The organism is Delftia sp. NA_296.1 (assembly GCF_052692095.1).
Map to the genome: position 1 here is coordinate 221005 of NZ_JBQZGF010000006.1, position 182398 is coordinate 403402.

The 182398-nt window shown below is 65.4% G+C and carries 172 protein-coding genes, 4 pseudogenes and 1 riboswitch (1 of these 177 cut by a window edge); of the genes and pseudogenes, 75 read left to right on the top strand and 101 right to left on the bottom strand.

The window, feature by feature from the left end; all coding sequences use genetic code 11:
* From ligD to ACUTR7_RS16995, 5 genes are all read left to right on the top strand, one after another.
* Positions 1 to 493, top strand: the 3' portion of a protein-coding gene (gene ligD / locus ACUTR7_RS16975; protein ID WP_445609349.1) for a DNA ligase D. The gene continues 2123 nt to the left of window position 1, outside the view; the window shows 493 of its 2616 coding nt (coding positions 2124-2616); its start codon lies beyond the left edge, outside the window; the stop codon is at positions 491 to 493.
* A 34-nt stretch (positions 494 to 527) separates the two neighbouring features.
* Entirely contained in the window at positions 528 to 1505 is a 978-nt protein-coding gene (gene ku, locus ACUTR7_RS16980) for a non-homologous end joining protein Ku (protein WP_065347135.1), read from the top strand.
* A 216-nt stretch (positions 1506 to 1721) separates the two neighbouring features.
* Positions 1722 to 1931, top strand: a complete 210-nt coding sequence (locus ACUTR7_RS16985; protein WP_445609350.1) for a 1,4-beta-xylanase — start codon at positions 1722 to 1724, stop codon at positions 1929 to 1931.
* Between the two features lie 152 nt (positions 1932 to 2083).
* Entirely contained in the window at positions 2084 to 4171 is a 2088-nt protein-coding gene (locus ACUTR7_RS16990) for a catalase (protein ID WP_445609351.1), read from the top strand.
* A 354-nt stretch (positions 4172 to 4525) separates the two neighbouring features.
* Positions 4526 to 5587 carry a DNA topoisomerase IB gene (locus ACUTR7_RS16995; protein ID WP_445609352.1) on the top strand — a complete coding sequence of 354 codons (1062 nt, stop codon included), beginning with the start codon at positions 4526 to 4528 and terminating at the stop codon, positions 5585 to 5587.
* Positions 5588 to 5592: 5 nt separating this feature from the next.
* Here ACUTR7_RS16995 and ACUTR7_RS17000 read toward each other — a convergent pair whose 3' ends face one another.
* On the bottom strand, positions 5593 to 5838 hold the full coding sequence (locus ACUTR7_RS17000) for a hypothetical protein (protein ID WP_445609353.1): 246 nt from the start codon (positions 5836 to 5838) through the stop codon (positions 5593 to 5595).
* A gap of 147 nt (positions 5839 to 5985) precedes the next feature.
* Between ACUTR7_RS17000 and ACUTR7_RS17005 the strand changes: the two genes are divergently transcribed.
* The 4 genes from ACUTR7_RS17005 (at position 5986) to ACUTR7_RS17020 (ending at position 8934) form a co-directional block, all read left to right on the top strand.
* A complete protein-coding gene (locus ACUTR7_RS17005; RefSeq protein ID WP_445609354.1) occupies positions 5986 to 7578 on the top strand; it encodes a sigma-54-dependent transcriptional regulator in 1593 nt (530 codons plus the stop codon).
* Positions 7579 to 7682: 104 nt separating this feature from the next.
* Entirely contained in the window at positions 7683 to 8210 is a 528-nt protein-coding gene (locus tag ACUTR7_RS17010) for a hypothetical protein (protein WP_445609355.1), read from the top strand.
* 71 nt (positions 8211 to 8281) lie between these two features.
* A complete protein-coding gene (locus ACUTR7_RS17015) occupies positions 8282 to 8560 on the top strand; it encodes a GlsB/YeaQ/YmgE family stress response membrane protein (RefSeq protein WP_445609356.1) in 279 nt (92 codons plus the stop codon).
* 53 nt (positions 8561 to 8613) lie between these two features.
* Complete coding sequence (locus ACUTR7_RS17020; RefSeq protein ID WP_445609357.1) at positions 8614 to 8934, top strand: DUF883 family protein; 321 nt, start codon at positions 8614 to 8616, stop codon at positions 8932 to 8934.
* Positions 8935 to 9122: 188 nt separating this feature from the next.
* Here the strand turns inward: ACUTR7_RS17020 and ACUTR7_RS17025 are convergent, their stop codons facing one another.
* Positions 9123 to 10784: a hypothetical protein gene (locus ACUTR7_RS17025; RefSeq protein WP_445609358.1), complete on the bottom strand. Its 1662-nt coding sequence runs from the start codon at positions 10782 to 10784 to the stop codon at positions 9123 to 9125.
* Positions 10785 to 11017: 233 nt separating this feature from the next.
* Between ACUTR7_RS17025 and rpoN the strand changes: the two genes are divergently transcribed.
* Positions 11018 to 12526, top strand: coding sequence for an RNA polymerase factor sigma-54 (gene rpoN, locus ACUTR7_RS17030; RefSeq protein ID WP_445609359.1), 1509 nt, complete (start codon positions 11018 to 11020; stop codon positions 12524 to 12526).
* 70 nt (positions 12527 to 12596) lie between these two features.
* Here rpoN and ACUTR7_RS17035 read toward each other — a convergent pair whose 3' ends face one another.
* Both ACUTR7_RS17035 and ACUTR7_RS17040 read right to left on the bottom strand, forming a co-directional pair.
* Positions 12597 to 13541, bottom strand: coding sequence for a hypothetical protein (locus tag ACUTR7_RS17035; protein WP_445609360.1), 945 nt, complete (start codon positions 13539 to 13541; stop codon positions 12597 to 12599).
* Between the two features lie 211 nt (positions 13542 to 13752).
* Complete coding sequence (locus ACUTR7_RS17040; RefSeq protein ID WP_445609361.1) at positions 13753 to 14832, bottom strand: SDR family oxidoreductase; 1080 nt, start codon at positions 14830 to 14832, stop codon at positions 13753 to 13755.
* Between the two features lie 192 nt (positions 14833 to 15024).
* On the opposite strand from ACUTR7_RS17040, the gene ACUTR7_RS17045 reads away from it, so the two are divergent.
* The 7 genes from ACUTR7_RS17045 to ACUTR7_RS17075 all read left to right on the top strand — a co-directional run bounded on the left by ACUTR7_RS17045 (position 15025) and on the right by ACUTR7_RS17075 (position 23051).
* Positions 15025 to 15309 (top strand): hypothetical protein, encoded by a 285-nt coding sequence (locus ACUTR7_RS17045; RefSeq protein WP_445609362.1) that lies wholly within the window; start codon positions 15025 to 15027, stop codon positions 15307 to 15309.
* A gap of 44 nt (positions 15310 to 15353) precedes the next feature.
* Positions 15354 to 15548: a hypothetical protein gene (locus tag ACUTR7_RS17050; protein WP_445609363.1), complete on the top strand. Its 195-nt coding sequence runs from the start codon at positions 15354 to 15356 to the stop codon at positions 15546 to 15548.
* Between the two features lies 1 nt (position 15549).
* Entirely contained in the window at positions 15550 to 15876 is a 327-nt protein-coding gene (locus ACUTR7_RS17055) for a plasmid stabilization protein (RefSeq protein ID WP_445609364.1), read from the top strand.
* Between the two features lie 82 nt (positions 15877 to 15958).
* Complete coding sequence (locus ACUTR7_RS17060) at positions 15959 to 19789, top strand: ATP-binding protein (protein ID WP_445609365.1); 3831 nt, start codon at positions 15959 to 15961, stop codon at positions 19787 to 19789.
* A 66-nt stretch (positions 19790 to 19855) separates the two neighbouring features.
* On the top strand, positions 19856 to 21148 hold the full coding sequence (locus ACUTR7_RS17065) for a Zn-dependent hydrolase (RefSeq protein ID WP_445609366.1): 1293 nt from the start codon (positions 19856 to 19858) through the stop codon (positions 21146 to 21148).
* 254 nt (positions 21149 to 21402) lie between these two features.
* On the top strand, positions 21403 to 22386 hold the full coding sequence (locus ACUTR7_RS17070) for a Bug family tripartite tricarboxylate transporter substrate binding protein (RefSeq protein ID WP_445609367.1): 984 nt from the start codon (positions 21403 to 21405) through the stop codon (positions 22384 to 22386).
* A gap of 110 nt (positions 22387 to 22496) precedes the next feature.
* Positions 22497 to 23051 carry a bacteriohemerythrin gene (locus tag ACUTR7_RS17075; protein WP_256974407.1) on the top strand — a complete coding sequence of 185 codons (555 nt, stop codon included), beginning with the start codon at positions 22497 to 22499 and terminating at the stop codon, positions 23049 to 23051.
* 90 nt (positions 23052 to 23141) lie between these two features.
* On the opposite strand, the gene ACUTR7_RS17080 is transcribed toward ACUTR7_RS17075, so the two are convergent.
* The 3 genes and pseudogenes from ACUTR7_RS17080 to ACUTR7_RS17090 form a co-directional block, all read right to left on the bottom strand.
* On the bottom strand, positions 23142 to 23579 hold the full coding sequence (locus ACUTR7_RS17080) for a universal stress protein (protein ID WP_012206159.1): 438 nt from the start codon (positions 23577 to 23579) through the stop codon (positions 23142 to 23144).
* 99 nt (positions 23580 to 23678) lie between these two features.
* Positions 23679 to 24461 (bottom strand): 2OG-Fe dioxygenase family protein, encoded by a 783-nt coding sequence (locus tag ACUTR7_RS17085; protein WP_043791151.1) that lies wholly within the window; start codon positions 24459 to 24461, stop codon positions 23679 to 23681.
* Between the two features lie 146 nt (positions 24462 to 24607).
* Positions 24608 to 25407, bottom strand: a pseudogene (locus ACUTR7_RS17090) (IS5 family transposase).
* A gap of 278 nt (positions 25408 to 25685) precedes the next feature.
* Between ACUTR7_RS17090 and ACUTR7_RS17095 the strand changes: the two are divergent.
* Positions 25686 to 28061, top strand: a complete 2376-nt coding sequence (locus ACUTR7_RS17095; RefSeq protein WP_445609368.1) for a S8 family serine peptidase — start codon at positions 25686 to 25688, stop codon at positions 28059 to 28061.
* Between the two features lie 39 nt (positions 28062 to 28100).
* Positions 28101 to 28418, top strand: coding sequence for a hypothetical protein (locus ACUTR7_RS17100; protein WP_016446364.1), 318 nt, complete (start codon positions 28101 to 28103; stop codon positions 28416 to 28418).
* A gap of 169 nt (positions 28419 to 28587) precedes the next feature.
* Here the strand turns inward: ACUTR7_RS17100 and pobA are convergent, their stop codons facing one another.
* The gene (pobA, locus tag ACUTR7_RS17105) at positions 28588 to 29763 is read right to left on the bottom strand and encodes a 4-hydroxybenzoate 3-monooxygenase (RefSeq protein WP_013801914.1); all 1176 of its coding nucleotides are present in this window, start codon (positions 29761 to 29763) and stop codon (positions 28588 to 28590) included.
* Positions 29764 to 29933: 170 nt separating this feature from the next.
* On the opposite strand from pobA, the gene ACUTR7_RS17110 reads away from it, so the two are divergent.
* Positions 29934 to 30716: an IclR family transcriptional regulator domain-containing protein gene (locus ACUTR7_RS17110; RefSeq protein ID WP_445609369.1), complete on the top strand. Its 783-nt coding sequence runs from the start codon at positions 29934 to 29936 to the stop codon at positions 30714 to 30716.
* Between the two features lie 40 nt (positions 30717 to 30756).
* On the opposite strand, the gene ACUTR7_RS17115 is transcribed toward ACUTR7_RS17110, so the two are convergent.
* The gene (locus ACUTR7_RS17115; RefSeq protein WP_012206163.1) at positions 30757 to 31656 is read right to left on the bottom strand and encodes a LysR family transcriptional regulator; all 900 of its coding nucleotides are present in this window, start codon (positions 31654 to 31656) and stop codon (positions 30757 to 30759) included.
* 204 nt (positions 31657 to 31860) lie between these two features.
* On the opposite strand from ACUTR7_RS17115, the gene ACUTR7_RS17120 reads away from it, so the two are divergent.
* Entirely contained in the window at positions 31861 to 32868 is a 1008-nt protein-coding gene (locus ACUTR7_RS17120) for a Bug family tripartite tricarboxylate transporter substrate binding protein (RefSeq protein WP_013801912.1), read from the top strand.
* A gap of 75 nt (positions 32869 to 32943) precedes the next feature.
* On the opposite strand, the gene ACUTR7_RS17125 is transcribed toward ACUTR7_RS17120, so the two are convergent.
* The gene (locus ACUTR7_RS17125) at positions 32944 to 34086 is read right to left on the bottom strand and encodes a DSD1 family PLP-dependent enzyme (protein WP_445609370.1); all 1143 of its coding nucleotides are present in this window, start codon (positions 34084 to 34086) and stop codon (positions 32944 to 32946) included.
* Positions 34087 to 34097: 11 nt separating this feature from the next.
* Positions 34098 to 34502, bottom strand: coding sequence for a GFA family protein (locus ACUTR7_RS17130; RefSeq protein WP_013801910.1), 405 nt, complete (start codon positions 34500 to 34502; stop codon positions 34098 to 34100).
* A 143-nt stretch (positions 34503 to 34645) separates the two neighbouring features.
* Here ACUTR7_RS17130 and ACUTR7_RS17135 point away from each other — a divergent pair, with 143 nt between their 5' ends.
* The 10 genes from ACUTR7_RS17135 to ACUTR7_RS17180 all read left to right on the top strand — a co-directional run bounded on the left by ACUTR7_RS17135 (position 34646) and on the right by ACUTR7_RS17180 (position 46487).
* A complete protein-coding gene (locus ACUTR7_RS17135; protein WP_445609371.1) occupies positions 34646 to 34993 on the top strand; it encodes a low molecular weight protein tyrosine phosphatase family protein in 348 nt (115 codons plus the stop codon).
* A 165-nt stretch (positions 34994 to 35158) separates the two neighbouring features.
* Entirely contained in the window at positions 35159 to 39247 is a 4089-nt protein-coding gene (locus ACUTR7_RS17140) for a TOMM system kinase/cyclase fusion protein (protein WP_445609372.1), read from the top strand.
* A 17-nt stretch (positions 39248 to 39264) separates the two neighbouring features.
* On the top strand, positions 39265 to 40050 hold the full coding sequence (locus ACUTR7_RS17145) for a BMA_0021/BMA_0022 family TOMM bacteriocin (protein WP_013801906.1): 786 nt from the start codon (positions 39265 to 39267) through the stop codon (positions 40048 to 40050).
* Positions 40025 to 40891, top strand: a complete 867-nt coding sequence (locus tag ACUTR7_RS17150) for a class I SAM-dependent methyltransferase (RefSeq protein WP_445609373.1) — start codon at positions 40025 to 40027, stop codon at positions 40889 to 40891. Before ACUTR7_RS17145 ends, ACUTR7_RS17150 begins: the two co-directional genes overlap by 26 nt.
* Positions 40848 to 43073, top strand: a complete 2226-nt coding sequence (locus ACUTR7_RS17155) for a TOMM precursor leader peptide-binding protein (RefSeq protein ID WP_445609374.1) — start codon at positions 40848 to 40850, stop codon at positions 43071 to 43073. The genes ACUTR7_RS17150 and ACUTR7_RS17155 overlap by 44 nt, the downstream gene beginning before the upstream one ends.
* A gap of 119 nt (positions 43074 to 43192) precedes the next feature.
* The gene (locus ACUTR7_RS17160) at positions 43193 to 44137 is read left to right on the top strand and encodes an FHA domain-containing protein (RefSeq protein WP_269198774.1); all 945 of its coding nucleotides are present in this window, start codon (positions 43193 to 43195) and stop codon (positions 44135 to 44137) included.
* 199 nt (positions 44138 to 44336) lie between these two features.
* Entirely contained in the window at positions 44337 to 44672 is a 336-nt protein-coding gene (locus tag ACUTR7_RS17165) for a hypothetical protein (RefSeq protein WP_225970979.1), read from the top strand.
* Positions 44673 to 44765: 93 nt separating this feature from the next.
* Positions 44766 to 45173, top strand: coding sequence for a GFA family protein (locus ACUTR7_RS17170; protein WP_445609375.1), 408 nt, complete (start codon positions 44766 to 44768; stop codon positions 45171 to 45173).
* 302 nt (positions 45174 to 45475) lie between these two features.
* Positions 45476 to 46210 carry a Crp/Fnr family transcriptional regulator gene (locus ACUTR7_RS17175; RefSeq protein ID WP_445609376.1) on the top strand — a complete coding sequence of 245 codons (735 nt, stop codon included), beginning with the start codon at positions 45476 to 45478 and terminating at the stop codon, positions 46208 to 46210.
* A 118-nt stretch (positions 46211 to 46328) separates the two neighbouring features.
* Positions 46329 to 46487: a DUF3309 family protein gene (locus ACUTR7_RS17180; RefSeq protein ID WP_034398712.1), complete on the top strand. Its 159-nt coding sequence runs from the start codon at positions 46329 to 46331 to the stop codon at positions 46485 to 46487.
* Here the strand turns inward: ACUTR7_RS17180 and ACUTR7_RS17185 are convergent.
* Both ACUTR7_RS17185 and ACUTR7_RS17190 read right to left on the bottom strand, forming a co-directional pair.
* A complete protein-coding gene (locus ACUTR7_RS17185; protein WP_080736917.1) occupies positions 46484 to 47272 on the bottom strand; it encodes a GGDEF domain-containing protein in 789 nt (262 codons plus the stop codon). The genes ACUTR7_RS17180 and ACUTR7_RS17185 overlap by 4 nt on opposite strands.
* A gap of 150 nt (positions 47273 to 47422) precedes the next feature.
* Positions 47423 to 47647 (bottom strand): glycine zipper 2TM domain-containing protein, encoded by a 225-nt coding sequence (locus ACUTR7_RS17190; RefSeq protein WP_013801898.1) that lies wholly within the window; start codon positions 47645 to 47647, stop codon positions 47423 to 47425.
* 275 nt (positions 47648 to 47922) lie between these two features.
* Between ACUTR7_RS17190 and ACUTR7_RS17195 the strand changes: the two genes are divergently transcribed.
* The gene (locus ACUTR7_RS17195) at positions 47923 to 48165 is read left to right on the top strand and encodes a hypothetical protein (protein WP_013801897.1); all 243 of its coding nucleotides are present in this window, start codon (positions 47923 to 47925) and stop codon (positions 48163 to 48165) included.
* A gap of 150 nt (positions 48166 to 48315) precedes the next feature.
* Positions 48316 to 56889, top strand: coding sequence for a GH36-type glycosyl hydrolase domain-containing protein (locus ACUTR7_RS17200; protein ID WP_445609377.1), 8574 nt, complete (start codon positions 48316 to 48318; stop codon positions 56887 to 56889).
* Here ACUTR7_RS17200 and ACUTR7_RS17205 read toward each other — a convergent pair.
* From ACUTR7_RS17205 to trhA, 3 genes are all read right to left on the bottom strand, one after another.
* Positions 56886 to 57605 (bottom strand): Crp/Fnr family transcriptional regulator, encoded by a 720-nt coding sequence (locus ACUTR7_RS17205; protein WP_013801895.1) that lies wholly within the window; start codon positions 57603 to 57605, stop codon positions 56886 to 56888. The genes ACUTR7_RS17200 and ACUTR7_RS17205 overlap by 4 nt on opposite strands.
* A 547-nt stretch (positions 57606 to 58152) precedes the next feature.
* A complete protein-coding gene (locus ACUTR7_RS17210; RefSeq protein WP_071957174.1) occupies positions 58153 to 58476 on the bottom strand; it encodes a hypothetical protein in 324 nt (107 codons plus the stop codon).
* 158 nt (positions 58477 to 58634) lie between these two features.
* Positions 58635 to 59288 (bottom strand): PAQR family membrane homeostasis protein TrhA, encoded by a 654-nt coding sequence (gene trhA / locus ACUTR7_RS17215; RefSeq protein WP_445609378.1) that lies wholly within the window; start codon positions 59286 to 59288, stop codon positions 58635 to 58637.
* 206 nt (positions 59289 to 59494) lie between these two features.
* Between trhA and ACUTR7_RS17220 the strand changes: the two genes are divergently transcribed.
* From ACUTR7_RS17220 to ACUTR7_RS17230, 3 genes are all read left to right on the top strand, one after another.
* Entirely contained in the window at positions 59495 to 59908 is a 414-nt protein-coding gene (locus ACUTR7_RS17220; protein ID WP_445609379.1) for a CopG family transcriptional regulator, read from the top strand.
* Positions 59909 to 59918: 10 nt separating this feature from the next.
* Complete coding sequence (locus ACUTR7_RS17225) at positions 59919 to 61028, top strand: extracellular catalytic domain type 1 short-chain-length polyhydroxyalkanoate depolymerase (RefSeq protein ID WP_445609380.1); 1110 nt, start codon at positions 59919 to 59921, stop codon at positions 61026 to 61028.
* 339 nt (positions 61029 to 61367) lie between these two features.
* Complete coding sequence (locus tag ACUTR7_RS17230) at positions 61368 to 61808, top strand: hypothetical protein (RefSeq protein ID WP_065346235.1); 441 nt, start codon at positions 61368 to 61370, stop codon at positions 61806 to 61808.
* Between the two features lie 215 nt (positions 61809 to 62023).
* Here ACUTR7_RS17230 and ACUTR7_RS17235 read toward each other — a convergent pair whose 3' ends face one another.
* The 4 genes from ACUTR7_RS17235 to ACUTR7_RS17250 all read right to left on the bottom strand — a co-directional run bounded on the left by ACUTR7_RS17235 (position 62024) and on the right by ACUTR7_RS17250 (position 65021).
* Complete coding sequence (locus ACUTR7_RS17235) at positions 62024 to 62542, bottom strand: hypothetical protein (RefSeq protein WP_239971698.1); 519 nt, start codon at positions 62540 to 62542, stop codon at positions 62024 to 62026.
* A 103-nt stretch (positions 62543 to 62645) separates the two neighbouring features.
* The gene (locus tag ACUTR7_RS17240) at positions 62646 to 63725 is read right to left on the bottom strand and encodes a hypothetical protein (protein WP_445609381.1); all 1080 of its coding nucleotides are present in this window, start codon (positions 63723 to 63725) and stop codon (positions 62646 to 62648) included.
* Between the two features lie 223 nt (positions 63726 to 63948).
* Positions 63949 to 64428, bottom strand: a complete 480-nt coding sequence (locus ACUTR7_RS17245; RefSeq protein WP_123693844.1) for a GNAT family N-acetyltransferase — start codon at positions 64426 to 64428, stop codon at positions 63949 to 63951.
* A gap of 155 nt (positions 64429 to 64583) precedes the next feature.
* Entirely contained in the window at positions 64584 to 65021 is a 438-nt protein-coding gene (locus tag ACUTR7_RS17250) for an acetyltransferase (RefSeq protein WP_216294393.1), read from the bottom strand.
* A 628-nt stretch (positions 65022 to 65649) separates the two neighbouring features.
* Between ACUTR7_RS17250 and ACUTR7_RS17255 the strand changes: the two genes are divergently transcribed.
* Complete coding sequence (locus ACUTR7_RS17255) at positions 65650 to 66030, top strand: hypothetical protein (protein WP_445609382.1); 381 nt, start codon at positions 65650 to 65652, stop codon at positions 66028 to 66030.
* Positions 66031 to 66064: 34 nt separating this feature from the next.
* Here ACUTR7_RS17255 and ACUTR7_RS17260 read toward each other — a convergent pair whose 3' ends face one another.
* From ACUTR7_RS17260 to ACUTR7_RS17285, 6 genes are all read right to left on the bottom strand, one after another.
* The gene (locus ACUTR7_RS17260; RefSeq protein WP_445609383.1) at positions 66065 to 67351 is read right to left on the bottom strand and encodes an arsenic transporter; all 1287 of its coding nucleotides are present in this window, start codon (positions 67349 to 67351) and stop codon (positions 66065 to 66067) included.
* An 89-nt stretch (positions 67352 to 67440) separates the two neighbouring features.
* The gene (locus ACUTR7_RS17265; RefSeq protein ID WP_445609384.1) at positions 67441 to 67944 is read right to left on the bottom strand and encodes an arsenate reductase ArsC; all 504 of its coding nucleotides are present in this window, start codon (positions 67942 to 67944) and stop codon (positions 67441 to 67443) included.
* Between the two features lie 39 nt (positions 67945 to 67983).
* Positions 67984 to 68307: an ArsR/SmtB family transcription factor gene (locus tag ACUTR7_RS17270; RefSeq protein ID WP_013801883.1), complete on the bottom strand. Its 324-nt coding sequence runs from the start codon at positions 68305 to 68307 to the stop codon at positions 67984 to 67986.
* A 157-nt stretch (positions 68308 to 68464) separates the two neighbouring features.
* Positions 68465 to 69169 (bottom strand): SDR family oxidoreductase, encoded by a 705-nt coding sequence (locus tag ACUTR7_RS17275; protein WP_046989091.1) that lies wholly within the window; start codon positions 69167 to 69169, stop codon positions 68465 to 68467.
* Positions 69170 to 69197: 28 nt separating this feature from the next.
* A complete protein-coding gene (locus tag ACUTR7_RS17280; RefSeq protein WP_445609385.1) occupies positions 69198 to 70199 on the bottom strand; it encodes an NADP-dependent oxidoreductase in 1002 nt (333 codons plus the stop codon).
* Between the two features lie 73 nt (positions 70200 to 70272).
* Positions 70273 to 70878, bottom strand: coding sequence for a TetR/AcrR family transcriptional regulator (locus tag ACUTR7_RS17285; protein ID WP_013801880.1), 606 nt, complete (start codon positions 70876 to 70878; stop codon positions 70273 to 70275).
* A gap of 70 nt (positions 70879 to 70948) precedes the next feature.
* Between ACUTR7_RS17285 and ACUTR7_RS17290 the strand changes: the two genes are divergently transcribed.
* From ACUTR7_RS17290 to ACUTR7_RS17305, 4 genes are all read left to right on the top strand, one after another.
* Positions 70949 to 72259, top strand: coding sequence for a flavin-dependent oxidoreductase (locus ACUTR7_RS17290; RefSeq protein ID WP_269198762.1), 1311 nt, complete (start codon positions 70949 to 70951; stop codon positions 72257 to 72259).
* 131 nt (positions 72260 to 72390) lie between these two features.
* Positions 72391 to 73293, top strand: coding sequence for a glutamate ABC transporter substrate-binding protein (locus ACUTR7_RS17295; RefSeq protein WP_043782268.1), 903 nt, complete (start codon positions 72391 to 72393; stop codon positions 73291 to 73293).
* A gap of 3 nt (positions 73294 to 73296) precedes the next feature.
* Positions 73297 to 73959, top strand: a complete 663-nt coding sequence (locus ACUTR7_RS17300; RefSeq protein WP_034395807.1) for an amino acid ABC transporter permease — start codon at positions 73297 to 73299, stop codon at positions 73957 to 73959.
* Positions 73956 to 74756, top strand: a complete 801-nt coding sequence (locus tag ACUTR7_RS17305; RefSeq protein ID WP_445609386.1) for an amino acid ABC transporter permease — start codon at positions 73956 to 73958, stop codon at positions 74754 to 74756. Before ACUTR7_RS17300 ends, ACUTR7_RS17305 begins: the two co-directional genes overlap by 4 nt.
* A gap of 6 nt (positions 74757 to 74762) precedes the next feature.
* On the opposite strand, the gene ACUTR7_RS17310 is transcribed toward ACUTR7_RS17305, so the two are convergent.
* Positions 74763 to 76220, bottom strand: coding sequence for an MFS transporter (locus ACUTR7_RS17310; RefSeq protein WP_445609387.1), 1458 nt, complete (start codon positions 76218 to 76220; stop codon positions 74763 to 74765).
* A gap of 128 nt (positions 76221 to 76348) precedes the next feature.
* Between ACUTR7_RS17310 and ACUTR7_RS17315 the strand changes: the two genes are divergently transcribed.
* From ACUTR7_RS17315 to ACUTR7_RS17325, 3 genes are all read left to right on the top strand, one after another.
* A complete protein-coding gene (locus tag ACUTR7_RS17315) occupies positions 76349 to 77287 on the top strand; it encodes a LysR family transcriptional regulator (protein ID WP_445609388.1) in 939 nt (312 codons plus the stop codon).
* A gap of 139 nt (positions 77288 to 77426) precedes the next feature.
* Positions 77427 to 78110, top strand: a complete 684-nt coding sequence (locus tag ACUTR7_RS17320; protein WP_034395797.1) for an energy-coupling factor ABC transporter permease — start codon at positions 77427 to 77429, stop codon at positions 78108 to 78110.
* Between the two features lie 330 nt (positions 78111 to 78440).
* A complete protein-coding gene (locus ACUTR7_RS17325) occupies positions 78441 to 79604 on the top strand; it encodes a GGDEF domain-containing protein (RefSeq protein ID WP_445609389.1) in 1164 nt (387 codons plus the stop codon).
* Positions 79605 to 79646: 42 nt separating this feature from the next.
* Here the strand turns inward: ACUTR7_RS17325 and ACUTR7_RS17330 are convergent, their stop codons facing one another.
* Positions 79647 to 80726 carry a glycosyltransferase family 9 protein gene (locus ACUTR7_RS17330; RefSeq protein ID WP_445609390.1) on the bottom strand — a complete coding sequence of 360 codons (1080 nt, stop codon included), beginning with the start codon at positions 80724 to 80726 and terminating at the stop codon, positions 79647 to 79649.
* A 188-nt stretch (positions 80727 to 80914) separates the two neighbouring features.
* On the opposite strand from ACUTR7_RS17330, the gene ACUTR7_RS17335 reads away from it, so the two are divergent.
* From ACUTR7_RS17335 to ACUTR7_RS17365, 7 genes are all read left to right on the top strand, one after another.
* Positions 80915 to 83029, top strand: coding sequence for a metallophosphoesterase (locus ACUTR7_RS17335; RefSeq protein WP_445609391.1), 2115 nt, complete (start codon positions 80915 to 80917; stop codon positions 83027 to 83029).
* Between the two features lie 226 nt (positions 83030 to 83255).
* The gene (locus ACUTR7_RS17340; RefSeq protein ID WP_012206197.1) at positions 83256 to 83411 is read left to right on the top strand and encodes a hypothetical protein; all 156 of its coding nucleotides are present in this window, start codon (positions 83256 to 83258) and stop codon (positions 83409 to 83411) included.
* A gap of 245 nt (positions 83412 to 83656) precedes the next feature.
* Positions 83657 to 84058, top strand: a complete 402-nt coding sequence (locus ACUTR7_RS17345) for a BLUF domain-containing protein (RefSeq protein ID WP_034395786.1) — start codon at positions 83657 to 83659, stop codon at positions 84056 to 84058.
* 61 nt (positions 84059 to 84119) lie between these two features.
* Positions 84120 to 85904, top strand: coding sequence for a putative bifunctional diguanylate cyclase/phosphodiesterase (locus ACUTR7_RS17350; RefSeq protein ID WP_445609392.1), 1785 nt, complete (start codon positions 84120 to 84122; stop codon positions 85902 to 85904).
* Between the two features lie 86 nt (positions 85905 to 85990).
* Positions 85991 to 86169: riboswitch (yybP-ykoY riboswitch) on the top strand.
* Positions 86170 to 86188: 19 nt separating this feature from the next.
* Positions 86189 to 86758: a manganese efflux pump MntP gene (gene mntP, locus ACUTR7_RS17355; protein WP_043824905.1), complete on the top strand. Its 570-nt coding sequence runs from the start codon at positions 86189 to 86191 to the stop codon at positions 86756 to 86758.
* Between the two features lie 164 nt (positions 86759 to 86922).
* Complete coding sequence (locus ACUTR7_RS17360; protein WP_034395775.1) at positions 86923 to 87330, top strand: PRC-barrel domain-containing protein; 408 nt, start codon at positions 86923 to 86925, stop codon at positions 87328 to 87330.
* Positions 87331 to 87480: 150 nt separating this feature from the next.
* Positions 87481 to 87855 (top strand): c-type cytochrome, encoded by a 375-nt coding sequence (locus ACUTR7_RS17365; protein WP_374617582.1) that lies wholly within the window; start codon positions 87481 to 87483, stop codon positions 87853 to 87855.
* 2 nt (positions 87856 to 87857) lie between these two features.
* Here the strand turns inward: ACUTR7_RS17365 and ACUTR7_RS17370 are convergent, their stop codons facing one another.
* The gene (locus tag ACUTR7_RS17370) at positions 87858 to 88793 is read right to left on the bottom strand and encodes a LysR family transcriptional regulator (protein WP_445609393.1); all 936 of its coding nucleotides are present in this window, start codon (positions 88791 to 88793) and stop codon (positions 87858 to 87860) included.
* A gap of 90 nt (positions 88794 to 88883) precedes the next feature.
* On the opposite strand from ACUTR7_RS17370, the gene ACUTR7_RS17375 reads away from it, so the two are divergent.
* Together ACUTR7_RS17375 and ACUTR7_RS17380 are read left to right on the top strand one after the other, a co-directional pair.
* The gene (locus tag ACUTR7_RS17375) at positions 88884 to 90245 is read left to right on the top strand and encodes an MFS transporter (protein ID WP_445609394.1); all 1362 of its coding nucleotides are present in this window, start codon (positions 88884 to 88886) and stop codon (positions 90243 to 90245) included.
* The gene (locus ACUTR7_RS17380) at positions 90242 to 90880 is read left to right on the top strand and encodes a LysE family translocator (protein WP_013801864.1); all 639 of its coding nucleotides are present in this window, start codon (positions 90242 to 90244) and stop codon (positions 90878 to 90880) included. Before ACUTR7_RS17375 ends, ACUTR7_RS17380 begins: the two co-directional genes overlap by 4 nt.
* Before the next feature lie 48 nt (positions 90881 to 90928).
* Here ACUTR7_RS17380 and ACUTR7_RS17385 read toward each other — a convergent pair whose 3' ends face one another.
* From ACUTR7_RS17385 to ACUTR7_RS17400, 4 genes are all read right to left on the bottom strand, one after another.
* Entirely contained in the window at positions 90929 to 91237 is a 309-nt protein-coding gene (locus tag ACUTR7_RS17385) for a type II toxin-antitoxin system RelE/ParE family toxin (RefSeq protein WP_013801863.1), read from the bottom strand.
* Positions 91234 to 91509, bottom strand: a complete 276-nt coding sequence (locus tag ACUTR7_RS17390) for a type II toxin-antitoxin system ParD family antitoxin (protein WP_445609395.1) — start codon at positions 91507 to 91509, stop codon at positions 91234 to 91236. The genes ACUTR7_RS17385 and ACUTR7_RS17390 overlap by 4 nt, the downstream gene beginning before the upstream one ends.
* Before the next feature lie 207 nt (positions 91510 to 91716).
* On the bottom strand, positions 91717 to 92022 hold the full coding sequence (locus tag ACUTR7_RS17395; protein ID WP_071956230.1) for an antibiotic biosynthesis monooxygenase family protein: 306 nt from the start codon (positions 92020 to 92022) through the stop codon (positions 91717 to 91719).
* A 165-nt stretch (positions 92023 to 92187) separates the two neighbouring features.
* Positions 92188 to 93183: an NAD(P)H-quinone oxidoreductase gene (locus ACUTR7_RS17400; RefSeq protein ID WP_445609396.1), complete on the bottom strand. Its 996-nt coding sequence runs from the start codon at positions 93181 to 93183 to the stop codon at positions 92188 to 92190.
* 140 nt (positions 93184 to 93323) lie between these two features.
* Here ACUTR7_RS17400 and ACUTR7_RS17405 point away from each other — a divergent pair, with 140 nt between their 5' ends.
* Entirely contained in the window at positions 93324 to 94220 is an 897-nt protein-coding gene (locus ACUTR7_RS17405; protein ID WP_445609397.1) for a LysR family transcriptional regulator, read from the top strand.
* Here the strand turns inward: ACUTR7_RS17405 and ACUTR7_RS17410 are convergent.
* Genes ACUTR7_RS17410 through ACUTR7_RS17435 form a run of 6 tightly spaced genes read right to left on the bottom strand, consistent with a single transcriptional unit; the run spans position 94192 to position 99720 of the window.
* On the bottom strand, positions 94192 to 96153 hold the full coding sequence (locus ACUTR7_RS17410; RefSeq protein ID WP_445609398.1) for a response regulator: 1962 nt from the start codon (positions 96151 to 96153) through the stop codon (positions 94192 to 94194). The two genes, ACUTR7_RS17405 and ACUTR7_RS17410, sit on opposite strands and share 29 nt — an antisense overlap.
* Positions 96154 to 96198: 45 nt before the next feature.
* Positions 96199 to 97059, bottom strand: coding sequence for a sensor histidine kinase (locus tag ACUTR7_RS17415; protein WP_012206210.1), 861 nt, complete (start codon positions 97057 to 97059; stop codon positions 96199 to 96201).
* Positions 97056 to 98054 (bottom strand): ATP-binding protein, encoded by a 999-nt coding sequence (locus tag ACUTR7_RS17420; RefSeq protein ID WP_445609399.1) that lies wholly within the window; start codon positions 98052 to 98054, stop codon positions 97056 to 97058. The genes ACUTR7_RS17415 and ACUTR7_RS17420 overlap by 4 nt, the downstream gene beginning before the upstream one ends.
* A 47-nt stretch (positions 98055 to 98101) precedes the next feature.
* Positions 98102 to 98506, bottom strand: a complete 405-nt coding sequence (locus tag ACUTR7_RS17425; RefSeq protein WP_012206212.1) for an anti-sigma regulatory factor — start codon at positions 98504 to 98506, stop codon at positions 98102 to 98104.
* Positions 98496 to 98870, bottom strand: coding sequence for an STAS domain-containing protein (locus ACUTR7_RS17430; protein WP_012206213.1), 375 nt, complete (start codon positions 98868 to 98870; stop codon positions 98496 to 98498). The genes ACUTR7_RS17425 and ACUTR7_RS17430 overlap by 11 nt, the downstream gene beginning before the upstream one ends.
* A gap of 7 nt (positions 98871 to 98877) precedes the next feature.
* Positions 98878 to 99720 carry an STAS domain-containing protein gene (locus tag ACUTR7_RS17435; RefSeq protein ID WP_099752385.1) on the bottom strand — a complete coding sequence of 281 codons (843 nt, stop codon included), beginning with the start codon at positions 99718 to 99720 and terminating at the stop codon, positions 98878 to 98880.
* 435 nt (positions 99721 to 100155) lie between these two features.
* Here ACUTR7_RS17435 and ACUTR7_RS17440 point away from each other — a divergent pair, with 435 nt between their 5' ends.
* Positions 100156 to 100857 carry a pentapeptide repeat-containing protein gene (locus ACUTR7_RS17440; protein ID WP_043821199.1) on the top strand — a complete coding sequence of 234 codons (702 nt, stop codon included), beginning with the start codon at positions 100156 to 100158 and terminating at the stop codon, positions 100855 to 100857.
* Positions 100858 to 100892: 35 nt separating this feature from the next.
* Here ACUTR7_RS17440 and ACUTR7_RS17445 read toward each other — a convergent pair whose 3' ends face one another.
* A complete protein-coding gene (locus tag ACUTR7_RS17445; protein WP_445609400.1) occupies positions 100893 to 101393 on the bottom strand; it encodes a hypothetical protein in 501 nt (166 codons plus the stop codon).
* 103 nt (positions 101394 to 101496) lie between these two features.
* Complete coding sequence (locus ACUTR7_RS17450; protein ID WP_445609401.1) at positions 101497 to 101760, bottom strand: VF530 family protein; 264 nt, start codon at positions 101758 to 101760, stop codon at positions 101497 to 101499.
* A gap of 206 nt (positions 101761 to 101966) precedes the next feature.
* Between ACUTR7_RS17450 and ACUTR7_RS17455 the strand changes: the two genes are divergently transcribed.
* The 6 genes from ACUTR7_RS17455 (at position 101967) to ACUTR7_RS17480 (ending at position 107980) form a co-directional block, all read left to right on the top strand.
* The gene (locus ACUTR7_RS17455; protein ID WP_445609402.1) at positions 101967 to 103523 is read left to right on the top strand and encodes a methyl-accepting chemotaxis protein; all 1557 of its coding nucleotides are present in this window, start codon (positions 101967 to 101969) and stop codon (positions 103521 to 103523) included.
* 26 nt (positions 103524 to 103549) lie between these two features.
* Positions 103550 to 103855, top strand: a complete 306-nt coding sequence (locus ACUTR7_RS17460) for an NIPSNAP family protein (protein ID WP_012206218.1) — start codon at positions 103550 to 103552, stop codon at positions 103853 to 103855.
* Between the two features lie 112 nt (positions 103856 to 103967).
* Positions 103968 to 104960 (top strand): ABC transporter substrate-binding protein, encoded by a 993-nt coding sequence (locus tag ACUTR7_RS17465; protein ID WP_445609403.1) that lies wholly within the window; start codon positions 103968 to 103970, stop codon positions 104958 to 104960.
* A gap of 19 nt (positions 104961 to 104979) precedes the next feature.
* Positions 104980 to 105843, top strand: a complete 864-nt coding sequence (locus ACUTR7_RS17470) for an ABC transporter permease (protein WP_199959417.1) — start codon at positions 104980 to 104982, stop codon at positions 105841 to 105843.
* Entirely contained in the window at positions 105840 to 106565 is a 726-nt protein-coding gene (locus ACUTR7_RS17475) for an ABC transporter ATP-binding protein (RefSeq protein WP_445609404.1), read from the top strand. Before ACUTR7_RS17470 ends, ACUTR7_RS17475 begins: the two co-directional genes overlap by 4 nt.
* A gap of 47 nt (positions 106566 to 106612) precedes the next feature.
* Positions 106613 to 107980 carry an LLM class flavin-dependent oxidoreductase gene (locus ACUTR7_RS17480; protein ID WP_445609405.1) on the top strand — a complete coding sequence of 456 codons (1368 nt, stop codon included), beginning with the start codon at positions 106613 to 106615 and terminating at the stop codon, positions 107978 to 107980.
* A gap of 31 nt (positions 107981 to 108011) precedes the next feature.
* On the opposite strand, the gene ACUTR7_RS17485 is transcribed toward ACUTR7_RS17480, so the two are convergent.
* Positions 108012 to 108905, bottom strand: a complete 894-nt coding sequence (locus tag ACUTR7_RS17485; protein ID WP_013801845.1) for an amino acid ABC transporter substrate-binding protein — start codon at positions 108903 to 108905, stop codon at positions 108012 to 108014.
* Between the two features lie 182 nt (positions 108906 to 109087).
* On the opposite strand from ACUTR7_RS17485, the gene corA reads away from it, so the two are divergent.
* Both corA and ppk2 read left to right on the top strand, forming a co-directional pair.
* A complete protein-coding gene (gene corA, locus ACUTR7_RS17490) occupies positions 109088 to 110062 on the top strand; it encodes a magnesium/cobalt transporter CorA (protein WP_012206223.1) in 975 nt (324 codons plus the stop codon).
* 114 nt (positions 110063 to 110176) lie between these two features.
* Positions 110177 to 111097 carry a polyphosphate kinase 2 gene (gene ppk2, locus ACUTR7_RS17495; RefSeq protein ID WP_230355235.1) on the top strand — a complete coding sequence of 307 codons (921 nt, stop codon included), beginning with the start codon at positions 110177 to 110179 and terminating at the stop codon, positions 111095 to 111097.
* A gap of 60 nt (positions 111098 to 111157) precedes the next feature.
* Here ppk2 and ACUTR7_RS17500 read toward each other — a convergent pair whose 3' ends face one another.
* Positions 111158 to 117244: a DUF4011 domain-containing protein gene (locus ACUTR7_RS17500; protein WP_445609406.1), complete on the bottom strand. Its 6087-nt coding sequence runs from the start codon at positions 117242 to 117244 to the stop codon at positions 111158 to 111160.
* A gap of 201 nt (positions 117245 to 117445) precedes the next feature.
* Here ACUTR7_RS17500 and ACUTR7_RS17505 point away from each other — a divergent pair, with 201 nt between their 5' ends.
* A complete protein-coding gene (locus ACUTR7_RS17505; RefSeq protein WP_445609407.1) occupies positions 117446 to 118333 on the top strand; it encodes a LysR substrate-binding domain-containing protein in 888 nt (295 codons plus the stop codon).
* Between the two features lie 66 nt (positions 118334 to 118399).
* Here ACUTR7_RS17505 and ACUTR7_RS17510 read toward each other — a convergent pair whose 3' ends face one another.
* The 6 genes from ACUTR7_RS17510 to ACUTR7_RS17535 form a co-directional block, all read right to left on the bottom strand.
* Entirely contained in the window at positions 118400 to 119269 is an 870-nt protein-coding gene (locus ACUTR7_RS17510; protein ID WP_313235883.1) for a DMT family transporter, read from the bottom strand.
* Positions 119270 to 119379: 110 nt separating this feature from the next.
* Positions 119380 to 121050, bottom strand: a complete 1671-nt coding sequence (locus ACUTR7_RS17515; RefSeq protein ID WP_445609408.1) for an ABC transporter substrate-binding protein — start codon at positions 121048 to 121050, stop codon at positions 119380 to 119382.
* A 115-nt stretch (positions 121051 to 121165) separates the two neighbouring features.
* Complete coding sequence (locus tag ACUTR7_RS17520; protein WP_445609409.1) at positions 121166 to 122668, bottom strand: leucyl aminopeptidase family protein; 1503 nt, start codon at positions 122666 to 122668, stop codon at positions 121166 to 121168.
* A 116-nt stretch (positions 122669 to 122784) separates the two neighbouring features.
* Positions 122785 to 123174: a thiol-disulfide oxidoreductase DCC family protein gene (locus tag ACUTR7_RS17525; protein WP_013801838.1), complete on the bottom strand. Its 390-nt coding sequence runs from the start codon at positions 123172 to 123174 to the stop codon at positions 122785 to 122787.
* Positions 123171 to 123746, bottom strand: a complete 576-nt coding sequence (locus ACUTR7_RS17530; protein WP_445609410.1) for a DUF4166 domain-containing protein — start codon at positions 123744 to 123746, stop codon at positions 123171 to 123173. Before ACUTR7_RS17530 ends, ACUTR7_RS17525 begins: the two co-directional genes overlap by 4 nt.
* Positions 123743 to 124858: a saccharopine dehydrogenase family protein gene (locus ACUTR7_RS17535; protein WP_034395709.1), complete on the bottom strand. Its 1116-nt coding sequence runs from the start codon at positions 124856 to 124858 to the stop codon at positions 123743 to 123745. Before ACUTR7_RS17535 ends, ACUTR7_RS17530 begins: the two co-directional genes overlap by 4 nt.
* A 145-nt stretch (positions 124859 to 125003) precedes the next feature.
* Here ACUTR7_RS17535 and ACUTR7_RS17540 point away from each other — a divergent pair, with 145 nt between their 5' ends.
* A complete protein-coding gene (locus ACUTR7_RS17540; RefSeq protein ID WP_034395706.1) occupies positions 125004 to 125342 on the top strand; it encodes a DUF6616 family protein in 339 nt (112 codons plus the stop codon).
* Positions 125343 to 125397: 55 nt separating this feature from the next.
* Here the strand turns inward: ACUTR7_RS17540 and ACUTR7_RS17545 are convergent, their stop codons facing one another.
* The 3 genes from ACUTR7_RS17545 to ACUTR7_RS17555 are packed head-to-tail and all read right to left on the bottom strand — an operon-like array spanning position 125398 to position 128025.
* Positions 125398 to 126072, bottom strand: coding sequence for an RraA family protein (locus tag ACUTR7_RS17545; protein ID WP_445609411.1), 675 nt, complete (start codon positions 126070 to 126072; stop codon positions 125398 to 125400).
* Positions 126073 to 126112: 40 nt separating this feature from the next.
* Positions 126113 to 127099 (bottom strand): Bug family tripartite tricarboxylate transporter substrate binding protein, encoded by a 987-nt coding sequence (locus ACUTR7_RS17550; protein WP_445609412.1) that lies wholly within the window; start codon positions 127097 to 127099, stop codon positions 126113 to 126115.
* A gap of 47 nt (positions 127100 to 127146) precedes the next feature.
* Complete coding sequence (locus ACUTR7_RS17555; protein ID WP_216294418.1) at positions 127147 to 128025, bottom strand: NAD(P)-dependent oxidoreductase; 879 nt, start codon at positions 128023 to 128025, stop codon at positions 127147 to 127149.
* Positions 128026 to 128213: 188 nt separating this feature from the next.
* Between ACUTR7_RS17555 and ACUTR7_RS17560 the strand changes: the two genes are divergently transcribed.
* Entirely contained in the window at positions 128214 to 128870 is a 657-nt protein-coding gene (locus tag ACUTR7_RS17560; RefSeq protein WP_012206234.1) for a GntR family transcriptional regulator, read from the top strand.
* Positions 128871 to 128876: 6 nt separating this feature from the next.
* Here ACUTR7_RS17560 and ACUTR7_RS17565 read toward each other — a convergent pair whose 3' ends face one another.
* From ACUTR7_RS17565 to ACUTR7_RS17590, 6 genes are all read right to left on the bottom strand, one after another.
* On the bottom strand, positions 128877 to 130136 hold the full coding sequence (locus ACUTR7_RS17565) for an MFS transporter (protein WP_445609413.1): 1260 nt from the start codon (positions 130134 to 130136) through the stop codon (positions 128877 to 128879).
* An 84-nt stretch (positions 130137 to 130220) separates the two neighbouring features.
* Complete coding sequence (gene aroQ / locus ACUTR7_RS17570; protein WP_071956250.1) at positions 130221 to 130658, bottom strand: type II 3-dehydroquinate dehydratase; 438 nt, start codon at positions 130656 to 130658, stop codon at positions 130221 to 130223.
* A 55-nt stretch (positions 130659 to 130713) separates the two neighbouring features.
* Complete coding sequence (locus tag ACUTR7_RS17575; RefSeq protein WP_071956251.1) at positions 130714 to 131772, bottom strand: Gfo/Idh/MocA family protein; 1059 nt, start codon at positions 131770 to 131772, stop codon at positions 130714 to 130716.
* A gap of 10 nt (positions 131773 to 131782) precedes the next feature.
* Positions 131783 to 132934 (bottom strand): porin, encoded by a 1152-nt coding sequence (locus ACUTR7_RS17580; RefSeq protein ID WP_071956252.1) that lies wholly within the window; start codon positions 132932 to 132934, stop codon positions 131783 to 131785.
* Positions 132935 to 133025: 91 nt separating this feature from the next.
* Positions 133026 to 133859: a shikimate dehydrogenase family protein gene (locus tag ACUTR7_RS17585; protein ID WP_065346196.1), complete on the bottom strand. Its 834-nt coding sequence runs from the start codon at positions 133857 to 133859 to the stop codon at positions 133026 to 133028.
* Between the two features lie 48 nt (positions 133860 to 133907).
* Entirely contained in the window at positions 133908 to 135302 is a 1395-nt protein-coding gene (locus tag ACUTR7_RS17590; RefSeq protein WP_065346195.1) for an MFS transporter, read from the bottom strand.
* Positions 135303 to 135498: 196 nt separating this feature from the next.
* Between ACUTR7_RS17590 and ACUTR7_RS17595 the strand changes: the two genes are divergently transcribed.
* A complete protein-coding gene (locus ACUTR7_RS17595; RefSeq protein ID WP_012206241.1) occupies positions 135499 to 136269 on the top strand; it encodes an IclR family transcriptional regulator domain-containing protein in 771 nt (256 codons plus the stop codon).
* Between the two features lie 11 nt (positions 136270 to 136280).
* Positions 136281 to 136724 carry a nuclear transport factor 2 family protein gene (locus tag ACUTR7_RS17600; RefSeq protein WP_445609414.1) on the top strand — a complete coding sequence of 148 codons (444 nt, stop codon included), beginning with the start codon at positions 136281 to 136283 and terminating at the stop codon, positions 136722 to 136724.
* A gap of 16 nt (positions 136725 to 136740) precedes the next feature.
* Here ACUTR7_RS17600 and ACUTR7_RS17605 read toward each other — a convergent pair whose 3' ends face one another.
* From ACUTR7_RS17605 to ACUTR7_RS17670, 14 genes are all read right to left on the bottom strand, one after another.
* On the bottom strand, positions 136741 to 137766 hold the full coding sequence (locus ACUTR7_RS17605; protein ID WP_012206243.1) for an aldo/keto reductase: 1026 nt from the start codon (positions 137764 to 137766) through the stop codon (positions 136741 to 136743).
* Positions 137767 to 137838: 72 nt separating this feature from the next.
* Positions 137839 to 138735 (bottom strand): sugar phosphate isomerase/epimerase family protein, encoded by an 897-nt coding sequence (locus tag ACUTR7_RS17610; RefSeq protein ID WP_192366581.1) that lies wholly within the window; start codon positions 138733 to 138735, stop codon positions 137839 to 137841.
* Between the two features lie 65 nt (positions 138736 to 138800).
* On the bottom strand, positions 138801 to 139685 hold the full coding sequence (locus tag ACUTR7_RS17615) for a 4-hydroxyphenylpyruvate dioxygenase (RefSeq protein ID WP_012206245.1): 885 nt from the start codon (positions 139683 to 139685) through the stop codon (positions 138801 to 138803).
* A 51-nt stretch (positions 139686 to 139736) separates the two neighbouring features.
* Positions 139737 to 140696 (bottom strand): Gfo/Idh/MocA family oxidoreductase, encoded by a 960-nt coding sequence (locus ACUTR7_RS17620; RefSeq protein WP_197943729.1) that lies wholly within the window; start codon positions 140694 to 140696, stop codon positions 139737 to 139739.
* A gap of 82 nt (positions 140697 to 140778) precedes the next feature.
* Positions 140779 to 141648, bottom strand: coding sequence for a class III extradiol dioxygenase subunit beta (locus tag ACUTR7_RS17625; protein WP_445609415.1), 870 nt, complete (start codon positions 141646 to 141648; stop codon positions 140779 to 140781).
* A gap of 1 nt (position 141649) precedes the next feature.
* Positions 141650 to 142108, bottom strand: a complete 459-nt coding sequence (ligA, locus tag ACUTR7_RS17630; protein ID WP_012206248.1) for a protocatechuate 4,5-dioxygenase subunit alpha — start codon at positions 142106 to 142108, stop codon at positions 141650 to 141652.
* Positions 142109 to 142156: 48 nt separating this feature from the next.
* Entirely contained in the window at positions 142157 to 143074 is a 918-nt protein-coding gene (locus ACUTR7_RS17635) for an amidohydrolase family protein (protein ID WP_123693905.1), read from the bottom strand.
* A gap of 13 nt (positions 143075 to 143087) precedes the next feature.
* On the bottom strand, positions 143088 to 143771 hold the full coding sequence (gene ligK / locus ACUTR7_RS17640) for a 4-carboxy-4-hydroxy-2-oxoadipate aldolase/oxaloacetate decarboxylase (RefSeq protein WP_071956256.1): 684 nt from the start codon (positions 143769 to 143771) through the stop codon (positions 143088 to 143090).
* Positions 143772 to 143804: 33 nt separating this feature from the next.
* Complete coding sequence (locus ACUTR7_RS17645; RefSeq protein ID WP_445609416.1) at positions 143805 to 144833, bottom strand: amidohydrolase family protein; 1029 nt, start codon at positions 144831 to 144833, stop codon at positions 143805 to 143807.
* Positions 144834 to 144882: 49 nt separating this feature from the next.
* The gene (locus ACUTR7_RS17650) at positions 144883 to 146265 is read right to left on the bottom strand and encodes an MFS transporter (RefSeq protein WP_445609417.1); all 1383 of its coding nucleotides are present in this window, start codon (positions 146263 to 146265) and stop codon (positions 144883 to 144885) included.
* Between the two features lie 101 nt (positions 146266 to 146366).
* Entirely contained in the window at positions 146367 to 147491 is a 1125-nt protein-coding gene (locus tag ACUTR7_RS17655; protein ID WP_034395655.1) for a 4-oxalomesaconate tautomerase, read from the bottom strand.
* A 180-nt stretch (positions 147492 to 147671) separates the two neighbouring features.
* Positions 147672 to 148190: a hypothetical protein gene (locus tag ACUTR7_RS17660; RefSeq protein WP_034395652.1), complete on the bottom strand. Its 519-nt coding sequence runs from the start codon at positions 148188 to 148190 to the stop codon at positions 147672 to 147674.
* Between the two features lie 184 nt (positions 148191 to 148374).
* Positions 148375 to 149385, bottom strand: coding sequence for a tripartite tricarboxylate transporter substrate binding protein (locus tag ACUTR7_RS17665; protein WP_445609418.1), 1011 nt, complete (start codon positions 149383 to 149385; stop codon positions 148375 to 148377).
* Positions 149382 to 150245, bottom strand: a complete 864-nt coding sequence (locus ACUTR7_RS17670; protein ID WP_099733302.1) for an amidohydrolase family protein — start codon at positions 150243 to 150245, stop codon at positions 149382 to 149384. Before ACUTR7_RS17670 ends, ACUTR7_RS17665 begins: the two co-directional genes overlap by 4 nt.
* 122 nt (positions 150246 to 150367) lie before the next feature.
* On the opposite strand from ACUTR7_RS17670, the gene ACUTR7_RS17675 reads away from it, so the two are divergent.
* Positions 150368 to 151255 (top strand): LysR family transcriptional regulator, encoded by an 888-nt coding sequence (locus ACUTR7_RS17675; protein WP_445609419.1) that lies wholly within the window; start codon positions 150368 to 150370, stop codon positions 151253 to 151255.
* A 150-nt stretch (positions 151256 to 151405) separates the two neighbouring features.
* Positions 151406 to 152181 (top strand): annotated as a pseudogene (locus ACUTR7_RS17680) (SDR family oxidoreductase).
* A gap of 69 nt (positions 152182 to 152250) precedes the next feature.
* Here ACUTR7_RS17680 and ACUTR7_RS17685 read toward each other — a convergent pair.
* The gene (locus ACUTR7_RS17685; protein WP_445609420.1) at positions 152251 to 152766 is read right to left on the bottom strand and encodes a phage late control D family protein; all 516 of its coding nucleotides are present in this window, start codon (positions 152764 to 152766) and stop codon (positions 152251 to 152253) included.
* Positions 152767 to 153419: 653 nt separating this feature from the next.
* On the opposite strand from ACUTR7_RS17685, the gene ACUTR7_RS17690 reads away from it, so the two are divergent.
* Positions 153420 to 153845, top strand: coding sequence for a Fur family transcriptional regulator (locus tag ACUTR7_RS17690; protein ID WP_012206260.1), 426 nt, complete (start codon positions 153420 to 153422; stop codon positions 153843 to 153845).
* Positions 153846 to 153958: 113 nt separating this feature from the next.
* Here the strand turns inward: ACUTR7_RS17690 and ACUTR7_RS17695 are convergent, their stop codons facing one another.
* The 6 genes from ACUTR7_RS17695 to ACUTR7_RS17720 all read right to left on the bottom strand — a co-directional run bounded on the left by ACUTR7_RS17695 (position 153959) and on the right by ACUTR7_RS17720 (position 161049).
* On the bottom strand, positions 153959 to 155323 hold the full coding sequence (locus tag ACUTR7_RS17695) for a DUF3526 domain-containing protein (RefSeq protein WP_445609421.1): 1365 nt from the start codon (positions 155321 to 155323) through the stop codon (positions 153959 to 153961).
* Positions 155320 to 156747 carry an ABC transporter permease gene (locus tag ACUTR7_RS17700; RefSeq protein ID WP_071956264.1) on the bottom strand — a complete coding sequence of 476 codons (1428 nt, stop codon included), beginning with the start codon at positions 156745 to 156747 and terminating at the stop codon, positions 155320 to 155322. Before ACUTR7_RS17700 ends, ACUTR7_RS17695 begins: the two co-directional genes overlap by 4 nt.
* On the bottom strand, positions 156744 to 157571 hold the full coding sequence (locus ACUTR7_RS17705; RefSeq protein ID WP_445609422.1) for an ABC transporter ATP-binding protein: 828 nt from the start codon (positions 157569 to 157571) through the stop codon (positions 156744 to 156746). The genes ACUTR7_RS17700 and ACUTR7_RS17705 overlap by 4 nt, the downstream gene beginning before the upstream one ends.
* Before the next feature lie 8 nt (positions 157572 to 157579).
* A complete protein-coding gene (locus ACUTR7_RS17710; protein WP_445609423.1) occupies positions 157580 to 159793 on the bottom strand; it encodes a TonB-dependent siderophore receptor in 2214 nt (737 codons plus the stop codon).
* Positions 159794 to 159910: 117 nt separating this feature from the next.
* On the bottom strand, positions 159911 to 160300 hold the full coding sequence (locus tag ACUTR7_RS17715) for a DUF2946 family protein (RefSeq protein ID WP_013801802.1): 390 nt from the start codon (positions 160298 to 160300) through the stop codon (positions 159911 to 159913).
* A gap of 134 nt (positions 160301 to 160434) precedes the next feature.
* Positions 160435 to 161049: a TetR/AcrR family transcriptional regulator gene (locus ACUTR7_RS17720; protein ID WP_012206266.1), complete on the bottom strand. Its 615-nt coding sequence runs from the start codon at positions 161047 to 161049 to the stop codon at positions 160435 to 160437.
* Between the two features lie 134 nt (positions 161050 to 161183).
* Here ACUTR7_RS17720 and ACUTR7_RS17725 point away from each other — a divergent pair, with 134 nt between their 5' ends.
* On the top strand, positions 161184 to 161576 hold the full coding sequence (locus ACUTR7_RS17725; protein ID WP_445609424.1) for a hypothetical protein: 393 nt from the start codon (positions 161184 to 161186) through the stop codon (positions 161574 to 161576).
* Between the two features lie 241 nt (positions 161577 to 161817).
* Complete coding sequence (locus ACUTR7_RS17730; protein ID WP_012206267.1) at positions 161818 to 162096, top strand: H-NS histone family protein; 279 nt, start codon at positions 161818 to 161820, stop codon at positions 162094 to 162096.
* Positions 162097 to 162183: 87 nt separating this feature from the next.
* Here ACUTR7_RS17730 and ACUTR7_RS17735 read toward each other — a convergent pair whose 3' ends face one another.
* From ACUTR7_RS17735 to ACUTR7_RS17765, 7 genes are read right to left on the bottom strand one after another with little or no spacing between them, the layout of a single operon-like run.
* Positions 162184 to 162588, bottom strand: a complete 405-nt coding sequence (locus tag ACUTR7_RS17735; RefSeq protein WP_012206268.1) for a RidA family protein — start codon at positions 162586 to 162588, stop codon at positions 162184 to 162186.
* Between the two features lie 4 nt (positions 162589 to 162592).
* A complete protein-coding gene (locus tag ACUTR7_RS17740; RefSeq protein ID WP_445609425.1) occupies positions 162593 to 163045 on the bottom strand; it encodes an acyl-CoA thioesterase in 453 nt (150 codons plus the stop codon).
* Positions 163046 to 163054: 9 nt separating this feature from the next.
* Complete coding sequence (locus tag ACUTR7_RS17745) at positions 163055 to 164695, bottom strand: AMP-binding protein (protein WP_445609426.1); 1641 nt, start codon at positions 164693 to 164695, stop codon at positions 163055 to 163057.
* A 41-nt stretch (positions 164696 to 164736) separates the two neighbouring features.
* On the bottom strand, positions 164737 to 165906 hold the full coding sequence (locus ACUTR7_RS17750; protein WP_013801799.1) for an acyl-CoA dehydrogenase family protein: 1170 nt from the start codon (positions 165904 to 165906) through the stop codon (positions 164737 to 164739).
* 2 nt (positions 165907 to 165908) lie between these two features.
* Positions 165909 to 166766, bottom strand: coding sequence for an enoyl-CoA hydratase family protein (locus ACUTR7_RS17755; protein WP_012206272.1), 858 nt, complete (start codon positions 166764 to 166766; stop codon positions 165909 to 165911).
* Positions 166767 to 166813: 47 nt separating this feature from the next.
* The gene (locus ACUTR7_RS17760) at positions 166814 to 167617 is read right to left on the bottom strand and encodes an SDR family NAD(P)-dependent oxidoreductase (RefSeq protein WP_165433141.1); all 804 of its coding nucleotides are present in this window, start codon (positions 167615 to 167617) and stop codon (positions 166814 to 166816) included.
* Positions 167614 to 169962, bottom strand: a complete 2349-nt coding sequence (locus tag ACUTR7_RS17765; RefSeq protein WP_445609427.1) for a bifunctional salicylyl-CoA 5-hydroxylase/oxidoreductase — start codon at positions 169960 to 169962, stop codon at positions 167614 to 167616. Before ACUTR7_RS17765 ends, ACUTR7_RS17760 begins: the two co-directional genes overlap by 4 nt.
* A 187-nt stretch (positions 169963 to 170149) precedes the next feature.
* Here ACUTR7_RS17765 and ACUTR7_RS17770 point away from each other — a divergent pair, with 187 nt between their 5' ends.
* Both ACUTR7_RS17770 and ACUTR7_RS17775 read left to right on the top strand, forming a co-directional pair.
* Entirely contained in the window at positions 170150 to 170404 is a 255-nt protein-coding gene (locus ACUTR7_RS17770; RefSeq protein WP_063325682.1) for a DUF7661 family protein, read from the top strand.
* Positions 170401 to 171147 carry an enolase gene (locus ACUTR7_RS17775; RefSeq protein WP_445609428.1) on the top strand — a complete coding sequence of 249 codons (747 nt, stop codon included), beginning with the start codon at positions 170401 to 170403 and terminating at the stop codon, positions 171145 to 171147. The genes ACUTR7_RS17770 and ACUTR7_RS17775 overlap by 4 nt, the downstream gene beginning before the upstream one ends.
* Before the next feature lie 19 nt (positions 171148 to 171166).
* Here the strand turns inward: ACUTR7_RS17775 and ACUTR7_RS17780 are convergent, their stop codons facing one another.
* The 15 genes and pseudogenes from ACUTR7_RS17780 to ACUTR7_RS17850 all read right to left on the bottom strand — a co-directional run.
* Positions 171167 to 171568 carry a hypothetical protein gene (locus tag ACUTR7_RS17780; protein ID WP_445609429.1) on the bottom strand — a complete coding sequence of 134 codons (402 nt, stop codon included), beginning with the start codon at positions 171566 to 171568 and terminating at the stop codon, positions 171167 to 171169.
* Positions 171569 to 171742: 174 nt separating this feature from the next.
* Entirely contained in the window at positions 171743 to 172147 is a 405-nt protein-coding gene (locus ACUTR7_RS17785; protein ID WP_445609430.1) for an SCO4402 family protein, read from the bottom strand.
* Positions 172148 to 172273: 126 nt separating this feature from the next.
* Positions 172274 to 172699, bottom strand: coding sequence for a DUF6896 domain-containing protein (locus tag ACUTR7_RS17790; protein WP_445609431.1), 426 nt, complete (start codon positions 172697 to 172699; stop codon positions 172274 to 172276).
* 92 nt (positions 172700 to 172791) lie between these two features.
* On the bottom strand, positions 172792 to 172866 hold the full coding sequence (locus ACUTR7_RS17795) for a hypothetical protein (protein ID WP_445609442.1): 75 nt from the start codon (positions 172864 to 172866) through the stop codon (positions 172792 to 172794).
* A gap of 204 nt (positions 172867 to 173070) precedes the next feature.
* Positions 173071 to 173511: a hypothetical protein gene (locus tag ACUTR7_RS17800; protein WP_445609432.1), complete on the bottom strand. Its 441-nt coding sequence runs from the start codon at positions 173509 to 173511 to the stop codon at positions 173071 to 173073.
* 8 nt (positions 173512 to 173519) lie between these two features.
* Positions 173520 to 174394: pseudogene (locus ACUTR7_RS17805) on the bottom strand (RHS repeat-associated core domain-containing protein); the annotation flags it as partial.
* Between the two features lie 422 nt (positions 174395 to 174816).
* Positions 174817 to 175563, bottom strand: coding sequence for an RHS repeat-associated core domain-containing protein (locus tag ACUTR7_RS17810; protein WP_445609433.1), 747 nt, complete (start codon positions 175561 to 175563; stop codon positions 174817 to 174819).
* Positions 175564 to 175958: 395 nt separating this feature from the next.
* On the bottom strand, positions 175959 to 176285 hold the full coding sequence (locus tag ACUTR7_RS17815) for an Imm58 family immunity protein (protein ID WP_445609434.1): 327 nt from the start codon (positions 176283 to 176285) through the stop codon (positions 175959 to 175961).
* A gap of 4 nt (positions 176286 to 176289) precedes the next feature.
* Positions 176290 to 177495: pseudogene (locus ACUTR7_RS17820) on the bottom strand (RHS repeat-associated core domain-containing protein); the annotation flags it as partial.
* Between the two features lie 71 nt (positions 177496 to 177566).
* Positions 177567 to 178310, bottom strand: coding sequence for a hypothetical protein (locus ACUTR7_RS17825; RefSeq protein ID WP_445609435.1), 744 nt, complete (start codon positions 178308 to 178310; stop codon positions 177567 to 177569).
* A gap of 154 nt (positions 178311 to 178464) precedes the next feature.
* Positions 178465 to 178713: a hypothetical protein gene (locus tag ACUTR7_RS17830; protein ID WP_126312094.1), complete on the bottom strand. Its 249-nt coding sequence runs from the start codon at positions 178711 to 178713 to the stop codon at positions 178465 to 178467.
* 3 nt (positions 178714 to 178716) lie between these two features.
* Complete coding sequence (locus ACUTR7_RS17835) at positions 178717 to 179535, bottom strand: hypothetical protein (RefSeq protein WP_445609436.1); 819 nt, start codon at positions 179533 to 179535, stop codon at positions 178717 to 178719.
* A 9-nt stretch (positions 179536 to 179544) separates the two neighbouring features.
* Entirely contained in the window at positions 179545 to 179889 is a 345-nt protein-coding gene (locus tag ACUTR7_RS17840; protein WP_096916715.1) for a PAAR-like domain-containing protein, read from the bottom strand.
* Positions 179890 to 179899: 10 nt separating this feature from the next.
* Positions 179900 to 180904, bottom strand: a complete 1005-nt coding sequence (locus tag ACUTR7_RS17845; protein WP_445609437.1) for a DUF2169 family type VI secretion system accessory protein — start codon at positions 180902 to 180904, stop codon at positions 179900 to 179902.
* Positions 180905 to 180996: 92 nt separating this feature from the next.
* Positions 180997 to 182398, bottom strand: a 1402-nt coding sequence (locus ACUTR7_RS17850) for a type VI secretion system Vgr family protein (protein WP_445609438.1), incomplete at its 5' end; no start/stop codon positions are given.

Below are 182398 nucleotides of genomic sequence, written 5' to 3' on the forward strand. Positions count from 1 at the left end.
CTGGCAGCAGGTGCAGGAGGCCGCCAGCCTGCTGCATGTGCTGCTGCAGGAGCTGGAGCTGCCGGCCTTCCTCAAGACCAGCGGCGGCAAGGGCCTGCACGTGGTCGTGCCCATCAAGCGGCTGCTGGACTGGGACACCGTCAAGGCCTTCTCGCAGGCCGTGGTCCAGCACCTGGCCCATGCCGTGCCCCAGCGCTTCGTGGCCAAAAGCGGGCCGCGCAACCGCGTGGGAAAGATTTTTGTGGACTACCTGCGCAACGGCTTCGGCGCCACCACGGCCTGCGCGTGGACGGCCCGGGCGCGGCCGGGCATGGGCATCTCCGTGCCCGTGGCCTGGAACGAGCTGGACAGGCTCACGGGCGGCGCGCACTGGACCATTCGCTCGGTAGACCAGCGCCTGCGCCTGGGCAACTCCCCCTGGGAGCACTACGGCACGGCCGCCGTGGGCCTGGGCCGCGCCATGAAGGCGCTGGGCTTCGAGGCGCAGCGCTGAGCACCGTCCCGCAGGAATCGAAGAAAGCACCGCCATGAAGAAAGCCGCCTCCCCCAAATCCAGCCCGTCCACCTCCGCGCGCAGCATGTGGAAGGGCGCCATCAGCTTTGGCCTGGTGCACATTCCCATCGGCCTGTACGCGGCCACGGCCAGCTCGGACATCGACTTCGACTGGCTGGACAAGCGCAACATGCAGCCCGTGGGCTACAAGCGCATCAACAAGGTCACGGGCAAGGAGGTGGCCACGGCCGACATCGTCAAGGGCGTGGAATTCGAAGAAGGCCGCTACGTGGTGCTGAGCGCTGAAGAGATTGCCGCCGCCTTTCCCAAGACCACGCAGACCATCGAGATCGAGGCCTTTGTCGATGCCCAGGACATCCCCTTCATCTATCTGGAACGCCCCTACTACACCGCCCCCCTGCACCGTGGCGAGAAGGTCTACGCCCTGCTGCGCGAGGCCCTGCGCAAGAGCAACAAGGTGGGTGTGGCCAAGGTGGTCATCCAGACCAAACAGCACCTGGCCATCCTGATCCCCTGCGGCCGGGCGCTGGTGCTGAACCTGCTGCGCTGGGGCGGCGAGATCCGCTCCTTCGAGCAGCTGGACCTGCCGCCGCTGGACGCCAAGGCCGCCGGCATCAAGAGCGCCGAGATGACCATGGCCATGGCCCTCATCAAGGACATGAGCCAGGCCTGGGACGCCGACCAGTTCCGCAACTCCTTCAGCGAGGAAATCCACCAGCTCGTGCAGGCCAAGGCGCATGCGGGCGATGTCCAAAACGTGGAAAAACAGGAGGCCACACCCGCCGCGCCGGCCAACGCGGCCGTGCTGGACCTGACGGCCCTGCTCAAGAACAGCCTGGGCAAGGGCGCAGGCGGACCATCCGCCACCGCAGCCAAGGAAAAAAATACCGCGTCAACGGTAAAAAATGCAAAGACGCCAGCGTCCAGAAAATCGACAAAATCCACAAAAACCCCGGCCAGGGCCCCTGCAAAACGCCCCGCCGCCAAATAACCCCATATTTGGCCTGGCTGCATTTTTTACAAAAGCAATTTCATTATAAGAAATACATCCATTTGTACCGACAAAATGGAACAAGACCACTCCATAGCAAATTCCAATGCTTTACCAAAAGTAATCTTCCAAATATCCTACAAGCCGGCCATTTTCACGGTCGCACAATGAAATTGCAGTGATGACGGCATCGCTGTTTACTTAAGGAGTACGGAAATGACGCAACAGACCAACAACCCTCAAGGCAACACGGCCAGCAACCAGCAAAACGACAAGAACAAGCAGCAGCAACAGAACAATCCGGGGCAGCAGCAGCAAAGCAATCCCAACAACCCGAACAATCCCAACCAACAGCAGCAACAGAGCAGTCCCCAGCGCAACCAACCAGGGGAACAGCAAAAGCAGGGCAGCCATCAGCAGCGTTAAGCTGCCGATAGCGTGAACTGGCAAAGGGCCCCCTGGGCCCTTTTTTTATCTCCAGAGCTTTGCTGACGATTCCCTTTGGTTCAGCCAATCGCCTCTTCCAGTAATTATTGCCTCATACAACAGGCCATCCTCTTTCTTTCAAGGAGTAAATCGTGGCTAAGAAATCCCCTGGTGAAAAGAAATCGTCCAAGCAATCCCCCACAGGCCATGGCGGAGAATTACAGCAACAGGCCGACGGACAGCACCCCGGATTGACCACGCAGCAAGGCATTCCGGTTCCTGATAATCAGAACTCTCTCACCGCCTGGGAAAAAGGCCCTACGCTGCTGGAAGATTTCATCCTGCGCGAGAAAATCACGCATTTCGACCATGAGCGCATTCCAGAGCGAATCGTCCATGCACGCGGCACAGGCGCCCACGGTTATTTCCAGCTGACAGATTCGCTGGAGCAATACACCACCGCCAAGGTCCTGACCGAAACCGGCAAGCAAGTGCCGATCTTTGTGCGCTTCTCCACCGTGGCCGGTGGGGCAGGCTCGGTGGACACCCCGCGCGATGTGCGCGGCTTTGCCATCAAGTTCTATACCGAAGAGGGCAACTGGGATCTGGTGGGCAACAACATCCCGGTCTTCTTCATTCAGGACGCCATGAAGTTTCCGGACCTGGTCCATGCCGTGAAGATGGAACCCGACCGGGGCTTTCCGCAGGCCGCCACGGCGCACGACACGTTCTGGGACTTCATCTCCCTCATGCCCGAGTCCATGCACATGGTCATGTGGATCATGAGCGACCGCACCATCGCGCGAAGCCTGCGCATGATCGAGGGCTTTGGCGTGCACAGCTTCCGGCTGGTCAATGCCCAGGGTGAAAGCACCTTCGTGAAATTCCACTGGCGGCCCGAACTGGGCATCCAGTCCACGGTCTGGGACGAAGCCCTCAAGCTGCAGGCCGCAGACAACGACTACCACCGCCGCGACCTGTTCGAGGCCATCGAGGCGGGCGACTACCCGGCCTGGGAGCTGTGCGTGCAGCTGTTCTCGCAGGAGCAGGCAGACGCCCTGCCCTACGACCACCTGGACCCCACCAAGCTCATCCCCGAAGAGGAAATTCCGCTGCGCAAGATCGGCCGCTTCGTGCTGGACCGCTGGCCCGACAACTTCTTCGCCGAGACCGAGCAGGTGGCCTTCTGCCCGGCCAATATCCCGCCCGGCATCGATTTCAGCAACGACCCGCTGCTGCAGGGCCGCCTGTTCTCGTACCTGGACACCCAGCTGTCGCGCCTGGGCGGGCCCAACTTCACGCAGCTGCCCATCAACGCGCCCAAATGCCCGTTCGCCCACCACCAGCGCGACGGCCACATGCAGACCGAGGTGCCCAAGGGCCGCGTGGCCTATGAGCCCTCCAGCCTGCAGGCCGACAGCCCGCGCGCCTCGACAGCCCGCGGCCTGCGGCACTTTGCCCAGCCCGCGCAGGAGGGCGCCAAGGGCCGCATCCGCCCCGAGAGCTTTGCCGACCACTACAGCCAGGCGCGCATGTTCTACCAAAGCCAGAGCGCGCAGGAGCAGGCCCACATCGCCAGCGCCCTGGTGTTCGAGCTGTCCAAGGTACAGACGCCGCATGTGCGCCTGGCCGTGGTCGGCCACCTGCAGGTGATAGACGCCGACCTGGCAAAGCGCGTGGCCGACGGCCTGGGCCTGCCCCAGTTGCCGCCTGCCGCCAAGCCTGCCGTGCCCCCGCAAAAGCTGCCGCCCAGCCCGGCCACGCGCATCATCGATCGCATGAAACCCACGCTGCAGGGCCGCTGCGTTGCCATCCTGGTGGATGAAGGCTCCAGCGCCCGGCACATTGCCGCCTTCCACCAGGCGCTGGTGGCGCAAAAGGCCAGCGTGAAGATCATCGCGCCCAAGATCGGCGGCGCCACGCTGGACGACGGCAGCCACCTGCCCGCAGACGGCCAACTGGCCGGATCGCCCTCCGCGCAATTCGACGCCGTGGTGTCCATACTCACGCTGGAGCGCGGCGAAGCCCTGGCCCGGGAGGCGGCCGCGCAGGACTGGTTCCGCGATGCCTTCGGCCACCTCAAGGCCATTGCGGCCTGCAAGGCCACCGAGCACATCCTGCAGACGGCCGGCATCACGCCGGACGAGGGCGTGTTTCCCATCGACACGCCCAAGCCCTTCATCGAAGGCGCCAGGAAGCGCTTCTGGGACCGCGAGCCCACGCTGAGGACGCTGGCCTGAGGGCGCACGCCGCCGCTTCCTGCGGATCATTGCTACCAAATGTCAACGCTCCGGCCCCGCCCAGGGGTCCGGGCATGGCGCTTGCCGCAGGGGCTCCATGGCCGCTGCGGCCCGCCACCATCACAGGAGAAACCGTTCCATGACCGCTGCGCTCCCCACGCCACCTGCCACCCCCCTATCTCCTCCCGTCGCTCCGCCAGTCAATCCGCCGCCGACCGAGCCGCTGGTGCCACCGGTGGGCGATCCTCCGCCGGCCCCGGCGCCTTCACCCTATTCCGATCCCCCCATCGCACCACCGCCCCCGCCGCCGCAGGGGTTGCACTGACTGCAGACCTCATCCATGTCAACGACCGCATGCCCGGCTGGCGCCGCGTGCGGCGTGGCAAAGGCTTTTCCTATGTGGACCAGGACGGCAAGCCCGTGCGCGACGCCCAGGCGCTGGAGCGCATCCGCAAATTGGCCATTCCACCGGCCTATGTGGATGTGTGGATCTGCCCTGACGCGCGGGGCCACCTGCAGGCCACGGGCCGCGATGCCCGCGGGCGCAAGCAATACCGCTATCACCCGCAATGGCAGGAGCAGCGCAAGCAGGTCAAGTTCGACCGCATGCGCGAGTTCGGCCGGCATCTGCCCGCCATCCGGCGAGCCGTGGCGCGGGATCTCAAGCCGGGACGGCCGCAGCTGCAGACCGTGGTGGCCGCCGTCGTCTGGCTGCTGGACTGCACGGCGCTGCGCGTCGGCAATGACGAGTATTCCGAAACCAATGGATCCTTCGGCCTGACTACCCTCAGGAACCGCCACGCGCAGGTGCGCGCCGGCGAGTTGATGCTGAGCTTCAAGGGCAAGAGCGGCGTCGCCCAGCAGGCCCGCGTGTCCGACCGGGCCGTGGCCCGCATCGTCAAGCGCTGCCAGGACCTGCCGGGACAGCGGCTTTTCCAGTTCGTGGACGACGACGGTGAAGTCCACCATGTGCGCTCCGAACACGTGAACGACTACATCCGCAAGATTTGCAGCAAGGCCGGGGCCGATGGAGCCGATGGAACAGCGGGCCCCGATTTCAGCGCCAAGGACTTCCGCACCTGGCATGCCAGCGTCTACGCGCTGGAGCTGGCGCTGGCCGCCGGGGCATCGGCGGCCGACGGCACGGCGCCCGGTGCCGCCTCGCTCAACGCCCTGGTCACCCAGGTGGCCAGCCGCCTGGGCAATACCTGTGCGGTTTGCCGCAAGTTCTACATCCATCCCCAGGTGCTGGCCCTGTGTGAGCAACCCGGACAATGCCCGCCCGCTGTGACCGGAAGGCGCACGCGCGGGCTGAGCGCCAAGGAATGCCTGTTCCTGGGCCTGCTGAAGCCCCGTGGCGACCGGGGCGGCCGGGGTGGCCAGGGTGGCCGTGACGCCAGCCGCCGGCCCGCCTGACCTCCTCACTCCATGATCGAGCCGCCCACGGGCGGCTCATGGCTGCCGCCCTCGCCGTCCCGGCGCTGGATGTTGCGGGGCTTGTCGACCGTGCGCCCGGCGCTGCGGCGGCGGTGCACCTCCATGCAGCTCGCGCAGCTGCGGGCCAGCAGAAATCCCAGGGTCGCCAGCAGGGCGATGGTCGGCGCCTTGCTGCGCGGCGGCGGGGTGCGCAGGCTCTTGTAGCGGTCGGCGAAGTCGATATGTTTCATCTTTGCGGCCTCGGTGGTTGGGACCGGTACACCCGGCAAACACTGTGCCTGTGGACTGACACAGATGCATACATCCCAGCCCCTAAACTGGCAGATCATGAATTTTTGTCAAAACGTGTTGCGGCACGCAACTCTGGAGGCCATGGAATGAACCACGTGCTGATCGTCGATGACGATGCGGATTCAGCAGCCACCATGCGCGAGCTGGTAGGTGTGGACCGCTTCTCGGTCGCCGTGGCCCACTCCCTGCGCGATGCCCGCCGCCAGATGGCCATGCAGCCGCCCAGCCTGGTGCTGCTGGACCTGCAGCTGCCCGACGGCAACGGCATGGACCTGTTCGGCGACCGGCAGGTGCCGCAGGACTCGCAAATCGTGCTGGTGACCGGCCACGCCAGCCTGGACTCCTCCATCGAAGCACTGCGCCGTGGCGCCATGGACTACCTGGTCAAGCCCGTGGGCATCGGCCGTCTTGAAGACATTCTTTCGCGCTTTCTGATCCCCACGCCTGGCTTGACGGAGGCGGCAACCAGCACATCCACGGGCGCGGCCTTCGATCAGCCCGCTGGGCAAGGCAGGCCGGGCGCGCCCGGCGCCGGCTACTGCGCACAGCAAGGACGCTTTGGCCGGCTCCTGGGCCGCTCGGCCCCCATGCAGCGCCTGTACCAGCAGATAGAGCGCGTGGCGGGCACCTCGGTCACGGTCTTTCTCACGGGAGAAAGCGGCACCGGCAAGGAAGTGGCGGCCCAGACCCTGCACGACATGAGCCAGCGGCGCAACCGGCCGTTCCTGGCCGTCAACTGCGGCGCGATTTCGCCGCAGCTGATCGAAAGCGAGATCTTCGGCCACGAAAAGGGCAGCTTCACGGGCGCCGACCGCCAGCACCAGGGCTTTTTCGAGCGCGCGGCAACCGGCACCTTGTTCCTGGACGAGATCACGGAAATGCCCATGGAGCTGCAGGTCAAGCTGCTGCGTGTGCTGGAGACCGGCCACTTCATGCGCGTGGGCTCCACCCAGGCGCTGCAGACCGATGTGCGCGTGATCGCCGCCAGCAACCGCTGCCCCTTCGAGGCGGTGGCCAGCGGCAGGCTGCGCGAGGACCTGCTGTATCGCCTGAACGTCTTCCCCATCGAGCTGCCGCCGCTGCGCGAGCGCCTGTCCGACGTGCCCCTGCTGGCGCAGCACCTGCTTCAATCCATCTCCCAGCGCGAAGGCCAGGCCAAGCAGTTCACAGCCGCGGCCCTCAAGCAGCTGGCGCAGTACAACTGGCCCGGCAACGTGCGCGAGCTGCGCAATGCCGTGCAGCGCGCCTATGTGATGGAGCCCGGCCCCCAGATCGGCACCGAATGGCTGCCCCGCCCGCCGCTGGCCATTGGCCAGCCCGCCCCCATGCACGCGTCCATGCCCATGCATGTATCCGTGCCCGCACAGCTGGCCGCCAACGCCCCGCACCTGCCGCCAGCGCCGCAGGCCGCACCCGTCACCGTGCATGCGTGTGCCGACCACGGCGCTGCAGCCACCGCCTTCGACCTGCCCGACACGGAGCCGACCACCATACAGCTGCCCATCGGCATGACCATGGCGCAGGCCGAGCGGCTGCTGATCCAGGCCACGCTCAAGCAGTGCAAGTACCAGAAGGAACGCACGGCTGCCGTGCTGGGCATCAGCCTCAAGACCCTGTACAACCGGCTCAAGGACTATGCGGGTGGCAAAAAGGACAGGAAGGACGCCGAACCCGGCTGAAACACGGGCAGCAGCACACCCGTTGCCGTCCCTGGCGGGCATGCCCCTGGCGGGCACGCCGCTTGCCATCTTGGAAGCACCTTTGAGCAACCAAGGACAAGCCCATGGACTCCTCTCCTCCCCGCGCCTACGGTGTCTTCAAGCCCGTAGGCCACATGGTGGTCTCGTTTCCCACGGCTGCGCAGGCCGATGAGGGCATGGCGGCGCTGCAGGCGCTGGACCTGCCCGACCAGGGCATACAGCGCTACACCGACCGGGAAATGCTGGCCCAGATCGCCGAAGACCTGCGCCAGGCCAGCCCCGTGGCGGCCGTGGGCCAGGAACTCAATCTGGTCAAGGCCCACCAGGCCCTGGCCGAACGCGGCTACCACTGGCTGGTGGTGCGCGTTGACAGCGACGAGGCCGCACGCACCGCCGCCGATGCCCTGAAGGCCGCCGGCGCCGAGCGCGCCCAGCTCTACGGCCGCTTCATCATCGAGGAGTTGATAGAGCACGCCGCCGACCTGCCCCAGGTCAGCGAGTCGCCCGACCGGGGGCTGGACGCCCAGACACCTTCCGGCCATGAGGCGGAGCGTGCAGAAATCCGCCCTGCGTCGGCTCAGGGAACCGGTACTCCAGAACCGGGGCGATGAGGGTCCTGGCGGCAGGCAGGCACGCCGATTGCCATTGATATCCAACCGCAACTTTTGTCAAAGGCAATGCCATGGACTTCCTCATCTGGCTGATGGTGGGTGGTCTGGCCGGCTGGATCACCAGCATGGTCACGAACACCCAGTCCGAGCAAGGCATTTTGCTCAACGTGCTCATAGGCGCCGTCGGCGCCTTGCTGGGCGGCTGGCTCCTGGCCCCGCTGCTGGGGCCGTCGGCCATGAATACGCAGACGCAGGCGCCTGCCACGTCCATGTCCATCTTCATCTCGCTGGCCTGCGCCGTTGCGCTGCTGGCCATCTTCAACCTGTTCAAACCGCGCGTGCCCCGCTGAGCAAGCGGCATGCGGCGCCACAGGCCATTCACCACCCTGAAAGGAACACCCCCATGAGCAGCAATGCATCCGACACAAGCACCAGCAACGACGGCAACGGCAGCACCGGCGACCGTCCCGAAATGATCAACCGCATGGAAGAAGCGGCCCACGCATCCATCCACCAGGCAGCGAATGCGGCAGCAGCCCAGGTCCAGCAGGTGCAGGAAAGCATCCAGCAGGCCACGGACAGCGTGCACGCAACATCGCGCCAGTGGCGCGAGACCTGCGAAGAGTGGACGCAGTGCGCCCGCACCGCCGTGCGCGAAAAGCCGCTGCGCTCCATTGCCACCGCCCTGGCTGTGGGCCTGCTCATAGCGCGCATCGCGCGCTGACCAGAGGCCCTTGGGCCTTCTCTACCTCGTCCCTTTCCAGCCCCCTTTGCAGCCTGTTCCCGCTGCGCGCCCTGCCGCGCAGTTCGTGTTTGCGCGCCCTGCCGCGCAGTTCGCGTTTGCGCGCCCTGCCGCGCAATTGACGTTTGCGCACCCCGTCGCGTAGTTCACGTCCGGGCCGCGCCAGGTGCTCAGTCCAGGCTTTGCGCCAGGCAGTCCTGCGCCGCCATGGCCACGCGCGGCAGGATCAGCGAAACCGCCAGGCAGCGGCCATGTTCGCCCTCGGCGCGCACCACGCCGCCCCGCTCCCTGCACAGGCGGCGCGCCAGAACCAGACCGCAGGTGGCATCTGCATCGGCGTCGTTCAGCGCGACGGCGGACAGGGGCTTGTCCTGCCGGTCCCGCATCTGCAGCCCTGCTTGCGCCGCCTTAATGAAGCCGTCCTGTGTGGAGCCATCCTGTGCCGCGCCTGACCAGTGGGCCACGGCCTCGATACGGATTTCCACCTGTTCGGCCCCGGCGGGTGCCGCGGCAGGGCTCTCCTGCAAAGGCCGGGCGGCCATGTGCACGCGGGCGCCATCGGTCAGCGCCTCGCGCAGGGCCAGAAGAATGCTGATGAGGGCCAGTTCCAGCTCGTCAGGGTCCACATGCACGCCCAGGCGTGGGGCCGGCTGGCCGGGCTGGCCGGCCTCGGCGGGCTCGGCCACCTCCAGCGCCATGCGCTTGCCCAGCACCACGGCCAGCGTGCCCTGCACGCCAGGCAGCCACCGGTACAGGTCCACGACCAGGGCATGCGTGCTATGGCGCGGCCCAAAGCGCAGCAATTGCTGCGTGAGGCGGCTGGCCGTGTCCACCGAACGCAGCATGGCCTGGGCGGGCAGGCGCAGGCGCGGGTCCTCGGAGCGCCGCTCGATCAGGTAGGCGCTGTTGCTCAGAACGCCCAGCTGGTTGTTGAACTCATGGGAAAACCGGCCTGCCAGCCGGCCGACCACCTGCAGGCGTTCGCTCTGGATCCGGGCCTCGGCCGCTTCGTTGTCGTCGGCGTCCGCAGCGGCACCCGGCGCAGCGGCTGCGGACGATGCCTCGGCCATGTCCGCATCGGCGCCCGCCTTGCCCCCGCCCCTGCCGCCCGTGGCCGGCAGCACCCAGGCGGCGCTGCCGCGCAAGGCCAGCCGCGCAAGGCCCAGGCCCGCCACGGCAAACAAAACGATGGCCACCCAGATCACGCCCTTCAGTGGCCGGGAGCAGGCCGGGTCCAGCGCGGAGCAGGGAACCCAGCTCACCCAGGTCCAACCCTGGGCGGACCTGCTGAAGAACGCGCGCAGCGGCCCACCCTGGGCATCGGGCAGGTCCAGCCAGCCCTGCGACGCGCCTTGCCCGGGGTTCCGTCCGGAGTTTTGCGGGTCCGCAGCTCCCTGCACCAGGCGGGCCGCCAGCCGGTCGCTGAAATCGGCGGGCAAGGCGGGCTGGTCTGCGGCAGCGGGGCCGGCCGGTATGGCGCGGCCGGCGCTGTCCACCAGAAAGCCGGGCCAGCCCGCATCCAGCAAGGGTTCCATGGCAGCCAGCACCTGGGCGGCGCTGGCCGTGCGCGGCTCCTTGTCCAGCAAGCGGGCCATGGCCATGCTGCTGATGCGTGCGGCCTGCTCCTGCGCCGCGTGCTCGGATTGATAGGCGCGCAAAAGCAGCCAGGACGAGGCCGCCAGCACAAACACCAGCAAGGCCAAAAGCAGCAGGACCAATCTCAGGCGTATGGGCATGGGTTCCTGGGGTACGGCGCCGCGCGCCCCGCCTTGCGCAAAGGCATTGAGGGTCCCCGGGGGCGGGACCGTGTGAAAGCTGGTGGATTGGTACATGGCAAAGTTTGCAGAAAACCTTGCGCCCGGGCGGAAATTTTTACCGCAGGCGCCAAGACCGGCCCTGACGGTGCAGAGCCGATACCCGCAGCGGTGGCCGAACCCCGGACCCCGGTGCCCCCTGCGCAGCAAGTACACAGCAGGTTTCGTGCCCAAAGTGTATCCAGACGATTCGCCACGCCGATCGGGGCATGAACGTTGCGTCCTTGCAGCCATCGCACCAAGGAGACGAAATGGGTTCCATGCACCTCAGGGCGGACATACGCCAGTCCCAGACACTTTCGCCCCGCTTGCAGCACGCCGTGCGCATGCTGCAGATGTCCTCTCTGGACTTTGCCGCCATGGTGCGCAGCAAGATGGAAGACAACCCATTCCTGGAAGACCCGGATGACGCCGATGACGGCAGCCGCGCACAGGGGGTGCAGCAGACGGCAAGCAGTGATGCGGGCCAGGAATACGGCACGCACGCCATGGCTGGCCTGGATATGGGAATGGACCATGACCTGCCGGGCATGCCGCATCCTCCCGATCCGGCCGACGCCCTGCCCGGCCCTGCCGTCGAAGCCGCTGACGACCGCGACCTGTGGCTGGCCGACATGCACCTGGGCGCACGCCAGTCCGGCGACACGCAAGGCTCGGCCATGGACATGGCGGCCTGCGAGACCACGCTGGCCATGCACCTGCACGGCCAGCTCAACGTGATGGCCATGACGCCGCGCGACCTGTGCATGGCCCGCGCCATCGTGGACTCACTGGACGACGACGGCTATCTGCGCACGGACCTGCAGGAGCTGGCCGGCCTGCTGGCCCTCACCCCGGCGCCAGACGCACAGGAGATGCTCATCGCCCTGCGCCTGGTGCAATCGCTGGACCCGGCCGGCGTGGCCGCGCGCAGCGTGGGCGAGTGCCTGCTGCTGCAATGCCCGCAGATGGGCGACGCCTCAATGCGCCAGCTGGTGCAGACCCTGCTGCAGCACCACATGGACGCGCTGGCCGCGCGCGACGTGCCGCGGCTGGCCAAGGCGCTGCAGGTGCCTGCGGCCCGGGTCACGCAGGCGCTCGATGCCATACGGCGCCTCAATCCCAGGCCGGGCTGGAGCTTTGGCTCCTCCCGCGTGGACTACATCGTTCCCGACGTGATCGTGCGCAGGCAACAAAGCGGCTGGAACGTGCACCTGAACCCCGCCGTCGTGCCACGCGTGCGCCTGAACCGTGTATACGAGCAGCTGTTCCAACGCTACCGCTGCACCGGCCAGACCCCCCTGGCCGATCACCTGCAGGAGGCGCGCTGGACGGTGCGCAATGTGGAGCAGCGCTTTTCCACCATCCTGGACGTGGCCCAGGCCATCGTGCGCAAGCAGCAGCTGTTCCTGGAATACGGCGCCATGGCCATGAAGCCGCTGGTGCTGCGCGAAATTGCCGAGGAAGTGGGCGTGCACGAATCCACCGTCTCACGCGTGACCAACAACAAATACATGGCCACGCCCACGGGCGTGTTCGAACTCAAGCACTTCTTTTCCCGCCCCATGCTCAGTGCCAGCGGCAGCGCCTGCTCGGCCACCGCCATCCGCCAGCTGATCGGCGAAATGATCGCCGCCGAATCCGCACACCAGCCCCTTTCCGATGCGCAGATCACGCGCCAGCTGGCCGCGCAGGGACTGGTCGTCGCCCGGCGCACCGTCACCAAGTACCGGCAACTGCTGCGCATAGAAGCCGTGGACAAGCGCAGACACCACTCCTGAAGGCACACATGCCGCCACGGCAAGGGCCATGGCGGCATGTGCTGCAACTACCTCGATGCGCTACCGCGGCTTAGCGGCTGCCCTTGCCGCTGCCGGCAGGGCGCTCCTGGTTGTCCGAAGCGCCGGAACTGCCGGAGCCGCCGGAACTGCCGGAGCTTGCAGATGCCGATGCGGAGCCCTGTCCGGAACCCGATCCCGCACGCTTGTCGTCGCCCGTGCGCTGGCTTCGCCACTGGGAAAACTCGTCCGAGAACTTCTTGTAGCGGTCGTTGCGCCACGACTGATAATCCTCGTCCAGAGCGCGCATCTGCTCGTCGCGCCACTGGCTGTAGTCAGGGTCGAACTGCTGGCCCTGTCCTGCGCCCTGGCCGTGGCCGGGCACGTGGCGCTCGAAATGATCGGGATGGCCGGGACCGGCGTGGCTGCGTTCACGCTCCCAGCCCTGATAGCCACCGCCCTGGCCTTGCCAGCCCTGGCGCGAGCCGCCTTCCCAGGGCAGGGGACCGCCGCGCGAATAGCCCTGCTGGGAGGGGCCGGACGGATAACCTCCCTGATAACCGCCCTGATTGCCTGGATAGCCGCCGCTGTCGCCACCCTGGTAGCGATGCTGGCCGCCGCCATAGCCGCCGTAACCGCCTCCGGCATCCATTCCCCCCGGATACCCCCCGCCCTGCTGACCGCCGGGATAGCCGCCTTGCTGACCAGACGGGTATCCACCCTGGTAGCCGCCGCCTTGCTGGTTGCCCGGGTAGGACTGGTAGGCCGACTGCTGGCCGCCCGGATAGCCCCCTTGATAGCCGCCACCTTGGTAGCCGCCACCGGGGTAGCCGCCTTGCTGCCCTGCCTGATGGCCCTGGCCGCCTTCACCGCGCCACTCGCCCTGGTTGCCGTAATTGCCGCCAGCGGAGGAGCGGCGCCCCTCGCCAAAGCCATCGCGGCCCTGGAAACCCTCACCCGCATCCTGCTGCGCCTGGCGCCCTGCACCGTGGCGGCCGCGTTCGTCGTGCTGTGTCATTGCTGGATCCTTTCAAAGACGTTTCAACTCAGACCCCGGAAGTGAAGCCTGCCTGTGCAAGGCGGCAATCGCTGTGCCCAGACCGCCCGGGCAGGCCTGCACGGGAAGGCGCGCGAGCCACCCTGCGCCACGGCCTGCGCGACGGCCACAGACTGCCGCAAAAGCTTCGGCAAGTCTTGCCACACAGGCGCAGGGCGGCCCAGCCAGAGCATCAGATCGCCCCCACGCTGCCCGTCACAGGCAACACGATCCCCGTCACATAGCCCGACATCACGGGCGAGGCCAGGTACACATAGGCGGGAGACAGCTCCTCCGGCTGGGCTGCGCGCTTCATGTCGGTCTGCCGGCCGAATTCGGCGACCTTGTCGGCTGGCGAATCGGCGGGATTGAGCGGCGTCCACACCGGGCCGGGCGCCACCGCGTTCACGCGGATTCCGCGCTCGAGCAGGTTCTGCGCCAGCGCCTTGGTGAAGGCATGGACGGCACCCTTGGTGGCCGAATAGTCCAGCAGATGCGCACTGCCGCGCAGGCCCACCACAGACCCCGTGTTGATGATGGCCGCACCGCGCCCCAGATGCGGCAGGGCCGCCCGCGCCATGCGGAAGTAGCCGCCGATATTGGTCTGCAGCGTTTCCTCCAGGCGCTCGTCGCCCAGGTCTTCGAGGCCGCTGGCGTGTTCCTGGAAGGCCGCGTTGTTGACCAGCACGTCGAGCCGGCCCAGGCCCTTGACGGTGTCGCGCACGGCACGCCCGCAAAAGGCGCTGTCGCGCACATCGCCCTGCAGCAGCAGGCAGCGCCGGCCCTCGGCCTGCACACAGCGCTGGGTCTGCAGCGCGTCTTCGGTGGACGCCAGGTAGACGATGGCCACGTCCGCGCCCTCGCGCGCAAACAGCACGGCCACGGCCCGGCCAATACCCGAATCGCCTCCAGTGATCAGAGCGACCTTGTCCTGCAGCTTGCGGCTGCCCAGGTAGTCAGGCGCCATGAAGCGCGGCGCCAATTGCAGTTCGGCCTCGCTGCCGGGCTTGGCAATGTGCTGGGCCGGCATTTTCTCGGGCTGCCTGCGCGCACCGGCCTGCACGGCCTTGCCGGATTTCCCGGATTCCTCTGCCTTGCCGGATTTTGGTCGGCTGGCCTGCGCATCCTTGCCGTCCTGCTCCCGCTGGATGGCGCGCTGGCGCTGCACGGTGGCGGCGGCTCCCGCAGCACGGGCGGCCTTGGCCGATCCTTCGGACACGTCGGCTTTCTTGCTGGTTTTCCTGCTGTCTGGCGGGATGGCTTGCTTGGGCATGGAGTGCCTCCTGTGGAGTGGACAAGCAAGGACTGCGGCAAGCGGCATGCCTGTCCCGAAGGCTGTCCTGGCTGTCCTGCCAAGCCCCACCGCCGTGCAGCGGCTTGTCGCTCCCGCAGGTCCTGCCTTGTCCGACAGTTGCAGGCCTGCGCCAGGCCTAAGGTGAAGGTTCATGGATTGAAGGAGCCCACCATGGACAACCCACCCCGCAGAATGCATGCCCCCCTCGAACGCCAGCGCAACGAGAACAGGCACATCAGCGATGGCCGCTGGCCGCTGCGCATCGCCGCCCTCACCGCCGCCGTCGCGCTGATCCTGGTGCTGATGTTCAATTTCATGGCACCCAGGGGACGGCTGGATGCGCCCAGCGCCACCGGAACGCCTGCGACAGAGCCCACCTCCCCGGCCTCACCTGCCTCGCCATCCACGCCGTCCGTCACACCGCAGCAGGCCGATCCCGCCACCGCGCCACGCTGAGCCGGCACCAAACCTTCACCAACGAATCCCTCAGGACAGCAGCCATGAACCACCCCCTGCCCCACGCACCCAATATTCCGCAGATGCCGACCACGCCCAATGACCCCGTGGCCCCCGACGACCCCAACCGCCAGCCCGGCCGCCCGCGCGGGCCCGAGCCCATAGACCCGCCGACCACGGCGCCCCCCATAGAGCTGCCGCCCGCGCCCGAGCAGGAACAGACGCGCAAGGGAGAGTGACATGCCCAGAGGAGACAAATCCGCCTATACGGACAAGCAAAAGCGCCAGGCCCGGCACATAGAGAACAGCTACGAATCGCGCGGCGTAGGCCATGAAGAAGCCGAAAAGCGCGCCTGGGCCACCGTGAACAAGGACAGCGGCGGCGGCAAGCAATCGGGCTCGGGCCGGGGCAAGGAGGTAGAGCATTCCGCCGCCCGCAAGGGCGGCCGGCTCGGCGGCAAGGCATCGGCCGAGCGCACTGCCGAGCAGCGCTCCGCCTCCGCCAAGAAGGCTGCGGCCACCCGCAGGCGAAACGCCGCAAACGCGGCGCAATCGGCCCCAAAATAACTGCGTTGGCAGGCAGGCCCTGGTGCCCGGACCCGACAACGCAGGCCGGCCTTCGAAGCCTGCAAATTCTCTGGGAGAACCTGTGGATTCAGAAGACGGTTTTGGATTCCTGCCGCAGCGCGGCGAAATGGCATCGCGCGTGCGCGCCCACGACTGGGCGGCCACGCCCCTGGGCGCGCCGCAGAACTGGCCGCAAAGCCTGCGCAACGCCGTCAGCCTGATGCTGGGCTCGCGCTTTCCCATCATCATCTGGTGGGGCGATGACTTCCGGCTGATCTACAACGACGCCTACATTCCCTTCCTGGGCACCAGCAAGCACCCCGGGGCACTGGGACAGGCCGGCGCGCAGTGCTGGCGCGAGATCTGGAACGACATCGGCCCCATGCTGGAAAGCGTGCTGCGCACGGGCCAGGCCACCTGGTCCACCGACGCGCGCTACTTCTTCGACCGCGATCTGCCGCAGGAAGAAGTCTTCGTCACCTTCACCTACGGCCCCATCCTGGCCGATGACGGCGTCACCGTGCAGGGTGTGTTCTGTCCGTGCACCGAGACCACCGAAAAAATCGTCAGCCGGCGGCGCCTGGAGACGCTGCACCGCCTGGGCATACGCACGCTGGACATGCACAGTGCCAAGGACGCGGGCGAGAAAGTCTGCGCCGTGCTGGATGAAAACCGCTACGACGTTCCCTTCGCCATCATTTACGAATGCCAGGCCGCCCCGGATGCGCACAGCGCAGACGCCGACCGCCCAGCCTTCAAACTGCTGTGCTCCACCGGCATGGACATCGACCTGGCGGCAGACCCCACGCCCTGGCCGCTGGAGCAGGCCGTGCAATCGGGCCAGCCCGCCACCGTGGACCTGGCACAGCTGGGCCTGACCCTGCCGGGCGGCCCCTGGCCCGAACCCTCGCGCCTGGCGCGCATCGTGCCTGCCCGCTGGTCGGGCGATGGCCAGGTGTCCGGCGTGCTGGTGCTGGGCGTCAGCCCGCGCCGCCCGCTGGATGCGGAGTACTGCGCCTTCCTCGATATGGTGGCAAGCCACACGGGCAGCGTTGTCGCGCATGCCGTGGCCTATGAACAGGAAGCGCGTCGCGCCAAGGCCCTGGCCGAAGTGGACCGCGCCAAGACCGTGTTCTTCTCCAACGTCAGCCACGAGCTGCGCACGCCGCTGACACTGATCCTGGGGCCGCTGGACGACGCCCTGCGCGAACACGGCGGCCATCTGCCGCCCGATCAGGCGCAGATGGTCCACCGCAACGCGCTGCGCCTGCAAAAGCTGGTCAACGCCCTGCTGGACTTTGCGCGCATCGAGGCCGGGCGCATGCAGGCCAGCTACGAGCCCACGGACCTGGCCCGCGCCACGGCCGAGCTGGCCAGCGTGTTCCGCTCGGCCATGGAGCAGGCGGGCCTGCAGCTTCGCGTGGACTGCGCGCCGCTGGACGCGCCGGTCTACGTGGACCAGGACATGTACGAAAAGATCGTGCTCAACCTGCTGTCCAACGCCTTCAAGTTCACCTTGCACGGCGAGATCGCCGTGGCGCTGCACGACGTGGGCAATGCGGTGGAACTGTCCGTCAGCGACACCGGCTCGGGCATTGCGCCCCAGCACCTGCCCCAGCTTTTTCAGCGCTTTCACCGCATTCCCGGCAAGCCGGCCCGCACGCACGAGGGCACGGGCATAGGCCTGGCCCTCGTGCAGGAGCTGGTACGGCTGCATGGCGGCACCATCACGGTCAGCAGCACGGAGGGCGAAGGCAGCCGCTTCACCGTGCGGCTGCCCAAGGGCAGCGCGCACCTGCCGGCCGAACAGGTGGCCACCATCGCGCAGTGGCCCGGGCACGGCGCGGGCGGGCGCCCGCTGGCCGCACGCCAGCTTGTGGACGAAACCCGGCAGTGGATGCCGGGCGATTCCCCCGAGCACGCCCCGCACCCCCAGCACGCCCCACATGCCCCAGATGCCCGGCACGCCCCCCATGGCATGCCCGCTGCGGCCGAATCGCAAGGCCCCCGGCCGCGCATCGTCTGCGCCGACGACAACGCCGACATGCGCGGCTACATCGGCCAGTTGCTGCGTCCGCTGTACGAGGTGGAAATCGTGGGCGACGGCCGTGCCGCGCTGGACTGCATCCAGCGCCAGCGGCCCGACCTGGTGCTGGCCGACGTGATGATGCCCGTGCTCGACGGCTTCGCGCTGCTGCATGCGCTGCGCAGCGACGCGGCCACGCGCTCCATCCCCGTCATCATGCTGTCCGCGCGTGCGGGCCAGGAGGCGCAGGTCGAAGGCCTGCGCGCAGGCGCGGACGACTATCTGGTCAAGCCCTTTTCGGCGCGCGAGCTGCTGGCGCGCATCGCATCGCTGCTGCAGCTGGTGCGCGTGCGCGAACAGGTCCACGTCGCCGTGCAGGCCAACGAGAAAAAGCTGCGCGCCATCATCGACCAGATGCCTGCGGGCGTGGGCGTCTCCGACATGAGCGGCACCATGGTATTGAGCAATGCGCTCATGGACCGCTTCGTGCCGCGCGCCATTCCTTCCACCCTGGCGGACCGCCTGCCGCGCTGGAAGGGATGGGATGACAAGGGCCAGCCCATTGCCCCCGAGAACTGGCCCGGCAAGCGCGCGCTGCGCGGCGAAGTGGTCATGCCGGGGCTGGAGATGCTGCACACCGACGACGATGGCCGCGAATGGTGGATGCGCGTCAGCTGCGCGCCGCTGCGCGATGACGACGGCCAGCTCATAGGCACCTGCTCCGTCATCCAGGACATCACCGAACTCAAACAGGCCGAGTACCACCTCAAGGAAGCCGACCGACGCAAGGACGAATTCCTGGCCACGCTGGCGCATGAGCTGCGCAATCCGCTGGCGCCCATCAGCCACGGCCTGCAAATCCTCAAGCGCACCGCCAACGGCGACGACAGCGTGCGCCACAGCCACGAGATGCTGGAGCGCCAGGTCAACCACATGATCCGCATGGTGGACGACTTGCTGGAGGTCTCGCGCATCACCACGGGCAAGGTCCAGTTGCGCAAGGAACTGGTGGACCTGAACGATGTGCTGCAAGGCGTGGTGGCGGCCAGCGGCGCGGTCATGGAGGCAGGCAGCCACCAGTTGCGCCTGGAACTGCCCCCCGCGCCCGTGTCGCTGCTGGCCGACCCGATGCGGCTGGCGCAGATGGTCTCCAACCTGCTCAACAATGCCGCCAAGTACTCGCACTCCGGCGGCCACATCGTTCTGTCCGCCTGGACCGATGGCGCGCAGGCCGTGGTCTCGGTACGCGACAACGGCATCGGCATCCCGCCCGCCCTGCTGGGCAAGGTGTTCGATCTGTTCATGCAGGTGGACCGCAACGGCCGCCGTGGACAGGGCGGCCTGGGCATCGGGCTGACCCTGGTGCGCAGCCTGGTCGAGATGCACGGCGGCAGCGTGCAGGCGCTCAGCGAAGGCAAGGGCCAGGGCAGCGAATTCAGGCTGCACCTGCCCCTGCCCACCCAGGCGCAGCCCCTGGCGGGACAGGCACCGAATGCCCAGCCCGAGGATGCAACGGCCTTCGGCCGCATCCTGGTGGTCGATGACAACATCGACGCCGCCGACACCCTGGCCATGCTGCTCAGGCTGCTGGGCGCCGAAGTCGAGATTGCCCGCGACGGCCCCGGCGCCCTGGCCATGCACGCGGCGTTCAGGCCCGAAGTGGTGCTGCTGGATATCGGCCTGCCCGGCATGGACGGCCTGGAGGTCGCCCGCCGCATCCGTGCCGAGCACGGCCGCGACCAGGTCGTGCTGATCGCGCTCACGGGCTGGGGGCAGGAGGAGGACCTGAGACGATCGCGGGAAGCCGGCATGGACCACCACCTGGTCAAACCCGTGAGCTTCGACACCCTCGAGCGTCTGCTGGCGGGCCTGCGCCCCCTGCCGTGACGACTGCTTTTTTCGCGCGAGAATTCGGGCTGCCCGATCCAGCTGCTCCAGACGCCACCGAGACCGATGACCGCCCTGCCCGCTTCCTCCGCCCCCAACCTTCCCCCCATCAATGCCGAGCGCCTGTGGCGCCGCGTGGAGACCCTGTCCACCTTCACCCTGCCCGACGTGCCGTGGACGCGCCGCGCCTTCTCCCCTGAATTCGACCAGGCCCGCGCCTGGCTGCGCGGGCAGTTCGAGGCTGCGGGCATGCAGGTCCATCTGGATGAGGGCGGCAACCTGGTGGGCCGCCTGCCGGCTGCCCCAGGCCCGGTGCAACGCGCTCCCATCTCCACCGGATCGCACTGCGACACCGTGATGATGGGCGGGCGCTTCGACGGCATCATCGGCGTGCTGGCCGGCATCGAGGTCGCGCACTGCCTGCACGAAAACGGCATCGCCCTGCAGCACCCGTTCGAGGTGATCGACTTCCTGTCCGAAGAACCCAGCGACTACGGCATCTCCTGCATAGGCAGCCGCGCGCTGTCGGGCAAGCTGGACGCCGCCATGCTGGCCGCCCGCAACCCGCAAGGCGAAACCCTGGCCGAAGGCATGCGCCGCATCGGCGCGCGGCCCGAGGCGCTGGACCGCCCGCTGCGCAGCTCCGGCGGCACGGCCGCCTTTGTGGAACTGCACATAGAGCAGGGCCCGGTGCTGGAGCAGCGCGGCCTGCCGATCGGCGTGGTGACGAACATCGTGGGCATACGCCGCGTGAGCTTCACCGTGCGCGGCCAGGCCGACCACGCAGGCACCACGCCCATGGACATACGCCAGGACGCGCTGGTGGGCGCGGCGCGCATCATCGATGCGGCCAACCGCAAGGCCGCCGCGCTCAATGGCCAACCCCACTATGTGGTGGCCACCGTGGGCCGGCTCTCGCTCACGCCCAATGCCTCCAACGCCGTGCCGGGCCTGGTCGAGATGATGATGGAAGTGCGCAGCGACCACGCCGGCGTGCTGGAGCGCTTCCCCGAGGAACTGCTGGCCGAAGTCCTGCCCGGCCTGGCAGCCTTGCGCGTGCGTGCCGAGATGGCCGACGTGAGCCGCTCCCAGCCCACGGACTGCGCCGCGCCCGTCATGCAGGGCGTGGAGCAGGCCTGCGACAACCTGGGCTACGCCCACATGCGCATGCCCAGCGGCGCTGGCCATGACGCCGTCTACATGGCGCCCACCGGACCCATCGGCATGATCTTCATCCCCTGCCTCCACGGCCGCAGCCACGCACCCGAGGAGTGGATAGAACCCGCCCAGCTGCTGGACGGCACCCGGGTGCTGTACGAGACGGTGCGCGTGCTGGACAGGCAGTTGGCGCAGGCCTGAGCGCCTGGCCTGCGGCTAGGGACCAAGGCGGCATAAAATAGCCCGCTTCCCTCTGGAGCAGGCACAAGCTGCTCCTTGGTGGAAGCCCCTGTGGCACAGATTGCGGAAATCCGCCCAAATAGCGGGTTTCCCAATGCAAGATGGCGGAACCACCCTCCCCGATCATCGACAACCCACCGCATGGGCGACCCGGCACTGCCGGTCCGCTGCGAGAGGGTTGCACCGCCCCATCAGACCCTGGAGTTTCTTCTTTCATGTTCCGCCAACTGATCACCTGCACCGCCGTGGCCGCCGCCATGGGCATGAGCTTTTCCGCAGCCGCCCAAGGTGCGGCTGCCGACTATCCGAACAAGCCCGTGCGCATGATCGTGCCCTTCCCGCCCGGCGGCGGCACCGACATCCTCGCGCGCGTGGTGTCCAACAAGCTCACCGAAGTCAGCAAGTGGACCGTGGTGCCCGACAACCGCGCGGGCGCAGGCGGCACCATCGGCATCACCGAGGCCGCCAAGGCAGCGCCCACGGGCTACGACATGGTCATGGGCCAGAAGGACAACGTGGTCCTGGGCCCCTACCTCTACAAGAACCTGCCCTGGAACCCGGTCAAGGACCTGGTGCCCGTGGCCCACGTGGCCTACACGCCCATCGTGATCGCCACCAGCGTGAACTCGCCCTACAAGACCCTGGCCGACATCGTGGCCGCTGCCAAGCAGCACCCGGGCAAGGTGACCTACGGCTCGCCGGGCAATGGCACCAGCATCCACCTCTCGGGCGTGCTGCTGGAGAAGGCCGCAGGCATCCAGCTGGTGCACGTGCCCTACAAGGGCTCCAATCCGGCATTGATGGACGCGCTGGCCGGCAACGTGGACCTGCTGGTGTCCTCCGTGCCCTCGGCCATCGGCCAGATCAAGGCCGGCAAGCTGCGCGCCATCGCCGTGACCTCGGCCAAGCGCTCGTCCTCGCTGCCCGACACGCCCACGCTGGCCGAATCGGGCCTCAAGGGCTTTGACGTGAGCACCTGGTACGGCCTGTTCATGCCCAAGGGCACGCCCACGGCCGTCGTGACCAAGGTCAACGCCGAAGTGAACAAGCTGCTGGCCATGCTCGAAGTGCGCGACGCCATCCAGACCCAGGGCGCCGAGCCCCAGTCCATGAGCGTGGCCGACTTCGACAAGATGTTCCAGGCCGACTTCAAGCAGTCCAAGCAGATCGTCGAGTCCTCGGGCGCCAAGATCGAGTGACATGCCTGCGGTGCCAGGGCTGCATGCCCGGCACCGCCTGCAATGGCCAACGCCGCATTTCATTGATGCAGATCAGCCTGATCTGCATCAAGGAGCTATGTGACAGTCCCGTGAATACTTCTCCGGAAATCACCGAATTCCTGGAGAACGTCATGGCATTGCTGGTCTGGGTCCCCGAGCTGGACACCGGGATTGCAGAAATCGACCGGCAGCACCGCCGCATCGTCGATTACATCAACAAGCTCTACGAGCTGCGCTCGTCGCCCGACCGCGAGGCCCTGGGCGATGTCATCGGCGAGATGATCGACTACACCGTCTCGCACTTCGTGTTCGAGGAAAGCCTGATCGAGAGCGCCGGCTACATGTTCGCCGGCCCGCACAAGAAGGTGCACGAGCTGTTCACGCGCCGCGTGATCGAGATGCAGACCCGCTTCGATGCGGGCGAGGACGTGGCCGCCGAGCTGCACGGCATGCTCTCGCGCTGGCTGTTCAACCACATCCGCAACGAAGACACCGGCTACGTGGACTCGGCCAAGGCCTATCTGCGCATGGCGCGCGAGTCCAGTCCTGCCGCCGAGAAGGAAAGGCTCAAGAACGAAGTGCTGCAGGAGCTGGAGCTGCAGCGCAAGAAAAAGGGCTGGCTGGCACGGCTGCTCAATCGCTGATCACCCTCTCCCCTTGCAGCGCACCAAGAAAAACGGCTCCCGAGGGAGCCGTTGACGTTTCACCCGGCGAAGGGCCGAGCGGCCCGGTGATTACTCGCGCACCACCAGCACCGGCACGCGCACGGCGCCCAGCACGCGCTGGGTCACGCTGCCCAGCATCAGCTTTTCCAGGCCACGGCGACCTTGCGAGCCCATGATGATCAGGTCGGCGCCCGTGCTCTCGAGCACGCGCACGATGCCTTCGTGCACCGCATGGCCTTCGCCCACCACGGTGGTGGCGGTGATGCCGGCCTCGTCGGTGATCTTCTTGACGGCGTCCAGCGTGGTGTTGGCCTCGGCCGTGGCCGCGCTCAGGTACTGCGACTGGCCGTAGGCGAAGTCGGCGCCCACGCCCGTGAACGGATAGGGGTCCACCACGTAGACCGCCGTCAGCGTGCTGCCAAAGGCCTTGGCCAGCTCCACGCCCTTGTGAACCGCCAGCATCGAGCTGTTGGAGCCGTCCACGGGAACCAGGATGTGCTTGAACATGCGTTTTCTCCTTTGTGCTTGGCCGCCGTCAACAATCGGGGGCGGCCGGGTCGATGAACCAAAGTGTGCGCCCATCATGCGCCAGCGTCTTGAGCTGCATCAATCCTTGCGGCGACGCGTCAGCTCCGAGCCCTGGAAACCCTGGCGGCGATAGGTCAGCACCAGGGTATCGCGCACGCCGCCCGGCTGCTCTGGCTGGATGGGCGTGGTCTCGTGGATCATGCGGGCATCGTCCAGCAGCATCACCGACCAGGGCTCGGTCAGCGTGAAGCGCTGGCCGCTGGGGCCCGTGGCCTCGAAGATGCGTGTCTCGCCGCCCTTCACGCCCTCGCGCCCGACCAGGATCACGGCCACCAGGTCCACGCCGTCGCGGTGCGCGCCTTCGGGCGTGGGCCGGCCAATTCCGTCCGTGGTGTCGATGCGGAACTGGTGGGACTCGATGAACCAGCGCTCGTGCTGCACATCATCGCCCTGGGCGCAGAACACCTGGTCGGACAGGCCGGCCAGCGCCAGCAGCAGCCGGCTCCAGGTGGCGCTTTGCGCCGTGGCGTCGCGCATGGGATCGAACATGCGCAGCATGCCGCCATGCAGGGCGTTGTATTCCACCGGCTGCCAGTGCGCGCGGTGCTCCACCTGCTGCAGCCCGTCCTGCCCCGCGATGAAGCAGGAATGGCGGCGGCGCCGGTAGCGCCCGCCGTCCTTCAGAAAGGCATCGGGCGGCAGCTGGGCCCAGTCGGCATCGAGCGCATGCAGCTCGGTCAATGACACGCCTGCCCAGGCCGCGAATTCATCGGGGCGCAGCACCGCATAGCCTGCGTCGCGCAGCGACTGCGCTGCATTCTGGGGGGCGATATAGGGAGGAGGAAACGTGATGTGCGCCATAACCCGGCAAGCTTACTCCTGGCGCGTGGCCCGGGCAGCGATCCGGAGCGCAATTTTATGCAGCGCTGTGGCAACCTGATCGCACCCATCAGATGGCCGTAGGCCACCTTCTTGTCTGCAGCAACCGTTGCAAACACAACACCCGGTTAGACTGGCCAAAACCACCGATACACGACACGTGTGCAGATAGTCGCCACTGCCAATTTCAGCAGCACTTCGCGTGTATCCAGCCGTGGTTCAAAGCGGATTCGCAACTTGCCAAAGCCTGCAAACCAGCTTTGCGTCTCTCGCTTGCCCAACCGCTCGCTACTCTCAACGCCTCGTCTGGCAATCCAACCAATGATGCCCCGCTGTCCCAGGTGGGCTCGGCATCCCTTGAAGTCGTAGCCTTTGTCGGCGTGCCGCTTTGCAGGTCTTTACGGGGACGTCCTGCCAAGCCGGTAATCGTAGGAATCACGTTCACGCACTCCTCGAACATCTTGGAGTCATGCCTGTTCGCACCGCTGACCAAGATCGTCAGCGGGATGCCCCTGGCGTCTACAACAATGTCTCGCTTGGAGCCAAGCTTGCTTCTGTCCGTCGGGTTGGGCACCGTCTCCTGCCCCCGGGGCTTGGCACCCAGGAGCCATCAATGCTGACCCAGCTCCAATCAATCTGGTTATGTTCACGCAATCGAGTCAGTATGGCCTGGTGTAACCGCTCCCAGACACCAGCAGCGTTCCAGTCGCGCAGGCGCCAACAGCAAGTCATGCCGCTGCCGTATCCAAGGGATTGGGGAAGGTCTTCCCATGGAATGCCTGTTTGCAGCACGAACAAGATGCCGTTGAGGGCGGCTTCATCGCTGACTGCGAGCTTGCGCGCACCGCCTTTGGTAGAAGGCACGAAGGCAGGGAGCAGACGGTTGTAGCTGTCGCCACAGTTCTTTGCTTGCGGTTCCTCGTGCCATGAGGGCGGCGAGCATAACTGCTTTGCGGAGGCCTGTGACGAAGTGGTGTTAGCCACTCTTATCCGAATGCTGAGGGGCCTCAGTGCCACAACTGCACGGGAAAGATTGGATGACGTCCTGCGCGCCTTGCTTGCTTCAAGGTCGCCGTTTTTCAACCACTGGCGAGACAGATGGCAAAGCCACAAACCCACCACGAGAAACATTTCGTCACCTAAAATGGCATTAAGTCTCAGACAGCAAGATCTTCAGCACCTTCTCCGTCCTCAAGAAAGGGCATTGTGAACAAAGCAGCCAACAAAAATCCTGATGGAAAAACACTCGCCGTCATCAGCGCCAAAATATTTTCCGCCTTCGGCTTGGCTCTGACACTATCGTTGGCTGCCAGTGCCCAAGAACGCGTACTGCTTGCAGCGCAGGCCGACACGCCCGTTGCTCAACGCCAGGATGAATCCACCATAGCCTCCCTGAGCGGGCTCCAACAAACTGCCGTACAAGCAGGCAGCGTGAGGGTTATCGTTGGTCTGCGTGTACCTTTCTCGCAAGAGGCTTGGTTGCCAGCCTCCGCCGTAGCGGAACAGCGCGACGAAATTGCACTGATGCAATCATCGATGCTGCGCCGCCTTCCCTCGCTGGCGACGACGCCCCACTCCGTGGACCGCTTTGAGACCATTCCCTTCATGGGTTTGACCGTGACTCCTGACGAATTGGCCGATCTGGCCAACTCACCTGAAGTCATCAGCATTGAACGGGACCAGCTCGCCGTCCCCAACTTGCACTACAGCGTCCCCCACATTGGCGGAAATACCGCCTTGGCTTCCGGATACAGCGGAGCTGGCCAGACGGTGGCCGTTCTGGACTCAGGCGTACTCAAAAACCACTCCTTTCTTCAAGGAAAGGTCGTTTCCGAAGCTTGTTACTCTTCGGTCTCAGGTACAACCATCCAATCGCTCTGTCCTGGAGGAGCTACGGAGTCAACGGCAGTCAACTCTGCCTTGCCCTGCAGCCTGGACGGCTGTGATCATGGAACACATGTTGCAGGCATTGTTGCAGGCTCAGGAACCAGTGACTTCTCCGGAGTCGCCAAGGATGCAAAGATCATTGCAATACAGGTTTTCTCCAGAATCAACGATTCGTCCGTTTGTGCTGACTTAGGTCGCTCCGCTCCCTGCACAGCATCGCGCAGCGTAGATCAAATCAAAGCCCTCGAACGCGTGTACAGCCTGAGAGGCCTTTACAATATTGCCTCCGTAAATATAAGCCTGGGGGGAGGAAACTACAACGGCACTTGCGATTCCCAACAGCCCAGCGTCAAGGCCATTATCGATCAACTGGCCAGCGTCGGAATTGCGACAGTGGTTGCTTCGGGAAACAATGGTTATACAGGCGGCATTTCTGCACCTGCCTGTATTTCAACAGCAGTCAGCGTTGGAGCCACCTGGGCCAGGTCAGGCTACACGAACAATTGCGAAGGAAATTATCTTGGAACATCAGCAGTTGACTCTGTCGCCTGCTACTCCAACTCATCATATTTCCTGAGCCTCTTGGCTCCCGGCTCTCAAATATACTCATCCCTGTTCAACAACACATACGGTTATCGTGATGGAACTTCGATGGCAGCACCCCATGTTGCCGGCAGCTGGGCTGTCATGAAACAGAAAAACCCCGGTGCAACTGTCACAGAAATACTGAATACATTGAAAAATACCGGAACACCGGTATCTGATCCACGCAACGGCATCATCAAGCCACGCATCAATCTGGCTGCTGCCCTTGGCATTACAGGCGGTGGCACCCAATACCGAACCCTTAGTGTGCAGACATCGGCAGGAGGAAGGATTAATAGCTCTCCAGCCGGCATAGATTGCGGCACTTCCTGCGCAGGCAGTTTCCCCAATGGCTCCTACGTGTCCCTTGTAGCGACGCCTAATACTGGATACGCCTTTGCAGGTTGGACAGGAGCCTGCACGGGTTATGCGAGCACTTGCAGCGTCCTTATGAACAGTTCCGTGAATGTAGCGGCCACATTCGTGGAGACAGCTGTGCAGGTCACCTTGGTGAAAGCAGGGCAAGGACAAGGAACCATATCGAGCAATGCTTACTCTTGCAATCAGGCCATGTGTACCTTCACGATTCCCCGAGGTACCATCCTGAGCTTGGCGGCCTCACCTGGATCTGGCAGCGTTTTTTCCGGCTGGAGCGGTGGGAATTGCTCTGGCACCGGTATGTGCGTCATCACGGTCGATAGCACCACCACCATTACTGCGACCTTCAATCCCGCTGACAATGGGACCTTGAAATATGTAACCCCGATTTCCATCTCCAATCTCTCAGGAGATCAAAACTCTGCCACGATCTACTCGGTCCTTATTCCACCCGGTGCAAGAAATCTGCAAATTGAAACGCGCGGCGGAACAGGAGATCTTGATCTTTACGTAAAGTATGGGCAACAGCCCACGTTAAATAATTGGGATTGCCGCCCCTGGGTTGGAGGAAACTCCGAAAAATGCAATTTTCCTTCTCCCACCCCGGGAACCTACTACATCATGACCCACGCTTTTTATAGCTATAGGGACGCCAGCCTGCTTGTCAGCTATCAGATCGGCAATGACACCAAGAAACTCCTAGTTCCGATTCTCATGCTGATGCTTGATTAAATGTAAAACCAACAGATTCACTCAATACTAAGGAACAAAATGCAAAAAATCCTCGCCGCCATTTTCTTTGCAGCGCAAACCATTGCCGCGACAGCTGGAACATCCTCCGGCAAGGTAACTACCTTGATCGTGAACGCGGATAATTACCTATTTTTCACTGCGGGAATAAAAACAGGCTCACCTGCCTGCGGCAATAATAATCAATGGGCAATCAACCTGGGAACAGCGCAAGGCAAATCCATCTACGTCATGCTTCTAGCCGCACAGATGCAGGATAAATCCGTTACTATTTTTGGCAAACAGACTTGCAAAGAATGGGGTGATCGCGAAGACGTTTCATATGGAACCATGGAATAACAAATCCTGTGTAATTCGGGAATAACACTTGCAGCAAGTGTTATTCCGTCCTGACATAGGCTGTGCGTTCAAAATTCGAGCTATGCGAGGCAGATGCTTCCGACTACTCTCGCTAGCTTCCGAACCGTTCACCATATAGCAAAGTTCTGAGCAACCCAACGCTGCTGAATCACACCAACGGCAACCCCACATAGTTCTCCGCCAGCGAGGTCGAGCCTGCACGGGAGTTGACGATGTAGTCCAGCTCCGCCTCCTGCACCTTGGTGTCGAAGCCGCCTGCATCGGGGAAGCGGTGCATGAGCGAGGTCATCCACCACGAAAAACGCTCGGCCTTCCAGACGCGGCGCAGGCATTGCTCGGAGTAGCCGTCGATGCCTTCGGGCGCCTTGTCGCGGTAGTACTGCGCGAAAGCGCTGGACAGGTAGCCCACGTCCGAGGCGGCCAGGTTCAGGCCCTTGGCGCCCGTGGGCGGCACGATGTGGGCCGCGTCGCCGGCCAGGAACAGGCGGCCGAAGCGCATGGGCTCGGTCACGAAGCTGCGCAGCGGGGCAATGCTCTTTTCCAGCGAGGGGCCGGTGACCAGGCGCTCGCGGGCCTCGGGGTCCAGGCGCAGGCGCAGTTCGTTCCAGAAGGCTTCGTCGCTCCAGTCCTCGACCTTTTCGGTCAGCGGCACCTGCAGGTAGTAGCGGCTGCGCGTGGCGCTGCGCTGGCTGCACAGTGCAAAGCCGCGCTCGGTCTGGGCGTAGATCAGTTCGTGCGAGACGGGCGGCGTGTCCGACAGCAGGCCCAGCCAGCCGAAGGGGTAGACCTTCTCGAAGGTGCGCACCTTGTCCTGGGGCACGCTGGCGCGGCAGATGCCGTGAAAGCCGTCGCAGCCGGCGATGAAGTCGCATTGCAGCTCATGGACCTGACCGTCCTTCTCATAGCGCACGACGGGGCTGTCGCCATCGAAGCCCACGGGCTGCACGTTGCTGGCCTCGTAGACCGTGGTCAGGCCCTCGGCGGCGCGCACTTCCATCAGGTCGCGCGTGACCTCGGTCTGGCCGTAGACCATGACGCGCTTGCCGCCGGTCAGGCCATGCAGGTCGATGCGGTGGCGCTGGCCGCCGAACAGCAGCTCGATGCCGTCGTGCGGCAGGCCTTCTGCGCGCATGCGGGCGTCGGCACCGGCCTGCTCCAGCAGGTCCACGGTGACCTGTTCCAGCACGCCGGCACGGATGCGGCCCAGCACGTAGTCGGCGCTGCGCTGCTCGATGATGACGTTGTCTATGCCTGCGCGGTACAGCAGCTGGCCGAGAAGCAGGCCGGCAGGGCCTGCACCGATGATGGCGACTTGGGTGCGCATTGATTTGTCTCCGTTGCGTTGTTCGATGTCATGGCCGGTTCATGCCATGGCCTGCGCCCAAGATTAGTTTTGAGGCAGCGCAAAGACGAGGGGCTGCAGCACGCGTTGCGCGGTTATCGCGCAATCTGCGCGACAATCGCGCACTACCTGCATACCCGCCCTCCCCGCCCATGAACCAGCCCTTTCCCATCGACCCGGATGACTTCATCGCCGGCCTGGCCAAGGGCCTGGCCGTGCTGGAGAGCTTCGACACCGAGCGCCAGCGCCTGAACGCCACCATGGCGGCCGAGCGCTCTGGAATCACGCGCACGGCCGCGCGCCGCCATCTGCTGACCTTGACGCACCTGGGTTATCTGGAGACGGACGGCAGCCATTTCTGGCTGGCGCCCAAGGTGCTGCGGCTGTCGGGCAGCTACCTGGCGTCGGCGCGGCTGCCGCGCATCGTCCAGCCCGTGCTCTACCGGCTGGCGGCGCAGACCCAGCTGTCGTTTTCCTGCGTGGTGCGCGATGGCCACGAGGTGGTCATCGTGGCGCGCAGCGCCCTGCACGAGCGCGGCCAGCGCCTCATGGCCCACGGCCTGCACCTGGGCAGCCGCCTGCCCGCCCATGCCACCTCCACGGGCCGCGTGCTGCTGGCCGCCCTGCCTGCGGCCGAGCTCAGGCAATGGCTGGCATCGCACGATCTGCGGCGCCTGACCGCCCACACGGTGACGGACAGCGCCGCGCTGGAAGGCGTGCTGGACGAAGTGCGCCGACAGGACTTCTGCCTGGCCCTGGAAGAGCATGAGCTGGCCGTGCAGGCCCTGGCCGTGCCGCTGCGCAACATGGAGGGCCGCACGGTGGCCGCGCTCAACATCGTGACCTCGCCCCAGCGCATGGCGCCCGCCGCCATGGCGGCCGAGCTGCTGCCGCTGCTGCAGGAGGCGGCGCGGGAGCTGCGGCCGCTGCTCTGAGGCCTGCTGGCCTGCGACCTGCCGCCGTCGCTGCAACCGCTCAGAGCGGCGCGCACACCAGCCGGCTCAGTTCGCGCAGTGCCAGCGAGGTCTTGCGGATCAGCGGCGTGGCCTTTTTCTTGGCCGACTGCGCCAGGCACAGCGTGCTCACCACATGGGGCGATTCGATGGGAATGCCCACCAGCTCGGCATCGGTCAGGTGGCTGCGCATCGCGCTGTCGGTCAGCGCGGCGTAGCCGTAGCCGCCGCGCACCAGGTCCAGGATGGCCGGCACGCTGGACACTTCCCAGACCACGTTGAGCTTGACCTGGGACAGCGTGGCCTGCGCTTCCATCAGCTTGCGGAAGATCTGGCCGTGCTGCGGCATGATCAGCGGAAACTGCGACAGCTCGTCAAAGCGCACGCCGCTGCGCCCGCCCAAGGTGCGCGCCGGGCCGATCAGGCACAGGCGCTCTTCCAGCACGGGCGTGACCTCGATGTGCGGATGCGGCTCGGGCGTGTAGACCAGGCCCAGGTCCATGCGGCCCGAAGTCAGCCATTCGGCAATGTTCATGGAAAAGCCCTCGACCACGGCCAGGCGGGCCTTGGGCATGTCCTTGCTGAACAGGTCGATCAGCGGCAGCGTCAGGCGCCGCGCCAGGCTGGGCGGCAGGCCCACCACGATGCGGCCCACGGGCTCGTCGCGCTGGCTGCCCAGATCCTCCTTGGCCAGCGCCACACGCTGCATGATGGCGTGGCCGTGCTCCAGCAGGCGGCGGCCCGCGTCGGTCAGCGTCACGCCGCGGCCGGTGCGGATCAGCAGGGTTTCGCGCAGCTCGGTCTCCAGCGCCCGCACCTGGCGGCTCAGTGCGGGCTGGGCCGTCTCCAGCAGCACGGCCGCCTTGCTGAAGCTGCCGGTCTCGGCCACATGCACAAAGGTCTCTATCTGCTGCAAATTCATGTTCTATCGTCTCCTCACTTATGCCATTTTGCTATAGCTGCTAGCGGCGGCGATGGCTAGGTGCTTTGCGGCGAACTGACACAATGCGGCGACTGGATCATCCAGCCGCTCCCGCAAGAGAGCGTAAAAAACAAGAGCGGCCCGTGCATTCCCGGCATAGGGCCAAGCCACCCAGCAAGCCCAACAGCGACTCGGAGACAAACCATGAAAGACAGCGCCTTCAGCATCAATCGCCGCCAGGCGGGCCTCGCCCTTGGCGCCCTGGCCCTGGGCGCGCTGGCGCCTGCGCGTGCCCAATCGGGTGCCGCCGCCAACTGGCCCACCAAGCAGGTGCGCATCATCAATCCGTTCCCCGTGGGCGGCGGGCCGGACGGCACCTCGCGCCTGGTGGCCGACAAGCTGGCGCGCCTGTGGAACCAGCCCGTCATCGTGGAAAACCGCCCTGGCGGCAACGGCTTCATCGCCATCGAGGCCTTCAAGCGCGGCGCCACCGACGGCACGGACATCATCCAGCTGGACAACGTCCACCTGGCCGCCTATCCCCACCTGTTCAAGAAGCTGCCCTACAACATCGACAAGGACTTCGAGGTCGTCCTGCCGCTGTTTCGCACCTTCTTCTTCGTCTGCGTGCCGGTCAACAGCCCCTACAAGACCGTGGCCGACCTGATTGCCGACGCCAAGGCGCGCCCCGGCAAGCTCAACTACGGCTCGTGGTCCGTGGGCAACCCGGTGCACCTGGGCTCGGCCCTGCTGGAGTCGCTGACGGGCACCAAGATGGAACACGTCATCTACAAGGAAACCAGCCAGCTGTACACCAGCGTGGCCACGGGCGAGCTGGCCTTTGCGCTGGGCTCCTCAGGCACGGCCGGCCCGCTGATGCGTTCGGGCAAGCTGCGCTTCCTGGCCGTGCTGGCACCCCACCGCCTCAAGGGCTATGAAGACGTGCCCACCGTGGCCGAGTCCGGCGGCCCGGCCGATGCCGTGGTCACCGGCTGGAATGCCTTTGCCGTCTCCAAGTCCACGCCGCCCGCCGTGGTCGAGAAGATCCGCCAGGACACCATGAAAGTCCTGCGCGAGCCCGACATCCAGCCCAAGTTCCAGACCTTCGGCTATGAGAACTACTTCCCCACGCCCGAGGAGTTCAAGGCCTTCATCGTCGAAGAGAACAAGCGCTTTGGCGACGTGATCCGCCGCGCCAAGATCGAGCTGTAAGCCACTGGCCACAGCAGGCCGCAGACGCAAAAAAGCCGCCGTGCCGCAAGGCCGGCGGCTTCTTTCATGCCGTCTTCAGCGCGACAGCCCGCGCGCCGCAATCGGCCACAGCGCGTGCACCACGCCGTCGTGCAGCACCACAAGCTCGTCGTGCAGGTTGAATGTCGGGTCCACGTGGGAGGGCAGCAACTGCAGCACGCTGCCCAGGGCGGGCGCCTGGGCGCCCGGCTCCACGCGCACCACGCTGTGCTCGTCGTTGATGGCCACGCAGCGCAGGCCCGGCGTGCCGTACACGGCAGGCGGCCCGCATTCGGCCGAGGTGGACTTCAGGCCCACGTCCAGGATGACGCGGTCCGGCGCGGGCGTGCTCATCACCGTGGACAGCAGGAACAGGCTGCTGCGAAAGGCCAGCGCCCCGTCCCACTCGTTGGCGCCGTAGTCACCATCCATGAAGGCATAGGAGCCCGGCTGCAGCTCGGTGTAGACGCCGCTGGCCGCGTCGAACTCCACGCTGCCCGTGCCGCCGCCCGTGATGGTGCGGCAGGCCATGCCGTTGTCGCGCAGCAGTTGCGCGCATGCCGCCGCCTGGCGCGCCGCCTCCCGGCAGACCTGCGCACGCTCTTCGCGGCTGCGCCGGTGCTGCACCGCGCCGTGGTAGGCCTGCAGCCCCGCGAAATTCACGCCCGGCAGGTCGTGCGCCTGCCGCGCCAGGGCCAGCACGGCCTCGGCTCCCGTGACGCCGCAGCGGCCCTGGCCCACGTCCACCTCCACCAGCACGTCGATCTCCACGCCCGTCTGCGACATGGCCTCGGACAACTGCACCAGGTTGGCCGCGTTGTCCACGCACACGGCCATGCGCGCACTGCGCGCCAGCCGGGCCAGCAGCGCGTGCTTGGCGGGTCCCACCACCTCGTTGCTGATCAGGATGTCGCGCACGCCGGCCGCCACAAAGGGCACGGCCTCGCTCACCTTCTGGCAGCAGATGCCGCGCGCACCCAGCGCCAGCTGGCGCAGCGCGATCTGGGGGCACTTGTGCGCCTTGGCATGCGGGCGCAGCGCCACGCCGTGGCGGTCGGCCCAGTCCTGCATGGTGCGCAGGTTGGCGTCGAAGACGGTCAGGTCCAGCGCCAGGCTGGGTGTATCGACCCGGTCGAGCGGATCGCCGGGCCGTGCGGCAGGCTCCATTGCCAGGCCGCTGGAGTCATCGTGCAGGGGCATGGGGCTGTGCCTCATTCCTGCGGGGGCGCGTATTGGGCGATGACCTCGGCCTCGGTCATGGTCGGCGTCTGGTTGGCGAAGTCGTAGTAGCCGGGCTTCTTGTCGATGTAGATCTGCGTGGCCAGCTCGAAGTCCTGCGACTCGAAGGCGCCGGCCGGCACGAAGTACTCGCCCGTGGCGTGCAGCCGGTAGTACAGGTGTGTGCCGCACTGCCTGCAGAAGGCGCGCTCGGCCCATTCGGAGGATGCATAGGTGCCGATGTGCTCGCCGCCCTCGAACTTCACATCGGGCCCGCAATGCACGGCCAGCATGGGGCCGCCGCCCCAGCGCCGGCAGTATCCACAGTGGCAGGCTCCGATTTCCCGGGCCTGGGGGGAGACAAAGCTGACTGCGCCGCAAAGACAATGACCGTTCATGGTGCGTGGACCTTTCCGTGGGTTGCAAGTAGCTGTGATTATTCACAGGTGCCGCGCATCATAGGCGATGGCGCGGCACCTGCAAACCGCGGCGCCCTACACTGCGCGCCAGTCCTCTCAACCACCCACCCCCCTTGTCAGCCATGCCCCGCAATGACAACCGCCTCAAGGTCCTCTTCGTCTGCAGCCGCAACCAGTGGCGCAGCCCCACGGCAGAGCAGGTCTGGCGCAGGCACCCTGCCTTGCAGGTGCGCTCGGGCGGCACCAGTGCGGGCGCCCGCCACCGCGTGTCAGCCGACGATGTGGCCTGGGCCGACGTGATTCTCGTGATGGAGGAAAGGCACCAGTACCGCCTCAAGGCCGATTTCGGCAGGCTGCTGGCGCAAAAGCGCGTGCATGTGCTCGATATTCCTGACGAGTACCGCTACATGGACCCGGAACTGGTGGACATGCTGCAGACCGCCGTCAGCGCACTGCTGCAACTGGACTGAGCGCCGGACGCCACGGCGACGGCAACCATAGGCAAGCACGTAGGCAAAAACAGTCAATTGCATTCGGACGTACGCTATAGTAACGAACGGTATCAAAAGCACGGTCTGCCGTATGACAAATGGACGACTGGATACCCTCCAGGAGGACCCCCAACCGAGGCTGAAATGCACGATGCCATCACCAACCCCACGCAAGCTGCGGTGACCCCGGTGGCGCCAGCCCCCCTGGAAATACCCGATTACGAACTGCTGGAAACCTTGGGATCGGGTGGCTACGGCACCGTCTACCGCGCGCGCCACCGGCGCACGGGTGCATCGGTGGCCATCAAGGTCGTCAGGCTGCAGGAAGGCGGCCGCCAGGTGGAGCGCTTCCACCGCGAGACCATGCTGTGCGCGTCCCTGCACCATCCGCACATCGTCCAGTTGCTGGACAAGGGCGAGCAAGGCGACTGCGTCTACGGCGTCTTCGAATATGTGCCCGGCGAGACCCTCAAAAGCCTGATCCGCCGCCAGGGCGTGCTGACTGCCGCCGAGGCCGGCCGCCTCATGGCCGAGGTGCTCGATGCGCTGGACTGCGCACACGCGGCCGGCATCGTGCACCGCGACCTCAAGCCCGACAACGTGATGGTCACCTCCACGGGCGCCGTGCGGCACGCCATGGTGCTGGACTTCGGCATCGGCACCGTCATTCCGCAGTTTGCCGGCCCGCAGGTCTCGCAACTCACCATGGGCGACGAGTGCCTGGGCACGCCGGCCTACAGCGCCCCCGAGCAGCTGCGCGGCGAGCCGCCCAGCGCCCGCACCGACCTGTATGCCTGGGGACTGATGTTCCTCGAATGCCTGACGGGCACGCCCGCCGTGCAGGGCGCCTCGGTGGCCGAGATCGTGCACCGCCAGCTCAGCCCGCAGGAAGTGCAGCTGCCGCCCGCCATCTCCACCCACCCCATCGCCACCTTGCTGCGCAAGGCGCTCAAGAAGCGGCCCGCGGAGCGCAGCGACTCGGCGGCGGCCCTGCTCAGGGACCTCATGCGCGTGCGGCTGGACGATCTGGTGGGCCAACTGCCCGCCGCCGCCCAGGTGCAGCAGGCGGACCTGACACGCACCGTGGCCACCACACGGGTGTTCTCCGAAGTGCGCCAGCTCACCGTGCTGTGCTGCAGCGTCTCCCTGTGGCCAGGCAGCGATACCCACGGCATGGACGGCACGACGGGCACCGCAAGCCAGCCCTCGCAGGGGCTGAACATCGAAGACATCGAACTGCTGCAGCGCGAGGAACTCACGCTGTTCTCCGACGTTGCCACCCGGCGGGGAGGCATGCTGGCGGGCACGCTGGGCGACCGCATGCTGGTGCTCTTCGGCTACCCGCACACCAGCGACACCGATGCCCGCCAGGCCGGCATGACGGCGCAGGAGCTGCTGACGCTCAGCCGCAGCCGCGCGGCCGCCATTGAGCAAGTCCACGGACTGCACCTCGGAATCCGCATGGGCCTGCACACCGGCATGGCCGTGGTGGTCGGCGGCGAAGCACCCTCGGGCCATGCCGTCAACGTGGCCATGCGGCTGGAGGCCATCGCCGATGCGGGCACCCTGCTGGCCAGCGAAAGCAGCCATCGCCTGCTGGCCCGCCATGCGCGCTTCGAGAAAGCCGGCAGCCTGCGCCTGCCCGGCCAGCCCACGGGCATGCAGACCTATCGCCTGCAGCTGGAACAGCCCGCCGAGCCACTGCCAGGGCCTGTGTCCGATGCGGCCTTGCAGTGCATAGGCCGCGAACCCGAACTGCAGCGCCTGAACGACGCATGGGCGCGGGCCCGCGAAGCCGGGGGCAATGCGCTGTGGATTCGCGGCGAGCCGGGCATCGGCAAATCCTGCCTGGCCGACATGCTGCTCGTCCACGCCAGGACACAGGGCGCGAACACCGTGGTGCTGCAATGCCAGCCCGAGCACCGCAACACCGCGCTGACCCCTTTCCTGGGCCTGATACGGCAGCGGCTGGAGGCGGCCGATCCCCCGCAGGACCACCGCGAGCAGATGCGCGAAGCCCTGCGCGCCGCAGGCTGCGATGCCGAGGCCGCCCTGCCCATTCTGTGCGCCTGGCTCTCGCTGCCCCTGGGCGACTGCGAGCCCAGCCGCATCTCGGCCGTCATGCAAAGGGCGCTGCTGCTGCAGTCCACCGCGCAATGGCTGCTGCACATGTCCGAAGCCGAGCCCTTGCTGCTGGTCGTCGAGGACGTGCACTGGGCCGACCCCACCAGCATCGAACTGCTGGAGCAACTGGTAGCGCGCCTGCCCGGGCGGCGCGTGCTGCTGGTGCTCACGGCGCGGCCGCAGTGGCAGCCGCCCGAAGGGCTGCAGGCCGAGTGCGTGGACGTGCGGCGCCTGGAAGACGCACAGGCCACCGAGCTGGCCCGCCAGACGCTGGCGCCGCGCAGGCTCAGCCCCGCCGTGATCCGCCACGTGGTGGAGCGCACCGACGGCGTGCCGCTGTTCATCCAGGAAATGGCGCGCATGCTGCTGGATGCCCACCTGGTGGAGCAGGACGGCGTCTGGGACTTTCGCCATGCCGGGCTGCCGGCCGCCATTCCGTTGACCCTGCGCGACTCGCTGGTCAGCCGCTTTGACCGCATCGGCCCGCTCAAGCCGCTGCTGCAACTGGCCGCCACCATGGGCCGGCACTTCGACTTCGGCCTGCTGTGCGCCTGCGTGGAACGCCCGCAAGGCGAGGTCGAGCAGGAACTGGCGCAACTGGGCCAGGCCGGCCTGGTCATTGCCGATGAACGTGCGGGCGCCGGCGCCTTCATGTTCCGCCACGCGCTGATCCGGGACACGGCCTACGAATGCATGCTGGCATCGCAGCGCCGGCTGCTGCACCGCGACGTGGCCCTGGCCCTGATGCAGCACCAGCCCCAGCGCGTTGCCGCAGAACCCGCAGGCGTGGCCCAGCACTGGGCAGACGCGGGCGACCATGCCCAGGCCGTGGCGCTTGCGGTGCGGCAGTTGCGCATCACGCAGCTGCGCTCGCTCAACGATGAAACCATTGCCTACGCGCGCCACATCGACGACTGGCTGCACCAGCTCCAGGGCGTGGCCCAGCGCGAGGCGCGGCTGGACGTCAACAGCTACGTGACCCAGGCGCTGATGAACAAGCACGGCTGGGCCCATGCCCAGGTGGTGGAAAGCATCGCGCTGTCGCAGGAGCTGCTGGCCGGCCCCGGCGCCAATGCGGTGGCCGACTACAAGCAGGTGCAGCACCTGTGGATGCTGATCACCTACCACCACGTGGCCAGTAACCGCGAGGAAGTGCGCCAGCTCAGCCACCGCCTGCTGGAGCAGGCCGTTCGCCAGCAGGACACGGGCGTGCTGGTGGCCGCGCAGACCTACCTGGGCCTGGCCCACTACTCCGACGGCCGATTCGAGCAGGCCGAAGAAGCGCTGACCGACGCCATCACCCGCTACGACCCCGTGGCCCATGCCCACCATGCGGCCGAGTTCGGCTTCGACACGCGCGTCTGGGCCACCTGCGGGCGCGCCCTGGTGCGCTGGTTCGCCGGCTTCGACCAGGCCGCGCTGGCCGATGCGAACGACGCCGTGCGCCTGGCGCACGAGGTCTCGCACATCCCCTCCCTGAGCATGGCCCTGCTCTACCAGGCCCTGGTCCACCAGGCACGTGGCGACAAGGAAAGCGCCTTGGCCACCACGGGCGAGCTGCTGGACATCACGGCCCGCTACGGCCTGCCCGCGTTCTCGGGCTATGCGGACATCATCCGCTGCTGGGCGCTGGGTGACAGCGCAGGCAGCGCCAGCGCCGAGGGCATTGAACGCGCCAGCGGCACGGCGCAGCTGCTCTGGGACATGGGCTGCCGCTACTGCCAGACCTACTACCGCTCCTTCGTCGCTGAAATGCTGGCGGCCAGCGGGCGCTGGGCCGAGGCCCTGGACAAGATCGACGAGTGCCTGCGCCTGGCCGACGTACTGGACGAACGGCTGCACAGCAGCGAGCTGCACCTGAAGAAGGCCCGCTTCCTGCTGGCCATGGGCGCCGACCACGCAGCCGTGCAGGACAGCCTGGCCCAGGCGGCAGGGACTGCGCGCACCGCCGGCAAGTACCGCACCGAAACCGAGGCGCTGGCCCTGTCGCAGGCCCTGGCACCCGCCAGGCCGGACGTGGCCGCGCGCCTGAGTGAGCTGGCCGCGCTGCGGCCTGAACTGTCCGTGCACCTGTCCGGGCCCCGGCCCGGCCAGGCGCATTTTTCTTGAACCGAGGATGAAGTCACATGACCACCCAGCTGCAGAATACTGAACCGTTGCTCGCATTCCGCCTTGCCTACCTGCGGGCCATCGCCCGCTCCTGGCAGGATGACGCCTACCGCCGTGACCTGCTGGGGCAGCGCGACATCCAGCCCATGCTGCACCGCGACTTCAGCCTGCCGACCCAGTGGCCCCAGGTCGACGTGTCGCTGCGCCTGAGCGACGACCCCACCCAGCGCGCCGAATGGAAGCCCGTGCTCACGGCCGGCTGGATCGGCCCTGACGATGAATTCGTCATCGTCCTGCCCCAGGCGCCCCAGACCCATGCCTCCGAGGCCCTGGCCGCCTACTACCAGCTGTTCCCCAACTTCATGGGCGTCAGCACCTCGTTCGAGGAACCGAGCAACGGCACGCTCAGGGCCGCCCTGCCCACGGGCCTGGGCATCCCCGGCGGCGGCCCGGACTCGCTGCTGGCCTTTGGCGGCGTGGTGCTGCGCGCCATCGCCCTGGCCTGGCAGTCGCCCGAGTTCCACGCAGAGCTGACGCGTGACGACGGCAAGGACAAGGCCCCCGTGCTGAGCCAATGGCTGGGCTACAACAACCCGTTCAACTTCCAGGTGCGTTTCGAGACCGAGCAGGCCTTCACCTGGGATGCGGCACGCGGCGAATGGAACCTGCAGCGCGCAGACGGCACGGCCATCAAGAACGGCATCGTGCTGAACTACCCGGTGGCACCTGCCGAGCAGGACCTGTGGGCCATCGCCCTCACCTCCTACAACAACACCGGTGACGCCTACCCCTTCACCTGCTGATACGGCACCGGCGCAGCTGCAAGGGGCCACGGCCACCTTGCTGCTGACGCTGGCGGCACGTGCCCGGGCAGCAGGTCCGGCAGCTTCCTCGGAACTGCCGGACCTGCCGCCTTTTTCCGACCCCGAGGCGCGCCGCATTGCCGCCGCCCTGCCCCAGGCCAACGAAGCCCATGCGGCTGACCCCGCCTTTGTACGCAGCGTGGTGCTGCGCTCTCAGCTGTTCGACCGGCTCACCACCGAATTTCTGACCGCCCATCCGTCCGGCCTGTGCATTGCGCTGGGTGCAGGCCTGTGCACGCGGCGCAACCGCCTGGCCCCCGAGGCCGGCACCGCACGCTGGCTGAACGTGGACCTGCCCGACGCCATCGCCCTGCGCGCGCAATACATTGCAGGCCCTGAAGCCAACCTCGCCTGCTCCATCCTCGACACCTCCTGGCTGGACACCGCCGCCCTGCCCGGCAACCAGCCCGTTCTGGTGCTGCTGGAAGGCGTCTGCCCCTATCTTCCCCAGGCTGCGCTGGAGGCCATGCTGCAGCAGCTGGCCCAGCGCTTTGCCGCGCCCGGCAGCCCGCCGTGCACCGTCGTACTCGACCATGTGCACCCGGCCCTTGCGCGGCTGCCCATGCAGGTGGGCGGAATGCGCCTGCCCGTCGTCTCGGGCTTTGCCGACGGCGCGCAGATAGAGCGCATCCACCCCGCCATCCGCATCAGCCTGCAAGAGCACCTGTATGCCCGCTTCTCGCAGCAGCACCAGCTGTTCGAGACCGCCTTCCACGCCACCACCGGCCAGCACCCCTATGCCGTCGTCCGCCTTGAACTCGGAGCACCGTCTCTTGCCTGAGCCCACGGCCCCGGACCTGTTCGCCCACGCCTTTCGCTGGCACGAGAAATTCCTGCCGCCCGTGCAGCAGGGCGACCGCCTTTTGCTGGCCAGCGAACGCGACATCCTGGCCCTGGGCTCCGCCGCCGTGCTGGCGCTGAACGCCCCGCTGCAGGCCGGCACCAGCCTCATGCAGCACTGCGCCGCAGCGCCCGATGCGCCGCTTGCACAGATGCTGCACGCCCTGGGCGCCCTGCTGCGCCAGGGCCTGGTCCAGCCGGTGCTGCACAGCGACTTGAACGGCCACGGTTATCTGCAACCGGATTTCTCGGCCCCGCCCGTGCGCCTGCAGGCATCGGAGCAGATCGACATCGTCATGCTGACTGCAGCGCTGGACAGCACAGCCGCCTGCCACTGGGCTGCGGCCGTTGCCGGGGGCGTGGCCACGCAGGCACCCGCCCCCGCCCCGCTCACCATCGTTTTCTGCGACGACTATCTGGACCCGCGCCTGGGCGCCATTGACGCCAACCAGCGTGCCGCAGGCCGGCCCTGGCTGCTGGTGCGGCCTGCGGGCGAGCAGGCCATGGCGGGACCGCTTTTCAAACCCCAGGCAGCGGCCTGCTGGCATTGCCTCGCACACCGCTGGCAACGCAACCATCCCGCACGCGGCGGCAAGCACGGCCAGCCTCAGGACAGCGACCGCTGCCCGCCCGTGCGCGCCGGCGCCGACCTCATCGCCACGCGGCTGCAGGCCCTGCTGCCCACGGTGCAGCGCCTGCTGGCGCACACCGATGCGGCGCAAACCGTGTGGACGCTGGAGCCTGAGCAGCCCCACCCGGTGGCCGCCCGCCCGCAATGCCCGCACTGCGGCACGCCGGGGCTGATGGCCCTGCGCCAGCGTGAACGCATTGCGCCAGTTCCCGGCACGCATGCCGCGCGCGCCGATGGCGGCTGGCGCAGCGTGCCGGCCGAGACCACGGTGCAGCGCCTGTCGCAGCACGTCAGCCCGCTGACCGGCGTGATTGCCCGGGTCACGCCGCTGACGGCCGAGACAGACGAAGCGCTCACCGTCTACCGCAGCGAAATCTTCAGAACACCAGCCCCCGGCAGCACCAGCCTGGCCGGCTCCGGGACACAGCTGTGCCTGGGCAAGGGCCTGTCGGCCATGCAGGCCCGCGCCAGCGCCATGTGCGAAGCGGTGGAGCGCTACGCCGCCTTCCACCAGGGCGACGAAGCCGTGGTCGTCGCCCCCGCCGCGCAGCTGGACGCGCCCTGCATCGCGCCCACGGAACTGGCTCGCTTCAGCGACCGGCAGACTGCCGGCTTTGCCACCGACAAGCCGCCGCATGCCGTGCCCCCCAGCGCCGGCCAGCCCGATCCCCTGTGGTGGGCTCCCGCCTGGTCCCTGACCGCCGATGCGCGCCGCTACCTGCCGCTGGCTTTCTGCCTGGCCCATGCGCCCGCGCAAAGCCTGCACCACGTGGGCTGGACCTCCAACGGCTGCGCCGCAGGCAACACGCGGGAAGAAGCCATCCTCCAAGGCTTCATGGAACTGGTGGAACGCGACGCCGCCGCCATCTGGTGGTACGGCCAGATCCGCCGGCCCGCCATTGCGCTGCAAGGCATCGACCAGGCCACGCGCCAGCGCCTGGACCGCAGTTGCGGCCCGCAATGGTCGTACTGGCTGCTGGACATCACGCATGACTTCGGCATACCCGTGGTCGTCTCCGTGGGCTGCCATGCACAGACCGGCCAATGGGCCGTGGGCTTTGGCTGCAGCCTGGACCGCGCCCTGGCCTGCGAACGCGCCCTCACCGAAATCAGCCAGCTGATCGCGGCCGGCAAAAGCTTTGCCGTGCCCGAGCCACTGCAGGCCTTCCTGCTCCCTGCGGACAGCGCCGATGCGCCGCCGCAACAGCCTGCGCCTCTGTCTGGGCACACGCCGGACACCACGCCGCCGGACATTGCCCAGGCCATTGCGCGCTGCGTGGACATCGCACGCGGCCTGGGCCTGGAAACCATCGTCTATGACCACTCGCGCCCCGACATCCCTGTGCACACCGTCAAAGTCGTGATTCCCGGCCTGTGCCATATCTGGCCGGAACTGGGCAATCCACGGCTGCGCAACGTACCCGTGGCCCTGGGCTGGCGCAGCCGGCCGCTGCAGGAATCCGAACTGAATCCGCAGGCTCTGTACGTTTGACAAACTGAAACGCGCAGCGGGCATGTACTCTCTCAGCTTGGCAACAGGCTGCCGGCTCCGGGCCAATGCGCCCCCAGCCCACCCCCTGTTCACACAAGCCCCAAGGAGAATTCGAGGCGATGGCCCTCTTTCGTAACCAACTCGACGGCCGCATCGTCGTGCTGCGGCCCCTGCATACCTTCGGCCGCCACCCCTCGGTCTGCCAGACCGTCATGAAGGCGCCCGACGTCTCCCAGGTCCACGCACTGTTCCGCTGGAACCGGCAGACCTGGGAAATCGTGGACCAGAGCCGCAACGGCACCATGCTCAACGGCGTGCGCCTGGTCGCCGGCCGCTGGACCGTTTTGGCGGTGGGCGCCAAGCTCAGCATGGGCGAAGGCGCAGAAGCGGCCTGGACCGTGGAAGACCTGGGACCGCCCATCACCTGCCTGAGCCCCGGCCCGGGACTGCCCCAGGACGGCCCCCTGGCCCTGAACCCGCGCGGAACCCTGCTGCCCGACGCGCAGGAGCCCGAAGCCAACGTCTTCTTCGAGGACGGCCGCTGGCTGCAGGAGTCCGGCGACGGCACCGAGCCCCTGGTCGATGGCGCCATGATCCACACCTCCGCAGGCAGCTGGGAATTCGTGCAATGCGACGACCTGGAATCCACACGGGAAAGCAGCTTCGACCCGCGTGCGCCCAAGCCGCCGGAAGTGTCCTTTCGCTTCACCGTCAGCCAGAACGAAGAGCACGCCAGCCTGACCGTCATGAGCGACGGCAAGCCCATTGCGCTGGGCGAACGCATACACCACTACACCCTGGTCACCCTGGCCCGCGTGCGCCAGCAGGACGCAGAAAAAGGCCTGGCCCCCGCAAGCCAGGGCTGGATAGAACTGGATGCGCTCTCACGCATGCTGGGCGTGGAGCCCTCGTACGTGAACATCCAGATCTTCCGCGCCAAGCACCAGATCCTCAGCGCCCTGCCCGAATGCGCCGCCTCGCCCGCCCTGGTGGAGCGGCGGCGCGGCAGCCTGCGCTTCGGGGACTTTCCGTTCGAGATCGAAGGCGGGGCGCGCAGCGCCTGAACGGCGAACTGCAACGGAGAACGGCAGGCACACGGCGCATCGCTCGCTGCATGTAATCAGCTGTAATTTTCTTGTTGTGCACACGTGAATAAAGTGGGAACCGGTTCTTGCCGCCTGCGGTGCGAACCCTCTCACCCTCCTCCCGGACCGGGTTGCCCGAGTCCACTGGCGCACCTGGAAGACGCAAATGAGCATGGACATGCGACGTGTACTGTTGATCCCCGCCAGCGCGCGGCCTGTTGACCCTGGCCTGGCCAGCCTTTCCATGGACGCACAGGTCTGGGAAAACGGCTATCCGCTGGTCGTAGGCAAGGCCCGCCACGGCCTGCTGCAGGACTTCTGGCGGCACTACTACGGCGAATCCGCCGCCATGTTCGTGGCCGCCGACCAGCTGCTGGAACTGCACAACGACATCATGGCCGCCATCCCCGCCTGCGTGGGCGAGATGCCCGTGCTGCGCTTTCTCAACGACCTCGGAAGAATGTGCCTGCAGGCGCATGGGGACGGCAGCGGGCTGCAGGTCATCGGCGACTGACGAAACGGATGACTCCTGGGGTTGCCGCGCGTCCCTCTCGCGGCATTGGGGCGCATGCACAATTGCATGCGCCTTTTTTGCGCCCGACTGACCATGAGCAACGCCCCGGATAGCCCCCCTTTTGCCCTGACCGGCAGTTGCCTGTGCGGCGCCATCGCCTATGAACTGCGGTCCAGCCCCAAGGCCGTCTCGCACTGCCACTGCCGCATCTGCCAGAAGGCCCACGGCGCCGCATTCGCCACCTACGGCAGCGTGCAGGCAAAGGACCTGGTCTTCACCCAGGGCCAGGAGCAATTGCGCTCCTTTGCCTCATCGCCCGGCATCACGCGCTGCTTTTGCCAGCAATGCGGCTCATCGCTGACGTGGCACAGCGCGCATTACGCAGAGGGCGCCTGGATCTCTGTTGCTTTGGCCACGCTGGATTCTGAGTTTGTGGTGGGTGGGCAGCGGCATGTGAATCGGGGGGTGGGGATGGGGTGGGTGGATTTTGGGATGGGGTGATCAGGGGCTGGTTATTTTTGCTATTTTTCCGTTCGCCAGCGCACATCATGGAAAAAATATTTTGGATGCGCAATTAAATGACCTCATCTCGGACTAGGCAGCAGAACTGAGTTTCATATGAAAAACCGCCTTCCCGGCAGCTGGCTTTGCGTACGCAGCCGCACATACATGGAATCAAAAAAGCACCATAATCAATAGTGCGGCCTGCTTGAAGAGAAAAATCATCTGATGACCCGGCTTTAGCGTCAGTCATCGAGGTATCCATCACGAGAAATGAACGAAACTCATTTCATTGGAATTGTATGAAAAATTCGGGCGCCCATCATGCCAATATTGAAAACAGGATAATACGCCTGCTTTATCCTTCATCGGCAGATCACTTTGTTGAGCACTGTGAAATCTTCGAATTGATCGCATTATCAGAATTGAGCAAAGCAGGCAACCCTTTGGAGCACGCTTACTTTCCTGAAAGCGGATGCATCTCCTTGGTCATGGAAATCAACAGCAACCATTCCCTGGGACATTCCCTGGGAATAGGCATGGTAGGGAATGAGGCGATGGTCGGGTCAGAAAGCATTCTAGGCAATGCAACACCTCCTCCTTGGAAGATCTTGGTACAACAATCTGGTACCTGCTGGCGAATAAGCCGCACGGATTTAGAAAAGCAGTGCACAGAGATCCCCATGCTCGGTGAATTGATAAAAAAATTCATACTTGTGCGCTTGCATCAACAGGCACGTTTCACAGTCTGCCTTAACTACCATACGGCAGCCTCCCGTCTGGCCCGATGGCTGTTGATGAGCAGCGACCGATGTGCCGGCAGCTTTCATGTCACACAGCAATTCATGGCATTGATACTGGGCGTACGGCGTGTCAGCATCACCAACATCGCCAGCAGATTTCAGAACGACGGCATGATTGCCTACAAACGTGGTGAGATGATGGTATTGAACCGCGCAGCGCTGGAAAACAGGGCGTGCAGCTGCTACGCGGCAGACAGACAAATCTATTCAAGAATCATGGGCACCCCGGCCTGAAAGACCAAAGTCAAAAATTCAAAAATCCAAGGACGTGCGCCAGCGCACAGACCATCGCTTGGAAACACGATGCAATGCAACTCTACGCCGTGCATTGCAAAGCGCCTTGGAGAGCATCATGAGTCTGACCACCATTCTTCTAATCGTCCTGATCCTGGTGCTTGTAGGCGCTCTGCCTTCATGGCCCCACAGCCGTAGCTGGGGATACGCTCCCAGCATCGCGATAAGCCTGCTGGTGGTGGTGGTCGTGGTATTGCTGCTTACGGGGCGGGCCTAAGTGCCCTCAAAAACACTGAACTGATAGCCGCTGCGCATGCGCTTGGCCCGATACATGGCGCGATCCGCATCAGCAATCAATTGCTCCGCAGACACAGGCCATTCGTGTGCGATCACGATGCCCATGCTGGCCTCCACTTTCAGCTCCAGCCCGTTGCAGTGAATGGGGTTGGCTATTTCCCTGCAGATCATTCTGGCCAGGGCGCGCAGCTGCTCCATTTCCGGAGAGGGCTCCAGCAGGCATGCGAACTCGTCGCCTCCCAGCCTGCACACCAGGTCCTCGCGGCGGATGAAGGATCTCAGGCGGCCCGATACGACCTTGAGGACTTCATCTCCCGCACTGTGGCCATGGAGATCGTTGATTGTCTTGAAGCCATCCAGATCCATATACAACACCGCGATGGGAATGGCCTGGGGCATGGCAAAGCCGATCGCTCTGGAAAGCCGATCCAGGAATGAGAACCTGTTCGGCAGGGAGGTCAGATGGTCATGTGTCGCCAGGTGATGCGCTGCGCGTTCATCCGCCTTGGTCCTGTCAAGCTCGAAATGCGCCTTTCCCAGGGCGATACGCGTGTTGTGCAACTCCTCGCGCAGTGAGTCGCATTGCCGCTGCAGGCCTTGCAAACAGGCTTCAAGCCCCTTGCGCATTCGGTTTTCCACGGAGACGCCCAGCCAGTGATTTCGCTCGAAATCCGACTGGATGGCGTGGGGGCGAAGGCCTGCTTCGTCTGCAAAAAAAGCACCTGTTCTTCTTGATCCGATGTGCCTTGGATACCTTTGAGCCATGGTGTTCCTCAGAATTCGCCATGCTTGAGGGAAACGGATGATTCGCAGATCCGGAAGATGAATATCGCCTTCACCATTTCACAGACAAGCCCTTGATCCGCCAGCGATTTCTACATGGCCATGCAGGATGCCAAGCCTGCATGGCACGGTTTACTTCTTGTCCTTGCCGACCTGGTTGCCGATCACTCCACCGACCGCAGCACCACCGACCGTTCCCACAGCGCTGCCTCCTGTGAGCACGGCCCCGCCGATCGCTCCTGCACCCGCACCGATCGCCGTGCTTTGATCCCTTTTGGACATATTGCCGCAGCCGGCCAGGCCCATCAGCAGGACGGTCGCCGCCAGGGCGAGCGCATTGACCTTGATTTTTTTCATGGGAGAACCTCTTTGAAACGTAGTGGACTGGCGCATGGCGTGGAGGCTGCCCGCCCTGGTCAGGAACGCCGTCCACCGCACCCACGCGCTGCGCTGTGCCTGCCATGCCGTCCCACAGTGGCCTGTTCGCACATCGCCGTCGGTGCGGTAGGGCACATCGCCGCGTGTTGCCCGTGAATGTTCGTCTGCGCACAGACGCCGCGGCCTGCGCTCCCTACAAGAGGGCATGTGTCCAAGGGATTGCATCCGCGCAATCCGCACCAGGAGTTCCGCCCATGCCCCGCTTTTCCAACCTCGTCCCGACCTGGGACACCTCCTGCGTCGGCGGGCCTGCCAGCCTGTCCCAGATGGATCGCCTCATGCTCACCGAGCACCTGGCGCACTGCGATGCGCTGAGAAGGCCATTGCTCGCGCTTTGGACGGGATTCACGGCCATCCACCGCATGCTGGGCGAGCGCACGCTGACGGGAATGCTGCTGATCGCAACCCTGGCCGCCGTCGTGTGGCTTGCACTGTAGTGCGTTGCCCGGAAGCCATGAATGCAAATGCGCAAGCGCTGGAAATGGATACCGCCACATATCAGCCACCTGCTGGATGCCCGCCATGGAGAAGTCCTGGCACCCATCAGGTCGGAGCTTTTTGGCTGCGCACACTTTGAACAGTATGGGATGACCCTGGGGGGCGCGCATGCCGTGGGCCGCCCCCGTTTTGGCCAGGCGACGTTCTATCCACGTCTTGAAAACAATCTCAGCTCCCTGCGCACCTCATTCAGGTACATCGCCGGCCTGCACCAGGAGGGCCATGAGCTGGGATCCGGCGCAGAGTGGCTTTTCGACAATTTCCACCTGATCGAGGATCAGCTGCGGGAGATCAGCGAAGGCCTTTCCATCCGCTACTACCGCTCGCTGCCCGTCTTGCAGGAGGCCCCGCTCACAGGCCTTCCACGCATCTACCAGGTGGCATGGTCCTTTGTCGCCCACACCGATGGTGCCTTCGATGAATCGCTATTGACCTGTTTTCTTGACGCATACCAGAGCAAGAGCGAACTCAGCCAGGGTGAGCTCTGGGCGCTGCCCACCACGCTGCGGGTGATTCTGGTCGAGAATTTGAGGCGCCTGGCGGAGCGGATTGCGTGCCAGGCGGCGGCCAAGGAGGTGGCCACCCTGGCTGCGGGCCATATCGACAGGCTCGATGCCGCCGGCTTCCACGAAATCCACCGCTTGATGCAATTGCGCGGCGTAGGCCAGGTCTTCCTGTCCCATCTGGCGCAAACACTCTTTGGGTATCGCTCGGTCTTCAGCGACGGCGCGTACATGCAGATCGAAGAGTGGCTGCGCAGTGCAGTGCCCGATCTGGCGGCACTGCAGGTGCAGCAGCATGCCGACAGCGCGGCCGACCACCTGAGCGTGGGCAATGCGGTGGCCTCGCTGCGGCTGGTGGGCGCCGGGGACTGGCCCGGTATCGTGGGCAGGACCAGCCTGGTCGTGCGCGCACTGCAGGCCTCGCCCGTTTTCCTGGCCGAGGACGATGCCAGCCGCAACACTACGCTGCATGGCATAGAGCGCCTGGCCGCGCGCAGCCCTGATCGCTCCGAGGCCGCCGTGGCCAGGGCCCTCATCCGGTTGATGGGCCAGTCGCAGGGCGCAGCCCAACTGGCCGGGTACTGGCTGCAGGGCGAGGGACGCCCCCAACTGGAGGACATGTTCGGCGCGCGACGGCCCCTGTCGGACCGCTGGTATGCCATCCTCCTGCTGTCGCGCACGGTCACCTACATCGGCGCCGTTGTGGCGGCTTCGCTGGCCCTGGTGGCATGGATGCTGCACCTCAACGGCGCAGGCAATGCAGCCGCGATACAGGGTCCGCTGGGTCCCCTGGGCCCGCTGGACGCATGGGTGGGCCATGCAGGCCTGGCCCTGCTGGGACTGCTCATGTTTTTCCCGGCCTCCGAGGCGGTTTTGGCCCTGGTGAACCGGCTCATATGCGAGTCCGCCACTCCAGCGCATCTGCCGCGCTTTCTCTTGAAGGAGGGGATCGGCCCCTCGGCGCGCACCCTGGTCGTCATTCCTGCGCTGCTGATCAAGCCGGCTGCCATCTCCGAACTGGCACACCGCCTGCAGCTGCACTATCTCGCCAATCCGGAGCACTGTGTCCATTTCGCGCTGCTGAGCGATTGGGCGGATGCGGACCGGCAGGGCACGGCCGACGATGAGCCGCTGCTCGCGCAGGCACGCGAACAGATACAGGCGCTCAACCTGCGCTACCCCGCCGGGGAGGGCCAGGCCCAGCGCTTTTTGCTGCTGCACCGCCCCCGGTCCTTCAGCGCGACCCAGGGCCTGTGGATGGGCTGGGAGCGCAAGCGCGGCAAGCTCGAGCAACTGGTGGCCGCGCTGGCGACGGAAATGCCAGCCCCCTTCCTGGAGATGGGCGTGCTGTCCGACCTGCCTGCCGGCGTGCGCTATGTGCTGACGCTGGACAGCGACACCGAACTGCCGCCGGGCCAGGTCAGGGCTTTGGTAGGCATCGCCGAGCACCCGCACAACCAGCCTGAACTGGATGCCACCGGGCGCAAGGTCATACGCGGCTACGGCATCCTGCAGCCGCACGTGGTGTCGCCCTTGCCGCAGACGCGGCAAACCTCTGCCTGGCAGTGGCTTTTTTCCGGACAGCGGGGCATGGACCCCTACAGCGCAGCCACTTCGGATGTGTACCAGGACCTCTTTGGAGAAGGCAGTTTCATCGGCAAGGGCCTTCTCCATGTGCAGGCCCTGCACGCCGTGCTGTCGCAGCGCCTGCCCGAGGACCGCATCCTCAGCCATGACCTGCTGGAAGGCTCGCTGGCCCGCTGCGCGGCGATCTCCGATGTGACCGTGATGGAGTCGGACCCGCTGCACAGCGACACGGCAGCAGCCCGGCTGCATCGCTGGGTGCGCGGGGACTGGCAATTGCTGCCCGTGCTGTGGCACGGCAGATACTGGCAACTGGCGGTCATCCACCGATGGAAGCTGTTCGACAACCTGCGCCGCTCCCTGGTTGCGCCCGTGTCGCTGCTGCTGATCGTGCTGTCCATGGCAGGACATGGCCTGGCCCTGCCTTTGTCCCTGGCACTGGCGGCGGCGGCCTGCATCACCGGGCCGTTGATAGGCGCCATCGCCGGTGCCCTTCCCCACCATGCGCGATTCGTGGGCAGCCGCTTCGCCCTGCAGTGCGCACGGCAGTTGCTGCAGGTGGCACTGTCCGGCGTGTGGTACCTGGCGCAACTGCTGCCGCAGGCCATGCTCCACGCGGATGCCGTGGCCCGCACGCTGTACCGCATGGCCGTAAGCAAAAGGCATCTGCTGGAATGGACCACCGCCGAAGCATCCCATGCCGCCATCCGGCCCGGCTGGGCGCCGGCCTTGTCAAGGCACTGGCACAGCACCGTGCTCGCGCTTGCGCTGCTGGCGGCCCTGTGGCTGCTGCCCGCCCCGCTGCCAGCCGCGGCATGGCTGCTGCTGTCCGCCTGGGTTTTCACCCCGGCCCTGGTCTGGCTGTGCAATGCCCCGTGGCGGGCCCCTTTCAGCCATGCAGGGCTGCAGACCACAGACCGCGAACTGCTGCAGGACATTGCGCGTGACACCTGGCGGCTTTTCGAGCGCTGCGTGGGCGAAGGCGACAACCACCTGCCCCCGGACAACCTTCAGACGGCGCCGTTCGAGGTGCTCGCCCACCGGACCTCTCCCACCAACATCGGCCTTTATCTGCTCAGCGCCGCCTGTGCGCGGCAGTTCGGCTGGATCGGCACCCAGGATCTGCTGATGCGCCTGGAAGCGACCTCGGCCACGCTGGCCAGGATGGAGCGCCACAACGGCCACTTCCTCAACTGGTATGACACCCAGAGCCTGCAGCCGCTACTGCCTCGCTATGTCTCCACCGTGGACAGCGGCAACCTCGGAGCCCATCTGCTTGCCGTATCCCGCGCCTGCCTTGAGCTGGCCCGCGCCCCGCTGGATCCTGCGGCCAGCCAGCAGGCGATCCGTGCGGCCAGGCGCCGGTTGAAACCCTGCCTGGCGGGCGCAGCGCGCCTGTTGCAGCGCCCGCTGCAGCAGACGGCTATCGGCCAATTGCTGGACAGCCCCCTGGCCGATCCCGAAGACATATCGGCCCAGATGATGCTGCAGGGATTGCTGCGCGACGCCTTTGCGGAGCTTCACGCGCTCGATCTGCCGGAACCTGGGGCCGTGGCCGACACCCCGCCCGGGCCGCAGGACCCCTTGCCATGGCTGCTGGCCGACCTGCTGGCCACCCTGCAGTCGGCGGCCCTGGACGTCAGCGCCGCCGGCGCGGGGCAGCAAGATGGGATCTCCCTGCGCCTGCGGACGATGGCCCACACCCTGGAGCAGCTGGCGTGGGATGCGGATTTCCGTTTCCTGCTCGACCCGCGTCGGCAATTGCTGCACATAGGCTACCGGCTCGAGGAGCAGCAACTCGACGCATCGTTCTACGACCTGCTGGCCTCCGAGTCCCGCACCACCAGCTTGCTGGCCATTGCCAAGGGCGACCTTCCCGCCAGGCACTGGAAGGCGTTGGGCCGGCCGTTCTTCGCCCATGGCCGCAACGCGATTTTGCGGTCCTGGTCGGGGTCCATGTTCGAGTACCTGATGCCTTCGCTGGTGGCAGTGGAGCCAGCGGGCAGCGCGCTGGACGAGGCCAACCGCTGCGCACTGCGCGAGCAGATGGCTTTTGCCAAGGGCCTGGGCATTCCCTGGGGCATGTCGGAAAGCGCCTATGCGGCGCGCGACCAGTCGCTGGCCTACCAGTACGCCTCCCAGGGAGTGCCCTGCCTGGCATTGCGCCGCACGCCGATGGCAGAGAAAGTCATCGCCCCCTACGCCACAGCGCTGGCCTGCCAGGTGGCTGCAGTACCCGCGTGCGCGAACTTCCGCGCGCTGGCCGCCCTGGCTGCGCGCGGGCGCTATGGCTTCTACGAGGCCCTGGACTTTTCTGCCGCACGGCAAATCCATGGCGGAAGGTTCACGCTCGTCAGCACCTACATGGCCCATCACCAGGGCATGACCATCGTGGCCCTGGCCAATGTGCTGCTGCAAGGGGTTGCACAGCGCTGGGGCTCGGACCACCCCCGCATCCAGGCCATGTCCACGCTGCTGCAGGAGCGCACCCCCCGCGAGCTTGCAGGCCTCAGGGCGGGCGCGCTGGCCGCACCCTTTTTGCATGCCCAGTCCCGAAGGCCTGCCAACGCGATCCGCACCGTCGTCCCGGGGGCCCGGGCCCTGGAGCCGACCCTCTTGCTGAGCAATGGGCGCTACAGCGTTGCATTGCGCGCCAACGGAGCCGGATGGAGCCGCCTGGGCAACACCCACATCACGCGCTGGCGCGACGACCTGCTGCGCGATGCGCACGGGAGCTTTGTCTACCTACGAACGGACCGGGACAGCGCCCCGGTGTCCGTGACCCGCAGCCCGGCACCCGATCCGCAGGCGGCCTACACCAGCACGTTCCACCCGGACCGCATGTGCTTCGATGCCCGCTGGCCGCAATGGCGTGTGCGCACCACGGTCTGGATCAGCCCTGAAGACGATATCGAGCTGCGCAAGGTCGTACTGAACAACCTGGGTAACCTGCCCATGGACGTGGAGCTGATATCGGCCATGGAGGTGGTCCTGGCCGGCGCGGGCGCGGACGAGGCCCACCCGGCGTTCTCCAACATGTTCGTGAAGGCGCAGTGGCTGGCGCAGCAGCAGGGCATGCGTTTTGAGCGGGTTGCCCGCCACAAGGAGGAGAAGGTGGTGCAGATGGCCCATTTCGTGGCCGGCACGCAGGGGGAGGTCCTGGGCCTGCGCTACCAGAGCGATCGGGCGAAATGGGCCGGCCGCAATCACGCGGCCAGCCAGCCGCAGGCGTGCCTGGAGCCCGCACCGGGTGAAGCTGTCGCGCTGGACACCGGCCTGGATCCCGTCGCCGTGCTGGGCGTGCGCATGCGCGTGGGCCCTGGCGGACAAGTGAGCGTGGTGTTTGCGACGGCCGCCTGCGACAGTGCCAGCACCCTCATGGCCATCCTGGACAAGTACCGCCAGCCCAGCTATGTGGAGCGCACCTCCGTGATCTCCGCCACCTTGGCGCAGGGCCAGGATGCCCTGCAGCACCGGCCCCGGCCCGAGTACCTTCCGGCACTGCAACTGCTGGGCACGGCGCTGATGTTCACCCTGCCCAAGCTGCAGCCCGGCCTGCACCCGCATCGCGCAGGCGCCGTCCGCCTGCCGCAGATCCAGGACCGGCGCGTGCTGTGGCAGTTGGGCCTTTCGGGCGACAGGCCGATCATCGTGGTGAGTGCCGCGGCGCCCCAGGGCCTGGGCCTGCTGCGCATACTGGGACAGGCCCTGGGCGAATGGTCGCGCGCCGGCGTGGCCTGCGACCTGGTCGTGCTCAGCAGCGAGTTCCACTCCTACTACATGCCGGTGCAGGCCGAGCTGAACGCCATCGGCGAACAGCATGAGGCGGCCGGCAACGCCCGCCCAGGGCTCAGCACGACAGGCTTTCATGTCCTGGGCCAGGACACGCTCACCCCCGCGCAGGCAGCCTGCCTGGAGCGCCTGGCATGTGTGCGCCTGCATGCCGATGGCCGTGCATTGCTGCAACAGATCCATGCCTGGAGCGAGCAGTTCGAGGCCCAGGCCAGCCGGCGGCGCACAGCGCATCTGCCCCAGAAAATACCGGTCCAGCCAAGCCGGGGCTCGGCTGTCCCCGCATCGACCGGACAGTTCCTCGGCGACCATGGCCACTTCCAATTCGATGTCAGCGCATCCCGGCGTCCGGGCAGGCCCTGGATCAACGTCCTGGCCAACCCCGGCTTCGGAGGGCAGATATCCGAAAGCGGCGCAGGCAATACCTGGGCGATCAACAGCCGGCTCAATCAGGTCACGGCCTGGTCCAATGATCCCGTCTGCGACATGCCGTCCGAGTGGTTTTTTCTCCAGAACCGGCGCACACGCGAGACATGGAGCGTGGCCCCCAGCGCCTGGGGGCATGCCCAGGCCCGCTACAGCGTGGTGCATGGCCAGGGCTTCACTGAAATCTCCCACCGCCATGGCGACCTGGGCATCCGCGCGCGCTGGTGCGTGGACATCAGGACGGCCGTCAAGCAAGTGCGCATCACCGTGGTCAACCATGGCAACTCCAAGATGCACCTGAGGATGGCGGGCATGGTGGAGTGGATGCTGGGCGAGCGCCGGGCCGACCGCGCCACGCTGGAGACCATGGCCCTGTGGGCACCGGCGCCCGACAAGCGCTTTCTGGGCCTGCTATGCACCCAGACCGAGGCTGCGGGCGGCTTTGGCGGCGGCACGGCTTTCTTCTGCGAATCGCATGCCGGCGAAGGCACCCTCGCGGGAAAGCACGACAGCCTTGACTGGACCTGCGACCGCAGCGAGTTCTTTGCATCCGACGGACATTTGCAGCTCCCGGCACAGCTGGGGCAGCGCAGCGGATACGGGCTCGAACCCTGCGCAGCCCTGTCGCGCCTGGCCACGCTTCGGCCCGGCGTGGACTGGGAGCAGACCTATCTGATCGGCCATGCCACCAGTCCCGATGCGGCGCGCCAGTTGCTGGAGCAAGCCACCGTCCTGGCCCCCCAGGCACGAGAACAGGCCAACAGCGACTACTGGGATGGCCTGCTCCAGGCCACGCAGATCCACACGCCCGATCCGCTGATGGACGTGCTTGTGAACCGCTGGCTGCCCTACCAGACGGTCTCCTCGCGGCTGTGGTCCAAAGCCGGTTTCTACCAGGCGGGAGGCGCCACCGGCTACCGCGACCAATTGCAGGACGCCATGGCGCTGGTCTGGGCTGATCCCGGCGTGCTGCGGCAACAGATCACGCTGTGCGCGTCACGGCAATTTCTCGAAGGGGACGTGCAGCACTGGTGGCATGCGCCTGCGGGTGCTGGCGTGCGCACCCGCTGCAGCGACGACCTGCTGTGGCTGCCCTTCGCCTGCTCGCACTATCTCCAGGCCACTGGCGACACGGCGCTGCTGCAGCAGCAGGTTCCGTTCCTGGAGGCGCCCGCCATTGCCGACGGCGTGGACGACGTCTACGAAACACCGGGCATCAGCGAAGTTTCGGCATCGGTCTACGAGCATGCGGCGCGCGCCATCGACCGCAGCCTTGCCGTGGGCGTGCACGGCCTGCCCCTGATGGGCGCAGGAGACTGGAACGATGGCATGAGCGCCGTTGGTCATCAAGGCCGGGGCGAATCGGTATGGCTCGCCTGGTTCCTGTGCGCCATCGTCACGGACTGGATACCGCTGGCACGCGGCTGCGGCGACGAAGCACGCACCGACGTCTGGCAGACAGCCCTGTCCGGCTGGCGCCAGGCCCTCGATGTTGCGGGCTGGGATGGGCGCTGGTACCGGCGGGCGTTCTTCGATGACGGCACGGTGCTGGGCTCGGCCCGGCAGCCCGAGGCGCGCATCGATCTGATTGCGCAGGCCTGGTCGGTCCTGGTCACCACGGCAGGCACCTCGCGCCCGCGCATTGCCATGGAAGCGGTGGACACGGAGCTGGTCCAGCCCGATACAGGCCTGATCCCGCTGCTGGCACCGCCCCTGGTCCATGGCCTTCCGCATGCAGGCTATATCCAGGCCTACCCGGCAGGGGTGCGGGAAAACGGCGGGCAGTACACCCATGCCGGAGCGTGGGCCGTGATGGCCGCCGCTTCGCTGGCCCTGCGCCAGGCGGCGCACGCCACCGCTACCGCCACCGCCACCGCCACCGGCAGCGAGCGCCTTCAGGACACACCCTACCGGTACTTCACCTACCTGAGTCCGGCCCATCGCGCCAGCCATCCCGTATGGGGCAGCCAATACGCCATCGAGCCTTACGCCATGGCAGCAGACGTATACACCCAGCCCCCTTTTGTCGGACGGGGCGGATGGAGCTGGTACACGGGCTCGGCTGCATGGATGCATCGCGCCGCGGTGGAATCCATCCTGGGGCTGCACATACACGCCGGGGAACTGTTCTTCACCCCCTGCCTTCCTTCCCATTGGCCCCAAGCCGAACTGGTATTGAAACGGGAGGGCCGCAGCATGCGCTTTCTCCTGATTCGCGGCAGCACCGACGCGCTGGCGGCCAGGTGTGCCGTGGAGGGCGCGGTCATGCTCCAGGTATCGCAGAGGCTGCGCTGGACAGAGCTGGCAGCGCACAGCTGCTTTGTCATCCCTGTGCAAGAGGCCGCGATCGGGACCTAGCAAGCCGTGATGTCCGGCAGCAACCGGTCGTACTCTTTTCTCACCACCGCATAGCACTCGCAGGAGCGCTGCTCCAGGCCCGTACGGTCCAGCACACTGATGCGGCCACGCGAATAGCGGATGATCTCGGCGCGCTGCAGCTTCAGCGCGGCCTCGGTCACGCCCTCGCGGCGGACTCCGAGCATGTTGGAGATCAGCTCCTGCGTCATCACCAGGTCCGTGCCCTGAAGCCGGTCCAGGCTCAGCAGCAACCAGCGGCAAAGCTGCTGGTCAAGTGAATGGTGACGGTTGCAGACGGCGGTCTGGGCCATCTGGGTGATCAACGCCTGCGTGTAGCGCAGCAACAGGTGAAGAACCGGGCCCCCGCGCTCGAACTCCGCCTGCATGGCGCCGACCTTCAGCCGATAGCCCCTGCCGGCGCTTTGAACGACCGCCCTGCTGGTCGTGGACCCTCCGCCCATGAAGAGGGAAATGCCCACAATCCCTTCGTTGCCCACCACCGCGATCTCCGCCGACGCACCGTTCTCCATCACGTACAGCAGGGAGACGATCGCCGTCGTGGGAAAGTACACGTGACTCATGACCCGGCCCGCTTCATACAGCACCTGACCCAGGGCAAGCTCCACGGGCTCCAGCGCAGGCTCCCACCGCTGCCATGGCTCGGGCGGCAAGGAGGCGAGCAAATGATTGCCGGTGGACGCGGCGCAAGAGGGCATAAAGGCAATTCCAGTGCAGTCATCCCGGCACTTCAAGAGAGTCTGGAGACAGCAGAAATGACGCTCTTGCATCTTACGGGCCAGGCCCACCGGCTCTGTGCGGTACCGCACATACCGGCAGTGGCATCTGTGCCTGGCCCTGCGGGCCCCCCGCATCCAGAAAGCCCCCCCCCCGAAAACCCTTGTGCCGCCACGCTTACAACATAATCTGTCTGCGGCCGGTTTGACTACATCCCATCGCCTGGACCAGGAACACAGTGGACTTTCAGGAGCCATCTTGGCTTTTGAAGACCATAGGAGTTTCACATGTCCGTTTCCCAGAACACGCCAGGCAAAAGCCAGCAGCCCGTTGGCCAGCCCAGCAAGCCCCAGCCACAGCAAACTGCTCCCAAGCAGCACCAGCCGGGCTCCGCTGAAGAGCAAAAGAAGCAAGCCCATCAAGGGCAACCGAAGCAGTAATCCAGCCGCTCCGTAACGAAAAAGGGCCCTCGGGCCCTTTTTGATTTCAATGGACGCAAAGGACGGGTTTCTGCATTCGGCCGGTCCATCAATCCTTGTGTTTGATCCACGTGGCTCCAGCCGCCTCCCCGCATCCGGCGCCCACCAGGCCACCGACAGCGCCCCCCACGAATATTCCAACCGGTCCTCCCACGGCCGCGCCAAGTACAGACCCCAGTGCTGCGCCAAAAATCATGAACCCGGCCACCATGGTTGATTTGGACTCCCGCAAGGCCTCTGCCTTGCCCATTCGAATCTGTGCTGCCTGGTCGGGGTCCTGCGAAGGAACGCCGTGCCCTGGGACCGCCTGATCGGCAAGATCAGGGTCCTGAGGCCTGCCAAGCAGTGACCTCAGTGAAATCGATGCAGTCATGGCCTTCTCCTCGAAGATGAGGAAGAGATAGATGCACCCCGCCTCGACCATGTTTTAAGCCCACACCAGAATTTTCCATGAGGTCCGCTCCGCCGAAATTGCGTAAGCAAACAGCCTCATCAGGACGGCAGGGTGTCGAAGCCATGAATGGCAGGAGGTCAGGCGAGCAAACCGGCTACCGCGACGGTATGGCAGGCGCTGCCGGCAACCACGAACAGATGCCAGATGCCGTGCGCGTGGCGCATGCTCGCCAGACGACGGTAGAACACCGTTCCTGCCGAATAGAGCAGTCCGCCGGCGAGCAGCCAGGCCAGGGTCTGCGCACCATGGCCAAAGGCCACCGGCACCGCGCCCCCCAAGCTGAGCCAGCCAAGGCTGATGTACAGGGACAGGCGCGGCGGCGAATCTAAACCCAGTGCACGTATCGCACCCTGGAATGCGAGCCCCCATACGCCGCCAAGCAGCAGCCAAGCCCACAAGCCAGGGGGCGCCATCAGGGAAAAGGGCGTGTGGCTGCCGGCAATCAGCAGGTAAATGCAGGCGTGGTCGAGGCGCTGCCAGAAACGCTTGCGCACCCCGGTACAGCCATGAAAGAGGGCCGATGCGCCAAACAGCGCCGCCAGAGACAGGCCAAACACCACAGCGCCCACAATCTTGCGCGCATCGCCGCCGGCCACCGTTTCGCAGATGAGAACCACACTGGCCGCCAGGCCCACGGGCAGGGCTGCCAGATGACTCCAGGTATTGAACCGTTCGCCGGGCTGGCCCCAAACGCAAGGGCCGTGCGGCGAGCCTGCCTGCAAATCTTGCATGGAGCCTCCTGGCGCATGGCTGAGCAACGCCGGGCGCGGTGGCCCGGCTCGGCCACCCTACGGCCCAGACGTGACAGGGCAATGATGGCAACGGACACGCTGGAGAGCCCGTCCACCGGACACCACACGACGTGCAGCGCCAAATTGAAACATCAGGCCTTGAAACCATCCTCAAACCATCCATATGGATGGCATAAGGATGTTCTATGGTCACAACCACCTCCACCCCTCGCGTCAGCGAATCCGAGAAGCTCACCATCAATCTGGGCTATGTCGACCTGGGCCAAATCGACCTGCTGGTCGCCGAAGGCTTCTACGCAAACCGCAGTGATTTCATCCGTACAGCGATACGCAATCACCTGCGCAGCCACGCGGACGCGTTGCAACAGGTCGTCGCCCGCAAGATGCTGGTCCTGGGTATGCAGCATTTCTCCCAGGCCGATCTCATGCGGGTGCAGGCTGCCGGGGAAAAGCTGCAGATCCGGGTGCTGGGCTTGGCCAGCATCGCGCAGGACGTGCCTGCGCAGCTGGCCGCAGAAACCATCGAATCCATCACGGTGCTGGGAGCGCTCCAGGCCAGCCCCGCCGTTCGTGCCGCTCTGGCCGGCCGCATTACCTGAGAACCATTCCATGAAACAGCTTTTTCACGACATGCTGGGCGAGGCTACACGCCTGACGCGCACTGGCAATTTGCTGGAAGCAACCGAGCTGATTCAGCGCACGTTGCGAGGCGAAAGCGCGCCCGCGCCCCACGGCAAGACAGCCGCAACCAGTCACAGGGAAGAAGGCTGGATCGTCGATGCCGAAGCCCGTTTCATCGACGATGCTCCCGAACTCGCCGTGCCTGCGGGCTCATCGCAGGCAGACACCTCCGGCGACGAGCAATGGCTGCGCGGCAGCTACTCGCACGGAGGCCGGCAGCTGGCCTATCGGCTTTATGTGCCGCCAGGCAGTGCACTTGAAGCGGGGCCTCGGCCGCTCGTCCTCATGCTGCACGGTTGCACCCAAGGGCCGGAAGACTTCGCCGCCGGCACGCGCATGAATGACCAGGCACGCAGGGCTGGTGTATTGGTGCTCTATCCTGAACAAACACAGCATGCGAACTCGCAAAAATGCTGGAACTGGTTCAAGGCCCAGCATCAGCAGCGGGGCCGGGGCGAGCCAGCACTGCTGGCGGGCCTCACACGCCAGATGGTGGCTGACCATGGCGCGGACGCATCGCGTGTCTATGTCGCCGGACTATCGGCTGGCGGTGCAATGGCGGACATATTGGGACGCACCTATCCTGAGCTGTTCGCCGCCGTGGGCGTGCATTCGGGCTTGCCCGCCGGTGCTGCGTCCAATCTGCCATCAGCCCTCGAGGCGATGCGAAGAGGCGCAGCATCAGGCTCGGCCAGCGGTCCCAGCGTGTGTCCGGTGATCGTGTTTCACGGCGATGCCGACACGACGGTGCACCACGACAACGGCGCGGCCGTGGTGAATGCTGCACGCAGCGCGCAAAGTCCCCAAGGCGCACCTCGCGTCATCCAGGGCCATGCGCCGAACGGCCAGCGATTCACCCGCTCTGCCTATGTCGCAGCCGACGGAAGTACCGCCATTGAACACTGGCAACTGCATGGCGCAGGCCACGCATGGTCCGGCGGCAGCTCAGAGGGCAGCTACACCACGCCAGGAGGAATCGACGCCAGCGCCGAGATGCTGCGATTCTTCCTTTCGCACAAGCGTGCACACGGCTGCTGACGCGCGGCACCGGCAGCGAGCTCGCGAGGAGGCCCTGGGCGGCAGCAACCGCTGCGGAGCAGCCGGCAGCTGCAGGTTTCCGAACAATGGTCTCAGGCTGAGAGCTGACGCAGGAGCTTCAACATCGAACATCGGCGGCGATCAACAGTTGAACTTGATGGTCTCTGGCTGCAATCTCCAAGAATCGGCATCCAGGGGTTTCCGCAGCCCTTGTCGGCGACCACCTCGGCCCGGCCCCTTGGCAACGATTCACCGTGCCATCAGGCAAAATCCGGAACATCGGGAACGCTTGGCGTCAGGTCTGCCGAGAGGCCCAACTTGAAGAATGGAACAGTATCAATGGCACTGACGAAGAAGGGCGAGTTCTGGTACGGAACAACTTCCGGCGACACCCAAGCCGAGCTGCGCAGCTACAGCGTTGCGAATGGCCATGAGGCCGTCCGGTTTGCCTCGTCCAAATGCGATTGCGGGTGCCGGACTTTTGCGCTGCAGACGGATGAAGAAGCCGGCGTGGCCATCCGCACCTGCACCGACTGCGGGCAGGAACACCTGATGGGCGACAGCGCGGAATATGTTGAAGAGGCCACCCCCGAGGCACACGAGTGCGTGTGCGAGAACGAGACGTTCGAACTGGTGTCCGGCGTCTCCGTGTACGAGGGCACACACGACGTGCGCTGGTACTACATCGCTTGCCACTGCGTGGAATGCAACCTGGTTGGGGTCTTCGCAGACTGGAAGTGTGAAGCGGGTGATGCGGCGGCCTTCCTCGCCAAGGTATGAGCGCGTGCCTCCCGGGGTTCCTGCTCGCAGACTAGAGCGGCCGAGGAGTGTCATGAGGTGGTCGGTGGACCTGGCTGTATCAATGACGGCAACCGCTGCACTGCCGTCCTTGCCGACGGCAGCTGCAGGCTGGTTGCCAACGTTCAGCGGAGACAACCAGACGACGACTCTCGACCCGACGCGGGCGTAGGTTTTGCTTGAAAGCAGTCGTCCACTCACCCGGCGTAGTCCGGCCAGCATTCCTGTGGGTTGTTGCGGCAGAAGTCATGTGCCTTCAAGAGCCGAGTTCGCGTTAGCCGCTGATTGCCATCGCCGGCAAGCGAGGCGTCGCACTGCTGCGAGAGCCACGTGATGAAAAGCTCCGCACTCTGAAATTCTGTTCGCTCGTCCCTGTGGTTTGGGTAGGCAGCGAGTTCCTTCTGCGATTCTCTAGGCGTGAGCAAATGCCCGTCCACCACTGTGCCGTATACAAAGGTGCCATCGAACTCCCGAAGGCCCATGCCGCAGTAGTCGCGATGGCGATAACAGAGTTGTAGTCCCTGCTGGAGAAGTTCAGCAGTCCGCTCGCTGAGTTCCTTTCCGATGGGAATAGTGGCCAACGCCTCTGCATTGTGAGCCGACTTCGCGGCCGCGCGCTTTTGCCTTTTCCTCCGAACAGATAGTAGGAAAATCGTTACTCCAATGATGGGGAGCGGGGCGACAAAGAGAAATGTCTCCCAAACCGTTGCCTGCATTTTTGCTGTCCTTGACACTCGATTCTGGGCCGACGCCCGGTGACGCGCGGTGCGGGACGATTGGCCACACCACCCCGCGATTGACTTGCCCGCACACGCGCCTTCAACCCGCCGGCTCCAGCCGCTCCAGAACATAGCGGCCCCGTTGAGCGATGGATGGCACAGGGTCCGCCGCCAGTTGCAAGGCAACGGGAAGCGCCTTGCCTCCCAGCGCCTTCATCTCACGGGACAGCGCCTCCGCAGCCTCCCGCCGGACATAGGCGGAACGGTCGCCGGCAGCGCTGGCCAAGGTCTCCAGAAAGGGGACGGCGACATCCAGATGTCGCTGCCCGAAGACCGCTTCCATTCGGCCTAAGTAAAGCCCCTTGTGAATCCACCGCCAGCGGCGCTCCTGCAACCAGAGCACTTTGCCCATCAGCAGTGCGCGATAGGCCCGCGCACGCACAGCGGGCTGGATCGCATCCCGCGCAATCGTGTTCCAGTGCGCATCCAGCACCGCCGTTCGTGACACTTGCGCCAGCAGTTCGGCCATCGGGCCCGATGTTCCGGAGATCACCATGTGCCGTATTCCATCTGCTACACCGGGTTGCTCCAGCAACTGATCCAGCACCTGCCGGTCCACCGCCTCCAGGCGGCCCCACTCCGTCCAGAAAGGCAGCACCGCCCTGAAGGCTTCCCCTGTCTTTTCCGATCCAGCAGCGGTGGCCAGCGCCGGCAGGCACTGCCTAGCCGCGCTGCGCACCTGCGGAACCCAGTCGTTCAGCCGACGCACTGCTAGCGCCAGTACGAAGACACTCACGGGAGGAACTACCTCACTGGTCGCGCGGCCCACGCGCGGCAACCAACCCTTCAACATCAAGGTCCATAAGGTAGTCGCCGCAGGCCCGGCCAGCACGGCACGCAGCGCATGCTCCCGGTCGAAACCACTGCCGCTGCACAAAGCAATCCATGCCGTGCCCGGATGGCGAAGCAAATGCTTGCCGACCGGTCCCGCCCCCCGGTACGCATCCACAGCGCCCCGTATCACCTGCTCCCACTGTGCCATGCGGTCCAGAGGCAAAGCCTCCGTCCGCTCCGCCAAAGCTGCCCTAGCCGCTTCACCGGGCACGCCCGATGCCGCTGCCTCGATCACCTTCAGGACAGCCTCTCTCAACCCATTCGCCGCATCCTGCATCACCCGCATCCGCCCTCCCTGGCTGGTCTGTCTTGTTCTCACACGCAGTATGCCGCCAGCAGCCGATCAGGCGCTCGAGGTGCGTTTAGACGTTTGACCGTGCTTGCCGACGCGGAAGGCATGCAACCTGGTTGGGGTCTTCGCAGACTGGAAGTGTGAAGCGGGTGATGCGGCGGCTTTCCTCGCCAAGGTATGAGCGCGTGGGATCAAGACGCGCTGCTCAAAGATCTGGTCAAGCGGGTTTGCCGGGTGCATGCAGGCGATAGCGCAAAAAACGGGTCCCCTCGATATCCAATGCGCCATCTGGCCGAAATCCCAGCTTGAGAATCCCTTTTATTCTGGTTCTTGAAGGTGGCAGCAAAATCGTGATGGAGTTCAGCCCCAAGCCAGTGAATGCACGTTTCACTATCTCTTGATAGATGGCCTTGCCACTTCCCCAGAACTTGGGGTGAAGCACCAAAGCGAGGTCGGCATCACCTTCCTCGTACTGCAAGCCGCCCCAGCCGGCAAATTGCTGATCAATTTCAAACGCCCATGGCCCATAGCCGTATTGCTGCCACTGGGCATCCTTTTGCCGAGCCCATTCATTTGCTTTCGCCAGGTCGAAATTCGCACTTCCAAGCGGCATTTGTCGCAGCACATCTGGATTGTTGTTCAGCGAAACAATATGAGCCGGATCAACTTCAGTGAGCCGCTTAAATTTCAAATTCATGCCTGTATCTGGTTGTCTATCCATCAAATTCAAAGCGTACAAAAACGGTGGTTGCCGACCGTGTATCTGAGCGTCAGCCAAGGGGGCAGCCGTCCACAGTAAGGGGTTGCTGCTGCTGCAAGGCAGGCCCCATGCGAGCTGCGGCCTGCTTCCAGCTAGCCCTGGTATCGCAGGTGAATAAGAGGATAAGGGCGTCCCTGCGAATCCACCTCCGAACGTCCAGTTTCAACGAACCCCATCCGTTGATAGAAGCCAACCGCTTGGGAGTTCTGCATGTTGACGTCTGTGCTCAATTGCCCGTGCAGCGCCAATCCATGCTGCAACAACCTGCGGCCGATGCCGGTGCCACGGACATCCGGATCGATGAACAGCGCCTCCATGTGCGTGCCATCGATCAGCATGAAGCCATGGGGCTGGTCATGTTCATCGACAGCAACAGTCACCGGCGCATGAGGCAGAAACTCGACCACTTCGGCATCAATGGCCTTTCGATCATCGGGACTGAGAAAGTGATGGGTGGCGTCTACGGAACGCCGCCAAAGGTCAACCAGGGCGGCGCCATCTTCAGGACGTGATGTGCGGAGTGTGTACATGGCAACTTTGCAAATGATTCAGCGTTGCGTGAAGTATGACGGTACACACCTGCGAAGTCGTCGCGGCTCCTGTGGAATGCGCTGAACGCCGGCTTTGTGTCGCCAGCGCCTATCCGTGGGCCGCGATAGCGGATTTCCAGGAGTCCCCTGGATCATCGCCGGCTACTTCCGTCGCTGGGCTGGGTTGACCCTTGGTGCTCGGATGACTGATATGCGGCCTTGATCGAAAGCTGACGATACGGGCATGAGTGCCAGCAATCGCTGCATCGCTGTCATCGACACCAACTGCGCGAATGGTGACTTAGGGCCGACAGCAGACAACTCCACCGCTACGAGCTGCCTCCCCAAAAACGTCGCGCCCCCTCCCCTCCCGCGCTATCATCCGCCCCGGCCCCCTGTCCCGGGGCTGATGCTTCAAAACATCCGTCGTATAGCGGCACAGCCTCTCCGAAAGCGAGGCTTGGTACACCGAATCCATCAGTCAATGCAGATGCAATGGCCTGTGGATTCGATCCGCAATGGAGCACGGAACAATGAACGCCGTTTCTCTCGCCTGCGCGCCGTCTTTTGGCGCAGCCCCTCCCTCATGCCAGCCCTTTGTGCCCGGCCAACTGCGGAGGGACATGGCATGAAGCCCGCCCAGCCCACCCCCACCACAGACAGCCACAGCACCCGGCAGCTGTCCAACGCCCTCACCCAGGTAGACCATCTAGTGCAGCAAGGCTGTGCAGAGATCTCCGCCATCGCCCAGCTGGCCCTGGCATGGCTGGAGACGCCCAAAGGCCATCGCCACATGGACGTGGTGGCCCGCGCCCTGCAAAGCATCCGCGACAGCGCCGAGACGCTGGCCGACTACGCGGGCACCGAGGCCCAGGCCATGGGCTGCGGGTTCGAGGACGCGGCCGAGATGCGCCGCGCCGAAGCGGCCGAGGCGGCGGCAAAGGCCATGGCCCACCTGTTTGAACGCCGCGCCAATGTGCCGATGCCTGCGCAGGACGGCAGCAGCTGATGCGCCAGCGCGCCGGCCGGCGTTCAGACCACACTCAGCCCACACTCAGCCGCAAGGCAAGCGCGACCAGCGTGATGGCAAGGACCGGAAGGGTCAGGACGATGCCGACGCGCAGGTAGTAGCCCCAGCCAATCGTCATGCCCTTGCGGGCCAGCACATGGAGCCAGAGCAAGGTGGCCAGGCTGCCGATGGGCGTGATCTTGGGGCCGAGGTCACAGCCGATCACATTGGCATAGACCATGGCTTCCTTCACCAGCCCCGTGGCCCCGGAGTGTTCGATGGACAGGGCGCCCACCAGCACCGTGGGCATGTTGTTCATCACGGAAGACAGGCCCGCCGACAGAAAGCCGGTGCCTATTGCGGCGCCCCACACGCCGCCGCCTGCAAAGACTTCCAGCACCTTGGCCAGGGCGCCGGTCAGCCCAGCGTTGCGCAGTCCGTAGACCACCAAGTACATGCCCAGCGAGAACACGACGATCTGCCATGGCGCGCCCTTCAGGACCCGGCCTGCGCTGATGACCCGGCCATGGGCGGCGACGGCCAGCAAGAGCAGCGCACAGGCCGCGGCCACCGCGCTGACGGGAACGCCCAGCGGCTCCAGCCCGAAGAAGCCCAGCATCAACAGCGCCAGCACGGCCCAACCTGCGCGGAAGGTGGCCAGGTCCCGGATGGCGGCCGATGGCGGCTGCAGGCGCTCCAAGGCGTAGGTGCGGGGCAGATCCTTGCGGAAGAACAGGAACAGCACGCCCAGGCTGGCGGCCACGGCAACCAGGTTCACCGGCACCATGACCGATGCATAGTCGTTGAAGCCGATGCCGAAGAAGTCCGCCGAGACGATGTTGACCAGGTTGGACACCACCAGCGGCAGGCTGGCCGTGTCCGCGATGAACCCTGCCGCCATGACGAATGCCAGGGTGCTTGCGGCAGAAAAGCCCAGGGCCACCAGCATGGCCATCACGATGGGCGTCAGGATGAGCGCGGCGCCATCGTTGGCGAAGACCGCAGACACCACGGCGCCCAGCAGCACGATGAAGGCAAACAGGCGCCTGCCGCTTGCGCGCCCCCAGCGGGCCACGTGCAGTGCAGCCCATTCGAAGAACCCGGCCTCGTCCAGCAGCAGGCTGATGATGATGACCGCCACGAAGGTGGCGGTTGCGTTCCAGACGATGCCCCAGACGACGGCGACATCGGCCCAGTGCACCACCCCCAGGGCCAGTGCCACGATGGCGCCGAGCGACGCGCTCCAGCCGATGCCCAGGCCTGCGGGCTGCCAGATGACCAGGACAAGGGTGGCTGCAAAGATCAGGAGGGCCGCAAGCATGTGCTGTTTTCTTCGGGGATGTGCAGGCGGCAGAGGGAGCCGCAGCGGTGTCGGTGGTGGGCGTCGGTGGCAGGTGTCAGTGGCAGGCTTCAGTCACGGGCCAGGTCGCGGGCAGACTGCTGCAGCGCGTGCCTGGCCAGGGAAGATGGCGGCAGGTTGACGAGCCGCTCCAGGCGCTGCCGCATGGCCAGCAGGGTCTGGCGGAATGCGGCCTGCCGGCCTTGGTCGCTTCCTTCGGCCTGCGACGGGTCCGCGTAGCCCCAGTGCGCGGTGGCGGGCTGGCCCGGCCAATAGGGGCATGCCTCGCCAGCGGCGCTGTCGCAGACGGTGATGACCAGGTCCATAGGGGGCGTATCAGGCGCGCTGAACTCGTCCCAGCTTTTACTGCGCAGGCCTTCGGTGCACACGCCCGCCTGCTCCAGCGCCGCAATCGCCAGCGGATGGGGCTGCTGGTTGTCGCGGGGGCTGCTGCCTGCGGAGTAGGCCTTGAAGCGCCCGCCGCCGAGGTGATTCAGAAGGCCTTCCGCCAGGATGCTCCGGGCAGAGTTGTGCGTGCACAGAAACAGGACGTTCAGGGGTTTGTCGGAAGTCATGGCAGGAAGTGTTCGGGGCGGGGAAACCGGGGAGCAGCGTCAGCAGGACTTGCAGGACATGTCGGCCACCTCGCATGACGCACCTGCACAGCAGTTCTGCGTCAGGAAGCCGAGCAGGCCGTTCATGCGCTCATAGGCGGCGCGGTACACCAGGTTGCGGCTGGCCCGCTCCTGCGTCACTAGGCCCGAGCGGGTCAGCTCCTTGAGATGGAAAGACAGCGTGGTGTTGGCGGCGCCCAGGCTTTCTGCCATGACGCCCGGCGTCAGCCCCTCGGGCCCGGCCACGACGAGCGCGCGGAAGATGCGCAGCCGCAGGGGGTGGGCAAGCGCGGCCAGGGATTCGACGACTTCAGATTCATCCATGGGCGAATCATACGATATTTCAACAAATATGGAAATATAGGCCAAGCCGGCGCCGACCGATCGTGCCAACCCATGCCACCCCATGCGGATGGGCACCCATGACTGGCCGCCGCGCCCGGTTGCCGAAAAAGCGCAGCCAACCGGGCACGGTCCGATCTCAGGCGCCCTGCGGCAGATAGCTTGGCCGGGCCGCCGTCATGCCGCGCTTGACCTGCTGGGTGAGCTCGTCGGCCAGCACTTCGTCGAGCCCGGCCTCCAGTCCATCCAGCGCGCGGCTGACGATGTCCTCGGGGCTGGACTTCGGCGCGTCAAGCCCGCGCGTGAGGTCCGTGTCGACATAGGCCATGTGCAGGCCCAGCACCTGTGTCTTCTGCCCTGCAAGCTCGCTGCGCAGGGCGTTGGTGAGCGACCAGGCGGCCGACTTGCTGGCCGAATAGGCGGCCAGCTCGCCGCCGTTCACCCAGGAGGCTACCGACAGCACATTGAGCAAGGCTCCGCCGCCGTTGGCCTTGAGAACCGGCGCGAAGGCCTGGCTCATGCGCAGCACGGCGAAGAAGTTGGTCTCGAAGATGCGCCTGGCGACCTCTTCGCTGTCGGGCGCCATGAAGCCGCCGGGCTGGGCGATGCCGGCGTTGTTGATCACCAGCGTGACGTCCGACGCCTGCGCCGCGGCGGCGGCCACGTCCTGCGGGCGGTTCACGTCCAGTTGCAGGGCATGCACGCCGGGCTGGGTGACGGTGGCGGGGTCGCGCGCGCCGGCGTAGACCTTGCGGGCGCCACGGGCAAGCAGCTCGCGTGCGAAAGCCAGGCCGATGCCGCGATTGGCGCCGGTGACGAGAACAACAGCGTTTTCAATTTTCATGGAGCACTCCAGGGGGGGGGAAACAGATTCAATGGATCTTGATGACGACCTTGCCCTTGGCATGGCCGGCTTCGGCATAGGCAAGGGCCTCGTTGGTGGACTCGAATGCGAAGACCTTGTCCACGACCGGGCGGATGGCGCCCGCTTCGATGAGGCGGGTGATCTCGCGCAGCTGTGCGCCGTTGGCCCGCATGAAGAGGAAGGAGTAGTCAATGCCACGGCCTCGCGCCCGGCGCCTGATGCCGGAGCTGAGCAGCCGCATCACCAGCCGCACGAATGCGGGCGCCGCGATGTTTCTGCCAAATGCGGGATCGGGTGGGCCGGAGATGGAGACCAGCTTCGCGCCGCCCTTGAGAACGCGCAGGGATTTGCCAAGCGTCTTGCCGTCCTGGCTGTTCAGCACCACGTCGTAGTCGCGCAGGACGTCCTCGAAGTCCTGCGTGCGGTAGTCGATGACGACATCCGCACCCAGGCTCCTGACCAGCTCGAAGTTGGCCGCGCTCGTGGTGGTGGCCACAGTGGCGCCCAGGTGCCTGGCCAGCTGGATGGCGAACGTGCCCACGCCGCCGGAGCCGGCCTGGATGAAGACCCTTTGCCCCTTCGTCAGCTTCGCTGTCTCCACCAGTGCCTGCCAGGCCGTCAGGCCCACCAGGGGGATGGAGGCGGCCTCTTCCATCGTGAGCCCCTTGGGTTTTGGCGCCAGCGACGACTCCTTGACCGGCACGAACTCCGCGAACGTACCGATCCGGAAATCGTCCGTGCGTGCATAGACCTCATCGCCGGGCTTGAACTGCCGCACGCGCGGGCCGGCCTTGACCACCACACCGGCCACGTCGTGGCCCAGGATCAGGGGCAGGCGATAGGGCAGGATGAGCTTGAATTGCCCGTCCCTGATCTTGGAGTCCAGCTGGTTCACGCCTGCGGCATGGACCTGGACCAGGACTTCGTCGTCACGCAGCTGCGGCTCGGGTACTTCTGCCAGTTGCAAGGCGCGGTTCGCTCCATAGCTTTCCAGAATGAATGCCTTCATGGCTTTCCTTTATATGATGATCATCATATGTAAAGACGAAAAAAATCCAGGCACATGCACAGGGCATGCGCCATCACTGGCCGGCCGGCGCCAGGTGCTTGAGTGCTGCCTCGCGCAGGCTGTCGGACAGGGCCGGATCGTCCACCGCCCGTGCCAGCAGCAGGCTGCCGACCATGGTGGACAAGGTGACGAGCGCGCGCTCATGGGCACCGGGCTGTCCCCAGTCCGGCGATTGGCGGGCGATGAGATCGACCATTTCCTTGATGTGGCCCGTGGCCACGCGGCGCACCTCCGGCGCCTGGCGCGAGGTCTCGGAACCCAAGGCCGCCAGGGGGCAGCCCACCTCGGCGCGCTGGACATGTTCCTTGGAAAGATAGGCGGCCAGCATGGCCTGCAGCACCATGCCGGGCGGTGCCTTGGCCACCACGTCGGCGACGGCGGCGCAGGACTCGGCGCAGGCCTTGCCCGCCGCTTCGGCCAGCATGGCGTCGCGCGAGGCGAAATGGGCGTAGAAGGCGCCGTGCGTCAGGCCCGCCTCCTTCATGATGTCAGCCACCCCGGTGCCGCCATAGCCGCTGCGGCGGATGGCACGCGCCGCCACGGAGACGATGCGCTCATGCGTGGCCTCCTTGGCGGAGGCCCGGGCGCTGGAATTTGTGTTTCGCATGATGATCATCATACATTGTTTGCGCCATGCACGCGCCGCAGATGGGACATCCGCCCGCAGCCATTGCATGGACAATCCCGGCATGTCTGCTGCTGCTTCACACAACAATCCATCCCGCCCCGTGCTCATTGCCGGCGGCGGCATCGGTGGCATGGCCACCGCCCTCACGCTGCACCAGATCGGCGTGCCCTGCATCGTGTTCGAGTCGGTGGCGCAGTTGCAGCCGCTGGGCGTGGGCATCAACCTGCAGCCGAACGCGGTGCGGGAACTGCATGATCTGGGTTTCGGCAACGATGTGCTGGACACCATCGGCCTGCAGGCGCGGGAATGGGCGCTGGTGGGCCGCAACGGCAACGAGGTATATGCCGAGCCGCGCGGGCTGCAGGCGGGCTACCACTGGCCTCAGTACGCGGTGCACCGCGGGCAGTTGCAGATGATGCTGTTCAACGCCGTGCGGGAGCGCCTGGGCGACGACGCCGTGCAGCTGGGCCGGCGCGTGGTGGGCTACCGGCAGGATGCCGAGGGCGTGACCGCGCTCATCGACACCCGCGATGGCCAGCGGCTGGAGGTGCAGGGCTCGCTGCTGGTGGCGGCCGATGGCCTGCACTCGGCCGTGCGCGCGCAGATGCACCCCGCGCAGCCGCCCATCCAGTGGGGCGGCGCCATCATGTGGCGCGGCACCACGCCGGGCGTGCCGGTGCGCACCGGTGCGTCCTTCGTGGGCGTGGGCTCGCTGCGCCATCGCGTGGTGCTGTACCCCATCACGCCGCCGGACCCCGTCACGGGCCTGGCCACCATCAACTGGATCGCCGAGATCACGGTGGACAACGACGGCGGCTGGCAGCAAGGCGACTGGAACCGGCGCGTGGCGCTGGAGGAATTCATCCACCACTTCGACGGCTGGGACTACGGCTGGCTGGACGTGCCGGCCATGCTGCGCGGCGCCACGGATGTCTTCGAGTACCCCATGATCGACCGCGACCCCGTGCCCACCTGGGTGGACGGCCGCGTGGCCTTGCTGGGCGATGCGGCGCATGTGATGTACCCAGTGGGCTCCAACGGCGCCAGCCAGGCCATCGTGGACGCGCGCGTGCTGGGGGCGCAGTTGCTGGACCACGGCGTGGGCCCGCAGGCGCTGCGCGCCTATGACGACAGGCTGTGCAAGGACATCTCGGCCCTGGTGCTGCGCAACCGCGGGGCCGGCCCCTTCGGCCTGCTGGGGCTGGTGGACGAGCGCTGCGGCGGCGTCTTCGACCATATCGACGAGGTGCTGCCGCGCGAGGAGCGCGAGGGCTTCATGGCCCGCTACAAGGCAGCGGCCGGCTATGCGATCGAGACGCTCAATGCCGCAGCCCCCACCATCGCGCCCGGTCGGCGCATGGCCGGCACGTGACCGGCGCATGACCGGCGCGTGACCAGGGACTGAGCCCTTGTGCGGCAGCAAGGGCCGCGAGTCGCCATAATCGGCCCTTGCCCCTGGCAGCCATCCCCAGATTTACATCACAGACCAAGCAGGAAGACCACATGCCCATCAAATCCATTCTGAAATCCACCGTGGTGACGCTGGCGATCGTGGGCAGTGGATCGCTTTTTGCGCAGGGCGCGCCCCTGAACACAGCGGCGTTTGACGCCCTGGTGGCGCAAGGCCCCGTCGCCGACGCCGCGACCATCGCCTCCAGCACCTGGGCCAGCAAGATCAAGCAGACCGGCACGCTGCGCCTGGGCAGCACCCAGACCTCGAATCTGTTCTCCCTGCTCAACGAGAAGGACGGCAAGATCCGCGGCTTCGACGCAGGCCTGGCCCAGCTGCTCACGCGCTACATCCTGGGCGATGCGTCCAAGTACCAGTTCGCACAGGTGACCTCGTCCACGCGCGAGCAGGTGCTCATCAACAACCAGGCGGACATGGTGATCGCCACCTACTCCATCACCCCCGCACGCGCCGAGAAGATCTCGTTTGCCGGCCCCTACTACACCTCGCAGGCCGGAGTGCTGGTCAAGGCAAGCAACAAGACCGTGCAGTCGTACAGCGATCTGGCAGGCAAGAAGGTGGCCACGCAGGCCGGCTCCACGGGCCCCGCCATCCTGGCGCAGCACGCGCCCAAGGCGGTCGTGCAGGAGTTCCAGACCCACCAGGAGGCGCTGGACTCCCTGCGCCAGGGCCGTGTGGATGCCTATGTGACCGACTACACGCTGCTGCTCAACACCCTGAGCCTGGGCACCGGCGACGCGCGGCTGGCAGGCGCGCCCTTTGGCGCCCAGGATTCCTACGGCATCGGCCTGCCCAAGGGCTCGGACGGCGTGGCCTTCATCAACGCCTTCCTGAAGAAAATCGAAGCCGATGGCACCTGGGCCAAGCTGTGGACCATCTCCATCGGGCAGCGCACCGGCAGCACGGCCGTTCCCACGCCGCCCGCCCTGCCCTGAACGATGGGTGACATCTCCCGGCTCCTCGCCGACCACGGGCCTGCCTTCTGGCAGGCCCTCTTGCTGACCTGGAAGCTCACCGCCTTCTCGTTCCTGCCCGGCTTCCTGCTGGGCGTGGTCGTGACGGTGCTCAGGCTGCTTCCGCTGCCGCCGCTGCGCTTCGTGCTGACCGCCTACGTCGAGATCTTCCGCAACATTCCCAGCGTGGCGCTGCTGATCTTCATCGTGTTCGCGCTGCCCGATCTCAATGTCGTGATCGACTATGAGCCCAGCGTGATCCTGGCCCTGACCCTGGTTTGCTCCGCGTTCACGGCGGACTATCTGCGCGCGGGCATCAACACCATTGCCGGCAGCCAGATCGAGGCCGCGCTCAGCCTGGGCATGCGGCCCATGCAGATCATCTCGGCCGTGGTGCTGCCGCAGGCGCTGCGCTCGGTGGTGCAGCCGATGACGTCGCTGCTCATTGCGCTGATGCTGTCCACCTCGCTGGCGTCCCAGGTGCCGCTTGCGGGCCGGGAGCTCACGGCGCTCGTGTCCAAGATCGCCAACGACTCCGCCGCCGGCATGGCCGCGTTCGCGGTGGCCGCCGCCCTGTACGTGGCCACCGGATTGCTCATTGCCTGGGTGGGCGCCATCCTGGAAAAGAAGCTGCGGATACTGCGATGAGCCGTTCTCTGGAAGACATTCTGTTTGGCGCGCCCAGCCCGCAGGCCAGGAAGATCACGCAGGTGGTCAGCCTGATCGCCGCGGCCGGACTGATTGCGCTGGCTGCGGGCGTCGTGTGGCGTTTTCATTCCGCAGGCCAGCTCGAGGCCCGGTTCTGGGAATTCTTCGCCTGGCCCACCACCTGGGCCTTTCTGGCCAAGGGCCTGCTCGGCACGCTGGCATCCTCGGCCATGGCCGCCGTGATTGCGCTTAGCCTTGGGCTGGTGCTGCTGGCGGGGCGCCTGGCGCGGTCCCGCATCGTGCGCTGGCCCAGCATCGCCGTCATCGAATTCCTGCGCGGCACGCCCACGCTGCTGCTGATCTATGTGTGCTTTCTGGTGCTTCCCGCAGCCGGCATCAAGCTCGGCACGTACTGGATGCTGACCCTGCCCATAGGCCTGAGCACCGCCGCCGTGGTGGCCGAGGTCTACCGCGCAGGCGTGCTGGCCGTCCCTCGCGGCCAGACCGATGCCGCGCGAAGCCTGGGGCTGACCGAGGTCCAGGTCTTCCGGTTCGTCGTCTTCCCGCAGGCCCTGCGCTACATCGTCCCGGCCCTGGTCGCGCAGCTGGTCATCGTGGTCAAGGACACCACCTTCGGCTACATCGTCACCTACGGCGAGCTCATGCAGAACGCCAAGGTGCTCATCGCCAACTACCACGCGCTGGTGCCCGTGTACCTGGTGGTGGCGGTGCTGTACTGCCTGGTGAACTACGCGATATCGAGGGCGAGCAGGCGGCTGAGCCGGCCGGTGCACTGAGCCTCGTCACGAACGGCTTGTCGCGAGAGCACGGCTTGCAACTGCCATTGCCATGGCCAGGGCAACGACGATCAGAACGGCCGAGACTGCGAACGTGATCCGCATCGCGTTGGCAACGGCCTCGGGATGCGCCGTGGCGATGTCGGGCGTCTTTGAAGCGAGCGCGAAAACCGTCCCCATCATGGATGCCCCGGTGATGAGCCCAAGGTTGCGCGACAGGCTGAGCATGCCCGAGATGACGCCGCGCTGATCTGGATGGACATTCGCCATGACGGCCGTGTTGTTGGCCGCCTGGAAGAGCTGATATCCAGGGGTCAGGACGACGATGGCAGCAACGTATCCCGCCACGCCGAACATCGCCGCAAGCACGGACAGTGCAAATGCACCCGCCGCCATGGCGATGAGCCCGACGATGGCCATGGATGGCGCGCCCCAACAATCGACGGCACGGCCAGAGGGGACACCGCTCAATATCGCGATCAACGGGCCCACCGCCATCACGATGCCAACAATGGCTTCGTTGAGCCCGAGCGCACGGGCGAGGTAGAACGGCCCCACCACCAGCGTCGACATCATCACCGTCGAGACGAGCGCGTTCATGGCAAGGCTTGCGCTGAAGCCTGGATCACGGAACATCGCCAATCGAATCAAGGGCGATGCGGCTTTCGCCTCGGCAAGCACGAAGAGCACGGCACCCAAGGCAGTGGCCAACACAAGAGCCCCGTTGAGCGGACCGAAACTTCCGCGACCCAGCGTCATGGCCAGTGCGTACGCCACAAGCGTCACAGCCAGCAGCAAGGTGCCCAGATTGTCGAAGCGGGCCCGCCCCGTCTTCTCCCCCCGGCAATCGGCGGGCAGGTAACGGTGCGCGAGAACCCATGCCACGATACCCAGCGGTACGTTGACGAGAAAGATCGCCTGCCAACCGAGTCCGGCGATCAGAATGCCGCCCAGCGATGGACCGAGAGCGGTGCCCATTGCGGACATCGTTCCGAGCAGTCCCATGGCGCTGCCGGTCCTTTCCTTCGGCACCGTCCCGGCGACAAACGCCATGGTGAGGGCCATCATGATGGCCGCGCCAAGACCCTGCACCGCCCGGGCGGCAACCAGCAGCCGGAGCGTGGGCGCCAGGCCGCAAAGGACCGAGGCCAGCGTGAACAGGAAGATGCCGACCAGCAGCAGCCGTCGGCGGCCCATGACGTCACCGAGCCGTCCGACGCTGACGATCAGGGCGGTGATGGCCAGCAGATAGGCAAGGACGACCCACTGGACCTGCTGGAAAGAGGCGCCGAACGCCTGAGCCAAGGTCGGCAACCCCACATTGGCGATGCTGGTGCCCAGCGATGACAGCAACATCGATAGCGAAAGGCTGGCAAGCACCCACCGAATCGACGGCGTCTGCGCTGCACTGTCAGCGGCTATCCCATCTCTTGCTGTCGTGACTGATTTTGGTGTGATTTTCATCGTTGGTGACTCCCGAAATTGAGCTATCGGAAGCGTAGTTCCCTGCCCGGCATGGCGGAAGGCGCACCACTTTCACTTTATTCGTGCGTCTGGCGCCATGTCACCACACGCCGTGCTACGGTCGATCCATGTCAAGACCTGATCTCAACCTGCTTGTCACCCTGGATGTGCTGCTTGCGGAAGGCAACGTGGCGCGCGCCGCCCAACGGTTGCGGCTGAGCCCGTCAGCGATGAGCCGGGCGTTGGCGCGTTTGCGGGAGACGACGGGCGATCCGCTGCTGGTCCGGGCCGGGCGCGGCCTCGTTCCCACACCTCGGGCGCTCGAACTCCGCGAACGGGTCAGCCAGCTCGTGCAGGACACGGAAGCGGTTTTGCGCCCTGCCGAGCAGCCCAACCTCCAGCAGCTGGTCCGAACGTTCACACTGCGGACCAGCGAAGGCTTTGTGGAGAATTTCGGACCGGACCTGATTGCCCGCGTCGGCGAGCAAGCGCCTGGCATTCGCCTTTGCTTTGTGCACAAGTCAAACAAAGGGAGCGGCCCGCTTCGCGACGGCACGGTCGATCTGGAGACCGGCGTTGTCGGGAGCACGATAGGTCCCGAGGTGCGTGCGCAGGCGTTGTTCCGAGACCGTTTCATTGGCGTCGTGCGAATGGGGCACCCGCTGAGCCAGGGCGAGATCACGCCCGCGCGCTATGCGGCCGGCAGGCATATCCTGGTGTCCCGGCGAGGGCAGGACAAGGGGCCCATCGACGAAGCCTTGAGTTCTCTCGACCTGCAACGGCAGATCGTTGCGGTCGTTGGCGGCTTTTCAGCGGCGCTGGCCTTGGCCCGGGCCTCCGACCTGATCGCCAGTGTTCCCGAACGGCACACGGGGAACCTGCGTGCCGGAATGCACAGCTTCCCCCTTCCGGTCCCTGTGCCGGAGATCACGGTTTCACTCCTGTGGCACCCGAGGCTGCATGCCGATCCGGCGCACCGGTGGCTGCGCGGGTGCGTACGGGAAATCTGCGCGGAACAGCACAGCGATTCCTGGCCATGCGAAAAAGCGGCCGAGAGCCCGGCGTGAAACCGATGGCTATCCGAAGTGCGGCAGCGTGAAATGAACATGGCGCAGCACACCGTCCCCGGCTATGCTCGGTGCCTTTGCCGCTGCGCAGTCGGTGCCCGCCGGCTCTCCAACGGACCTTGCCTGTTCAGGACCTCCCATGCACATCGAACCCGGCGTCGTCAGCCCCGAGAAAATCGCCCTCAGTTACGTCACTGCCGCAGCGGCCTTCGGCCTGACCGCCGCCCTGGCACGGCAAAGCCTGCGCGACAACGGCGGCGCGCTCGCGCTGCTGGTGCGCAGCGTGATCACCACCGCGCTGGTGTTCAGCTTCTTCGAGGTGTTTCCGCATGAGCCGGTCGGCGTATCCGAGGTCCATCTGATTCTGGGCTCGACCTTGCTGCTGATGTTCGGCGCGGGTGCTGCGGCCATTGGCCTGGCGTGCGGCCTGCTGGTCCAGGGCCTGTTCTTTGCACCCTTCGACCTGCCGCAGTACGGCATGAACGTCACCACCTTGCTGGTGCCGCTGTATGCGGTGAGCCAGCTGGCGCGCCGGCTGATTCCGGCCGGCACGGCCTATGTGGACATCAGCTACCGGCAGGCCCTGGCCCTGTCCACCACCTACCAGGGCGGCATCGTGCTGTGGGTGGCCTTCTGGGCCATCTACGGCCATGGCGCCAGCCTGGCCACCATGACCGAGGTCGCAAGCTTTGGTGCCGCCTACATGTGCGTGGTGCTGGTGGAGCCCCTGGTGGACCTGGCCGTGCTGTGGCTGGCCAAGCGTCTGGCCGCCTTCACGCAAGGACCGCTTTTCAATACCCGCCTGCACGCAGCGGCCATCTGACAGCCGGCTTCCCGGTCACCGCACCCTTGGTGCTCCGCTGTGGCGGGCTGTTCACGACTCCAGCCGCATCCGCGCTGACCAGCGCCACGGCGGCTGCATCACGGAAATCAGGCCGAAAATCAGGCAACGTGCTCCCGTTCACGGGCCGCCCGATCCGTGACTTCCACCCAACGGACTGCCGCGCAGCAAGGGCCTGAAGGCCCGCATCCTGCGACAATTCGGCCCGCGCGCTCCGCTCCATTTCAATGCGACGGCCCCGACCTGCGCCGCATTGCGCCTTGCCTGGCAGCTATTGCACGGGGCCTGCCTGCGCCGATATCTTCATCGTCCATGGTTCTCGATCCCTTCACCCTGCTCGTTCTCACCACGGCCATGGCCGCCGCCTCGGCGCTGTATCTGGCTGCGGAATGGGGCAGCGTGCGCGAACGCTCGCTGCTGCTGTGGAGCGGGGGGTTTGCCATCATCGCCGTGGGCTGTGTGCTGGCCCTGCTGCGCTCCAGCGGCCATGTGCTGCTGGGCATCTGGTTTCCCAACGGCTTGCTGATCTGCGCGCACTGGCTGTTCCTGGCCGGCGTTGCCGCGTTCACGCACACCCGGCTGCCGCGCCTGTGGTGGCTGGTGGCCGTCGTCTGGCTGGCAATGCTGCTTATGCCCAGCGGACCGTGGTGGTCCAGGGCAATGCTGGGCATCCAGTCGCTGCTGATCGCCGTCATCAGCCTGCGCGCCGGCCTGCTGCTGCGCCCGCACGGCGGCACGCTGGGCGTGGGCGCGGCGCAGCTGCGCTTCGTTCTGCTGGCCCACGGCCTGTTCTATTTCGCCAAGGCCGCCTCGGCCGTGGCGCTGGACACCTTCATCAACCTGGCCAATTTCCACGGCACGGTGATCCTGGTCTCGCTGGTGGAAGGCGTGATGGCGATCATGCTGCTCGCCATGTCCATGACCGGCACGGAGCGCCATCGCCGCGAGGAACGCATCGCGCAGATCGCCGCCCGCGACCCGCTCACCGCCCTGGACAACCGCCGCGCGCTCTATCTGCGCGCACCCCAGCTGCTGGAGCAGGCCTCAGCGGCCAGCCCCTGCGCCCTGCTGCTGATCGATATCGACCACTTCAAGCAGGTCAACGACCTGCACGGCCACGATGCCGGCGACCGCCTGCTGCTGACCCTGAGCGACCTCATCCGCAGCGCGCTGCCGCGCGGCGCACTGGCCGCACGGCTGGGCGGTGACGAGTTCGTGATCGTGCTGCGCAGCGTCGACCACGCGGCAGCGCAGGCGCTGGGCCAAGACTTGCGCGAGGCCTTCGCGCAGCAGGCGCGGACCATGTTCGAGACGCCGGAGCCGGTGTCGCTGAGCATCGGTGCCACCCTGTTCGACCAGCCCGGGGTGGAGCTGTCCCACTGGCTCAAGCAGGCCGACGAAGCCCTCTACACCTCCAAGCGCAAGGGACGGGACCGGATGGAACTGGTACCGCTTGCGCCCGGGCGGCCGCACTGAGGGCGCCGAGGGTGCCGAGGGTGCCCTGGCCCTGGGCATGCCTCACGCCAGCTCTTCATCCGCCAGCGCCAGCGCTGCTTGCGCCAGCAGTTCGGCGGCATGCGCATCGCTGCCGGGGGTGAAGACCCGGTGGCGCTGCGGGTCCAGCGGCGGGCCCCGGTCCACTTCGCCGGCTTGCGAGGCGACCACGCTGCGCGTGCCCAGGGCAGCAGCCATCATGGAGACGGTGGTGTTGTTGCACACGGCCACGCTGGCCGATGCCAGCGCCGCGCCCAGCATCCAGATGTCGGTGCGGCCGCTCAGGTCCAGCGCGGGGTGGCGCATTTGCGCGGCCACCGATGCCACCAGGGCGCGCTCGTCCTCGCTGCCGGTGAGCACCACTTCCAGCCCCGCCTGCGCCAGCCGGTCGGCCACGCCCGCGAAGCCGCTGGCGGACCAGCGGCGCACAGCCAGCCGCGCGCCCGGGTGCACGATGGCGTAGCGGCGGCTTGCGGGCAGCAGCGGGCGGACGCGGGCGCGGTCATCGGCATTCAACGGCAGGTCCAGCTTGAGGCCGCGGCGCGGCAGGCCCATGTAGTCGGTCAGGGCCAGCAGGCCCAGCACTTCGCTGCCCTGCCCGGGCCAGGGCACAAAGCGCAGCGCATCCGCCTCGGGCACCCAGTCATCGGGGTCCGCAAAGCCCGCGTTGCGGCGCGCGCCAAAGTTGGCGACCAGGGCATTGGTGTTGCGGCCCGAGTCGTGCAGCTGCACCACCAGGTCAAAGCGGCGCGAACGCATGCGGCGCTGGAAGAAGCTGTATTCATCGGCCTTGGCCGAGGGCACGCCGGGCAGACCGGGCCAGCCGGGAAACAGCTCGAAGTCATCGACCGAAGACAGCCTTTGCGCCAGGCCTTCGGCCTCGGGCAGCCCGATCAGGGTGATTCGTGCCTTGGGCCAGGCCGCAGCCAATGCACGCAGAACGGGCGTGGCGCACAGCAGATCCCCAAAGCGGCGCGCGCGGAACACGCCGATTCTGCGCAGCTGCGGCAAGACGGCCGACCTGCGGTGGTCCGTGTATTTGCCGGACCTGAGGGCCGGGGTTGAATCGGCCAGCCTCAGCAAGGGGTGATTCATGGAATTCATGGGCACTCTCCGCCTGTGGTTGCAGGCCAGGGATACGTAGCAATCGGCGTGCCCGCCGCGCGCCCTCCCCCTGCAAAAGTCGGACGCCGTCTACCACGCCTGGCTGGGTTGCCCTGTCACACCCATGAAACATGGGCTGCAGACAATGCCGGACTTTGTCAATCAGAGCGCCCCGCGCAACACGAAGAATGCAAGTCTGGAAATTGGGAATGGTGGCCGGTGCCGCAGCGCTGGCCCTGGCGGGTTGTGGTGGCAGCGATGGCGATAGGGCAGATGGGGGAACGAACAGCCAGGCCGTGGCCTTCATGGCCGATGTGCACTTCCAGGACGTGTACGGCGACCTCAAGAACAGCGGCTTCAAGGGCGTGCCCACGGCCAATGGCATGTTCGCCACCATCCGCACCATGTATGCGCAGCTGACTTCCACGCGGCTGTTCAACGAGAACTACTTCGCCTTCCGCGCCGCACTGGACGATTCGCTTGCCAAGGGCGTGAAGCTGGTGGCCTTCCCCGGCGACTTCTCCGACGACGGCCAGCCGCTGAACGTGAACGGCTTTCGCGCCGTGCTGGCCGAGTACGAGAAAAAGGGCATGCGCTTTTTCATCGCGCCCGGCAACCATGACCCTGTCGCCCCCTACGACGATGACGAAAAGGGCAAGGACGACTTCATGGCCGCCAACGGCAGCACGGTCAAGGTCTACGCCAAGAACTACCAGGGCTGCCTGAACGCCGAAGCCAACGTGGTCTGTACCGACCAGTTGATGGAGCAAGGCTATGCCTCGCTGCTGCGCGACCTGGCCCCCTACGGCCTGATGCCCAATGAGAAGGACGTGTACTGGGAGACCCCCTACAGCACCTACGCGCAGGACAAGTACAGCTATGCCGAGGCGGCCAGACAGGCCCAGCTGGGCCAGCGCAGCTACGAGATCTGCAAGGAAGGCGAAGGCGGCAGGTTCAAGCAGGCCGGCTACACCAATTGCACCAGCATTGCCGATGTGAGCTACCTGGTCGAACCCGTCAAGGGCCTGTGGCTGCTGTCGGTGGACGCCAACGTCTTCGTGCCGGACAAGCTGGACCCCGCCAAGCCCAACTCGCCCAAGGGCTTCACCGGCGCCGGCAATGCGGGCTGGAACAAGATGACCACGCACAAGAAGAGCGTGATGGCGTGGATCGAATCGGTGAGCGCGCGCGCCAAGGCCCAGGGCAAGCAGCTGGTGGCCTTCTCGCACTACCCGACCATGGACTTCTACGCCAACCAGACCGACGCCATCAAGGCCGCCTTCAAGCCCGGCGCCTTCCAGACGGCGCGCGTGCCCGAGCAGGCCACGGCCGAGGCGGTGGCCGCCACGGGCCTGCCGCTGCACATCGGCGGCCACATGCACTTCAACGGCACCAACGACTACCTGAGCAAGAGCGGCAAGTACCTGGTGAACGTGCAGTCGCCGTCGCTGGCCGTCTACGGCGCGGCCTACAAGATCGTGCGCTTCGACACGCCGCGCAAGGTGGACGTGCAGACCGTGGCGCTGAACAACGTGCCGCGCTTCAACGAGCTCTTTCCGCTGTACGAGATGGAATGGAAGTACGTGGAAGGCAGCAGCAAGCCCGAGGACGCCAAGCGCCGCTGGGACAAGGCCATTCTGTCCAGCACCAGCTATGGCGACTTCACCAGCCGCTACTTCGGCGAGCTGTCGCGCCTGCGCTTCCTGGACGAGTACTGGGCCTGCGACATGAAGGACCTGGTCAGCCAGCTCAACCTGCAGCAGATGCTGACCATGGCCCAGCTGGACACCAAGGTCACCTACGCCCAGCTCGCCGGCCTGGCCGCGCAAGGCGTTGCCGTGCCCTTCAAGCCCAGCGCCGGCTGCCTGCAAGGCAGCCCCGTGGCCGGCAATGCCGCGCAGTGGGCATCCGACTGGAGCGTGGCCGAGAACGCCGCCCGCGCCAAGGCCCAGGCCGCGGGCGTGGACTTCAACGCGCTGGCCAAGGTGTCGGCCTATACCTTCTACGGCGACTTCCACCGCACCGTCTACGCGGGCGGCCTGTCGCTGAACGACATGGGCAAGCAGCGCGTGGAGCAGTACCGCCTGCTGATGAGCGCCTTCCCTGCCCTGACCTCGGCGCCCCAGAAAACGGGCGACAAGCTGGCCGACAGCACGCCCGTGGGCCAGCCCTTCCAGTACAGCTTCAAGCAGGTGTTCTCCATCCTCAAGGGCCTGGGCTCGGGCAAGCCCAGCGACCATTTCTCGGTGGACTTCGACGCCAGGACGCTGCGCGCGGAAGGCAGTGACAGCCTGAAGTTCTGACAAACAAGGCGCGGCCTGTACAGCGCTGATCTGTGCCAAGGGGTGCCCTGCCCCTTCGTGCAGGTCAGCGCTTTCTTGCATTTGCACAGGCATGACTACACGGCTTCCGATCTTTCCTACACCCGGATTTCACGGCGCGCCACACACTTGCTGCATTCCTCCCGCAACCCCTAAAGACCGGCGGCATCGGCGCCAGCCGCCACCCGCCGGATCAGGAGTTCTCCCCATGAAGCAGCTCATTCCCATGGCAGGGTCCCATCACCGTTCGTATGTCCCCATGCAGATGGGCCAGCCCATCAGCGATGGCAACTACACCCAGCAGCAGACCAAGGCCAACCAGCGACAGATAGGCCAGCCCTTGCCGCAAAAGCAGCAGCAATGAGGGCGATGCCGCGCCTGTGAGGCCGGCCACGTCAATCCAGGCAACACCCTCCTCCTTCTTGCACACGCCCCGCAAGCCCTGCCCGCCAACGCTTGTGGGGGCTTGTTGTCCTTGGGCCCCCGCAGCCGCCCAGGCCCAGGGTGCAAGCAGTATGGTTACATATGCAACAACGGGTTGCGCACCTACGTGACCCCCCTCGCGCAACGCATACCATCGCCGCCCAACAACTCAGAAAGGCGGAGGGTATGCAAGAAAATTCTCTCGAATGTTTCCTTTATCACAGCCAGCTGGCCCCAGGGGCTGACACCACATGCATCGCGGCGATCATCAAGGCGGCGCGCACCTTCAACTGGTCGGCCGGGATCACGGGCATGCTGGTTTTCGACGGTGAACGCTTCTTCCAGTATGTCGAAGGGCCGCCAGAGCAACTGGCGCTGCTGGTGGAGTCCATCTCGCGCGATGAAAGACACATCAACTTCACGCCCCTGTTTCCGCAGGCACGCCTTGATCAAAGGCGTTTTGCCAAGTGGTCCATGGCCTATGTGATTGTGGAAGACACGGAGCCGCTGGGCACCATCTCCGAGCTTCAAGGTCCAGGCGCACTGGAAAAACTGCAGGAGCTTTTACCGCTGCTGGACGCCCAGTAATCCCTTTGCCCCCCAAAGGCGCGGCAGTTTTATAGTATGGGTTCACTGAGGCAGGAAATCGATGCTTACCCGTTGGACTACCGAATCCGAGAAAGAGCAACTGCTCGGACTGCAGACCGCTGAAATCCTGGACCTGAATGCCAGAAAGGAATTTCAGCGCATCACCGAGCTCACCAGCCGCATGTTCATGACTCCAATTGCCATCATCACGGTTCTGGACGAGCACAGGCAATGGTTCAAGGCACCGGTGGGTGTGGATATGGATGGCAGCCTGCGCACGGATGCCTTCTGTGACCACACCATCAGAAACGAAGGAATCATGGTGATTCCCGATACGCACCTGGACAGCAGATTTTCAGAAAATCCCCTGGTCACCCACAAGCCCAATATCAGGTTCTATGCAGGTGTGCCTTTGATAATGGAATCCGGCCACGCCATCGGCAGCCTGTGCATCATCGATACCCGGCCCAGGACATTCTCCGAAGAGCAAGGCCAGCAACTGCAAGCCATGGCCGCCATCGTTCAGGCTCAACTTCACTACCATCACAGAATTGGAAAAATAAACGAAGTCACGGGCCTGCCAAATCGCACGCAACTCAAGCTGGACCTGAAGAGCCTTTGCATTCTGGCCCCGGGATCGGCACGCGGCCTGGTATTGATGGAGGTGCTCAACCACGCCAGCCTGCTGGAAATGAGCAATGCGCTGGGCTTGAACTATGTCGAGCAGCTCATGCGTGACATTGCCAAGGCAGTCACGGACATGACGGGGCCGCACGCAACCGTCTACCACGTGGGCCTGGCCAGGTTTGCCTGGGTGATCAGCGCCGGCAGGCAAGAAGATGAAGAGGCATTGGTCAACCAATTGCTGGAGTACCTGCAAACACCCATCACCAGCGCCGATCTGCGGTTCGAACTTCAACCCAGGGCAGGCGTGGTGCGGTTCTACCTGAACCAGGACGAGGTGGACGATGTCATTCGCAAGGCGATGGTGTGCGTGCAGCAGGCGGGATACAACGCTCGATCGTTTCACCGCTATGAGGAGAATGAGGACAGTCTCCAGCAACGATCCTATCGGCTCCTGCGGGACTTCGGACATGCTCTGGGCAATGGGCAGCTGCGGCTGGTGTACCAGCCCAAATTCGACAACCACAGTTTCAGCTGCAAGGGGCTGGAGGCGCTCATACGCTGGAAGCATCCACAAATGGGAGAAATCCCGCCCAGCGAATTCATCCCTCTGGTTGAAGCCACGCCGTTGATCCACAGCCTGACACGGTTCGTGATCAAAACGGCGCTGGCGCAGGTGGCGGCCTGGAAAGCCGAGCAACTCGATCTTCAGGTCTCCATCAACATCTCCCCGCGCAATCTGGATGAGGTCGATTTTCCGGACTACCTGAACGCCATGTGCAACCAGCACGGCGTTCCGCTGAAAAACATCGTGATCGAGTGCACAGAAAGCGATGTGCTGACAGGCCATGGCACGGTTCAGGCGCTTCAACAGATCAGGAAACTCGGCATCAAGGTTGCACTGGATGATTTTGGCGCCGCATATTCCAATCTTGCATCGCTCAAGAATCTGCCTGCCGAGATATTGAAGATAGACCGGTCCATGGTCTGCGACATCGATACCAATGACCGGGCCCTGTCCGTATTGAAATCCATCATGACCATGGCCTCGGATCTTGGCTATCGCCTGGTGGCAGAGGGCGTTGACAGCGCCGAAGTCTTTGATTTACTTGTTTCCCTGGGTTTCGATGAAATACAGGGCTACTATTTCAGCAGGCCCATTGAAGCGTCGGAAATCAGGAAATTCGTTGAAGAGCGCAATCGGTACGCCAACGGAAAATAGCGGCAGCCACGAAGATACGAATCATTTCCAGAGAGCCGCATGCCGATGGGGGCATAGGCCCCGATCACGCCCTGCGCTCCTAGAATCACGCATCCCTTGGGGAGTAGCCTGCTTGCAACCTGCAAGCGCCTGCGTCAACACACTCGGCATCCTGCATGCTGTGGCGCAGGCATCCGTTCTTCGGTTGGCGAGACCATCGGCATTTCACCGCGACACAGGTCACAAGGTCGGGCGGCGGTGAAGTGCCGTTGTGCGCTTGCCCGGCCGTGAAGAACCCCTCCCAGATGAACGCCGCATCCATCCTGCTCCTGGCCTTTGCCATGTCCACCGACGCCTTTGCCGCCGCCGTGGGCAAGGGCTCCGCCCTGCTCAAACCCCGCTGGTCCGAAGCCCTGCGCACAGGCGCCATCTTCGGCGTCATCGAAGCCCTGACGCCGCTGGCCGGCTGGGCGCTGGGCTATGCGGCTTCCGACTACGTCAAGGCATGGGACCACTGGATTGCCTTCGTGCTGCTGCTGGTGCTGGGCGGCCGCATGCTGCTGGGCGCCCTCAAGGCCGCTGACGGCGAAGAAGAGGCCAAGCCCGCCCGGCACGGCTTCTGGCTGCTGGTGGCAACCGGATTCGCCACCAGCATCGACGCCATGGCCGTGGGCGTGGGCCTGGCCTTCCTGGATGTGAGCATCACCACCGTGGCCCTGGCCATCGGCTTTGCCACCTTCGCCATGGTGACCCTGGGCGTCATGGTCGGCCGCCTGCTGGGCAGCATTGCGGGCCGCTGGGCGGAGGCCGTTGGCGGTGTGCTGCTGATCGGCATCGGCTCGGTGATTCTGTATGAGCATCTGAGCGCCATCTGATTGGGGGCCTGTACCACGCCAGCGCACGGTTGCGGGAGCTTGTAGGCAGGCTCCTCGCCGCGCCGCTCGATTGGCTGACAGGCCTTTGCTTGCTTTTCCGATCTCCGTGCGCTTGGGCAGCGCTCCTAATGAGGGCTTCAAATTTTGTTTTCCAGGAGTTCTCTATGACAGGTCACAAGACGCTGAAGATGGGTTTGATCGCTGCCGCACTGATCGCAGGCGCAGCCTCCACCAGCTGGGCTCAGCCCGTGGCAGGCACCACCACCCTGGGCGTGGCGGCCACTGAAGTCCAGGCCGTGGCCACGGGCTGGAGCCTGAAGAAGTCCGTGCTGGGCAAGAGCGTCTACAACGAGGAAGGCAAGGCCGTGGGCAAGATCGACGATGTGATCGTCGCACCCGACAAGGCCGTGTCGTACGCCATCATCGGCGCAGGCGGCTTCCTGGGCATGGGCAAGCACGACGTGGCCATTCCCGTGAACCAGTTCCGCGTGGAAAACAACAAGATCACCCTGCCCGGCGCCACCAAGGACGCGCTGAAGGCACTGCCCAAGTTCGAATACGCGAAGAAGTAAGCCAGGCGCGCACTGTCGCCTCATTCACAAGCCCTGCACTGCAGGGCTTTTTCGTGGGCGCGTGGCAGGCAGCCAGGCAAGCGTCCAGAGTGACCGTGGAAGGCAATATGATCGCGGCGGATCAGATTCATACAAAAAATCCACGAGCAAATGAAAATACTCTTCGCCGCGTCATTGGGAATATCGTTGGTCATTCAGGCATCGCCCTCATTTTCGGACAACAGCAATGGGAAGCAGCTCTATTCATCGAGATGCGCCATGTGCCACGGGGCAGACGCCAGGGGCACGGGCCCGCTGGCCAACAAGAGCAACCCTCCCACGCCCGACCTGACGACCGCCGCCTTCAGAAAAAGGCTGCATGATTATCCGGGCGTGATTGTCTCGTCCGTCATTCTTCGCCCGAATGGAGATTTGATTCCCCGGACCTTGCGGGAAAACGGCGTGAAAGTACCGCCCCATGCCTGGACGGTGAAGGATTTTCGTGACCTGAATGAGTATTTCAGTGGCCTGATCACGAAGAAATAAATTCAAATTGCGATTTCCTGCCTGCGCACATGCTCGCGCACTGCATCGACCAGGATGCGCGCAAGGCGGTCCACGGGCTCCGGGGCATCCAGCGCGGCGCGGCCCAGGATCAGGTCCATGGACGGCAGGGCCGGCAGGCCAAGGGCCTGTGCATCCAGCGGCCTGACGTGGGCGGGCAGGCCGAACGGCGTGCGCACGGACAGGCCCAGGCCGGCCGCCGTGGCGGCCCAGACGGCGGTCAGGCTGGCGCTGTTGAAGGCGTGCCGCCAGGCCAGGCCCTTTTTGTCCAGGGCGGCCGTCACGATGTCCCGCAGGGGGCAAGGCGCCTCAAGCATGGCCAGGGGCAGCGCCTCATCGCCCTGCGCCCCGCCGTTGAGACCGCGCGCCCAGCCGGCCTCGGCCGCATCCAGCGATGCCGGGCCAATCCACTGAAGCGGCAGCCGCATGATGTGCTCGCCCTGCACGCAGGCATGGTTCATGCCCACATCCCAGAGCAGCGCCAGGTCGAACTGGCCCAGGGCCATGCGTTCGCGCAGTTCATCGCTGCGGGCCACGCTGGCCTCGATGCGCACATGCGGGTGGGCACGTGCGAACTGCCCCAGCACATGGGGCAGCACGCTTTCGCCCAGGTCTTCCTGCAGGCCCAGGCGCACCAGGCCGCGCAGTTCGCTGCCGCGCACGGCCGCCACGGCGCGGTCGTTGAGTTCCAGCAGGCGCAGCGCGTAGCCGCGCAAGGTTTCCCCCGCCTCCGTCAGCACCAGCCCCCGGCCGGACTTGCGCAGCAAGGGCGTGCCGCATTGGGACTCCAGCTTCTTGAGCTGGGCACTGACGGCGGATGTGGAGCGGCCCAGCCGGTCTGCCGCCCGGGCAAAGCTGCCCAGTTCGACGCCGGTGCAAAAGGTGCGCAGCACATCCAGGTTATAGAGAACGCGTGTCATTGCCAAGCCCCCAATCGTGCTGAAAAAATGGATTGTAGATACGAAATTATGTGATTTTCAGGATGGTTGAGGCCCAACATACTGCCGCCCATGACCTCCTCTTCTCCTGCACCCGGCGCCGATCCGAGCCCCCTGCCCTTGCCCTCCCCGCCCCGCCACCGATGGAAGGTGCTGGCGGCAGGCGTCATCGCCAATGCAGCGTTTTCCGTGGCTTTCAGCGGGATTCCCATGACGGCCATCCTCATGCGTTCGGGCTACCAGCTGGACACCCGGACGCTGGGCCTGGCGTTGGGGCTGATGGGCCTGGGCATTGCGCTCAGTGAATTGCCCTGGGGATTGCTGACGGACCGCTGGGGTGACCGGCCGGTGCTGCTGCTCGGCCTGTGCGGCACGGCCGTGGCCCTGGCGGCCATGGCGCTATGGGCTTCGCCATCGTCGGCCCATGTCCCGCCGTTTGGCTTGCTGGCTGGCGGCCTGGTGCTGGTGGGGCTGCTGGGCGGCAGCGTGAACGGCGCCAGCGGCCGGGCAGTCATGGGCTGGTTTGCCGAAGGCGAGCGCGGCCTGGCCATGAGCATCCGCCAGACCGCCGTGCCGCTGGGTGGCGCCATCGGCGCGCCCTTGCTGACCAGCCTGGCCACGCATGCAGGCTTTGCCGCCGTCTATGGCGTGCTGGCTGCGCTGTGCCTTGGGGCTGCCGCATTCGCCGCGCTGTGGATTCAGGAGCCGCCGCAGTCACCGCTTCGAAGCAAGGCCGCCGCGCCGCATCACGCCGGAGCCACCACGCCCGGACCATTGCGCGATCTGCAGGCCTGGCGCATGGCCGCCGGCATCGGCATCCTGTGCGCCCCGCAGTTCGCCGTGCTGTCCTTCGGTACGGTGTTCCTGCATGACCATGCCCAGTTGGGGCTGGGCGCGGCGGCGGCCGTCATGTCGGTCGTGCAACTGGCGTCCATGGCCTTGCGGATCTGGAGCGGCCGCTGGACCGACAGGCACCGGAACAGGCCTGCCTTTCTGCGCGCCTGCTGCCAGCTCACCCTGGCGCTGTTCGCGGGCCTTGCGGTCCTGAGCTGGGCCGGCCACCCGGCCGGGTCTGCCGCGATGGGCGTGGCTCTCATGGTGATGCTGGGCATCTGCGGCATCTGCGTGTCCGCCTGGCATGGCGTGGCCTACACGCAGCTGGCCGGGCTGGCCGGCACAGCCCGCGCGGGCACGGCGCTGGGCATGGCCAATACCTCCGTGTTCGCGGTCTGCTTTCTGGTGCCCCTGGCCATACCGCATCTGCTGTCGGCCCAGGGCTGGGGGCTGGTCTGGGCCTGTGCGGCGGCCTGCGCGGGCTGGGCCATGCAGCTGTTTGCACGGGCCGGTGCCATTCGCAACGCCAAGGCCGCGAAGACCCCCCAATTGCACGAGAATGTTGGCTGTCTTCCCCCACCGACCTCCCCCCGATCATGACCATCGCCCACTGGCTTGTTTTCTGCGGCGTCTCGCTGTTGATGTGCTTCACCCCCGGCCCCGCCGTGTTGCTGGCCATCTCCAACTCGGTGGACGTGGGCGCAAGGCGAACGGCACTGAGCTCGCTGGGCAGCTCTGTCGGCATCTTTGTGGTGTCCGGGCTGGCGATGATCGGCATGGGGACCATCCTCGCCATGTCGGCCCATGCATTTCTGGCCATGAAGGTGGCGGGCGCCATGTACCTGATCTGGCTGGGCGTCAAGCGCTGGCGCAGCAAGGACGGCTTGCTGGGCAGCGATGCGGGCCTGGCCCCCACCCAGCGGCGCGAGCGCAAGAACTGGCAACTGGTGGCCCAGGGCATGGGCGTGTCGCTGACCAATCCCAAGGCCATCCTGTTCTTCTCGGCGCTGTTTCCCCAGTTCGTCGTCCCGGGCGAGCCGCTGCTCACGCAGTACCTGGTGCTGACCACCACCTTCGCGGTCTGCGCCCTGATCTCGCACGCCTGCTACGTGCTGCTCATCTCCCTGATCAAGGGCCACCTGGTGGCACACGCCAAGCTGTTCAACCGCATCGTGGGCGGCACCTTCATCGCGCTGGGCGTGGGACTGCTCAGGACACGGCACAAGCTGGGCTGAGTGCATGCGCAGCCCTTGCTCGCACGGGCCGGCCCGCTACTGCTACTACTACTCACCCTCTTCGAACAAGACAGCGGCGTAGTCCATTGCGCCGTGCAGGATGTGAAGAATGATGGTCCGCTCTTCTTGCTCGGCCACGCGGTAGAAGATCAGATAGTTGCCATGCACGCGCCGACGAATGCCGTGGCCTTCATACCGGGGTACCAGCGGAAAAGCGAATGGCCTGCGTGCCAGGGCTTCGCACTTGTCACGCAACTCCTGCACGAATGACAGTGCGCGGCGCGGATTGTCCTGAGCTATGTAGTCAGCGATGTGCTCCAGGTCGCATTCCGCATTGCCCGTGAATTCAACAATCATGCGGACTGGTTGTTCTTTTCGGCCTGTTCGGCCATTGCGCGGTATTTGGCTTCCAGTCTGTCGAACACAGCGCCAGTTGGCTTTGTGCGCCCCGCGTCCGCGTCAGCCAATCCGCGCCTGATGGACGCGTCGAGCGCAGTCAGCCTGGTTTCCCTGTCCTGCACCAGCCGAACCCCCTCACGCAACACTTCGCTCTTGGATCCGTACCGCCCGGTGTCGACAAGCTGCTGGACATAGCCTTCGAGTTGCTTGCCCAAATCTGCAGAAATCATGCTGCGCCCTCCTCGTGGGGTTGGAAACTGCAACAAAGCCTAGCGCATTTATCAACAGTTATCAAATCAATACATTGCTGCCGATGTGCCATACCAGCCCTGAAACGCCACGTATGCAAGAGGATGAGACGAATGCAAGCCCCCCCCAGCGCCTGCCACGCCCGCCACGCCCACGAAGGGCGGGCGGCGCGGCCGCAGATGCCAGCCTCAGTTCGCCTGCGCATCCCTCACCACGAAATGCTCCACATGCGGTGCCTGCGCAAAGTACGGGCCGATGATGGCGCGCCACTGCGCGAAGGCGGGTGACTCGCGAAAGCCCACGGTGTGGTCTTCCAGGGTCTCCCAGTTCACCTGCAGCACGTAGCGGCCGGGCGTTTCCATGCAGGCAAGAATGCTGTGCCCACGGTATCCACCGGCCTTGGACAGCACGTCGGCCACGGCCTGGGTCAGGGCTTGGCCGAATTCCTCGTGCCTGGCGGGATCGACCCTCAGTTCGGCAATTTCAACAATCATGGATATCTCCTGGAGAGGCGGCTCGATGTCGGCACGGAGGGCGGCCGGGGGCATCGTTCCTGGTTGAGAGACTGGATGCGCGCAGGGCTGCGCGCATCCGGAGACTTGGAATATTGCAGAACTTGAGGATTCCTGCCCAGGGGATGCGCGCCCCGGGCAAGCGCCTTACTGCCCTGCCTGCTCAGGGATCAGCAGCAGCTTGCCCACGCTCTGGCCCGATTCCATGCGCCGGTGCGCGTGCGCGGCCTCGGCCAGCGGGTAGGTGCTGTCGATCACCGGCCGGATGGTGCCGGCCGCCAGCGCGGGCAGCCAGCGCTGGGCGAAGCGCTGGACCATGGCCTGCTTGACTTCGGGCGGGCGCGACTTCATCACCGTCCCGAAGATCCGCAGGTGCTTGTACAGCAGCACATCCATGGGCACGGCCGCCGCCAGCGCGCCGCCCAGCAGGCCCACGCAGACCATGCGCCCGCCCATGCCCAGCGAGCGCATATTGCGCTCCAGGTAGGGGGCGCCAATGAAATCGACCACCACGTCCACGCCCTTGCCACCCGTCCTGTCGGCCACCACGGCCTGGAAGTCTTCGCTGCGGTAGTCGATGAACACGTCGGCGCCAAGGCCCGTGACGGCGTCGCGCTTGTCGCCGCTGGCCGTGGCAAACACGCGCGCGCCGGCCGCATGCGCCAGCTGCACGGCCGCCGAGCCCACGCCGCTGCCCGCCGCGTGGATCAGCACCGATTCGCCGGGCTGCAGGCTGGCCAGGTGGAACAGCGCCTCATGCGCGGTGACGAAGACTTCGGCCACCGCGCCGGCGTCGGTCAGCGACAGGCTCTCGGGCACATGCATGGCCATGCGGTAGTCGATGCGCGACAGCTCGGCATAGGCGCCGCCGCCCACGATGCCCATGACGCGGTCGCCCACGGCAAAGCCCTGCACCTGCGCGCCCACCTCCACCACGGTGCCGGCGATCTCCAGGCCCATGAGGTCGGATTCGCCAAAGTGGGCGCGGCCATAGGCGCCCTTGCGGTGGGATACGTCGGCACGGTTCACGCCAATCGCGGCGTTGCGCACCAGAAGGTCATGGGGCCGGACTTCGGGCCGGGCCACGTCGCGGGCCACGAGCACTTCGGGGCCGCCGAAGTCGTCGAAAACAATGGCTTGCATGCTTGTGCTGTCTTTCATTGCGCAATGAGTATTCAAAAAAGGGTTGAAGGTCCGATACCCAAAGCTTACGACTGCTCCAAGCCGCTCAAACGCAGCGATTTCGCTCTACAGTGCTGCAAATCTGCATCACCAAAACCGCCATGAACTGGGATGACACCCGCATCTTCCTCGCGCTGACGCGCACGCCCTCCCTGCGCGCCGCCGCGCGCAGCCTGGGCGTGGACCAGGCCACCGTGGGCCGCCGCCTGAACGCGCTGGAGGCCGAGCTGGGCAGCAAGCTGTTTTTGCGCGCCAGGGATGGCTACCTGCTCACCGCCGCTGGCGAGGCCGCGCTGGGCGCCGCGCGGCGCATGGAAGGCGCGGCGCTGGACCTGCGCACGCGCATCGAGGGGCTGGACGACAGCCCGGCCGGCCTGGTGCGCGTGACCAGCACCGACTCGATCGCCACCGAATTCCTGCTGCCCGCCATAGAACGCCTGCAGCAGCGCTGGCCCGGCATCCGCGTGGATCTGGAGGTGTCCACGCACATGCTGAACCTGGGCCGCCGCCAGGCCGATATCGCGTTTCGCAACGTTCGCCCCGAGGCACCCGAGCTGGTGGTGCGCCGCGTGGTCGCCTGGCCCGTGGGACTGTTTGCGAGCGCCGCCTACGTGGCGCGCTTTGGCCAGCCGTCGGCAGAGGACGAATTGCGCGGCCACCACCTCGTGGTCTATGGCCCCTTTCTGGAACAGCGGCCCGTTCCCACCATGGTCGATGTGCCCGCGCGCCAGGCCCGGATTGCCATGGCCGCCAACTCCAGCCTGCTGGTGCGCAAGGCCGTGGCGGCCGGCATCGGCCTGGGCGAAATGCCCGTGAGCATGGGCGAGCGCGAAGGCCTGCTGCGCATCTGGCCCCAGCGCCAGCGCTCGGACGACTACGAGGTCTGGCAGGTCATGCACCCCGACCTGCAGCGCACGGCCCGGGTGCGCGTCACGGCCGAGTTCCTGGCCCAGGCGCTGGGCCAGACGATCAACCCTGCTCCAGCAGCACCCGGATGAGGAGGTGCGGCTGCAGCGGCTTTTCCAGATAGTGGTCAAAGCCTGCCTGCAGCGCCTGGGTGCGGTCCTGCTCCCGGGCGAAGGCGCTGAGCGCCACGATCTTCACCTGTCTTGTTCCGCCAAAGTGCGCGGCCTCCGCTTCGCGCAGGGCCTTGACCAGCTGGAACCCGTCCTTTCCCGGCAGCCCTATGTCGCTGACGATGAGGCTGGGCCACTGCGCCTGGACCAGGGCCATGGCCTGGTCGAAGTTCTCGGCACTCCTGACGGTGGCTCCCTGGTCGGTCAGCACCACTTTCAGCATTTCGCTGGTGTCCGCGTTGTCTTCAACGATGACGATGTCCTTGCCTTTCAGGGATTCGCCATTTTCAAGATGCACATTCATCGGGTCGGCCTGGGAGGCGCTTGCCTCGTGCAGCGGAATCTCCACCCGCATGGTGACGCCACGGCCCACGCCTTCGCTGTGGGCGCGCACGGTGCCCCCATGCAGCTCCACCAGGTGCTTGACGATGGACAGCCCCAATCCCAGGCCGGAATGGCCACGGGTGGCGGGGGCGGAGGCCTGCGAGAAGCGCTCGAAGACATGGGGAAGGAATTCAGGCGCGATGCCCACGCCCTCGTCCGCCACGCTCATCACCAGGCTCTCGTCACTGATTTCAAGGCCCACCTTCACCACGCTGCGCGCATTGGAGAACTTGATGGCGTTGGAGACCAGGTTCCACAGGATTTGCTGAAATCGCGTGACATCGATCCACGCCATGATTTCATCGGACGGCGCCTCGAACTGCAGGGTGATGTTCTTGTCGGCGGCGTTGTCGCGCAACGGCTCCAGGCTTTGCACGGCCAATGAGCAGACATTGACCTCCTCGCGGTGCAGATTGAGTTTTCCCGTCGTCAGGCGCGAGATATCCAGAATGTCCGCAATGATGCGGCTTTGTGCCTTCACGCCTTTCTCGATGGCATCTATGCCCTTCTTGAGCATGGCCTCGCTGAGGTTGGCGCGCTTGAGCAAATGCGTGCCCCCGTTGAGCAGGGACAGCGGCGTGCGCAGTTCATGCGAGAGCACGGCGACAAAATCATCCTTGGTGCGGCTGATGCGCTCTGCGGCCACGCGCGCCGCCTGCTCCTGCTCCAGCATCTGCTGGCGCTGCCTCTCGAACTCCAGCGACTCCGTCAGGTCCTGGGCCACGGCCAGGCGGATGCCGGGCTCGATGGGATCGGAGAACTTCCAGGAGATCAGGCGCTCCTGCCCGTCTGCCGGGAGGATGGGGAATTCGCCGCGCCAGGACTTTTCGGGGTCTTCGGCCAATTGCTGCGCAGCTTTTTCCCGAACGGCCTGCGGAACAAAGCCCGTCAGCGGCTTGCCCGTCAGGTCGTCAATGCCGCGCTGCAGCAGTGCCTGCGCCTGGGAGTTGGCATCGCTGATCAGGCCGCCGGCGCTGACCAGCATCATGGCCGCCGGCGCCTGGTCATAGATGGCGCGAAAGCGTGACTCGCTGCGGCGCAGCCCGTCTTCCGCCAGGCGTGCGCGGATCAGGGCATGCAGCGTGGCAATCAACAGCTGCGGCTCCACGGGGTGCACCATGTAGGCATCGGCCCCGGCATTGAGGCCCGCCACCTGGTGGTTGCTTTTCACATACTCGGCCGACAGGTGCACCACGGGAATCAGGCTGGTGTGCCGCGCACCGCGGATGGTGCGGCATACGTCAAAGCCCGAGATATCGGGCAAGTGCACATCCAGCACCACGGCTGCCACGCCGGTCTCCGACAGGGCAATGGCCTTTTCCCCGGTTTCCGCCTCGACCGTCTGGAATCCCGCCGCCCTGATGACCCGTGCCGTGGAGTAGCGCGTGGCAGGGTTGTCGTCAACGACAAGAATGGTGTGCAGGCTTCGGTCGAATGAGGGAAGAATCATTCCAGTCGTGTTCTTGGGCATGATGTTCCTGTTGTTTTTGATGGGATGAAGACCGGCTTGGCCGTATCAGGCCTTCAGATCCTTGGTATCGACCGGAAGATGCGCGGGAACGATCACGGAAAAGGTCGAGCCTTCGCCCAGGGCGCTTTGCACTTCCACCCAGCCCCCCAGAAGCTGTGCCAGCTGCTTGGACAGGGCCAGGCCCAGGCCCGTGCCCCGCAGGCGCTTCTGGATGGGTGAATCGACCTGGGTGAAGTCATTGAAAATCGCGTCGTGGAATTCCGAGGCGATGCCTATGCCGGTGTCCGCCACCGAGAATTTCACCAGCATGTCCCCCACCAGTTCTGCCGACACCTTGATCTCGCCCTGCGGCGTGAATTTCAGCGCATTGGAGATGAAGTTTCTGAGGATCTGCGAGAGCTTGCGGTTGTCGGTGTAGAAGCGCGGCAGATCACCGGGCTCTTCGAACACCAGGCTCAACTCCACGTTGTCCGCCATGGCCTTGAACATGCCGCGCAAGGCAGCGAACAAATCCATCATCTCGAACCAGCCCGGCGAGATTTCCAGGCGGCCCGCCTCGATCTTGGCCAGGTCGAGCAGGTCGTTGACCATCTCGGAAAACTCGGCGGCGGTTTCCTGGATGAAGCCGACCTGCCGGGTCTGCTCGGTGGTGAGCGGTCCATCCACATGGTCCAGCAGCAGGCGCGCGTTGCTGCGGATGGCGCCTATGGGCGTGCGGAACTCATGGCTCATGTAGGAGAGGAAGTGGCTCTTGAGCTCGGTGGCCTTGCGCAGCTTCTCGGCCTGCACATCCAGCTCGCCGTAGAGCGCGACCACGCCGCGATTGGTCTCGTCCAGCTCCTCGCGCAAGGACCTGATCTCGGCGCGGCACAGTTCCAGTTCGGCTTTGAGATCGTCTTCGTTCATTGTTCTTCCTCGGCCTTGAGGACGACCACGGTGGCGTCATCTCTGCTGCGGGTGTTGTGCCAGAGAAGGCAGGCGGCCAGCAGGCCGGGGTCCCTGCCCAGCAGGCCCGCATAGTCCTCATGCTTCCAGCGGGCAGACACGCCGTCGGAGTGCAGCACCAGAACGCCATGGTCAAGGCTGGAGCAGTCGGCCACCCTGGGCCGCGAGATCTGTACACCTGCCGTGCCGTGCTGGCTGCTCAGGGAAAGGCTGGCCACGCCATTGAAAAGCCTGCCACTGATGTTTCCCGCACCGCAGCTGTGCACGGCCTGTGCGCCGAAGCGCACCGCCAACAGGGCCGCCCCGCGCGTGCCGCGCAGCGCTGCATGGGCCTGGGCCACGAACTCGTCCAGCGGCATGGCGGCATCGGCACCGCCGTTCCGGTTCTCGTTCCCGCTCCCATTCCCGTTCTGCGACGCAAAGACATCGACCGCCGCCCGGGCCGCATCGCCCGCCAGCGGTCCATGGCCCAGGCCATCGGCCACCAGCACCTCGGCCAGCCCCGCGCCCGACCTGACCGCCCAGGCGTCGCCGCTGATGGTCTCGGGCGCAACGGCCAGGCAAACGGCGCCCATGCGCAGCGACAGTGCCGCCGGCGCCCTGCGGCCTTCGCGCAGCCGCGCCAGGCTCACCGTGCCGGTGGCTTCGGAGACGACAAAGAAGTCGTCGGCCACCCTGGAGATGGCCCCCAGGCCCGTGCCCGGCGATCCCGAGCCGGTGCTCACCCCGTCCTGCATGGCGGTGGCGATGTCCTCGATGCCCGGGCCGCGGTCGACACAGATGATTTCGATGTCATGCAGGGGCGGCCGCGCGGCTATCCAGATTTCAGCATCCCGGGCATGCCGCACCAGGTTGGTGGCCAGCTCGGTCGCCACCAGCCCCGAACGGCCCATGTCCTCGTCGCCCCAGCCCATGTCGGAGGCCAGTGCAACCACATGGCGCCTGACCTCACCCACACGGCTCGCATCGCCTATTGGAAATGAACGATGGGTCCAGCCCCGGATTACTTCCACTTGGTGATACTCACTCGTGTGCCCTGGCCCAGCTCGGTTTCTATCTTGAAATCATTCACCAGCCGCTTGCTTCCCGGCAGGCCCAGGCCCATTCCCATGCCGGTGGTGAAACCATCGGTCATGGCCATTTTCAGATCCTTGATTCCAGGCCCTGTGTCTTCAAAAATCAATTGCAAGGCCTGTTTTCCATTGACTTCGATGATGGCCCAGTTCATGTGGCCACCTTTTCCATGAATCAGCGTATTGCGGGACAGCTCGCTTGCAGCGGTAATCATCTTTGTCTGATCGACCAGCGAGAACTTCAGCATCTGGCAAAGCGAGCGCACCGTCTGGCGCGTGGCAACAATCTGCTGCTCGTTTTGTAACGGCATTTGGCCGCTGCGATCATGTTCCAAGGGTGGCTCCCGACTGCTGGGCCCGCAAAAGGGCCATTCCCCTCTCGACGGTCATCGCCGTCCTGACCCCGCCAAGGGACAGGCCCAACTCCACCAGGGTGATTGCAACGGCAGGCTGCATGCCCACCACGACGGTGGCGGCAGACAGGATGCGGGCAATGCCCGAGATGGTCACCAGCATGCGCCCGACGAAGGAGTCCACCACCTCCAGCGCCGAGATATCGATCATGACGCCGCTGGCGCCCGTGCTCGCGATGCGCTCGGCCAGGTCGTCCTGGAGCGCCAGCGCCGTCTGGTCCTGCATGTCGATCTGGATGGAAACCAGCAGCACATCGCCCATGCGCAGGATTGGAATGCGGTCCATGGATGGCTCACTCCTGTGTCTGGCGGGTGATGCGCCAGCCGGTCTTGCCCATGGCCAGCTTGAGCGCCTCGGCCAGCGTGGCCTTGGTGGTGATGTCGCGCATGTCGATGCCCAGGTGCACGATGGTCTGGGCAATCTGGGGCCGGATGCCGCTGATGATGCAGTCCGCGCCCATCAGGCGAATGGCCGTCACGGTGCGCAGCAGGTGCTGGGCCACCAGCGTGTCCACCGTGGGCACGCCGGTGATGTCGATGATGGCCAGCTCCGACTCGGTCGACACCAGGCTTTGCAGCAAGGACTCCATCACCACCTGGGTGCGGTTGCTGTCCAGCGTGCCGATCAGCGGAATGGCCAGCACCCCCTCCCACAGCTTGACGACGGGGGTGGACAGCTCCAGCAGCTCTTCCTGCTGGCGGATGATGATCTCCTCGCGTGCCTGCTGGAAGCTGCTGACCGTGTGCTGGGCCATGTTGTCCACCAGCACGGTGGCCCTCCAGATTTCCTGGATGGCCGCAGCAGGATCGCCCGACAGCCCGCGCTGGATGTGTGCGAACAGCGGCTTTTTCAGCGACAGAATGAACTGGCTGGTTTCACCGGCACGCTGGCCCTGGGCGGCGCGGGTGCGGGACAGCTCGGCCAGCAGGCGCCGCGCCGGATTCCAGCCCTCGTCCGAAAACCTTTGCGGATCGGCGCCGGAAGCGAAGGCGCCCACAATGGCGTTGATAATCCCGCGCGCATCTTTTTCAGCATTCTTCCCGAGCGTGGAATCACCCGCGCTGGCCTGGGCCATCCAATCATGGATCAAGGCATCAATATCATTTTGGAGTGTTTGCTGGATAATTCCGGTCATAGATATTTGCTGGATTTCAAATAAATTATTCGTTGAGGCTGCCAGAGAACTGCATTGGTGAAAATACAGCTGGCGTGCCAACCATGTTTTCTGCAGATTATTTACTGGCACCCTCGCCACGAGAGACACATTTTGTAATGTCAAATAGCATCTTCCTGTAGGGGTTTTTCGACAGATGCATGTCCGCCAAGCCGCGACCTGGTCAGCAAGCCCCCGGTACGCAGCCACGGGTGACGCGGGCACGCCGGTTCCGCCCTTCCTGGAGGGCGGAGCCGGCACCGGAAGCAGCCCGCAACCCGTGTGCTCACAGGTTTTCTCATCCGTCAAACTGCGCAATGCATGCCCTTGGAAAATCCCAAGGGCATTTCACATCTGGGCGCGGCAAGGCCATACACTGCCCAGCCTTTCTGAAATACGCCATGCCTGATATTGACCATGCAAACAACGCCTTCCACAAAAACCATCGTCAATCAGATTTTTGATGAGGACCGTTTGTCGGAGCTATTGAAACAAGAAGCCTCTCATGGCCTGGGTTTCGAGCAATGCGAATTCGATGGATTGAATCTCTATCAACTCGATTTGCAGGGCGCACAATTTGTGGAGTGCAGTTTTGCCGACACCTGCTTTGAAAGCTGCCAACTGGCCGGCACCCGCTGGCTGCATTGCAAGGCGGGCCGCGCCGATTTTCGGCTGGCCAACCTGACGGATGCCCTGTTTTGCCAGAGCGACCTGAACAACACCAACTGGGAATTGGCCAAGCTGGCCTCAGCGCGCTTTCTTGAAGTCAAGCTGACCGGCGCCAGGTTTGGCGGTGCGCAAACCCTGGGTATTGATTTTCATGAGTCCCTGCTGATTGGTGCCGATCTGCGCGGCATGTCCTTCCGCAAGAAAACGCTGGAGGGCCTGAACTTCAGCGATGCCGATCTGGCCGGCTGCGATTTCCGCGATGCCGTTTTCCACAAGGCAAGCCTGCGCGATGCCCATCTCAAGAATGCCCGGTTCGATGGCGCGGACCTGCGCTCGGCGGACTTGCGCGGCTTGACGATTGCCTCGCTCAGCCAGCATTTCAAGGGCAGCCTGATCTCGCATGAGCAGGCTGCCGAGCTGGTGGGCGGGCTGGGCGTGCGCGTGATGTGAAGTCGAGGCGCGCGCGCCGCCACCGCCGTCCGCACTCAGTAAACGATGTCGTGCTCGTACAGCAGCCTGGAGATGTCCTTGGGCACAAAGCCTGTCAGCAGCGAGTTCTCGTCCAGCAGATTGATGAACTCCCCCGCCGTGCAGGACTTGGAGTGGTCAATGATGAAGTCCAGGAATTCCTCGCTGACGCGGTCACCGTCCTGCTCGAAGGACCAGCTGTGTTCCTGGCCGCCCGATTGGAAGCGCAGCGTGACAGTGTCGCCCTCCATGCCGGATTCGATGCCCTCATAGCCGATGGCGCCACCGCAAGCCTTGGCGAAGCGCTTGAGCAGGGCCACGTAGTCTTCGTCGGCCTCGTTGTCTTCCCCAATGCCGCCATCGAACAATTTGACCTGGGCGGCCTTGGTGTGCTGGCGCAGTGCCGCCATCAAGGCGTACTCGTCCTCGATGGTGGCGATGTCGAAATCCGCAGGCACGATGCCGTGCGTCTTCATGGCGGAGGCAATCACGGCGACAGGGTTCTGGCTCTGGGTCATGGTGGTGTCTGAAAGGGTTGCGGGATCAGAGACGGTGCCGATGATAGGCACAGCCTGTGCCTGCGCACTGGACATCTTGTCCGGTGGCATCCGGCTTGCGCCTTCAGTCTGTGGAAGCGGGCCTGCGCCTGTCCTTGCGCAGCATGTCCAGATAGAGCGCTTCCACCTTCTCGCGCGCCCAGGGCGTCTTGCGCAGGAATTTGAGGCTGGAGCTGACGCTGGGGTCCAGCGTGAAGCAGCGCACCGGAACCTGCCGTGCCAGGTCGGGCCAGCCATAGCGGGCCTCCAGTGCACGGACGATGGCTTCGAGCGTGACGCCGTGCAGCGGATTGCGGGGCTGGGCGGCGGGGGACGGAGTTTCTTGCATGGGGTGATTCTCCCTTGTGATGGACCGCAAGCCTGGCAGTGCGGTGCGCGCGCTGGTGCCGAGGTTGGCAGCGGCAGGACAGGTTCCGCAGAAACGGGACCGCGCCGACACCTTGCGAGCGCGGAAAAATTTGTAAACACATGAAACCAAAGAGGAAGTTTCTGTAGCATTCACGGCGTCCCTGCCTCTTCTTCGAACCCGCTTCCATGCCTGCCCTGTCCCTTCGCCAGAAACTGCTGGCTCCGCTGGTTTTCTGCCTGCTGGCGCTGCTTGCGCTGACCCTGTTCAACGCCTACCAGGCACGCAGCAAGGCCTATGAGGCCCGGCAGCAGGCGCTGCGGGACTTTGTCGATTCGGCAGACAGCCTGATTGCCGCCATTGCGGCAGAGGCCAAGGCCGGCAAGCTGCCTGAAGAAGACGCCAAGGCCACGGCCATTGCCCGCGTGGGGCAGCTGCGCTATGCCGGTGGTGCGGGCTACATCACCAGCATCACGACGGATTCCGTGGTGCTGAACAACCCCGCAAGCCCGGGCATCAACGGCAAGAACATGGCCGGCTTCCAGGACGCCAAGGGCAGCTACCTCTACCGCAGCATTGCCGCCGTGGGCGCGTCTGCCCAGGGCAACGGCTACCTCACCTACTGGTGGCCCCGTCCCGGCGCGAAGGAGCCCAGCGAGAAGCTGGCCTATGCCAAGCGATCCACCTCCTGGAACTGGGACCTGATCGCGGGTGACTATGTGGACGACATCCAGCAGGCCTTCATCGCCACCATCATCAAGTCGGTGGCGGCGCTGGCGGTGCTGGGCGCACTGCTGTCGTTGATCGCCTGGATGGCCACGCGCAGCGTGCTCCAGGCCATCGGCGGAGAGCCGGCCGTGGCGGCAGCGATCGCCAACCGCATCGCCGCCGGAGATCTGTCGCAAACCGGGCTGGAGGGGGCTTCGCACGCACCGGAAGGCAGCGTGATCGCGGCGGTGCAGCGCATGAGCGAGCAGCTGCGCCAACTGGTGACGCGCATCCATGACACGGCGGGCATCATCCACCGCTCGGCCGGCGAGATTGCCACGGGCAGCCTGGACCTGTCGCAGCGCACGGAGCAGCAGGCCAGCTCGCTGGAGGAAACGGCGGCGTCCATGGAGCAGTTGACCGCCACCGTGCACCAGAACGCGGAAAACGCGCAGCAGGCAAGCCAGATCGCCTCGGGCGCCTGCGCGGTGGCCGAGCGCGGCGGCGCCGTGGTGGACCAGGTGGTGAGCACGATGGGCGAGATCAATACCTCGTCGCGCCGCGTGGTGGACATCATCGGCGTGATCGACGGCATCGCCTTCCAGACCAATATCCTGGCGCTGAACGCGGCCGTGGAGGCTGCGCGCGCTGGCGACCAGGGGCGCGGCTTCGCGGTCGTGGCAGGCGAGGTGCGCACCCTGGCGCAGCGCAGCGCCTCGGCCGCGCGCGAGATCAAGACGCTGATCCAGGCCTCGGTGGAGCGTGTGGATGCCGGCGCCACCTTGGTGGACCAGGCCGGGCAGACCATGCGCGAAGTGGTCACCACGGTGCGCAACATCACAGGCATCGTGACCGAGATCGCCTCGGCCAGCCGCGAGCAAAGCACCGGCATCGAGCAGGTGGGCCACGCCGTGACCGACATGGACCGCGTGACCCAGCAGAACGCCGCACTGGTGGAGCAGTCCTCGGCCGCCACGCAGGTGCTGCAGCAGGAGTCGGAGAAGCTCTCCCGCCTGACGGCATCGTTCAAACTCTAGGCTTCGCTTCCTTTCTCTTTTCAGACATGATCACCTGCTACCTGCGCTATATCATCGACCCGTTCAAGGCCAAGGAATTCGAGGAGTACGGCAAGACCTGGATTCCTCTGGTCGAGAAATTCGGCGGCAAGCACCACGGCTACTTCCTGCCGTCCGAAGGTGCCAACAATGTGGCGCTGGCCATGTTCAGCTTCCCCAGCATGGCGCTGTACGAGGAGTACCGCATCAAGTCCATGCAGGATCCTGAGTGCCAGGCCGCATTCCGCTACGCGGAGGATACGCGCTGCATCCTGAGCTACGAGCGCAGCTTCATGCGCCCGGTGTTCGGCTGAACCTCCCCCCGCGCCACGCCCATGTGCGTGGCGCGCGTTTGCAAATACGGAATCGGTATTTTCACAACTAAAGCACGCTAACTAGCATCCATCCCATTGCAATCTTTTGAGGATGGAGCGCGTGAACAAGCGTCGTTTCCTGCTGGCCGGCCCTTCTCTGCTGGCCGCTGCCGCCCTGGCTTCCACCACCGCCGCGCGGGCTGCGGCCGACCCCAGGACCCGATTGGTCGTCGCCGACCAGAGCGAGCTGCTGCGCCACCTGCTGGATGCCAGCGGCGAGCGCAAGCGCCTGGGCTTTCAGCTGGAGCTGCCCAACTTCGCGGGCGGCCCGGCCATCTTCGAGGCCATACGCGCAGGCGCGCTGGACATTGCCTATGTGGGCGACACGCCGCCCATCCAGGCACGTGCCGCCGGTGTGCAGCTGCCCATCATCGCCACCTTCACGCGCGAGCGCGCCCAGTACCGGCTGGTGCAGCGTGCCGATGCAGGCATAGAGCGCCTGGCCGACCTGCGCGGCAAGCGCCTGAGCTATGTGGAAGGCTCGGGCCGCCAGGTCTTCCTGATCGAGGCATTGACACGCGCGGGCCTGACGCTGGCCGACGTGAAGCTGGTCAACCTGCGCGTGGCCGAACTCAACGACGCGCTGCGCGCCAAGACCGTGGACGTGGCCGTGCTCATGGAGCCCCATGTCACGCGCCTGGGCAAGCAGATCGGCGCGCGGCCCGTGCCCGATCCGCAGGAGCGCACGCTGCTGCCCGCCACCTCGTACATCTACGCACGGCCCGACGTGCTGGCCGACCCGGCCAAGTCCCAGGCCATCGTCGATTTCCTGGGCGCCTTTGTGCGCGCAGGCAAGTGGAGCAATGGCCACGAGCAGGAATGGGGCCGCCACTACTACACGCAGTTCCAGCGCATCGATGCGGAGAGCACGGCGGCCATCCTGGCATCGCAGTCCGACCTGCTGTTCCAGACGGCCGCCGAGGCGCAGCCGCACCACCAGAAGCTGATCGACATCCTGCACGCAGCCGGCAGCCTGCCGCAGCGGCTGGATGCGGCCGGCTCCTTCGTGTCCACCTACGACCGCGTGATCGTGGCCAACCGATGAACCGGCCAGAAAACACACGATGACGCAAGCGCAACTGGACATCAACGCGGCCGGTCTGGCACCGGCCACCGCAGCCACCGCTCAATCCGCGCCCGCCCCCCGGGCCGCCGTGCAACTGGTGCCCGCGCGCCTGTCGCAGGGCGCGCTGCTGGTGGGTCCCGGCCTGCTGCTGGTGCTGTGGGAGGCGGCCTCGCGCCTGGGCTGGCTGTCGCCCGAGACGCTGACCGCGCCCTCGCAGGCCCTGGTCGCCGGCTACGGCATGGTGGCAGACGGCAGCCTGCTGCCCCACCTGCTGGCATCGGCAGGCCGTGCCTACAGCGGGTTGCTGCTGGGCGTGGTGGCTGGCGTGCTGCTGGCCCTGGCCTCGGGCCTGACGCGCACGGGCGAGGCCCTGCTCGACGGCCTGGTGCAGATCAAGCGCGCCGTGCCCACGCTGGCGCTGATTCCCCTGGCCATCATCTGGCTGGGCATTGGCGAGTCCATGAAGATCTTTCTGATCTTCACGGCCGTGCTGGTGCCCGTCTACATCAACACCCACGCGGCCCTGCGCGGCATCGATATCGGCCATGTGGAGCTGGCCCAGACCCTGGGCCTGTCGCGCGCCGAATTCATCCGCAAGGTGGCGCTGCCGGGCGCACTGCCGGGCTTCTTCGTGGGCCTGCGCATTGCCGTATCGCTGTGCTGGACGGCGCTGGTGGTGCTGGAGCTGATCAACACGCAGACCGGCATCGGCTACCTCATGAACCGCGCCCGCGACTGGGGGCAGACCGATGTGATCGTGGTGGGCATCCTCATCTACGCCCTGCTGGGCCTGCTGTCCGACGCCGTGGTGCGCCGCATCGAGGCGCATGTGCTGTCCTACCGGAGGTCGCTGGGATCATGAGCCATCACCCCACCCCGGGCGCCGTGCGGCTGCAGCGCTTCACGCGCAGCTTTGGCGGCAAGAACGTGCTGGACGCCATCGACCTGGACATTGCCCCGGGCCAGTTCGTGGCCCTGCTGGGCGAGTCCGGCTCGGGCAAGACCACCTTGCTGCGCGCGCTCGCCGGGCTGGACGGCCATGCGCAGTCCAGCGGCGCGGCCAGTGCGCAGGGCAATGTGTCCGTGCTGTTCCAGGACGCGCGCCTGCTGCCCTGGCTGTCGGTGCTGGACAACCTCACGCTGGGTCTGGACGCGCGCGCCGTGCTGCCCGCAGCACGGCAAATCCTGCACGACGTGGGCCTGCAGGACAAGACTGGCGCCTGGCCCGCCACGCTGTCGGGCGGCCAGAAGCAGCGCGCCTCGCTGGCCCGCAGCCTGCTGCGCGACCCGCACGTGCTGCTGGCCGACGAGCCCTTCGGCGCGCTGGACGCGCTCACGCGCATGCGCATGCACGGCCTGCTGCTGCGCCTGGTCGAGCGCATACGGCCCACGGTCATCCTCGTCACGCACGACGTGGACGAATCCCTGCTGCTGGCCGACCGCATCCTGGTGCTCAGGGACGGCCGCATCGCCGAGGACCACGCCGTGGACCTGCCCCATCCCCGCCGCCCCGACCATCCTGCCTTCATGCAGCTGCGCGCCACCTTGCTGCGCAGCCTGGGCGTCGAGACAGAGATCGCCTGACGCCGGCCCCGCCCGCGAAACAACCCACACAACAAAGGACTGCTCCCATGTCTCGGCAACTGCACCTGAACCTGTTCCTCATGACGCGCGGCCACCATGAAGGCGCCTGGCGCCATCCCGGCGCCAACCGCAAGGCGCTCACCGACCTGGAGCTGTACGTCGATGCCGCACGCATCGCCGAGGCCGCCAAATTCGACGCCGTCTTCCTGGCCGACAGCCTGGTCGGGCCCGAGAACGGCCAGCAGATCACCTCGGGCCTGCTGGACCCGCTGGTACTGCTGACGGCACTGGCGCTGCGCACCGAGCGCATCGGCCTGATCGGCACCGCCTCCACCACCTACAGCCATGCCTACACGCTGGCGCGCCAGTTCGCCTCGCTGGACCATCTGTCCAAGGGGCGAGCGGGCTGGAACATCGTCACTTCCTGGGCGCCCAACGCGGGCCTGAACTTCGGACTGGCCGACAACGTGGACCACGGCGACCGCTACCGCATCGCCGAGGAATTCGTGTCCGCCGTCGATGCGCTGTGGCGCAGCTTTCCGGCCAGCGCCCTGCTGGACGACACGGCGGCCGGCCAGTTCCTCGACGCATCGCAGATCCAGCCCGTCCACTTCGAGGGCAAATACATCCGCACGCGCGGCCCGCTCAACGTGCCCGGCAGCCCGCAGGGCCGGCCCGTCTTCGTGCAGGCCGGCCAGTCCGAGTCCGGCCGCGCCTTTGCCGCGCAATGGGCCGAGGCCATCTTCACGGCCCACGGCTCGCGGGAATCGGCCCAGGCCTTCTATGCCGACATCAAGGGACAGGCGCAGCAGCTGGGCCGCCGCCCGCAGGACATCGTGATCCTGCCCGGCATCAGCGCCGCCATCGGCTCCACCGAATACGAGGCGCGCCAGGTCTGGGAAGAGCTCGACAGCCTGACCAGCATCGAGGTCGGCCTGGCCCGCCTGTCCGCACGCTTTGGCGGCCACGACTTCTCGGCCGTGCAGCTGGACCGCCTGCTCACGCGCGACGACTTCCCCGATACCGACAAGGTCGAAGCCTCCCGCAGCCGCGCCGTGGGCTACGTGGAAACCAGCCTGCGCGACGGCCTCACACTGCGCGGCCTGCTCAAGCGCCTGGCCGGCGCCCGCGGCCACCTGGCCGTGGCCGGCACGCCCGAACAGGTGGCCGACATCATCGAAGACTGGTTCAAGCACGGCGCAGCCGACGGCTTCAACGTCATGCCGCCCATACTCAACCAGCAGTTCGAGCTGTTCACCAGCGAAGTCGTCCCCCTGCTGCGCAAGCGCGGCCTGTTCCGCGAGGAATACGACAGCCATACGCTGCGCGGGCATTTCGGGCTGGGGGAGCTGGCGGGGACGGGAGCAGTTGGTGCCCCAGCCGCCAGCCCAAGGGAGCAAGCGCTGGCGGCTTGAGCGATGCGGCGCCGCGGCTGCACAGACAGGCCTACAGCAGAATGTCCGCCGTGGGGTACTTCCAGAAGTCGCGCAGCAGGTAGCTGATCGGCAGGTTCAGATTCGTGGAGCTGGGTGGAATCGGCTGCAGGAACCACTTCTCGTAGATAGGGTGGATTTCGCGGCTGGTGATGATCCGCTTCATCTCTTCATCGACCAGTTTCTTGAACGCGGTATCGGCCTTCGGCAGCATGATGGCCAGGGGTTCGGTGGACAGGAACTTGCCCACCACCTTCAGGGCGCGTGGATCTGGCCGTGCAGCGGCCAGCCCGTTGAGAAGCACGTCATCCATCACGAACGCGTCGGCTTCGCCCTTCTCCACCATCTCCAGGGCCCTTGCGTGATCGGGGGCCTCCACAATGGTGATGCCCATGAGGCGCTGCCTGTTGGCCTGCGTCACCAGGGCCATCGGGCTAGTGCCCTTGGTGGAAACCAGCTTTTTGCCCTTGAGATCCTCCATCGCGTTGATGGTGCTTTCGGCCTTCACGAGCATCCGGGCGCCGGTGATGAAATGGGGGACCGTGAACGCCACGGTCTGGCGCCGCTGCGCGTTGTTCGTGGTCGAGCCGCACTCCATGTCGGCCTTGCCCTGCTCGATCACGGCCATGCGATTGGCGGGCGTGACCATCAGGAACTCCACCTTCATGTCCTTCCTGCCTGTCTGCTTACGCACCGCCTCGGCCAGGCGAAGGCACAGATCCAGCGCGTAACCGACGGGCTTGCCGCTGCGCGTGTCGATATAGGAGAAGGGGACCGACGATTCCCGGTGCGCAATCACCAGCGCGCCACCGGCCTGGACCTTGTCCAGCACACCGGCTGCAGATACACCGCTCAAGGCCGACAGGCCCAACGCACCCAACGCAATTCCCCACTGGCGAAAGATCATCGAAGTCCTTGGATCGCAAGCGCCGGGCGGCGCCCAGCAGTGTCGTGACAGGTTATACACGTATTGTTACCAGATGCGCAAACCAGGGCTGCCGCTGGTTTTGATGGACCCTTGGCCACTGGCTTTTTCCCCTCCCCCGTTATGGCAGGATCACCAGCACCAGAATTACCGAGGGAACTCCCATGCTGATCAACTGCGTCGCCTACGAAAACGGGGCCAAGCTGGCGGACATTCCCGTCGCCGACATCAGCAACTACATAGAGCGGCCCGGCTGCTTCGTCTGGGTGGCGCTGGCGGACGCCACGCCGGCCGAGCTGGAGGAGATGCGCCAGGAGTTCGGCCTGCATGCCCTGGCCGTGGAGGATGCGCTGCACGGCCACCAGCGGCCCAAGCTGGAGGAGTACGGCAGCTCGCTGTTTGCCGTGATGCACCTGCTGGAGCCCGAGCCCGAGCGGCCCGGCCACTTCAACCACGGCGAGGTCGATGTCTTCGTGGGATCCAACTATGTGCTGTCGGTGCGCAACCGCAGCAAGCGCGGCTTCCTGGGCGTGCGCGAGCGCTGCGAGAGCGAGCCCGAGCTGCTGCGCCACGGCTCGGGCTTTGTGCTGTATGCGCTGATGGATGCGGTGGTGGACCGCTACTTCCCCATCATCGATGCGCTGGAGGTGGAGCTGGAGCAGATCGAGCAGCAAATCTTCACCAAGGGCGCGGCACGCGACAACATCAAGCAGCTGTATGAACTCAAGGGCCGCGCCATGGACCTCAAGCACGCCGTGGCCCCCCTGCTGGAAGCCGTGGGCAAGCTCAACGGCGGGCGCGTCCCCCAGATCTGCGTGGGCTCCAGGGACTACTTCCGCGATGTGATGGATCACCTGGGCCGCATCAACGCCCAGATCGACACCATGCGCGACACCGTGGGCACGGCCATCCAGGTGAACCTGTCCATGGTGTCCATCGAGGAAAACGAAGTCACCAAGCGGCTGGCAGCCTGGGCCAGTATCTTCGCCATCTGCACGGCCTTCTTCGGCGTCTGGGGCATGAACTTCGAGAACATGCCCGAACTGAAGTGGCAATACGGCTATCCGGCCGCACTGCTGTTCGTGCTGGGTGTTTGCGGCCTGCTCTACTACAAGTTCCGCAAGGCGGGGTGGCTGTAGGCGGCGGGAAGGCGAACGGTGCCAGGGTATTCACCCAGCCGCACCGTCACAGCCGCGTCACACATCCACGCCACCATCCCAGGCGCCAACTCCTGGACGCCCGGATTCCCCACCATGTACGACGAACTTCTGCCCGACCACCATGATTCGCTGATGCAGCGCATCGAACGCGATCTGCTCGACAGCTACGACGAAGAACTGGAGATGGAGATAGACGACGCCCGACTGGGCAGCGGTGGCGACGATCTGGACAGTGCCGACACCGTGAGCCGCCAGACCTACTTTCGCGAACTGCTGCGCCTGCAGGGCGAGCTGGTCAAGCTGCAGGACTGGGTGCAGCACCACAGGAAAAAGGTGGTCATCCTCTTCGAGGGCCGCGATGCGGCCGGCAAGGGCGGCGTGATCAAGCGCATCACCCAGCGCCTGAACCCGCGCGTGTGCCGCGTGGCCGCCCTGCCCGCGCCCAATGACCGCGAGCGCACGCAGTGGTATTTCCAGCGCTACGTCTCCCACCTGCCTGCGGGCGGCGAGATCGTTCTCTTTGACCGCAGCTGGTACAACCGCGCGGGCGTGGAGCGCGTGATGGGCTTTTGCTCCGACGAGGAGTACGAGGAGTTCTTCCGCTCCGTGCCCGAGTTCGAGAAGATGCTGGTGCGCTCGGGCATCACGCTGGTGAAGTACTGGTTCTCCATCACCGACGACGAGCAGCACCTGCGCTTTCTGGGCCGCGTGCACGACCCGCTCAAGCAGTGGAAGCTCAGTCCCATGGACTTCGAGAGCCGCCGCCGCTGGGAGGACTACACCAAGGCCAAGGAAGCCATGCTGGAGCGCACCCACATCGCCGAGGCGCCCTGGTGGCTTGTGCAGGCCGTGGACAAGAAGAAGGCCCGGCTCAACTGCATCTCCCACCTGCTGACCCAGCTGCCCTACGAAGAGATAGAGCACCCGGCCATCGTGCTGCCCGAGCGCACGCGCAACCCAGAATACACACGCAACCCCGTCCCCCAGCACATGTACGTTCCGGATCTGTACTGAGCGGCGGCCGGCAGCGGGCTGCCGGCGTTCTCACGCCCCGTCTTCTCAAGACCCGTTTCCTCAAGCCTTCTGCGCCTCGCCATCCTCCACGGATGCCTCGGGCCACTCAGAGGACACGGAGGACGCGGAGGCCTCGGAGGACTTGGACGCCTCAGGCGTCTCTGGCGCTGGCTCTGCCCCGGCGACTGCAGCCGCCTGCTGCACCTCGGCAACCTCGGCAACCTCGGCCGCACGCTTGCGCCGGTCCTGCTCCAGCAGCGCGGTCAGCGCCGCGTGGATGCGCTCCAGCGTGCCGCCCGGGTTGACCCACCAGTCCGTGGACCAGATGCGCAGTATCTGCCAGCCCAGGCCGCGCAGCACCTGCTCGCGCAGCTTGTCGCGGTCGCGCGCCGTGGCCGAGCGGTGGTAGGTGGCGCCGTCGCACTCCACGCCCGCCAGGTAGCTGCCCGCATGGTCCGGGTGCACCACGCCCAGGTCCACGCGGAATGAGGATGCGCCGATCTGCGTGTGCACGCGCCAGCCCTTGCGCTCCAGCGCCTGGGCCACGCTGGCCTCGAACGGGCTGTCGAAATCGCCCTGGCTGCCATGGTGCGACTCGGCCAGCGCGCGCGGGCCGCGCTCGGCAAACTCCAGGAAGTGCTTGAGATCGCGCACGCCCGCCGCCTGGGTGCGCGACAGGTCCATCTGCTCGCCGCGCAGGCTGGAGAAGATGCGCAGCTCCTGCCGCGCGCGCGTCACCGCCACGTTCAGCCGCCGCTCGCCGCCGTCGCGGTTGAGCGGGCCGAAGTTCATGGACACGGCGCCCGAGATATCGGGCCCGTAGGTGATGGAAAAATACATGATGTCCCGCTCGTCGCCCTGCACGCTTTCCAGGTTCTTGACGAAGACGGGCTCCAGCAGCGCATCGGAGAAAAACGGCTCCAGCCCCGGGTCCTTGCGGCGCTCCTCGTCCAGCAAATCCTCGATCAGGCTTTGCTGCTCGGAGTTGAAGGTGACCACGCCGATGGTGGCACCCGACTGCGTAAACCCCGGCGACTGCAGCCGCGCCACCAGGTCGGCCACCAGGGCCTTGGCCTCGGGCTGGTTGATGCGGGCTCCGCCCTTCTCATAGCGGCCCTGCACGGCGTGGAAGCTGACGGCGCGGTCATCGGTGACGGGCGAGGGAAAGGTCACAAGCCCGCCGCCGTAGTAGCGGTGGTTGCTGAAGGCGATCAGGCTTTCATGGCGCGAGCGGTAGTGCCAGGACAGGTTGCGCGTGGGCAGGCTGGCGCCCAGGCATTCATCCAGGATGCTTTCCATGTCGCCTTCCACGCCCTGCGTGTCGTCGTCGAAGGTGTCGGAGGTGTCGGCACGGCCGAAGAAGCTGGTGGGCGGCAGCTGCTTGGGGTCGCCCACCATGACCACCTGCCTGGCCCGCGCCATGGCGCCGATGGCGTCCCAGACGGGGATCTGCGAGGCCTCGTCGAAGATGACGATGTCGAAGTTGCTGGTCTCGGCGCTCAGGTACTGGGCAATGGACAGCGGGCTCATCAGCAGGCAGGGCGTCAGGCGCAGCACGGCCGAGGGGATCTGCTCCAGCAGCTGGCGCAGAGGCAGGTGCTGGCGCTTCTTGGTGATCTCGCGCCGCAGGATGCCCCACTCGCTGTTGCGCTGGATGCTGTCGGCCGACGGCAGGCCCGCGCACAGCCGCGCACGTATCCACTGGCGCGTGACCGAGGTGAATTCATCGTCCAGCGCGCGGAAGTCGGCAATGCGCCGCTCATGCTCGGCAGAGACGAAGCGCTTGAGCACCTCGTCCTCGTCCACGGCCAGCGCCAGCCACCAGCGCGCGTAGTTGACCTCGAAGGCCTGGGGTGCCTGGGCCAGCTCCAGGCTGCCGGACTCGATGGCGTCGGCCAGCGCACCCAGCCCGTCCGCGCGGGCCGCGGCCTGGGCATTGCGCCAGGCGCACCAGGCATGCAGGCCGCCCTGCCCGGCCAGCACGCCGCCCGCCGTGGCCGCCAGCTGCTCGGCCGTGCGCTGGGCCAGGGTACGCTGCTGCGGCTCGCCATGGGCTGCCGCCGCGCTGAAAGGGTCTATGGCCGCGTGCAGGCCGGCCAGGCTGTCCAGCAACTGCTGGCAGGCCATGCCGACTGCGGCACCCTCGCCCAGCTCGGCGCTGCGCAAGGCCAGCACCTGGTGCAGGGCCTGGCGTGCCTGGGCCAGTTCGGCCTCCTGCCAGCCCAGCCCGGTCAGCCCTGCCTGCAGCGATCCCTGCAGGCGCAGCGCATGCTCCACGGCTTGCGGGCGCGTGTCCAGGCCGTCCCAGACGCCGGGGCAGCGCAAGCGCAGATCGTCCAGCGCCAGCAGCTGTTCCTCGATGGCGCTGCGGGCCGCCAGCTGCGCATGGGCCTGCTGCAGTGCCGCGCCACAGCGGCCCTGGGCCACGGCGGCGTGCGATGCCATCAGGCCGCCGCGCCGCGTCAGTTGCAGGCGCTCGCGCTCGAAGGCCAGCGCGTCCTGCAAGGCCTGGGCATCGGTTTCCAGGCCGCGCCACAGGCCGTGGCTGGCATCGGCCAGCGGCAGGTAGCCATCGAGCTGGCGGTCGATCTGGTACAGGGCCTGCAGGCGCTGCACTTCGGCCGCCCAGCGCTCGCCGCCATGGCCTTCGGCCACGGCCTCCAGTCCATCGAGCGAGAAGGATTTCTGCGCGCGCGCGGCCAGCAGGGCCGCATTGGCCTTCAGGGCGCTGCGCGCATGGTCGGTGCGCGTGCGGTGTCCGGCCCACAGGCCGTCGGCTGCGGCGCCGGGCTGGATCTGGTCCAGTTCCTCGCGCAGGCCCCGGATGCGCACCAGGGCGGCCAGGTCATCGGCCACGCGCGGCTCGCCCGCGCCTTCGATGGTGGCCTCCAGCGCCGCGCGCACCTTGCGCCGGCCCAGCCAGGACAGCGGCCACAAGGACTTGCCGGCCCTGGCCCATTCGCGCTGCAGCTGCGAGACATTGAGCTGGCCCACGCCCGCGCCGTACTTGACGGACAGGCCCTGGCGCAGCGCCCCGATCTCGTCGATGCACTGCAGGCCGCGCTCCAGCTCGTCGCCCAGGGCCACGGGCCAGGGGGTGCCCAGCCCGGCCTGCAGGCGCCGGCGCTGCGCCAGCAGGTCCAGCGCCTGGGCCAGGCGCGCCTGCAGCTCGGCCGGCCAGGGCGCCGGAATCTGTGCGGACAGATCACCGTGCTGCGCCAGCAGCTGCAGGCCCGATTGCAGGGATTCGCCAATGCGCGCGCCGTCAGGCAGCACGCAGAAAGCCAGGTTGCGGCCTGCGGCCGCAGGCAGCGCGCGCGCGATCACGCCCAGCGCCGAGCGCGCCTGGCGCCCCAGCGCCGGCCACTCGATGCGCAGCAGCCGGCCCAGCTGCTGCGCCGCCTCGGCAAAGCCCTGGCCTGCATCGTGCAGCGCCTGGGCAGCATCCACCATCTGCTGCTGCCAGCGCACGGACCAGTCGCTGGCCTGTATCGTGGCCAGCGGCCCGTCCTTCAGATGCTGCGCGCCCACGGCCTGGGCATTGGCCTGCAGGCGGCCCGCAGTCTCGCGCAAAAGGGCCAGGCCCGCTTCGTCATGGGCCTGGGGCGTGGGCCAGTGAAATCCCAGGCGCGGCAGCGCCTCGCCACCGGCCACGGCGCCAATGGCGCGGTAGATGGTCCAGCCGTTGGCGTGGCGCCGGTGCAGGCGCTCCACATAGGCCGACAGCTGCTCGCGCAGGCGGCCGAGCTGGCTGGCCTTGGCGGCCCAGGCCTCGGCATCCACCTGGCCATGCGAGTCCCAGGATTTCTGCAGCTGGCCCAGCACATCGAGCTTGCGGCTCTTGTTGGAGTGCAGCTCCAGGCAGAACTCGCCCAGGCCCACTTCGCGCAGGCGGCGGTAGACCACGTCCAGCGCGGCGATTTTCTCGGCCACGAAGAGCACGCGCTTGTCCTCGGCCAGGCACTGCGCGATCAGGTTGGCAATGGTCTGGCTCTTGCCCGTGCCCGGCGGGCCGATGAGCACGAAGTCCTTGCCGCGCGCAGCGGCCATCACGGCCGACAGCTGCGATGAATCGGCCGGCAGCGGGCTGAAGACCTGCTGCGGCGCGAACTCCTGGTCCAGCCGCCGCGTGTCGGGAAAGGCGATCTCCGAGCGATAGGGCTCGCGCGGCGTGTCGATCAGGTGGGCGACCACGGGCGAGCTGCGCAGCTGGTCGGCGCGCTCGGCCAGGTCCTTCCACATCAGGTACTTGGCGAAGGAGAACATGGACAGCACCACGTCCTCGCTGACCTCCCAGCCGCGCACGTCCTTGATCGCCTCGCGCACGCGGGCCCAGATGCCGGTGATGTCCAGCCCGGCCTCGTCGCGCGGCAGGTCGCCTGCGGGCACGCCCAGCTCCAGCTGGAAGTCCTGGCGCAGCATCTCGACCAGCGTGGGGTTGAAGCGCGGCTCGTCCTCATGCGCCTGCAGCGTGAAGCCCGAACGCGCGCTCTTGCGCTCCAGCGTGACGGGCAGCAGGATCAGCGGCGCGCGCACGCGCACATCGGGCTTGTCGGGCCGGCTCCAGACCAGAAAGCCCAGGGCCACGAACAAGGTGTTGGCGCCGCCTTCCTGCAGCGCGTTGCGCGCGCCGCGAAACAGCTCCACAAAGCGGCTGTCCAGCTCCAGCGGCTCCAGGTCGATGAAGACCTCGCGCCGCTGCAGCGCCTCTTCGGCGTGCGCGCCGCGCAGGTCTTCCAGGCTGCGCGCCTCGTGCAATGGCTGGCTGCGCGGGTCCTTGCCCTGCATGAGCTCGGGGCTGGGCAGCAGCTTGAGCACCTGGCCCTGGGCCAGCGCGTCCTCCAGCGCGGGCGCGGCCACCTGCAGCAGCAGCGATTTCTTGCCGGGCTTGAAGTTGAGCAGGGCATTGCGCAGCGACAGGTCCAGCAGCCGGCGCTGCCAGCGCGCCAGCCTGTCCTTGGGATCGAGCTGGGAGGTGGGCACTTCGCGTGTCTGCGCCTGCGCCAGGAGTTCGGGCGGCGGCTCCACGGTGAGCCGTGGCTCGGCCTGGCCTTCGCCGGCCTCGGGCGCGGCGTCCTGCGGCTGGGCCAGCGCCAGCGGGCGGATGCGCTGCATGCGTGCGCGCCGCACGTCCACCAGCAGCTCGAACTGGTCCTCATGCTCTTCGGCCAGCTGGCGCGCGCCCTGGGCAATGGCCTGGCTGAAGGCCACGGCCTGGCCTTGCGCGGCCAGCGTGGTCTCGAAGACCACCAGCTCTTGCAGCTTGAGCCGCTTGCGCACGGCCGTGATGTCATCGACCACGGCGGTCGAGAATTCCTGCCTGCCCAGCCACAGGCCCACGAAGGCATGGCCGCGCGTGAAAACCAGCAGCGGGTTCAGGTGCGCCTGCTCCAGGCAGGAGGCGAACAGCAGCGTCAGGTCCAGGCAGGTGGCCAGGCCCGCATCCAGCACCTGGGTAGCGCCGCGTATCTTCTGGCCCGCATGCTCGAAGCTGGCCGGCGGCAGCGCGTAGTTGAGTTTCTTCTGGAGCACGGAGGTCCAGATGGCCGAGGCCAGTTCCCAGGCCCGCTGCGGCCCCTGTTCATAGCCGTTGATGGCGCCGGACTTGCCCGCCGACTCCAGCGCCTGCGCCGCGCCCTTGAGGATGCGGTCCACGGCCGGATCGTTGGGTTGCACGAAGGCCGTCACCATCTCGGGCAAATGCCCCAGGCCGCCCCACTGGTTGCGTGCCAGCAGTTCCAGCGGGTGTTCGTGCCGGGCCAGCACCGTCTCTGCCGGCTGGCCGCTGCGCAGCTCCAGCCGCAGCACGGCGGGCTCGGCCTCGGTCAGGCGCGCGAGCAAGGCACCATCCAGCGCCACATCCAGGTCGGTCAGCGCATAGGTGCTGTGCGCGGCCACCGACTCCAGGCGCCAGGTGCGCGGCTTGATGAAGGCAGGCTCCGAGGCCAGATGCAGGCTCAGCGCCTGCAGCGGCAGCTCGCCCTCGTTGACGATGGCCAGCTCCAGCAGCGCGGGCACGGCGTTCTGGAAGTCGGCGAGATTGAGCTTGGCGACGGTGCCGATGCGCAGCTGTATGGCCGTTTGCGGCGCCTGGGCGGCGGCGGGGGCGGCATCTGCGGGGGAATCTCGGCGGGGGTCTTCTGTCATGCGCGGTAGTCCTTGGCTGGCCAGCAGGCGGCGGGAATTGTCGAAATCCCGTCATATTCCTGGCCTGACGATTGTCCGCTGCGAATGGGGCGCCGTGTCCGAGATGGGCGGTTTTCAGGGGTCACTGTTTGCAAAAAATGAGAGCACGGATGAAGGCACCGGCCATCGGCGCGCCCGGCTCCAGTACGATGCCGGCCAGCCATGCGCAACATCCCGCCCCTTCACCTCATCGCCGCCTTCGATGCCGTGGCGCGAAGCCAGAGCTTCAAGCAGGCGGCCGAAGAACTGAACCTTTCGGACAGCGCCGTCAGCCACCGCATCCGCGAACTGGAAAGGCTGCTGGGCACCCCGCTGTTCCACCGCACCACGCGCGTGGTCACGCTCAGCGCCGAGGGAGCCTGGCTGCACCAGCAGACCCGCGCCCCGCTGCAGGCGCTGGAGACCACCTTCGGCAGCCTGGTGCAGGGGCGCGACGTGGTGCGCATCAGCGCCCTGCCCTCGTTCGCACGGCTGCGGCTGGTGCCGTCGCTCACGGCCTTTCAGCGCAGCCACCCGGAGGTGTCCATCGCCATCGATCCGACCACGCGCACCGTCAATCTCCAGCAGGGCGAGGCGGACATCGCCATCCGCTTTGCACACCAGGCGCCTCAGGCACCTCTGGCATTCCACTGCGAGCGCCTGCTGGACGACGAATGGTTTGCCGTGGCTGCGCCACGCTACCTGGAGCAGTTCGAGGGCCTGGATCTGGCCGGGCTGTTCCGGCGGGCCAACCTGCTCTCGCACAGCCGCCAACCCTGGGAGCCCTGGCTGCAGGCCGCGGGCCTGCGCATCTCGGCAGCCCAGCGCCAGCTCAGCTACTCGGACACGGGCTTCATGCTGGAAGCGGCGCTGAACCTGCAAGGCATTGCGCTGGGCCGCCGCTCCCTGGTCCAGCGCCTGCTGGCCGAGCGCAGCCTGGTGCGCGTCTCGGATACGGCCATCCCCTGCAGCCAGAGCTATTTCCTGCTGGCTTCCGAGCGCGCCATGGTCTCGCGCCATGGCGCGGCCGTCATGGACTGGATTCGTGCGGTGGCGGCCGAGGCCGGATAGCCGGGCACCGCCGCCCGCCACCCGCGTTCACGATTCGCACGCTCACACGTTCACGCCCTCACACCCTCAGCGCGCCATGGTCAGCGCAATGCCCAGCAGCACGCCCGCCATGGCCGCCGCCTTGGGCCGCAGGTGGCGTTCGGCAAAGAACCGTGCCGACAGCGCAAACACCATGACCAGATTGGCGCGGCGCAGCACCGAGATCACGGCAATCTGCGCGCCCTCCATCTGCACGGCGGCCAGGTAGATGGACTCGGCCAGCACATAGGCCAGCGCAATGGCGGGCACGGCCCAGTTGCGTCCCAGCAGGCTGCGCAGCTCCAGCCCGCGCCAGATCCAGGGCAACAGCAGCAAGGCCAGGGCGCCGCGCTGCAGCGCAGACCAGGCCTGGACGGCAACCAGGTCCATGCGCAGCGTGGCCAGAATGTGCTTGTCGTACAGGGCATTGGCCGAGGACAGCAGCGTGGCCGCCAGCATGCACAGCACCCAGAGATTGCGGCCAAAGCCTATGCCCTCCTTCCGGCCGACCAGGGAGAACAGGTAGTACGAGGCCATGGACACCGCCAGCCCCAGCCATTGCCACCAGCCCAGTTGCTCGGACAGCAGGAGCACCGCGCCCAGCGCCGTCCACAGCGGCCCGCTGGCACGCACGCCCGCAGAGATGGACAGCGGCAAGGCCTTCACCGAGTAGTACGACAGCACCCAGGTGGCCACCATCATCAGCGACTTGGGCAGCAGCAGCATCTGCTGGCGCAGGTCCAGCGCGGCGGACGAGGAATCGCCCATCGCCACGAAAGGCAGCCACAGCAGCGCGCCCAGCGCCGAGCACCAGAACACCACCTCCAGTACGGACTTTTCCCCCAGCGCCAGCTTGGTCAGAAAGTCATATGCCCCCAACACCAGGCCGGCCAGCAGCCCCAACACCATCCAGTCCATATTCGCCTGCACTCCTGCATTGACAAGGGTGCAAGCGTAGGAGCGATGGCTGCAGGCATTGCTGAGACCTGTGCGGCGATTGCGCAATCGCGCTCATGAATGCGCGGGCATCACTGCGCGCCGGCCACCGCAGCCTGGCGCGCACCGGGCTGCTTGAACAGCTTGAAGTACGGCGTGTTCGACGGATTCACCGGGATGTCGAACTTGCGCACCATGGCATAGGTCTGGATCTGGTCGTGCAGCGGCAGGTAGATCAGCTCCTTTTGCACCGTGCTCCAGATGGAGTGGATGGTGGCATCGCGCTTGCGCGCATCGCCCTCGGAGGCCAGGGAGACGATCTGGCTGTCCAGCTCGGCATTGCTGTAGCGCGTGGCATTGGTGTTGCCCCGGCCATTCTTGCCGCGCGTGTGCACCAGGTAGTCGAAGACATAGGCCGAGTCATAGGTGGGCACGCCCCAGCCGTAGAGGTAGAAATCCGTCTCCTGGTTGTTGATGGCCGCCGTCTGGATGGCCAGCGGCCGGGACGACACGGCGGTCTTCACGCCGATGCGGCCCAGAAAGCCGGCGATGGCCTGGCAGATGGCCTCGTCGTTCAGATAGCGGTCGTTCGTGCAATGCAGGGTGATGCCGAAGCCGTTGGGATAGCCGGCGTCGGCCAGCAGCTTCCTGGCCTGGACAAGGTCGACCTTGCCCACGGCGCCAAAGGATTTCTCGTAGCCGTGCACAAAGGGCGGCGCAATGATGTTGGTGGGCACGGACAGGCCGCGCATCACGGCGCGCTGTATGGCCTGCCGGTCGATGGCCAGCTGGAAGGCCTGGCGCACGCGCAGGTCGGCCAGGGGGTTCTTGTCCTTCACATCGGAATGCGACAGCGGGGCGGCGCCCACGTTCAGGCCCAGGAAGATGGTGCGGTTCTCGGCGGCCTGGTTGATGCGAAAGCGCGGGTCGGCGCTCAGGCGCGCAATGTCCTGGATGGGCAGGTCCTGCACGAAGTCCACCTCGCCCGACAGCAGCGCCGCCACGCGCGTGGCCTGGGACTTGATGGGCAGGTAGACCAGTTCGTCGATCTCCAGCGGGAACAGCCCCTTGCCCCAGTAGCCGGGAAACTGCCGCAGCACGGTGCGCGTGTCCTGCTCGCGCGAGGCGATGACGTAGGGCCCCGTGCCGTTGGCGTTGCGCGTGGCGTAGTTCTCTTCCTTGGCCAGCGCGTTCTGCGGCTGCTCGGCACCATGGGCCTTGGCCCAGGCGGCGCTCAGGATCTGGATGTTGATGAGGCTGGCCGGCAGCAGCGGGTTGGGCCCGTTGGTCCTGATGTGCACGGTGAAGGCATCGACCTTGGTCACGTCGGTGATCGAGGTCAGCAGCGAGCGCATGTCCGAGGTGGCCGAGCGCGCGCGGCGCAGCGAGAACAGCACGTCGTCGGCCGTGAACAGGCTGCCGTCATGGAACTTCACGCCCTTGCGCAGCTTGAACTCCCAGACCGAGGGGTCGGCAGTCAGCGCCCAGGACGTGGCCAGGGTGGGCAGCAGCTTGCCATCGGCCGTGCGGATGATCAGCGGCTCGTAGATCTGGTGCAGCAGGTTGTGGTTGGGGCCGTTGTTCAGCGCATGCGGGTCCAGCGTGGATGCGTCGGTGGAGCGCGCCCAGCGCAGGGTTTCGGCCTGGGCGGGCGGTGCGCACAGCAGGGCTGCGGCCAGGGCGGGAAGCAGTGCGGAAGTTCGCAGGGTGCGCAAGTGGGTGCGCAGCGGGGAAAGGCAAGGCAGGAAGCGTCTTTGGGTCATGAAGTGTCCTGGCAGCCGGAACAAGATCGCAGGAAGGCGGCGGCGGGTGCCGCGCCGGCTGCACCAGACGGCCGATTGTGTGGAGCCACCAGCCCGCCGCAAAGCCCGATTGCGCCTATGCAAATGCGCTGCGCGCAGATGCAAAGTGCTGCGACAGCAGGGCGTACAGCGCGCGCAGGCCCTGGGCCTCGCCGCCCCTGGGCCGGCCGGGGCGCTCCTCCAGATTCCAGGCGAACAGGTCCAGGTGCAGCCAGGGCAGCTCGGGCGGCACAAAGCTCTCCAGGAACAGCGCAGCCGTGATGGCGCCGCCCTGCGGCGTGCTGGCGGCGTTGAGCAGATCGGCCTGGTCGGAGCGGAGCATGCGGCGGTAAGGCGCCCACAGGGGCAGGCGCCACAGCGGGTCGGCCTGCGCGCGGCCCTGGGCCAGCAGCGCATCGGCCCAGCCGTCATGGTTGCTGAACAGCGCGGGCAGGTCCGGCCCCAGCGCCGTGCGCGCAGCGCCCGTGAGCGTGGCCAGGTCGATCAGCAGCGCGGGCGGCGTGGGCGCGCTGCGAATGGCGTGGTGCAGCGCATCGGCCAGCAGGAGCCGGCCTTCGGCATCGGTGTTCTCGATCTCCACGCGCCGGCCGTCACCGGCCTCGATGATGTCGCCGGGCCGCAGCGCGCCGGCACCCAAGGCGTTCTCCACCGCAGGCACCAGCAGCTTCAGGTGGATGGGCAGGCCCGCCTGCATCAGCAGATCGGCCAGGGCCAGGGCGTGTGCGGCGCCGCCCATGTCCTTCTTCATCCAGCGCATGCCTGCGGCGGGCTTGAGGTCCAGCCCGCCGGAGTCAAAGCACACGCCCTTGCCGATGAGCACCACATGGGGCAGCGCGGCATCGCCCCAGGTCAGCTCGGCCACGCGCGGCGCCTGGGCCGCCTGGGCCGCCTGGGACGCCTGGGACGCCGCCCGACCCACGGCGTGCACCAGGGCAAAGCCTGCGGCGGGCAGCTCGTCGCCCACCCATTGCCGGTAGCGCGCGCCATGGCGCGCGGCCAGGTCAGCCACGGCCTGGGCCAGCTGTTCGGGACCCAGCTGGTTGGCAGGCAGGTTGACCAGCCGCCGCACCTCGCCAATGGCTGCGGCCATTGGCGCGACGGCGGCCTGCTCATCAGGGCTTGCCACCAGCTGAGCGAGTGATGGAGCGGTTGCCGCATCCGACTGCCGCGCCTGGCGGGTCGATGGCAACGCGCCCAGTGCCCAGCCCAGGAGCAGATGCGGCCTCTGAGCCTCATCCGCATCGGTGAGCGTGTAGGTGCCGGCCGGCAGCGCAGCCGGCAGGCCGGCCAGCTGCCACAGCGGCTGGTCCGGGTCCACGCCGACCAGCACGCCAGCGAGGGCAGTGCCCTCGCCCTGCCCTTCGCTCTGCACTTCAGCCTGCATGCCGGGCAACAGCAGGATGCGGCCCGGCTGCGCATCAAAGCCTGCGGCGCGCGCCCATCGGGCCTGGGCCGGGGGCAGTTGCTCCAGCACGGCCGCCAGCGTGGCGGGCGTGGCACGGTGCAACGCCGTGGCGGATTGGGGGGAAGTGGCGAATGCGCCGGATTGGGAAGGGGAGCTTGTGGCAGGGCTGGACATGGTGCTGGCAAAGCGCGCCAGCCTAAGGGCCGACTCCGCTTGGCGCAAACACGCCTGCCGCATATGCAAAGCAGAAATGATTGGTGGACGTCTGCGTGCAGGCGGGCCGCAGCCGCTCAGTCCAGAAAGCGCGCGGCCACCTGCGGATCGGGCACCATGCACTGCGCGCTGCGGCCAAACCAGCGGTAGCGGTTGCGGGCCAGCCAGCGGTACAGCCCATCGCGCAGGGGGCGGGGAATCAGCCACGCCGCCCATGCCAGCCGCCAGGGCCAGCCCAGGCCATGGAGCACGCGCAGGATGGCGTCCGTGTGCTGCCAGGAACGGTCCCCATCCACCAGCAGCAGCGTCTGCAGACCTTCGACCCGCAGGCCTGCATCGGCCAGCATCCTGCCGCCGGCCTCGCCCTGGATGGAGGCAAAGCGGAACCTGCCGCGCCTGTCGTGCCTCAGCAGAAACTGCACCCAGCCATTGCACAGCAGGCATTGGCCGTCGAACACCACAATCATGATTCGCCCTCCTTGGGCACTGAAGTGTCTTGCCGCACCGTGGGCAATTGCAGATGCCCGCTGTAGCTGGCGACCACGCCCACCCAGGGCACGGCTGCCTCGATGTGGAAATGCAGGCGATCCCCCTCGCCGCGCTCCTCGGCCACGATGCGCGGCTCCAGCCAGGCCGGGCAGGCCATGCCCAGAAAGCGCAACTTGCGCAGGCGCATCACCAGCCGATTGCCATCGGCCTCCAACCCGAAGCTCAGCCGCGCTGCGCCCAAGGATTCGATGATCTGCCCGTCCTGCAGGCGCAGGCTGGAACGCATGATCTGCGCGGGAAAGTGGCGGGTCCAGACCTCACGCTGGGGCTGGGCATGCAGCGCGAAGCGGATGGGCCCCTCGCTGGCGCGCAGCGGCGTGCCCAGACACAGCGCCAGCAGCCGGGCCGCCAGGGACTGCGGCGCCTGGGTGCGGACCCAGCCATGGAGCTCATGGCGGCCCGTCAGGCGGTGGAAGGCCTGCACGGCGGGGTCCAGCCGGGCAAAGCGCTCGCCCATGGCCTGCTCGTACATGGACAGCCTCCGGCTCATGGATGGATCTCCCTCATGCGGATGTCCAGGCCACGGGCCTCCTGCTCGAAATCCTCCAGGGTCAGCAGGCCCATGCAGGGCATGGCGCCCACGGCGGGCAGTTGGCCTGCCGCCAGCTTCCGCGCCAGGGCCGAGGCGGCCAGCGTGGGCACATAGGGGCCGTCGCCCGACCCGGCGACCAGCACCCAGACGCGCTCCTGCACGAAGCCCTGTGCGTCCCGCCCACGCACGCACACATGCATGGCACCCGCATCGCTGCCCCAGTCCTTGAAGCAGTCCGCCGCGCGCTTGAGCCACGCGGCGTGCACCGACCAGTCGCGCACCAGGCCCAGGCGCGCCAGCCAGGCCATGGCATTCATGCCCCTGTGCAGAAATGCCAACTCCAGCCCCGCGCCAAAACGCACGCCAGGCTTGCCCGCATACCGGGGTGCCAGCAGTACCAGATCAGGCACATCGCAGGGCGACAGCAGCCGCGCCCCCACAGGCTCGGGATAGCGGTGGCGCCAGCTGCCCGACCAGCCGAACACCGGCTGCGGGCCAGCGGACGCGAGGCGCTTGCCGCAGTAGCTCAGGATGCCGGCCACCGTGGACAGGCCGCGCTCCGTGCGGTTGCCGGGGCTGATGCCTATGTCGATGGAATCCACGCAGGCCATGCCGCCTGCCAGCCGATCGGCCACCGCCGTGGACAGTGCGGGGACGGAACTGGCCCCGCTGGTCAGCAGCACGCCCCGGGCCAGCGCAGCGGCTTGCAGGGCGGTGATGCCGCCGACGAAGTCGCGGCCATCGGCCAGGTCCACGTAGTGCACGCCCGCATGGGCGCAGGCCTGTGCCACGCGATGGTCCTGCCCCTGGAAAGGGCCTGAGGTATGGATGAGGAGATGGATGCCATGCTCCTGGAGCCGGGCCTGCAGCCCCGGGTCCATGGCGTCCACCGCCACGGCGGACAGCCCGGCATGGGCATCGGGCAAAAGCGCATCGACCAAGGCCTGTGCCTTGGCGCCCGAGCGGCCCACCACCACGATGTGCAGCGCCTTCTGCCGTGCCAGCCGGCGCACCAGCCGGCTGCCGAAAAAGCCATATCCCCCGACAACCATCACCCTGAATTCGTGCATGCGCCAGTGTAGGGCCGACCGGTCGCCAGGACGGCGGTGGCAGCATTTCCCTCCAAGGTGTTTCATCAGGAAAATATATGATTAGCCGCCATACAATATGCCGACACCACACCTGGCGCACAGCGCCTCAACCCCAGGAAACACCATGTCCCACTATCTGGTCGAGCTCTATTCCCCCAACCCCGCCTGGCTGGCCCTGCCCGCCGCGCAGCGCCAGCAGTTTCTGGAAGGGGTTGCCAGCGCCATGGGCGGGCTGGCTGCCATGGGCGTGCAGGTGCTGGCCCTGGCCGAGACCGACCGCGGCCTGGACCAGGCCAGCCCCCACCGCTTCCTGGGCATCTGGCGCTTTCCCGATACCGCCGCGCGCGATGCCCTGCTGGCGGGCATCAAGGCCAGCGGCTGGTACGGCTACTTCGACCATGTGAACGCGGCCAGCGGCACGGGTGGCCTGGAAAGCCATCTGAAGGCGCTGGCCGAGGCTTGAGGCGGACGGGCCGTGGGTGCTGGATGGGTGCTGTATGGGTGATGCCGCACCGGCGCTACGGCTGAATCGGGCACCCCAGACGCTTGAGCGTCTCGTCTATCCATGGCGCGCTGTAGGTGCCGGCAGCGATGTCGGCCACCATCCTGGCCTCAACGACCTGCTTTTCGTGTGCCGCATCCAGCAAGGCCTGCGCCTGCGCATGCGGTACGCACAGCAAGCCATCGTCATCGCCAATCATGAGGTCACCGGGCTCGATCACCATGCCATCGATGGCGATAGGCACATTGATTTCGCCCGGGCCGTCCTTGTAGGGTCCGCGGTGCGTGACGCCCGCTGCGAATACCGGGAAGCTGCCAGCACGAATCCATGCCGCGTCCCGGATCGCGCCATTGATCACGATCCCGCCCAGCTGGCGACGCATGGCGTCTCCCACCATGATTTCTCCGATGAGTGCGTTGGTGAGGTCGCCCCCCGCATCCACCACGATCACGTCACCTGGGCTGGCCAGTTGAAGTGCCTTGTGGAGCATGAGGTTGTCGCCCGGGCGTGTCTTGATGGTCAACGCGGGGCCGGCCATGCGCCCGCCGCCGTGCATGGGGCGCAACCGCGCGCCGCCCGCCGTCATGCGGGCCATGCAGTCGCTGACGTTGGCAACAGGCACGTCGAGATAGCGCCTGGCAATATCAAGGCTGACAGCGCGTTGCCGCTTCAGAATTTGAAGACCGATCATGGTGTGGTACTCAGAGTGGATGGAATGAAAGCCGTGCCGCTCAATCGAGCGTGGTGCCAGAGCTCTTGACGATGGGTGCCAGGCGTGCGCGGTCGCTGGCGTAGAGCCTGGCCATGTCCTGCGGTGTGCCGGTGATGAGTTCCGCGCCGGAGTCGGCGATCTTCCTGGCCGTGTCGGGTGCGTTCACCACCTTGTTGATGGCTTCGTTGAGCTGCTTGACGATGGCGTCGGAGGTGCCGGCCGGGGCCATCACGCCCCACACGCTGGCCAGCTCCACGCCCTTGATGCCGGATTCGGTGTAGGTCGGCACGTCGGGCAGCAGCTTGGAGCGGCTCGCGGTGGTCACGCCGATGGCGCGCACCTTGCCCGACTGGATGTGCGACAGCAGCGTGGGGACGGAGCCCATGTACATGTCGATGCGCCCGCCCAGCAGGTCGGGCATGGCCTGCGCCATGCCGCGAAACGGCACGTGGGTGAACTTCACGTTCGAGCTTTTCTGCCAGGCCTCGCTGATGAGGTGCGAAATGGTGCCGGTGCCCGGCGTGGCAAAGCTCAGGCGCCCGGGGTCCTTCTTCGCCGCCTGGACGATGTCGTCCAGGGACTTGTACGGCGAATCGGCATTCACCACGAGCACGGCCGGGCCGGCTGCGACCAGGGCCACGGCGCGCAGGTCCTTGTCGGGGTTGTAGGTGAGCTTGGAGTACAGCAGCGGGTTGAGCACCACGTTGTCGGTCTGAGCCATCACCAGGGTCAGGCCGTCGGCGGGGGCCTTGGCCACCTGGTCCAGAGCCAGGTTGCCACCGGCACCGGGCTTGTTCTCCACCACGATGGCCCACCCATGGGCCTCGGTGAGCTTGGTGCCGACCAGCCGCGTGAGGTTGTCGGTGCCGCCACCGGCCGGAAAGGGCACGATGAACCTGATGGGCCGCTGCGGATAGGTGCCCTGGGCATGGGCCGGGGCCATGGCGGCAGCGGTCAGTGCCAGCAGGCCGGTGAGGGCCAGGCGGCATCGGGTCGGGGTCGTCATTGCGGATGTCTCCTTTGGTGGTGTCGGTTGGCGCAGGGGTACGTTGATCAGGTTTGGCTGGCGAGCACGTGGCTGCCCAGCCAATCGATGGCGTCGTCGGTGGAGGTGCTGGTGAACGGCTGGGCCGCATGCGCCCGGGCCGTGGCGGCGAACAGCGCCTCGACAGCGGGCAAGGCGATGGGCGCCAGGCCGTTGCGGGCCATCTGCTGCCGGGCCTCGGCCACCTCGTTGCGGCGGCGTGCGGAATGCGGGATGTGCGTGCGCACCATGGACTCCATCAGCGTGCGCAGCGGTGTCTCGTCGATGTCCTGCAGCACGGCATGCAGCTGCTCGCGCAGGCCCATCTGCTGGGCCGTCACCAGGCACTCCACGGCCAGCGCCTCGGTCCCCTTGGTGTAGATGCTGCGCAGGAGCTTGAGCGCGGCGGCATCGCCTGGCTGTCCGCCCACCACGCGAACGGAGCCGCCAAGGGGCAAGAACAATTCCTGTACAAAACCGGCCTTGCCACCGGCCACGAGCAGCGGCGTCTTCCTGCCGCCCAGGTTGACCGCGCCGGTGATGGCCACGTCCACGAAGTGCACCGCCCTGCCCTGGGCGACGCGCCGGGCCAGCTCGCCGCATTCGCGCATCTCCTGCGGGTCGGCCGTGGTCATGTCCACATAGACCACGCCATCGCGCAGATGGGGCAGGCAGGCCTCGAACAGGCTGCGCGCCACGGTGCCGAACACGGCGCTCACCACCACGTCGGCCTCGGCCAGCCAGGCACCGGGCGCGGTATGCACCTGCGCGCCAGCGGCCTGCACGGCGTCGGCCACCGCAGCGTTGGGCTGCAGGTCGCACAGGCCCACCAGGCTGTGCCCCTGCTCCACAAAGGCCTGCATGTAGCAGGCGCCGACCATTCCACCACCCAGTATTGCGAACTTCATAAAAGTACAAATTTAAAACATTGAGCGCAGTCTATGGAGTGCACCTCCGATCCATTCATAGAGATTTCCCGTAGAACTGCGGATATTTGTACTTGTTTTGTATTTTTTCGAATGAAGCGCAGCGCAGCGAGCCCCTCCTTCGTCACCTAGAATCGGCGCACCATCCCCACCCACCTGGTGCAAACACAGTGCAAAACGTGAAAGACAAGGCGTACGAGGTTCTGCGGCAGCGGCTCATCGGCGGCCACTACCGACCCGGCGAACAGCTCAAGGAGGAGCCCATTGCCCGCGACCTGGGGCTGAGCCGCACGCCGGTGCGCAATGCGCTGCACCGCCTGGTGGAAGATGGCCTGGCCACCGATGGCGCGGGCCAGGGTATCCGCGTGTCGGAGTGGAGCGACTGGGATGTGGAGGAAACCTTCCAGCTGCGCATGCTGCTGGAGCCGTACGCCTCGTTCCTCGCGGCCACGCGCGGCGGCGAGGGGCTGGCCGATGAGCTGGAGGCCAGCAACCAGCGCATGGAGGCCGGCATTGCCGCTGGCCACGACGGCATTGGCGAGGTGCAGTCAGCCAACCGGGATTTTCACCACGCGCTGATCGAGGCATCGGGCTCGCCGCGCCTCAAGACCATGCTGGCGACGATGATCGACATGCCGATCATCAAGCGGTCGTTCTACATCTACACGCCCGAAGAGCTGGTGCAAAGCCTGCACCACCACTGCGACCTGGTGATCGCCATACGTGCCAGGGATGGGGAGCTGGCACGCCAGGTTATGCAGCTGCACCTGCGCATGTCCTACCACCGGTTCATGAAGCATCGGGGGGAATACCGCGCGGATGCGTGAACGGTGTCATGACCGGGGCTGAACCCTTTGCGCTGACGGCACCCGGTACAGCCACGGCAGCCAGACAAAGGCGATGAAGACCAGCACAACGCCTGCCAGCGCCATGGGCAACACCATCGGCCAGGCACCGTGGCGCATCGTCGGATCGACAAATTGCGCCGCCAGCTGGCCGGCGCAGAAGGCCACGCACATGATCGCAAAGCCCGAACACGACACGGCCCGCCCGGCCAGCTGAGGCGGCAGGCCCCCCACCGCGCCCGCCTGGCCGCAAGGCTGGTGCAGGCCATGGCCAAGCGCATACACCGCGTGCCCCAGCAGCAGTGGAAAGGGCGAGGCCGGCGCCAGCACGCAGCCGGCGATCTGGATGCACGGCCCCAGCAGACTGAGCGAAGCGCCCAGCTGCACCGTGCGCACCGGCCCGTGGCGCGACAGCAGGCGCCGGCACCATGTGATGCCCAGGATGTAGACCAGCGAGCCGCCCGCTGGAATCCAGCCGTAGAGCACGGGCGACAGGCCGAACAGGTCGACGTACACCATCGGCGACAGCAGCAAAAAGCAGAAGATGCCGCCGTAGGTGGCTGCGGCCAGCGCCGTCCAGGCGCAAAAGCCGGGGTCGGCGATCACCTGGCGCACACCGCCAGCGGATACGGATACGGGTACGGGTACGGATGCGAGGACCGGGGAAGACTCCGCCGGCATTTGCCGCGTCTCGCTGAAAGTGCGCCAGCACAGTGCCAGCAAAGCCAGCGAGTAGACGCCCATCGCCACCAGCACCCAGCGCCAGCCAGTGGCCTGGACTCCCCATGCACCGGCAATCGGCGCCACCAGAGCCACCAGCCCCAGGCCTGTGAGGCCACGGGCCATGATGCGCGGCCCTTCATGGGCCGGATACAGGTCGCGCACCGCAGCCCGTGCGCACACCAGGATGGCCGCCATGGCCGCGCCCTGCACGGCGCGCCAGGCCACCAGTGCGTCCGCGCTGCCCGCCAGCGCACAGCCGGCCGCCGCTGCCGTGTAGCAGGCCAAACCCGTCAGCAGAACGGGCCGGCGCCCGAAGCGGTCTGCCAGCGGCCCGCACACCAGCTGGGCGACACCGAAGGCCAGCATGAACACGGTCAGGCTGCTGCTGGCCGAGCCCAGGTCGCGCGCGATCTCGGGCAACGCCGGCAGATAGCCATCGGTGGCGACCGGCTGCGCGGCCAGCAGCAGCGGCAGCAGCAGAAGAAAGGAAACGGAGCGGCGCGGGCCGGGATTGGCGAAGTTCATCTCAATGAAGCCTGGTCACGGCATGCAGCGCGTCGAGCGAGGGAGTTCGAAGGACGATACATGGCCAGTTGCGCGCCATGCATCCTATGCGGCGGCGGACAGCACGGCCCGCAGGCCCAGCAGATAGCTGTCCGCGCCGAAGCCGCAGATCTGGCCCCGGGCGATGTCGGCAAACACCGAGTGGTGGCGAAAGGGCTCGCGCGCATGGATGTTGCTCATGTGGATCTCCACCACGGGCACGGTGAGCATGGCCAGCGCGTCGCGGATGCCGTAGCTGTAGTGCGTCCAGGCGCCGGCGTTGATGAGCACGCCATCGACGCCGTCCCGAAAGCCCTGGTGGATGCGATCGCACATGGCGCCTTCGCAATTGGTCTGGAAGCTGTCCACCTCGCAGCCCAGCTGGCTGCCCAGGCTGCGCAGCGAGGCGTCGATCTCGGCCAGCGTGACCGTGCCGTATTGGGCGGGGTCGCGCTGGCCGAACATGTTGTGGTTGATGCCGTGCAGCATCAGGATCTTTTTCATGGAGGCTCCGTGGCTTGATGTCATGGATGGAGGATGCGCGCCGGTGGTGTCCGGGTCACGCCGTGGTGTCGATGGCGGCGCCCATGCGGGCAGCTTCTGCAATGGCCTCGGTGATCTGCAGGTTGCGCAGGCCGTCGTGCACGCTGACCAGGGGCTGCGCCAGGCCGCGCGCCACCTGCGCGAAATGCGCCATCTGGCGCACCAGCGGGTCTTCGCGCTCCACGGCGGCCACATCCAGGTCGAAGGGCTCATTCCAGGAGCGCTGCTCGGCCGATGCATAGGTCTTCAGCCGCATGCTCGGTATGGCCAGCGAGCCGAAGGTGCCCGCCACCAGGTAGCAGTCTTCGTCCTCATAGCTGGCATAGGCCTTGTTCTCCTGCGAGGTCTGCTCCCAGCTGCGCGCGCTGGCGGCCGTGTCCGAAAGCACAAAGCTGCCCAGCGCACCGCTGGCAAAGCGCAGGTTGATGGCCACCGTGTCTTCCACGGCAAAACCGCGCGTGGCATGCGAGGCGAAGGCCTGCACGGCCACGATGTCGCCGCACAGCATGCGCAGGTTGTGGACCTCGTGGATCATGTTGAGCAGGATGGGTCCACCCCCGGCCTCGCGGCGCCAGGGACCTTCCTCGAAATAGGCGTCCGGCTTGTAGAACAGGGCCGCGCCGGTCACGGCCACCAGGCGGCCCAGCCGCCCCTGGGCAATGAGGGCCGCGGCCCGCGCCATGATCGGGCTGTGGGCGCGGTGGTGGCCCACCAGCACGCGGGCGCCGCTGCGCTCGGCCAGCGCGGCCAGGCGCTGTGCCTCGGCCACGGTGGAGGTGACGGGCTTTTCCAGCAGGATGGGCAGGCGCGCATGCATGCACTGCGCCGCCTGCGGGGCATGCAGGCGGTTGGGCGTGGCCAGCACCACGGCGTCGGGCCGGTCATGGGCGATCAGCTCGCCCAGGTCGCGCCACAGCGGCACTCCGGCCCTTTGGGCAAGCTCCCGGGCTGCGGGCGCCGGGTCCACGATGGCGGACAGACGGCAGTCCGCCTGGGCCCCGATGGCGGCGATATGCGCCTGGCCGATCGCGCCGGCGCCGGCCACGGCAATGCGAAGCGGGTGCAGCTGTGCCATGGCATGCCCCTCAGAAGCGGTGCAGCACGCCCAGCTGCACGCCCTTGATGGTGCGGCCGTTGACGTCGTCGGCCGATGTGAAGTTGGGCTTCATGCCGCCCGAGGCCGCCAGCCGGAAGCCCGCATTGCGGTCGTTCTTCAACTGCTCGGCCACCGCGTAGAGCATGGTGCGCTTGGACAGGTCGTAGTAGGCCGCGACCGCGCCGCCCGATGCGCCGCGCCCGCTGTCCGAGCCATCCTGTATGCGGCCCCACAGTGCGCCCACGCGCAGTTGCGGCGTCACGCGGTAGTCGGCCGACAGTTGCCAGACGCGGTAGAAGCGGCGCACATCGGCATTCGTGCCCGCCACCAGCCCGCCCACATTGCCCAGCACCGTGCCCGTGTTGTTGCCCGCCGAGCCCGCCGTGCTGTTGTTGGACCGCACAAAGGCCAGCTGGACCTTGCCCTTGCCGTAGTCGTAGTTGGCGTAGAGGTTGTCGTAGCGGACCGCGTCGGTATAGGCCGCGCTCTGCGGCGCACGCGCATACAGGCCTGCATAGCCGACGCGGTAGGGGCCGTTCAGGTAGTCCAGGCCCAGCTGGTAGATGGCCTGGCGCGCTGGAGCACCGGTCTCGGCCATGGCGTAGTGGGCCTCGAACAGGAAGCCGGCCACGCGCGGCGAGGTGTAGGAGATGTCGTTGTCGAAGCGCGAGGGTACGCCGAAGTTGTTGACCATCGATCCCAACGTGCGCGAGGTGAAGTCGATGTAGTCGCCGCGCCCGAAGATCACGGTGTTCTGCCGGCCCAGCCGCACCTCGCCCCAACCGCCGCCCAGGCCCACCCAGCTTTGGCGGTCGAAGCCGCGCGTGCTGTCGGCCTGCGTGCCGTTGTCGGCGTTGATGCCCATCTCCAGCTGGAACTTCGCGTACAGGCCGCCGCCCAGGTCTTCCTGCCCGCGAAAGCCCAGGCGGCTGCGCAGCAGGGCGCCGTCCTCCAGCGTGGTCATGGATGCGCCCGAGCTGCTGCGCATGTGGTTGATGTACTGGTCCACGCTGCCGTAGATGGTGACCGAGGACTGGGCGTGGGCACCCGCGCCCCAGGCGCCCAGCACGGTGGTCAGGGCCAGGATGCGAAGGGCCCCGCGCTGCGGCACTCGCGGTGTCTGGTGCATTTGCTGTTGCATGGTCTTGTCTCCTTCTCTGTGAAAAATGCTTTTTCGGGCGTGGCTGCGCCCTGCCCTGGACGCATTCAGGGCCGGTTGTCTGTCGGCTGGATCAGTAGGAGATGTGGGCGGTGGCGCGCAGCTCGTCGGGCGTGGCGCTGCCGAAGCCGAAGAATTCGAGGTAGGCGGGAATCATCTCGAACAGCATGTCCGTGCCCACCTGGAAGTCGCAGCCCTTGTCGCGCACGGCGCGCAGCAGGGGCGTGAACTCGGACTTCATCACCACCTCGCCCACAAAGGTGGTGGGCGCAATGCGCTGCACATCGAACGGCAGCGGGTCATCGTCCTTCATGCCCAGCGGCGTGGCGTTGACGACCACGTCAAAGCCCTGCGGGTCCCTGGAGCCCGTGCCCACCTTCATCCTCGGGTAGTAGGCAGCGAGCCGCCCGGCCAGGGCCTGCGCGCTCTCGTCCCGCGTGTCGAACAGCATCAGCTCGCCCACGCCGGCCGCCGCCAGCGAGGCGGCAATCGCCGAGCCCACGCCACCCGCCCCGGAAATCAGCACCCGCGCGCCCTGCAGCTGCCGCCCCTTGCGCAGCACGCCGCGCACAAAGCCTGCGCCGTCGAACTGGTCGCCCAGCAGCGAGCCGTCCTCGCGCCGCAGCACGGCATTGCAGGCGCCTGCAATGTGCACGGCAGGCGTGACCTCGTGCACCAGGTCCACCACGGACACCTTGTGCGGCATGGTGATCAGCGCGCCGCGCAGGTTGGTGAAACGCATGATGGCCGCGAAGTCCGGCGCGAAATGCGCCGCCTTCACGCCCATGGGCACGACGCAGGCGTCTATGCCCCGGCCGTCGAACCATGGGTTGTAGATCATGGGCGACTTGAAGGTCTCGGTCGGGTCGCCGATGTGCGCGATGAGGGTGGTTTTTCCGGAAATCATTCCCTGGGCTTTCGGATGCTTGGGTTGGCGGAATGTGGCGTGTGCAATTCAACGGCCGGACTGGGCCAGGGCCTGGGTGCGCAGGCGCTCGTACTCGGCGGGGTCCACAGGCTGCGCACCGGCCTCGCCCAGATCCTCCATGCGCACGCGGTAGGTCTCGCGGGCGCTCCAGGCGGCCAGCGCTGCGACCACGGTGATGCCGAAGGCGATCAGCCCCACCGTCAGCCAGATGTTCTGGGATCCCGGAGGCGCCACGGCCGTGAACAGCGCGGGCAGCATGGCGGTGATGGCCGTGCCCACGTTCTGCGAGATGGCCATGGCCGAGACGCGTGTGCGGGTCGGGAACAGCTCGGGGTAGAAGCTGGGGAACACCGCGTTGTAGCCCTGGTAGACCACGCCCCACATCAGGATGGACATGGCGAAGGCCAGCGGCATGTTGCGCGTGCTGATGGCGTAGAGGTAGCCGATGGCCAGCAGCCCGGACAGCAGCGCGCCGAAGATAATGGGCGGGCGCCGGCCGATGCGGTCGGACAGGTTGCCCACCATGGGGATCACCAGCACCGCGACGATGTTGCCCACCACGGGAATCCACAGGTACATGTCCTTGGCGAAGCCGATGCCGTAGGCGGGCTGCACCGCGTAGGCCGCGCCGAAGATGGTGGCCACCACGGGGATCACGTTCATCAGCGCCATGCAGACCACGCGCAGCATGTCGGGCGAATGGTGGCGGAAGGCCTCGACCACGGGCGAACGCGGACGCGCCTCGCTGCGGCCTGCTGCCGTGAAGGCCGGGGTTTCGTTGACCTCGCGGCGGATGATCCAGCCCGCGATGATGACGACGAAGCTCAGGATGAAGGGAATGCGCCAGCCCCAGCTGTTGAACTGCTCGGTGGGCATGTAGTGCGCCAGCGGCAGGAACACGGCCGCTGCCAGGATCTGGCCGGCCTGCACGCCCTGCAGCGTGAAGCTGGCGAAGAAGCCGCGCCGCCCGAACGGGGCATGCTCCAGGATCATGGAGCTGGCGCCCGAGATCTCGCCGGCCACCGCAAAGCCCTGGATCAGCCGCATCAGCACCAGCAGCGCCGGTGCCCACAGGCCGACCTGGTCATAGGTGGGCAGCAGCCCCACGGCGATGGTGGAAAAGCCCATCAGGAACATGCACCACACCAGCACCTGCTTGCGCCCGTGCGTATCGCCCAGGTGGCCCAGCACGAAGGCGCCGATGGGCCGCGCCACATAGCCCACGCCATAGGTGGCCAGCGAGGCGATGATGGCAATCGCCGGATCACCCTGCGGAAAGAAGATCTGCGGAAAGATCAGCGCCGCAGCCGTGGCGTAGATGAAGAAATCGTAGTACTCCAGAGCCGAGCCTATCCAGCCGCTGGTTGCGGCCTTCCTGGGTTGGTGCTGCGTTGACTGCGTATGTACCGGTGTTGCGCTCATGTGTTGTCTCCTCCAGGCAAAAGATCCCCGCTGCGGCACGTGATGGATGCTTGCGGCCAGGCCAGCGGGATGTAAAAAATGTAGTTCCCGCCTATGAATCTGCCCAAGCCAATTTCCAGGGGCATGTGCGCTGATCGCACCGCGCTGTTCGATAATCGCACGCACCCAGGGTTAATACGGAAAAATCAAAACCGTCATGACAACACCTTCCACCCTCGCCCAGCGCGACTGGATTGCCGGACTGGAACGCGGCGTATCGATCATCGAAGCCTTTGACGACGCCCACCCGCGCATGACGGCCGCCGAGGCAGGCCAGCGCACGGGCATGACGCGCACCGCCGCACGGCGCTACCTGCTGACGCTGCAGCACATGGGCTACGTGGCGGGGGACGGCAAGCTGTTCTGGCTCACGCCGCGCGTGCTGCGGCTGGGGCAGTCGTACCTGGAGTCGGCGCGGCTGCCGCGCATCGTCCAGCCGTTTCTGCAGCGCGTGGCGGCCGGCACCCATGAAACCGCCTACCTGGCGGTGCTGGACGACGACGAGGTGGTATACATCGCGCGCAACGGACCCAACCGCAACATGAACACCGGCTACGTGCTGGGCGCGCGCGTGCCGGCCCAGGTGACGGCGGCCGGCATGCTGATGCTGTCCATGCGCAGCGACGCCGAGCTGGAGCACTGGCTGGACAACCGCGCGCTGACGGTCTTCACCTCGCACACCATCACCTGCCCCGCCGAAATGCGCCGCGAACTGGCCCTGATCCGCACCCAGGACTGGGCGCTGTGCGAGCAGCAGCTCAACCTGGACTCGCGCGGCATTGCCGTGCCGCTGCGCGACCGCCACGGCGCGCTGGCCGGCGCCCTCAACATCACCATGCCCATGGGCCGCGAAACCGGCAAGGACGCCGTGGCGCGCGTGCTGCCCATGCTGCGCGAGACGGCGCAGGCCATGCGGGATCTGATCTGATGGTGAACAACATGGCCATAGCGCAACTTCCTGACCTGGACACGCATGGCGGCGACGACCATCTGCTGCAGCATCTGCAGGCACTGGAAGTGCGGCTGCACGATCCGCAGGTGCGATCGGACGCAGGCCAGCTGCAGACGCTGCTGCATGAAGACTTTCTGGAATTCGGCCGCTCGGGCGGCGTGCACGACCGGGCCGCCACCGTGGACAGCCTGGCGGCCGCCTTGCCAGCAGGGGTCCCTGCCCGGCTGGTGTCAGGCGGCTTTGCGCTGGCGCGCCTGGGACCGGACAGCGCGCTGCTGACCTACCGCTCAGCCAGCGTGGCCGAGGATGGAACGGCCGGCCGGCATACGCTGCGCTCCTCGGTCTGGCTGCGCACGGCCCGGGGCTGGCAGATGCGCTTCCACCAGGGCACGCCCACGGCGCCATTCGACCTGGCCGCATCCATGCCATGAGCGGCCTGCGGCGTGTTCAGACGGTCTCGAACGCGTATTTTTCCGTGTCCACCTCGCGTTGCGAGGCCACGGCATAGCGGTCGCCCTGGATGCGCTCGGGCTTGAAGAGGTCGTCCAGTTCGGCCAGCAGGGCCGCATCCAGGCGCACGGCGCCGCCGCGCAGGTCTTCGTGCAGGTGGTCCACGCTGGTGGTGCCCGGCAGGGCAATCACATGCTCGCCCTGGTGCAGCACCCAGGCGATGGCCAGCTCGGCCAGCGTGCAGTCGGCGCGCTCGGCAATGGACTGCATGGGCGCGAGCAGCTGCAGGTTCTTCGCATAGGCCTCGGGCGCGAAGCGCGGCATGGCGGCGCGGATATCGCCCTTGACCAGGCCCTCGACCTCCTGGAGCTTGCCCGTGAGGAAGGCGCGGCCCAGCGGGCTGAAGGCCACGTAGGCAATGCCCAGTTCCTTGCAGGCCTGCAGCGTGCCCAGTTCGGCATTGCGCGACCACAGCGAATACTCGCTTTGCAGCGCGGCGATGGGGAAGGTGGCATGGGCGCGGCGCAGCGCGTCGGCGCCGATCTCGGACAGGCCCAGGGCGCGCACCTTGCCCTCTTCCACCAGGCGCGACATCTCTCCCACCGATTCCTCGATGGGCACGCGGCGGTCCCAGCGGTGCAGGTAGTAGAGATCGATGACATCGGTGCCCAGGCGCTGCAGGCTGTCTTCGCAATTGCGGCGCAGGGTCTTGGGATGGCCATCGATCACGCGGCGCACCACACCGTCGTCGCCGCGCACGCCGGCCATGCCGCATTTGCTGGCCAGGGTGATGTGGTTGCGGTGGGACTTGAGCACGGGCCCGACCAGGGATTCGTTGGCGCCGAAGCCATACAGCGCCGCCGTGTCGAACAGCGTGACACCGGCGTCCAGCGCCGCATGCAGCACGGCCTTGCCCTGCTCGGGCGACGGCGGATGGCCATAGGCGTGGCTGAGGTTCATGCAGCCCAGGCCGACGGCGCTGACGGAGAAGGGACCCAGGTGGCGTGTGGACAGGTTGGTCATGGTTTTCTCACAGGGAAAAGAAGCAAGGGAGCGGCCAGCGCTCCCTTGCAATGTCGAAGGCCCATTTTGCCGTCAAACCGACGAGCCCCTCACGCCCGTGCGCGCCCAGGCCGGCAGCGGCACGGGCCGGTGCAGCACGTCGTCGTTGAGCCACAGGGCGCTGCGGCGCGCGCGCTCGGCCACGGTGTCCAGCGGCAGCTGCTGGTAGTCGTCGTTGAAGACCTCGAAGCTGTAGTCGCCCCGGTAGCCCAGGCGGTCCAGGCGCAGCACCAGGTCGGCCAGGCGCTCGCTGTGCACGCCCTCGCCCGGGAACACGCGGAAGGTGCGCGCCGTGGCCATGCGCTCTTCGAAGGTGGGGGCGTCGTGCCACATGAAGTCGGACAGCTGCACCAGGAAGATCTTGTCGCGGTCGATCAGCTCCAGCGCGTCCAGCGGCGTCTTGGCGGCCAGGATGTGGAAGGAGTCCAGCCCGATGCCCAGGTTGGACGTGTCGGCACGGCAGACCACGTCCCAGCTGGTGGTGAACTCATTGACGGAGCGGCCCCAGGACAGGCCCTCGTAGGCGATCTTCACGCCCAGCGGGATGCCGAGCATGGCCAGCTTGCGCAGGTCGCGCGCAATCACGTCGAGATCGCCCGTGGCATGGCGCGAGGTGGACGAGCAGGCCAGCAGCACGGGGCTGCCGATCTCGGCGCACATCTCCAGCATGGACTTGGCGATGTCCACCTTGTAGTGGTGCAGGTGGTCGGACAGGCCCTCGAAGTCGCGCAGCACCTGAAAGCCCGTGGGCCGCAGGCCGCTGGCGCGCACGGCCGCCGCAGCCGCCTTGACGCCGCCCGGGTGGCCGGCCAGGTCGCGCGCACTGAGCATGACCTGGGTGAAGCCCGCGCGCCGGATGGCGTCGAGCTTGGCCTCCAGCGAGCCATTCAGAGTGATGGTGTCCATGCCATAGCTGTCCAGCAAGCCCATGTTGCCCTCCAGGATCGTTGTGTGTATCGGCGGTTGAATCGGACGGCGGCGCGCCAGGCTTTGCGCTAGGCGTCGCGGTGCACCAGCTCGAACACCACGGTGCCCATGGCGTTGCGCGTGAGCGCACCGCGGTCATCGGGGTGCAGGCGGCTCGATTCCACGAACTCCACGCCGCGCTGGCGCAGCGCCTGCACGGCGCCAGGCACGTCGGTGGTGCCCAGGCCGATGCGCTGCAGGCGCTCGGGCATGTCGTCCCACTCCAGGCCCGGATCGGGCTCGATGAGCTGCCACAGGAAGCGCTTGCAGGGGCTGCGCATGAGCTTGCCCTTGGGCAGGATGCCGAAGCGCTGCGCGTCGGGCAGCAGGTGGAAGTCGAACATGCGTTCGAAGTAGGTGATCCAGTCGGCGCTGCGGCCACGCCCTATGTACTGGACCACGCCGAAATAGCCCAGGCCGGCCAGCGCCGGTGGATGGGGATCGGCCCCGGCGATGGGCTTGAAATCGATGTCATAGATGGAGAACTCCTGCCATCGATCGACAAAGTAGAAGCGGCTGCCACCCGGGCCGTGGATGGCCGGGATGTGCAGCTCCATCGCCTGGGCCTGGCTGGGCGCCGCCCAGGCTCCCAGCTCGATGCAGCGCGTATGCGCCTGCAGGGCATCCTGCACGCGCAGCGCCACGGCCGAGATGACGGGCTGCCCATCCGAGGCGGCATTGGCCAGCGCATCGGCAGCGCCCGCATTGACCACCAGGTTCATGTCCCCTTGCCGGTACAGCGTCACCTCGCGCGAGCGGTGCCGCGCCACGGGGCGAAAACCCAGCCCCTCCAGCACCTGGCCCAGGGCCTGGGGCTGGCTGGTCGTGTACTCGATGAACTCTATGCCGTCGATCCCGAGGCGATTGGACGCCTCGGGCACGTCTTCCCGGCTGCTGGAGGAGGAATCGGTCATTGCGGTACTCCGGATGGAAACATGGTGCGCTGCGACGGCTCGCCGGGCGGGTCAGGCCTGCAGTTGCAGCTCTAGATCATGGAGGACCTGATAGCAGGGCAGGACCTGGGCCACGCTGGAATTGGGCTCGCGGCCTTCGCGGATGGCGGCGAAGAACTCGCGGTCCTGCAGCTCGATGCCGTTCATGGACACATCGACCTTGGAAACGTCGATCTTCTCTTCCTTGCCGTTGACCAGATCGTCATAGCGCGCGATGTAGGTGCCGGTGTCGCCGATGTAGCGGAAGAAGGTGCCCAGCGGGCCGTCGTTGTTGAACGACAGGCTCAGCGTGCAGATGGCGCCATTGGCGGCCTTGAGCTGGATGCTCATGTCCATGGCAATGCCCAGCTCCGGATGGATGGGGCCTTGCACGGCATTGGCCTTCACGATGGGGCTGCCGGCCTGGTAGGCGAACAGGTCCACGGTGTGGGCAGCGTGGTGCCACAGCAGGTGGTCGGTCCAGCTGCGGGCCTGGCCCAGCGCGTTCATGTTGGTGCGGCGGAAGAAATAGGTCTGCACATCCATCTGCTGGATGTTGAACTCGCCGGCCGCGATCTTCTTGTGCACCCACTGGTGGCTGGGGTTGAAGCGGCGCGTGTGGCCGCACATGGCCACCAGGCCGGTCTGCTTTTGCAGATCGGCCACGGCCTGCGCGTCCTTGAGGCTGTCGGCCAGCGGGATCTCCACCTGCACATGCTTGCCGGCCTTCAGGCATTCGATGGCCTGGGCGGCATGCATCTGCGTAGGCGTGCACAGGATGACGGCATCCACCTCGGGCAGGGCCAGGCTGTCAGCCAGCTCGGTGGTCACATGCTTGATGCCGTACTTGTCGGCCACTTCCTGGGTCTTGGCCAGCTCGCGGCCCACCAGGGAGACGACTTCAACGCCGTCGATGTTCTTGATGCCGTCCAGGTGCTTGATGCCGAAGGCACCGGCGCCCGCCAGGGCGACTTTGATGGTCTTGTTGCTCATATGAGTCTCCGTAGAGCCGCCTCAAGGAGGCGAAGGCCCCCTCGGGGGGCAGTGAATACACGCAGTGATGAACGTGGGGGCCTCAGCCGTTCTCCAGGATGAGGTGTCCCACGGCCGTATTGGACGCAGGCACATGGTAGAAGCGGTGGTTGACCTTGGGCAGCGGCGCGGGGCCATCCACATCGGCCATGGCACCGCGCGCGATCAGCCACATCACCAGCTCGATGCCTTCGGAGCCGGCTTCGCGCACGTAGTCGATATGCGGCATCTTCGCCAGGCCGGCCGGATTCTCGATCAGCAGGTCCAGGAAGCGGTTGTCCCACTCCTTGTTGATCAGGCCCGCACGCGCGCCCTGCAACTGGTGGCTCATGCCACCCGTGCCCCAGATCTGCACGTTCAGGTCTTCGTCGAAGCTTTCCACGGCGCGGCGGATGGCCCGGCCCAGGTTGAAGCAGCGCTGGCCCGACGGCACGGGGTACTGCACCACGTTGACGGCAAACGGAATCACCGGGCAGGGCCAGGCGCCCGTGCGCGCGTCCTGCTCGCCGCACATCAGCGACAGCGGCACGGTCAGGCCGTGGTCCACGTCCATCTTGTTGACGATGGTCAGGTCGAAGTCCTGCTGGATCACCGACTGCGCGATGTGGCTGGAAAGCTCCGGATGGCCGATGACCTTGGGCACGGGGCGCGGGCCCCAGCCTTCGTCGGCCGGCTGGTATTCAGCGGCCGTGCCGATGGCAAACGTCGGGATGAAGTCCAGACTGAACGCGGTCGCGTGGTCGTTGTAGACCAGGAAGATCACGTCGGGCTTGTTGTCCTTGAGCCATTGGCGCGAGTGCTCGAAGCCCTTGAACAAAGGCTGCCAATAGGGCTCGTCTGCCTTGCCCAGGTCCATGGCCGCGCCGATGGCGGGCACATGCGAGGTGTAGACGGATGCGGTGATGCGCGCCATGTCAGTTGCCTTCCTTGTTGTTCTTGTCCACGCTGCCGGCCTTGCCCTGCGGCTGGCGGTGGGCCTGGGCATCGCCCTCCTCGCCCACGCGGCGGTTGCCTTCGGCCGAACGGCCTCCGCCCACCATCATGTTGCGGTATTCCTCTTCGGACATGCCGGTCATGGAGCCTGCCATCTGCTGGAAGCTCTTGCCGTCCGTGGCGCCGATCTTGGCCAGGAAGTAGATGTTGCCGCCCGTGCGCATGCACCAGTTGAGGTCGCGGGCCAGCACGGCCTGCTTCTGTTCCTCGCTCATGGCCCATTCGTCCAGGTAGGCACGTTCGTCGGCCTTGAAGCGCTCGCGGTTCTCGGCCTTCATCAGCGACATGCAGAACTGGTTGAGCCAGTAGCCTTTGCGGGACTGCTCGGCATCAAAAATGATGGTGCCGGGCACGTCCAGATAGGGTTTGTCCAATGCCATGGATATCTCCTTGAATATGTCCGGCATCCAGGCCGGACATGGTCGCCGTCAGGCTTCTTCGGGCCAGTACAGACGCATGGGATTGTCGACCAGCAGCTTCTTCTGCAGTTCGGCCGTGGGGGCGATGTGCGGGATGAAGTCGACCAGCAGGCCGTCATCGGGCATGTGGTCCTTGAGGTTGGGGTGGGGCCAGTCGGTTCCCCACAGCACGCGGTCGGGGAACTCCTCGACCACGCGGCGGGCAAAGGGCACCACGTCACGGTAGGCATTTTGCTCGCCGTCCAGCGCCTTGGGGCCGGTGACGGACAGGCGCTCTGGGCAGCTGACCTTGCTCCAGACGTTCTGGTGCTCGCGCATGAACCTGAGGAACAGCTCGAACTCAGGGCCGTCCACGGGCTTGTTCACATCGGGGCGGCCCATGTGGTCCACGACCACGGTGGTGGGCAGGCTGGTGAAGAAGTCCCACAGCTCGGGCAGGTCCACGGCCTCGAAGTAGATGACCACGTGCCAGCCGAGCTTGGCGATGCGGCCCGCGATCTCCATCAGCTCGTCCTTGGGCGTGAAGTCCACCAGGCGCTTGACGAAGTTGAAGCGCACGCCGCGCACGCCGGCGGCGTGCAGCTCCTGCAGCTCCTCATCGGTCACGCTGCGGCGCACCGTGGCCACGCCGCGCGCCTTGCCGTTGGCGGCCTTGCAGGCATCGACCATGGCGCGGTTGTCGGCGCCATGGCAGGTGGCCTGCACGATGACGTTGCGCGCAAAGCCCAGGTGGTCGCGCAGCGCGAACAGCTGCTGCTTGCTGGCGTCGCAGGGCGTGTACTTGCGCTCGGGCGCAAACGGGAATTCATCGCCGGGGCCGAAGACGTGGCAGTGGGCATCGACAGCGCCTGCGGGCACCTGGAACTTGGGCTTGGAGGGGCCGGCGTACCAGTCCAGCCAGCCGGGGGTCTTCTCGAAATTGCTCATGCGCTTTTCCTCCTCAATCGATATAGCGCAAGCCGGCCTTTTCCAGGGGCTCGCGCATCTTGTACATGTCCAGGCCCAGCACGCCACTGGCCAGCTTGGCGCGCTTCTCGCCCTCGAAGCTTTCGCGCTTTTGCGCGGCTTGCAGCGTGGCGGCGGCCTTGGCGGCGGGCACGCAGACCACGCCGTCATCATCGGCCACGATCACGTCGCCGGGCGTGACCCACATGCCTGCGCAGACCACCGGGATGTTGACCGAGCCCAGCGTGGCCTTGATCGTGCCCTTGGAAGAGATGGCGCGGCTCCACACGGGGAAATTCATTTCCTGCAGCGTCTTCACGTCGCGCACGCCGGCATCGATGATCAGCGCCCGCGCGCCACGCGCCTGGAAGCTCGTGGCCAGCAGGTCGCCGAAGTAGCCGTCCGTGCATTCCGAGGTCACGGCCGCGACCACGATGTCGCCGGGCTGGATCTGCTCTGCGGCCACATGCATCATCCAGTTGTCGCCGGGCTGCAGCAGCACGGTGACGGCCGTTCCCGAGACCTGCTGGCCCGCATAGATGGGACGCATATAGGGCTTGAGCAGGCCCACGCGGCCCATGGCCTCGTGGACGGTGGCCGAGCCCAGGGCGGCCAGGCCATCGGCGGCCGCGCGGTCGGCGCGCTGGATGTTGCGGTAAACCACACCGAGTTCGTACATGGTGTTCTCCTTGGATCTGTGGTGGCGGCCTGCTTACAGGCCCTTTTGCTTGAGGGCGGCGTCCATGCGCGGGAACACGCGGCGCGCGTTGCCCTCGTAGACCTGGTAGCGCTCCTCTTCGGTGAGGTTGGCCGTGGCCTCGATGTAGCGCTTGGTGTCGTCGTAGTAGTGGCCCGTGGTCGGGTCGATGCCGCGCACGGCGCCGATCATCTCGCTGGCGAACAGGATGTTCTTGACCGGGATCACCTTGGTCAACAGATCGATGCCGGGCTGGTGGTAGACGCAGGTGTCGAAGAAGATGTTGTTGAGCAGGTGCTCGTCCAGCAGCGGCTTCTTGAGCTCCTGCGCCAGGCCGCGGAAACGGCCCCAGTGGTAGGGCACGGCGCCGCCGCCATGGGGGATCAGGAACTTGAGCGTGGGGAAGTCCTTGAACAGGTCGCTGGTCAGGCACTGCATGAAGGCCGTGGTGTCGGCATTCAGGTAGTGGGCGCCCGTGGTGTGGAAGCACGCGTTGCAACTGGTGGAGACGTGGACCATCGCGGGGATGTCGTACTCCACCATCTTTTCGTAGATGGGATACCAGGAGCGGTCCGACAGCGGGGGCGAGGTCCAGTGGCCGCCTGAAGGATCGGGGTTCAGGTTGATGCCCACGTTGCCGTACTGCTCCACGCACTTGACCAGTTCGGGAATGCAGATGGCGGGGTCCACGCCCGGCGACTGCGGCAGCATGGCGGCCGGGATGAAATGCTCGGGGAACAGTTCGCTGACGCGGAAGCACAGCTCGTTGCAGATGGCGGCCCAGGTGCTCGATGTCTGGAAGTCGCCGATGTGGTGGGCCATGAAGCTGGCGCGCGGGCTGAAGATGGTGAGATCGGAGCCGCGCTGCTTCATCAGCTTGAGCTGGTTGGTCTCGATGGTCTCGCGGATCTCGTCGTCGCTGATCTTCAGGTCGCTGGCCCTGGGGGCCTTGGACGGGTCCTTGAGGCCTGCGATCTGCAGGTCGCGCCAGGCGCCCAGGGCCGCGGGCGCGGTGGTGTAGTGGCCGTGTACGTCGATGATCATCGGATGGTCTCCTGCGTCTTTATGGGGTGGGAATGTGTCAGTGGAGGGGTCAGTGGAGGGGTGTGGCAGGCGCCGCGCCGCCCTGCGGCTCGGGACTGCTGTACTGCTTGATGATGAGGGCGGCCATGGCGATCACGCCCGGAATGGCCACCACGGCAAAGATCTCGCTGAAACCCAGCTGGCGCGCCGACAGCTCGGCCACCAGGAAGGAGCCCGCAATGCCGCCGAAGCGGCCAATGCCCAGCATCCAGGCCACGCCCGTGGCACGGCCCCGCGTGGGGTAGTAGGCGGCGGCCAGCGCCGGCATGGACGATTGCGCGGTGTTCATGATGGTGCCGGCCAGGAAGACGGCCACCACCAGCCAGCCCAGGTGGCCGGCCGTCTGGCCGATCCACCAGATGGAGGCCGCCGTCAGCGCATAGCCGATGGCGATGATGCGGTTGGCATTGAAGCGGTCCATGAGCCAGCCGAACAGCACGGCGCCCACGCCGCCCAGCGGAAACAGCGCGGCCACCAGGGTGCCGGTCTTGGGATCCAGGCCCGCTTCCTTGAACAGCACGGGCATCCAGTTCATCAGCGCGTAGAAGATGACCAGTCCCATGAAGTAGGCGATCCACAGCATGATCGAGCCCACCCGGTACTCGCGCGACAGCACCACGCCCATGCCGCTGCTGGCCTGGGATTCGGGCTGGGGCTTGGACTCGGTCATCACGAAGCGCTGCACGCCCTGCACGGCATCACCGGCAATGCGCGCCAGCACCTTGCGGATGCGTTCAGCCGGGTAGTTGTTGGCCACCATGTGGCGCACCGACTCGGGCAGCAGCACGACCAGGGCCACCAGCAGCAGCAGCGGCGCGGCACCGCCCAGGATGAGCACGCTGCGCCAGCCGAAATGCGGGATCATCCAGGCCGCCAGAAAGCCGCCGAAGGCCGCGCCCAGCGGAAAGCCGCAGAACATGGCGTTGGTCAGCGTGGCGCGACGCGAATCAGGGCAGTACTCGCTCATCAGCGTGACGGCATTGGGCATGGCGGCGCCCAGGCCCAGGCCGGTGACGAAGCGCAGCACGGCCAGCGTCCAGATGTCGGGTGAGAAGCCCGAAGCCAAGCAGGACACGGCAAACACCGCCACCGAACCCACCAGCACGGACTTGCGGCCCAGCCGGTCAGCCAGCGGACCAGAGAACAGGGCGCCTGCGGCCAGGCCGAACAGCGCCGCGCTGAGCACGGGCGCCAGCGCAGGCTTGCTCACGCCCCACTCGCCGATCAGCGAGGGCGCGATGTAGCCGATGGCCGCCGTGTCAAAGCCATCGAGCAGAACGATCAGGAAACACAGCGCAAAGATCACCCACTGGAATCCCGAGAACGGGTGCTCATTGAGCAGGGTCTGCACATTGACGCCGGTTGCTGCGGCGTCCTTCTGGACGGATGTCATGACTTGTCTCTTCCACTGTCTCTCAGCCTGGCGGATACCGCATCTGCGCGCGCGGCCCGGCCCTTGCACCGCAGGGGCCGGCAAGCCCCTGCGCTGTTTCTTCAGTCCTGCCTGCGGCCGTCCCAGACCGAGCGCGGCACCATCACTTCGCCGCGCATCAGCAGGCGCGCCGTGCGCAGCAAGGCGGCCTTGGTCACCACTTCGGGATGGGCCGGATCGCTGTCCAGCGTCACGCTGAATTCGCCCGTGGGATGCTCCACCGACACCGTGAGCGGGCCCGCGCCCTGCGTGAGCTGCGCCACGCCGTCGCACACGGTGCCCGGCATCTTCACGGCCGTGCCGACGGTGACGGCTGCCAGCACGCCGATGGCGTCATGGCAGACGTGGGGGATGAAGCTGCGCGTGGTCAGCGCGCCGCCATGCTGGGGCGGCGCGATCAGCGTCATCTTGGGGTAGTTCTTGGCCGAGACATCGCCCAGGCCCATGGTCCGGGAGATCTGCAGGCGCAGCGCCTCGATGCGGCGCTTGAGATCGGTGTCGGCGTTGAGCTCGGCCACGGTCTCCAGGCCGGTGGCGCCCACGTCGGCGGCCTTGAAGATCACCAGCGGCATGCCGTTGTCTATGCAGGTGACGTCAAGCGTGAAGTCTTCGAAACCCTCGCCCGTCACCGTGACCGTGTCCCGGGGCTTGCCCGTGGGCAGCAGGCCCGAGCAGACCGAGCCGGCCGTGTCCAGGAAACTGATTTCGATGGGTGCCGAGCTGCCGGGCGCGCCGTCGATGCGGGCCGAGCCTTCGTACTCCACCTGGCCGCCGGGCGTCTGCACGGTGATGTCGGCCGCCATGCCGGTGTTCAGCGTCAGCACGCGGAAGGTGCTGGTCTCGCCGCGCGAGGAGACCATGCCGGTCTCCAGCGCAAAGGGAACCACGCCGGCCAGCATGTTGCCGCAGTTGGGCGTGGTGTCCACCGTGTCCTTGTCGGGCTGCAGCTGGGCGAAGAGGAATTCGAGGTCGATGCCTTCCTTGTCGGAGAGGCTGACGATGCCGACCTTGCTGGTCAGCGGATGCGCGCCACCCACACCGTCGATCTGCCGCTTGTCGGGCGAGCCCATGGCCGCAAGCAGCACGCGGTCGCGCGTGGGCAGGTCGGAGGGAAGATCGGTGGCCCGGAAGAAGGGGCCCTTGGAAGTACCGCCCCGCATCAGCAGGCAGGGAATGGCCGTTTGCATGGCTGTCTCTATCAGTATGGGTATGACAGCTATTGTGAGCATGGCGCGGGCCAGGCACCACTGAGCAAGCCCGCTAGCAGCTATAGCAAACCGGCATAGCTCAGTGCCAGGCTTGCGCTGCGGGTTGCGGCGCCCGTGCGCCGCAACTGCTTGATACAACTTATTTTTGTGCGGTGCCGCTCAATCGCGGCCATGGCCCCGGCCGCGATCATGGCCATGCCCGGGGCCACGGTGGTCATCACCACGCCCGCCATGGCGATCGTGGCGGTCGTCACGGTCCCAGCGGCGGTCGTCGCGGCGGTGTTCCCATTCGCGGTGGCGGCGCTCCTCGCGCCAGCGCGGATCGGGACGCGGCGGCCCGGCATGCCAGTGCGGCGGCGGATTGCGCAGGAAGTACACCGGGCGGCCGCAGGCGCCGTAGCGGGCGCAATGCTTGCCCCAGTGCTTGGCGTGGCCCGGGGGCACCCACATGTAGACAGGCGGCGGAGCCATGGGGGCCGGCGCAATGATCACGGGGCGCTGGTACAGCAGCGCTGGCGGCGGCGCGTTGCCGATGTCCACGGTGCCGTAGACGCCCGGTGCCAGCTGGCCCGAGACCGAGCCGCTGATATAGGTCTGCGCCTGGGCCGCAAGGGCCGAGCAGGCCAGCGCAAAGGCGGCCGCGGCGCGCAAGGTGGTTCGCAAGGTGAGCAGGGCCATGTTCTTTTGAAGTGGGTGAAACAGGAAAGGCCCCGTTTCTACCAAGCGCGCGGGGCCGCGTGGGCCGCTGCGCCTGAAAAGGTGTAAGAACCCGTTCAAGCCAGCGCCCGTACCTGTTCAACGCGCCAGGGCTGCCTGCGGTGTACAGCAGACCGCAATGGTCCGCTTTCTGGCCTGCACGCGCTCAGTCCAGCTTGAGCCGGGAATCCTTCACCACCTTCTGCCACTTGGCGATCTCGGCGCGGCGGAAGGTCTCCAGTTCGGCCGGCGTGGAGCCTATGGGCTCGGCGCCTATGCCAGCGAGCCGCTCCACGATGGCGGGCTCGCGCAGCACTTTGGCCAGCACCGTGGACAGCCGGTTCACGATGGCGGGCGGCGTGCCGGCTGGCGCAAAGATGGCGTTCCATTCATAGGTCTCGTAGCCGGGCACGCCCGACTCGGCAATGGTCGGCAGCTCGGGCGCGGCCTTGGAGCGCTCCAGCCCGCCCACGGCCACCGCGCGCAGCTTGCCGGTCTTCACGTGCTGCCAGGCGGAGCCCATGCTGGCAAACATCAGCGGCACCTGGCCCGACATCACATCCATCATGGCCGGGCCGCCGCCCTTGTAGGCCACATGGTGCAGTTGCGTCCTGGCCAACAGGTTGAACAGCTCGCCCGCCAGGTGCTGGGCCGAGCCCGGACCTGCGGACGCAAAGTACAGATGCCCGCCCCCTTCGGAGCGGCCGGCCTGGATCAGGTCCTGCACGCTCTTGATGGGCGACGAAGGCGCAACCACCAGCACATTGGGCACGCGCAGCAGCAGCGAGACCGGCGCGAAGGCCTTGAGCGTGTCGAACTGCATGCGCGCGTGGATGGCGGGGTTCTGCGCGTGATTGGAGGCATCGAGCATCAGCGTGTAGCCGTCGGGCTGGGCCTTGGCCACCTGGGCACCGCCGATCATGCCGCCTGCCCCGCCCCGGTTCTCGATCACCACGGGCTGGCCCAGCTCGGCAGACAGCCTGGGGCCGATCAGGCGCGCCACCACATCGACGGTGCCGCCGGGCGGATAGGTCACGACCAGGGTGACGGGGCGCTCGGGGTAGTTGGCCACTGCAGCCGCCGCAGTCGCTGCAGCCGGCGCGGCCATGCCGGCAACGGCCGAAAGCAGGCCTGCGGCTGCCCACAGGCTGGCGGTGCGTCTGGACAGGGAATTCATGGTGTGTCTCCTTGGTTTGGCATGTCGTTTTGGAATCGGAACAGCTCGAAGGCGGTGCGGCCCAACACGGCCTGCAGGGGGCCGGCATCGTCCAGCCAGTCCTGCAGCCAGCGCACGGCCGCCGGATAGCTGGCCTGGCCGGCGTGCTGCGTGTGCGGCCAGTCGCTGCCCCAGAGCAACCGCCCCGCCGTGAAGGCCTGCAGCAATTGCGCGGTGGCCTGCCGGCCCGAGGCGGCGCAGTCGGCGGCCTGCCAGATGCGGTAGGGCGCGGACAGCTTGACCCACACACGGCCGCTGTCGGCCTGCTGCAGCAGATAGCCAAAGCCAGGGTCGCGCACGCCCAGGGCCGGGTCAGGACGCCCGAAGTGGTCAACCACCACGCGGCAGCCGGCCGCCAGCAAGGCGGGCAGCAGGTCCGGCAGGCGCTCGGCCTGCAGGTGCAGCTCCACATGCCAGCCCAGGGTGTTGGCCAGCTCCAGCACGCGGCGCCAGCCGGGCGCATTCAGATCGGGCAAAGGCAGGCCGATCAGGTTCAGGCGCATGCCCACCACGCCGGCATCGGCCAGGGCCTGCAGTTGTTCATCGCCCGTGCTCTCATCCACCACGGCCACGCCGCGCAGGCGCTGAGGCTGGGCGCGCAGCGCCTGGAGCAGGTAGCTGTTGTCCGTGCCCAGAAAGCTGGGCTGCACCAGCACGCCATGGGCCAGGCCGTGCGTGTCCAGGTGGTGCAGATAGGTGCCCAGGAGCGCGTCCTCGTCGGGCGCATAGCGGCGCGCATCCGGCATGGGCAGGCCACGCTCGAAGACATGGGCGTGGGTATCGACGCTGGACGCAATGGCGAACCGGGGCACGGCAGACACGGGAAGAACTCCTTGTGGGTTGCGCCACGCAAGGCGCGGCGCTGGGGGCATGGGGCCGGATTCTAGGAACGGGGGGTATATATTTCCATTCTTCAAAATGGATTTATTCATACCGGATCAATATGGAAACCCGGCATCTGCGCTACTTTCTCGCGGTGATGGACCAGGGCAGCGTCAGCCGCGCAGCCGACTGGCTGGGCATTGCACAGCCGGCCCTGAGCCAGACCCTGGCCCGCATGGAAAAAGACCTGGGAGTGCAGCTGTTCCAGCGCTCACGCCAGGGCGCCCTGCCCACCCCGGCCGCCCTGGCCATGCTGGACGACGTGCGCACCAGCGTGGCCCGCATAGATGCCGCCGCCAGCCGCGCGCGCGAGATCGCCAGGGGCAGTGCGGGTCAGTTGACCGTGGGCCTGGTGTCCTCGGCGCTTTTCGGCACCCTGCCCCGCGCCCTGCGCGCGTTGCGGCAGCAGGCGCCCGGCGTGCGCGTCATCCTGCGCGAGATGAGCAATGCCGAGCAGGCCGAGGCCCTGCAGACCGGCGCCATCGACATCGGCCTCATGCACACGCCCGTGGCCGTGGGCGGACGCATGCGCGAGCGCCAGCTGCTGCGCGAGCGCTTGGTGGCCGCCGTGCCCGATGAATTCCAGATCGGCGAGGACGGCCAGGTCAGCCTGGCCCAGATCGCCGAGGCCGGGCTGGTGATGTACCCGCAGGCGCAATTGCCCGCGCTGCATGCCGGCATCCTCGACGCGCTGCGCAAGGCCGGGCACGAGGCCCATGTGGCGCAGGAAGCCAACCGCACCCTCACCGTGCTGGCCTGCGTGGCCGGCGGCTGCGGCGTGGCCCTGCTGCCCAGCTGGATACGCTCCATGGACTTTCGCGGCGTGCGCTTTTGCGAGGTGCGTGACGGCCATGCCCTGCCCAGCCTGGACCTCAGCGCCATCTGGCCCGCACGCTCCACGCCCACGCTGGCCGACCTGTTCGCGCACCTGGAGCTGGGCGAAGACTGAGCTCTCCCTAGCCCGCTGCGACCATGTGCAGCGCGGCACGGCCCGGCACCACCGAGCGCAGCCCGGCGCCAGTGCAAGAAGCGGGATGCGCGCCCGCCTGCGCCGCACTACAAACCGCTTTCCCTTATTCACGGAAAGAAAAGGTGCGAGATGCAGCCATCGCCACAGCAACTCCACGGAAAAGTCGCCCTCATCACGGGCGCCAGCTCAGGCATAGGCCGCGAAGCCGCCAGGCTGTTTGCCCGCCACGGCGCCAGGCTGGTCCTCACGGCCCGCCGCCAGGCGCAACTGCAGACGCTGGTGGCGGAGATCGAGCACAACGGCGGCCAGGCCATCGCGCTGGCCGGCGACGTGCGGGACGAGCCGCTGGCACAGGCGCTGGTCGAGACCGCCACGGCGCGCTTTGGTGGCCTGGACATCGCCTTCAACAATGCCGGCATGACCGGCGATCCCTGCGCCCTCCCCGATCTCTCGCTGCAGGCCTGGCAGGACGCCATCGCCACCAACCTCACCAGTGCCTTTCTGGGCGCCAAGCACCAGATACCGGCCCTGCTGGCACGCGGCGGCGGCTCGCTGATCTTCACCTCCACCTTCGTGGGCCATACGGCGGGCCTGCCCGGCATGGGCGCCTATGCCGCCAGCAAGGCCGGCCTCGTCGGCCTCACCCAGGTCATTGCCGCCGAATACGGCCCCCGCGGCCTGCGCGCCAACGCCCTGCTGCCCGGGGGCACCGACACTCCCATGGGCCGCGCCAGCACCCCACGCCCGAGGCGCGCGCCTTCGTCGAAAACCTGCACGCGCTCAAGCGCCTCGCCACGCCCGCAGAAATCGCGGCGGCGGCGCTGTTTCTGGCGTCAGACGCATCCAGCTTCATCACGGGGACGGCCATGGTGGTCGATGGTGGCGTGTCCATCAACCGGACTTGAACGAGATCCCTGGCCGGCATGCCCCGGGCCAGGGGCCGCAGCGCCTGGACCGCATCTGTCCCATGCGGCTTACCGGTATGTCCTGGCCATGCCTGCCCGTGCAACTTCAGGGCCGTCGCTGCAATGGCGGCCCGGTTTGATTTCCTGCTCCAGCTGCCGGGCGTGGATGTTTTGCGGATCGCCTGCGCCGGCCTTTTCAGGAGGATACAAAGGAATGGATTCATCCCCGGGCAATGCGCCGTGCGAGGCATGCTCGAAGAAGAAGTAGATGCCTTCGTGCTGCATACATCGCGGGACAAGGTCGCAATCGCTTTCGTTGAATTGAGCGCAGCAGTACCCGCTGCGATTGCCGCGCGTGAGTTTCTTTCGCAGCGGATGGCCATAGACGCCCAATACCTGCTCGATGATGACGGGCACGGTCTGGTTCTGGAGGATGCGAAAGTCGCTCCTGCGCTTGGCCAGCCACAGCCAGGGGCTCAGGCGGGCCTTGCAGGCGTGGCCGCGGTGGACCTGGCCCTGCATGCCCAGGCGGGCGACGATTCCGTCGATGTAGCGCATTGCGCCGCCCTGGATTTGTATTTCCATGGTGGTGCTTTACCCAATAGGGACTTGGCGAAGATGCTTTCGCTGAGCACTTCCCAATCGAGGCTGAAAGGCCGTCTGATCTTTTTCCGAGCGCGCAATTCGCGAAAATGCACTTCATCGCCCAATGGCCTGTGGATCGCGACTCGGCATGTCATTGCGTAAACCATCCTGGGTGGCAGTTCCGGGGCGGCGTCCTTTCCCCTTCCAAGGGAACGGATCATGGACAAACGAAGCGCATTGAGGCAATCTACCCATATTGGCAATACACTGTCCATGTAAGTAATTGCATCTCACCTTGGGCCAGCACCGCCTCCCGCAGCCCGACGGTAAGCACCACACACACTCTCATTTCAAGCACTCTTCAATCAATAGATCAATTACATCCCATTACAGCATTGTTGACGACTATGGCATTTAACCAGCGCATAAGGTCCATCGAATGCTCACCACATATACTCGCGAAAACTGGCAGGAATGGAGCATCTGGTGTCTGTCAAATGGAATTTCTTCTCCTTGGGGCAGAGATCCATTGCACACACTGCATCTCCATGCTTGTCGGACCCGCAGGTAAACACAGTGTAAATTTCAGCTGTGAGCGCTCGTGAGCACTGATTAATCGCGTCGAGATTGTTATAGTAAATAACGGAACCACCATGACTAGACACACTCAGCCCATCGTGGAGCGCTTGTTCAGGCCTATGGAACGCTCGACCCGTCAACGCAGCTCGATACGCACGGTCATGGAAGAGGCTGGACGCCCCTTGCTTCCGGCCGAGATCCTCGGCGCAGCGCAGCGCGAGGTGCCAGCCATCGGGCTGGCCACGGTGTACCGCAACATCAAGCAGCTGATGGAAGCGGGCGAAGTGCAGGCCGTGGACCTGCCCGGCGAGGCCACGCGCTACGAACTCAGCGGCCGCGCCCACCACCACCATTTCCGCTGCATGAGCTGCAACCGCGTGTTCAACGTGCCCGGCTGTCCGGGCGACATGCAGCGCATCGCCCCCGAAGGCTTTGTGGTGGAGCGCCATGAGATGACGCTGTACGGCGTCTGCAGCGACTGCCACCAGAACGTGCAATAACAGGGAGCCGCCCGCCTCAGGCTCAGCCTCGGGCCCACGGATCCAAGAAGATGACAGCCATGGTGCAGGCCCTGCCTGAACCATGGCTGTTCCTTTTTCACCCGCCCTTGGCCTCAGCGCCTGCCCGGCCGCACGCGGCCTGCGGCAACACCGCCGGCCAGCAAGGCCAGCGCAGCCACCACCCACAGCATTGCCGTCTGCCCCCAGGCCTGCCGCGCAGGCCGTGGGCTGGCCGTGAAGACGGGCTGGGCTGCAAAATCCTGCGCACCGAATGTGCGGTCCTCAAACAGGTAGGGATAGAGGAAGGCGCGCAGGCGTGCGTGAAAGGCGGCGATGTCGTCCTGATAGGCCAGTTGCGCCAGCAGGTCGGTGCCAGCCTGGCGGTGCAGCGCAGCCTGCACGCCCACGCCGGGCAGCAGCCAGCCCAGGCGCCCGGTCCAGGCCTGGCGTGCCTGCAGGCCGGCGCGGTAGGCGGCGAACTGGGGCGCGACACTTTCGTCGCCGAGCTGCTGGAAGGCGTAGTACCACTTCCAGTGAAAGCCTGCAGGCAGCGGCGCGGTGTCGCGCCATTCGGGGTGGTTGCGGAAAAAGCGCTCCATGGTCTGCTCGCGCGGCAGGTCCCAGGCGCCATGCACGGTCTGGCGCTGGGCCAGCATCAGCTCCACGCCCTGGCTCACGGGGATGGCGCGCGAGAGTGCGGCATTGGCCAGCGTGGGCAGCACCAGGGTCAGCACGGCCCAGCAGCCCATGAGGGCCATGGCATTGGCGACCGAGCTGCCGCCCAGCGCGGCAACCACCAGGCACAGGCCGCTCCAGAAAACCACATAGGCCGTGGCGGACAGCAGCACCGTGGCAAGGGCGCCCGCCGTTGCCCCGCCGGCCAGTGCACCTGCCAGGGCAGGCAGCGCCACGCTGGCCAGTACCAGCACGGAACGCAGTCCCGCGCGGCGCAGCCACAGCCGCCGCCCGGTGCCAGGCATGGCCTGCAGCATGCCCAGGCGGCCCGATTCGCGCTCGCCCGAGACCAGGTCGTAGAGCAGCGCGATCAAGAACAGCGGCACCAGGTAGACCAGCACAAAGGCGAAGTCGAAGCGGCCCGCCAGCGCCAGTTCCGGGTTGAAGCTTTCGCCTTCATGCAGCTGTGCCTGCAGCGCCAGGGCGCGCACGCGCAGCACATAGGGCGCGGCATCGCGCAGGCCCAGGGCCAGAAAGGCCGTGGACGATGGCGCATCCCAGGTGGCGTGAAAGCCGTAGTAGGCCACCGAGCCTGCGTCGCCGGACTGGGCATGCCGGCTTGCCTGGGCCGCCATGTCCTGCTGCTGCAGTTGCGCAAGGCGGTCCAGGGTCAGGCGTTGCGAAGCGATCTCGCGCAGGCCAGACAGCACGGCCAGCGTGGACAGCAGCAACAGCAAGGCCAGGGCGCACAGCGCCAGGCGCGAGCGCGTCAGAAGACGCCATTCATGCAGGAGCCAGCTCATCGCGCCACCCTCCCCAGCCGTTGCGTGGCCAGCAGCAAGGCCACCGTCAATACAGCCAGCCATGCCAGCAGCACATAGGCGGCAGGCGCCGCGCGACGCAGGGCCGCCAGCGGTGGATCGGGCTCGTGGTGGAAATCGGAGACGCCGCGCCAGTGCTCGTGGCCGATGCGGTTGTCGCGGCTCGATCGGTCGCCCGCATAGCTGAGCTTGTCCACCTGCAGGCGGTTGAGGGCCTGCACCATGCGGTAGCGATGCTGCTCGGCCTGCTCCAGAAAGCGCCGGTAGCCTTGCAGGTCGGTCCCGGCCACGGCCATGGACAGGCGGCGCAGCGCGATCACGGGGCTGATCAGGGCAAATGCGTCAGCCCGGCGCAACTGCTCGGCCTGCAGATCGAAGCTGGCCTCGGCATGGCGCCTGAAGAGTTCGCTCGTCAGCCGCTCGCCTTCCATGCCGACCAGGCCCTTGTAGTTGACGGGCAGATCCTCGACGCGCGAGACACCGTACTGCGCCAGCACCCTGGCGCGGAAAGCGGCGAAATAGGGATCGTCGGGATTGTGGCTGTCGCCCAGCGCCGCCAGCTCGCGCGCGGTGGCGATGTCGGTCTCGAAGCGCGTGGGCAGCGCCAGGGCAGATCCCACCAGCTCCGGCACCAGACGGGGCAGCAGCACCACGGCGACTGCCCAGGCCGCCAGCAGGGCCAGCAAGGCATCGCGCCCGCGCCGCATGAAGGCCGAGACAGCGACGATGCCCACCGCCCAGAGCATCAGCCACAGCACATGGCCTGCCGCCAGCGTGGCCACCAGGCTGATGGGCACCGGCGTGGCCACGGCCATCCAGGCCAGGGCCAGCAGGGCCGGCAGCAGCACCAGGGCCGCCACGCCCGCCAGCGCCAGCAGCTTGCCGGCCACGAACTGCCGCGTGCCCACGCCCTGGGCCAGCAGCACGCGCAGGGTGCCGGCCTCGCGCTCGCGTGCAATGCAGGCATGGCCCATGAAGATCAGCAGCAGCGGCGCCAGCACCTGCAGCACAAAGGCCGGCGTGAGCTGGCCGAACCGCAGCAGCAGCGAGGACTGGCGCACATCGCCGAAGTTGGCGCTGTTCTGGCGGTGGCCCTCCAGAAACAGCGTGTGGCCGGTGTAGGCGTCGATGCCCGCATCAAAGGCCGCCAGCGGATTGAGCGGGCGGAACACGAAGTGGCCGTAATGCACCATGCGGTGCGGATGGCGGTCGGGCTGGGCTTCGAACTCGCTGTCCACCTGGGACTGGTGGCGCTCGCGCTGGGCCTGGGCCGCGCTGCGCTGGTCCCAGGCGGTGAAGGCGGCAGCGGCGCTGAGCAGCAGCCACAGCGCCATCCCCAGCACGGCCACGCGGTCGCGCAGCAGCAGGCGCCATTCCTCGCGCGCAATGGTCCAGGCCGCGCTCATGCCGCTGCTCCCTGCGTGTCGGCTTCAATGTGCGTGTCCGTGCCCGTGCCCGTGCCCGTGTGCGCGTCCGTGCCCACCCCTGCATAGTGGCGGTGCAGTGCGCGCACATCGAAGCGCTCCTCTCCGCTGGCCGCCACTTCCTCGACCAGGCGCCCGCCTGCGATGAAGCCCATGCGGTCGGCCACATCGGCGGCCCCCAGCAGGTCGTGCGTGACCATGAGAATGGCCACGCCCTGCCCGCGCAACTGCATGAGCAGTCGGCTGAACTCGGCCGTGGCCTGCGGGTCCAGGCCCGAGGTGGGTTCGTCCAGCAGCAGTGCCGGCACCCTGCGCGCCAGCGCCAGCGCAATCGCCACTTTCTGGCGCATGCCCTTGGAAAAGCCGGAGACGCGCCGGTCGTGCGCGGCAGCGTCCAGCCCCGCGGCAGACAGCGCCTGGCCGATGGCGCCGGCCGTGGCCGGCTGGCCCGCCAGCTCCAGCAGGTAGGCCACGTTCTCGCGCGCACTCAGGTGCTCGTACAGCGCCACGTTCTCGGGGATATAGGCGATCAGGGCACGCGCCTGCGCAGGCGCCGTCACCGGGTCCACGCCCTGCACGCGCACCTGTCCGCTGCGCGGCCGCACAAAGCCCAGCAGCAGGCTCAGCGTGGTGGTCTTGCCCGCGCCGTTGGCGCCCAGCAGCGCATAGATCTCGCCCGCGTGCACGGCCAGGTCCAGGCCCTGGAGGATGGTGCGCTCGCCGTAGTCCACCACGGCGCCCAGCGCTTGGAGCACGGGCGTAGGGGCAGAAGTGGGGTTGGAAGAAACAGGAAGGGATGGATGCATGGCGGGGCTCAGAACTTTGCTTGAAGGCCTACGGTGACGGTGCGGGCCGTGCCCGGCGTCACCCACAGCCGGCTGTACGAGCTGGTGTAGTAGGTCTTGTCAAAGAGGTTGTCCACGTCCAGCGTCAGGCGCAGCGTGGGGCTGATGCGCCAGTAGGCAACCAGCTTGGCCGTGGTGTAGCTGGGCAGCTCGAAGGCGGCCTTGCCGGCATCGGCCTCGGCCTGCGTGCGGGCCTGGCCCAGGCGCTTGCCCATGTGGGTGATGCCGCCGCCGATGCCGTAGCGCTGGCCGTTGGAGAAGGCGTTCTCGTAGACGGCCAGCACGCTGCCGTTGACCTTGGGCACGTTGAGCAGGCGCCCGCCCACCTCCAGCGTGTTGTCGCGGGAGATCTCCACATCGTTGAGAACCAGACTGGCGTTCAGGCGCCAGCGCTGCGTGACCTGGCCGGCGAAGTCGAACTCCAGGCCCCGGCTGCGGATCTCGCCGGCCGAGACTGAGTAGCCGGCGTTGCCCGGGTCGGCCGTCAGCACATTGCGCTTGCGGATGTCGAACAGCGCAGCCGTGGCACCCATGCGCTGGTCGGCGCTTTCCCACTTGGCGCCCAACTCCATGGAACGGCCGGATTCAGGGCTGAAGCCCGCACCGGCCACATCGATGCCCACGTTGGGCCGGAACGAGCGGCCCGCGTTGGCATAGAAGGTCCATTGCGGCAGCGGCAGCCAGCTCAGGCCCAGGCGCGGCGAGGTCGAGGCCGGGTCCTGCTGGGTGGTCGCGCCCGTGCGGCGGTTGTGCAGCGACTGGTCGTAGCGGTCCATGCGCAGGCCGGCCACCACGCGCCATTGGGGCGAGAGCTTGATGGCGTCCTGCAGGTAGAACGCCGTGTTGCGCTGCCGCTCGAAGGTGTCGGTATTGGCCGTGGGCACGGGGCGCGCACCGCCGTAGATGGGGTTGTAGATGTTGATGGCGTAGGGATTGGCCGCCGTCGGGTTGGCGCGCAGCATCAGCGTGTCCATCTCGAAGCGAAAGCTCTCCAGGCCCAGCAGCAGCTCGTGTTCGACGGCGCCCGTTTTCACCGTGCCCTGCAGCTCGGCCTGCACGGCGATATCGTCGGACTGGTAGTCGCGGAAACGCCGCTGGCGCGTGAGGTCGCCATTGGCCAGCAGCGCGTGGGGTTCGGTGGAAAAGCCGTTGATCGAGGTTTCGCGATAGGACAGGCCCAGGCGGCTGCGCCACTGCGCGCTCCACTCGTGCGAGAGGATGAACTGGTGCGTGCGGTTTTCCACCGTCACATCGCCGTCGCCCGGCTCGCCCAGGAAGCGGCTGCGCGAGATGGCGCCCAGCCGGTCGCCCACGGCCACCACGCCGCGGTCCAGCGGCGTCTTGTGGCGCAGCAGCTCGCCCGAGTACTCCAGCACCGTATCGCGCCCCAGCTTCCAGGTGAAGGCCGGTGCGATCACCTGGCGGCTGGCGCCCACGAAATCGCGGAAGCTGTCGCGGTCCTCCACGGCGATGTTGAGCCGGTAGGCAAAGTTCTCGCCCACCGGTCCCGTGGTGTCCAGCGCACCGCGCCGCAGGCCGTAGCTGCCCGCATACGCTTCCACGGAATGCGAAGGCGTCCACAGCGGGCGCTTGGAGACCACGTTCAGCGTGCCGCCCGGCTCGCTGCTGCCGTAGAGCGCAGCGGCCGTGCCCTTGAGGAACTCGATGCGCTCCACGCCGGCCAGGTCACGCGGCGCGTTGAAGCCGCGCCCCGAGGAAAAACCGTTGAACAGGGTGGCCATGCCCACGTTCTGGTCGCCGGGCAGGCCGCGGATGACGATGTTGTCCCACAGCCCGCCAAAGTTGTTCTGGCGCGAGACGCCGCCCACGTAGTCCAGCACGTCGTCGAGCTTGGTGGCGCCCAGGTCGTCCATGGCCTGGCGCGTGATCACGCGCACCGACTGCGGCAGCTCGCGCAGCGGCAGGTCGGTCTTGGCGCCGGCCGCCTCGTCGGTGTGATAGGCGCCCGAGGCCGTTCGGCCCACGACTTCCACGGCGGGCAGCAGGGTCTGCCCCTGCGCGGAAGCGGAATCGGAATCGGAAGCGGCGGCGAGGCCGGGACCGGAGGACGGATCCTGGCCTTGGGCCAGCGCAGGCATGAACAGGAAGGCGGCAGCGCTCAGGGCAAGCGGCAGCGGGCGAAGGCGGGGAAGCGGCTTCGCGGGGAAGAAGAAGGCAGTCATGGTGAAAACGGGCACAGGCGCATGCCGCCGGCATCCACAGCCGGCGCGCGCAAACACGGACATGCCGCCAGCACCAATGGGCGCTGGCGGCAGAGAAGGAGAAAAGTGCTTGCGGGTTCAGCGCGGCGGGTCGCGCGATGCAAAGGCCCAGCGGTTCTGCGAGGGGATGGCGCCGCCCACGGTGCGCGGCGGCACCCTCTCGGGCGGCGCGGCCACGGCCAGCGGCAGGCCGAAGTGCGGCAGCCAGGCCGCCGCATGCGGTGCATGGCCCATGCACCATGCGCAAACGGCTTCGGCGGCTTCGACGACTTCAGCCTTTTCGCCAGCCTGGCCGCGTTGGCCGGCCTGGCCGGCCAGCGCATCATCTTCGCAGCCGTTGAGGCCTACAAAAGCCTGTGCAGGCCCGGCCACCGCCTGCCGGATATGCGTTGCGCCGTGCAGGGGCATGCCAATGGCCGTGTTGAAGAACACGGCCAGCAATAGCAGGCGCAAAACAAGCAGACGCATAAGACGGCGATCTTACTATTGACAGTTAAATATCATTAACAACCCGCCGCCATTTTCTGCACAGGGCCGGGACAGCAGCGCGGGAATATGCCACCGGCATGTGACAGGCCGATTGGCGATTTTCAGCCTTGCGCCTATTTATCTGCCGGTCCCACGCCCCGGAAGAACATGTCGCAGATCTGGTCCGCCACCTTCTCCAGCGAGCCCTTGCGGGGGTTGAACCAGGACTGTATGGAGTTGATGCTGCCCAGGATCATGATGCGCGCCAGGTGGATGTCGGCGTCGGCCCGCAGGCGGCCTTCGGCACGCAGGTCTTCCAGCAGGCCGCTCCAGAATTTCTGGTGGCGCTCGCGGCGCTTGATCTGGCGCTCGCGCACCTTGTCGGGCAACTGGCCCAGCAGCCGGCCGTGGGCCAGGGCGAAGTCGCCATGCTTTACCAGCCCCGCCATCTGGCCCAGCACGGCTGCGCGAAAGCGCTGCTCGGCCGTGGCGTCGGCGCCCAGCGCGGCAAGGCGCTCCTGCTGCTGGCTGATGATGCGATTGCCGCCCTGCTCCATGACCTCGTCCACCAGTTCCTCCTTGGAGGCGAAGTGGTAGTAGATGCTGGCGGCCTCGATCCCGGACTGCTCGGCAATGTTGCGCATGGTGGTGGCAGAGTAGCCCTGCTCACCGAAGGTACGGGCGGCCAGCTTGAGAAGGGTCTCGCGGGTCTCGTTGCCGTCGTGGGCGCTGGTCTGCCTTCTTGCCATGTCTGCCAGGTGGTGGATCGTTGTAGTGCGGCGATCCTAACAGGCTGTTGGTAGCGCGCCAATCAAGCGTTCGGTGCCTGCCGCCCGCCGACTGCCGCATGGCCGGGCCGCGAAATCCGATTCAGGAATCACCCTTGAAACAACTGCAGGCTGCAATGGCTCCGGCAATCGGGAAGCCGATGCGCTTGTCCTGTATAGACAGAAGGTGCCGCCATTCACCATTCGAACAAGCGGTCTTTAACAATAAAAAAAACCTATCCTGCAAATCGATTATTCAAATGAAACCACAGGTATCAATCAATGCATTGAATAACTCGATCAAATCACATGTAATATATTTTATAAATCGCTTTTATGACTTGATTGATAAAATGCAAATGTTGATTGTTTTCCATAACCAAGGCGGAACTTTCGCGGCCAACGTTGCGCACTCCCCTGAAAAAGCCATGACAGCACGTCGTCTCCAGAGGAGGAAGCGCCAACCACAGTGCTCTGCAAATGTAACAACGGCACAACAGCTTTTGTAAAGTGCCGGTTATCCAGATTGCCCTGGATATAATGCGGATCGCCTTGGAATATGCCCAGGCATGAGAAGAAGCGCCCTACCCTCCATAGAGCGCCAACATCATCAGTATTTGTACTTACGGTGAGTTCTTCATCCCCACTGCACATGCACCAGAATTGACCATTCTGCAAAGAGTCCTGGGTCCAGGCTCTTGCTGCGCAGTTTTCACACAAATAGCCGCACTTAGAAATTCTTCCATCAAGATGACTACATACCAAGAGCTGATTGCCCAGAAAAAATTGCTCGACCAGCAAATCGACGACGCCCGCAAGCTGGAGTCCAAAGCGGCCCTGGCATCGGTGCAGGAGCTGGTCCGTGAGTTCGGCTTCACGGCACAACAGGTCTTCCCCTGGAAGCCCGATGGCAAAAAGAGCGCTCCCGCCAAATACCAGGACCCCGAGTCCGGCAAGACCTGGACCGGCCGCGGCAAGCCGCCGAACTGGATCCTGGGCAAGGACCGCACCCTGTTCGAAATCAAGTGAGTCCCTGCCGCGCATGTGCCCGCCCGCTCGGCGGCTCACATGCGCGGGCATTGCCCGGTTGGCGCGCAAATGGCGCGCGGATGGACATCAGGCAGGCACCACCGCCGTGACCTCGATCTCCACCTTGGCCCGGTCTTCCACCAGATCCGCCACCTCCACGGCCGTCATGGCCGGGAAATGCCGCCCGATCAGTTCGCGGTAGTGCTTTCCAATGGCGGGATAGGCAGCCACGTATTCCTGCTTGTCGGTCACATACCAGGTCATGCGCACGATGTGCTCGGGCCTGGCGCCGCCTTCGGCGAGGATGGCGACGATATTGGCCAGCGCCTGCCGCACCTGTTCCGCAAAGTCGTCCGACTCGAATTGCTGCTGGCCGTTCCAGCCAATCTGGCCGCCGACGAACACCAGCCGGGAGCCGACCGTCATCTCGGTCAGGATGCCATTGGCATAGCCTCGGGGCGCCAGCCAGTCCGGGGGTTGCAGAGTCTTCATTGCTTCATCCTGTTCTCGTTGAATCCATAAAACCGTCCTGCGGCACCAGATAGGCCTCCAGGCGCTCGCGCAGATCGGCCGGCAGTGGCGTGGCCTTCATGCTGCGCAAATCCATGGTGACGATGGTCATGCGCGCAGACAGCCGGCGTTGGCCATCTGGCCCCTCGAAACGCACATCGAACTGGAACGATGCCCCGCCGATGCGGCGCACCTCCAATACCTGGCGCAGCGTGTCGTGCCAGCGGCTGGGCGCCGTGAAATCGCATTGCACCGACACCGTGGGCGTGCCCACCTGGCGCTGTAAATGCAGGGTGTGGAATGGCAGGCCCATTCCCCTGTCGAACCATTCCTCCACCAGGTCGTTGACCATTTCGAAATAGCGCGGGTAAAAGACGATGCCGGCCGGATCGCAATGGCGAAACAGCACCTGCACCTGGCTGACGAAGGCGGAGGCCATGGCGCGCGCTCACGGCATCTTGCGCAGCACGAAGCGCTGCAGCTTGCCGGTCTCGGTGCGCGGCAGGGCCGGCACGAAGACAATGGCGCGCGGGTACTTGTAGGGCGCAATGCTGGCCTTGACGAAGGCCTGCAGCGTGGCCGCCATGTCGTCGCCGGCCGCAAAGCCGGGCTTGAGCACCACAAAGGCCTTGACCACCTGGCCGCGCTCGTCGTCTGCCGCGCCGATCACACCGCATTCGGCCACGGCCTCGTGGCGCAGCAGTGCGTCCTCCACCTCGGGGCCGGCGATGTTGTAGCCGGCCGAGATGATCATGTCGTCATTGCGCGCCTGGTAGAACAGATAGCCGTCGGCGTCGCGCACAAAGGTGTCGCCGGGCAGGTTCCAGCCGTTTTGCACAAAGCGCTTCTGGCGCTCGTCGGCAAGATACCGGCAGCCGGTCGGCCCCTTGATGGCCAGGCGGCCGGGCGTGCCGTCGGGCACGGGCTGCATGTCGTCATCCACCACCTGGGCCACATAGCCGGGCACGACCTTGCCGATGGCGCCCGCGCGCACCTCCTCGGGCGGGCTGGACACGAAGACGTGGATGAGCTCGGTGCCGCCGATGCCGTCGATCATCTCGATGCCCGTGGCCTGCTTCCACAGCTGGCGCGTGGCGTCGGGCAGGGCCTCGCCCGCCGACACGCTTTTCCTGAGCGACGACAGATCAAAGCGCGCTGCCTGCGCCGCCATCTGCCGGTAGAAGGTGGGTGCGGTGAAGACGATGGTGGCGCGGAAATCCTGCACCAGCTGCAGCAGGCCCTCGGGCGTGAGCTTCTCGGCCAGCACGGTGCTGGCGCCTACGCGCAGCGGAAAGCACAGCAGCCCGCCCAGGCCAAAGGTGAAGGCCAGCGGCGGCGTGCCGCAGAAGATGTCGTCCGGGCCCGGCCGGATCACATGGCGCGGGAACAGGTCGCACATGGCCAGCACGTCGCGGTGGAAATGCATGCAGCCCTTGGGCGCGCCCGTGGTCCCGCTGGTGAAGGCGATCAGGCAGACATCGTCTGCCGCCGTATCGCAGCAGGCGAAGGTGTCGGGCTTGGCTGCGGCTAGGGCGTCCAGCGCATCGGCTGCGCCGTCGTTGAAATACAGCACGCGCGAGAGGCCCGGGCAATGGTGTTCATGGCCGGGCTGCAGGCACAGCTGCACTTCCTCCTTGAGGCGCACATCGCACAGCACGGCCTGCACCTGGGCCTTGGCGATGATCTGCTGCAGCTCCTTGGCGCGCAGCAGCGGCATGGTGGGCACCGTCACCAGCCCGGCCTTGATGGCGGCCAGCCAGGACGCGGCCATCATGGCGTTGTTGGGGCCGCGCAGCAGCAGCCGGTTGCCGGGCACCAGTTGCAGGTCGTCCACCAGCACATGGGCAATGCGGTTGGTCAGCGCCTGCAGTTCGGCATAGGTCATGGCGGCCTGGTCGGCGCCCTGCCTCCAGCGCAGGGCCACGCGGTCGCCATGGCCGCGCGCCACCATGGCATCGACCAGTTCGGCCGCGCAGTTCAGGCGTTCGGGATAGGCCACGTCCGGGCCGTCGAGCAGGAACTCGGGCCATTGGTCGGGCGGCGGCAGGTTGTCCCGGGCGAAAGTATCGATGTGGGCGGAGGCTTGCATGCGATGTTCCCTGGCTTTGCGTTGAATGGGCAGCCTGCCGCTCAGGCCTTGAGCAGCTCGCGCGCGATGATGAGTTTTTGCACCTCGGTCGCGCCCTCGTAGATGCGCAGCGCGCGGATCTCGCGGTACAGCGTCTCCACCGGCATGCCCGAGACCACGCCCGCACCGCCGAACATCTGCAGCGCGCGGTCGATCACGGCCTGGGCCGATTCGGTGGCCGTCATCTTGGCCATGGCCGCCTCGCGCGTGGTGCGCGTCTTCTTCACATCGCGCATCCAGGCGGCGCGGTAGGTCAGCAGGGCCGATGCGTCGATGGCCGTGTCCATGTCGCCCAGCGCAGCCTGGGTCAGCTGCAGGTCGCCCAGGGTCTGGCCGAACATGCGGCGTGACTTGGCGCGTGCCAGGCCTTCATCCAGCGCGCGGCGCGCAAAGCCCAGTGCGGCGGCGGCCACCGAGGCGCGGAAGATGTCCAGCGTCATCATGGCCAGCTTGAAGCCCTGCCCCGGCTCGCCCAGGCGCTGCGACACGGGTATGCGACAGTTGTCGAAGCGGATGGTGGCCAGCGGGTGCGGCGCGATCAGCTCGATGCGCTCGCCGATCGAAAAGCCCGGCGTGTCCGCATCGACCACGAAGGCGCTGATGCCGCGCGCCCCGGGTGCCTCGCCCGTGCGGGCGAACACGCAGTAGAAGTCGGCAATGCCGCCGTTGGAGATCCAGGTCTTGGCGCCGTTGAGCACATAGTGGTCGCCTTCGAGCCGCGCCTCGCAGGCCATGGCGGCCACGTCGGAGCCGGCATCGGGCTCGGACAGCGCAAAGGCCGCAATGGCCTCGCCGCGCGCCACGCGCGGCAGGTAGCGCTGGCGCAGCGCATCCGACCCCATGAGCGATATCGCACCGCTGCCCAGGCCCTGCATGGCAAAGGCGAAGTCGGCCAGGCCTTCATGGCGGGCCAGGGTCTCGCGCAGGATGCAGACCGCGCGCGAGTCCACCTCGGGCAAGGCCCCGCCCCAGGCGCCGCCGGGGCCTGACGGCACGGCATAGCGCAGCCAGCCGGCCTGGCCCAGGGCCTTCACCAGTTGGCGGCAGGCCGCATCGGCATCGTGGTGGTCCACGTCGCCCAGGGATTGGGCGCACCAGGCATCGGCCTCATGCGCCAGCGTGCGGTGGGCGTCGTCGAAGAAGGGCCAGTCCAGCCAGGAGGAATCACGCATTTTCAGTTTCCTTCAAAGACAGGCTTTTGCTTGGCCACGAAGGCCTCGTAGGCGCGGTGGAAGTCGCGCGTCTGCATGCAGATGGCCTGGGCCTCGGCTTCGGCCTCGATGGCCTCGTCCACGCCCATGTTCCATTCCTGGTGCAGCAGCTTCTTGGTCACGCCATGGGCAAAGGTGGGGCCGGCGGCCAGCTGGGCGGCCAGCGCATGGGCGGCTTCGCCGATCTGTTCGGCGCCATGCAGGGCATTGAAGAAGCCCCAGGCAGCGCCCTCCTCGGCCGTCATGGCGCGGCCCGTGTACAGCAGCTCGGAGGCGCGGCCCTGGCCGATCATGCGTGGAAGCAGCGTGCAGGCGCCCATGTCGGCACCGGCCAGGCCCACGCGGGTGAAGAGAAACGCCGTGCGCGCCGCGGGCGTGCCCAGGCGCATGTCGGCGGCCAGTGCCACCATGGCGCCCGCGCCCGCGCAGATGCCGTCCACCGCCGCCACGATGGGCTGCGGGCAGGCGCGCATGGCCTTGATCAGGTCGCCCGTCATGCGCGTGAAGTCCAGCAGCTCGGGCATGCTCATCTTGGTGAGCGGGCCGATGATCTCGTGCACATCGCCGCCCGAGCAGAAATTGCCCCCCGCGCCCGTGACCACCACGGCCTTGATGTCGGTGGCATAGACCAGGGCGCGGAACAGGTCGCGCAGCTCGGCATAGGAGCCGAAGGTCAGCGGGTTCTTGCGCTCGGGCCGGTTCAGGGTGATGGTGCCGATCTTGCCGTCGGCCGATACCTGCCACACAAAGGTCCTGGCCTCGTAGCCGGCCAGGGGGCGCTTGTGGTGCTTCATGCTGTGTTCTTCGGGCTGGGTGCTCATGGTGTCTCCATCAAGAATTCAGAAAACGGGGGGGGAGTGGACCGGGTTCAGCCGGTCATCACCTCGCCGCCATCGACAGCAATGGACTGGCCGTTGACCGAGGCGGACGCCGGCAGGGCCAGCCAGGCCACGGTCTCGGCCACTTCCTCGGGCTGGACCAGGCGGCCCTGCGGGTTGCGTTCGGCCAGCCTGGCGCGGGCCTCATCCGCCGTCATGCCGGTCTTGTCCACGATGTTGGCCACGGCGCCGCGCACGATGTCGGTCTCGGTGTAGCCGGGGCAGACGGCATTCACCGTCACGCCCTTGCCCGCCGTCTCCAGCGCCAGCGAGCGCGTGAGGCCGATCACGCCATGCTTGGCCGCGCAATAGGCGCTGACATAGGCATAGCCGATCAGCCCTGCCGTGCTGGCCACATTGATGATGCGGCCCCAGCGCGCAGCCAGCATGCCCGGCAGCGCGGCCTGCATGCAGTGAAAGGTGCCCGTGAGATTGACGGCCAGCATCGCCTGCCACAGTGCGGCATCGGTGCGCTCGAACTTCTGGCTGCTGGCCTGGCCTGCGTTGTTGACCAGCACCTGCACGGGGCCGAAGGCCGCCTCGGCCTGCGCGAAGGCCTGGCGCACCGAGGCCTCGTCGGCAATATCCGCCTGCACGGACTGCACCATCTGTGCTGCCGGTGCCGTGCCGCCCAGCTCGCGCACGGCAGCCTCCAGCGCCGCACCATCGCGCCCCAGCAGCGTGACCCGCGCGCCGCGCGCCAGCAGCGCCCGCGCACAGGCCAGGCCTATGCCGCGCGCCCCGCCCGTCACCAGGGCATGGCGCCCTTCCAGGGGTTGTGAAGTCATGGTCATTTGGATTCCGTTTGCGCCATGGCGGCGGCGCGTTCGAAGTTGGTTTCCAACTGGCGCTTGCCGGGCTGGTACTGCGGCGGCCAGGCCACATCGTGGGCGCCCAGTCGGGCGGCCTCGCGCAGCGTCCAGGCCGCATCGGCCAGGTGAGGACGCGCCAGCGCACACAGGTCGGCCCGGCCCGAGGCGATGATGGCGTTGGCATGGTCGGCCTCGAAGATGGCGCCCACGGCAATGGTCGGTATGCCGGCCTCGTTGCGCACGCGGTCGGCAAACGGCGTCTGGTACATGCGGCCGTACACCGGCTTCTGGTCGGGGCTGACCTGGCCCGAGGAGCAGTCGATCATGTCGGCGCCCGCCGCCTTGAAGCGGCGCGCGATCTCCACCGCATCGTCGGGCGTGATGCCGCCCTCCACCCAGTCATGGGCCGAGATGCGCACCGACATGGGCCGGTCCTGCGGCCAGGCTGCACGCACCGCCTCGAACACCTCCAGCGGAAAGCGCAGGCGGTTGTCCAGGCTGCCGCCATATTCGTCATCGCGCCGGTTGGTCAGCGGCGAGATGAAGCTGGACAGCAGATAGCCGTGGGCGCAGTGCAGCTCCAGCCAGTCAAAGCCCGCTGCCGCAGCGCGCCGCGTGGCGGCCACGAAGTCCTCGCGCACGCGATCCATGTCGGCGCGGGTCATGGCGGCGGGCACTTGCGAGAGTCCCTCGATATAGGGCAGGGCCGATGCCGACAGCAGCGGCCAGTTGCCCTGCTCCAGCGGATGGTCGATCTTTTGCCAGCCCAGCTGGGTCGATCCCTTGCGCCCCGCATGCCCCAGCTGCACGCCAATGTGCGCCCCGCCCTGCGCGTGCACGAAATCGACAATGCGCGCAAAGGCCTGCGCCTGCTCGTCGTTCCACAGCCCGGGGCAGCCGGGCGTGATGCGCGCGTCGGGCGAGGTGCAGGTCATCTCCACCATCACCAGGCCCGCGCCGCCCATGGCACGCGCGCCCAGGTGCACCAGGTGGAAGTCGCCAGGCACGCCGTCGGTGCAGGAATACATGGCCATGGGCGAGACCACGATGCGGTTCTTCAGCCGCAGGCCGCGCGCCTGGTAGGGCGTGAGCATGGGCATGGGCGGGCGGCGGCCTTCGGGCACGGTCTCGCCCGCATGCTCGGCAATCCAGCGCTCGAAGCCCTGCAGCCAGGCGGCATCGCGCAGGCGCAGGTTCTCGTGCGAGATGCGCTGCGAGCGCGTCAGCAGCGAATAGGCGAACTGCTCCGGCTCCAGGCCCGCATAGCGCTCCACGTTCTCGAACCATTCCGTGGAATTGCGCGCCGCGTTCTGGATCTTGAGCACCTCCACGCTGCGCACCTCCTCGTAGTGGCGCAGGCCGGCCTCGATGCCCCCCGCAGACCGCAGGCTGCGCGCCAGCTCGATCGCATCCTCCAGCGCCAGCTTGGTGCCCGAGCCAATCGAGAAATGTGCCGTGTGCGCCGCATCGCCCATCAGCACCACGGGCACGCTGCGCGGGCCGCGCGGCGTGTCCAGCGCATTCCAGTGCACCCAGGTGTTGCAGATCACGCGCGGAAAGCGGATCCAGATGGCCGAGCCGCGCAGGTGCGTGGCATTGCTGACCAGGGCATGGCCGTCCAGCCAGGGGGCGAACAGCTTCTCGCAATAGGCAATGCCCTCTTCCTGGCTCATCTGCTCGATGCCGGCGGCCTGCCAGGTCTCCTCGGGCGTCTCCACGATGAAGGTGGACATGCCGTCTTCGTAGCGGTAGGCATGGGCCTGGAACCAGCCATGCTCGGTCTGCACGAAGGCGAAGGTGAAGGCATCGAACACCTTGGTCGTGCCCAGCCACACGAAGCGGCAGCGGCGCTGGTCGATATCGGGCCGAAAGGTATCGGCATAGCGCGTGCGCACCTGGCTGTTGATGCCGTCCGAGGCGATGACCAGGTCGGCGTCGTACTCGCGCGCCATCGCCTGGTCGTCCTGCACGAAGTTCTCGAACACCAGCTTCACGCCCACGTCCTCGCAGCGCGCCTGCAGGATGTTGAGCAGCTTCTTGCGGCCTATGCCGATGAAGCCATGGCCGCTGCTGCGCAGGCTGCGGCCCTTGAAGTGGATGTCGATATCGTCCCAGTGGTTGAAGGCGTCACCAATCGTGCGGGCCGACACGGGATCGGCCTCGCGCAGGTTGTCCATGGTGGCGTCCGAGAACACCACGCCCCAGCCAAAGGTGTCGTAGGGCCGGTTGCGCTCCACCACCGTGACCTCGTTGGCGGGGTCCTGCAGCTTCATCAGCAGGCCGAAGTACAGGCCGGCGGGACCACCGCCGATGCAAACGATCTTCATACCGCAAACCCTTTTCTCGCAGGGCGACGGCACAGGACGCCCCAGGTTCAGAATCCAGGCCCAAGAACTTTAAGCCTGAATAGTTTAGGTTTGAAATATATAGACGAAACGCCGGCACGAACCTAGGGAGAACACGCATGAGCCCCTCGACAGCCGCTACGATGCCGGATCGCCAGGAGGATCTCCCTTGGAAAAATACCGGTTCAATGTCTTCGGCCGCATCATCGCCATCGAACGCGCGCAGGCCCAGTGGCGCTGCTTCAACGTCGGTGCCGACGGCAAGCGCGCCCCCGCCCTGCTGGCCATTCCCTGCGATGTCACCCATGCCGAACTGGCACAGTACCTCTACGACATCTACCACGAGAGCGCGGCCGCATCGGACCAGGACATCTTCGAGATCACCCCCGGCACCACCATCCCCTCACCCAGGAGTCCCTCTTGACCCAGCAAACCGAAGTCCGCGAACTGAAGCCGGGCCTCACCCCCTTTCCCGCCGCCGCCGACATCTTTGTGGCCGACCAGCCCTGGCTGGCAGAGCACCTGCTGCCGCTGATCTCCATCGACCTGGGCCTGGTGCGGCCCGAACTGGCCGGCACCGTGGTCCACATGCTGTGCCCCGTCGAGCCCTTCGAGGGCTGCATCGGCGATGAGACCGAAGCCCACCACAACGCCTTCACCGCCCCCAACTGGTTTGCGCTGGAGCTGACGCCCGACAACCGCTACCGCTTCCTGGGCAACGAAGGCTTCTTCCAGCGCGCGCCGCAGCATGGCGACCAGTTCACCAAGGACGCCTTCGCCTGCGAGCACACCGACGAAATGCTGGCCAGCCACGCCAAGGCCAGTGCCTACTACGCCGAGCACGGCCGCCTGGCCAGCTACTCGCGCTACGGCACGGGCGAGCCCATGGAGCACGACTACCTGGACAGCCTGGGCGGCGGCATCTGGTACGGCAACTGGACCAGCCACCCGCCCATTCCCCCGGCCTTCCAGCTGGACGAAGCGGAAAACGCCGGCATGGGCGATGAACTGGAAGACGACGGCATCCGCATCACCCGCGACGGCAAGCCCTTCTTCCACGTGGCCAACGTGGCCGGCTACAACTGGTGCGCCACGGGCGCGGACAGCATCCTGCTGTTCTACGAACCGGAAAGCCGCACGGTGCTGTTCACGTTCGACTGGACCTGAGCCGGCCGAGCAGCGCCGCTCAGACGCGGCCCTGCTCGGGCGTGACGATCAGATGCGCCAGCAGCGGCCGAATGCGATCGTCCTGGTAGTAGCCGCCGTATTCCGTGTAGCGCAGAAAGGCGGCGTTGCAATGGTGGCAGCGCCAGAGCGTGCAGCGGTTGTACGGGTGCCAGCCCAAGGCGATGGGAGCATCCGGCGACCACTGGTTCGTGCCCTGTGGGTGATATTCATCGAGCAATTCCCGTGTCTCCGGCGTGCCCAGCGCACCAACCTGCTGCAGATGCGAAGTCTTGTCCGCCCCCGACAAGGACTCCCAGCCCGGCCTCCACAGCACAGCGCAGTCCGTGCATCGCTGCTGCTCGGCCGCCGCCGTAGCGAAGGCTCTCAATTCGGGTTCGGGAAGGGGGGTTGAAGTTGTCATGGAACGGTGCCTCGGTTTCCATGGATTGTCCGGCAGGTTTGGGGGCGGGCTACCAGTGGAAAACATCTTGTTGTTCAACGAACCTGGCAACGCTACGGTACTCTTCACCACCGACTGGACATCACGATCAGCCATGGCCTTGCCCCGGCTAGTCGGCTGGCAGGCATGCCCGTGTCAATCCAGCGGCTCGGGGCAGCCAGCGGCGTGGCGCCCCTCCAGACAATCGAACGCCCTTTCGGCACAGGCCACCACTCTCGTCCATTCGGCAACTTGCATGTAGAAGCTGTCCGGCATGTCCGTGCCGTACGCCTCAAAGACGGCATTGATGGCATCCACCAACTGCCTCATCAGTGCTGCCTCCTGCTCATCGAGAAGAATTTCACCGATCGCCATACGAGCATCACTGCCCAGATCCGTATCGTCAAAAATGAAATGTATGGCCAAATCAAGATGGTCGTATTGAACGTCTGCCGGAAAATCCTGATTCACCCAGGCTTTCATTTGATACTTCAAATCCTTGAGTTTCCTCAAATATCCGAGCAATTCCATTCTCATTTCAGGATATTTCAAGCGAGGCATTTCAATATCTTCCTATCCTGTTACCCGCCGATTGTGAGTAGCCCTGGAGCGTGTTATGCACTTTATAAAATCAATAAGATTTTATCTCCTTTATTAACTAGATTAATAATTAAATTAATGACAGCATTAAGATGAAAGGCACTCATAATACCCCGTTGGCAGCACTTTCACGATCTCTCCTGTAGATTCCAAATAAATCAAGGCAGATTTAATCGCATCGTCTGCATCTTGGTTTTTGAAATTAAATTTAATCGATTCGAAATAGAAAAATAATCTATTTGCGCTAAAAAAATCTCCATTCGACAGGAAATAATCATTTATATCAATAACCGTACCTTCATGAGAGAATTCATAACCACATCCATGCTTTTTAAATTCCCATTTATTCATTTCTTCATCAAAAACAAATCCGCTGCGAGGAAGAAATTCTATATTTGATAGCTTCACAAGATCACTATGGGCTCTGATGAAAGAAAGATGTAGAATCTCCTGTTTTTCTACATATTTTTTTATGCCAAAAGCAATATTTTTAATAAGGGAATAATCTACCATAATCAATACCTTTTTCTATTTGAACGAGCAGCGGCGGCGTCTTGAGCCTGCCCCGGCAGCCGCATCGCCTGGTGGATGCCTTGCGGGTTGTATTACTGCAGCGCATTGCCCCAGGGGTCCAGCTTTGCGGCCCAGATCAATAACTCCCGCTGGTCCGTCAGGGCCATGGGCGTGCTCAGATGGTCGCAGTTTTAATGATGGCTACGGAGCCCTGTTGCGCTCGCTCCTGCTTTTGCAGTTACTTGCGTATCTCCTGCAGCATTTTTATGGTGTGTTCGTCGTGGGTACCCAACATGACCAAGCGATCTGCGCGCGTTTTTGCCCCATCTTGTTATAATCCATGGGGCTGAACAATCTACGCATATCGAGACTCACTGCGACTGGTGATCTTTATTTTCAACAATCTCTTTATTTATTAGAAAATCACCGTATGGCCATACGGTTATGGTGGTCGTTCTAATAAAATTGTTATTTCCGTCAGATCTTGAGTGTTTTGATAACTTGAAATAATGAGTTTCTTCTCCCAATGTATTTGAAATACTTATTGATGCAGGGAAAGCAGTTGGTTTAATGTTCGATTCTTTTATCCTAAGTTCGACATTTTGACGAATTAGATAACGATGGCTTTGCCATCCCAGTATATCTTTGACACTCAAATCATAGTCTGGATTTCCCAGTTTATTAAAAATATAAGATAAATTAAATCCCTCTATATCCGATAAATCAATTTTCATTGGTGCCATCAAGAAAGTTAGCAACAATATTATTTGAAAACCAAGCGTTGCGGCTATTATGTAAATTACTGTCTTCATCATCTTTTTCAATCTTTGCATCTTCTATATATTGGATTGCCTTTAGGCGATGCCCCATTCCATGGCCAACCTGTTGAATGTGATCCGTCTTCTGAGTCTGCGCCAATGGTTGTACTACTCCCTGTCACGACTGCCACATGCCCAGCAGCGTCCCCATATGGATATGCTACCGCAACAATATCACCAGGCTTTGGAGACGTAACAATTTCGAATCCGGGAATCGCTTTTTGTGGATTTTCCCAATCTCCAGCAGTTGCTGGTTCTCTTGGGATAACCAAATCTGTAGCGCCAGGGAGATTCGACATCTGCATTTTCTAGCACTTCATGAACAAAGAGATTACATTTATTTCTCTTTGTCCCAAAGCCATAATTCGAGGCGTATGAATATCTTTCTTGATTGTTTAATTTCTCCGCTGCTTTCAAAATTCTCTCTGCACACGTTTTTACGGGGGCCAAGCCCAAAGGATCCATGGAAATCATGGGATTTATCGCATATATACTTTTGTTAACCCCTCCGGCCAACCCAATCGGATCCTGATTGATATACCCCCCCACCACCGGATCGTAATACCGATGCCGGTTGTAATACAGCCCCGTCTCCCTGTCATGGTGCTGCCCCGGCAGCCGGATCGCCTGGTGGATGCCCTGCGGGTTGTATTCCTGCAGCATATTGCCCCAGGGGTGCAGCTTTGCGGACCAGGCCACCTGGCCGGTCTGGTCCGTCAGGGCCATTGGCGTGCCCAGTGGGTCACAGTAGCAGTGGGATGGCGATGCGCTGTTGCCGCTCCTGTTCCTGCAGTTTTGCCTGCATGCCGCTCAGTAGGCATGTGGCCCCCTCGGCCTGTTCGCCTAGGATCGCCTGGGCGCTGGGCTGCAGGCTGTGCGCATGGCGCTGAGCATAAAATCGCCCCATCTGGCACATTCAAATTGGTTTATTTTTTATTTCAAATATGACAAAAATCATAGACGAAATGATGCCAGCAAAAAAACCAAATATCAGATAATAAAAATCGAGAAGATCAATTGCCAGGGATAAATTGAAAAATAATTTCTTAATTGTGATGACTGCAAGTGCCCCAATAGTTGCAGAGATACAGGAATAGAAAAATATGCCGTATTTGTTTTTTAAATGCACAAGAAATAATTGAAACAAAAAATTAAGAGGCAGCGAAATTAGAAAAACGAATAAGAAAAAATAAACATAAAGCGATTTATAATCTTTATCCGTCATTAATACCGTAAAGAGAAATCCAATAATTACAGATGAAACGATGCTTGGTTGTATTAAATTAATCATTTGCAGCTTTACGCATATTCGAAGACATTTTTATCAACTTGGCCCCAAAGTGTGTCTGCAAGTGCACTGTTTATTCCACCCATAGGACCAACACCTTCCCCGAACGTATGCACTGTCACCTCAGTTGCGCTTTCTGAGACCCAACGGCGTACTATTCCTGGGTAGAGTAGGTGCGAATTTTCCGTAACGTTAACGACCATTGTACGATCTGAATTAACTACATGGCTCACGGGGCCCACAGGAATTGCGAAACCGCGCTGGCCGTTTTGTATAGGCTCCCCTTTTGCACCTGGAGCTGGATAACGCATTAGTCCTTCGGATACGTTTTTAAGAGTGCAGCCACTTGTACTCTTCTTGCAAGAATTCCTCGTGTTGTAACTGTGAAAGTCGTTGTTGCCTTCATCAAAATGCATTACTCCGTTACTGTCTTCGCCTAGCAATCCGGGGTAGCTCTTTCTATTGTTGCTTAAATAGCCCCGTTGCGCCATTGTTCCTGGCTCAAGACCAAGCGGGTCGGCCAAATTAACAGGCGAATTTCTAACATATCCGTAGGGGTTAGTCCCACCCATCAAACCAATCGGATCCTGATTGATATAAGTCCCCACCACCGAATCGTAATACCAATGCCGGTTGTAATACAGCCCCGTTTCCCTGTCATGGTGCTGCCCAGGCAGCCGGATCGCCTGATGGATGCCCCGCGGGTTGTACTCCTGCAGCACATTGCCCCAGGGATCCAGCTTGGCAGCCCAGGCCACCTGGCCTGTCTGGGATCGGTCAGGGCGATTGGTGCGCCCAGATGGTCGCAGTGGTAGTGGTGATGGCGATGCGGGCGCGCTGTTCTTTTCCTGTTTCTGCAGTTTTGTGGTCTTGCTGCAGATAATTAATCGCATGAGCGAGGGTGAGCTTAATAGAATAAGTAAGTGCAAAAATTTGAAAAATTCCTTAAACTTGCGCTTGAACTATGAGTATTTAATACAAAGCCACCATCCCATGTTTCCATGTAAGTTGCTGTATTAAAAAGAAGTAATTATTTATATTGCTATTATTGATGGAAATATAATTTATTATAAATAACTTACATCATTTACTTTTCTATTGCTTCAACAATATAATTTGGAGTTTATTTTTCCCAAAAATATAATCTCATTTTTCAATATTCAACCTTTGCCAATCGACCCGAAGAGAAGATAAATCTAACATCACCATACCATATCAGATCATTTTCTATTTTTATTTGAGGGTTAACTGCTTTTTTATTGATGGATGAGTTCTTTAACTTATATGCAATCTGCTCCATATCCATTCCTCTCCATTCGCGCTCGATGAGTGAAATAACATTATCAATATCTGCGCGCGATGATTCACATCCTTGATTTGAGTAAGATAATGTTATTGATTTATCGACAACCGAGTATACCAAATAAATAATCACCAAAATTAGCGTAATTATCAAGATAAATGATTTGTTTATTTTCATAAAATTATTGACCTGCTTTGGCGGCATCTCTTGCAAAAGTGCGGCAGTGATTGGAATTGAATGGATTCCAATTATATTTTTCTCTATCTTTATTTTCTGAAATTTCTTTTGCGTAGTCAGCAACTTTTTTAGGGTCGGCAGAACTACAGGTTAACTTTGCCGGTGTCCCTTTGCCTGATCTCTTTAAAAGCTGCTCCTCCAGATTTCTCATGGAATCATCTGTTGGAACACCATCTTTACCTATTTTTAGATTAGGCATTGGAGTTTGCCGAACGTTTCCGTCGTCTTGGGGTAGTTTAGAGCCCATAATTCCTTTTGCATTTGGGTTATATCTACCGTATTCGAAGTATTGTGTTTTCCCTGAAGTATCATATGTCAACACACCACTATGCCCACCAAGCCATGTGCTTGTTTTACCTTCGGCGTACTCAACCGGATAATCTGGAAAATTAACAACGCAGGCTTGCTGTAAGCCTAACGAATCTATCCACCCCGTGGGATTTACAGGGTAGATATAGTGATTATTGCCTCCCATCAACCCAATCGGATCCTGATTGATATAACTCCCCACCACCGGATCGTAATACCGATGCCGGTTGTAATAAAGCCCCGTCTCCCTGTCATGGTGCTGCCCCGGCAGCCGGATCGCCTGGTGGATGCCCTGCGGGTTGTACTCCTGCAGCACATTGCCCCAGGGGTCCAGCTTGGCGGCCCAGGCCACCTGGCCGATCTGGTCCGTCAGCGCCATGGGCGTGCCCAGGTGGTCGCAGTGGTAGTGGTGGATGGCGATGCGGGCGTGCTGTTCTTTTTCCTGTTCCTGCAACTTGGCCTGCATGCCGCTGAGTAGGCGTGTAGTGCCGTCTGCCTGTTCGCCCAGCATGGCCTGGGCACTGGGCGGCAGGCCGTGCTCCAGTGTGTGGCGCAGGTGGCGGGCGGCGTCTTGCTGCATGTCGCGCGGCATGGCGCTGAGCATGCTTCGCATGAGGGCCAGTCCCTCGGTGTGGCTGGGGTCGTATGGTCGGGCAGGCCTGCGGCGATGGCCTGCACCACTGGTGGGGCTCGCTTTGCGGGTCGCCGCTGGCAGGCGCACCAGGGTTGTGAAGCTGCTCGGCTCGTAGATGGTGTGTTCTATGTGGCGCGTGTCGCTCCCGTGCTGCAGGCTTTCGGTGTGGATGAGGCGGTCGCCGTCCCAGCCGCAATAGTGGCGACGTGCCGGTGCAACAGGGGATCGAGGTGGTAACGGCTGTGCAGTGGGTCCTGACTGCGCTGTTATCAGTGTTACTAGTCTCTCAGCCAAGTCCAAACCACAGTTGCCTCATCAAACGGGGCAAGACCCAAGATACCCATTTCATCACCAGCACGTTTAAATATGAACCTGTGCGGTGCTTCTGCCAGCATTTGAGCCTGGGGATGGCCAGCCGGTAGCCGCCCTTCCCAGATACCTGATTCGGGTGTTCTTGCTCCAGAGCGGCAAGTCAATGATCTGCGTGTAGGCGTTTCAACAGGCACTGCACTGGCTTGCTCAGGTTGCGGAATAGGCGCCGCCTCCCGCCAGTCTCCAGAATGCACCAGGCTGAAAGTACTCAGCCTGTTTTGTTGATCGAAGGTGGCCACTACACCCCATGTCTGCCCTCCCTTTCCTTCGATGGGGAAGCACAGCATGGGGTGCATATGCATCACTTCGTCGGGAGAAGGACTCAACAACTGCATCAAGCTCTCTGGTTCAATGTCTCTAGGCTTGGTGTTTTGAAACCAAGGGCCCTGCCAGGAATATGCATCCAAAGTAAAACTCTGCAGCCCCCATTTCAAACTCTCTTCAGTAGCCGTTGGATTCAGACATTGCACGGCAAGTGTCAATCCATTTTCTGCAGAACTGAAATGATAAATACTTTCGCTCAGGTGTTGAAAAATAACATCTGAAGGAACATTTTCCAAATCAGGCAGGAGGAGCAGCCATTCCAGGCGACTCTTGGTACCAAGCTGCTCGGTGAGAGCTTTTGGTAAGTCAGAGATTCTTCCATTCATAAGATTGCCGTTTTCATTGGATTATGAACTAGAGAAGATAGAAAGCAATAATATTTATCAAATACTATTTAACCAACAACCAAAAACCTAGTCAATGATAATTGGATTTTTAATCGGAATAAACATATTCACCTTAATGGCTATTTTCAGAAAATTAAACCTCAATTATTCTAGACACAAATAAATCCCATCCATTAGCCAATATTTCTTCATAGCTAGGATCTTCTGAATTCCCATCTAGATCAATAAACATGCGATTTTTTTCAGCAACTTCTTCAATTGAATTCCACGCAGCAAAGCATTCACTACAATACAAATAAAGTTTTCCCGTATCTGTATTTTTCGAGATAATTAATTTATCTTGCCTGCAATTTGGACATTCAATGGTTTCGAATATTTTCATAATTCACTCCGGATATGCCGTTATTAATTCATTTGTTCCTGGTCGAACCGATATTCTAATACTGTTTAACGGCGCCCCTGTTCCTAAGGAACCACCTTCGTGACCAACAACTCTTCCCATTGGAACGGACAATTGCCCATTTGCATCAGGCTTTAGCCCAGACTTATCAGCCAACTGCCATGCTTCGTCTGCCAATTTAACACCATCCTCATTAAATACGCCATGCTTTTCTTTTGTTAAATCATTTTTGTTGTGACGTCGAACATGGTCCTCTCTTTTCTCCCCTTTGTATTTTCCCTTTTTTGGAACTACCGCATTCCAATCTAATTGTGTTGCTTGTTTTTTTATAACAACGCCAAATTCATAGCGCGGGCGGGAAACTCCTTTCGTTGACACCGACGGCACATTTGGAAAAGGCCTCGTCCTAATCACCCCGCCACGTGCAGCAGGCACACCAGCAACGCCCGCCAAATCCAACCCCACCTGCCCCATGCTCTCCACAACAGGCTCGGGCGCACCAGCCATCCTGGCCAGCGCAGCAGGTGCACCAAACACAGGCCCTAAAAACAGGATGCCCAAATTGTTGGCCGCTGCGCGTCGCCGCTCGTCCTCTGCAGGATCCCACGCCCTCATCTCAGGCTGCCTGGGTTTGGCCCAGTCAGGCTCATGCCCAGGCGCCCAGCAGGTGTACAGCCTGGCTTGGGTCACATTGGGCAAAAGGCTGACCGCCAGGGACTCTCTGGCCCAGGGCATGGGCTTGCCCGAGTTAGGGTTGAGTCCATAGGGATTCAGTACATCACTTTTACCGGTTTCATCAGCCATGCCAAGCCCTCACCGCTTGCAGTTCATGAACACCCGGTCCAGATGCCGCGAGACGGGACGCCCTTCTGCAAACACCGTGGGGCTGCCTTCCTTCACCCAGACATGTCCCGCGCCTTCGGAAACACTGGAGCTCACACCGCTGCCAGCATCACCCTCCACGCCTTGGACGATGCTGTCCAGCATCAGTACCGGCACCCCTCTGGCAAAGACTGTCTTGGCATAGAGGGCAAGTTCGTGGTCGAGCGTGCGGCTGATGTCAAAGGGGATGACGTCATCTCCTACCTCGCACCAGTCGGGCTCGCTGTTGATGGCAACCCATTGGGACTCGCGATTGGCTATGTGTTTGTCAGCCATGGATGCCCTTTCATTTGCGCGGGGCCGTTTTGGCCGTGACGGTGGCCTGAACAGCCAGGTCAATCCGCACCTGCTGCGTCTGCATGGCCTGGTTCATGGTCAGGCGCCATGTCATGTAAAGGCGCCTCGCATCCAAATCCAGCTCGACGGTGTCCAGATTCATGGGCTGGGGCGCGAAGGTGCCTTGCGAACCTTGTCCGCTGGCGGCGATGCGCCAACCGGGCAGGTCGCAGTGCAGCGGCTTGTCTGCGGTCAGGCCCAGCACCTGGATGGATTCATGGCCTGTCCAATAGGGCTCGAAGATCCAGTCGGGATGCGCAGCCTGCAGGAAGCGGGGGTTGAAGTCGGCGGGGTAGTCCGCAGTCTGGTTGCGCCGCAGGTCCTCTTTCCACTGCGCGTCGTAGGTTCCCGCATGACGTTTGCGGCTGCCCCAGGTGCGGGCGATAGGTCCCAATGCGGGTATGGCGATGGGTTTGTCTACAGCGGACAGGGGATTGGCCGCGAGTTCGATGCGGGCGGCGGGATAGTGCACCTCCTTGTCCATGCGGTGCACTGGAAGGTGGCCTCGGCCTACGGGGTTGAGGTCATGCCTGATCCAGCCATCCCCCTGCTGGTAGCTGCCACCGTAAGCCAACTCATAGCGCAGCTCCACGTGTTCGCAAGGCTTGGGAGCACTAAGATGCCAGCCCTTGAGCAGGCTCCACTGCCAATGCCGCTCGCCATGCAGAAACATGGTTTGCTTGCGGGTTGCGCCATGGCTCTTGATAGTGACTTCTGCTGCCCAGCTACTGGCCCCAGCTGATGCGGGTCGTGCCGCTCCGCTGATCAGGAAGTCGGTGGCGATCTTGTGCAGCAGCACGTCGCCCGTTTTTTGCAAGGATGCGTATGCATCGCGGCTGAACTCACGGGGCTGGTCCGCCATGTGGATGGGCGGTATCTCACCTTGGGGAGCCGGCGCCAGGCACAGGCCTCGCTTGTCTTGCACAAGTTGGCAGGCTGCCTTGACGATGAGCACGTCATACATGCGCTTGCCCGGGCCCATTTTTTCGAAGGCGAACCATTCGAAGGGCGTGTAGTTGTCCACCTGCTGCAGTTGCATGACGGCACTCAGTTCAGGTCAATCCGCTCGGAACTGACCTGCACATGCTCGCTTCCGTCGAGCGTGATCAGCTTGCCGTTGAGGTTGACCGTGCCATCGCTTTTCATTTCCAGCACGCTTTTACCGACCTTGAGCGTGATGCTGTCGGGCTGCATTGCGATGCTGGACTCGCTGCCTTGCGCCGCGCTGCCGGAATCAGAGGAGCCCACGATGTTCATTGCCATGCCTGGCGTTGCACCGCCACCGCCGCTGCCGCCTCCCCCAACGGTGAGCGTGTACTGGCTGCCGACCTTGGTGTCCTTGCTCTGGCCAATGGTGGCGCTCTGGCTCATGCCCACTGTGGTCACCATCATCATGCCCACATTGAGGTTGTAGGCCATGCCGATGTTGGTCATGCGAGCCACGCCGATGTTTTCCATCTTGCCTATGCCCACGTTGTACATATTCATCAGGCCGATGGTTTCGGTTTTTATTTTTCCGACACTGATCTTCCATTGGCTGCCAATGGAGTCGGTCTCAGTCACCCCAACGGTCTTGCTGCGGTTCTTGCCGATGGAGATGTTCTCGTCGATGCCGACGTCTTCGTTGCGGTTGTCGCCGATGCTGATCTTCTCGTTGTGGTCCACCCGCTCCGTGCGGTTGTTGTGCACGGTGATGGTCTCGTCGCGGTCCACGGTCTCGGTGCGGTCCCGGTGGATCACGCTGGTCTCGTCACGGTCCACGGTCTTGCGCCGGTCGTTGCCCACCCATTTGTCCTCGTCGTTCTCGACTTCGGTGAGCTGGTCCTTCTGGGCATGCAGCCACAGCTGTTCTTGCCCGGCCTTGTCCTCGAAGCGGATGGCGTTGGCGTCGCCCGGGCCGTTCTTCATGCCCGCGCCTGCGGCGCCGCCCTTGCTCGATCTGGTCTTGATGCCCGATTGCGTGGCGTTGGCCGGCAGCGCCCAGGGCGGCATGTTGGCCGCGTTGTAGACGCAGCCCGTGACCAGCGGGTAGTCCGGGTCGCCGTTGAGGAAGTCGACGACGACTTCATGCCCTATGCGGGGAATGGAGATGGCCCCAAACCCCGGGCCCGCCCAGTTCGTGGCCACGCGGATCCAGCAGCTGGAGTTCTCGTTCATGGCGCCCAGCCGGTCCCAGTGGAACTGCACCTTGATGCGACCGTATTCGTCGGTCCAGATTTCTTCTCCGGCCGGGCCCACGACGACAGCGGTCTGCGGGCCCGTGGTGCGCGGCTTGGGCGTGGTGCGCGCGGGCGTGTAGGCAAGACTCGTGGGCTGGGCCTGCAACTCGTAGCGCTGGAAGGAGCCGTCTTCCGCGGCGCTGCCCTTGGCGCCCGGGGCCACGGCACTGACGCGGGGATTCTCCTTCAAGTGGTAGCTCAGGCCCGTGATCAGGTACTGCTGGTTCTGA

Coding starts and splice junctions, on each gene's coding strand:
- ACUTR7_RS17325 (WP_445609389.1), top strand. CDS start 78,441: ATGGTTCTCGATCCCTTCACCCTGCTCGTTCTCACCACGGCCATGGCC.
- ACUTR7_RS17510 (WP_313235883.1), bottom strand. CDS start 119,269: ATGGACTGGATGGTGTTGGGGCTGCTGGCCGGCCTGGTGTTGGGGGCA.
- ACUTR7_RS17720 (WP_012206266.1), bottom strand. CDS start 161,049: ATGGCAAGAAGGCAGACCAGCGCCCACGACGGCAACGAGACCCGCGAG.
- ACUTR7_RS17460 (WP_012206218.1), top strand. CDS start 103,550: ATGATCACCTGCTACCTGCGCTATATCATCGACCCGTTCAAGGCCAAG.
- ACUTR7_RS17135 (WP_445609371.1), top strand. CDS start 34,646: ATGCCCCGCAATGACAACCGCCTCAAGGTCCTCTTCGTCTGCAGCCGC.
- ACUTR7_RS17310 (WP_445609387.1), bottom strand. CDS start 76,220: ATGAAAATCACACCAAAATCAGTCACGACAGCAAGAGATGGGATAGCC.
- ACUTR7_RS17360 (WP_034395775.1), top strand. CDS start 86,923: ATGACAGGTCACAAGACGCTGAAGATGGGTTTGATCGCTGCCGCACTG.
- ACUTR7_RS17545 (WP_445609411.1), bottom strand. CDS start 126,072: ATGATCGGTCTTCAAATTCTGAAGCGGCAACGCGCTGTCAGCCTTGAT.
- ACUTR7_RS17300 (WP_034395807.1), top strand. CDS start 73,297: ATGGGTGACATCTCCCGGCTCCTCGCCGACCACGGGCCTGCCTTCTGG.
- ACUTR7_RS17380 (WP_013801864.1), top strand. CDS start 90,242: ATGACCATCGCCCACTGGCTTGTTTTCTGCGGCGTCTCGCTGTTGATG.
- ACUTR7_RS17390 (WP_445609395.1), bottom strand. CDS start 91,509: ATGATTTCTGCAGATTTGGGCAAGCAACTCGAAGGCTATGTCCAGCAG.
- ACUTR7_RS17255 (WP_445609382.1), top strand. CDS start 65,650: ATGAAGCCCGCCCAGCCCACCCCCACCACAGACAGCCACAGCACCCGG.
- ACUTR7_RS17500 (WP_445609406.1), bottom strand. CDS start 117,244: ATGACAGAAGACCCCCGCCGAGATTCCCCCGCAGATGCCGCCCCCGCC.
- aroQ (WP_071956250.1), bottom strand. CDS start 130,658: ATGAAAAAGATCCTGATGCTGCACGGCATCAACCACAACATGTTCGGC.
- ACUTR7_RS17465 (WP_445609403.1), top strand. CDS start 103,968: ATGGAGCGCGTGAACAAGCGTCGTTTCCTGCTGGCCGGCCCTTCTCTG.
- ACUTR7_RS17210 (WP_071957174.1), bottom strand. CDS start 58,476: ATGACTGCATCGATTTCACTGAGGTCACTGCTTGGCAGGCCTCAGGAC.
- ACUTR7_RS17700 (WP_071956264.1), bottom strand. CDS start 156,747: ATGAGCGCGGCCTGGACCATTGCGCGCGAGGAATGGCGCCTGCTGCTG.
- mntP (WP_043824905.1), top strand. CDS start 86,189: ATGAACGCCGCATCCATCCTGCTCCTGGCCTTTGCCATGTCCACCGAC.
- ACUTR7_RS17050 (WP_445609363.1), top strand. CDS start 15,354: ATGAACCACCCCCTGCCCCACGCACCCAATATTCCGCAGATGCCGACC.
- ACUTR7_RS17035 (WP_445609360.1), bottom strand. CDS start 13,541: ATGACACAGCACGACGAACGCGGCCGCCACGGTGCAGGGCGCCAGGCG.
- ACUTR7_RS17020 (WP_445609357.1), top strand. CDS start 8,614: ATGAGCAGCAATGCATCCGACACAAGCACCAGCAACGACGGCAACGGC.
- ACUTR7_RS17340 (WP_012206197.1), top strand. CDS start 83,256: ATGAAGCAGCTCATTCCCATGGCAGGGTCCCATCACCGTTCGTATGTC.
- ACUTR7_RS17370 (WP_445609393.1), bottom strand. CDS start 88,793: ATGACACGCGTTCTCTATAACCTGGATGTGCTGCGCACCTTTTGCACC.
- ACUTR7_RS17535 (WP_034395709.1), bottom strand. CDS start 124,858: ATGCACGAATTCAGGGTGATGGTTGTCGGGGGATATGGCTTTTTCGGC.
- ACUTR7_RS17305 (WP_445609386.1), top strand. CDS start 73,956: ATGAGCCGTTCTCTGGAAGACATTCTGTTTGGCGCGCCCAGCCCGCAG.
- ACUTR7_RS17685 (WP_445609420.1), bottom strand. CDS start 152,766: ATGGAAATACAAATCCAGGGCGGCGCAATGCGCTACATCGACGGAATC.
- ACUTR7_RS17375 (WP_445609394.1), top strand. CDS start 88,884: ATGACCTCCTCTTCTCCTGCACCCGGCGCCGATCCGAGCCCCCTGCCC.
- ACUTR7_RS17615 (WP_012206245.1), bottom strand. CDS start 139,685: ATGACCGATTCCTCCTCCAGCAGCCGGGAAGACGTGCCCGAGGCGTCC.
- ACUTR7_RS17180 (WP_034398712.1), top strand. CDS start 46,329: ATGAGTCTGACCACCATTCTTCTAATCGTCCTGATCCTGGTGCTTGTA.
- ACUTR7_RS17815 (WP_445609434.1), bottom strand. CDS start 176,285: ATGAAAATAAACAAATCATTTATCTTGATAATTACGCTAATTTTGGTG.
- rpoN (WP_445609359.1), top strand. CDS start 11,018: ATGGGTTCCATGCACCTCAGGGCGGACATACGCCAGTCCCAGACACTT.
- ACUTR7_RS17125 (WP_445609370.1), bottom strand. CDS start 34,086: ATGCCCCTGCACGATGACTCCAGCGGCCTGGCAATGGAGCCTGCCGCA.
- ACUTR7_RS17400 (WP_445609396.1), bottom strand. CDS start 93,183: ATGCAAGCCATTGTTTTCGACGACTTCGGCGGCCCCGAAGTGCTCGTG.
- ACUTR7_RS17290 (WP_269198762.1), top strand. CDS start 70,949: ATGTCTGCTGCTGCTTCACACAACAATCCATCCCGCCCCGTGCTCATT.
- ACUTR7_RS17140 (WP_445609372.1), top strand. CDS start 35,159: ATGCACGATGCCATCACCAACCCCACGCAAGCTGCGGTGACCCCGGTG.
- ACUTR7_RS17080 (WP_012206159.1), bottom strand. CDS start 23,579: ATGTTCAAGCACATCCTGGTTCCCGTGGACGGCTCCAACAGCTCGATG.
- ACUTR7_RS17515 (WP_445609408.1), bottom strand. CDS start 121,050: ATGACCCAAAGACGCTTCCTGCCTTGCCTTTCCCCGCTGCGCACCCAC.
- ACUTR7_RS17610 (WP_192366581.1), bottom strand. CDS start 138,735: ATGGGCTTGCTGGACAGCTATGGCATGGACACCATCACTCTGAATGGC.
- ACUTR7_RS17600 (WP_445609414.1), top strand. CDS start 136,281: ATGGCCATAGCGCAACTTCCTGACCTGGACACGCATGGCGGCGACGAC.
- ACUTR7_RS17005 (WP_445609354.1), top strand. CDS start 5,986: ATGAACCACGTGCTGATCGTCGATGACGATGCGGATTCAGCAGCCACC.
- ACUTR7_RS17675 (WP_445609419.1), top strand. CDS start 150,368: ATGGAAACCCGGCATCTGCGCTACTTTCTCGCGGTGATGGACCAGGGC.
- pobA (WP_013801914.1), bottom strand. CDS start 29,763: ATGCGCACCCAAGTCGCCATCATCGGTGCAGGCCCTGCCGGCCTGCTT.
- ACUTR7_RS17760 (WP_165433141.1), bottom strand. CDS start 167,617: ATGACCATGACTTCACAACCCCTGGAAGGGCGCCATGCCCTGGTGACG.
- ACUTR7_RS17520 (WP_445609409.1), bottom strand. CDS start 122,668: ATGTCCAGCCCTGCCACAAGCTCCCCTTCCCAATCCGGCGCATTCGCC.
- ACUTR7_RS17525 (WP_013801838.1), bottom strand. CDS start 123,174: ATGATTGTGGTGTTCGACGGCCAATGCCTGCTGTGCAATGGCTGGGTG.
- ACUTR7_RS17190 (WP_013801898.1), bottom strand. CDS start 47,647: ATGAAAAAAATCAAGGTCAATGCGCTCGCCCTGGCGGCGACCGTCCTG.
- ACUTR7_RS17645 (WP_445609416.1), bottom strand. CDS start 144,833: ATGATCATCGACGTACACGGCCACTACACCACCGCGCCCGCGGCCCTG.
- ACUTR7_RS17155 (WP_445609374.1), top strand. CDS start 40,848: ATGCCGTCGTCCGCCTTGAACTCGGAGCACCGTCTCTTGCCTGAGCCC.
- ACUTR7_RS17385 (WP_013801863.1), bottom strand. CDS start 91,237: ATGATTGTTGAATTCACGGGCAATGCGGAATGCGACCTGGAGCACATC.
- ACUTR7_RS17575 (WP_071956251.1), bottom strand. CDS start 131,772: ATGGCACAGCTGCACCCGCTTCGCATTGCCGTGGCCGGCGCCGGCGCG.
- ACUTR7_RS17260 (WP_445609383.1), bottom strand. CDS start 67,351: ATGCTTGCGGCCCTCCTGATCTTTGCAGCCACCCTTGTCCTGGTCATC.
- ACUTR7_RS17765 (WP_445609427.1), bottom strand. CDS start 169,962: ATGAAGATCGTTTGCATCGGCGGTGGTCCCGCCGGCCTGTACTTCGGC.
- ACUTR7_RS17320 (WP_034395797.1), top strand. CDS start 77,427: ATGCACATCGAACCCGGCGTCGTCAGCCCCGAGAAAATCGCCCTCAGT.
- ACUTR7_RS17230 (WP_065346235.1), top strand. CDS start 61,368: ATGGCACTGACGAAGAAGGGCGAGTTCTGGTACGGAACAACTTCCGGC.
- ACUTR7_RS17480 (WP_445609405.1), top strand. CDS start 106,613: ATGTCTCGGCAACTGCACCTGAACCTGTTCCTCATGACGCGCGGCCAC.
- ACUTR7_RS17245 (WP_123693844.1), bottom strand. CDS start 64,428: ATGAATTTGAAATTTAAGCGGCTCACTGAAGTTGATCCGGCTCATATT.
- ACUTR7_RS17800 (WP_445609432.1), bottom strand. CDS start 173,511: ATGAAGACAGTAATTTACATAATAGCCGCAACGCTTGGTTTTCAAATA.
- trhA (WP_445609378.1), bottom strand. CDS start 59,288: ATGCAAGATTTGCAGGCAGGCTCGCCGCACGGCCCTTGCGTTTGGGGC.
- ACUTR7_RS17195 (WP_013801897.1), top strand. CDS start 47,923: ATGCCCCGCTTTTCCAACCTCGTCCCGACCTGGGACACCTCCTGCGTC.
- ACUTR7_RS16995 (WP_445609352.1), top strand. CDS start 4,526: ATGCCCGGCTGGCGCCGCGTGCGGCGTGGCAAAGGCTTTTCCTATGTG.
- ACUTR7_RS17840 (WP_096916715.1), bottom strand. CDS start 179,889: ATGGCTGACAAACACATAGCCAATCGCGAGTCCCAATGGGTTGCCATC.
- ACUTR7_RS17635 (WP_123693905.1), bottom strand. CDS start 143,074: ATGAGCAATTTCGAGAAGACCCCCGGCTGGCTGGACTGGTACGCCGGC.
- ACUTR7_RS17655 (WP_034395655.1), bottom strand. CDS start 147,491: ATGCAAACGGCCATTCCCTGCCTGCTGATGCGGGGCGGTACTTCCAAG.
- ACUTR7_RS17225 (WP_445609380.1), top strand. CDS start 59,919: ATGAAACAGCTTTTTCACGACATGCTGGGCGAGGCTACACGCCTGACG.
- ligA (WP_012206248.1), bottom strand. CDS start 142,108: ATGGCATTGGACAAACCCTATCTGGACGTGCCCGGCACCATCATTTTT.
- ACUTR7_RS17580 (WP_071956252.1), bottom strand. CDS start 132,934: ATGCAACAGCAAATGCACCAGACACCGCGAGTGCCGCAGCGCGGGGCC.
- ACUTR7_RS17540 (WP_034395706.1), top strand. CDS start 125,004: ATGTCCCACTATCTGGTCGAGCTCTATTCCCCCAACCCCGCCTGGCTG.
- ACUTR7_RS17755 (WP_012206272.1), bottom strand. CDS start 166,766: ATGAGCACCCAGCCCGAAGAACACAGCATGAAGCACCACAAGCGCCCC.
- ACUTR7_RS17445 (WP_445609400.1), bottom strand. CDS start 101,393: ATGACCCAGAGCCAGAACCCTGTCGCCGTGATTGCCTCCGCCATGAAG.
- ACUTR7_RS17595 (WP_012206241.1), top strand. CDS start 135,499: ATGACAACACCTTCCACCCTCGCCCAGCGCGACTGGATTGCCGGACTG.
- ACUTR7_RS17200 (WP_445609377.1), top strand. CDS start 48,316: ATGACCCTGGGGGGCGCGCATGCCGTGGGCCGCCCCCGTTTTGGCCAG.
- ACUTR7_RS17730 (WP_012206267.1), top strand. CDS start 161,818: ATGACTACATACCAAGAGCTGATTGCCCAGAAAAAATTGCTCGACCAG.
- ACUTR7_RS17070 (WP_445609367.1), top strand. CDS start 21,403: ATGTTCCGCCAACTGATCACCTGCACCGCCGTGGCCGCCGCCATGGGC.
- ACUTR7_RS17275 (WP_046989091.1), bottom strand. CDS start 69,169: ATGAAAATTGAAAACGCTGTTGTTCTCGTCACCGGCGCCAATCGCGGC.
- ACUTR7_RS17785 (WP_445609430.1), bottom strand. CDS start 172,147: ATGCCTCGCTTGAAATATCCTGAAATGAGAATGGAATTGCTCGGATAT.
- ppk2 (WP_230355235.1), top strand. CDS start 110,177: ATGTACGACGAACTTCTGCCCGACCACCATGATTCGCTGATGCAGCGC.
- ACUTR7_RS17265 (WP_445609384.1), bottom strand. CDS start 67,944: ATGACTTCCGACAAACCCCTGAACGTCCTGTTTCTGTGCACGCACAAC.
- ligK (WP_071956256.1), bottom strand. CDS start 143,771: ATGTACGAACTCGGTGTGGTTTACCGCAACATCCAGCGCGCCGACCGC.
- ACUTR7_RS17585 (WP_065346196.1), bottom strand. CDS start 133,859: ATGATTTCCGGAAAAACCACCCTCATCGCGCACATCGGCGACCCGACC.
- ACUTR7_RS17395 (WP_071956230.1), bottom strand. CDS start 92,022: ATGATTGTTGAAATTGCCGAACTGAGGGTCGATCCCGCCAGGCACGAG.
- ACUTR7_RS17565 (WP_445609413.1), bottom strand. CDS start 130,136: ATGAACTTCGCCAATCCCGGCCCGCGCCGCTCCGTTTCCTTTCTTCTG.
- ACUTR7_RS17620 (WP_197943729.1), bottom strand. CDS start 140,696: ATGAGCAACAAGACCATCAAAGTCGCCCTGGCGGGCGCCGGTGCCTTC.
- ACUTR7_RS17750 (WP_013801799.1), bottom strand. CDS start 165,906: ATGCGTGATTCCTCCTGGCTGGACTGGCCCTTCTTCGACGACGCCCAC.
- ACUTR7_RS17315 (WP_445609388.1), top strand. CDS start 76,349: ATGTCAAGACCTGATCTCAACCTGCTTGTCACCCTGGATGTGCTGCTT.
- ACUTR7_RS17170 (WP_445609375.1), top strand. CDS start 44,766: ATGAGCAACGCCCCGGATAGCCCCCCTTTTGCCCTGACCGGCAGTTGC.
- ACUTR7_RS17345 (WP_034395786.1), top strand. CDS start 83,657: ATGCAAGAAAATTCTCTCGAATGTTTCCTTTATCACAGCCAGCTGGCC.
- ACUTR7_RS17625 (WP_445609415.1), bottom strand. CDS start 141,648: ATGGCGCGCATCACCGCATCCGTCTACACCTCGCATGTGCCCGCCATC.
- ACUTR7_RS17175 (WP_445609376.1), top strand. CDS start 45,476: ATGAAAAATTCGGGCGCCCATCATGCCAATATTGAAAACAGGATAATA.
- ACUTR7_RS17365 (WP_374617582.1), top strand. CDS start 87,481: ATGAAAATACTCTTCGCCGCGTCATTGGGAATATCGTTGGTCATTCAG.
- ACUTR7_RS17485 (WP_013801845.1), bottom strand. CDS start 108,905: ATGATCTTTCGCCAGTGGGGAATTGCGTTGGGTGCGTTGGGCCTGTCG.
- ACUTR7_RS17825 (WP_445609435.1), bottom strand. CDS start 178,310: ATGAATGGAAGAATCTCTGACTTACCAAAAGCTCTCACCGAGCAGCTT.
- ku (WP_065347135.1), top strand. CDS start 528: ATGAAGAAAGCCGCCTCCCCCAAATCCAGCCCGTCCACCTCCGCGCGC.
- ACUTR7_RS17010 (WP_445609355.1), top strand. CDS start 7,683: ATGGACTCCTCTCCTCCCCGCGCCTACGGTGTCTTCAAGCCCGTAGGC.
- ACUTR7_RS17000 (WP_445609353.1), bottom strand. CDS start 5,838: ATGAAACATATCGACTTCGCCGACCGCTACAAGAGCCTGCGCACCCCG.
- ACUTR7_RS17015 (WP_445609356.1), top strand. CDS start 8,282: ATGGACTTCCTCATCTGGCTGATGGTGGGTGGTCTGGCCGGCTGGATC.
- ACUTR7_RS17235 (WP_239971698.1), bottom strand. CDS start 62,542: ATGCAGGCAACGGTTTGGGAGACATTTCTCTTTGTCGCCCCGCTCCCC.
- ACUTR7_RS17665 (WP_445609418.1), bottom strand. CDS start 149,385: ATGAATTCCCTGTCCAGACGCACCGCCAGCCTGTGGGCAGCCGCAGGC.
- ACUTR7_RS17040 (WP_445609361.1), bottom strand. CDS start 14,832: ATGCCCAAGCAAGCCATCCCGCCAGACAGCAGGAAAACCAGCAAGAAA.
- ACUTR7_RS17415 (WP_012206210.1), bottom strand. CDS start 97,059: ATGAACGAAGACGATCTCAAAGCCGAACTGGAACTGTGCCGCGCCGAG.
- ACUTR7_RS17550 (WP_445609412.1), bottom strand. CDS start 127,099: ATGACGACCCCGACCCGATGCCGCCTGGCCCTCACCGGCCTGCTGGCA.
- ACUTR7_RS17835 (WP_445609436.1), bottom strand. CDS start 179,535: ATGGCTGATGAAACCGGTAAAAGTGATGTACTGAATCCCTATGGACTC.
- ACUTR7_RS17695 (WP_445609421.1), bottom strand. CDS start 155,323: ATGAGCTGGCTCCTGCATGAATGGCGTCTTCTGACGCGCTCGCGCCTG.
- ACUTR7_RS17055 (WP_445609364.1), top strand. CDS start 15,550: ATGCCCAGAGGAGACAAATCCGCCTATACGGACAAGCAAAAGCGCCAG.
- ACUTR7_RS17530 (WP_445609410.1), bottom strand. CDS start 123,746: ATGAGCCGGAGGCTGTCCATGTACGAGCAGGCCATGGGCGAGCGCTTT.
- corA (WP_012206223.1), top strand. CDS start 109,088: ATGCTGATCAACTGCGTCGCCTACGAAAACGGGGCCAAGCTGGCGGAC.
- ACUTR7_RS16985 (WP_445609350.1), top strand. CDS start 1,722: ATGACGCAACAGACCAACAACCCTCAAGGCAACACGGCCAGCAACCAG.
- ACUTR7_RS17790 (WP_445609431.1), bottom strand. CDS start 172,699: ATGGTAGATTATTCCCTTATTAAAAATATTGCTTTTGGCATAAAAAAA.
- ACUTR7_RS17205 (WP_013801895.1), bottom strand. CDS start 57,605: ATGCCCTCTTGCGCCGCGTCCACCGGCAATCATTTGCTCGCCTCCTTG.
- ACUTR7_RS17160 (WP_269198774.1), top strand. CDS start 43,193: ATGGCCCTCTTTCGTAACCAACTCGACGGCCGCATCGTCGTGCTGCGG.
- ACUTR7_RS17285 (WP_013801880.1), bottom strand. CDS start 70,878: ATGATGATCATCATGCGAAACACAAATTCCAGCGCCCGGGCCTCCGCC.
- ACUTR7_RS17590 (WP_065346195.1), bottom strand. CDS start 135,302: ATGAGCGCAACACCGGTACATACGCAGTCAACGCAGCACCAACCCAGG.
- ACUTR7_RS17735 (WP_012206268.1), bottom strand. CDS start 162,588: ATGAAGACTCTGCAACCCCCGGACTGGCTGGCGCCCCGAGGCTATGCC.
- ACUTR7_RS17270 (WP_013801883.1), bottom strand. CDS start 68,307: ATGGATGAATCTGAAGTCGTCGAATCCCTGGCCGCGCTTGCCCACCCC.
- ACUTR7_RS17100 (WP_016446364.1), top strand. CDS start 28,101: ATGCAAAAAATCCTCGCCGCCATTTTCTTTGCAGCGCAAACCATTGCC.
- ACUTR7_RS17405 (WP_445609397.1), top strand. CDS start 93,324: ATGAACTGGGATGACACCCGCATCTTCCTCGCGCTGACGCGCACGCCC.
- ACUTR7_RS17410 (WP_445609398.1), bottom strand. CDS start 96,153: ATGCCCAAGAACACGACTGGAATGATTCTTCCCTCATTCGACCGAAGC.
- ACUTR7_RS17555 (WP_216294418.1), bottom strand. CDS start 128,025: ATGAAGTTCGCAATACTGGGTGGTGGAATGGTCGGCGCCTGCTACATG.
- ACUTR7_RS17650 (WP_445609417.1), bottom strand. CDS start 146,265: ATGACATCCGTCCAGAAGGACGCCGCAGCAACCGGCGTCAATGTGCAG.
- ACUTR7_RS17240 (WP_445609381.1), bottom strand. CDS start 63,725: ATGCGGGTGATGCAGGATGCGGCGAATGGGTTGAGAGAGGCTGTCCTG.
- ACUTR7_RS17605 (WP_012206243.1), bottom strand. CDS start 137,766: ATGACCAACCTGTCCACACGCCACCTGGGTCCCTTCTCCGTCAGCGCC.
- ACUTR7_RS17505 (WP_445609407.1), top strand. CDS start 117,446: ATGCGCAACATCCCGCCCCTTCACCTCATCGCCGCCTTCGATGCCGTG.
- ACUTR7_RS17120 (WP_013801912.1), top strand. CDS start 31,861: ATGAAAGACAGCGCCTTCAGCATCAATCGCCGCCAGGCGGGCCTCGCC.
- ACUTR7_RS17350 (WP_445609392.1), top strand. CDS start 84,120: ATGCTTACCCGTTGGACTACCGAATCCGAGAAAGAGCAACTGCTCGGA.
- ACUTR7_RS17165 (WP_225970979.1), top strand. CDS start 44,337: ATGCGACGTGTACTGTTGATCCCCGCCAGCGCGCGGCCTGTTGACCCT.
- ACUTR7_RS17455 (WP_445609402.1), top strand. CDS start 101,967: ATGCCTGCCCTGTCCCTTCGCCAGAAACTGCTGGCTCCGCTGGTTTTC.
- ACUTR7_RS17045 (WP_445609362.1), top strand. CDS start 15,025: ATGGACAACCCACCCCGCAGAATGCATGCCCCCCTCGAACGCCAGCGC.
- ACUTR7_RS17295 (WP_043782268.1), top strand. CDS start 72,391: ATGCCCATCAAATCCATTCTGAAATCCACCGTGGTGACGCTGGCGATC.
- ACUTR7_RS17690 (WP_012206260.1), top strand. CDS start 153,420: ATGACTAGACACACTCAGCCCATCGTGGAGCGCTTGTTCAGGCCTATG.
- ACUTR7_RS17660 (WP_034395652.1), bottom strand. CDS start 148,190: ATGGCCCTGCTCACCTTGCGAACCACCTTGCGCGCCGCGGCCGCCTTT.
- ACUTR7_RS17330 (WP_445609390.1), bottom strand. CDS start 80,726: ATGAATTCCATGAATCACCCCTTGCTGAGGCTGGCCGATTCAACCCCG.
- ACUTR7_RS17715 (WP_013801802.1), bottom strand. CDS start 160,300: ATGCGTCTGCTTGTTTTGCGCCTGCTATTGCTGGCCGTGTTCTTCAAC.
- ACUTR7_RS17475 (WP_445609404.1), top strand. CDS start 105,840: ATGAGCCATCACCCCACCCCGGGCGCCGTGCGGCTGCAGCGCTTCACG.
- ACUTR7_RS17745 (WP_445609426.1), bottom strand. CDS start 164,695: ATGCAAGCCTCCGCCCACATCGATACTTTCGCCCGGGACAACCTGCCG.
- ACUTR7_RS17115 (WP_012206163.1), bottom strand. CDS start 31,656: ATGAATTTGCAGCAGATAGAGACCTTTGTGCATGTGGCCGAGACCGGC.
- ACUTR7_RS17145 (WP_013801906.1), top strand. CDS start 39,265: ATGACCACCCAGCTGCAGAATACTGAACCGTTGCTCGCATTCCGCCTT.
- ACUTR7_RS17740 (WP_445609425.1), bottom strand. CDS start 163,045: ATGGCCTCCGCCTTCGTCAGCCAGGTGCAGGTGCTGTTTCGCCATTGC.
- ACUTR7_RS17280 (WP_445609385.1), bottom strand. CDS start 70,199: ATGAAGGCATTCATTCTGGAAAGCTATGGAGCGAACCGCGCCTTGCAA.
- ACUTR7_RS17220 (WP_445609379.1), top strand. CDS start 59,495: ATGGTCACAACCACCTCCACCCCTCGCGTCAGCGAATCCGAGAAGCTC.
- ACUTR7_RS17470 (WP_199959417.1), top strand. CDS start 104,980: ATGACGCAAGCGCAACTGGACATCAACGCGGCCGGTCTGGCACCGGCC.
- ACUTR7_RS17830 (WP_126312094.1), bottom strand. CDS start 178,713: ATGAAAATATTCGAAACCATTGAATGTCCAAATTGCAGGCAAGATAAA.
- ACUTR7_RS17130 (WP_013801910.1), bottom strand. CDS start 34,502: ATGAACGGTCATTGTCTTTGCGGCGCAGTCAGCTTTGTCTCCCCCCAG.
- ACUTR7_RS17705 (WP_445609422.1), bottom strand. CDS start 157,571: ATGCATCCATCCCTTCCTGTTTCTTCCAACCCCACTTCTGCCCCTACG.
- ACUTR7_RS17335 (WP_445609391.1), top strand. CDS start 80,915: ATGCAAGTCTGGAAATTGGGAATGGTGGCCGGTGCCGCAGCGCTGGCC.
- ACUTR7_RS17430 (WP_012206213.1), bottom strand. CDS start 98,870: ATGGACCGCATTCCAATCCTGCGCATGGGCGATGTGCTGCTGGTTTCC.
- ACUTR7_RS17185 (WP_080736917.1), bottom strand. CDS start 47,272: ATGGCTCAAAGGTATCCAAGGCACATCGGATCAAGAAGAACAGGTGCT.
- ACUTR7_RS17250 (WP_216294393.1), bottom strand. CDS start 65,021: ATGTACACACTCCGCACATCACGTCCTGAAGATGGCGCCGCCCTGGTT.
- ACUTR7_RS17780 (WP_445609429.1), bottom strand. CDS start 171,568: ATGACAACTTCAACCCCCCTTCCCGAACCCGAATTGAGAGCCTTCGCT.
- ACUTR7_RS17085 (WP_043791151.1), bottom strand. CDS start 24,461: ATGGCGCACATCACGTTTCCTCCTCCCTATATCGCCCCCCAGAATGCA.
- ACUTR7_RS17435 (WP_099752385.1), bottom strand. CDS start 99,720: ATGACCGGAATTATCCAGCAAACACTCCAAAATGATATTGATGCCTTG.
- ACUTR7_RS17065 (WP_445609366.1), top strand. CDS start 19,856: ATGACCGCCCTGCCCGCTTCCTCCGCCCCCAACCTTCCCCCCATCAAT.
- ACUTR7_RS17440 (WP_043821199.1), top strand. CDS start 100,156: ATGCAAACAACGCCTTCCACAAAAACCATCGTCAATCAGATTTTTGAT.
- ACUTR7_RS17710 (WP_445609423.1), bottom strand. CDS start 159,793: ATGACTGCCTTCTTCTTCCCCGCGAAGCCGCTTCCCCGCCTTCGCCCG.
- ACUTR7_RS17450 (WP_445609401.1), bottom strand. CDS start 101,760: ATGCAAGAAACTCCGTCCCCCGCCGCCCAGCCCCGCAATCCGCTGCAC.
- ACUTR7_RS17025 (WP_445609358.1), bottom strand. CDS start 10,784: ATGTACCAATCCACCAGCTTTCACACGGTCCCGCCCCCGGGGACCCTC.
- ACUTR7_RS17110 (WP_445609369.1), top strand. CDS start 29,934: ATGAACCAGCCCTTTCCCATCGACCCGGATGACTTCATCGCCGGCCTG.